The 219,089-nt window shown below is 63.3% G+C and carries 227 protein-coding genes, 3 tRNA genes and 1 pseudogene (2 of these 231 only partly in view); 166 read left to right on the plus strand and 65 right to left on the minus strand.

Features of this window, described 5'->3' with window-relative positions:
• A protein-coding gene (gene groL / locus BLQ85_RS14040; RefSeq protein WP_074577876.1) for a chaperonin GroEL crosses the window boundary here: on the minus strand, positions 1-120 show its 5' portion. Its footprint begins 1,533 nt before the window's first position; 120 of the gene's 1,653 nt are visible here — the first part of the coding sequence; its start codon is at positions 118-120; the stop codon falls past the left edge of the window.
• A 49-nt stretch (positions 121-169) separates the two neighbouring features.
• Complete coding sequence (locus tag BLQ85_RS14045) at positions 170-460, minus strand: co-chaperone GroES (RefSeq protein ID WP_007872916.1); 291 nt, start codon at positions 458-460, stop codon at positions 170-172.
• A gap of 381 nt (positions 461-841) precedes the next feature.
• Here BLQ85_RS14045 and BLQ85_RS14050 point away from each other — a divergent pair, with 381 nt between their 5' ends.
• Together BLQ85_RS14050 and BLQ85_RS14055 are read left to right on the plus strand one after the other, a co-directional pair.
• Positions 842-1,045, plus strand: coding sequence for a hypothetical protein (locus tag BLQ85_RS14050; RefSeq protein WP_074577877.1), 204 nt, complete (start codon positions 842-844; stop codon positions 1,043-1,045).
• 19 nt (positions 1,046-1,064) lie between these two features.
• On the plus strand, positions 1,065-1,271 hold the full coding sequence (locus BLQ85_RS14055; protein WP_074577878.1) for a hypothetical protein: 207 nt from the start codon (positions 1,065-1,067) through the stop codon (positions 1,269-1,271).
• Here the strand turns inward: BLQ85_RS14055 and BLQ85_RS14060 are convergent.
• Both BLQ85_RS14060 and metK read right to left on the minus strand, forming a co-directional pair.
• Positions 1,256-2,650, minus strand: a complete 1,395-nt coding sequence (locus BLQ85_RS14060) for a CHASE3 domain-containing protein (RefSeq protein WP_074577879.1) — start codon at positions 2,648-2,650, stop codon at positions 1,256-1,258. The two genes, BLQ85_RS14055 and BLQ85_RS14060, sit on opposite strands and share 16 nt — an antisense overlap.
• A 169-nt stretch (positions 2,651-2,819) precedes the next feature.
• Complete coding sequence (gene metK, locus BLQ85_RS14065; RefSeq protein WP_074577880.1) at positions 2,820-4,004, minus strand: methionine adenosyltransferase; 1,185 nt, start codon at positions 4,002-4,004, stop codon at positions 2,820-2,822.
• A 176-nt stretch (positions 4,005-4,180) separates the two neighbouring features.
• Between metK and BLQ85_RS14070 the strand changes: the two genes are divergently transcribed.
• A complete protein-coding gene (locus BLQ85_RS14070; RefSeq protein WP_074577881.1) occupies positions 4,181-5,044 on the plus strand; it encodes a lysophospholipid acyltransferase family protein in 864 nt (287 codons plus the stop codon).
• Positions 5,041-5,937: a lysophospholipid acyltransferase family protein gene (locus BLQ85_RS14075; protein WP_175456121.1), complete on the plus strand. Its 897-nt coding sequence runs from the start codon at positions 5,041-5,043 to the stop codon at positions 5,935-5,937. Before BLQ85_RS14070 ends, BLQ85_RS14075 begins: the two co-directional genes overlap by 4 nt.
• Before the next feature lie 19 nt (positions 5,938-5,956).
• Here BLQ85_RS14075 and BLQ85_RS14080 read toward each other — a convergent pair whose 3' ends face one another.
• On the minus strand, positions 5,957-6,868 hold the full coding sequence (locus tag BLQ85_RS14080) for an alpha/beta fold hydrolase (protein WP_074577883.1): 912 nt from the start codon (positions 6,866-6,868) through the stop codon (positions 5,957-5,959).
• Between the two features lie 42 nt (positions 6,869-6,910).
• The gene (gene yihA, locus BLQ85_RS14085) at positions 6,911-7,645 is read right to left on the minus strand and encodes a ribosome biogenesis GTP-binding protein YihA/YsxC (protein WP_074578210.1); all 735 of its coding nucleotides are present in this window, start codon (positions 7,643-7,645) and stop codon (positions 6,911-6,913) included.
• Between the two features lie 211 nt (positions 7,646-7,856).
• Between yihA and BLQ85_RS14090 the strand changes: the two genes are divergently transcribed.
• From BLQ85_RS14090 to BLQ85_RS14110, 5 genes are all read left to right on the plus strand, one after another.
• A complete protein-coding gene (locus BLQ85_RS14090; RefSeq protein WP_074577884.1) occupies positions 7,857-8,531 on the plus strand; it encodes a c-type cytochrome in 675 nt (224 codons plus the stop codon).
• Between the two features lie 171 nt (positions 8,532-8,702).
• The gene (locus BLQ85_RS14095) at positions 8,703-10,901 is read left to right on the plus strand and encodes a cytochrome c biogenesis protein ResB (protein WP_074577885.1); all 2,199 of its coding nucleotides are present in this window, start codon (positions 8,703-8,705) and stop codon (positions 10,899-10,901) included.
• Positions 10,898-12,274, plus strand: a complete 1,377-nt coding sequence (gene ccsB / locus BLQ85_RS14100) for a c-type cytochrome biogenesis protein CcsB (RefSeq protein WP_175456122.1) — start codon at positions 10,898-10,900, stop codon at positions 12,272-12,274. The genes BLQ85_RS14095 and ccsB overlap by 4 nt, the downstream gene beginning before the upstream one ends.
• A 97-nt stretch (positions 12,275-12,371) precedes the next feature.
• Positions 12,372-13,370, plus strand: coding sequence for a protein-methionine-sulfoxide reductase catalytic subunit MsrP (gene msrP, locus BLQ85_RS14105; protein WP_074577886.1), 999 nt, complete (start codon positions 12,372-12,374; stop codon positions 13,368-13,370).
• Positions 13,370-14,029 carry a protein-methionine-sulfoxide reductase heme-binding subunit MsrQ gene (locus BLQ85_RS14110; RefSeq protein ID WP_074577887.1) on the plus strand — a complete coding sequence of 220 codons (660 nt, stop codon included), beginning with the start codon at positions 13,370-13,372 and terminating at the stop codon, positions 14,027-14,029. Before msrP ends, BLQ85_RS14110 begins: the two co-directional genes overlap by 1 nt.
• 34 nt (positions 14,030-14,063) lie before the next feature.
• Here the strand turns inward: BLQ85_RS14110 and lysA are convergent, their stop codons facing one another.
• Positions 14,064-15,353, minus strand: a complete 1,290-nt coding sequence (gene lysA / locus BLQ85_RS14115; RefSeq protein ID WP_074577888.1) for a diaminopimelate decarboxylase — start codon at positions 15,351-15,353, stop codon at positions 14,064-14,066.
• A 163-nt stretch (positions 15,354-15,516) separates the two neighbouring features.
• On the minus strand, positions 15,517-15,684 hold the full coding sequence (locus tag BLQ85_RS14120; protein ID WP_254806443.1) for an LPS translocon maturation chaperone LptM: 168 nt from the start codon (positions 15,682-15,684) through the stop codon (positions 15,517-15,519).
• A gap of 72 nt (positions 15,685-15,756) precedes the next feature.
• Between BLQ85_RS14120 and cyaY the strand changes: the two genes are divergently transcribed.
• Entirely contained in the window at positions 15,757-16,092 is a 336-nt protein-coding gene (gene cyaY, locus BLQ85_RS14125) for an iron donor protein CyaY (protein WP_074577890.1), read from the plus strand.
• A 75-nt stretch (positions 16,093-16,167) separates the two neighbouring features.
• Here the strand turns inward: cyaY and BLQ85_RS14130 are convergent, their stop codons facing one another.
• Complete coding sequence (locus BLQ85_RS14130) at positions 16,168-18,597, minus strand: penicillin-binding protein 1A (protein WP_074577891.1); 2,430 nt, start codon at positions 18,595-18,597, stop codon at positions 16,168-16,170.
• Positions 18,598-18,865: 268 nt separating this feature from the next.
• Here BLQ85_RS14130 and BLQ85_RS14135 point away from each other — a divergent pair, with 268 nt between their 5' ends.
• From BLQ85_RS14135 to tatC, 40 genes are all read left to right on the plus strand, one after another.
• Complete coding sequence (locus tag BLQ85_RS14135; RefSeq protein WP_074577892.1) at positions 18,866-19,945, plus strand: pilus assembly protein PilM; 1,080 nt, start codon at positions 18,866-18,868, stop codon at positions 19,943-19,945.
• Positions 19,942-20,586: a PilN domain-containing protein gene (locus tag BLQ85_RS14140; RefSeq protein WP_074577893.1), complete on the plus strand. Its 645-nt coding sequence runs from the start codon at positions 19,942-19,944 to the stop codon at positions 20,584-20,586. The genes BLQ85_RS14135 and BLQ85_RS14140 overlap by 4 nt, the downstream gene beginning before the upstream one ends.
• Before the next feature lie 16 nt (positions 20,587-20,602).
• Complete coding sequence (locus BLQ85_RS14145) at positions 20,603-21,271, plus strand: type IV pilus inner membrane component PilO (RefSeq protein WP_074577894.1); 669 nt, start codon at positions 20,603-20,605, stop codon at positions 21,269-21,271.
• Complete coding sequence (locus tag BLQ85_RS14150; protein ID WP_074577895.1) at positions 21,268-21,819, plus strand: pilus assembly protein PilP; 552 nt, start codon at positions 21,268-21,270, stop codon at positions 21,817-21,819. The genes BLQ85_RS14145 and BLQ85_RS14150 overlap by 4 nt, the downstream gene beginning before the upstream one ends.
• The gene (gene pilQ / locus BLQ85_RS14155; protein WP_074577896.1) at positions 21,816-23,939 is read left to right on the plus strand and encodes a type IV pilus secretin PilQ; all 2,124 of its coding nucleotides are present in this window, start codon (positions 21,816-21,818) and stop codon (positions 23,937-23,939) included. The genes BLQ85_RS14150 and pilQ overlap by 4 nt, the downstream gene beginning before the upstream one ends.
• Positions 23,940-24,107: 168 nt before the next feature.
• A complete protein-coding gene (locus BLQ85_RS14160; protein ID WP_036838420.1) occupies positions 24,108-24,632 on the plus strand; it encodes a shikimate kinase in 525 nt (174 codons plus the stop codon).
• 67 nt (positions 24,633-24,699) lie between these two features.
• Complete coding sequence (gene aroB, locus BLQ85_RS14165; protein WP_074577897.1) at positions 24,700-25,815, plus strand: 3-dehydroquinate synthase; 1,116 nt, start codon at positions 24,700-24,702, stop codon at positions 25,813-25,815.
• 19 nt (positions 25,816-25,834) lie between these two features.
• The gene (locus BLQ85_RS14170; RefSeq protein ID WP_074577898.1) at positions 25,835-27,034 is read left to right on the plus strand and encodes a deoxyguanosinetriphosphate triphosphohydrolase; all 1,200 of its coding nucleotides are present in this window, start codon (positions 25,835-25,837) and stop codon (positions 27,032-27,034) included.
• A gap of 24 nt (positions 27,035-27,058) precedes the next feature.
• Positions 27,059-28,282, plus strand: a complete 1,224-nt coding sequence (locus tag BLQ85_RS14175; protein ID WP_083336864.1) for an MFS transporter — start codon at positions 27,059-27,061, stop codon at positions 28,280-28,282.
• A gap of 218 nt (positions 28,283-28,500) precedes the next feature.
• Positions 28,501-29,649, plus strand: coding sequence for an ABC transporter substrate-binding protein (locus tag BLQ85_RS14180; RefSeq protein ID WP_074577899.1), 1,149 nt, complete (start codon positions 28,501-28,503; stop codon positions 29,647-29,649).
• A gap of 99 nt (positions 29,650-29,748) precedes the next feature.
• On the plus strand, positions 29,749-30,459 hold the full coding sequence (locus tag BLQ85_RS14185) for a transposase (RefSeq protein WP_074577900.1): 711 nt from the start codon (positions 29,749-29,751) through the stop codon (positions 30,457-30,459).
• A 235-nt stretch (positions 30,460-30,694) separates the two neighbouring features.
• Positions 30,695-35,437, plus strand: coding sequence for a glutamate synthase-related protein (locus BLQ85_RS14190; RefSeq protein ID WP_074577901.1), 4,743 nt, complete (start codon positions 30,695-30,697; stop codon positions 35,435-35,437).
• A 100-nt stretch (positions 35,438-35,537) separates the two neighbouring features.
• Positions 35,538-37,004 (plus strand): glutamate synthase subunit beta, encoded by a 1,467-nt coding sequence (locus BLQ85_RS14195; protein ID WP_074577902.1) that lies wholly within the window; start codon positions 35,538-35,540, stop codon positions 37,002-37,004.
• A gap of 317 nt (positions 37,005-37,321) precedes the next feature.
• Positions 37,322-38,167, plus strand: a complete 846-nt coding sequence (locus BLQ85_RS14200; RefSeq protein ID WP_074577903.1) for an ABC transporter ATP-binding protein — start codon at positions 37,322-37,324, stop codon at positions 38,165-38,167.
• Positions 38,164-38,958, plus strand: coding sequence for a lipid asymmetry maintenance ABC transporter permease subunit MlaE (gene mlaE, locus BLQ85_RS14205; RefSeq protein ID WP_074577904.1), 795 nt, complete (start codon positions 38,164-38,166; stop codon positions 38,956-38,958). The genes BLQ85_RS14200 and mlaE overlap by 4 nt, the downstream gene beginning before the upstream one ends.
• A gap of 132 nt (positions 38,959-39,090) precedes the next feature.
• Complete coding sequence (mlaD, locus tag BLQ85_RS14210) at positions 39,091-39,597, plus strand: outer membrane lipid asymmetry maintenance protein MlaD (RefSeq protein ID WP_074577905.1); 507 nt, start codon at positions 39,091-39,093, stop codon at positions 39,595-39,597.
• Between the two features lie 14 nt (positions 39,598-39,611).
• Positions 39,612-40,355, plus strand: a complete 744-nt coding sequence (locus BLQ85_RS14215) for an MlaA family lipoprotein (protein ID WP_254806445.1) — start codon at positions 39,612-39,614, stop codon at positions 40,353-40,355.
• 203 nt (positions 40,356-40,558) lie between these two features.
• Complete coding sequence (locus tag BLQ85_RS14220; RefSeq protein ID WP_074577907.1) at positions 40,559-41,203, plus strand: MlaC/ttg2D family ABC transporter substrate-binding protein; 645 nt, start codon at positions 40,559-40,561, stop codon at positions 41,201-41,203.
• Between the two features lie 12 nt (positions 41,204-41,215).
• Positions 41,216-41,488, plus strand: a complete 273-nt coding sequence (locus BLQ85_RS14225) for an STAS domain-containing protein (protein ID WP_074577908.1) — start codon at positions 41,216-41,218, stop codon at positions 41,486-41,488.
• A gap of 69 nt (positions 41,489-41,557) precedes the next feature.
• Positions 41,558-42,523, plus strand: a complete 966-nt coding sequence (locus tag BLQ85_RS14230; protein ID WP_074577909.1) for an ABC transporter ATP-binding protein — start codon at positions 41,558-41,560, stop codon at positions 42,521-42,523.
• Entirely contained in the window at positions 42,520-43,275 is a 756-nt protein-coding gene (locus tag BLQ85_RS14235; RefSeq protein WP_074577910.1) for an ABC transporter permease, read from the plus strand. The genes BLQ85_RS14230 and BLQ85_RS14235 overlap by 4 nt, the downstream gene beginning before the upstream one ends.
• A 2-nt stretch (positions 43,276-43,277) precedes the next feature.
• Entirely contained in the window at positions 43,278-43,532 is a 255-nt protein-coding gene (locus BLQ85_RS14240; protein ID WP_007868148.1) for a BolA family protein, read from the plus strand.
• Positions 43,533-43,539: 7 nt separating this feature from the next.
• Positions 43,540-44,808 carry a UDP-N-acetylglucosamine 1-carboxyvinyltransferase gene (gene murA / locus BLQ85_RS14245; protein ID WP_074577911.1) on the plus strand — a complete coding sequence of 423 codons (1,269 nt, stop codon included), beginning with the start codon at positions 43,540-43,542 and terminating at the stop codon, positions 44,806-44,808.
• Complete coding sequence (gene hisG / locus BLQ85_RS14250; protein WP_074577912.1) at positions 44,805-45,455, plus strand: ATP phosphoribosyltransferase; 651 nt, start codon at positions 44,805-44,807, stop codon at positions 45,453-45,455. The genes murA and hisG overlap by 4 nt, the downstream gene beginning before the upstream one ends.
• Before the next feature lie 3 nt (positions 45,456-45,458).
• Positions 45,459-46,775, plus strand: coding sequence for a histidinol dehydrogenase (hisD, locus tag BLQ85_RS14255; RefSeq protein ID WP_074577913.1), 1,317 nt, complete (start codon positions 45,459-45,461; stop codon positions 46,773-46,775).
• Positions 46,776-46,829: 54 nt separating this feature from the next.
• Positions 46,830-47,063 (plus strand): CopG family transcriptional regulator, encoded by a 234-nt coding sequence (locus tag BLQ85_RS14260; RefSeq protein WP_074577914.1) that lies wholly within the window; start codon positions 46,830-46,832, stop codon positions 47,061-47,063.
• Entirely contained in the window at positions 47,060-47,518 is a 459-nt protein-coding gene (locus BLQ85_RS14265; protein WP_074577915.1) for a PIN domain-containing protein, read from the plus strand. The genes BLQ85_RS14260 and BLQ85_RS14265 overlap by 4 nt, the downstream gene beginning before the upstream one ends.
• Positions 47,515-48,609 carry a histidinol-phosphate transaminase gene (hisC, locus tag BLQ85_RS14270; protein ID WP_074577916.1) on the plus strand — a complete coding sequence of 365 codons (1,095 nt, stop codon included), beginning with the start codon at positions 47,515-47,517 and terminating at the stop codon, positions 48,607-48,609. The genes BLQ85_RS14265 and hisC overlap by 4 nt, the downstream gene beginning before the upstream one ends.
• Entirely contained in the window at positions 48,606-49,223 is a 618-nt protein-coding gene (gene hisB / locus BLQ85_RS14275; protein ID WP_074577917.1) for an imidazoleglycerol-phosphate dehydratase HisB, read from the plus strand. Before hisC ends, hisB begins: the two co-directional genes overlap by 4 nt.
• A 112-nt stretch (positions 49,224-49,335) precedes the next feature.
• Complete coding sequence (gene hisH / locus BLQ85_RS14280; protein WP_371327287.1) at positions 49,336-50,025, plus strand: imidazole glycerol phosphate synthase subunit HisH; 690 nt, start codon at positions 49,336-49,338, stop codon at positions 50,023-50,025.
• 99 nt (positions 50,026-50,124) lie between these two features.
• Positions 50,125-50,865 carry a 1-(5-phosphoribosyl)-5-[(5-phosphoribosylamino)methylideneamino]imidazole-4-carboxamide isomerase gene (gene hisA, locus BLQ85_RS14285; RefSeq protein WP_007868120.1) on the plus strand — a complete coding sequence of 247 codons (741 nt, stop codon included), beginning with the start codon at positions 50,125-50,127 and terminating at the stop codon, positions 50,863-50,865.
• A complete protein-coding gene (locus BLQ85_RS14290; protein WP_074577918.1) occupies positions 50,858-51,049 on the plus strand; it encodes a hypothetical protein in 192 nt (63 codons plus the stop codon). Before hisA ends, BLQ85_RS14290 begins: the two co-directional genes overlap by 8 nt.
• Positions 51,050-51,051: 2 nt before the next feature.
• Positions 51,052-51,831, plus strand: a complete 780-nt coding sequence (hisF, locus tag BLQ85_RS14295) for an imidazole glycerol phosphate synthase subunit HisF (RefSeq protein ID WP_074577919.1) — start codon at positions 51,052-51,054, stop codon at positions 51,829-51,831.
• 154 nt (positions 51,832-51,985) lie between these two features.
• The gene (gene hisI / locus BLQ85_RS14300; protein WP_074577920.1) at positions 51,986-52,402 is read left to right on the plus strand and encodes a phosphoribosyl-AMP cyclohydrolase; all 417 of its coding nucleotides are present in this window, start codon (positions 51,986-51,988) and stop codon (positions 52,400-52,402) included.
• A complete protein-coding gene (locus BLQ85_RS14305; protein WP_074577921.1) occupies positions 52,389-52,784 on the plus strand; it encodes a phosphoribosyl-ATP diphosphatase in 396 nt (131 codons plus the stop codon). The genes hisI and BLQ85_RS14305 overlap by 14 nt, the downstream gene beginning before the upstream one ends.
• Positions 52,785-52,840: 56 nt before the next feature.
• Positions 52,841-53,191, plus strand: a complete 351-nt coding sequence (locus tag BLQ85_RS14310) for a DUF4870 family protein (protein WP_074577922.1) — start codon at positions 52,841-52,843, stop codon at positions 53,189-53,191.
• A gap of 20 nt (positions 53,192-53,211) precedes the next feature.
• On the plus strand, positions 53,212-53,571 hold the full coding sequence (locus BLQ85_RS14315; RefSeq protein ID WP_074577923.1) for a histidine triad nucleotide-binding protein: 360 nt from the start codon (positions 53,212-53,214) through the stop codon (positions 53,569-53,571).
• Positions 53,572-53,741: 170 nt separating this feature from the next.
• Entirely contained in the window at positions 53,742-53,981 is a 240-nt protein-coding gene (tatA, locus tag BLQ85_RS14320) for a Sec-independent protein translocase subunit TatA (RefSeq protein WP_074577924.1), read from the plus strand.
• 15 nt (positions 53,982-53,996) lie between these two features.
• Complete coding sequence (tatB, locus tag BLQ85_RS14325; protein WP_074577925.1) at positions 53,997-54,464, plus strand: Sec-independent protein translocase protein TatB; 468 nt, start codon at positions 53,997-53,999, stop codon at positions 54,462-54,464.
• Positions 54,465-54,531: 67 nt separating this feature from the next.
• Complete coding sequence (gene tatC, locus BLQ85_RS14330) at positions 54,532-55,332, plus strand: twin-arginine translocase subunit TatC (protein WP_074577926.1); 801 nt, start codon at positions 54,532-54,534, stop codon at positions 55,330-55,332.
• Positions 55,333-55,342: 10 nt separating this feature from the next.
• On the opposite strand, the gene BLQ85_RS14335 is transcribed toward tatC, so the two are convergent.
• Positions 55,343-56,500: a S1C family serine protease gene (locus tag BLQ85_RS14335; protein WP_074577927.1), complete on the minus strand. Its 1,158-nt coding sequence runs from the start codon at positions 56,498-56,500 to the stop codon at positions 55,343-55,345.
• 135 nt (positions 56,501-56,635) lie between these two features.
• Here BLQ85_RS14335 and BLQ85_RS14340 point away from each other — a divergent pair, with 135 nt between their 5' ends.
• Positions 56,636-57,397 (plus strand): Nif3-like dinuclear metal center hexameric protein, encoded by a 762-nt coding sequence (locus tag BLQ85_RS14340; RefSeq protein WP_074577928.1) that lies wholly within the window; start codon positions 56,636-56,638, stop codon positions 57,395-57,397.
• 30 nt (positions 57,398-57,427) lie between these two features.
• On the opposite strand, the gene BLQ85_RS14345 is transcribed toward BLQ85_RS14340, so the two are convergent.
• Positions 57,428-58,777 carry a GGDEF domain-containing protein gene (locus BLQ85_RS14345; protein WP_139200990.1) on the minus strand — a complete coding sequence of 450 codons (1,350 nt, stop codon included), beginning with the start codon at positions 58,775-58,777 and terminating at the stop codon, positions 57,428-57,430.
• 240 nt (positions 58,778-59,017) lie between these two features.
• On the opposite strand from BLQ85_RS14345, the gene pdxA reads away from it, so the two are divergent.
• Entirely contained in the window at positions 59,018-60,031 is a 1,014-nt protein-coding gene (gene pdxA / locus BLQ85_RS14350; RefSeq protein ID WP_074578214.1) for a 4-hydroxythreonine-4-phosphate dehydrogenase PdxA, read from the plus strand.
• A 15-nt stretch (positions 60,032-60,046) separates the two neighbouring features.
• Here the strand turns inward: pdxA and mscL are convergent, their stop codons facing one another.
• On the minus strand, positions 60,047-60,469 hold the full coding sequence (gene mscL, locus BLQ85_RS14355; protein ID WP_007868086.1) for a large conductance mechanosensitive channel protein MscL: 423 nt from the start codon (positions 60,467-60,469) through the stop codon (positions 60,047-60,049).
• Positions 60,470-60,721: 252 nt separating this feature from the next.
• Between mscL and petA the strand changes: the two genes are divergently transcribed.
• From petA to BLQ85_RS14385, 6 genes are all read left to right on the plus strand, one after another.
• Complete coding sequence (gene petA / locus BLQ85_RS14360; RefSeq protein WP_074577930.1) at positions 60,722-61,357, plus strand: ubiquinol-cytochrome c reductase iron-sulfur subunit; 636 nt, start codon at positions 60,722-60,724, stop codon at positions 61,355-61,357.
• A gap of 110 nt (positions 61,358-61,467) precedes the next feature.
• A complete protein-coding gene (locus BLQ85_RS14365) occupies positions 61,468-62,877 on the plus strand; it encodes a cytochrome b (protein ID WP_074577931.1) in 1,410 nt (469 codons plus the stop codon).
• Between the two features lie 18 nt (positions 62,878-62,895).
• Complete coding sequence (locus BLQ85_RS14370; protein ID WP_074577932.1) at positions 62,896-63,651, plus strand: cytochrome c1; 756 nt, start codon at positions 62,896-62,898, stop codon at positions 63,649-63,651.
• An 89-nt stretch (positions 63,652-63,740) separates the two neighbouring features.
• The gene (locus BLQ85_RS14375; protein ID WP_007868077.1) at positions 63,741-64,352 is read left to right on the plus strand and encodes a glutathione S-transferase N-terminal domain-containing protein; all 612 of its coding nucleotides are present in this window, start codon (positions 63,741-63,743) and stop codon (positions 64,350-64,352) included.
• A gap of 42 nt (positions 64,353-64,394) precedes the next feature.
• A complete protein-coding gene (locus BLQ85_RS14380) occupies positions 64,395-64,952 on the plus strand; it encodes a ClpXP protease specificity-enhancing factor (RefSeq protein WP_074577933.1) in 558 nt (185 codons plus the stop codon).
• Between the two features lie 11 nt (positions 64,953-64,963).
• Positions 64,964-65,039 (plus strand) — tRNA-Thr (locus tag BLQ85_RS14385).
• 124 nt (positions 65,040-65,163) lie between these two features.
• On the opposite strand, the gene BLQ85_RS14390 is transcribed toward BLQ85_RS14385, so the two are convergent.
• Complete coding sequence (locus BLQ85_RS14390; protein ID WP_007868072.1) at positions 65,164-65,481, minus strand: hypothetical protein; 318 nt, start codon at positions 65,479-65,481, stop codon at positions 65,164-65,166.
• A 50-nt stretch (positions 65,482-65,531) separates the two neighbouring features.
• Here BLQ85_RS14390 and BLQ85_RS14395 point away from each other — a divergent pair, with 50 nt between their 5' ends.
• The 5 genes from BLQ85_RS14395 to BLQ85_RS14415 all read left to right on the plus strand — a co-directional run bounded on the left by BLQ85_RS14395 (position 65,532) and on the right by BLQ85_RS14415 (position 72,236).
• Positions 65,532-66,524: a M23 family metallopeptidase gene (locus BLQ85_RS14395; protein WP_074577934.1), complete on the plus strand. Its 993-nt coding sequence runs from the start codon at positions 65,532-65,534 to the stop codon at positions 66,522-66,524.
• A gap of 211 nt (positions 66,525-66,735) precedes the next feature.
• Entirely contained in the window at positions 66,736-69,501 is a 2,766-nt protein-coding gene (gene secA / locus BLQ85_RS14400; protein ID WP_074577935.1) for a preprotein translocase subunit SecA, read from the plus strand.
• 54 nt (positions 69,502-69,555) lie between these two features.
• Positions 69,556-70,797 (plus strand): bifunctional glutamate N-acetyltransferase/amino-acid acetyltransferase ArgJ, encoded by a 1,242-nt coding sequence (gene argJ, locus BLQ85_RS14405; RefSeq protein ID WP_074577936.1) that lies wholly within the window; start codon positions 69,556-69,558, stop codon positions 70,795-70,797.
• Positions 70,798-70,803: 6 nt separating this feature from the next.
• Positions 70,804-71,778, plus strand: coding sequence for an ATP-binding protein (locus tag BLQ85_RS14410; protein ID WP_074577937.1), 975 nt, complete (start codon positions 70,804-70,806; stop codon positions 71,776-71,778).
• On the plus strand, positions 71,775-72,236 hold the full coding sequence (locus BLQ85_RS14415; protein WP_007868060.1) for an NUDIX domain-containing protein: 462 nt from the start codon (positions 71,775-71,777) through the stop codon (positions 72,234-72,236). Before BLQ85_RS14410 ends, BLQ85_RS14415 begins: the two co-directional genes overlap by 4 nt.
• A gap of 24 nt (positions 72,237-72,260) precedes the next feature.
• Here BLQ85_RS14415 and BLQ85_RS14420 read toward each other — a convergent pair whose 3' ends face one another.
• Together BLQ85_RS14420 and BLQ85_RS14425 are read right to left on the minus strand one after the other, a co-directional pair.
• Positions 72,261-72,935: a lytic transglycosylase domain-containing protein gene (locus BLQ85_RS14420; RefSeq protein WP_254806446.1), complete on the minus strand. Its 675-nt coding sequence runs from the start codon at positions 72,933-72,935 to the stop codon at positions 72,261-72,263.
• Between the two features lie 7 nt (positions 72,936-72,942).
• Complete coding sequence (locus tag BLQ85_RS14425; protein ID WP_074577939.1) at positions 72,943-74,685, minus strand: proline--tRNA ligase; 1,743 nt, start codon at positions 74,683-74,685, stop codon at positions 72,943-72,945.
• 123 nt (positions 74,686-74,808) lie between these two features.
• On the opposite strand from BLQ85_RS14425, the gene BLQ85_RS14430 reads away from it, so the two are divergent.
• Complete coding sequence (locus BLQ85_RS14430; RefSeq protein WP_074577940.1) at positions 74,809-75,510, plus strand: RNA pyrophosphohydrolase; 702 nt, start codon at positions 74,809-74,811, stop codon at positions 75,508-75,510.
• Complete coding sequence (locus tag BLQ85_RS14435) at positions 75,507-76,028, plus strand: CNP1-like family protein (protein ID WP_074577941.1); 522 nt, start codon at positions 75,507-75,509, stop codon at positions 76,026-76,028. The genes BLQ85_RS14430 and BLQ85_RS14435 overlap by 4 nt, the downstream gene beginning before the upstream one ends.
• Positions 76,029-76,059: 31 nt before the next feature.
• Here BLQ85_RS14435 and proB read toward each other — a convergent pair whose 3' ends face one another.
• The 4 genes from proB to rplU all read right to left on the minus strand — a co-directional run bounded on the left by proB (position 76,060) and on the right by rplU (position 79,109).
• Positions 76,060-77,196, minus strand: coding sequence for a glutamate 5-kinase (proB, locus tag BLQ85_RS14440; RefSeq protein WP_074577942.1), 1,137 nt, complete (start codon positions 77,194-77,196; stop codon positions 76,060-76,062).
• Positions 77,197-77,309: 113 nt separating this feature from the next.
• The gene (gene cgtA / locus BLQ85_RS14445; protein WP_007868035.1) at positions 77,310-78,395 is read right to left on the minus strand and encodes an Obg family GTPase CgtA; all 1,086 of its coding nucleotides are present in this window, start codon (positions 78,393-78,395) and stop codon (positions 77,310-77,312) included.
• A 117-nt stretch (positions 78,396-78,512) separates the two neighbouring features.
• Positions 78,513-78,770: a 50S ribosomal protein L27 gene (rpmA, locus tag BLQ85_RS14450; RefSeq protein WP_007868030.1), complete on the minus strand. Its 258-nt coding sequence runs from the start codon at positions 78,768-78,770 to the stop codon at positions 78,513-78,515.
• Between the two features lie 27 nt (positions 78,771-78,797).
• Positions 78,798-79,109 carry a 50S ribosomal protein L21 gene (rplU, locus tag BLQ85_RS14455; RefSeq protein WP_007868028.1) on the minus strand — a complete coding sequence of 104 codons (312 nt, stop codon included), beginning with the start codon at positions 79,107-79,109 and terminating at the stop codon, positions 78,798-78,800.
• A gap of 185 nt (positions 79,110-79,294) precedes the next feature.
• Between rplU and BLQ85_RS14460 the strand changes: the two genes are divergently transcribed.
• From BLQ85_RS14460 to BLQ85_RS14500, 9 genes are all read left to right on the plus strand, one after another.
• Positions 79,295-80,278 carry a polyprenyl synthetase family protein gene (locus tag BLQ85_RS14460; RefSeq protein ID WP_074577943.1) on the plus strand — a complete coding sequence of 328 codons (984 nt, stop codon included), beginning with the start codon at positions 79,295-79,297 and terminating at the stop codon, positions 80,276-80,278.
• 15 nt (positions 80,279-80,293) lie between these two features.
• A tRNA-Pro gene (locus BLQ85_RS14465) sits at positions 80,294-80,370 on the plus strand.
• A gap of 133 nt (positions 80,371-80,503) precedes the next feature.
• A complete protein-coding gene (gene pilB / locus BLQ85_RS14470) occupies positions 80,504-82,237 on the plus strand; it encodes a type IV-A pilus assembly ATPase PilB (RefSeq protein WP_074577944.1) in 1,734 nt (577 codons plus the stop codon).
• Positions 82,238-82,321: 84 nt separating this feature from the next.
• Positions 82,322-83,539 carry a type II secretion system F family protein gene (locus tag BLQ85_RS14475; RefSeq protein WP_074577945.1) on the plus strand — a complete coding sequence of 406 codons (1,218 nt, stop codon included), beginning with the start codon at positions 82,322-82,324 and terminating at the stop codon, positions 83,537-83,539.
• The gene (locus tag BLQ85_RS14480) at positions 83,539-84,390 is read left to right on the plus strand and encodes a prepilin peptidase (RefSeq protein ID WP_074577946.1); all 852 of its coding nucleotides are present in this window, start codon (positions 83,539-83,541) and stop codon (positions 84,388-84,390) included. The genes BLQ85_RS14475 and BLQ85_RS14480 overlap by 1 nt, the downstream gene beginning before the upstream one ends.
• 4 nt (positions 84,391-84,394) lie before the next feature.
• Positions 84,395-85,006: a dephospho-CoA kinase gene (coaE, locus tag BLQ85_RS14485; protein WP_074577947.1), complete on the plus strand. Its 612-nt coding sequence runs from the start codon at positions 84,395-84,397 to the stop codon at positions 85,004-85,006.
• A gap of 45 nt (positions 85,007-85,051) precedes the next feature.
• Entirely contained in the window at positions 85,052-85,807 is a 756-nt protein-coding gene (gene zapD / locus BLQ85_RS14490; protein WP_074577948.1) for a cell division protein ZapD, read from the plus strand.
• A 62-nt stretch (positions 85,808-85,869) separates the two neighbouring features.
• Positions 85,870-86,085, plus strand: a complete 216-nt coding sequence (locus tag BLQ85_RS14495; protein ID WP_007868011.1) for a DNA gyrase inhibitor YacG — start codon at positions 85,870-85,872, stop codon at positions 86,083-86,085.
• 73 nt (positions 86,086-86,158) lie between these two features.
• A complete protein-coding gene (locus BLQ85_RS14500) occupies positions 86,159-86,431 on the plus strand; it encodes a hypothetical protein (protein WP_074578215.1) in 273 nt (90 codons plus the stop codon).
• Positions 86,432-86,482: 51 nt separating this feature from the next.
• On the opposite strand, the gene grxD is transcribed toward BLQ85_RS14500, so the two are convergent.
• The 4 genes from grxD to hemA form a co-directional block, all read right to left on the minus strand.
• Entirely contained in the window at positions 86,483-86,812 is a 330-nt protein-coding gene (grxD, locus tag BLQ85_RS14505; protein ID WP_007868007.1) for a Grx4 family monothiol glutaredoxin, read from the minus strand.
• Positions 86,813-86,959: 147 nt separating this feature from the next.
• Entirely contained in the window at positions 86,960-87,814 is an 855-nt protein-coding gene (prmC, locus tag BLQ85_RS14510) for a peptide chain release factor N(5)-glutamine methyltransferase (protein ID WP_074577949.1), read from the minus strand.
• Positions 87,815-87,826: 12 nt separating this feature from the next.
• Complete coding sequence (prfA, locus tag BLQ85_RS14515) at positions 87,827-88,948, minus strand: peptide chain release factor 1 (RefSeq protein ID WP_074577950.1); 1,122 nt, start codon at positions 88,946-88,948, stop codon at positions 87,827-87,829.
• A gap of 113 nt (positions 88,949-89,061) precedes the next feature.
• Positions 89,062-90,351 (minus strand): glutamyl-tRNA reductase, encoded by a 1,290-nt coding sequence (hemA, locus tag BLQ85_RS14520; RefSeq protein ID WP_074577951.1) that lies wholly within the window; start codon positions 90,349-90,351, stop codon positions 89,062-89,064.
• 116 nt (positions 90,352-90,467) lie between these two features.
• Between hemA and BLQ85_RS14525 the strand changes: the two genes are divergently transcribed.
• On the plus strand, positions 90,468-90,758 hold the full coding sequence (locus BLQ85_RS14525; RefSeq protein ID WP_074577952.1) for a hypothetical protein: 291 nt from the start codon (positions 90,468-90,470) through the stop codon (positions 90,756-90,758).
• Positions 90,759-90,762: 4 nt separating this feature from the next.
• Here BLQ85_RS14525 and ugpQ read toward each other — a convergent pair whose 3' ends face one another.
• From ugpQ to ugpB, 5 genes are all read right to left on the minus strand, one after another.
• On the minus strand, positions 90,763-91,515 hold the full coding sequence (gene ugpQ, locus BLQ85_RS14530; protein WP_074577953.1) for a glycerophosphodiester phosphodiesterase: 753 nt from the start codon (positions 91,513-91,515) through the stop codon (positions 90,763-90,765).
• 40 nt (positions 91,516-91,555) lie between these two features.
• Positions 91,556-92,575 carry a sn-glycerol-3-phosphate import ATP-binding protein UgpC gene (locus BLQ85_RS14535; protein ID WP_074577954.1) on the minus strand — a complete coding sequence of 340 codons (1,020 nt, stop codon included), beginning with the start codon at positions 92,573-92,575 and terminating at the stop codon, positions 91,556-91,558.
• 32 nt (positions 92,576-92,607) lie between these two features.
• A complete protein-coding gene (gene ugpE / locus BLQ85_RS14540) occupies positions 92,608-93,459 on the minus strand; it encodes a sn-glycerol-3-phosphate ABC transporter permease UgpE (protein ID WP_074577955.1) in 852 nt (283 codons plus the stop codon).
• 1 nt (position 93,460) lies between these two features.
• Complete coding sequence (ugpA, locus tag BLQ85_RS14545) at positions 93,461-94,342, minus strand: sn-glycerol-3-phosphate ABC transporter permease UgpA (protein ID WP_074577956.1); 882 nt, start codon at positions 94,340-94,342, stop codon at positions 93,461-93,463.
• Positions 94,343-94,475: 133 nt separating this feature from the next.
• Positions 94,476-95,789 (minus strand): sn-glycerol-3-phosphate ABC transporter substrate-binding protein UgpB, encoded by a 1,314-nt coding sequence (ugpB, locus tag BLQ85_RS14550; RefSeq protein ID WP_074577957.1) that lies wholly within the window; start codon positions 95,787-95,789, stop codon positions 94,476-94,478.
• 220 nt (positions 95,790-96,009) lie between these two features.
• Here ugpB and BLQ85_RS14555 point away from each other — a divergent pair, with 220 nt between their 5' ends.
• The 17 genes from BLQ85_RS14555 (at position 96,010) to BLQ85_RS14635 (ending at position 113,789) form a co-directional block, all read left to right on the plus strand.
• Positions 96,010-99,909, plus strand: a complete 3,900-nt coding sequence (locus tag BLQ85_RS14555) for a DUF3683 domain-containing protein (protein WP_074577958.1) — start codon at positions 96,010-96,012, stop codon at positions 99,907-99,909.
• Between the two features lie 80 nt (positions 99,910-99,989).
• Positions 99,990-100,403, plus strand: a complete 414-nt coding sequence (locus tag BLQ85_RS14560) for a gamma-butyrobetaine hydroxylase family protein (RefSeq protein WP_074577959.1) — start codon at positions 99,990-99,992, stop codon at positions 100,401-100,403.
• 166 nt (positions 100,404-100,569) lie between these two features.
• Entirely contained in the window at positions 100,570-101,301 is a 732-nt protein-coding gene (gene ubiE, locus BLQ85_RS14565; protein WP_074577960.1) for a bifunctional demethylmenaquinone methyltransferase/2-methoxy-6-polyprenyl-1,4-benzoquinol methylase UbiE, read from the plus strand.
• A gap of 20 nt (positions 101,302-101,321) precedes the next feature.
• Positions 101,322-102,326: a Tim44 domain-containing protein gene (locus tag BLQ85_RS14570; RefSeq protein WP_074577961.1), complete on the plus strand. Its 1,005-nt coding sequence runs from the start codon at positions 101,322-101,324 to the stop codon at positions 102,324-102,326.
• A 117-nt stretch (positions 102,327-102,443) separates the two neighbouring features.
• Positions 102,444-103,049: a hypothetical protein gene (locus tag BLQ85_RS14575; RefSeq protein ID WP_074577962.1), complete on the plus strand. Its 606-nt coding sequence runs from the start codon at positions 102,444-102,446 to the stop codon at positions 103,047-103,049.
• Positions 103,046-104,599, plus strand: coding sequence for a ubiquinone biosynthesis regulatory protein kinase UbiB (gene ubiB / locus BLQ85_RS14580; protein WP_074577963.1), 1,554 nt, complete (start codon positions 103,046-103,048; stop codon positions 104,597-104,599). The genes BLQ85_RS14575 and ubiB overlap by 4 nt, the downstream gene beginning before the upstream one ends.
• Positions 104,600-104,713: 114 nt before the next feature.
• On the plus strand, positions 104,714-105,088 hold the full coding sequence (locus tag BLQ85_RS14585; RefSeq protein WP_074577964.1) for an FmdB family zinc ribbon protein: 375 nt from the start codon (positions 104,714-104,716) through the stop codon (positions 105,086-105,088).
• Positions 105,088-105,729 carry a DUF502 domain-containing protein gene (locus tag BLQ85_RS14590; protein ID WP_007867968.1) on the plus strand — a complete coding sequence of 214 codons (642 nt, stop codon included), beginning with the start codon at positions 105,088-105,090 and terminating at the stop codon, positions 105,727-105,729. Before BLQ85_RS14585 ends, BLQ85_RS14590 begins: the two co-directional genes overlap by 1 nt.
• A gap of 44 nt (positions 105,730-105,773) precedes the next feature.
• Complete coding sequence (gene aspS / locus BLQ85_RS14595) at positions 105,774-107,579, plus strand: aspartate--tRNA ligase (protein ID WP_074577965.1); 1,806 nt, start codon at positions 105,774-105,776, stop codon at positions 107,577-107,579.
• A gap of 36 nt (positions 107,580-107,615) precedes the next feature.
• On the plus strand, positions 107,616-108,062 hold the full coding sequence (nudB, locus tag BLQ85_RS14600; RefSeq protein WP_074577966.1) for a dihydroneopterin triphosphate diphosphatase: 447 nt from the start codon (positions 107,616-107,618) through the stop codon (positions 108,060-108,062).
• A gap of 136 nt (positions 108,063-108,198) precedes the next feature.
• Positions 108,199-109,419: a cardiolipin synthase ClsB gene (gene clsB, locus BLQ85_RS14605; protein WP_074577967.1), complete on the plus strand. Its 1,221-nt coding sequence runs from the start codon at positions 108,199-108,201 to the stop codon at positions 109,417-109,419.
• A gap of 134 nt (positions 109,420-109,553) precedes the next feature.
• Positions 109,554-110,276: a GTP cyclohydrolase I gene (folE, locus tag BLQ85_RS14610; RefSeq protein ID WP_036838408.1), complete on the plus strand. Its 723-nt coding sequence runs from the start codon at positions 109,554-109,556 to the stop codon at positions 110,274-110,276.
• 2 nt (positions 110,277-110,278) lie between these two features.
• Entirely contained in the window at positions 110,279-110,701 is a 423-nt protein-coding gene (locus BLQ85_RS14615) for a BLUF domain-containing protein (protein WP_007867959.1), read from the plus strand.
• Between the two features lie 166 nt (positions 110,702-110,867).
• Positions 110,868-111,749 carry a DMT family transporter gene (locus BLQ85_RS14620; RefSeq protein ID WP_074577968.1) on the plus strand — a complete coding sequence of 294 codons (882 nt, stop codon included), beginning with the start codon at positions 110,868-110,870 and terminating at the stop codon, positions 111,747-111,749.
• Between the two features lie 15 nt (positions 111,750-111,764).
• The gene (locus BLQ85_RS14625) at positions 111,765-112,589 is read left to right on the plus strand and encodes a DUF429 domain-containing protein (RefSeq protein ID WP_074577969.1); all 825 of its coding nucleotides are present in this window, start codon (positions 111,765-111,767) and stop codon (positions 112,587-112,589) included.
• A 43-nt stretch (positions 112,590-112,632) separates the two neighbouring features.
• On the plus strand, positions 112,633-113,127 hold the full coding sequence (locus BLQ85_RS14630; RefSeq protein ID WP_074578216.1) for a thermonuclease family protein: 495 nt from the start codon (positions 112,633-112,635) through the stop codon (positions 113,125-113,127).
• Positions 113,128-113,282: 155 nt separating this feature from the next.
• Positions 113,283-113,789: a BON domain-containing protein gene (locus tag BLQ85_RS14635; protein WP_074577970.1), complete on the plus strand. Its 507-nt coding sequence runs from the start codon at positions 113,283-113,285 to the stop codon at positions 113,787-113,789.
• 102 nt (positions 113,790-113,891) lie between these two features.
• Here the strand turns inward: BLQ85_RS14635 and BLQ85_RS14640 are convergent, their stop codons facing one another.
• From BLQ85_RS14640 to BLQ85_RS14670, 7 genes are all read right to left on the minus strand, one after another.
• Entirely contained in the window at positions 113,892-114,206 is a 315-nt protein-coding gene (locus tag BLQ85_RS14640; protein ID WP_074577971.1) for a BON domain-containing protein, read from the minus strand.
• A 94-nt stretch (positions 114,207-114,300) separates the two neighbouring features.
• Entirely contained in the window at positions 114,301-114,861 is a 561-nt protein-coding gene (locus BLQ85_RS14645) for a ferritin-like domain-containing protein (protein ID WP_074577972.1), read from the minus strand.
• Positions 114,858-115,313, minus strand: coding sequence for a hypothetical protein (locus BLQ85_RS14650; RefSeq protein WP_074577973.1), 456 nt, complete (start codon positions 115,311-115,313; stop codon positions 114,858-114,860). The genes BLQ85_RS14645 and BLQ85_RS14650 overlap by 4 nt, the downstream gene beginning before the upstream one ends.
• Positions 115,314-115,335: 22 nt before the next feature.
• The gene (locus tag BLQ85_RS14655; RefSeq protein ID WP_074577974.1) at positions 115,336-115,701 is read right to left on the minus strand and encodes a phage holin family protein; all 366 of its coding nucleotides are present in this window, start codon (positions 115,699-115,701) and stop codon (positions 115,336-115,338) included.
• A gap of 43 nt (positions 115,702-115,744) precedes the next feature.
• On the minus strand, positions 115,745-116,131 hold the full coding sequence (locus BLQ85_RS14660) for a hypothetical protein (protein WP_074577975.1): 387 nt from the start codon (positions 116,129-116,131) through the stop codon (positions 115,745-115,747).
• A gap of 111 nt (positions 116,132-116,242) precedes the next feature.
• Entirely contained in the window at positions 116,243-116,407 is a 165-nt protein-coding gene (locus BLQ85_RS14665) for a DUF1328 domain-containing protein (protein ID WP_007867921.1), read from the minus strand.
• A 184-nt stretch (positions 116,408-116,591) separates the two neighbouring features.
• A complete protein-coding gene (locus BLQ85_RS14670) occupies positions 116,592-117,932 on the minus strand; it encodes a sensor histidine kinase (RefSeq protein ID WP_371327288.1) in 1,341 nt (446 codons plus the stop codon).
• 129 nt (positions 117,933-118,061) lie between these two features.
• On the opposite strand from BLQ85_RS14670, the gene BLQ85_RS14675 reads away from it, so the two are divergent.
• Positions 118,062-118,694, plus strand: a complete 633-nt coding sequence (locus BLQ85_RS14675) for a response regulator (protein ID WP_007867910.1) — start codon at positions 118,062-118,064, stop codon at positions 118,692-118,694.
• 2 nt (positions 118,695-118,696) lie between these two features.
• Here BLQ85_RS14675 and BLQ85_RS14680 read toward each other — a convergent pair whose 3' ends face one another.
• The gene (locus tag BLQ85_RS14680; RefSeq protein WP_074577977.1) at positions 118,697-119,077 is read right to left on the minus strand and encodes a response regulator; all 381 of its coding nucleotides are present in this window, start codon (positions 119,075-119,077) and stop codon (positions 118,697-118,699) included.
• Positions 119,078-119,488: 411 nt separating this feature from the next.
• On the opposite strand from BLQ85_RS14680, the gene BLQ85_RS14685 reads away from it, so the two are divergent.
• Positions 119,489-121,504, plus strand: a complete 2,016-nt coding sequence (locus BLQ85_RS14685; protein ID WP_083336866.1) for an AsmA family protein — start codon at positions 119,489-119,491, stop codon at positions 121,502-121,504.
• Positions 121,505-121,508: 4 nt separating this feature from the next.
• Here the strand turns inward: BLQ85_RS14685 and BLQ85_RS14690 are convergent, their stop codons facing one another.
• The 3 genes from BLQ85_RS14690 to gpmA form a co-directional block, all read right to left on the minus strand.
• Positions 121,509-122,264, minus strand: coding sequence for a HesA/MoeB/ThiF family protein (locus BLQ85_RS14690; protein ID WP_074577979.1), 756 nt, complete (start codon positions 122,262-122,264; stop codon positions 121,509-121,511).
• A 116-nt stretch (positions 122,265-122,380) separates the two neighbouring features.
• The gene (locus BLQ85_RS14695) at positions 122,381-123,820 is read right to left on the minus strand and encodes a S41 family peptidase (RefSeq protein WP_007867890.1); all 1,440 of its coding nucleotides are present in this window, start codon (positions 123,818-123,820) and stop codon (positions 122,381-122,383) included.
• A 185-nt stretch (positions 123,821-124,005) separates the two neighbouring features.
• Positions 124,006-124,749: a 2,3-diphosphoglycerate-dependent phosphoglycerate mutase gene (gene gpmA, locus BLQ85_RS14700; protein WP_074577980.1), complete on the minus strand. Its 744-nt coding sequence runs from the start codon at positions 124,747-124,749 to the stop codon at positions 124,006-124,008.
• 124 nt (positions 124,750-124,873) lie between these two features.
• Between gpmA and BLQ85_RS14705 the strand changes: the two genes are divergently transcribed.
• The 4 genes from BLQ85_RS14705 to BLQ85_RS14720 all read left to right on the plus strand — a co-directional run bounded on the left by BLQ85_RS14705 (position 124,874) and on the right by BLQ85_RS14720 (position 127,371).
• Complete coding sequence (locus BLQ85_RS14705) at positions 124,874-125,284, plus strand: rhodanese-like domain-containing protein (protein ID WP_074577981.1); 411 nt, start codon at positions 124,874-124,876, stop codon at positions 125,282-125,284.
• A 107-nt stretch (positions 125,285-125,391) separates the two neighbouring features.
• Positions 125,392-125,649 carry a glutaredoxin 3 gene (gene grxC / locus BLQ85_RS14710; RefSeq protein WP_074577982.1) on the plus strand — a complete coding sequence of 86 codons (258 nt, stop codon included), beginning with the start codon at positions 125,392-125,394 and terminating at the stop codon, positions 125,647-125,649.
• Positions 125,650-125,840: 191 nt separating this feature from the next.
• Entirely contained in the window at positions 125,841-126,308 is a 468-nt protein-coding gene (secB, locus tag BLQ85_RS14715) for a protein-export chaperone SecB (protein ID WP_074577983.1), read from the plus strand.
• Between the two features lie 52 nt (positions 126,309-126,360).
• Positions 126,361-127,371, plus strand: coding sequence for an NAD(P)H-dependent glycerol-3-phosphate dehydrogenase (locus BLQ85_RS14720; protein ID WP_074577984.1), 1,011 nt, complete (start codon positions 126,361-126,363; stop codon positions 127,369-127,371).
• A gap of 25 nt (positions 127,372-127,396) precedes the next feature.
• Here the strand turns inward: BLQ85_RS14720 and BLQ85_RS14725 are convergent, their stop codons facing one another.
• The 4 genes from BLQ85_RS14725 to panC form a co-directional block, all read right to left on the minus strand.
• Positions 127,397-127,726: a cupin domain-containing protein gene (locus BLQ85_RS14725; protein WP_074577985.1), complete on the minus strand. Its 330-nt coding sequence runs from the start codon at positions 127,724-127,726 to the stop codon at positions 127,397-127,399.
• Positions 127,727-127,806: 80 nt separating this feature from the next.
• A complete protein-coding gene (locus BLQ85_RS14730) occupies positions 127,807-128,277 on the minus strand; it encodes a GNAT family N-acetyltransferase (protein ID WP_074577986.1) in 471 nt (156 codons plus the stop codon).
• Positions 128,274-128,732, minus strand: coding sequence for a GNAT family N-acetyltransferase (locus BLQ85_RS14735; protein ID WP_074577987.1), 459 nt, complete (start codon positions 128,730-128,732; stop codon positions 128,274-128,276). The genes BLQ85_RS14730 and BLQ85_RS14735 overlap by 4 nt, the downstream gene beginning before the upstream one ends.
• 7 nt (positions 128,733-128,739) lie before the next feature.
• The gene (gene panC / locus BLQ85_RS14740) at positions 128,740-129,588 is read right to left on the minus strand and encodes a pantoate--beta-alanine ligase (RefSeq protein WP_074577988.1); all 849 of its coding nucleotides are present in this window, start codon (positions 129,586-129,588) and stop codon (positions 128,740-128,742) included.
• A gap of 262 nt (positions 129,589-129,850) precedes the next feature.
• On the opposite strand from panC, the gene BLQ85_RS14745 reads away from it, so the two are divergent.
• Positions 129,851-131,482, plus strand: a complete 1,632-nt coding sequence (locus tag BLQ85_RS14745; protein ID WP_175456124.1) for an inverse autotransporter beta domain-containing protein — start codon at positions 129,851-129,853, stop codon at positions 131,480-131,482.
• A 47-nt stretch (positions 131,483-131,529) separates the two neighbouring features.
• Here the strand turns inward: BLQ85_RS14745 and panB are convergent, their stop codons facing one another.
• The 6 genes from panB to panD form a co-directional block, all read right to left on the minus strand.
• Positions 131,530-132,423 (minus strand): 3-methyl-2-oxobutanoate hydroxymethyltransferase, encoded by an 894-nt coding sequence (gene panB, locus BLQ85_RS14750; RefSeq protein WP_074577989.1) that lies wholly within the window; start codon positions 132,421-132,423, stop codon positions 131,530-131,532.
• 87 nt (positions 132,424-132,510) lie between these two features.
• Positions 132,511-133,530 (minus strand): biotin synthase BioB, encoded by a 1,020-nt coding sequence (gene bioB / locus BLQ85_RS14755; RefSeq protein WP_254806447.1) that lies wholly within the window; start codon positions 133,528-133,530, stop codon positions 132,511-132,513.
• A gap of 56 nt (positions 133,531-133,586) precedes the next feature.
• Positions 133,587-134,783, minus strand: coding sequence for an 8-amino-7-oxononanoate synthase (gene bioF, locus BLQ85_RS14760; protein WP_074577991.1), 1,197 nt, complete (start codon positions 134,781-134,783; stop codon positions 133,587-133,589).
• 2 nt (positions 134,784-134,785) lie between these two features.
• Positions 134,786-135,475, minus strand: a complete 690-nt coding sequence (gene bioD, locus BLQ85_RS14765) for a dethiobiotin synthase (protein WP_074577992.1) — start codon at positions 135,473-135,475, stop codon at positions 134,786-134,788.
• The gene (locus BLQ85_RS14770) at positions 135,468-136,802 is read right to left on the minus strand and encodes an adenosylmethionine--8-amino-7-oxononanoate transaminase (RefSeq protein WP_074577993.1); all 1,335 of its coding nucleotides are present in this window, start codon (positions 136,800-136,802) and stop codon (positions 135,468-135,470) included. The genes bioD and BLQ85_RS14770 overlap by 8 nt, the downstream gene beginning before the upstream one ends.
• A gap of 41 nt (positions 136,803-136,843) precedes the next feature.
• Positions 136,844-137,224, minus strand: coding sequence for an aspartate 1-decarboxylase (gene panD, locus BLQ85_RS14775; protein WP_007867856.1), 381 nt, complete (start codon positions 137,222-137,224; stop codon positions 136,844-136,846).
• Between the two features lie 163 nt (positions 137,225-137,387).
• Between panD and nadC the strand changes: the two genes are divergently transcribed.
• The 4 genes from nadC to BLQ85_RS14795 all read left to right on the plus strand — a co-directional run bounded on the left by nadC (position 137,388) and on the right by BLQ85_RS14795 (position 142,844).
• Positions 137,388-138,257, plus strand: coding sequence for a carboxylating nicotinate-nucleotide diphosphorylase (gene nadC / locus BLQ85_RS14780; RefSeq protein ID WP_074577994.1), 870 nt, complete (start codon positions 137,388-137,390; stop codon positions 138,255-138,257).
• A 2-nt stretch (positions 138,258-138,259) separates the two neighbouring features.
• Positions 138,260-139,375, plus strand: coding sequence for a quinolinate synthase NadA (gene nadA / locus BLQ85_RS14785; RefSeq protein WP_074577995.1), 1,116 nt, complete (start codon positions 138,260-138,262; stop codon positions 139,373-139,375).
• 14 nt (positions 139,376-139,389) lie between these two features.
• On the plus strand, positions 139,390-141,150 hold the full coding sequence (gene pabB / locus BLQ85_RS14790) for an aminodeoxychorismate synthase component I (RefSeq protein WP_074577996.1): 1,761 nt from the start codon (positions 139,390-139,392) through the stop codon (positions 141,148-141,150).
• Between the two features lie 89 nt (positions 141,151-141,239).
• Positions 141,240-142,844 carry a tetratricopeptide repeat protein gene (locus BLQ85_RS14795; RefSeq protein WP_074577997.1) on the plus strand — a complete coding sequence of 535 codons (1,605 nt, stop codon included), beginning with the start codon at positions 141,240-141,242 and terminating at the stop codon, positions 142,842-142,844.
• A gap of 7 nt (positions 142,845-142,851) precedes the next feature.
• Here BLQ85_RS14795 and BLQ85_RS24820 read toward each other — a convergent pair.
• The 5 genes and pseudogenes from BLQ85_RS24820 to BLQ85_RS14815 form a co-directional block, all read right to left on the minus strand.
• A pseudogene (locus BLQ85_RS24820) lies at positions 142,852-143,066 on the minus strand (L-aspartate oxidase); the annotation flags it as partial.
• Between the two features lie 83 nt (positions 143,067-143,149).
• Positions 143,150-143,509: a 5-carboxymethyl-2-hydroxymuconate Delta-isomerase gene (locus tag BLQ85_RS14800; RefSeq protein WP_074577998.1), complete on the minus strand. Its 360-nt coding sequence runs from the start codon at positions 143,507-143,509 to the stop codon at positions 143,150-143,152.
• Between the two features lie 46 nt (positions 143,510-143,555).
• Positions 143,556-145,169, minus strand: a complete 1,614-nt coding sequence (gene nadB / locus BLQ85_RS14805; RefSeq protein WP_074577999.1) for an L-aspartate oxidase — start codon at positions 145,167-145,169, stop codon at positions 143,556-143,558.
• Positions 145,170-145,182: 13 nt separating this feature from the next.
• Positions 145,183-146,061: a segregation and condensation protein A gene (locus BLQ85_RS14810; RefSeq protein ID WP_007867820.1), complete on the minus strand. Its 879-nt coding sequence runs from the start codon at positions 146,059-146,061 to the stop codon at positions 145,183-145,185.
• Between the two features lie 39 nt (positions 146,062-146,100).
• Positions 146,101-146,328: a DUF3460 family protein gene (locus BLQ85_RS14815; protein ID WP_007867807.1), complete on the minus strand. Its 228-nt coding sequence runs from the start codon at positions 146,326-146,328 to the stop codon at positions 146,101-146,103.
• A 112-nt stretch (positions 146,329-146,440) separates the two neighbouring features.
• On the opposite strand from BLQ85_RS14815, the gene bamE reads away from it, so the two are divergent.
• Positions 146,441-146,962 carry an outer membrane protein assembly factor BamE domain-containing protein gene (gene bamE / locus BLQ85_RS14820; RefSeq protein WP_074578000.1) on the plus strand — a complete coding sequence of 174 codons (522 nt, stop codon included), beginning with the start codon at positions 146,441-146,443 and terminating at the stop codon, positions 146,960-146,962.
• Positions 146,963-146,969: 7 nt separating this feature from the next.
• On the opposite strand, the gene BLQ85_RS14825 is transcribed toward bamE, so the two are convergent.
• Positions 146,970-148,643, minus strand: coding sequence for a SulP family inorganic anion transporter (locus tag BLQ85_RS14825; protein WP_074578218.1), 1,674 nt, complete (start codon positions 148,641-148,643; stop codon positions 146,970-146,972).
• Between the two features lie 210 nt (positions 148,644-148,853).
• On the opposite strand from BLQ85_RS14825, the gene BLQ85_RS14830 reads away from it, so the two are divergent.
• On the plus strand, positions 148,854-150,662 hold the full coding sequence (locus tag BLQ85_RS14830; protein WP_254806448.1) for a sensor domain-containing diguanylate cyclase: 1,809 nt from the start codon (positions 148,854-148,856) through the stop codon (positions 150,660-150,662).
• 21 nt (positions 150,663-150,683) lie between these two features.
• Here BLQ85_RS14830 and metG read toward each other — a convergent pair whose 3' ends face one another.
• Positions 150,684-152,762 (minus strand): methionine--tRNA ligase, encoded by a 2,079-nt coding sequence (gene metG / locus BLQ85_RS14835; RefSeq protein WP_074578001.1) that lies wholly within the window; start codon positions 152,760-152,762, stop codon positions 150,684-150,686.
• Between the two features lie 177 nt (positions 152,763-152,939).
• On the opposite strand from metG, the gene apbC reads away from it, so the two are divergent.
• From apbC to BLQ85_RS14930, 19 genes are all read left to right on the plus strand, one after another.
• Positions 152,940-154,031: an iron-sulfur cluster carrier protein ApbC gene (gene apbC, locus BLQ85_RS14840; RefSeq protein ID WP_074578002.1), complete on the plus strand. Its 1,092-nt coding sequence runs from the start codon at positions 152,940-152,942 to the stop codon at positions 154,029-154,031.
• 22 nt (positions 154,032-154,053) lie between these two features.
• Positions 154,054-154,995 (plus strand): LysR family transcriptional regulator, encoded by a 942-nt coding sequence (locus BLQ85_RS14845; protein ID WP_074578003.1) that lies wholly within the window; start codon positions 154,054-154,056, stop codon positions 154,993-154,995.
• Between the two features lie 267 nt (positions 154,996-155,262).
• Positions 155,263-156,897: an OFA family MFS transporter gene (locus BLQ85_RS14850; protein ID WP_074578004.1), complete on the plus strand. Its 1,635-nt coding sequence runs from the start codon at positions 155,263-155,265 to the stop codon at positions 156,895-156,897.
• Between the two features lie 88 nt (positions 156,898-156,985).
• Entirely contained in the window at positions 156,986-158,800 is a 1,815-nt protein-coding gene (locus BLQ85_RS14855; protein ID WP_074578005.1) for an NADH-ubiquinone oxidoreductase-F iron-sulfur binding region domain-containing protein, read from the plus strand.
• The gene (gene fdhF / locus BLQ85_RS14860; RefSeq protein WP_074578006.1) at positions 158,797-161,670 is read left to right on the plus strand and encodes a formate dehydrogenase subunit alpha; all 2,874 of its coding nucleotides are present in this window, start codon (positions 158,797-158,799) and stop codon (positions 161,668-161,670) included. The genes BLQ85_RS14855 and fdhF overlap by 4 nt, the downstream gene beginning before the upstream one ends.
• A gap of 42 nt (positions 161,671-161,712) precedes the next feature.
• On the plus strand, positions 161,713-162,300 hold the full coding sequence (locus BLQ85_RS14865) for a DUF3305 domain-containing protein (protein WP_371327289.1): 588 nt from the start codon (positions 161,713-161,715) through the stop codon (positions 162,298-162,300).
• A complete protein-coding gene (locus BLQ85_RS14870) occupies positions 162,293-162,982 on the plus strand; it encodes a DUF3306 domain-containing protein (RefSeq protein WP_074578221.1) in 690 nt (229 codons plus the stop codon). Before BLQ85_RS14865 ends, BLQ85_RS14870 begins: the two co-directional genes overlap by 8 nt.
• On the plus strand, positions 162,909-165,038 hold the full coding sequence (locus tag BLQ85_RS14875) for a 4Fe-4S binding protein (RefSeq protein ID WP_175456125.1): 2,130 nt from the start codon (positions 162,909-162,911) through the stop codon (positions 165,036-165,038). Before BLQ85_RS14870 ends, BLQ85_RS14875 begins: the two co-directional genes overlap by 74 nt.
• A gap of 35 nt (positions 165,039-165,073) precedes the next feature.
• Complete coding sequence (locus tag BLQ85_RS14880) at positions 165,074-165,691, plus strand: TorD/DmsD family molecular chaperone (RefSeq protein WP_074578008.1); 618 nt, start codon at positions 165,074-165,076, stop codon at positions 165,689-165,691.
• A 191-nt stretch (positions 165,692-165,882) separates the two neighbouring features.
• Entirely contained in the window at positions 165,883-166,089 is a 207-nt protein-coding gene (locus BLQ85_RS14885) for a formate dehydrogenase (protein WP_074578009.1), read from the plus strand.
• Between the two features lie 51 nt (positions 166,090-166,140).
• Positions 166,141-169,107 carry a formate dehydrogenase subunit alpha gene (locus BLQ85_RS14890; protein WP_074578010.1) on the plus strand — a complete coding sequence of 989 codons (2,967 nt, stop codon included), beginning with the start codon at positions 166,141-166,143 and terminating at the stop codon, positions 169,105-169,107.
• Positions 169,108-169,116: 9 nt separating this feature from the next.
• Complete coding sequence (gene fdh3B / locus BLQ85_RS14895; RefSeq protein WP_007873612.1) at positions 169,117-169,737, plus strand: formate dehydrogenase FDH3 subunit beta; 621 nt, start codon at positions 169,117-169,119, stop codon at positions 169,735-169,737.
• Complete coding sequence (locus BLQ85_RS14900; protein ID WP_083336868.1) at positions 169,734-169,976, plus strand: hypothetical protein; 243 nt, start codon at positions 169,734-169,736, stop codon at positions 169,974-169,976. Before fdh3B ends, BLQ85_RS14900 begins: the two co-directional genes overlap by 4 nt.
• Before the next feature lie 14 nt (positions 169,977-169,990).
• Entirely contained in the window at positions 169,991-171,187 is a 1,197-nt protein-coding gene (locus BLQ85_RS14905; RefSeq protein ID WP_074578012.1) for a formate dehydrogenase subunit gamma, read from the plus strand.
• Positions 171,188-171,207: 20 nt separating this feature from the next.
• On the plus strand, positions 171,208-171,594 hold the full coding sequence (locus tag BLQ85_RS14910) for a hypothetical protein (RefSeq protein ID WP_074578013.1): 387 nt from the start codon (positions 171,208-171,210) through the stop codon (positions 171,592-171,594).
• Between the two features lie 334 nt (positions 171,595-171,928).
• Positions 171,929-172,816 (plus strand): formate dehydrogenase accessory sulfurtransferase FdhD, encoded by an 888-nt coding sequence (locus BLQ85_RS14915; RefSeq protein WP_074578014.1) that lies wholly within the window; start codon positions 171,929-171,931, stop codon positions 172,814-172,816.
• Entirely contained in the window at positions 172,813-174,327 is a 1,515-nt protein-coding gene (locus tag BLQ85_RS14920) for a C13 family peptidase (protein ID WP_083336869.1), read from the plus strand. The genes BLQ85_RS14915 and BLQ85_RS14920 overlap by 4 nt, the downstream gene beginning before the upstream one ends.
• Positions 174,328-174,398: 71 nt before the next feature.
• Positions 174,399-176,960, plus strand: a complete 2,562-nt coding sequence (locus tag BLQ85_RS14925) for an ABC transporter permease (RefSeq protein ID WP_074578015.1) — start codon at positions 174,399-174,401, stop codon at positions 176,958-176,960.
• A 356-nt stretch (positions 176,961-177,316) separates the two neighbouring features.
• On the plus strand, positions 177,317-177,748 hold the full coding sequence (locus tag BLQ85_RS14930; RefSeq protein WP_074578016.1) for a group II truncated hemoglobin: 432 nt from the start codon (positions 177,317-177,319) through the stop codon (positions 177,746-177,748).
• A gap of 19 nt (positions 177,749-177,767) precedes the next feature.
• Here BLQ85_RS14930 and BLQ85_RS14935 read toward each other — a convergent pair whose 3' ends face one another.
• Together BLQ85_RS14935 and radC are read right to left on the minus strand one after the other, a co-directional pair.
• Positions 177,768-178,424, minus strand: a complete 657-nt coding sequence (locus BLQ85_RS14935) for a Smr/MutS family protein (RefSeq protein WP_074578017.1) — start codon at positions 178,422-178,424, stop codon at positions 177,768-177,770.
• A 9-nt stretch (positions 178,425-178,433) separates the two neighbouring features.
• Positions 178,434-179,108 carry a RadC family protein gene (gene radC, locus BLQ85_RS14940; RefSeq protein ID WP_074578018.1) on the minus strand — a complete coding sequence of 225 codons (675 nt, stop codon included), beginning with the start codon at positions 179,106-179,108 and terminating at the stop codon, positions 178,434-178,436.
• Between the two features lie 166 nt (positions 179,109-179,274).
• On the opposite strand from radC, the gene BLQ85_RS14945 reads away from it, so the two are divergent.
• From BLQ85_RS14945 to BLQ85_RS14970, 6 genes are all read left to right on the plus strand, one after another.
• A complete protein-coding gene (locus tag BLQ85_RS14945; RefSeq protein ID WP_074578019.1) occupies positions 179,275-179,763 on the plus strand; it encodes an FKBP-type peptidyl-prolyl cis-trans isomerase in 489 nt (162 codons plus the stop codon).
• Complete coding sequence (gene ispH, locus BLQ85_RS14950; RefSeq protein ID WP_074578020.1) at positions 179,760-180,758, plus strand: 4-hydroxy-3-methylbut-2-enyl diphosphate reductase; 999 nt, start codon at positions 179,760-179,762, stop codon at positions 180,756-180,758. Before BLQ85_RS14945 ends, ispH begins: the two co-directional genes overlap by 4 nt.
• A 12-nt stretch (positions 180,759-180,770) precedes the next feature.
• A complete protein-coding gene (locus BLQ85_RS14955; protein ID WP_074578021.1) occupies positions 180,771-181,712 on the plus strand; it encodes a threonine/serine dehydratase in 942 nt (313 codons plus the stop codon).
• Positions 181,713-181,747: 35 nt separating this feature from the next.
• Positions 181,748-183,088 (plus strand): serine--tRNA ligase, encoded by a 1,341-nt coding sequence (serS, locus tag BLQ85_RS14960; protein ID WP_074578022.1) that lies wholly within the window; start codon positions 181,748-181,750, stop codon positions 183,086-183,088.
• Positions 183,089-183,124: 36 nt separating this feature from the next.
• A tRNA-Ser gene (locus BLQ85_RS14965) sits at positions 183,125-183,212 on the plus strand.
• A gap of 175 nt (positions 183,213-183,387) precedes the next feature.
• Positions 183,388-184,605 carry a tyrosine-type recombinase/integrase gene (locus BLQ85_RS14970; protein ID WP_074578023.1) on the plus strand — a complete coding sequence of 406 codons (1,218 nt, stop codon included), beginning with the start codon at positions 183,388-183,390 and terminating at the stop codon, positions 184,603-184,605.
• A 139-nt stretch (positions 184,606-184,744) separates the two neighbouring features.
• Here the strand turns inward: BLQ85_RS14970 and BLQ85_RS14975 are convergent, their stop codons facing one another.
• Genes BLQ85_RS14975 through BLQ85_RS14985 form a run of 3 tightly spaced genes read right to left on the minus strand, consistent with a single transcriptional unit; the run spans position 184,745 to position 188,087 of the window.
• Positions 184,745-185,641 (minus strand): ParB/RepB/Spo0J family partition protein, encoded by an 897-nt coding sequence (locus BLQ85_RS14975; RefSeq protein ID WP_074578024.1) that lies wholly within the window; start codon positions 185,639-185,641, stop codon positions 184,745-184,747.
• On the minus strand, positions 185,638-186,534 hold the full coding sequence (locus tag BLQ85_RS14980) for a plasmid partitioning protein RepB C-terminal domain-containing protein (protein WP_254806449.1): 897 nt from the start codon (positions 186,532-186,534) through the stop codon (positions 185,638-185,640). The genes BLQ85_RS14975 and BLQ85_RS14980 overlap by 4 nt, the downstream gene beginning before the upstream one ends.
• Positions 186,531-188,087 (minus strand): recombinase family protein, encoded by a 1,557-nt coding sequence (locus tag BLQ85_RS14985; protein WP_256375446.1) that lies wholly within the window; start codon positions 188,085-188,087, stop codon positions 186,531-186,533. The genes BLQ85_RS14980 and BLQ85_RS14985 overlap by 4 nt, the downstream gene beginning before the upstream one ends.
• A gap of 376 nt (positions 188,088-188,463) precedes the next feature.
• Between BLQ85_RS14985 and BLQ85_RS24295 the strand changes: the two genes are divergently transcribed.
• The gene (locus BLQ85_RS24295; protein ID WP_139200991.1) at positions 188,464-188,649 is read left to right on the plus strand and encodes a hypothetical protein; all 186 of its coding nucleotides are present in this window, start codon (positions 188,464-188,466) and stop codon (positions 188,647-188,649) included.
• A gap of 230 nt (positions 188,650-188,879) precedes the next feature.
• Here the strand turns inward: BLQ85_RS24295 and BLQ85_RS14990 are convergent, their stop codons facing one another.
• Positions 188,880-189,320, minus strand: a complete 441-nt coding sequence (locus BLQ85_RS14990) for a hypothetical protein (RefSeq protein ID WP_139200992.1) — start codon at positions 189,318-189,320, stop codon at positions 188,880-188,882.
• A 92-nt stretch (positions 189,321-189,412) separates the two neighbouring features.
• On the opposite strand from BLQ85_RS14990, the gene BLQ85_RS14995 reads away from it, so the two are divergent.
• The 6 genes from BLQ85_RS14995 to BLQ85_RS24300 all read left to right on the plus strand — a co-directional run bounded on the left by BLQ85_RS14995 (position 189,413) and on the right by BLQ85_RS24300 (position 193,676).
• Complete coding sequence (locus tag BLQ85_RS14995) at positions 189,413-189,613, plus strand: hypothetical protein (RefSeq protein ID WP_074578223.1); 201 nt, start codon at positions 189,413-189,415, stop codon at positions 189,611-189,613.
• Between the two features lie 95 nt (positions 189,614-189,708).
• The gene (locus BLQ85_RS15000) at positions 189,709-189,999 is read left to right on the plus strand and encodes a YHYH domain-containing protein (protein ID WP_074578028.1); all 291 of its coding nucleotides are present in this window, start codon (positions 189,709-189,711) and stop codon (positions 189,997-189,999) included.
• Positions 190,000-190,069: 70 nt separating this feature from the next.
• Entirely contained in the window at positions 190,070-190,402 is a 333-nt protein-coding gene (locus BLQ85_RS24965) for a Rap1a/Tai family immunity protein (protein ID WP_371327297.1), read from the plus strand.
• A gap of 358 nt (positions 190,403-190,760) precedes the next feature.
• On the plus strand, positions 190,761-190,973 hold the full coding sequence (locus tag BLQ85_RS15010; RefSeq protein ID WP_074578029.1) for a hypothetical protein: 213 nt from the start codon (positions 190,761-190,763) through the stop codon (positions 190,971-190,973).
• Between the two features lies 1 nt (position 190,974).
• Positions 190,975-191,268: a hypothetical protein gene (locus tag BLQ85_RS15015; RefSeq protein ID WP_074578030.1), complete on the plus strand. Its 294-nt coding sequence runs from the start codon at positions 190,975-190,977 to the stop codon at positions 191,266-191,268.
• 1,568 nt (positions 191,269-192,836) lie between these two features.
• Complete coding sequence (locus BLQ85_RS24300) at positions 192,837-193,676, plus strand: hypothetical protein (RefSeq protein ID WP_139200993.1); 840 nt, start codon at positions 192,837-192,839, stop codon at positions 193,674-193,676.
• A gap of 68 nt (positions 193,677-193,744) precedes the next feature.
• On the opposite strand, the gene BLQ85_RS15020 is transcribed toward BLQ85_RS24300, so the two are convergent.
• Positions 193,745-194,053 (minus strand): hypothetical protein, encoded by a 309-nt coding sequence (locus BLQ85_RS15020; protein WP_074578031.1) that lies wholly within the window; start codon positions 194,051-194,053, stop codon positions 193,745-193,747.
• A 71-nt stretch (positions 194,054-194,124) separates the two neighbouring features.
• Between BLQ85_RS15020 and BLQ85_RS15025 the strand changes: the two genes are divergently transcribed.
• The 10 genes from BLQ85_RS15025 (at position 194,125) to BLQ85_RS15065 (ending at position 201,156) form a co-directional block, all read left to right on the plus strand.
• Entirely contained in the window at positions 194,125-194,787 is a 663-nt protein-coding gene (locus BLQ85_RS15025) for a hypothetical protein (protein ID WP_074578032.1), read from the plus strand.
• Positions 194,788-194,838: 51 nt separating this feature from the next.
• Positions 194,839-195,021, plus strand: a complete 183-nt coding sequence (locus tag BLQ85_RS24305; RefSeq protein WP_139200994.1) for a hypothetical protein — start codon at positions 194,839-194,841, stop codon at positions 195,019-195,021.
• A gap of 613 nt (positions 195,022-195,634) precedes the next feature.
• Entirely contained in the window at positions 195,635-196,336 is a 702-nt protein-coding gene (locus tag BLQ85_RS15030) for a hypothetical protein (RefSeq protein WP_139200995.1), read from the plus strand.
• A 12-nt stretch (positions 196,337-196,348) separates the two neighbouring features.
• Positions 196,349-197,782 carry a hypothetical protein gene (locus tag BLQ85_RS15035; RefSeq protein WP_139200996.1) on the plus strand — a complete coding sequence of 478 codons (1,434 nt, stop codon included), beginning with the start codon at positions 196,349-196,351 and terminating at the stop codon, positions 197,780-197,782.
• Positions 197,783-197,910: 128 nt separating this feature from the next.
• Complete coding sequence (locus BLQ85_RS15040; RefSeq protein WP_074578035.1) at positions 197,911-198,183, plus strand: hypothetical protein; 273 nt, start codon at positions 197,911-197,913, stop codon at positions 198,181-198,183.
• 214 nt (positions 198,184-198,397) lie between these two features.
• Positions 198,398-198,634 (plus strand): helix-turn-helix transcriptional regulator, encoded by a 237-nt coding sequence (locus BLQ85_RS15045; RefSeq protein ID WP_074578036.1) that lies wholly within the window; start codon positions 198,398-198,400, stop codon positions 198,632-198,634.
• 61 nt (positions 198,635-198,695) lie between these two features.
• Positions 198,696-199,016, plus strand: coding sequence for a hypothetical protein (locus tag BLQ85_RS15050; protein WP_074578037.1), 321 nt, complete (start codon positions 198,696-198,698; stop codon positions 199,014-199,016).
• Positions 199,009-199,989 (plus strand): DUF1376 domain-containing protein, encoded by a 981-nt coding sequence (locus BLQ85_RS15055; protein WP_074578038.1) that lies wholly within the window; start codon positions 199,009-199,011, stop codon positions 199,987-199,989. Before BLQ85_RS15050 ends, BLQ85_RS15055 begins: the two co-directional genes overlap by 8 nt.
• A complete protein-coding gene (locus BLQ85_RS15060; protein WP_083336870.1) occupies positions 199,967-200,845 on the plus strand; it encodes an ATP-binding protein in 879 nt (292 codons plus the stop codon). The genes BLQ85_RS15055 and BLQ85_RS15060 overlap by 23 nt, the downstream gene beginning before the upstream one ends.
• Positions 200,845-201,156: a hypothetical protein gene (locus tag BLQ85_RS15065; RefSeq protein WP_074578039.1), complete on the plus strand. Its 312-nt coding sequence runs from the start codon at positions 200,845-200,847 to the stop codon at positions 201,154-201,156. Before BLQ85_RS15060 ends, BLQ85_RS15065 begins: the two co-directional genes overlap by 1 nt.
• A gap of 47 nt (positions 201,157-201,203) precedes the next feature.
• Here BLQ85_RS15065 and BLQ85_RS15070 read toward each other — a convergent pair whose 3' ends face one another.
• The gene (locus BLQ85_RS15070; RefSeq protein WP_074578040.1) at positions 201,204-201,416 is read right to left on the minus strand and encodes a hypothetical protein; all 213 of its coding nucleotides are present in this window, start codon (positions 201,414-201,416) and stop codon (positions 201,204-201,206) included.
• 61 nt (positions 201,417-201,477) lie between these two features.
• Here BLQ85_RS15070 and BLQ85_RS15075 point away from each other — a divergent pair, with 61 nt between their 5' ends.
• The gene (locus tag BLQ85_RS15075) at positions 201,478-202,203 is read left to right on the plus strand and encodes a J domain-containing protein (protein WP_074578041.1); all 726 of its coding nucleotides are present in this window, start codon (positions 201,478-201,480) and stop codon (positions 202,201-202,203) included.
• A gap of 160 nt (positions 202,204-202,363) precedes the next feature.
• Here the strand turns inward: BLQ85_RS15075 and BLQ85_RS24310 are convergent, their stop codons facing one another.
• Positions 202,364-202,660 carry a hypothetical protein gene (locus BLQ85_RS24310; RefSeq protein ID WP_139200997.1) on the minus strand — a complete coding sequence of 99 codons (297 nt, stop codon included), beginning with the start codon at positions 202,658-202,660 and terminating at the stop codon, positions 202,364-202,366.
• A gap of 116 nt (positions 202,661-202,776) precedes the next feature.
• Between BLQ85_RS24310 and BLQ85_RS15080 the strand changes: the two genes are divergently transcribed.
• From BLQ85_RS15080 to BLQ85_RS15170, 18 genes are all read left to right on the plus strand, one after another.
• Positions 202,777-203,043, plus strand: a complete 267-nt coding sequence (locus BLQ85_RS15080; RefSeq protein WP_074578042.1) for a hypothetical protein — start codon at positions 202,777-202,779, stop codon at positions 203,041-203,043.
• A 37-nt stretch (positions 203,044-203,080) separates the two neighbouring features.
• Positions 203,081-203,383: a hypothetical protein gene (locus tag BLQ85_RS15085; RefSeq protein WP_074578043.1), complete on the plus strand. Its 303-nt coding sequence runs from the start codon at positions 203,081-203,083 to the stop codon at positions 203,381-203,383.
• Complete coding sequence (locus BLQ85_RS15090) at positions 203,364-204,677, plus strand: phage terminase large subunit (protein ID WP_074578044.1); 1,314 nt, start codon at positions 203,364-203,366, stop codon at positions 204,675-204,677. The genes BLQ85_RS15085 and BLQ85_RS15090 overlap by 20 nt, the downstream gene beginning before the upstream one ends.
• 31 nt (positions 204,678-204,708) lie before the next feature.
• Positions 204,709-206,886, plus strand: coding sequence for a portal protein (locus BLQ85_RS15095; protein ID WP_139200998.1), 2,178 nt, complete (start codon positions 204,709-204,711; stop codon positions 206,884-206,886).
• Positions 206,883-207,182 carry a hypothetical protein gene (locus BLQ85_RS15100; protein ID WP_074578046.1) on the plus strand — a complete coding sequence of 100 codons (300 nt, stop codon included), beginning with the start codon at positions 206,883-206,885 and terminating at the stop codon, positions 207,180-207,182. The genes BLQ85_RS15095 and BLQ85_RS15100 overlap by 4 nt, the downstream gene beginning before the upstream one ends.
• A gap of 85 nt (positions 207,183-207,267) precedes the next feature.
• Positions 207,268-208,242, plus strand: coding sequence for a hypothetical protein (locus BLQ85_RS24315; protein ID WP_139200999.1), 975 nt, complete (start codon positions 207,268-207,270; stop codon positions 208,240-208,242).
• 33 nt (positions 208,243-208,275) lie between these two features.
• The gene (locus BLQ85_RS15115) at positions 208,276-209,247 is read left to right on the plus strand and encodes an SU10 major capsid protein (protein ID WP_139201000.1); all 972 of its coding nucleotides are present in this window, start codon (positions 208,276-208,278) and stop codon (positions 209,245-209,247) included.
• A gap of 86 nt (positions 209,248-209,333) precedes the next feature.
• Positions 209,334-209,642, plus strand: a complete 309-nt coding sequence (locus BLQ85_RS15120) for a hypothetical protein (protein WP_074578049.1) — start codon at positions 209,334-209,336, stop codon at positions 209,640-209,642.
• Complete coding sequence (locus tag BLQ85_RS15125; RefSeq protein ID WP_074578050.1) at positions 209,642-210,262, plus strand: phage adaptor protein; 621 nt, start codon at positions 209,642-209,644, stop codon at positions 210,260-210,262. The genes BLQ85_RS15120 and BLQ85_RS15125 overlap by 1 nt, the downstream gene beginning before the upstream one ends.
• Positions 210,259-211,710 carry a hypothetical protein gene (locus BLQ85_RS15130; protein ID WP_074578051.1) on the plus strand — a complete coding sequence of 484 codons (1,452 nt, stop codon included), beginning with the start codon at positions 210,259-210,261 and terminating at the stop codon, positions 211,708-211,710. Before BLQ85_RS15125 ends, BLQ85_RS15130 begins: the two co-directional genes overlap by 4 nt.
• Positions 211,707-212,021, plus strand: coding sequence for a hypothetical protein (locus tag BLQ85_RS15135; RefSeq protein ID WP_074578052.1), 315 nt, complete (start codon positions 211,707-211,709; stop codon positions 212,019-212,021). The genes BLQ85_RS15130 and BLQ85_RS15135 overlap by 4 nt, the downstream gene beginning before the upstream one ends.
• Before the next feature lies 1 nt (position 212,022).
• The gene (locus BLQ85_RS15140) at positions 212,023-212,649 is read left to right on the plus strand and encodes a hypothetical protein (RefSeq protein WP_074578053.1); all 627 of its coding nucleotides are present in this window, start codon (positions 212,023-212,025) and stop codon (positions 212,647-212,649) included.
• Complete coding sequence (locus tag BLQ85_RS15145) at positions 212,649-213,167, plus strand: hypothetical protein (protein WP_074578054.1); 519 nt, start codon at positions 212,649-212,651, stop codon at positions 213,165-213,167. The genes BLQ85_RS15140 and BLQ85_RS15145 overlap by 1 nt, the downstream gene beginning before the upstream one ends.
• Positions 213,164-213,730: a hypothetical protein gene (locus tag BLQ85_RS15150; protein ID WP_074578055.1), complete on the plus strand. Its 567-nt coding sequence runs from the start codon at positions 213,164-213,166 to the stop codon at positions 213,728-213,730. The genes BLQ85_RS15145 and BLQ85_RS15150 overlap by 4 nt, the downstream gene beginning before the upstream one ends.
• Positions 213,730-215,268 carry a hypothetical protein gene (locus tag BLQ85_RS15155; protein ID WP_139201001.1) on the plus strand — a complete coding sequence of 513 codons (1,539 nt, stop codon included), beginning with the start codon at positions 213,730-213,732 and terminating at the stop codon, positions 215,266-215,268. Before BLQ85_RS15150 ends, BLQ85_RS15155 begins: the two co-directional genes overlap by 1 nt.
• Positions 215,265-217,352, plus strand: coding sequence for a hypothetical protein (locus tag BLQ85_RS15160; protein WP_074578057.1), 2,088 nt, complete (start codon positions 215,265-215,267; stop codon positions 217,350-217,352). The genes BLQ85_RS15155 and BLQ85_RS15160 overlap by 4 nt, the downstream gene beginning before the upstream one ends.
• A gap of 143 nt (positions 217,353-217,495) precedes the next feature.
• Entirely contained in the window at positions 217,496-218,839 is a 1,344-nt protein-coding gene (locus BLQ85_RS15165; protein ID WP_139201002.1) for a hypothetical protein, read from the plus strand.
• Positions 218,839-219,089 carry the 5' portion of a hypothetical protein gene (locus BLQ85_RS15170; RefSeq protein ID WP_074578059.1) on the plus strand. The gene runs 139 nt beyond the window's last position, so the window shows 251 of its 390 coding nt (coding positions 1-251); its start codon is at positions 218,839-218,841; its stop codon lies beyond the right edge, outside the window. The genes BLQ85_RS15165 and BLQ85_RS15170 overlap by 1 nt, the downstream gene beginning before the upstream one ends.

Consider the following 219,089-nt stretch of genomic DNA (forward strand, 5'->3'; position numbering starts at 1 on the left):
CAGAACCACGTTACGGCCTTTGGGGCCCAGGGTTACCTTGACGGCGTTGGCCAGGATGTTCACACCCTCGACCATGCGTGCGCGGGCTTCGCCGCCGAAAATGACGTCTTTTGCTGCCATGTTTAATTCTCCAGAATTCAGTTAATAAGGGGTTTGAGGCGGCGAAGAATTACTTCTCGACCACGGCAAACAGGTCTTCTTCTTTCATGACGAGCAGTTCGTCGCCGTCGACCTTGACGGTCTGGCCGCTGTATTTGCCGAACAGGACGCGGTCGCCCACTTTCACGCCAACGGGGCTCAGTTCGCCCTTGTCGTTCTTCTTGCCTGGACCAACGGCCAGCACTTCGCCTTGATCAGGCTTTTCAGCGGCGCTGTCGGGAATGACGATGCCGGAAGCGGTTTTGGTTTCGTTTTCCACGCGTTTGACGATCACGCGGTCGTGCAAAGGACGAAGTTTCATGAGAGCTCCTTGTTTGAGAACACTGGGTTTTGGGAATCAAAAAGCACCCGCGTAAAGTGGGTGCTTGTTAACTTTGGTGGATTGACGAGGCCTTGTTAGCACTCAATACCATCGAGTGCTAATCATAGGGGCAATTCGGGGTGTTTTCAAGGTTGCGTGCTGGAAAATCCTGTTTTCAAGTGTGGAGCGGGAAGCCGTGGCGTGCACTGGGCCCCGTTGCCACCCGCGCGGGCGGCGCCAAGGGAACTGAGCCTGGGTGCCGGCCATGCGCGTCGATCCGAGCTTGTCCTACACGCAATTCCTCTCCCGCTGACGAGCTGCCGCCCATGCTGGCCCCTACAGTCAAATCCTCTTCATTCAGGGGCCGGACCCGGCATCACCATGTTTCTAGACAGTTTTCCACGCGAAGAAGCCCAGGACAGCCGTGCCATGCGCCCGGCGCGGGAGTCTGCGGCCGAGCCGGCCCGCTCGCGCCATCCCTGGCCTTTTCCGGTATCCGGCAAGGAGTTCGGCCTGCCGGCGGCAAAGCCCCAGGCGGTGGGCGGGTCCGGCTATGCCGCAAGCGGCAGCAGTTTTGTCACCTGATGGATTCCGGCAGACGGTGATGAAAGCAAAAACCAGCGCCGAGCCGGAAAGCCCTCGGGCCGGCGGCACAAAAACTCCAGCGAGGCGGCCCAAAAAGACCCCCTCAGACGACTTCGGCCGGGAAGGCACCAACAAAACCATCCCCGAACCCAAGGCCGATGGCCAGCCCTCCGAGGAACTGGGCCATACCCTGCATATCGGGAAGACGCCTTACACGCGCGGCTGAGGCGGGCCTTCGTTCGCGCCGCCCGCCACATGCGCCGCCGCGCTCCGCCGCACCACCTGCGGCAGCGTGGCCGAGATGGTTGTGCCCTGGGTGGTGTTGATTTCCAGGTGGCCGCCCGAGGCCTCCACCCGGTGGCGCATGCCCTGCAGGCCGTGGCTGGATGCCTGCACGGCCTGCGGATCGAAGCCCCGGCCGTCGTCGTGCACGGTCACGATGATGTAGTCCTTGTAGCTCAACAGGTTGATTTCCACGTTCTGCGCCTGCGCATAGCGGGCAATATTGGTCAGGGCCTCCTGGGCCAGCCGGTAGACCGTCAGCTGCAAGGTTTCGTCCAGTTCCGCCGGCTCGAGGTTGGTGACGATGCTCAAGCCCGAACGCTGGGCGAACTCGCGCGTCAGGATCTCCAGGGCCGGTAGCAGCCCGAGGTTGGACAGCGAGGAAGGGCGAAGGTCTTCGATGATGCGCCGCTTCAGGGCGATGCCGCTGTTGAGCGTTTCAATCAGATGTTCGATGCGGGCCGGCAAGTCGCCGTTTTCGCCGGACAGCTTGGCCTTGATGCGCGTGATGTCGAGCTTTGCGGCCGTGAGCAGCGCGCCGAGTTCGTCGTGGAGTTCGCGCGCCAGGTGCTCTCTTTCCTGTTCCCGGACCTGCTGCAGGTGGGTGGCCAGCTCGGCCAGCCGGCTGGTGCGCTCCTTGACCTGGACGTTCAGCAGGTCGCGCTCGGCCTGCAATGCCAGTTGCTGGCGCTGTCCGGCCTGGTCCAGGGCGGCGGTCTGGCGCAAATACAGCCAGAAGGCCACAAAGGCGACGGTCGCCACCAGGGTAATGCCTATGCGCGTGAGCAACAGCGAACGCCGGACTTCCGCATAGCCCCTCGCGGTGTCCTGGTTGGTTTCTTCGATGAGCCGGCCGGCGCTGTTGCGTATGGCGTCCATTTGCTCCTTGCCCACTTCCGTGGTCAGGACAAAACGCCAGGCCTCGTCCTTGCCTTCGTTTTTCATGCGGATGGACAGGTCCATTTCCGCCAGCTTGCGCTGCACCGTCCGCCCCAGCAGCGACAGCGTGCCGGCCTGGTCCTGGCGCGCGGCGAGCAGTTCGCGCAACTGGTCCTGCGTCTGGCCTATGTCCGCAATGGCGGCCTTGTAGGGCTCCAGGTACATGGTGTCGCCGGTCAACAGGTAGCCGCGCTGCCCGGTCTCCGCGTCGAGCACGTCGCGCAGCAGCCGCTGGACATGGCTGCGTGTGAGGTGGGCCTGCGCCACTTCGTCCATCGCGTCCATGGATTTGTCATACGACAGCTCGCTGATGCCGATCAGGGTGAGCACGGCGATCAAGGCGCAGGCGACGTTGACGGCCATTTTGTGGGGGGTGCTTCGCATGGGAGCTTTCGTGATGGCGTTCTCGAAATGGTGCCGCCGGCCGGGCGCAACCTGCCCGAAATTCTAGAAACCGGCCCTTCGGCCAGGCATGAAAAAGCCACCCGAAGGTGGCTCTATGTTGCTGGCGTTTGGTCAGCTGCAGCGTAGGACGCCGCCTTGCCCGGCGGCCTTACAGGCCGGCTGCAGCGCGAAGCGCAGCAGCTTTATCAGTACGTTCCCACGTGAATTCCGGTTCGTCGCGGCCGAAGTGGCCGTAGGCTGCCGTCTTTTCGTAGATGGGGCGCAGCAGGTCCAGCATCTGGATGATGCCCTTGGGGCGCAGGTCGAAGTGCTCGTTGACCAGGGCCGAGAGTTTTTCGTCGGAGATCACGCCCGTGCCTTCGGTATAGACCGTGACGTTCATGGGCTTGGCCACGCCGATGGCGTACGCCACCTGAATCTGGCACTGGCGGGCCAGGCCGGCTGCCACGATGTTCTTGGCGACGTAGCGGGCGGCGTAGGCGGCCGAGCGGTCCACCTTGCTGGGGTCCTTGCCGCTGAAGGCGCCGCCGCCGTGCGGGCAGGCGCCGCCGTAGGTGTCGACGATGATCTTGCGGCCGGTCAGGCCGCAGTCGCCCTGCGGGCCGCCGATGACGAAGCGGCCGGTCGGGTTGATCAGGAAACGGGTGTCCTTGGTCAGCATGCCCTTGGGCAGCACCGGCTTGATGATTTCCTCGATGATGGCTTCGTTGAAAGAGGCCTTCATCTTGTGCGGGGTCTCGCTCTGGTCGGGGCTGTGCTGGGTCGACAGCACCACGGTGTCGATGCTGTGCGGCTTGCCGTCCACGTAGCGCATGGTCACCTGGCTTTTTGCGTCGGGGCGCAGGAAAGGCAGACGGCCGTCCTTGCGCAGCTGGGCCTGGCGCTCGACCAGGCGGTGCGCGTAATAAATCGGCGCGGGCATCAGTTCGGGCGTTTCATCGCAGGCGTAACCGAACATCAGGCCCTGGTCGCCGGCGCCTATGTTCAGGTGGTCGTCGGAGGCGTGGTCCACGCCCTGGGCGATGTCGTTGGACTGCTTGTCGTAGCAGACCATGACGGCGCAACCCTTGTAGTCGATGCCGTATTCGGTGTTGTCGTAGCCGATGCGCTTGATGGTGTCGCGCGCGACCTGGATGTAGTCAACGTGGGCGTTGGTGGTGATTTCGCCGGCCAGCACGACCAGGCCGGTGTTGGTCAGGGTCTCGGCGGCGACGCGGCTGCGCGGGTCCTGTTTGAAGATCGCATCGAGAATCGCGTCGGAAATCTGGTCGGCGACCTTGTCGGGATGGCCTTCGGAGACGGATTCGGATGTAAAGAGAAAATCGTTCGCCATTGCGTACACTCCATGAAGTTTGTCGGCGCGTTGCCGGCTGGGGTGCTTCGGCGAACGCTTTAGCAGTTTGGTTTAATGTCGCCCTGCAAGTTGTTCAATAACTCGGCGACAGCCCTCATTATAAGACAGCCCTTTTTCGGCTGGATTGGCCCATCAATACCCCTTTTTTCTGACCAATGCCCTGGTTGTTCCGATTTTTCGCCCTCTGGCCGTTGGCCGCCCTGCATGCGCTGGGCGCGGCGCTGGGTTGGCTGGTCTGGGCGCTGAGCCCGCGCTACCGCGCGCAGTTCCGGGCCCATGTGGCGCAGGCCGGCCTGCCCTTTGAGCTGGCCCGCCCGGCGATTGCCGAGGCCGGGCGCTTTATCGCCGAACTGCCCAAACTGTGGATGCGGCCCGCCACGGAATCCTGCCTGGGCAATGTGCGCGTGGAGGGCCAGGCCCATGCCGAAAGCGCTTTCGCGCAAGGCCGCGGCGTGATTTTTTTCGGCCCGCATTGCGGCAGTTTTGAGCTGGGCCCGCAGGCGCTGGCTGAACTCTACGGCCCCATCACCGCCATTTACCGGCCCGCGCGCAAGGCTTGGCTGGCGCGGCTGGAGCGCCTGGCCCGCGACCGCGCCAACCTCACCGTGGTTCCCGCATCCCTGAGCGGTATCCGCCTGATGCACAAAACCCTCAAGGCCAACCAGGCTGTGGCGCTGCTGACCGACCAGGTGCCGCCCGAGGGGCTGGGCGTCTGGGCGCCGTTCTTCGGCAAACCGGCTTACACCATGACCCTGGCGGCGCGGCTGGCGCTGCAAAGCGGGGCGGTGCTGCTGCCGGTAAGCTGCGAGCGCCTGCCGCATGGCAGCGGCTACTTCCTCAAGATATGGCCGGCGGTCCAAGGGGTCCAACCCGACGACGCCGGCAAGCCGCGTGCCGAACTGCTGCAGGCCGTAACGCAGATCAACCGCGCGATTGAAGCCATTGTGCTGAGCCAGCCCGGCCAGTACCTGTGGGGCTACGCACGCTACAAGACACCACGCAAGGAAGCACCGCTTTGAAGACTGTCCGCCAGATGGCCAGCCGGCTCGTAACCCGCGGCGGCATTCTTTTTATGCAGCTGCTGGCCCTGGTGCCGCTTTCCTGGACGCGCGGCCTGGGCGTGCTGCTCGGCTGGGCGCTGTATGCCGTGGTGGGTGCTCGCCGGCGTGTGGTGGACACCAACCTGGCCCTGTGTTTCCCGGCGCTTTCCACCGAAGAGCGGCGCCGCCTGAATGTGCAGACCTTTGTGTACTTCGCCCAGGCCTGGCTCGACCGCGCCTGGCTGTGGCATGCGCCCAAGGCCTGGGTGCAGCGCCGCGTGCACCTGACGGGCGCTATCGATGAACTCGCAGGCAACGCGCCCACAGTGATTTTCCTGCCGCATTTTGTGGGCCTGGACGCGGCCTGGACCGCGGTGGCGCTGCAGATGCCCAGGCCTTCCACCACGATTTACACCGACCAGTCCAACAAGCTGGTGGACCGCTGGATACTGCGCGGGCGCCGGCGCTTCGGCAACCTGCGCCTGTTCGGCCGCGCGGCCGGCGTCAAACCCATCGTCGCGGCGCTGCGCGAAGGCCAGCCGCTGTATTTGCTGCCGGACATGGATTTCGGTGCCGGCGATTCGGTGTTTGTGCCTTTTTTCGGCGTGCCTACCGCCACCGTGCCCTCGCTCTCGCGCTTTGCCAGGCTGGGCCGCGCCAAGGTATTGCCGCTGCTGCCGCGCATCACCGCCACCGGCTACGAGGTGCAGGTGCTGCCGGCCTGGGACGATTTCCCCAGTGAAGACCCGGTGGCCGACACCGCGCTCATGAACGCGCGGCTGCGCGACTACATCGAAACCATGCCGGCGCAGTATTACTGGGTGCACAAGCGCTTCAAGACCCGGCCCGAGGGTGACCCTTCGATGTATTGAGCTGGCAGGCCCGCGGCCGCTAGCGCAAAAAATCCCGCAGGTAGGCCGCCACCAAGGCCGGTTGCTCGTGGATGATCCAATGGGTCGCCCCCGCGATGCGCTGCAACGCCATCTGCGGCACATAGTCCTGCAACCCGTCCAGCAGGGCCGCCGGCAGGGCGATGTCGTCCATGGCCCAGAGCACCAGGGTGGGAAGATGGATTTCCAGCATCTCGCGTGGAATCGTCACGGCGGCCGCGGCCGGGTCGTTGTGCGGCGGGCCTGGCCGGGGAGGGCGCAGCGGCGAGGCGCGGTAATAGTTGCAGGGGCCGGTCAGTCCCTGGCGCCAGATGCCGCGGTATTGCTCGCGCAGCGCATCGGTGAGCCAGGCGTGCGGGCCGTCGGCCGCGCCCATGTGGGTGAAAAACTCCCACAGGCGGCGAAAGTCGTCCTCGGCCAGCAGCACCTCGGCGTCGGGGCGGATCAGGAAATTCATATAGGCACTGGCGGCCTGCTGCGCCGGTGACTGCTGCAGCTCGCGCAAAAAAGTGCCGGGATGCGGCGAGTTGATGATGGCCAGTTTTTTCATCAGGGCCGGATGGCCGGCCGCGAGGTTCCAGGCTACCGCGCCGCCCCAGTCATGGGCAACCAGGCATTCGAGTTGTCCGCCCTCCAGTGCGATCAGCGCCGCGATGTCCTGCACCAGGTGCTTGGGCCGGTAAGCGGCGGCCTCGGCCGGCGCGCTGGATTGTTCAAAGCCGCGCAGATTGGGTGCGATGCAGCGAAAGCCGCCGTTTTCAGGCCGGGCAAAGTGTTCCAGCAGGCCGTCCCAGACAAAAGCGGCTTCGGGAAAGCCGTGCAAAAACATCAGCACGGGCCGGCCTCGGGCGCCGCTGGCGCGGCAGGACAGGGTGATGCCATGGGGCAGGGCCTGCAAACGGGTTTCAATCATGGCACTACGCTTTCTATCCGGGGCCGAAAGCGCCGGCCGGCCTCAATCGTTGATTTCAGGCAAGTCGTCGGGCGCAGCCTTGGCGGGCTTGCCCGGCTTTTCAGTGTCAGCCGGGTGCGCCCAGTCCCATAAATGCTGGGCGACTTCCTCGACGCCCTGGCGCTTCAGCGAAGAAAAGAGTTTGACGTCTCCGCCGCCGGCCTGCAGTCGCACAATGGACAGCGCCTTGGCCGCCTCGGTCTTGTTGAGCTTGTCCGATTTGGTCAGCAGCACCAGGAATTTCAGGCCTTCCTCGACGCGCGGCCGGATTACGTCCAGCAGGATTTCGTCGAGCTCGGTCAGGCCCAGGCGCGGGTCGCACAGCAGCACCACGGCCTTGAGGTTGTCGCGCGTCTGCAAATAGTTGCCCATCACCTGCTGCCAGCGGTATTTGGCTTCCTTGGGCACGGCCGCATAGCCGTAACCCGGCAGGTCGGCCAGCACCGCGTCCATCACACCCTGCTTGCCCAGGCTGAACAGGTTGATGCTTTGTGTGCGCCCGGGTGTCTTGGAGGCAAAAGCCAGCCTGTGCTGCTGCGTCAAGGTGTTGATACAGGTGGATTTGCCCGCGTTGGAGCGGCCCACGAAGGCGATTTCGGGCACGTCGACGCGCGGCAGGTGCTTGAGTTCGGGTGCGGTGGTGAGGAACTTGGCCGTGTGCAGCCAGCCCATGGCGATCTTGGGGTCGGGGGCGCCGGATGCGGCGGGAGCTGGTTTGGGCGGCGGTGCGGAGGTCATGGTCGGGCGGTCCCTGAAGGTCGTTTGCATGCCGGCGGCATGCGTTGAAAGGGGCCAAAGCCCCTGTGGGCGGGGCTTGGGAGGCCGTCAACCGGCAGGGAGCTCCCGGCGGCTTGCCGCGGCAAGACCCCGAATAATCGGGGGTGCCCTGAAGCCATTGTAAAATCAGAAAGTTATACGTTTTGTGCGCCAACCAATTAAAACCCCCGATATGAAGCTGTTCGTTACTTCCCTCCTGGCCGCTTTGCTGGCCGTGCCCGCCGTATCGTCCTTCGCCGCCGGCGAAGCAGCCGCACCCGCGCACGATGCCGCCCCGGCCGCCGCAGCGGCTCCGGCCAAGGTTGCCAAACCCGACCTGGTCAAGGGCGAGGCCAGCTTCACCGCCGTGTGCGCGAGCTGCCACGGCGCCGATGGCAATTCCGGCACGCCGGCCAACCCCAAGCTGGCGCAGCAGCACCCCGAATACCTGGTCAAGCAGCTGCAGGAGTTCAAATCCGGCAAGCGCAAAAACCCCATCATGCAGGGCTTCGCCTCGGCGCTGTCCGACGATGACATGAAAAACATCGCCTACTGGGCCACCTCGAAAAAAGCCAAGACCGGCTTTGCCAAGGACAAGGAACTGGTCGCCCTCGGTGAGCGCATCTACCGCGGCGGCGTGCAGGACCGCCAGATCGCCGCCTGCGCTGGCTGCCACAGCCCGACCGGCGCCGGCATTCCCTCGCAGTACCCGCGCCTGGGCGGCCAGCATGCCGACTACACCGTGACGCAGCTGACGGCCTTCCGTGACGGCGGCCGCAAGAACAGCATCCCCATGACCCAGGTCGCCGCCAAGCTCAACGACCGCGAAATCCGCGCCCTGGCCGACTACATTGCCGGCTTGCGCTAAGCCGCTGCCCGCCTAGGCGGGCTTTTTTGCCGAAAATACACGCAGGCCGACTGCAGTATTGAACCCAAGCCGCTAAAACCAATCACACCAAGGCGGGTCTTTCTGATGAAGGCCCGCCTTTTTCTTTTTCCCTTGCCGGCTGCCGCCAGCCGATCCGGTTCCACTTAAAGCATGACAGTTTCCACCCAGGGTTTGAAAGTCAATTGGGGCTCCCGCAGTTTGCGGGCGTCGGTGGAACTGCTGTCGTCCATGCGGTTTTCCATTTCGCTGCTGACGGTGATCTGCATTGCGTCCATCATCGGCACGGTGCTCAAGCAGGCGGAGCCGTTGGGCAACTATGTAAATCAGTTCGGCCCGTTCTGGGCACAGGCCTTCAGCCTGCTGAGCCTGAACACGGTCTACAGCGCCTGGTGGTTTTTGCTGATCCTGGCCTTTCTGGTGATTTCCACCTCGCTGTGCATCGCGCGCAACACGCCCAAAATCCTGGCGGACCTGAGCCAGCTCAAGGAGAACGTCCGCGAGCAAAGCCTCAAGGCCTTCGGCCACCGCGCCGAGGCCGCGCTGGCTGAAGCGCCCGAAGCCGCCGCGCGCCGCATCGGCCAGACGCTGGTGCAAAGCGGCTGGAAGGTCAAGCTGCAGCAGCGCCGGACGCCCGAAGGTGGCGGCTGGATGGTGGCCGCCAAGAAAGGCGCGGCCAACAAGCTCGGCTACATCGCGGCGCACAGCGCCATCGTGCTGGTGTGCGTGGGCGGCTTGCTGGACGGCGACATGATCGTGCGCGCGCAGATGTGGCTCAACGGAAAATCCATCTACACCGGTGGCGGCCTGATCGCCGACGTGCCGGCGAAATACCGCCTGAGCGACAGCAACCCGACCTTTCGCGCCAACCTGCTGGTGGCCGAGGGCACGCAGTCCGGCACCGCCATCCTGAACCAGCCCGGCGGCGTGCTGCTGCAGGAGCTGCCGTTTTCCATCGAGCTGAAAAAATTCATCGTCGAGTACTACTCGACCGGCATGCCCAAGCTGTTCGCCAGCGACATCATCATCCACGACAAGGAAACCGGCGAGAAGATTCCGGCGCGCGTGGAGGTCAACCACCCGGCGCGCCACCGGGGCATCGAGATCTACCAGTCGAGCTTTGACGACGGCGGCTCCAGTGTCACGCTCAAGGCCATTCCCATGGCGGCGGCCACCAAGCCGTTTGAAATCCAGGGCACGATAGGCGGCACCAGCAGCCTGAGCAACGGCCAGGGCGAGGGCGCCGAAAAACTGACGCTCGAGTACACCGCGCTGCGCGTCATCAACGTTGAAAACTTCGCCTCGGGCGGCAACATGGGTGGCTCGGGCGCCGACGTGCGCAAGGTTGACCTGCACCAGGCCATCGATTCGCGCCTGGGCGCGGCCAACAAGACGGTCACGCAAAAAGAGCTGCGCAATGTCGGGCCCAGCGTGAGCTACAAGCTGCGCGACGCCGCCGGCCAGGCCCGCGAGTTCCACAACTACATGCTGCCGGTCAAGACCGACCCCGGCGAAAACAGCCCGGCGGTCTACCTGCTGGGCGTGCGCGAGACGCCCTCGGCTCCCTTCCAGTACCTACGCATTCCGGTTGATGCCGAAGGCGGCATGGACACCTTTTTGCGCCTGCGCGCCGCGCTCGCCAACCCGGCCCAGCGCGAGCTGGCCGTCAGGCGTTATGCCAGCCAGGCCATAGGCCGCGAACGGCCTGAACTGGCGCAGCAGCTCGCGGCCTCGGCCTCGCGCGCGCTGGCGCTGTTTGCCGGTAGCGGCCCCGATGCCGTCAACGGCAACGGAAAGACCACGGCGGGCCTGCAGGCGATTTCCGATTTCATGGAAGCCAACGTGCCCGAGGCCGAGCGCAACCGCGCCGGCGAGGTGCTGGTGCGCATCCTCAACGGCGCGCTGTTCGAGCTGGCCCAGATGACGCGCGAGCAGGCCGGGCTCAAGCCCATGGCGCAGGACGAAAAAACCCTGGGCTTTATGTCGCAGATGGTGCTGAGCCTGTCGGACGCCCATTTTTACCCCGCGCCCATGGCTTTTGAGCTCAAGGATTTCACCCAGGTCCAGGCCAGCGTGTTCCAGGTGGCGCGCGCCCCGGGCAAAACCATTGTGTACCTGGGCTGCGCCTTGCTCATCCTGGGCGTGTTCGCCATGCTCTATGTGCGCGAGCGCCGCGTCTGGGTCTGGCTGGCGCCGGGCGACCGGGGCGAGGGTGGCAATGCCGCGGGTTCAATGCCAGAATCATCCTCAAGCAGCCAAGCCACCATGGCCTTGTCCACCAACCGCAAGACCCTGGATGGCGACAAGGAGTTCGAGATGTTGAAAACGAAACTGTTGCAGGCGCCTTTATGAATACCTCCACCATCAATACCACGGCGGTGAACACCACCACGCTGAAGGCCGGCGGCGACAGCACGCTCAGTCTTAACGAAGGCTATTTCGCCCGGCGCAACGTGCTGGACTGGGTATTCGCCGCGCTGGTCGCCGGCGGCTTTCTCTACGCCTTCGCGCGCTACGGCGCGTTCATGGACGTCTACGAAAAAGGCATCCTGCTGGCGGCTATTCCGGCGGCCGTCGCGATGGGCTGGTTCTGGCGGCCGCTGCGGGTGCTCATGGTGGTGGTGAGCGCCTTCGCGCTGCTGGGCATTGCGTCCTACCAGGGCGATCTCGCGCGCGCCGACCAGGTGTTCTGGCTCAAGTACTTCCTCTCCAGCCAGTCGGCCATCCTGTGGATGAGTGTGCTGTTTTTCATGAGCACGATTTTTTACTGGCTGGGCATGTTCGCCAAAGGCCAGAGCGGCACGCTGGAGTCGCTGGGTTCCAAAATCGCCTGGGTGGCCGTCGGCATGGCGCTGATCGGCACGCTGGTGCGCTGGTATGAGAGCTACCTGATCGGTGCCGATGTCGGCCACATTCCCGTGAGCAACCTGTATGAAGTCTTCGTGCTGTTTTGCTGGATGACGGCGGCCTTCTACCTCTACTTTGAATCGCAGTACAACACGCGCGCGCTGGGTGCGTTCGTGATGCTGGTGGTCAGCGCCGCGGTCGGCTTCCTGCTCTGGTACACCGTGGTGCGCGAAGCCCATGAAATCCAGCCGCTGGTGCCCGCCCTCAAAAGCTGGTGGATGAAGCTGCATGTGCCGGCCAACTTTATCGGCTACGGCATGTTCTCGCTGGCCGCCATGGTCTCGCTGTCTTACCTGATCAAGCAGCAGGCCGATGAAAAGCAGTGGTACCGGCTCACGCCACTGTGGCTGCTGGGTGTCGTGCTGTGTTTTGTGCCCATCGTGTTTCGCAGCAAGTCGCCGGCCGAAGTGGGCGGCAGCTACTACTGGGTCGGCTACCTCGCGGTGTCGGGGCTGATCGCCGCCGGCATCCTGCTGGGCCGCAAGCGCATCGCGGCGCGACTGCCCAGCTTTGAGATTCTGGATGACGTGATGTACAAGGCGATTGCCGTCGGCTTTGCCTTCTTCACCATCGCCACGGTGCTGGGTGCCTTGTGGGCCGCCGAGGCCTGGGGCGGCTACTGGAGCTGGGACCCCAAGGAAACCTGGGCGCTGATCGTCTGGCTCAACTACGCGGCCTGGCTGCACATGCGGCTCATGAAGGGCTTGCGCGGCACGGTTGCCGCCTGGTGGGCCCTGGTGGGGCTGGCGGTCACCTCGTTTGCCTTCCTGGGCGTCAATATGTTCCTCTCGGGCCTGCACAGCTACGGAACCTTGTAGCCGGCGAGGAGTCCTTGTAGAAGCCGCTGGCCGAATCCGTGTAAGAACCTGACGCGTATTTAGACTAAGCCATAACGGATTTATCAAGGACGCCCCCATGCTCATCAAAACCCACGCCAGCGGCTTCGACCACCCTGTTCCCAGCGAGATCACGCCGCAGGGCATTTACCACGGCCGCCGCGACCTGATCAAGCTCATGGCCACGGGCGCCGCGGGTGCGGCCATGGCCAGCTGGGCGGGGCGTCAGGCGATGGCGCAGACGGTGCAAAAACCCGGCAAGCTCGCGGCGCTGCCCGGCGGCAAATCGGCGGTGGCCGGCGCGGTGACCCTGGAAAAAATCACCGACTACAAAGACGCCTCCAGCTACAACAATTACTACGAGTTCGGCACCGACAAGGCCGATCCGGCCAGGAATGCCCACACGCTGGTGACCAAACCCTGGTCGGTGGCCGTCGAGGGCCTGGTCAAGCAGCCCAAGACCTTCACGCTGGAAGACCTCGTCAAGCTGGCCCCGCAGGAAGAGCGCATTTACCGCCTGCGCTGCGTGGAGGGCTGGTCCATGGTGATTCCCTGGGTCGGCTATTCATTGTCTGAACTGATCAAGAAGGTCGAGCCCCTGGGCAGCGCCAAATACGTCGAGTTCATCACCCTGGCCGACCCCAAGACCATGCCTTTTGTGGGCTCGCGCGTGCTCGACTGGCCTTATGTGGAAGCCCTGCGCATGGATGAAGCCATGCACCCGCTGGCGCTGCTGGCCTTTGGCATGTACGGTGAAGTGCTGCCCAACCAGAACGGCGCGCCGGTGCGCATGGTGCTTCCCTGGAAGTACGGCTTCAAGAGCGGCAAAAGCATCGTCAAGATTCGCTTCACCGACAAGGAGCCGCGCACGGCCTGGAACAAGGCCGCGGCGCAGGAGTACGGTTTCTATTCGAACGTGAACCCCGACGTGGATCACCCGCGCTGGAGCCAGGCCACCGAACGCCGCATCGGTGAAGACGGCCTGTTCGCCAAGAAGCGCAAAACCCTGATGTTCAACGGCTATGAGGCCCAGGTGGGCCAGCTCTACGCCGGCATGGACCTCAAGAAGAACTTCTGATGGCCACCCTGTTGGCGGCGCGGCAAAAATGGTTGCTGCATCCTGCCGCAAAACCCATCCTCTTCGTCGCCTGCCTGTTGCCCTTTGCCTGGCTGTTCTACGGCGCCTTCAGCAACCAACTGGGTGCCAATCCGGCCGAGGCGCTGATACGCGCCACCGGCGACTGGACGCTGCGGTTTATCTGCATCGTCCTGGCGGTCACGCCGCTTCGGGTCATCAGCGGCACGCCGGCGCTGGCGCGTTTCAGGCGTATGCTGGGGTTGTTCGCGTACTTCTATGTCGTCGTTCACCTGCTGAGCTACAGCTGGTTCGACATGGGCTTTGACTTTGCCGACATTGCCAAGGACATCGCCAAGCGGCCTTTTATCCTGGTGGGTTTTTCGGCCTTTGTGCTGCTGACCCCGCTGGCGGCCACGTCGTTTAATGCCGCGATCAAAGCCATGGGCGCCAAGCGCTGGCAGTGGCTGCACAAGCTGGTTTACCTGATCGCCGGCCTGGGGCTGCTGCATTTCTTCTGGATGCGCGCAGGCAAGAACAATTTCGCCGAGGTGTTTGTCTACGCCGCGATCATCGCCGTGCTCCTGGGCTGGCGCGTGCAGCAGTTCCTCAGGAAAAAGAAGCCGCAGCCCGCCTACGGCGTGCGCGGCAAGCTGTCCTAGCGACAGCCGCCGTAGCTGGCACCGCCGCCGGCCTTCAGCCGGCCACCAGCTGTTCCTGCCGCATCTGGTCTTGCGCGGTTTCGCGGCGGCGGATCAGGTGCGCTTTGTCGCCATCGACCAGCAGTTCGGCGGCACGGCCGCGGGTGTTGTAGTTGCTGGCCATGCTCATGCAGTAGGCGCCGGCCGACATCACGGCCAACGGGTCGCCCGCCGCCACGGCGAGCGCGCGGTCCCGGCCTATCCAGTCGCCGCTTTCGCAGACCGGCCCGACCACGTCGTAAGTCATTTCGGATGCGCCCTGGGTGGCGGCCGTCGATAGCGGGACGATGGCGTGGAAAGCCTGGTACATGGCGGGGCGCGGCAGGTCGTTCATGGCCGCATCGATGATGCAGAAATTCTTGTGCTCACCGGGCTTGACGTAAAGCACTTGCGTCAGGCACACGCCGGCATTGCCGACCAGCGAACGGCCGGGTTCAATCATGAGCTTCTTGCCGCCGTAGCCGCGCGCGTCGAGCCGGGCCAGCAGCTGCTGCCACAGGGCATCGGCCTCGGGCGGGGTGTCGTTGTTGTAGTTGATGCCCAGGCCGCCGCCGAAATCGATGTGTTCCAGCGGGATGCCGGCGGCTTCGATGGAGGCCACCAGGTCCAGCACCCGGTCCATGGCGTCGAGGTAGGGCGTGGCCTCGGTGATCTGCGAGCCGATGTGGCAGTCGATGCCGACGACGCGCAGGCCCTTGAGCGAAGCCGCATGCCGATAGATGCGCAGCGCCTCTTCATGCGCCACGCCAAACTTGTTGTCCTTCAGGCCCGTGGAAATATAGGGGTGGGTCTTGGGGTCCACATTGGGGTTGACGCGTATGCTGACGGGCGCGCGCAGGCCCTGAGCCAGCGCGACTTCAGACAGCACGTCCAGCTCGGCTTCGCTCTCGACGTTGAAGCAGCCTATGCCGGCGCCCAGCGCCTGGCGCATCTCGGCGCGGGTTTTGCCCACGCCCGAAAAAATGATCTTGCCGGCCTCGCCGCCGGCCGCCAGCACGCGGTCCAGCTCGCCACCCGAGACGATGTCGAAGCCGCAGCCGGCGCGGGCGAACACCTGCAGCACGCCCAGCGAGGAGTTGGCCTTCATGGCGTAGCAAATTTGCGCATCGCGGCCGGCAAAGCCGCGCTGGTAGGCGGCCAGTGCCGACAGCATGGCGGCCTTGGAGTAGACGAAGAGCGGTGTGCCGTGCGCGGCGGCGAGCTCGCGCAGGCTGAGGTTTTCAACGAACAGCTCGCCCTCGCGGTAGGCGAAATGCGGATGGCCGGGGAGGGATGGACGGGTCATGGGAGTGAGTGGGCTGTGAGGGTTCGGGGTATCTTAAGGAGGGCGCGGCCTGCGCGCTATGACCGATTCAAGGTGAATTTCAGCCGTCGCCTTGGATTTGAAGGTTCAGGCCGGTGTCTGCCTGAAGCCTGGTGGCGCGGGCAGGCAAATACAGTCAGCTGGCTTAGCGGGCGGCGGAAGCCGGCAAGGCCGGTGCGGTCGGCGCCTCGGGAAGCGTGGTGGCGGGCTGGGCGGGACGGGCTGCGGCCGGAACCTTGGGAGGCACCGGGAGGTACAGCGGGCCTTTTTGGCCGCAACCGGCCAGCAGGGCGGCGCCGGCCACAATGGCCACAAGGCCATGCCGTAAGGCGGGATTGCGGCGACGGCCTAAAATTTGAGCTGAAGAAACCATGACGGGATTGTAATGACGGACCTTGAATACCAGGATCTGGCCGAACGCGCGCTCCAGGCGGTGGAAGCGGGCTGCGACCGGATCAACGATGAAACCAGTGCGGACATCGACAACCAGCGCACCGGCGGCATGGTCACGCTGACCTTTTCCAACCGCAGTCAAATCGTGATCAACCTGCAAAAGCCCTTGCAGGAAATCTGGATGGCGGCCAAGGCCGGCGGGTTTCACTATAAATACAGGGAAGGGCGCTGGGCCGACACCAAGGATTTCAGCGAGTTCTTCGCCAATCTGTCGCGTTATGCCAGTGAGCAGGCTGGCCAGCCGCTGGTGTTCAAGGCACAGGACTGAGGTTCCGGAAATTTCATCGGAAATAAAAAAACGGCCCCGTGAGGGCCGTTTTTTCATGCGTGCCGCGCTGCGCGCTCAGTTCTTGAACAAATCCAGGATGCGCTTTTTCTCGTCCGAAGGCGGCAGGACCTGGATCGCGCCGCCCGCCGGCGCGCTGGCCGCCTGGCCGGGGTTGGCCGCCGCCGGGTCCTGCTGGACGCCCACGGTGCTGACACCCGAGCCCCGGGCGTATTCGCTGTAATACCACTCGTTGCCCACATTAACGACACCTTCGGGCGGCGGGTATTCGGCGACCGGCACTCCCTTGAGGGCGTATTCCATGTAATTGATCCAGATCGGCAGGCTCAGGCCGCCGCCGGTTTCCCGGTCGCCCAGCTTTTTGGGTGTGTCGTAACCCATCCAGACCGCTGCCGCCAGTGTGGGCTGGAAACCCACGAACCAGGTGTCTATGGAGTCATTGGTCGTGCCGGTCTTGCCGTAGAGGTCGGGCCGCTTGAGCGTGGCCTGCGCCCTGGCCGCTGTGCCCGAGCGCGCGACTTCCTGCAGCAGGCTGTCCATGATGAAGGCGTTGCGCGCGTCTATGCCGCGGGCCGACTCGTCCAGCGCGGGAGGCTTGGTCTCCAGCAGCACCTTGCCGCGCTGGTCGGTGATTTTGGTGACCAGGTAGGGGTTGACGCGGTAGCCGCCGTTGGCGAACACGGAGTAGGCGGTCACCATCTGCATGGGCGTGACCGAACCGGCGCCCAGCGCCATGGTCAGATAGGCCGGGTGTTTTTCCGCCTCAAAGCCGAAATGCGTGATCCAGTCCTGGGCGTAGGGCGCGCCTATGGCCTGCAGGATGCGGATGGAAATCATGTTCTTGGATTTCTTCAGGCCGGTCCGCAGACTCATGGGGCCGTCGAAGGTGCCGTCATAGTTTTTCGGCTCCCAGGGTTGGCCGCCGGTCACGCCGGCATCAAAGAACAGGGGGGCATCGTTGACCACGGTGGCCGGGGTGAAGCCTTTTTCCAGCGCGGCCGAGTAGATAAAGGGCTTGAAGCTGGAGCCGGGCTGGCGCCAGGCCTGGGTGACGTGGTTGAACTTGTTTTTCTCGAAATCAAAGCCGCCCACCAGCGCGCGTATGGAGCCGTCGCGCGGGTCCAGCGCCACGAATGCGCCCTCAACCTCGGGCAGCTGGGTGATCTCCCAGGTGTTTTTCGGCGTTTTTGCCACGCGGATCAGGGCGCCGCGGCGTATCTTGATGTTCGGGCCGGCTTTCTCGGCCAGGCCGGACTGCGCGGGTTTGAGCCCGTCGCCGGTGATTTCGACGGTTTCGCTGTTCTGGCGCATGGCCAGGATGCGCTTGGGATTGGCCTCCAGCACCACGGCCGACATTACATCGCCGTTGTCGGGGTTGTCGGTCAGCGCGTCGTCAATCGCATCCTCGGTTTCCTGGGGGTTGACGGGCAGGTCTATGAATTTCTCGGGGCCGCGGTAGATCTGGCGGCGCTCGTAATCCATGATGCCCTTGCGCAGCGCCTTGTAGGCCACGGCCTGATCGGTGGCGCGCAGCGTGGTGTAGACGTTCAGGCCGCGGGTGTAGGTTTCGTCGCCGTACTGGTTGTAGATCAGCTGGCGCACCGTCTCGGCCACGTACTCGGCATGCACCCGGCCGGCGTCGGGCCCGGTCCTGACTTTCAGGGGCTCTTCCTTGGCGGCTTTGGCCTGCTCGGCCGTGATGAAGCCGTTTTCCTCCATGCGCTCGATGATGTAGAGCTGGCGCGCCCGGGCGCGCTTGGGGTTGATGATAGGGTTGTAGGCCGACGGCGCCTTGGGCAGGCCGGCCAGCATGGCCGCCTCGGAAATGGAGATGTTCTTGAGCGGCTTGCCGAAATAGGCCTCCGAGGCCGCGGCAAAACCGTAGGCCCGGTTGCCCAGAAAGATCTGGTTCATATAGATCTCAAGGATCTGGTCCTTGGTCAGCATGTGCTCCAGCTTGAAGGTCAGCAGGATTTCATAGATCTTGCGGGTATAGCTTTTTTCCGCCGAGAGGTAGACGTTACGGGCCACCTGCATGGTGATGGTGGACGCGCCCTGGCTCTTGGCGCGGCCCACGTTGGCGAAGCCGGCGCGGATCACGCCCAGGTAGTCGACGCCGCCATGGGAGAAAAAGCGCGCGTCCTCAATGGCCAGGACGGCGTCCTTCATGACCTGGGGGATGTCCTGGATGGGGGTCAGGCTGCGCCGCTCCTCGCCGAACTCGCCGATCACCACGCCGTCAGCGGAAAAAACGCGCAGCGGCAGCTTGGGCCGGTAGTCCACCAGGTCCGAGATGTCGGGCAGGTTGGGGTAGGCGACCGACAGGGCCACGGCCACGAACAGCAGGACGCTGACGACGCCCGCCAGCAACAGGCCCGTGCTCCATAAAAGGAGCTTGACCAGCCAGCGCGGCAGCCAGGACTTGCCGGAGGAGCTTGACTTGGCCGGGCTGGAGTTTGAATCAGGAGGGGTGGGCGTGGAGGGCATGTAGGCAATCGTAAAGTCGCGTCACTATTATAAAAATCCTGGAAACCGGGGGATATCGGGGTGCTTGCGGAGCGTCACACTTTTACGTTTGCAGACATCGTTTTGGCCCCGCCGACCCGCTTGCACTCAGTTACAAGCGTCGGCTTTTGACAACGTTCTGGATATGCAGAACAGGAAAAATCCTTACTGCACAAAGAGCTTACTGCTACTATTCAAGTGATTTCTTAAGTATGCAGGGCTACATATTAGCCGTCATTTGGGGACTGCCTTGATCTCTCTGGGATCGTTATTCAACCGCCAACAACCCGCTTTGCTGGGTTTGGATATCAGTTCGTCCAGCGTCAAGCTGGTGGAGTTGAGCCGTGACAAGGCCGGTAACCTGGTGCTGGATCGCTGCGCGATCGAGCCCCTGGAGCGCGGCTGGATCACGGACGGCAACGTCGAGAAATTCGACGAAGTCGCCGACGCCGTGCGCCGCTTGGTCAAAAAGAGCGGAACCCGCACCAAAAACGTCGCCATGGCGCTGCCCGCCTCCGCGGTCATCACCAAAAAAATCATCCTCCCCGGAGGCATGACGGACGCGGAACTCGAAACCCAGGTCGAGTCCGAAGCCAACCAATATATTCCCTTCTCCCTGGATGAGGTCAGCCTGGACTTCTGCGTGGTGGGGCCCAGTGCCACCTCCGCCGGCGACGTCGAGGTGCTGATCGCCGCTTCGCGCAAGGAAAAGGTCCAGGACCGGGAAGGGCTGGCGGAAGCCGCCGGCCTCAAGCCCATCGTGGTCGACGTGGAGTCCTACGCCTCGCGCCTGGCAACCGCCCGCCTGATCGAAAACCTGCCTAACAAGGGGGTGGACACCATGGTCGCCCTGTTTGAGGTTGGCGCCTTGACCACCAGCATGCAGGTCATCAAGAACGACGAAGTCCTGTACGAGCGCGACCAGGCCTTCGGCGGTGCCCAGCTGACGCAACTGATCGTGCGCCAGTATGGGTTTTCGCCTGAAGAGGCCGAAAGCAAGAAGCGCAGCGGCGATTTGCCCGAAGACTACGGCTCGGGCGTCCTCAAGCCTTTTGTGGAAAGCATGGCCCAGGAAATCGGCCGTGCCCTGCAGTTCTTCTTTACCAGCACCCCGCACAACAAGGTGGATTACGTCATGCTGGCCGGCGGTTCGTCCGCCCTGCCCGGGTTGACCGATTCCGTCACCCAGCAGACTTCGTTCGCCTGCCTCCTGGCCAACCCCTTTGAGGGCATGGAACTCGGCGAGAGCGTGCGTGAGAAGAAAATGCGCCGCGAGGCATCGTCTTACCTGACCTCCTGCGGTCTGGCTTTGCGGAGGTTCCTGCAGTGATTCTGGTCAATCTGCTCCCGCACCGCGAAGCCGCGCGCAAGCGCAGGCGCGAAACCTTTTTTGCAACCCTTGGCGTCGCTGCCCTGGTCGGCGGCCTGATTTGCGGTGCCGTGTACTCCTGGTACCTGGCCCAGATCGAAAGCCAGCGCAGCAAGAACAACTTCCTGAAAACCGAGATCACGCGTCTGGAAAACCAGATCAAGGAGATTTCCACCCTGCAGGCGGAAATCGCCGCCCTGAGGGCGCGCCAGAACGCGGTGGAAGACCTGCAAGGCAACCGCAACATGCCGGTCTACCTGCTCAGCGAGCTGGTCAAGCAGCTTCCTGACGGCGTGTATATCACCAACATGAAGCAGGACAACCAGACGGTGTTCATCAGCGGCGTGGCCCAGTCCAACGAGCGGGTTTCCGAACTGCTGCGCAACCTGGCCAACAACAGCCCCTGGCTGACCCGGCCGGAGTTGGTCGAAATCACCGCCAGCACGGTGTCGCTGACTCCGCGCGACCAGCGGCGGGTGTCCAATTTCTCCATGCGTGTCGGGCTCAAGCGCGCCAACGCGCCCAAGGCACCTGGTTCCGCGCCGGCCGCCTCGGCGCCTGGCGCAGCGCCGGCGGCCGCGGCGATCCCGGCCAAGGCCTGAAGCAGGTTGAACGATCATGGCAAAAACTCCAAAAATCTCCGTCGATTTATCGGCGATCCAAAACAGCCTGAAGGCGCAGTTCTCCGGGCTTGACCCCAATGACCCGCCCTCGTGGCCGGCGCTACCGCGCTATCTTCTGTGTGTCGGCGTCACGGTCCTCGTGGTGGTCGCACTGTGGTTTGTCTGGCTGAGCTCCTCCGACGAGGAACTGACGGCCGAGCGGGCCAAGGAAGTCCAGCTCAGGGAAGACTACAAGAAGAAGCTGGTGCAGGCGGTGAACCTTGACGCGCTGAAAAAGCAGCGCGAACAGGTGCAGCAGTATGTGACCCAGCTGGAGAAACAACTGCCCAGCAAGGCTGAAATGGACGCCTTGCTGTCCGACATCAACCAGGCCGGCCTGGGCCGCAGCCTGCAGTTCGAACTGTTCCGGCCGGGGCAGGTGAGCGTCAAGGAGTATTACGCCGAATTGCCCATCGCGGTGCGCGTCACGGGCCGCTATCACGATATCGGCGCTTTTGCCGCGGACATCGCCAATCTCTCCCGTATCGTGACTTTGAACAACCTGAACCTGGTGCCCACCAAGGACGGCAACCTCGTCATGGACACCACGGCCAAGACATTCCGCTACCTCGATCCCGAGGAAGTGGCCCTGCAGCGCAAGAGCGCCCCGGGAGCCAAAAAATGAGACTTAACAGCTATGTGCTGACAGGCAGTTTGATGTTGACGCTGCTGGCTCTGGCCGGTTGCGGTTCATCCGAACAGGAAGAGTTGCAGCAATGGATGACGGAGCAGCGCAACGCCACTCGGCCCAAGGTCGATCCGCTGCCCGAGCCCACCAAGTTCTCGCCGCAGGCCTACAACCAGGAAGGCTCCACCGAGCCTTTCAGCAACCAGAAATTGACACAGGCGCTCAAGCGCGACTCCAACCAGGCGACGTCCAATGCGGGCCTGATCGCACCGGAGTTGAGCCGGCGCAAGGAACCCCTGGAAGCCTACCCCCTGGACGCGACCTTTATGGTCGGAAGCCTGATCAAGGTGGGCCAGCCGGTGGCGTTGGTCAAGGTCGACAACCTGATTTACCAGGTCCGGGTCGGCAACTACCTTGGGCAGAATTACGGCCGTATCACGCAGGTGGGTGAAACAAGCCTTTCCCTGCGTGAGATCGTGCAGGACGCTGCGGGCGAATGGATTGAGCGGACGGCGACTTTACAGCTATTAGAGGGATCAAAATGAACAAGCAAACATGGGCATTGGAAGCAGAAGGTACGGGAGGCGGCCTGAAGCGTTTGCTTGAACGTGTGTTGCGCGGCGCTTCGTTCGGCATTGCCTTGTCGCTGATGGTGGCAACGCTGCCGCAGGCCGCACAGGCCCAGAACTCGATTCAGTCGGTGACCGGTTCGGTTCAAGGCAGTTCCGAGATCATCCGCATCGACCTGGCAGAGCCCCTGACCGCCATTCCCACAGGCTTCACTATCCAGTCGCCCGCCCGCATTGCACTGGACTTTCCAGGCGTCAGCAATGGCATGGGCCGGTCCGCGGTGGACATGAACCTGGGAAACCTGCGTTCGGCGAACGTGGTGCAGGCCGGCGAGCGGACCCGCGTGGTGCTTAACCTCAAGGCGCCGTCGACCTACAAGGCTGATATCCAGGGCAAATCGCTGGTGATCACGCTGGATTCCAGCGCCACCGGCGCAGCGGCGGCCGCGGCACCGGCACAGGTATTTGCGGAAAGCCGCAACCGTGACATCCTTCCGCTCAAGGATGTGGACTTCCGCCGTGGAACCGACAGCGCCGGCCGCATCGTCGTGGGCCTGTCCAACAATGAAGTGGGCGTTGACATACGCCAGCAGGGCCAGACCCTGGTGGTTGAGTTCCTGAAGACAACCTTGCCCGAAGGCTTGCGCCGCCGCCTGGACGTGGGCGATTTCGGCACGCCGGTGCAAACCGTTACGACCTTCCAGACCGGCGACAAGGTCCGCATGGTGGTGGAACCCAAAGGCGCCTGGGAGCACAGCGCTTACCAGAGCGACAACCAGTTTGTGCTGGAAGTCCGCCCCCAGAAGGTCGACCCGACCAAATTGACGCAGGGCCCCGGCTACACCGGCGAGAAGCTTTCCCTGAACTTCCAGAACATTGAAATCCGCTCCCTGCTGCAGGTGATCGCCGACTTCACGAACTTCAACATCGTCACTTCCGATTCCGTGACGGGCAGCGTCACGCTGAGGCTGAAGGACGTGCCCTGGGACCAGGCGCTGGACATCATTCTCCAGTCCAAGGGCCTGGGCATGCGCAAAAACGGCAACGTGCTGGTGATTGCGCCCAAGGACGAACTGGCGGCCAAAGACAAACTCGACCTGGAATCGCGCAACGCCATCCAGAGCCTGGAGCCTGTCCGCACCCAGTCCTTCCAGATCAATTACGCCAAGGCCGCGGATCTCGCGACACAAATCACCGCCGGCGGTAGCGGTCCGGCCAGCGCCCGTATCCTGTCCCAGCGCGGCAGTGTCATTGCCGAACCCCGGACCAACCTGCTGTTCGTGACCGACATTCCTTCCAGGCTGGAGGCCGTCCAGAACCTGATCACCAAGCTGGACGTGGCGGTTCGCCAGGTGCTGATCGAGGCGCGCATCGTCGAGGCTTCGGACAGTTTCGGGAAGTCGCTGGGTGTGCGGCTGGGCGGCCAGCCCTTCAACCAGACCACCAACTCGGCGTTCGGCGGCACCTACAGCGCGGCGACGGCCGGCACCAATGCCGGTGAATTCCTGAGCCTGCCGGCCGTGGGCCAGAACGGTTTCTCGGCGGCGACCTTTGCCGTCTCCCTGTTCAATTCCGCAAAAACGCGATTCCTGAACCTCGAGATTTCCGCTTCGGAAGCCGACGGCAAATCCAAGATTGTGTCCAGCCCGCGGGTTGTCACGGCCGACCAGGTCAAGGCGCTGATTGAACAGGGTACGGAACTGCCGTACCAGCAGGCGACTTCCAGCGGCGCCACTTCCATCAGCTTCCGCAAAGCCAACCTGAAGCTTGAGGTCACGCCGCAGATCACGCCCGAGGGCAACATCATCCTGAACGTAGACGTCAACAAGGACAGCGTGGGCCGCGAAACGGCCAACGGCTTTGCGATCGACACCAAGCATATCCAGACGCAGGTGCTGGTGGAGAACGGCGGCACTGTGGTGATCGGCGGCATTTTTGAGCAGAATGACCGTGATGCCGAGACCAAGGTTCCGTTGCTGGGTGACCTGCCCGGCGTGGGCAATCTCTTCAAGCAGAAGACGCGCTCGGCCACGAAGTCCGAACTGCTGGTGTTCATCACCCCCAAGATGCTGACCAACGGCTCGGCGCTGCGCTGAGCCCCGCGGAGCCGGCCGCCGCGAGGCGGCGCCGGTTTGGTGGGAAAATGCAGGTAACGGCGGGCCCTTTGGGGCCTGTCGCGTTTGTGAAACCGGCCCATTTTCCACCCTGACTCTATTCACGCATCCCGGGGCGAACGCCTCCAGACTCCATTGAATGCAAACCCGTTGAGAATCGCCTGCGTGGGCCTGCCGGGTTCGGGGAAGTCCACTGTCGGCCGGCATCTGGCCCGCAAGATGGGGCTGCGCTTTATTGATTCGGACCAGGTGATCGAGCAGCGCATCGGCTGCTCCATCCGCGAGTTTTTCGAACGCGAGGGCGAGAACGCCTTCCGCGATATCGAGCAGCAGGTCATCGATGAGCTGACCCAGGGCCAATCCTGCGTGCTGTCCAGCGGCGGCGGGACCGTGCTGCGCCCGGCCAATCGCCAGCACCTTCGCGAGCGCGCGCAGGTGGTGTACCTGCACTCCATCCCCGAAGAGGTGTTTCGCCGCCTGCGGCACGACCAGAACCGGCCCCTGCTCCAGGTCGCTGATCCGCTGGCCAGGCTGAGGGATCTCTATGCGGCCCGCGATCCCCTGTACCGGGAAACCGCCCACTTCGTCATCGAGACCGGGCGTCCCTCGGTGTCCACCCTGGTCAACATGATCCACATGCAGCTGGAGCTGGCGGGATTGCTGCCCGTGCCCTGAGCGCTTGCGTTCTCTGCCTTGCAAGCCGTCGCACCCAAGGCGGGCGAGTGCCTCTACACTCCCACTTATGCACGCAAATTCCCCTTCCGCGGCGGCGCGGGTCCAGATCGAGCTGGGCGAACGCAGCTACCCGATTGCCGTCGGCAACGGCCTTCTCGGCAATGCGCTGACTTACCAGGATCTCCCGAAAGCCGCTGCCGCGCTGGTGGTGTCCAACACCACGGTGGCTCCCTTGTATGCGGCGCAATTGAGCCAGGCGCTGCGCCAGCGTTATGGCAAGGTGCTGCTGGTGACCTTGCCCGACGGCGAGGTTCACAAGGACTGGCAGACGCTGCAGCTGATTTTTGACGCCTTGCTCGAGAACGGCTGCGACCGCAAGACGGTGATGTTCGCGCTGGGCGGCGGGGTGGTGGGCGACATGACCGGCTTTGCCGCCGCCAGCTATATGCGCGGCGTGCCTTTTGTGCAGGTGCCCACAACCCTGCTGGCGCAGGTGGACTCCTCGGTGGGCGGCAAGACGGCGATCAACCATCCGCTGGGCAAGAACATGATAGGTGCCTTCTACCAGCCCCTGCTGGTGGTCTGCGACCTTGATGCGCTGCAGACCTTGCCCGCGCGCGAGCTGAGCGCGGGCCTGGCCGAAATCATCAAATACGGCCCGATTGCCGACATGGCCTTCCTGGAATGGATAGAGGCCAATCTCGAAGGCCTGCTGGCCAGGGAGCCCGCGGCCATGGCCCACGCGATCAAGCGCAGCTGTGAGATCAAGGCCTGGGTGGTGGGGCAGGACGAGCGTGAAGCCGGCTTGCGGGCCATCCTGAATTTCGGCCATACCTTCGGCCACGCGATTGAATCCGGCCTCGGCTACGGCGAATGGCTGCACGGCGAAGGCGTGGGTTGCGGCATGGTGATGGCCGCGCACCTGTCCGCGCGCCTGGGCCTGGTCGACATGCCTTTTGTCGAGCGGCTGACGCGGCTCATCCAGCGTGCCGGTTTGCCGGTCAAGGCGCCGGTGCTGTCGGCCGTGGACAATGCGGGCCGCTACCTGGAGCTGATGCGTATCGACAAAAAATCCGAGGCCGGCGAGATCCGTTTTATCGTGATCGACGGCCCGGGCAAAGCGGCGCTTCGCAGCGCGCCCGACGCGCTGGTGCGCGAAGTGATCGACCTGTGCTGTGCTTAAAGCCTGGAGAGCGTGAACCATGACCCTGGCGCCCTATGCCTGTGATCCCGCGCTGTCGCGCGGCCGACGCTACACCGAGCCGGTGGCGCCCACGCGTTCCGACTTCCAGCGCGACCGCGATCGCATCGTGCATTCAACAGCCTTTCGCCGCCTGGTCTACAAGACCCAGGTGTTCCTCAACCACGAGGGCGACCTGTTCCGTACCCGCTTGACCCATTCGCTGGAAGTCGCGCAGCTGGGGCGCTCCATCGCCCGCACGCTGCAACTCAACGAGGACCTCGTGGAGGCCATCGCGCTGGCGCACGACCTGGGCCACACGCCTTTCGGCCACGCCGGCCAGGACGCCCTGAATGCCTGCCTCAAGGCCGGCCACCCCGAGAGCGCGGGCTTTGAGCACAACCTGCAAAGCCTGCGCGTCGTGGATACGCTGGAAGAGCGCTACCCGGCCTACAACGGCCTGAACCTCAGCTTCGAGACGCGCGAAGGCATCCTCAAGCATTGCTCAAAACGCAACGCGCGGCGCATCGAGTCGCGCGAGCCGGGCGGGGTGGCGCGCCGTTTTGTGGACCAGCCCGCCGAAGGGCCGCGCTGGCAGCAACCCAGCCTGGAGGCGCAGCTCGCCAACCTGGCCGACGAGATCGCCTACAACGCGCACGACATTGACGACGGTGTGCGCTCTGGCCTGCTGACGCTGGAGCAGCTCGAGGACGTGGAGCTCTTCAGCCAGTACTGCCGCGAGACGCGGCTGGCCCATCCCGGCCTGCAGGGCCGCCGGCTGCTGTTTGAAACCATACGCCGCATGCTCAGCGCCCAGGTCTACAACGTGATGGACGCGACATGGGCGGCCATCCACAAGGCGGCGCCCGCGAGCGCCGACGAGGTGCGCCAGCAAGCGGCGCTGGTCTGCTTCACACCGGAGATGGCGCGACAGTCCGCGTCGCTCAAGCGCTTCCTGCTGAAAAACCTCTACCGCCACCCCAAGGTGGTGGAAACCACGCAGGCGGCCAAGCAGGTGGTCGGTGAGCTGTTCGAGGCCTATATGGCCGACCCGGCGCAGATGCCGCAAGCCCACAGCGAGCGCTTTGACGGCGTCGACGCGCCGCATGCCGCGGGCGCCAAGCCCGAGCGGGTCGTGGCCGACTACATCGCCGGCATGACCGACCGCTTTGCCGCCAAAGAGCATGAGCGCCTCAAGGGACGCGCCGCTTTCGCGGCCTGAACCTGTCCCTTTGCTTCGTGCCGTGTGACTGAAGCCAAGCCGGATATCGCCGCCAGCGCGCGCGCCGCCTGGTGCGTGATCGCGGCCGGTGTGGTGGCCGCGCTGCACGTCGGCAAACTGCCGCCGGCCTTGCCCGTGCTGGGCCAGGTGCTCGGCGTTTCTCTGTTGCAGGCCGGTTTCCTGCTCTCGCTTGTCCAGCTGGCCGGCATGACGCTGGGATTGCTGACCGGGCTGGCCGTCCAGCGTGTGGGGCTCAAGCGCAGCATGCTGGCGGGCCTGTGGGTGCTGGCATCGGCCAGCGCCCTGGGCGCCATGGCGCCGGGCGTTCATGCCTTGCTGGCGACACGCGTCCTGGAGGGCCTGGGGTTTTTGTGGGTGGTGCTGCCGGCACCGGCCCTGGTGCGGCGGCTGGTGCCGCCGGAAAAATTGAGCGGCATGCTCGGCATGTGGGGCGCCTACATGCCTTTGGGTGCATCGCTGGCCCTGCTGGCCGGGCCCCTCGTCATTGCCTGGGCCGGCCCGCAATGGGGCTGGCGCATGCTGTGGTGGCTGCTGGCCGCGCTGGCCGCGGCGCTGGCCCTGCTGCTTGCGTGGCGCGTGCCGGCGGGGCTGCCTGAGGCGGCTACGTCCGCGGGCCGGCCGCGCAACCGTCAGCTCATTGCGACGACCTTGCGCTCGCGCGCCGTCTGGCTCATGGCCCTGGCCTTCGCGACCTATTCCGGGCAATGGCTCGCCGTGGTGGGTTTTCTGCCGTCCATCTATGCGCAGGCCGGCGTGGCCGGCGGCTGGGCTGGGCCGCTGACGGCGCTGGCCGCGGCCGTCAACATCATCGGCAATGTCGCCGCGGGGCGGCTGCTGGGCCGCGGCTTGCCGCCGCTGGCCTTGCTGGGCGCGGGTTTCCTGGCGATGGCGGGCGGCGCCTTGCTGGCATTTTCGGGCGTGCCGCCCGCGCTGCAATACGGGGCGATCCTGGGTTTCTCCATGCTGGGCGGCCTGGTTCCTGCCACTCTGTTCAGCCTGGCCATCCGGCTGGCGCCCAGTGCCGATACGGTGTCCTCCACGGTAGGCTGGATGCAGCAGTGGTCGGCGCTGGGCCAGTTCGCGGGTCCTCCACTGGTGGCCTGGGTGGCCGCCGAGGCAGGGGGCTGGCAATGGACGGGCTGGGTCACGGCGGCTAGCTCCGTCCTGGGCCTGGTTCTGGCGCTACGGCTGCACCGTTTGCTGGTTTTGCACGCGCCGCGGCCCTAACCTAGGCACCTTAAACAGCCGAAGCCGCCATCAACCAGCCACATGACGGCGCATAGGCTTATGACGTGTCGGCATTTTTCCTGCTGTCTTTTCGGCCCCGCACGGATTACGCTAAGGGCTTGCGCACACTTTGTGACATTTTTTTGGAACAGTAAGCGCATGCTGCAGTTGCGGGCATCAAACCTGCTTTGGCTATTCGTATCTCAAAAGGTGTTGTCATGGGTTTCAATCGGCGTCAGTTAATTCTCGGTGGTGTATCCGCAGGCGCCATGGTGGCAAGCCCCACACTGTGGGCGCAAGGCAGGGCCGGGCGAAAAATCGTCGTCGGGCAATCCGTTCCGCTGACCGGCGCCGCCGACCAGATCGGCCTGGCTTATCTCAACGGTGCCAAGATTTACTTTGACGCGATCAACGCGAAAAACGGCGCGGGCGGCTACAAGATTGAAGTCAAGGCCCTTGATGACGGCTACGTTCCGGCCAAGGCCGCCGGCAACGCCAAGCAGTTGATCGACGACGACGTGGATGCGCTTTTCGGCTTTACTGGTACTGCCAGCTGTGATGCCGCCTTCGCTGCGGCAAAAGCTTCCAACACCCTGTTCTTCGCGCCGTTTGCCGCGTCCGACGCGCTGCATGATCCCTCCCACGGCAACGTGTTCCATGTGCGTCCCGCGCTGGCCGACGAAGCCTACAAAATCGCGCGCCACTGCGCGACGCTGAACCAGGACCGCATCGCGGTGTTTGCCGAAGACGATGCCATGGGGCGCGGCGGCCTGGCGGCCGTCAACCAGGCGTTGGTCGACCTGAAGCGGCCGGCCATCGTCGGCAGCGCTCTGTCGCCAGTGAACAGCGACAAGGTTGACGCGGCTGTGGCCTCCCTGATGAAGGTGCAGCCCCAGGCCGTTATCCAGGTCAGCCTGTTCAATTCATCGGCTGCCTTCATCCGCAAGATGCGCCAGGCCGGCTATGGCGGTCAGTTCCTGAACTTTTCCGTGGTCGGCATAGACCCGCTCTTCAGCGCCCTGGGCAAAGAAATCGGCGGCGTCGTGATTTCACAGGTCGTGCCCTCGCCGCGCAGCACCGGCATGCCGATCATCAAGGAATACCTCGATGTGCTGAACCAGACCGACCAGACGCCCAGCTATGAAAGCGTGGAAGGTTATATCGCCGCCAAGACCTTTGCCGAAGGCGTGCGCCGCAGCGCGGCCGGCAGCGGAAAGCCCGACCGTGCCGGCCTGCAAAAAGCGTTTGAAACCATGACGGACTACGACGTGGGCGGCTTTCGCGTCAACCTGCGCGCCAAGAAATACGAATCGGTGCGTGCGATTGACCTCGTGACCATTACGCCTGACGGCAAAGTTGTCCGCTGAGCGTTAGCGGCTCCCATGCCTCTTGAAAGAGGCGAGGGGGTGTCGGGAAATTAGGGTCGGATTCCAATATCATGGTGCCAACTCCAGGTATTGCATTCCATGGCCCGCCTTCCCCGTCTGACGCTTCCCGGTTTCCCCCATCACATCATCCAGCGCGGCAATAACCGGCAAGCCGTTTTTTCCTCCGCTGCCGATCACCAGATGCTGTTGCGGCTGCTCGACGAAAGCGCGCGCAAATTCGGCGTGGCCCTGCATGCCTATGTGCTGATGGACAACCACTTCCACCTGCTGGCCACGCCCAGCACGGCGGACGGCCTGCCGCAGATGATGCAGGCCGCGGGACGGCGCTATGTTCGCTACTTCAACGACAGCCAGGGGCGTTCCGGCACCCTCTGGGAGGGGCGTTACCGCGCCACGGTGATCGAGGCCGAATGCTATTTGCTGGCCTGCATGGCCTATATCGACCTGAATCCGGTTCGCGCGGGGCTGGTGGCCGAAGCCAGGGACTATCCCTGGTCCAGCCACGGCCACTATGCGGGTTTGCGGGTCGACAGCCTGCTGACGCCGCACCCCCTGGTCTGGGCGTTGGGCAACACGCCCTTTGCCCGCGAGGCGGCCTACGCCTCATTGGTGCGCGCAGGCATCACACTGGAGCAGCAGGAGCTGCTGACCCGCTCGGCCCTGAGCGGCTGGGCGCTGGGTGGGGATGAATTCCTGGCCGAGCTGCAAAAGCGCACCGAGCGCCGCGTGACTAAAAACCAGGCGGGGCGGCCGGCCATGGCGCCCAAAGATGACTTGCCACCGGCCTGAACCATGCCGTTCCGTGGCTTTTCGCATTCGAATTTAATATGTCCCCAATTAAATGTTGATTAAATTTATCGATTTTTAATTGGAATCTGACCCCATTTAAACTTCTTGGCATTGTTGTTGCACTGCACTATGCTCCCCATTCCCTGCGAAAAATTATGAAACTGCGGATGGGTGCGTTGCGCTCCTTCTCACAGGGCGCGTTCGGCGCCCCATCCCACCCCGACGAGGAATTGCCATGACCACGGCTGCTGAAATCAAGCATTTTGAAGAAAACGGTTTGTACTCCGGAGCCAATGAGCACGATGCCTGCGGCGTCGGTTTTGTGGCGCATATCAAGGGGCACAAAAGCCACGCCATCGTCCAGCAAGGCCTCAAGATCCTCGAAAACCTGGACCACCGGGGCGCAGTGGGCGCTGACAAGCTCATGGGCGACGGCGCCGGCATCCTGATCCAGCTGCCCGACGCGCTGTACCGTGAAGAAATGGCCGCGCAGGGCGTGCAGCTGCCGCCGCCCGGCGAATACGGCGTCGGTATGGTGTTTTTGCCCAAGGAGCATGCCTCCCGCCTGGCTTGCGAACAGGCGCTGGAACGCGCCGTCAAAGCCGAGGGCCAGGTGCTGCTGGGCTGGCGCGACGTGCCGGTCAACCGCGACATGCCCATGTCGCCCACCGTGCGCAAAAAAGAACCCATCCTGCGGCAGATCTTTATCGGCCGCGGCAACGATGTGATCGTGCAGGACGCGCTGGAGCGCAAGCTCTACGTGATCCGCAAGACCGCCAGCGCCGCCATCCAGAACCTGCGCCTGACGCACAGCAAGGAATATTACGTGCCCAGCATGTCCAGCCGCACGGTGGTCTACAAAGGCCTGCTGCTGGCCGACCAGGTGGGCACTTACTACCGCGACCTGACCGACACGCGCTGCGTCTCGGCACTGGGCCTGGTGCACCAGCGTTTTTCCACCAACACCTTCCCCGAGTGGCCGCTGGCCCACCCCTATCGCTATGTCGCGCACAACGGCGAGATCAATACCGTCAAGGGCAACTACAACTGGATGAAGGCGCGCGAAGGCGTGATGTCATCGCCGGTGCTGGGCGCCGACCTGCAAAAGCTCTACCCGATCAGCTTTGCCAGCCAGTCCGACACCGCCACCTTCGACAACTGCCTGGAACTGCTGACCATGGCCGGCTACCCCATCAGCCAGGCCGTGATGATGATGATTCCCGAGCCCTGGGAACAGCACACCACCATGGACGAGCGCCGCAAGGCCTTTTACGAATACCATGCCGCCATGCTGGAGCCCTGGGACGGCCCGGCCTCCATCGTCTTCACCGACGGCCGCCAGATAGGCGCCACGCTGGACCGCAACGGCCTGCGCCCCTCGCGCTACTGCGTGACCGACGACGACCTGGTCATCATGGCCTCGGAATCGGGTGTGCTGCCCATCCCCGAGCACAAGATCGTGCGCAAGTGGCGTCTACAGCCCGGCAAGATGTTCCTGATTGACCTGGAACAGGGCCGCATGGTCGATGACGAGGAAATCAAGGCCACGCTGGCGCACAGCAAGCCCTACAAGCAGTGGATCGAAAACCTGCGCATCAAGCTCGACGACGTGGCCGGCAAGGCAAGCAAGCCCGCCGCGGCCGCCGCGCCTGTCTCCGACATTCCCCTGCTGGACCGCCAGCAGGCCTTCGGCTACACCCAGGAAGACATCAAGTTCCTGATGTCTCCCATGGCCGCCAACGGCGAGGAGGCCACCGGCTCCATGGGCAACGACAGCCCGCTGGCCGTGCTGTCCAACAAGGACAAGCCGCTCTACAACTACTTCAAGCAGCTGTTCGCGCAGGTGACCAACCCGCCCATCGACCCGATACGCGAAGCCATCGTGATGTCGCTGGTGTCCTTCATCGGCCCCAAGCCCAACCTGCTGGACATCAACCAGGTCAACCCGCCGATGCGGCTGGAAGTCAGCCAGCCGGTGCTCAACGTGGCCGACATGCAGAAGCTGCGCGACATCGAGGCGCACACCCAGGGCAAGTTCAAGAGCTACACCCTGGACATCACCTACCCGCTGGCCTGGGGCCACGAGGGCGTGGAAGCCAAGCTGGCTTCGCTGTGCGCCGAGGCGGTTGACGCGATCAAGGACGGCAAGAACATCCTGATCGTCAGCGACCGCGGCATCAGCGCCACGCAGATTGCCATCCCGGCCCTGCTGGCCCTGTCGGCCATCCACCAGCACCTGGTCAAGGAAGGCCTGCGCACCACGGCCGGCCTGGTGGTGGAAACCGGCTCCGCGCGCGAGGTGCACCACTTCGCCGTGCTGGCCGGTTACGGCGCCGAGGCCGTTCATCCCTACCTCGCCATGGAAACCCTGGCCGAGCTGTCCAAGGGCCTGCCGGGCGAGCTCAGCACCGAGAAGGCCGTGTACAACTACACCAAGGCCATCGGCAAGGGCCTGTCCAAGATCATGTCCAAGATGGGCGTGTCCACCTACATGAGCTACTGCGGCGCCCAGCTGTTCGAGGCCATAGGCCTGAACCGCGACACCGTGGCCAAGTTCTTCACCGGCACGGCCAGCCAGGTCGAGGGCATGGGTGTGTTCGAGATCGCCGAGGAAGCGCTGCGCATGCACCGCGCCGCCTTCGGCAACGACCCGGTGCTGGCCAACATGCTGGACGCCGGCGGCGAATACGCCTGGCGCGTGCGCGGCGAAGACCATATGTGGACGCCGGACGCGATCGCCAAGCTGCAGCATTCCACGCGCTCCAACAACTGGAACACCTACAAGGAATACGCCCAGCTGATCAACGACCAGAACCGCCGCCACATGACCTTGCGCGGCCTGTTCGAGTTCAAGATCGACCCGTCCAAAGCCATCCCGATCGACGACGTCGAGCCAGCCAAGGAAATCGTCAAGCGCTTCGCCACCGGCGCCATGTCGCTGGGCTCCATCAGCACCGAGGCCCACGCTACGCTGGCCGTGGCCATGAACCGCATAGGCGGCAAGAGCAACACGGGCGAGGGCGGCGAGGACCCGAACCGCTACCGGCAAGAGCTCAAGGGCATCCCGATCAAGAAGGGTGAGACGCTCAAAAGCGTGATCGGCCCGAAACAGGTTGAAGTCGACCTGCCGCTGCAGGACGGCGACTCGCTGCGCTCGCGCATCAAGCAGGTGGCTTCGGGCCGCTTCGGCGTCACGGCCGAATACCTGGTGTCGGCCGACCAGATCCAGATCAAGATGGCCCAGGGCGCCAAGCCCGGCGAGGGCGGCCAGTTGCCCGGCGGCAAGGTCAGCGAATACATCGGCCAGCTGCGCTACTCGGTGCCGGGCGTCGGCCTGATCTCGCCGCCGCCGCACCACGACATCTATTCGATCGAAGACCTGGCCCAGCTGATCCACGACCTGAAGAACGTGAACCCGCGCGCCAGCATCAGCGTCAAGCTGGTCAGCGAAGTCGGCGTCGGTACCATCGCGGCCGGCGTGGCCAAGGCCAAGTCCGACCACGTGGTCATCGCCGGCCATGACGGCGGCACGGGCGCTTCGCCCTGGTCGTCCATCAAGCATGCCGGCTCGCCCTGGGAAATCGGCCTCGCCGAGACCCAGCAGACCCTGGTGCTCAACCGCCTGCGCGGCCGCATCCGCGTGCAAGCCGACGGCCAGATGAAAACCGGCCGCGACGTCATCATCGGCGCGCTGCTGGGCGCCGACGAGTTCGGCTTCGCCACCGCGCCGCTGGTGGTCGAAGGCTGCATCATGATGCGCAAGTGCCACCTCAACACCTGCCCCGTTGGCGTGGCCACGCAGGACCCGGTGCTGCGCCAGAAGTTCAGCGGCAAGCCCGAGCACGTCGTCAACTATTTCTTCTTCGTCGCCGAAGAGGCCCGACAGCTGATGGCGCAGCTTGGCGTGCGCAAGTTCGACGACCTCATCGGCCGCGCCGACCTGCTGGACACGCAAAAAGGCATTGAACACTGGAAGGCCCGCGGCCTGGACTTCGGCCGCCTGTTCTACCAGCCCAATGTGCCCGCCGACGTACCGCGCCTGCACGTGATGGAGCAAGACCACGCGCTGGAAAAAGCGCTGGACGTGCGCCTCATCGAAAAATCCAAGGCCGCGATTGAAAAGGGCGAAAAAGTCCAGTTCATCGAAGTCGCGCGCAACGTCAACCGCACCGTCGGCGCCATGCTGTCGGGCGAGCTGACGCGCCACCACCCGCAGGGCCTGCCTGACGACACCTTGCGCATACAGCTGGAAGGCACGGGCGGCCAGTCCTTCGGCGCCTTCCTGGCCAAGGGTATCACCATGTACCTGATAGGCGACGCCAACGACTACACCGGCAAGGGCCTGTCGGGCGGGCGCATCGTGGTGCGCCCCAGCATAGACTTCCGCGGCGACGCGGTGAAAAACACCATCGTCGGCAACACTGTGCTCTACGGCGCGACCACCGGCGAGGCCTTCTTCAGCGGCGTGGCCGGCGAACGTTTTGCCGTGCGCCTGTCGGGCGCCACGGCGGTCGTTGAAGGCACGGGCGACCACGGCTGCGAATACATGACGGGAGGCACCGTCGCGGTGCTGGGCAAGACCGGCCGCAACTTCGCCGCCGGCATGAGCGGCGGCGTGGCCTATGTCTACGACGAAGACGGTTTGTTCGCCACGCGCTGCAACACCTCCATGGTCTCCATGGACCGCATCGTCACCACGGCCGAACAGCACACCCACGACAAGGCCGACTGGCATGCCGGCGAAAGCGATGAGGAACTGCTCAAGCGCCTGCTGCAGGACCACAACCGCTGGACCGGCAGCAAGCGCGCGCGCGAACTGCTGGACAACTGGAGCGAGTCGCGCCTGAAGTTCGTCAAGGTCTTCCCGAACGAGTACAAGCGGGCCCTGATCGAGCGCAAGGAGCGCCGGCTGGAGGCGGCGACGGAGACCACCCGGGCCCAGGTCGCCACCAACCAGGAAGCGGTGGCCGCCAAGTAGGCCGCCCCACCCACGCTTGCATTGAACCGGAACTGCCCGCGCCCGTGATGACGGGCCGGCAGCCGGAAAAGCTTAAAAAAGAATCGCACAGGACCTCATCATGGGAAAAATCACCGGCTTCATGGAATACGAGCGCATCGAGGAGGGCTACAAGCCCGTGCCGGAGCGCCTGAAGAACTACCGCGAATTTGTCATCGGGCTGGACGACGCGCAGGCCAACAAGCAGGCGGCGCGCTGCATGGACTGCGGCACGCCGTTTTGCAACAACGGCTGCCCGGTCAACAACATCATTCCCGACTTCAACGACATGGTGTTTCGCGCCGACTGGAAAAACGCCATCGACACGCTGCACAGCACCAACAACTTCCCCGAGTTCACCGGCCGCATCTGCCCTGCGCCCTGTGAAGCCGCCTGCACGCTGAACGTGAATGACGACGCCGTCGGCATCAAGTCCATCGAGCACGCCATCATCGACCGCGCCTGGTCCGAAGGCTGGGTCAAGCCCGTGATGCCCAAACACAAGACCGGCAAGAAGGTCGCCGTCGTCGGCTCCGGCCCCGCAGGCATGGCAGCGGCCCAGCAGCTGGCGCGCGCCGGCCACGAGGTCACCCTGTTCGAGAAGAACGACCGCATCGGCGGCCTGCTGCGCTACGGCATTCCCGACTTCAAGATGGAGAAAGTCCATATCGACCGTCGCGTCGAGCAGATGAAGGCCGAGGGCGTGAATTTCCGCACCGGTGTGATGGTCGGTGCCTTGCCGAAGGACTCCAAAGTCACCAACTGGGCCAAGGAAAGCGTCAGCCCCGAGCAGCTGCAAAAAGATTTTGACGCCGTGATCCTGACCGGCGGCGCCGAGCAGTCGCGCGACCTGCCCGTGCCCGGCCGCGACCTGGACGGCGTGCATTTCGCGATGGAGTTTTTGCCCCAGCAGAACAAGGTCAATGCCGGCGACAAGGTCAAGGGCCAGCTGCGCGCCGACGGCAAACACGTCATCGTGATCGGCGGCGGCGACACCGGCTCCGACTGCGTGGGCACCAGCAACCGCCACGGCGCTGTCAGCGTCACGCAGTTTGAACTGATGCCCCAGCCGCCCGAAGAAGAAAACCGCCCCCTGACCTGGCCTTACTGGCCCATCAAGCTGCGCACCTCTTCCTCGCACGAGGAGGGCTGCGAGCGCGAGTTCGCCATCTCCACCAAGGAACTGATCGGCGAAAAAGGCAAGGTCACGGGCCTGAAGACCGTCCGCGTCGAGTGGAAAGACGGCAAGATGGCCGAGGTGCCCGGCTCCGAGCAGACCCTCAAGGCCGACCTGGTGCTGCTGGCCATGGGCTTTGTTTCGCCGGTGGCTTCCGTGCTGGAAGCTTTCGGTGTCGAAAAAGACAACCGCGGCAACGCCAAGGCGAGCACGGATTTCACCGGCGGTTATGCCACCAATGTGCCCAAGGTGTTTGCCGCCGGCGACATCCGCCGCGGCCAGAGCCTGGTCGTATGGGCGATTCGCGAAGGCCGCCAGGCCGCGCGCGCCGTTGACGAGTTTTTGATGGGTTACAGCGACTTGCCTCGCTAACGCCGCGCCCGGCCTTCACAAATCGCCCCAAGGGGCGGCTAATGAAACCCCAAGCTCGCGCTTGGGGTGCGCGAAGACCGCCAGGCCGCGCGGTCGACGAGTTTTTGATGGGTTACAGCGACCTGCCTCGCTGGACCAGACGACTGAGGAAACCCCAGGCTGTGCCTGGGTGCGATGGCCTGCGCTGCAAGCGGCGTGACGGAAACCCCACGGTATTACTGCCTGGTATTACTTCCCGGGATAGAAGCGGCCAAACCCCGTATCATTAGGGCATTCCCCTAGTTCGCCGGCACGCTCGTCGGCCCCTCTTTTTCTCCATGGCCGACACCCTCGCTTCATCACTGGTTGAATTCAAGGATGTGACCTTCTCCTACCCGGGTTCCGCGGGCGACCGCGTCATTCTGGACCGGGTCACCCTGTCCGTGCCGCGCGGCAAGGTCACCGCGCTGATGGGTGCCTCGGGCGGCGGCAAGACGACTGTGCTGCGCCTGATAGGCGGCCAGCAAAAAGCCACCCGCGGCGCCGTCCTGTTTGACGGCAAGGACGTCGGCCAACTGGTGCAGCAAGAGCTGTACACCGCACGCCGGCGCATGGGCATGCTGTTCCAGTTCGGCGCGCTGTTCACCGATTTGAGCGTGTTCGACAACGTGGCCTTCCCGCTGCGCGAGCACACCGCGCTGAATGAACGCCTGATCCGCGACATCGTGCTGATGAAGCTCAACGCTGTGGGCCTGCGCGGCGCGCGCGACTTGATGCCCAGCGAAATCTCCGGCGGCATGGCCAGGCGCGTGGCGCTGGCGCGCGCGATCGTGCTGGATCCCGAACTCATCATGTACGACGAGCCCTTCTCCGGGCTGGACCCCATCTCGCTGGGCACCGCCGCGCAGCTCATACGCCAGCTCAACGACACCCTGGGCATCACCAGCATCGTGGTCTCGCACGACCTCGAGGAAACCTTCCGCATCGCCGACAAGGTCATCATCCTGGCCAACGGCAGCATCGCGGCCCAGGGCACGCCCGATGAAGTCAGGCGCTCAACCGACCCGCTGGTACACCAGTTCGTCAATGCCGAGAGCGAGGGCCCGGTGAAATTCCATTACCCCGGGCCGGGCGTGGAGGCCGACTTCGGCAACGCCGACGCCGCCAAAAAGGAGCGCGCATGAGCCGCTACAGTCCAGTCGCCCTGGTGTCCGACCTTGGTTTTGCGGTACGCAGGCAGCTGGCTGACGTCGGCTATGCCGCGCGGCTGATGTCGCGCCTGGTCGCCCTGAGCGGGCCGGCCCTGGCCCGTTTCGGCCTGGTGCGCGACCAGATCTTCTTTTTGGGCAACTATTCGCTGGCCATCATCGCGGTGTCCGGCCTCTTTGTGGGCTTTGTGCTGGGCCTGCAGGGCTACTACACGCTGCAGCGCTACGGTTCGGCCGAGGCGCTGGGCCTGCTGGTGGCGCTCAGCCTGGTGCGCGAGCTCGGGCCGGTGGTGACGGCGCTGCTGTTCGCCGGCCGCGCCGGCACGGCCCTGACCGCTGAAATCGGCCTGATGAAAGCCGGCGAGCAGCTCTCGGCCATGGAAATGATGGCGGTGGACCCGATACGCCGCATCCTGGCGCCGCGTTTCTGGGGCGGCATCATCGCCATGCCGCTGCTGGCCGCGGTGTTCAGCGCCGTGGGCATCCTGGGCGGCTGGCTGGTCGGCGTGGTCATGATAGGCATAGACGCCGGCTCCTTCTGGAGCCAGATGCAGTCCGGCGTGGACGTCTGGCGCGACGTGGGTAACGGCATCATCAAGAGTTTTGTGTTCGGCGTGACTGTCACCTTTGTCGCCCTGCACCAGGGGTTTGAAGCCCAGCCCACGCCCGAGGGCGTCTCGCGCGCCACCACGCGCACCGTGGTGGTGGCCTCGCTGGCCGTGCTGGGGCTGGACTTCCTGCTGACCGCGTCCATGTTCAGCCTGTAGCCGGTAGCCGTATAACCGCCTTCAAACATTTTTAATTTGTCCATGAGAAAATCCGCCATTCCAGTGTCTGCCTTGAAGGGATGGCGCAAGGCCCAAGCTAAGGCCGCCTTGCCGGGCCACTGAAAGAAAACAATGCAACGCTCCAAAAATGATCTCTGGGTTGGCCTGTTTGTCCTGATCGGGGGCCTGGCCATCCTGTTCCTGGCGCTGAAGTCCGCCAACCTTCTCTCACTGAACTTCGACACTTCTTACAAGATCACGGCGAAATTTGACAATATTGGCGGTCTGAAGCCGCGCGCCGCTGTCAAAAGCGCGGGTGTGGTCGTGGGGCGGGTTGAAAACATCACTTTCGACGACAAGTCCTACCAGGCCAGCGTGAGCCTGGCCATGGAAAGCCGTTATGTGTTTCCCAAGGACAGCTCGCTGAAGATCTTGACCAGCGGCCTGCTCGGTGAGCAGTACATCGGCGTGGAAGCCGGCGGGGACGAGAAAAATTTCGCCGCGGGGGATGTGACCAAAAACACGCAGTCCGCCGTGGTGCTTGAAAACCTGATCAGCCAGTTTTTATACAGTAAAGCGGCGGACAGCAGTTCCGGATCAGGGTCTGCGCCGCCACCAGCGACGACACAAAAAAAATGATGAATAACAACACAATGAAAAAATCAACAGGGTGGGCCGGCGCCGTTCTCGCAGTGGCGCTGCTTCAGGGATGCGCAACCGGCCCGGGCGCCAATCCGTCCGATCCGCTGGAGCCGTTTAACCGGGCCATGTTCGGCTTCAACGAGGGCCTGGACCGCACCGTCCTCAAACCCGTGGCCACCGCCTACCGCGACGTCACGCCCCAGCCCGTGCGCACTGGCGTCACCAGCTTCTTCGGCAACATTTCCGACGTCTGGTCCATGGTCAACAACCTGCTGCAGGGCAAGGGCGAAGCCGCCGCCGACAGCTTGTTCCGCGTTACCACCAACACCCTCTGGGGCCTGGGCGGCATTTTTGACGTGGCCAGTGAAATGAAAATCCCGAAACACTCGGAAGACTTCGGCCAGACCCTGGGTGTCTGGGGCGTGGGCTCGGGTCCTTACCTGGTGCTGCCTGTGCTGGGCCCTTCCTCGGTGCGCGACACCGCCGGCCTGGTGGTGGATTACCAGCTGGACGCGGTCAGCCAGGCCAAGAACGTCCGTGTCCGCAACACCTTGACGACGCTGCGCGCGGTCAATGTGCGCGCCAACCTGCTGGGCGCCGGCGATGTGCTGGACCAGGCGGCGCTGGACAAATACAGCTTTACCCGCGATATCTACCAGCAGCGCCGCAACAGCCTGATCGGCAACGCGCCCGTGGAAAAGGAAGAACGCTTTGACCTGCCCGAAGGCGCGCAGCCTGCGCCGGCAGCCAAGTAAGCAGTTGAAACAGGCTTTTACAGGGGGCATACCCGGTCTTGTGAGAGCCCGGTAGTGCCAATATTTACAAGACTGCCGAATAACTTCATCCCCAGTCCGGAAACCATCCCGCAAAATACCCTCGAAACACCGGTTTTCAGCGCGCCATGCATCAGCCCGATGCCCTCGGCACTGAGTCCCATGTTTCGATACGAAGGAGCATCATGAAACGCAGAACCCTTGGCCACTTGTTGACCGCCACCCTCAGCCTCGCCTTGCTGGGCGCCGCGCCTTTTGTGCGCGCCGCCGACGAGGCCCCCGACGCCCTGATCAAACGCGTGTCGGCCGAAGTGCTGGACAACATCAAGACCGACAAGGCGGTAAAAGCCGGCGACCTGACCAAAGTGCTGTCCCTGGTCGACAGCAAGATCATGCCCAACGTGAACTTCACGCGCATGACGGCCGCCGCAGTGGGCCGCAACTGGCGCCAGGCCACGCCCGAGCAGCAAAAGAAGCTGCAGGAAGAATTCAAGATTTTGTTGATCCGCACCTATTCCGGCGCGTTGGCGCAGGTCAGCGACCAGACCGTCAGCGTCAAGCCGCTGCGCGCGGAAGCCGCCGACACCGAAGTGGTGGTGCGCACTGAAGTCCTGGGCCGGGGCGACCCCGTCCAGCTCGACTACCGCATGGAAAAAACCCCCACGGGCTGGAAGATCTATGACCTCAACGTGCTGGGCGTGTGGCTGGTGGAAACCTACCGCACCCAGTTTGCCCAGGAAATCAGCACCAAGGGTGTGGACGGCCTGATCGCCTCGCTGGTGCAGCGCAACCAGTCCAACAGCGGCTCGGTTGCCAAGAAGTCTTCCTGAGCGGATCCATCGGTGCTCACGCTTCCCCCCGTCCTCACGCATGCCGAGGCCGCAGGTTTTGCGCTCGGCCTGAAGCAGGCCGTGTTGTCCCAGCCCGCCGGGGTGGTGGCGGACGCCGGCGCGCTCAAGGAGTTTGACTCCTCCGCTCTGGCCGTGCTGCTGGAGTGCCGGCGCGAAGCGCTGGCCGCCGGCAAGGAGTTTGCCGTGGCGGGCTTGCCGCCCCGCCTGCGCCAGCTGGCGGGCCTGTACGGCGTGGCGGAACTGATTCCGGCCGCCGCGGCCTGAGCCGCCGCCACGGGGCATTCCGCGGCCCGGCCCGGCCAAAACGGCATCCGCCCTTAAAATGGCGGGCTCATGCCAGCGATCTCATTTCAGTCCGTCTCCAAAACCTACTCCTCCGCGCGAAATCAAACGGGTCCGGTCGTCAAGGCGCTTGACGACGTCAGTTTCGATATCCGGCAGGGCGAATTTTTTGGCCTGCTGGGCCCCAACGGCGCTGGAAAAACCTCCCTCATCAGCATTCTGGCCGGCCTCTCGCGCGCCAGCAGCGGCACCGTCAAGGTCCACGGCAGCGACGTGCTGGCCGACTACGCCAGCGCCCGCCGAAAACTCGGCGTGGTGCCGCAGGAACTGGTGTTCGACCCCTTTTTCTCGGTGCGCGAGGCGCTGCGCATCCAGTCCGGCTATTTCGGCATCAAGCGCAACGACGACTGGATAGACGAACTGCTGGTCAGCCTGGGCCTGGCCGATAAGGCCAACGCCAACATGCGCCAGCTCTCCGGGGGCATGAAGCGCCGCGTTCTGGTGGCGCAGGCCCTGGTGCACAAGCCGCAGGTCATCGTGCTGGACGAGCCCACCGCAGGCGTCGACGTGGAGCTGCGCCAGACCCTCTGGCAGTTCATCGCCAAGCTCAACAAGCAGGGCAGCACCGTGCTGCTGACCACGCATTACCTCGAAGAAGCCGAAGCCCTGTGCAGCCGCATCGCCATGCTCAAGCAAGGGCGGGTGGTGGCGCTGGCGCAGACTTCCGAGCTGCTCAAGGCGGCCTCTTCCAACGTGCTGCGCTTCAAGATCGACAGCGAACTGCCCACGCACCTGGCCGTGCAGGCCCGCATCACCGGCCGCATCGTGCAGTTCCCGGCGCACAACGCCCACGAGATCGAGCAGTACCTGGCGGCGATCCGCGAGGCGGGCCTGGTGGCCGAGGACGTTGAAATCCGCAAGGCCGACCTCGAAGACGTCTTCCTCGACGTCATGAACAAAAAGCCTGCCGGCGATACCCCGGCTGTGGCGGTAGATCTCGCGAAAGTAGCAACATGACAGGCTGGCAAACCCTTTTGTACAAGGAAACCCTGCGTTTCTGGAAGGTAGGCTTCCAGACCGTGGGCGCGCCGGTGTTGACCGCCGTGCTCTACATGCTGATCTTCGGCCACGTGCTGCAGGACCAGGTCAAGGTGTACGACCAGGTCAGCTACACCGCCTTCCTGGTGCCCGGCCTGGTGATGATGAGCGTGCTGCAGAACGCTTTTGCCAACAGCTCCTCTTCGCTGATCCAGAGCAAGATCATGGGCAGCCTGGTGTTTGTGCTGCTGACTCCGCTGTCGCACTGGCACTGGTTTTTCGCCTACGTGGGCTCCTCGGTCGCGCGCGGCCTGCTGGTCGGTGTGGGCGTGTTCGCCGTCACCGTGTTTTTCGGCCAGCCGGCTTTTGTGGCGCCGCTGTGGATCGTGCTGTTCGCGGTGCTGGGCGCCGCCATGCTGGGCGCCCTGGGTGTGATCGCCGGGCTGTGGTCCGAGAAGTTCGACCAGATGGCGGCCTTCCAGAACTTCGTCATCATGCCCATGACTTTCCTGAGCGGCGTGTTTTACTCCATCCACTCGCTGCCGCCCTTCTGGCAGAAGGTCAGCCACCTGAATCCCTTCTTTTACATGATCGACGGTTTTCGTTACGGCTTTTTCGGCGTCAGCGACGTCTCCCCTTGGCTGAGCCTGGGCATTGTCGCGACGGCCTTGCTGGCCGTCAGTGCCGTGGCCGTCAACCTGCTGCGCACCGGCTACAAAATAAGACACTAGACATGACCAGCGAAGAACTGCAATCCATCATCGCCGCGGGCCTGCCCTGCGAGCACATCGAGCTGTCGGGCGACGGCCGGCACTGGTATGCCACCGTGGTGTCCAGCGCCTTTGAGGGCCAGCGCCTGATCCAGCGCCACCAGAAGGTCTACGCCACGCTGGGCGGCCGCATGCAGACCGACGAGGTGCATGCGCTGTCGATGAAAACCTACACGCCCACCGAATGGGCCAATACCAACAACGGCAACGCGAACTGAAAAGAACATGGACAAATTACTCATCAAGGGCGGCAAGCCGCTGGCCGGCACGGTCGAAATTTCCGGTGCCAAGAATGCCGCGCTGCCCGAGCTTTGTGCCGCGCTGCTGACGGCCGACGAGGTGACGCTGCGCAACGTGCCGCGCCTGCAGGACGTGGCCACCATGCTCAAGCTGATCCGCAACATGGGCGTGGAAGCCGAGCGCGGCGACGACGGCACGGTGCGCATCAATGCCGGGCCGCTGAGCTCGCCCGAGGCGCCCTACGAGCTGGTCAAGACCATGCGCGCCTCGGTGCTGGCCCTGGGCCCGCTGCTGGCGCGCTTCGGCGAAGCCACAGTGTCGCTGCCGGGCGGCTGCGCCATCGGTTCGCGCCCGGTGGACCAGCATATCAAGGGCCTGCAGGCCATGGGCGCCGAGATCGTGGTCGAGCACGGCTACATGATTGCCAAGCTGCCGGCCGGTCAGAAGCGGCTCAGGGGCGCCAGTATCACCACCGACATGGTGACCGTCACCGGCACCGAAAACTTCCTGATGGCCGCCAGCCTGGCCGAAGGCGAGACCATCCTGGAAAACGCCGCGCAGGAGCCCGAGATCGGCGACCTGGCCGAAATGCTCATCAAGATGGGCGCGAAGATTGAAGGCCACGGCACGCGCCGCATTCGCATCCAGGGCGTGGACCGCCTGCACGGCTGCACCCACCAGGTGGTGGCCGACCGCATAGAGACCGGCACCTTTTTGTGCGCGGTCGCCGCCGCCGGCGGCGACGTGGTGCTTAATCACGGCCGGGCCGACCACCTCGACGCCGTGATCGACAAGCTGCGCGAAGCCGGCGCCACCGTGACGGCGGGCGAGGGCTTTATCCGCATCCAGGCCAGCGGCCGCATGAAGGCGCAATCCTTTCGCACCACCGAGTACCCCGGCTTCCCCACCGACATGCAGGCCCAGTTCATGGCGCTCAATGCCATCGCGCAGGGCGGCAGCACGGTGACCGAGACGATTTTTGAGAACCGCTTCATGCACGTCAACGAGATGGTGCGCCTGGGCGCCAAGATCCAGATCGAGGGCAAGGTCGCGGTGATGGAGGGCGTTGAAAAGCTTTCCGGCGCCACCGTCATGGCCACCGATTTGCGCGCCTCCGCCAGCCTGGTGATCGCCGGCCTGGTGGCCGAAGGCGAAACCCTGGTGGACCGCATCTACCACCTGGACCGCGGCTACGACCAGATGGAAGCCAAGCTCCGCGGAATCGGCGCCGATATTGAACGGGTGAAAGCATGATCACGCTCGCACTTTCCAAAGGCCGCATCTTCGACGACATCCTGCCGCTGCTCAAAAGCGCCGGCATCGAGGTGCTGGACGACCCCGAAAAATCCCGCAAGCTGATCCTGGACACCAACCAGCCCGGCGTGCGCGTGGTGCTGGTGCGCGCCACCGATGTGCCCACCTATGTGCAGTACGGCGGCGCCGACCTCGGCGTGGTCGGCAAGGACACCTTGCTCGAATCCGGCAGCCAGGGCCTGTACCAGCCGCTCGATTTGCAGATCGCCAAATGCCGCATCAGCGTGGCCGTGCGCGAAGGCTTTGACTACGCCGCGGCCGTGCGCCAGGGCTCGCGCCTGAAGGTCGCCACCAAGTACGTGGCGATCGCGCGCGATTTCTTCGCCACCAAGGGTGTGCACGTCGACCTGATCAAGCTCTACGGCAGCATGGAACTGGCGCCGCTGACAGGCCTGGCCGACGCCATCGTCGACCTGGTGTCCACCGGCAGCACGCTCAGGGCCAACCACCTGGTCGAGGTAGAGCGCATCATGGACATCAGCTCGCACCTGGTGGTGAACCAGACCGCGCTCAAGCTCAAGCAGGCGCCGATACGCCAATTGATAGATGCCCTTTCGGCCGCCACGGCCTCCTCGCGAAAATCCTGAGCCATGAAACTGACCGCCGCGCCCGCCCGCCTATCCACGGTTTCCGCCACGTTTGAGGCCGAATTCAAGGCGCGCCTGCATTGGTCCGCCGACACCGACGCGGCCATCGAGCAGCGCGTGGCCGACATCCTGGCCGATGTGCAGCAGCGTGGCGATGCGGCGGTGCTCGAATACACCGCGCGCTTTGACGGGCTCGACGTTGCCGGCATGGGCGAGCTGGAGCTCACGCAGGCCGAGCTGAAGGCCGCGTTTGACACCATTCCGGCTGCCCAGCGCAGCGCGCTCGAAGCCGCCGCGCGCCGCGTGCGCAGCTACCACGAGGCCCAGAAGAAGGCCAGCGGCGAAAGCTGGAGCTACCGCGACGAGGACGGCACCCTGCTGGGCCAGAAGGTCACGCCGCTGGACCGCGTCGGCATCTATGTGCCCGGCGGCAAGGCGGCCTACCCGTCGTCGGTGCTGATGAACGCCATCCCCGCCCACGTGGCCGGTGTCGGCGAAATCATCATGGTCGTACCCACGCCCAAAGGCGAAAAAAACGCCCTGGTGCTGGCCGCCGCCTATGTGGCCGGCGTCACCCGCGCCTTCACCATCGGCGGCGCGCAGGCCGTGGCCGCGCTGGCCTACGGCACGCAGACCGTGCCCAAGGTCGACAAGATCACCGGCCCCGGCAATGCCTACGTCGCCAGCGCCAAGAAGCGCGTTTTCGGCACGGTGGGCATAGACATGATCGCCGGCCCCTCGGAAATTCTGGTGCTGGCCGACGGCAGCACGCCGGCCGACTGGGTCGCCATGGACTTGTTCAGCCAGGCCGAGCACGACGAACTCGCGCAAAGCATCTTGCTGTGCCCCGACGCGGCCTACATCGATGAAGTGCAGGCCGCGATTGACCGCCTGCTGCCCGAAATGCCGCGCGCCGAGATCATCGCCAAATCCCTCACCGGCCGCGGCGCGCTGATCCACACGCGCAGCATGGAAGAGGCCTGCGAGATCAGCAACCGCATCGCGCCCGAACACCTGGAAGTCTCCAGCCGCGACCCGCACAAGTGGGAGCCGCTGCTCAAGCACGCCGGCGCCATCTTCCTGGGTGCCTACACCAGTGAATCGCTGGGTGACTACTGCGCCGGCCCCAACCACGTGCTGCCCACCAGCGGCACGGCGCGCTTCAGCTCGCCGCTGGGCGTCTACGATTTCCAGAAACGCTCCAGCCTGATCGAGGTCAGCGAGGCCGGCGCCCAGGTGCTGGGCAAGATCGCCGCCGAACTGGCCTATGGCGAGGGCCTGCAGGCGCATGCCAGGGCGGCCGAGATGCGGCTGAAATAAGGCCTCAAATCACACGAATTTCGTGTTACACGAAATTCGTGTAAACTTCGGTCCATGAAAAATGTGACCATCACCGTGGACGATGCGGCCCTGGAATGGGCGCGCATTGAGGCGGCGCGGCGCAATACCAGCGTTTCGCGCCTGGTGGGCGAGATGCTGGCCGAGAAGATGCAGCGCACCGACGCTTACCAGCGCGCCATGCATGACTGGCAAAACAAGGACAGGCTCTGGGTCTCCAACGGGCAGCCCTATCCCACGCGCCTTGAACTGGACGAGCGCGGCGCATGAGCGAGGCATCTACCGGCGTTTTTGTGGACGCCAGCATCCTGCTGCACAGCGAAGACGGCGCCGACCGGGCCAAACAGCAGGCCGCCCTGGCCTGGCTGAGCGTGCTGTGGCGGCGCGGGCTGGGCCGCACCAGCACCCAGGTGCTCAATGAGTTCTACCTGCTGGCCACGCGCAAGATCCAGCCGCCCATGCCGGCCGGCGATGCGCGCGCCGAGGTGCGCCGCTATGAACTCTGGCAGCCCTGGCAAACCGACCACGCGACCGTCGAATCCGCCTGGGCGGTGGAAAGCCGCTACGGCCTGCACTACCGCGACAGCCTGGTCGTCGCGGCGGCCCAGCACCTGGGCTGCCGTTACCTGCTCAGCGAAGGCCTGGCGCATGAGCAGCACTACGGCGGTGTCCAGGTGATCAACCCTTTTAAAACCGGCATTGAACTGCTGGAGAACCTTCCATGACCCTGCCTGCTCCCTCTCTGGATCCCAAACTCAAAAAACTGATACGCCAGGACGTGCAGTCCATGCACGCCTACGCCATCCAGGACTCGGCCGGCATGGTGAAGCTCGACGCCATGGAGAACCCGCACCGCCTGCCCACGGCGCTGCAGGCCAAGCTGGGCCAGCGCCTGGGCGCGCTGGCGCTGAACCGCTATCCCGACGGCCGGGTCAATGAGCTGCGCCGCGCGCTGGCCGACTACGCGCGCATGCCCGAAGGCTTCGACATCATGCTGGGCAACGGCTCGGACGAGCTGATTTCGCTGCTGGCCATGGCCTGCGACGTGGAGGGCGGCTCCATCCTGGCGCCGCTGCCGGGTTTTGTGATGTACGCCATGAGCGCGCAGCTGCAGGGCCTCAAATTCATCGGCGTGCCGCTGACGGCCGACTTTGAACTCGACGAAGCCGCCATGCTGGCCGCGATCAAGGAGCACCGGCCTTCCATCATCTACCTGGCCTACCCGAACAACCCCACGGCCAACCTGTGGGACGACGCGGTGATCGAAAAAATCATCGAGGCGGCGCCCGGGCTGGTGGTGATGGATGAGGCCTACCAGCCGTTTTCAAGCAAAAGCTATATAGACCGCATCGCCAGGCACGGGCATGTGCTGCTGATGCGCACCCTGAGCAAGTTCGGCCTGGCCGGCGTGCGCCTCGGCTACATGATGGGCCCCAGGGCCTTGATTGCCGAGGTCGACAAGGTGCGCCCGCCCTACAACATCAGCGTGCTCAACTACGAGTGCGCGCTGTTCGCGCTGGAGCACCAGGCTGAATTCGCCGCCCAGGCCGGCGAACTGGTGGCCCAGCGCGCCGTGCTGATGGACGCGCTGGCCGGCATGGCGGCCAAGGGCGTCAAAGCCTGGAAAAGCGATGCCAACATGATCCTGGTGCGGGTGCCCGATGCGGCCAAAACCTTTGAGGGCATGAAATCCCACAAGGTGCTGATCAAAAACGTTTCTAAAATGCATCCATTGCTGGCCAATTGTTTGCGCCTGACGGTCGGCACCGCGGACGAGAACGCGCAAATGCTGGCGGCGCTTGAAAAATCCCTATGACTACCCCCACACCTGCTTCCACCGCGGCCAGAACGGCCGAGGTCTCGCGCAACACCGCCGAGACCCAGATCACCGTCAAGCTCAACCTCGACGGCACCGGCAAGGCCAGCCTGTCGACGGGCATAGGCTTTTTTGACCACATGCTGGACCAGATCGCCCGCCATGGCCTGATAGACCTGGACATCCAGGCCAAGGGCGACCTGCACATCGACGGCCACCACACGGTGGAAGACGTGGGCATCACGCTGGGCCAGGCCGTGGCCAAGGCCGTGGGCGACAAAAAAGGCCTGCGCCGCTACGGCCATGCCTATGTGCCGCTGGACGAAGCGCTGTCGCGCGTGGTGGTCGATTTTTCAGGCCGCCCGGGGCTGGAGATGCATGTGCCTTTCAAGAGCGGCATGATTGGCACTTTCGACAGCCAGCTGGCCTACGAATTCTTTCAGGGCTTTGTAAATCACGCCTTCGTGACCTTGCACATCGACAACCTCAAGGGTGAAAACGCCCACCACCAGGCCGAGACCGTGTTCAAGGCCTTTGCCCGCGCGTTGCGCATGGCGCTGGAGATAGATCCGCGCGCGGCGGGTGTGATCCCCTCGACCAAGGGTTCGCTCTAAGCCATCCTCCAAAAAGCCGCTGCGCCGCATTCCATGCCTCTTTTTGGCGTGGCCCCCTACAAATGGGCGCCGGCAGCCCCTAAATTCAAAGCCAACCCTTCTTGAACCCCTGATGGCAAAACCCAAAACAGTGGCCGTGGTCGACTACGGCATGGGCAACCTGCATTCCGTGTCGCAGGCCGTGCGCCATGTGGCGGCAGGCAGCGGCTTCGAGGTGATGGTCACCTCCAAAGCCGAAGACGTGATGAACGCCGAGCGCATCGTGCTGCCCGGCCAGGGCGCGATTGCCGACTGCATGCGCGAACTGGCTGATTCCGGCATGCTGGAATCGGTGCTCCACGCGGCGGCCCACAAGCCGCTGTTCGGTGTTTGCGTGGGCATGCAGATGCTGCTCACCCATAGTGTCGAAGGCATGCCCGGCGACGGCGGCGCGGGAACCAAAGGCCTGAACCTGATTCCCGGCCAGGTCGTCAAGTTCGAACTCGCCGGCCGGCTGCAGCCCGACGGCAGCCGCTACAAGGTGCCACAGATGGGCTGGAACCAGGTCTACCAAAATGGTGCGGGCACGGCGAAAGCCCACCCGGTCTGGGCCGGCGTGCCCGACGGCGCGTACTTTTATTTTGTGCACAGCTTTTATGCCCACCCGTCGGACGCACGCCACATCGCTGGCGAAGCCGACTACGGCGCGCGCTTTGCGGCGGCGATTGCACGCGATAATATTTTTGCCACCCAGTTCCACCCCGAGAAAAGCGCCGAGCACGGACTGGCCCTGTACCGCAACTTCCTGCACTGGAATCCCTAGCCGCCGGCAGCGCCTTGGGTCAGACCCGGTACCGGGACACCGGACTTTTTGTTACCCTGAGCACCCGTTTTCTTTTTTTACCGTCTTTTTTACCGCCACATGCTACTTATCCCCGCGATTGACCTGAAAGACGGTCACTGCGTTCGCCTCAAACAGGGCGACATGGATCAATCCACCATCTTCAGCGAAGACCCGGCCGCCATGGCGCGCAACTGGGTTGACAAGGGCGCGCGCCGCCTGCACCTGGTGGACTTGAACGGCGCTTTTGCGGGTAAGCCCCGCAACGAGCAGGCCATCAAGCAGATCCTGGCCGAAGTCGGCAGTGAAATCGACGTGCAGCTGGGTGGCGGCATCCGCGACCTGGACACGATAGAGCGCTACCTGGACGCCGGCCTGCGCTACGTCATCATCGGCACGGCCGCGGTGAAGAACCCCGGCTTCCTGCAGGATGCCTGCACGGCCTTCGGTGGCCACATCATCGTCGGCCTGGACGCCAAGGACGGCAAGGTCGCCACCGACGGCTGGAGCAAGATGACGGGCCACGAGGTCATAGACCTGGGCAAGAAATTCCAGGACTACGGCGTTGAATCCATCATCTACACCGACATAGGCCGCGACGGCATGCTGACCGGCATCAACATCGACGCCACTGTCAAGCTGGCCCAGGCGCTGACAATTCCCGTGATCGCCTCCGGCGGTCTCTCGAACATGGCCGACATCGAAAAACTCTGCGAAGTCGAGGAAGAGGGCGTGGAAGGCGTGATCTGCGGCCGCTCGATTTACAGCGGCGATCTTGATTTTGAGAAGGCCCAGGCCAGGGCAGATGAGTTGAATGGATAAAAAAGGTCAGAAGAAAGACCTGGGACCCTCTTGGCCATATCTTTTAGGCTTATTTTGGCTGATTGCCTGGTTTGGTGTTCTGATCCACTACTGCAATCTGCCTCCCGGTGAATACCTTGGCTTCTTCGCCTGGTTTATTCTTTCAGTGCCGGTGATTGCGTTTATAGCTTTCTTCTTTTCCTAACCATGCTCGCCAAACGAATCATTCCCTGTCTTGACGTCACCGGCGGCCGCGTGGTCAAGGGCGTCAACTTCACCCAACTGCGTGACGCAGGCGACCCCGTGGAAATCGCGGCGCGCTATAACGAGCAGGGCGCCGACGAACTCACCTTCCTCGACATCACCGCCACCAGCGATGGGCGCGACCTGATCCTGCCCATCATCGAAGCGGTGGCCTCGCAGGTCTTTATTCCGCTGACCGTGGGCGGCGGCGTGCGCACCGTTGAAGACGTGCGCCGGCTGCTCAATGCCGGGGCCGACAAGACCAGCTTCAACTCTGCCGCCATCGCCAATCCGCAGGTGATTGACGATGCCTCGGCCAAATATGGCGCGCAGTGCATCGTGGTGGCGATAGACGCCAAGCGCCGCAGCGAGGAAGACGCCAAAACCCGGGGCCCGGGCTGGGACGTCTACAGCCATGGCGGGCGCAAAAACACCGGCATGGACGCCGTGGCCTGGGCCGCCGAGATGGCGCGGCGCGGCGCCGGCGAGATTTTGCTGACCAGCATGGACCGCGACGGCACCAAGTCGGGCTTTGACCTGGCCCTGACCCGCGCGGTGAGCGACGCCGTCAGCGTGCCGGTGATCGCCTCGGGCGGTGTCGGCAACCTGGAACACCTGGCCGACGGCATTCAGACCGGCGGCGCCGACGCGGTGCTGGCCGCCAGCATCTTCCATTACGGCGAATACACGGTGCAGCAGGCCAAGCAGCATATGGCCGAACGGGGCATCCCGGTAAGGTTGTAACCCCCGTCGAATAGGCGCAACCCCCGTCGGACGCTCACTGCGTGTAGCGCCTTCCCCCTGCTGGGGCGATATCTGCGGTCCGGCAAAGCCGGTCCCGCGATATCCTTGGCCCGAACGCCTTCTTAGCCTCTCTAAATCCGGGACAATACACACAATGAACTGGTTAGATGAAGTCAGCTGGGACGACAAGGGCCTGATCCCTGTCATTGCGCAGGAAGCCTCCAGCGGCGATGTGCTCATGTTTGCCTGGATGAACCGCGAGGCGCTGCAAAAAACCGCCGAACTGGGCCAGGCGGTCTACTACAGCCGCTCGCGCGGCCGCCTCTGGCACAAGGGCGAGGAATCCGGAAACCAGCAAACAGTGCACGAAATTCGACTGGACTGCGACAACGACGTGATCCTGCTCAAGGTGACGCAGCTGGGCCACACGCCCGGCATCGCCTGCCATACGGGTCGCCACAGCTGCTTTTTCAGTGTGTATAAAGACGGCCAGTGGGTGGTGACCGAGCCGGTCCTGAAAGACCCGACAAGCATGTACAAACAGACTCCCGGCAAACATGACCACGAATGACTCCCTCCAGCGCCTGGCGCAGATCGTCGAAAGCCGCAAGGCGGCCAACGGCGGCGACCCGGACAAAAGTTATGTGGCGCGCCTGCTGCACAAGGGCCCGGACGCCTTCCTGAAAAAAATCGGCGAGGAAGCCACCGAAACCGTGATGGCCGCCAAGGACATCGATTGCGCGCTGGCCCAGGGCGGTGCAACGGCCGAGCTCAAGGGCAAGCTGGTTGGCGAGGTCGCCGACCTGTGGTTCCACAGCCTGATCGCACTGGCGCATTACGGCCTGAGCCCGGCCGACGTGATTGCCGAGCTGGAGCGCCGCGAAGGCACCAGCGGCATCGAGGAAAAAGCGCTGCGCAAGGCCCAGCACCGCGACGCGGCCGAAAAACCGTGAGCGTGCCGGCCATCGATTTCATTTTTGATTTGACTGTGACAGGAAGCTGACTCCCCATGGAAACCGATCTGGCCGAATTCGAGGGTAAAAACCCCAACGACCGTCTTGTGATGCACGTGCTGTACGGCCTGCACACGCTGGCCTGGTTCAGCGGCGGCGTGTTCGCGGTGATCGCGGTGATCGTCAACTACATACGCCGCGCCGACGAGTCCGACGCGCTCTACATCGACCACCACAACTACATGATCCGCACCTTCTGGTGGACACTGGGCTGGCTGGTGCTGCTGTCGCCGCTGTGGCTGCTGTTCGTGTTCCCGGGCTTCGTCGCCTACGGCCTCGTGTGGCTCTGGTATCTGTACCGTTGCGTGCGGGGCTGGATGCGCTTTAACAGCCACCGCCCGACTTAAGCCCTTGAACCGACCAAGCCATGACCCACTCAGACAACTGCATTTTCTGCAAGATCGCCGCGGGCGCCATTCCGAGCCGCAAGGTGTACGAGGACGACGAGTTGTTCGCCTTCCACGACATCAATCCCTGGGCACCGGTGCATTTTTTGATCATCCCCAAGGCGCACATCCCCTCGATGGCGCAGGTAGGCCCCGAACACACCGCGCTGATGGGCCGCATGATGGTGCTGGCGCCCAAGCTGGCGATGGAGCAGGGCTGCAACCCCTACCCGGCGGGCGGCTACCGCATCGTGACCAACACCGGCGCGGAAGGTGGGCAGGAAGTGCACCATTTACATTTCCACGTCATAGGCGGGCCGCGGCCCTGGTTAAAAGGCTAGCAAGGCGCTTGGGAACCCCGGGCCGGGCTGGCACACTAACCCGGTAGGCGAATGTGTGTAATCGGCGCCCCGGCGGGTACTGGCCTTTAGAATCAAGGCAATTGCGTGCAAGCCGTCCCAAAACCGGCAATAGTGCATTTACAGCTGTATTTACAGATTAGGAGCAAATCATGGGTTCATTTTCCATTTGGCACTGGCTGATCGTGCTGTTGATCGTGGTCATGGTGTTCGGCACCAAAAAGCTCAAAAACATGGGCAGCGACCTCGGCAGCGCGGTCAAAGGCTTCAAGGACGGCATGAAGGACGGCGGACAGCCTCCTGCCGACACGCCTGTGCCGCCAGCCAGCGTCACGAATGCGCAGGCTTCGGACAAGACCACCATCGACGTCGAAGCCCGCCAGAAGTCGTAATCCAGGCCAGATTCAGTGATTGACCTTGGCATTTCCAAAATGGCGCTGATAGGCGCCGTGGCGCTGATCGTCATCGGCCCGGAAAAGCTGCCGCGCGTGGCGCGCACCGTGGGCACGCTGCTGGGCAAGGCGCAGCGCTATGTGGCCGACGTCAAAAATGAGGTCAATCGCTCCATGGAGCTGGACGAACTCAAGAAGATGAAGGAAAGCGTCGAGGGCGCGGCCCGCGACGTCGAGAATTCCATCCAGACCAGCGCCAGCGATTTCGAGAAATCCTGGTCCGAGGCCACAGGCGAGTCGTCCTCTGGCGCCTTGCCGGGCATGGAAATCTTCCCCGAATACAAGCACCCGAAAAAGAAGTGGCGCCTCAAGCAGGGCGCGACGCCCCAGTGGTACAAGGCCCGTACCGGCGTGCGCACCCGCGCGCAGTCGGGGGCCGCCCGTGTGGCACGTTTCCGTCCGCAGCCGGGCCGCCTGTCTTGAGCCTTGCTGCCGATCTCCTGTTTCTTGCGCATCTTCCGGCGCCACCCATCCAGCGCAAACTTCCTTCATGAGCGATCCCAACACCGACAAGCCCGACGAACTCGCGGGCACTGAGCAGCCCTTTGTGCAGCACCTCATGGAGCTGCGCGACCGGATGATCAAGGCGGTGATCGCCATTGGGATCGCGGCGGCCGTTCTGGCTTTTTATCCGGGCGCCAGCGCCCTGTATGACCTGATGGCCGCGCCGCTGGTGGCAACCCTGCCCCAGGGCTCCAAACTGATCGCCATCAGCGTGATCACCCCCTTTGTGGTGCCGATCAAGATATTGTTCATGGCGGCCTTCATGATCGCGCTGCCGGTGGTGCTTTACCAGGTCTGGGCTTTTGTCGCGCCGGGCCTGTATTCGCACGAGAAAAAACTCGTAATGCCGCTGGTGGTCTCCAGCACCATTCTGTTTTTTGTCGGCGTGGCTTTCTGCTATTTCGTGGTGTTCGGCCAGGTGTTTCATTTCATCCAGAGCTTTGCGCCCAAGTCCATCATCGCCACGCCGGATATCGAGGAATACCTGAGTTTCGTGCTCGGCATGTTCCTGGCCTTCGGGCTGGCCTTTGAGGTGCCGATCGCGGTGATCCTGCTGGTGCGCATGGGCGTGCTCAGCGTGGCCCAGCTGCGCGAATACCGCGGCTACTTCTGGGTGGCCGCGGCTGTCGGCACCGCATTGGTGACGCCGCCCGATGCGGGTTCCATGATCATGCTGCTGGGTGTTGTCGGCGGCCTCTATGAGGTGGGCATCGTCGCCGCACAGCTGTTCGTCAAGCACACCAAAAAGCCCGAAGACGACAGCGAGGCCGAAGCGGCCAAGCCCTGAGCCCCGGCTCCTAGCGCTGCTGCGCCTTGGGCCGCTGGCGCTTGCCGGGCGTGACGGCGATCTCGGTCTGCTTGTCCTTGCGCAGCACCGTCAGCGGCGCGGGGGTGCCGGGCTTGAGGGCCGCCACGGCGGTCAGCAGCTGGCTCACATTGCGCACGCCCTTGCCGTCCACCGCGGTGATCACGTCGCCGGGTTGTATGCCGGCCTGCGCGGCCGGGCCGTTTTGCAGCACGCCGGTGATGATGACGCCGCCGTCTTTGGCCGCGGCGGGCTTGAGGCCGAAGGTTTCGGCCAGTTCAGGGTTCAAGTCCTGCGGCTCCACCCCTATCCAGCCACGCGTGACCTGGCCGTCCTTCACGATGCCTTCAAGCACCTGCTTGGCCGTGGACACCGGAATCGCAAAGCCTATGCCCATGGAGCCGCCCGAGCGCGAGTAAATCGCGGTGTTGATGCCCATCAGGTGGCCGTTCACGTCGACCAGGGCGCCGCCCGAGTTGCCGGGGTTGATGGCCGCGTCGGTCTGGATGAAGTTTTCGAAGGTGTTGATGCCCAGCTGGTTGCGCCCCAGCGCGCTCACGATGCCGCCGGTGACGGTCTGGCCCACGCCGAAGGGGTTGCCGATGGCCATCACCGGGTCGCCCACCTGCAGTGCGTCGGAATTGCCCAGCACGATGACGGGCAGCTTGTCCAGGTCGATCTTGAGAATGGCCAGGTCGGTATCGGGGTCCGTGCCTATGACCTGGGCCTTGGCCTTGCGCGTGTCGTTGAGGATGACCTCGATGTCGTCGGCGCCCTCGACCACATGGTTGTTGGTCAGGATGTAGCCGCTGGCGCTGATGATGACGCCGCTGCCCAGCCCGCCCTGCGGTTCGTTGGGGCTCTGGTCGCCGAAGAAAAACTTGAACCACGGGTCTTCGGCGTGCGGGTTCCTGGCGGCGGCCTTGCTGGTATTGATGCTGACGACGGCCGCGGAGGCCAGTTTGGCGGCCGAGGCAAAACCGCCGGCGGCGCCCGGGCTGCGCGGCGCGCTGCCCGCCGGCGCCTCGATCACGGAGACGCCGGGCGTGTTGCCGCGGTCCAGCCATTGGGGCTTGAGCGTGGCCACGACGAAGTAAGCCGCCAGCAGGACGGTGACGGCTTGGGAAAACAGGAGCCAGGTACGCTTCATGAATGAGGGAGGTCAGCAAAAAATGTCAAAAGCCGCGCGGGAGCTTGCGCCGCAAGCCCCTATTGTCCCTCAGCTCCTGCGGGTGCCCAAGGCAAGGGCTTTTACCCCGGGGCGCCCGCCTGACACAATCCCCCCATGAGCACCACACGACAGGACTTGCTGCAGGCCTTTGACGCGCTTTTGCAGCCCGCGCGCTTCAAGGATTACGGCCCCAACGGCCTGCAGGTCGAGGGCCGGCCCGAGGTTCGCAAAATCGTTTCCGGCGTCACCGCCAGCCTGGCCTTGATAGAGGCGGCGGTTGCCGCCCGGGCCGACGCGATTTTTGTGCACCACGGCCTGTTCTGGCGCGGCCAGGACGGCCGCGTCACGGGCTGGATGAAGCAGCGCCTGGCGCTGCTGCTGGCGCAGGACATCAACCTCTTTGCCTACCACCTGCCGCTGGACGCGCATCCCGAGCTGGGCAACAACGCGCAGCTGGGCTTGCAACTGGGTCTGGTTGCCGGCGCGCGCTTTGGTGAGCAGGATCTGGGCTTTGTCGGTAGCCGCGGCGACGGCGGCGGTTTCGCCGACGTAGCCGCGCTGGCGGCCCATGTGCAGCAGGTGCTGAAGCGGCCCGTGGTTCAGGCCGGGCCGTCGCAAAAACCTATCCGCAACATCGCCTGGTGCACGGGTGGTGCGCAGGGCTACTTCGAGGCGGCGATTGCCGCGGGCGCCGATGCCTTCATCACGGGTGAGATTTCCGAGCCGCAAGCCCATTACGCGCGCGAGATGGGCGTGGCCTTTATCGCCTGCGGCCACCATGCCTCCGAGCGCTACGGCGCGCCGGCGGTGGCGGGGCAGGTCGCGGCCCAACTCGGCCTGGCCCACGAATTCATCGACATCGACAACCCGGCCTGAGGCGAGCCGGGCCCGGCGGGCCGCACCGGTTCAGGCCGGCTTGTGGCGCGGCCGGCCCGAGCGGGGCGTTTTGCCGGCGCTTTTCGGGGTTTTTGGGCTTTTGGGCCGCGAGGGTGCCGCTGGCACGGCGTCGCGCAGCGCGCGCCAGCTGGAGCCCAGGTCCGCGTGCTCGACCGGCACGGCGGTGTGGCTTTCCGGGTCCAGCATTGCCGCGCGGGAGCGCATCGCGCGCGCGGCTTGCGCCACCGACTGCGCCTCATGCAGCAGTTGGTCCACGTCCTTGCTCGCGGCCGACAGGTGGACAATGCCGACGGCGATGTCGGGCGTGACCCGTATGCGCCGCCCGTCCAGCGAACGCAAGTCCAGGGGCCGGCGCAGGCTGGAGGCCACGCGCAAGCCCAGTGTGCGTATCCAGCGGGGTGAATGCATGGTTTCCAGCAGCACCATAAAACAGCGGTCGTAGTAGCGGCCGGCCGGGTTGACGGCGCCGGTGTGGCGCTGCATGCGGCGCGCCAGCTGGATGTAGAGGTCGTTGAGGCCGGCCTGGCCGATCAGCGGCAACAGGCGTTCGGGTTCGAACAGCAGCACGGCCATCAGCGCGCCGTCGCGCCGGGTGCGCTGGCGGCGCTGCTGCGCCCCTATGATTTTCCGCACCATGGCCACGCCGTCGTAGAGCTGGGTGATCGGGTCGCGGCGCGAGACCTCGCCCTGCCGCATCTGCCGGATATGGTGGTTGCGCAGCCACAGCATCGCGGCGGTGATGACCACACTGAGCAGCGCCGCCAGCGCCACGCCGGCCTGCAGCAGCAGCGGCGGCCGGCTGGTGTTCAGCGCCAGCCCGTAGAGGCCGATCTGCGCCGGCAGGGTCAGCAGGCAGCCCAGGGCCAGGCCCCAGGCCATTCTGTCGCCCAGTTGCGTGGCGCGTACCGAAAGCCACAACACAACCGACAGGTTGGCGATCGCCAGCGCGCCGGAAACCGGCAGGCGCCATTCAGGGGCAAGCAGCAGGCACAGCGGCACGCCCGCCAGGCAGACCAGGGTCATCGCCAGCAGGCTGACTTTCATCAGGTGGTCGCGCTGGTGGGCCGACAGCCATTTGCTGGCGCCGTAGCTGCCCATGGCCGCGCACAGCGGTCCGGCCAGGAATTGCGCCGTGGCCAGTTCGTCATGCGCGCCCGGCCAGACGGCGGCGGGCAAGCCGCTCAGCAGCAGCACCACCGCCCAGCACAGGGCCAGGTAGGCCAGTGTTTGCGAGGCGGCGCGCGTGCGGCTGTAAAAGGCGTCGGCCAGGGCCAGCAGGATCACCAGGCCCAGCGCGCCGGCGGCCGCGCTCCACAGCATCATGTCCGCGTCGGGCATCAGGGGGTGCAGGCTATTCATGGCCGGCTCAGCGCTGCGCAAGGACCTGCCGGCCGCCACGCTGTGGTTTGCGCCAAAATACCCCAAGAATGCATCTGCCCGAACCCCTCGTATTTTTTGGCCTGTCGCGGTCTCGTGCCGAGCGCGGGCCTACCCATTTTTTTGCGATTATGGTCCCACCATCCGTGAAATGCACTTCGACGCTTGAATTTGCCCTGTGTCGGCGAGAGGGGTGTTGTGGCTAGGCCGCTGCTCATCACCATGGGCGATGCGGCTGGCATAGGCCCGGAAATCGTCGCCAGGGCTTTTCGCGAAGCGCCCGCCGAGCTGGCCGGATGCGCTGTGGTGGGGGATGTGGCGACGCTGCGCCGCGCTGCGGCGCTGGTGGCTTCCCCGCTGGCGCTGCCGGTGGCGCAACTGAGCAGCCTGGCCGAACTGCCCGGCGTGCCGCCGCGGTGCATTCCGGTGCTGCAGCAATGCGCGCTGCCGGGCCTTGTGCCTTATGGACAGGTCAGCGGCGTGGCCGGCCAGGCCGCGGCCGATTGCATCGTCTGGGCGGCCCGCCGCGTGCTGGCCGGCGAGGCCGCCGCGCTGGTGACCGCCCCCATCCACAAGGAGGCCCTGGCCGCTGCCGGCGGCTGGGCGGCCCAATTTCCGGGCCACACGGAAATGCTGCAGGCCGAAGCGGCCGCTTTTTTGGGCAAGCCTGTGGGCGAAGTGCCGGTACGCATGATGCTGGCCAATGAGGAGCTGCGCACCGTGCTGGTAAGCATTCACATGTCGCTCAGGCAGGCCATCGAGGCCGTGACTTTTGACAACGTGCTGCAAACCCTGCGCATCACGCACGCCGCCGTCGGTGCCGGCTTGGGACGCGCGCCGCGCATTGCGGTGGCGGGGCTCAACCCCCATGCCGGCGAAGGCGGGCTGTTCGGCAGCGAAGAGCAGGCCATCATCGCCCCGGCCATCGCCGCGGCACGTGCGCAAGGCCTGGATGTGAGCGGCCCCTTCGCGCCCGACACGGTGTTCATGCGGGCACGCCAGGCCGCCGGCAAGTCCGGCGAGTTTGATGTGGTGGTCGCGATGTACCACGACCAGGGGCTGATCCCGGTCAAGTACCTGGGCGTGGAGCAGGGCGTCAACGTCACGCTGGGACTGCCGCTGGTGCGCACCAGCCCCGACCACGGGACGGCCTTCGATATCGCGGGCAGCGGGCGCGCCGACGCTTCCAGCCTGCTGGCTGCCGTGCGCATGGCGCGCCGGCTTGCGGTTTTCTGACGCGGCCCGGCTTGCTTATTTTTTGAGGCTGTCGCGGATCTCGCGCAGCAGCGCGATGTCTTCAGGCGGCGCGGCAGGGGCGGGCGCCGGCTGGTCGCGCTTGAGCCGGTTGATCTGCTTGACCATCAGGAAAATGATGAAGGCCAGGATGATGAAGTTGACCGCGACGGTGATGAAGTTGCCGTAGGCGAAGACCGGCACGCCCGCCTTCTTCAGCGCGTCCAGCGTGGTGGCCGTGCCAGGCGGCACCGTCCCCAGCACCACAAAGAGGTTGGAAAAATCCAGCTTGCCGAAGAGGGCGCCGACCAGGGGAAGGATCAGGTCGCTGACGACCGAGTCCACGATCTTGCCGAAAGCCGCGCCAATGATCACGCCGACCGCCAGGTCGATCACATTGCCCTTGACGGCGAATTCCTTGAATTCCTGCATCATTCCCATGAAGTTTCTCCTCTTGTTTTGGACAAAACATTATCAAGGCTGGGCCTGCCGGTGCCGCCTGCATGCGGGCCTGGCTTGAAACAAAGTATGTGGAATCCGGCTTGTGCTCAAAAAACAGGCAGGCCCCTGGCTTTTGGGGTAGCCCGGACCACCGGGATGCGGCCTCTCGCCTTGAAAAACGACGTTGCGCTCCGCTACAATCGCGGGTTGACCCCACTATGCCTATTTCAAGCCAGTTCTTGAAGGACTCTCATGACCCAAGCAAGCGAAGCAAGCGTGAATGGCGCGCCCCACGGCGCTCCCGTAGATAAAGATAAAAGAAACTGGCTGGTGACCACCTGCGCGGTGGGCGGCGCAGGCGCCATCGCCACGGCTGTTCCCTTTGTCAGCACCTTCCAACCCTCCGAAAAAGCCAAAGCCGCCGGCGCCGCCGTCGAAGTCGATATTTCCGACGTCAAGCCCGGTGAGAAGATCACGGTGGAATGGCGCGGCAAGCCGGTCTGGATCATCAAGCGCACGCCCGCGCAGCTCGCGGAGCTCCCCAAGGTCGATGCCCTGCTGGCCGACCCCAAGTCCGAGCGCAAGCCCGACGAACTGACCCCTGCTTACGCCCGCAACGAAAACCGCTCCATCAAGCCCGAGACGCTGGTGGTGGTCGGCATCTGCTCGCACCTGGGCTGCTCGCCTTCCGACAAGTTCCAGCCCGGCGCGCAGCCTTCGCTGCCCGACGACTGGGCCGGCGGCTTCCTGTGCCCCTGCCACGGCTCGACCTTCGACATGGCCGGCCGCGTCTACAAAAACAAGCCCGCGCCCGACAACCTCGAAGTTCCCCCGCACATGTACCTGTCAGACACCCGGTTGCTGATTGGTGAAGACAAGAAGGCCTGAAGGCGCTTCAACCCCCCAGCTCCTTCACAAGACCCTGCAGCCAGCGCCCGATACCTGCCGACGCATGTACCAGGCGCTTGCCAAAGAACCCCACCGAACCAGGATCAGTTATGGCTGAATTCAAAGAAATTTCCCCCGATGCCCCGCTCGCCGCCAAGGCGATGAACTGGGTCGACAACCGGTTTCCCGCCAGCAAGCTCTACAAAGAGCACATGAGCGAGTACTACGCACCGAAGAACTTCAACTTCTGGTACATCTTCGGCTCGCTGGCCATGCTGGTGCTGGTCATCCAGATCGTGACCGGCATTTTCCTGACGATGAACTACAAGCCCGATGCCGCCCTGGCTTTCGGCTCCGTTGAATACATCATGCGCGACGTGCCCTGGGGCTGGCTGATCCGCTACATGCACTCGACGGGCGCTTCGGCCTTCTTCGTGGTGGTCTACCTGCACATGTTCCGCGGCCTGCTCTACGGCAGCTACCGCAAGCCGCGCGAGCTGGTCTGGATTTTCGGCTGCGCGATTTTCCTGTGCCTGATGGCCGAGGCTTTCATGGGCTACCTGCTGCCATGGGGCCAGATGAGCTACTGGGGCGCCCAGGTGATCGTCAACTTGTTCGCCGCGATTCCTTTCATCGGCCCCGACCTGGCGCTGCTGATCCGCGGCGACTACGTGGTGGGCGACGCCACGCTGAACCGTTTCTTCGCCTTCCACGTGATCGCCGTGCCGCTGGTGCTGCTGGGCCTGGTGGCCGCGCATATCATCGCGCTGCATGAAGTCGGCTCCAACAATCCCGACGGCGTCGAGATCAAGGGCCCGAACGCGCCCAAGGACGCCCAGGGCCACCCGCTGGACGGCATTCCTTTCCACCCGTACTACACGGTGCACGACATTTTCGGCGTGAGCGTCTTCCTGATGATCTTCTCGGCGATCATCTTTTTCGCTCCCGAGTTCGGGGGCTACTTCCTCGAATACAACAACTTCATCCCGGCCGATCCGCTGAAGACGCCGGCGCACATCGCCCCGGTCTGGTACTTCACGCCTTACTACTCGATGCTGCGTGCCATCACCAGCGAGATGATCTATGCGCTGATCGTCTGCGTGGTCGGTGCCGCTGGCTTCAGCGTCTGGAAGTTCCGCATGCCGGTGCTGCTGAAGGCTGCCGTCGTCGGTGCCGCCGTCGTGGGCTCGGCCTTGCTGCTGTCCATCGACGCGAAATTCTGGGGTGTGGTCGTGATGGGCGGCGCCGTGGTGATCCTGTTCTTCCTGCCCTGGCTGGACCTCAGCCCGGTCAAGTCGATCCGCTACCGCCCTGACTGGCACAAGTACCTCTACGGCATTTTTGTCATCAACTTCCTGGTGCTGGGCTACCTCGGCGTTCAGCCGCCGTCGCCCATTGGTGAGCGCGTCTCCCAGGTCGGCACGCTGTTTTACTTTGGCTTTTTCATCCTGATGCCGTGGTGGAGCCGCGTGGGTACCCCCAAAACACCGCCTGACCGTCCTGTTTTCCACGGTCACTGAGAGTTGGAGATAAAAACGATGAAAAAAATTATTTTTGCCCTGATCACCGCCTTTGGCCTCGCGGCCGGCGCACAGGCCTCCGAAGGCGGCATTGCCTGGGACAAGGCTCCCGACCGGACCAACGACCTGGGCTCCCTGCAAAACGGCGCCAAGCTGTTCGTCAACTATTGCCTGAACTGCCATTCCGCTTCCTTCATGCGTTTCAACCGCCTGAAAGACATCGGCCTGACCGAAAAGGAAATCAAGGACAACCTGCTGTTCACCACTGAAAAAGTGGGTGACACCATGAAAGCTGCGATCGACCCCAAGCAGGCCAAGGAATGGTTCGGCGGCAACCCCCCCGACCTCACCGTGATCGCACGCTCGCGTTCCGGCCACGGTGGCACCGGCGCCGACTACCTCTACACCTACCTGCGCACCTACTACCGCGACGAAACCAAGGCCACGGGCTGGAACAACCTGGTTTTCCCCAGCGTTGCCATGCCGCACGTGCTCTGGGAACTGCAGGGTACGCGCACGCCGGTGTACGAAGAAAAGGAAGAACACGGCCACAAGGTCGCGGTCTTCAAGGGCTGGCAGCAGCTCACCCCCGGCACCATGACGCCGCTGCAATACGACCAGGCCATAGGTGACCTCGTGGGCTACCTGCAGTGGATGGGCGAGCCGGCCCAGAACACCCGCATCCGTGTCGGCGTCTGGGTGCTGATTTTCCTTCTCGGCTTGACCTTTGTCGCCTGGCGCCTGAATGCGGCGTTCTGGAAAGACGTCAAGTAATTTTTTTCGCCGGGGCCTTGTTCCCGGCACCTTCTGGAGTGGATGCTTTTTAGATGTATCCACTCCTTTGCATTTAGGAGTTCCGCACCATGATGGTCCTTTATTCAGGCACGACCTGCCCCTTCTCGCACCGCTGCCGCTTTGTGCTGTTTGAAAAAGGCATGGACTTCGAAATCCGCGATGTCGACCTGTACAACAAGCCCGAAGACATCAATGTGATGAATCCCTACGGCCAGGTGCCCATCCTGGTCGAGCGCGACCTGATCCTGTACGAGTCGAACATCATCAACGAGTACATCGACGAGCGCTTCCCGCACCCGCAACTGATGCCCGGCGACCCGGTCGACCGCGCGCGCGTTCGCCTGTTTTTGCTGAACTTCGAAAAAGAGCTGTTCGTCCATGTCAGCACGCTGGAATCTCGCGCGTCCAAGGGCAATGAAAAGGCGCTGGAAAAGGCCCGCTCGCACATCCGCGACCGCCTGACGCAGCTCGCGCCCATCTTCCTGAAGAACAAGTTCATGCTGGGCGACAATTTCTCCATGCTGGACGTGGCGATCGCCCCCTTGCTGTGGCGCCTGGATTACTACGACATCGACCTGTCGAAGAATGCCGCGCCGCTGCTCAAGTACGCGGAGCGCATTTTCTCGCGCCCGGCCTATATTGAAGCACTGACGCCGTCCGAAAAAGTGATGCGGAAATAATCCACGGATCCGATTTCCCGGACAAGCAGTTTGGCTGAATTCATGAATGCCCTGGACGCCACGTCGACGCGACCTTATTTGATAAGGGCGCTCTATGAATGGTGCACCGACAACGGCTTCACGCCCTATGTGGCCGTGTCGGTGGATGAGACCGTGCAGGTGCCGCGCGAGTACGTGAAAAACAATGAAATCGTGCTCAACATCAGTTTTGACGCGACCTCGTCGCTCAAGCTGGGCAATGATTTCATCGAGTTCAAGGCCCGCTTTGCCGGCAGTGCCCGGGAAATCATGGTGCCCATCAGCCATGTGATCGCCATCTATGCCCGTGAAAACGGGCAGGGCATGGCTTTTCCCATGGCCTCGCCTGCCGCCGCCGGCCCGGTTTCCGGTGCCGGAAGCGGTGGTAGCGACGCCGGCCCGGCGGCGCCCGCCATGTCGCCGGCTCCCGCTCCAGCGCAGCACAGCCCGGCGGATGGCCCCGAAGGCAAGATCATGCAGCTGGTGCCGGACAGCGCGCCCGATGCGCAAGATGGCGGCCCCGACAGCCCTGAACCCCCCAAGCCGCCGCGTGTGCGGCCTTCGCTGAAACGGGTCAAGTAAAATCCCCTTGTGCCGCTTTAGCTCAGTTGGTAGAGCAACCGCCTTGTAAGCGGTAGGTCGTCAGTTCGATTCCGACAAGCGGCACCATTTTTCCACCATCCTTGCCTTCCCCATGCAACATGGGTACCATACGCTACCAATTTTGTAGCGAACCACCTGGCAGGGCTTTGGCTTTCATGCCTTCCTGCCGTTATTTGAAGAAGCCGGTTTACTACTTTTTGCTTATTAGGATCTTGAGTCGGATTGAGGTAACCTTCCAACCTTTGCCTATAAGGCGAGCTTGGATCAAGGGGAGCAGCTGGCGGATCTTGGCGGCGGCGGCGTTGCCGCTGACCAGCAGGCACCAGGTTTCGCCGTCTATGGGCCCAGCCTGAACGGCGGGGCGCAGGGCTTCGGGCAGCAGCGATTCAATGGCCTTGAGCCTGTCGCTGGATTCCCGAACGAGTTCGGTCAGCCGCGCCAGGGAGGGCGAATTCCCGGCGGCCTGATAAGCGGAGAGCGCCTGCGGAAGGCGCCGGTCGGAAGTCATGATGAACGGTGCGCGGCCTGATGAGCGCAAGCTTTTAAAGAGGTAGACAAGTGCATTTGATTATCACGGATGCGTGGCTGGCGAAAAGCCGGGCCATTTACTTAAGCGGGACAAAACTGGTTCTTGCGGGTTTTGTCGCCGCGCTGGCGCTCATGCTTGTGGCCGCGGGCCTCTACCACTGGGTGTTTCTCAAGGGGGCCCGAGAAGGCTGGCCGGTCGTCGGTTCGCTGGTCAAGCTCATGGTCAAGGACGAATTCGACCAGCGCGACCGTTTCATGCGTGAAAACCTCGACGTGATGGCCAAGCGGGTCGGCGAAATGCAGGCCAAGATGATGCAGCTCGAGGCGCTCGGCGAGCGGGTGTCGGGCCTGGCAGGCGTCAATCCCAACGATATCAAGGTCACGCCCGGCCGCGGCGGCGCGCTGGTGGCCGGCCCCTCGCTCACCATGCAGGAGCTGCAGGCCACGCTGGCTGACCTGGACAAACTCACCGACCAGCGGGTTGACCTCATGACGGTGATGGAGTCGCGCCTGTTTGACCAGAAGATCAAAAAAATGATGGTTCCCACCCAGGAGCCGGTCGCCGGAGGCAACCTCGGTTCGCCTTTCGGTTGGCGCATAGACCCGATGAACGGCCGCTCCGCGCTGCACACCGGGCTGGATTTCCCGTCCGAACCAGGCACGGCCATCCTGGCCGCCGCGGGCGGCGTGGTCGTCACGCAGGAATACCACCCGGCCTACGGCAATATGGTGGAAGTCGACCACGGCAATGAGCTCGTCACGCGTTATGCCCACGCCTCGCGTGTGCTGGTCAAAAAGGGCGATCTGGTCAAACGCGGCCAGAAGATCGCCGAAGTCGGCACCACCGGCCGGTCCACGGGCCCACACCTGCATTTCGAGGTGCTGGTGCAGGGCGTTTTCCAGGATCCGCAGAAATTCCTGACCGCAGGGCAAAAACTGCCCGGGCCCATGGTGGCGTCGGCTGGCGCGCGATCCCCCGTCCCCGCGCCTGTGCAGCCGGCACAGCTGCCGCGCCCCCACTAGGCGGCGCGCCTGCCATGCGTGCGGGCATGGCTTTTCATTCCTGACGACGGTTTTCTCCCGGACGGCCGTGCAGCTCCCTTGGCAGCGCTAAAATCAGAAGTTTGGGCCCAGTTGAACTCACTGATGGCGCCCACACCTAGGTTCCGTACTCAATAAGGGATTTCGGCCGCATTGCCAGCTCATGGGGAGCGGTCAAGGCGGCCTCGCATTTATGGCTTCCAACATCCTGACTAAAATTTTCGGCAGCCGCAACGACAGGCTGCTCAAAACCTACCGCAAAACCGTAGAACGCATCAATGCGCTGGAAACCCAGTACGAAAAGCTTGACGACGACCAGCTTCGCGCCAAAACCCAGGAGTTCAAGGACCGGGTAGCCGCCGGCGAAGAGCTCGATGCGATTCTTCCCGAGGCTTTCGCGGTGGTGCGGGAGGGCAGCAAGCGCGTCATGAAGATGCGCCACTTCGACGTGCAGATGCTGGGCGGCATGTCGCTGCACAACGGCAAGATTTCCGAAATGCGCACGGGTGAGGGCAAGACCCTGACCGCCACGCTGCCGGTCTACCTCAATGCCCTGACCGGCAAGGGCGTGCACGTGGTGACGGTCAATGACTACCTGGCCAGCCGCGACGCGCGCTGGATGGGCAAGCTCTACAACTTCCTGGGCCTGACGGTGGGTATCAACCTGCCGAATATGTCGCGCGAGGAAAAGCAGGCCGCTTACGGCTCCGACATCACCTACGGCACCAACAACGAATACGGTTTCGACTATCTGCGCGACAACATGGTCTACGAAGTGGCGGACCGCGTGCAGCGCGGCCTGAACTACGCCATCGTCGACGAGGTGGACTCCATCCTGATCGACGAGGCGCGCACGCCGCTCATCATCAGCGGCCAGGCCGAAGACCACACCGAGATGTACCTGGCGATGAACAAGGTCGTCCCGATGCTGACGCGCCAGGAGGGCGAAGCCGACCCGCGCACCGGAGAGGGCGTGACCAAGCCCGGCGACTTCACGATCGACGAGAAGAGCCACCAGGTGTTCCTGACCGAGCAGGGCCACGAGAACGCCGAGCGCCTGCTGTTCAACCTGGGCCTGATCCCCGAAGGCGCCACGCTGTACGACCCGGCCAACATTTCGCTGATGCACCACCTGTATGCGGCGCTGCGCGCCAACCTGCTGTACCACCGCGACCAGCATTACGTGGTGCAGGACGGCGAAGTCGTGATCGTTGACGAGTTCACCGGCCGCCTGATGTCGGGCCGCCGCTGGAGCGACGGGCTGCACCAGGCCGTCGAAGCCAAGGAAGGCGTGCAGATCCAGGCCGAGAACCAGACCCTGGCGTCCATCACCTTCCAGAACTATTTCCGCCTCTACACCAAGCTGGCCGGCATGACCGGGACCGCGGACACCGAGGCTTACGAATTCCAGGAGATTTACGGCCTTGAAACCACGGTGATCCCGCCCAACCGCGTGAGCCGCCGCGACGACCAGCTCGACCGCGTCTACAAAACGACGCGCGAAAAATACGAAGCCGCCATCAAAGACATCCGCGAGTGCTACGAGCGCGGCCAGCCCGTGCTGGTCGGCACGACCTCGATCGAGAACTCCGAGGTCATCGACCAGCTGCTGGTCAAGGAAAACCTGCCGCACCAGGTGCTCAATGCCAAGCAGCATGCCCGCGAGGCCGACATCATCGCGCAGGCGGGGCGCCCGAAAATGATCACCATCGCCACCAACATGGCCGGCCGCGGCACCGACATCGTGCTGGGCGGTAATGTGGAAAAACTGATCGAAGCGGTTGAAGCGGACGAAGCCATGGATGCCGCCGCCAAGGAGGCGGAAATTTCCCGCCTGCGCGCAGTCTGGAAGCAGGAGCACGAACAGGTCACCGGATTGGGCGGCCTGCGCATCATCGCGACCGAGCGCCACGAATCGCGCCGTATCGACAACCAGCTGCGCGGCCGTTCCGGCCGCCAGGGCGACCCCGGTTCGTCGCGTTTTTACCTGAGCCTGGACGACCCGCTGATGCGCATCTTCGCGGGCGACCGCGTCAAGGCCATCATGGAGCGCCTGAAGATGCCCGACGGCGAAGCCATCGAGGCGGGCATCGTCACCCGCAGCATCGAGTCGGCCCAGCGCAAGGTCGAGGCGCGCAACTTCGACATCCGCAAGCAGCTGCTCGAATACGACGACGTCGCCAACGACCAGCGCAAGGTGATCTACCAGCAGCGCAACGACATCATGGACGCCGCCAGCCTGCAGGCGCAGATCGCCTCGCTGCGCGAAGGCTGCTTCACCGACCTGGCACGGCAGTATGTGCCGGCAGAAAGCGTCGAGGAACAATGGGACGTGGCGGGCCTTGAGAACGTGTTGCGCGAGGAGTGGCAGATCGAGCTGCCGCTGCGCCAGGAACTGGAAGCTGCCGCCGCCATCACCGATGAGGAAGTGGTCGAAAAAGTCATAGCGGCCGCCAATGCCGCTTTTGCCGACAAGGTCGAGAAAATCGGCGAAGAAAACTTCACGCAGTTCGAGCGCGTGGTCCTGCTGCAAAGCATAGACAGCCACTGGCGCGAGCACCTGAGCGCCCTCGACTACCTGCGCCAGGGCATACACCTGCGCGGCTATGCGCAAAAGCAACCCAAGCAGGAATACAAGCGCGAAGCCTTTGAACTGTTCGGCCAGCTGCTCGACAGCGTGAAGAACGAGGTCACCAAGGTCCTGATGACGGTCAAGATCCAGTCGGGCGAGCAGCTCGAACAGGCGGCCGAGGAAATGGAGAGCCGCGCTGAAAACATCGCCAATGTCACCTACACCGCGCCCACCGAAACCGGCGGGGTGGAAACCACGGTGGACGAGGAATCGCAGCGCCGCGCGCCGGCCGTGCCGGCCGGCGATGTGCCCCGCGTGGGCCGCAACGACCCTTGCCCTTGCGGCTCGGGTAAAAAATACAAGAACTGCCACGGCCAGCTGAACTGAGCGCCGGCACCGGCTGAACGTCTTCCAACACCCACTGGTTTCCCGGAGTCAACCATGCCCGTCAATCTGGTCGCCACACCCGCTGCGGACCTTTACCCCGTGCCCGGCGTACGCTGGGGCATCACCGAAGCGGGCATACGCAAAGCCAACCGCAAGGACCTTTCCGTGCTGCTGCTCGATGAGGGCGCGTCGGTAGGAGCGGTCTTCACGCAGAACCGCTTTTGCGCGGCGCCCGTGCAGATCTGCCGCGAGCACCTTGCAAAAAACAGCGGCCGGACGGCGGGTATACGCGCCATGGTCATCAACACCGGCAACGCCAATGCCGGCACCGGCGACGACGGCCTGAGCCGCGCGCACGCCAGCTGCATCGCGCTGGCTCGGCTGCTGAATATCGCGCCTGAGCAGGTTTTACCGTTTTCGACCGGGGTCATCATGGAGCCCCTGCCCAACGACCGCATCGCGGCGGGCCTGCCGGCCGCGCTGGCCGACGCGAAGGAAAACAACTGGGGCAACGCGGCCGAAGCCATCATGACCACCGACACCGTGGCCAAGGCATTTTCCAAACGCATCAAGATCGCGGGCGCCGAAGTCACCATCACCGGCATCAGCAAGGGCGCCGGCATGATACGGCCGAATATGGCCACCATGCTGGGTTTCCTGGCAACGGATGCCTGCGTGGCGCAGCCGCTCATGGCCCAGCTGGCCCGGGAACTGGCCGAGGGATCGTTCAACCGCGTGACGGTGGACGGCGACACCTCGACCAACGACTCCTTTGTGGTGGTCGCCACCAATAAGGCCGCCCATGCACCTGTCGCTTCGCTGGACAGCGCTGAAGGCCAGGCCTTGCGCGCCGCCATGCTGGACATCGCCCGGCGGCTGGCGCAGGCCATCGTGCGCGACGGCGAAGGCGCCACCAAGTTCATGACCATACAGGTCGAAGGCGGTAAGACCGGCGAGGAATGCCGCAAGGTGGCTTACGCGATTGCCCATTCGCCACTGGTCAAAACCGCTTTCTTTGCCAGCGACCCCAACCTCGGCCGCATCCTGGCGGCCGTCGGTTACGCCGGCATCGAGGACCTGGACCAGACCAAGATCGACCTGTACCTCGATGAGGTGCTGGTGGCCAAAAACGGCGGCCGCCATCCCGGCTACGTCGAGGCCGACGGCCAGCGCGTGATGAAACAGAGCGAGATCACGGTGCGCGTGGTGCTGGGCCGCGGCACGGCTGCCGACACCGTCTGGACCTGCGACTTTTCCTACGATTACGTCAAGATCAACGCCGACTACAGAAGTTGAGCCCGCATGAACGAGCAGTTTGAGCGCCTGATCGCCCGCGTCGAATCCCTGATGGCGCGGATCGAATCCGTGCTGCCGCAACCGCTGGCCGCGCCGGACTGGACTGCCTCGATCGCCTACCGCTACCGCAAGCGCAGCTCCGGCCACGGCTCGCTGGAGCCGGTGCGGCACATCGGCAATATGCGCCTGGGTGACCTCAAGGAAATCGAGGACCAGAAGGAAAAGATCAAGCGCAACACCGAGCAGTTTGTGCTCGGCAAGCCCGCCAACAACGTGCTGTTGACGGGCGCGCGCGGCACCGGCAAGTCTTCGCTGATCAAAGCCTGCCTCAATGAGTATTCCGCGCGTGGCCTGCGCCTGATTGAAGTCGACAAGGCCGACCTGACCGACCTGCCGGACATCGTCGACGTGGTGTCCGGCCTGCCTGAAAAATTCATCGTCTTTTGCGACGACCTGAGTTTTGAGGAAGGCGAGCCGGGCTACAAGGCGCTCAAGTCCATCCTGGATGGGTCGGTCGCGGCGGCCACGCCCAATGTGCTGATCTATGCCACCAGCAACCGGCGCCACCTGTTGCCCGAGTACATGACGGAGAACCTCACCTATACCCGTGGGGACGATGGTGAGGTGCATCCCGGAGAGGTGGTCGAAGAGAAGATTTCGCTGTCCGAACGTTTCGGCCTCTGGGTCAGCTTTTACCCCTTCAGCCAAGACGAGTACCTGACCATCGTCTCCCAGTGGCTGTCGTCCTTTGGCGTGGGCCCGGACGCGATTGCCGCGGCAAAACCAGCGTCGCTGGTCTGGGCGCTGGAACGGGGCTCGCGCAGCGGCCGCGTGGCCTACCAGTTTGCCCGCGACTATGCCGGCCGCGACACGGCCAGCCGGCCCGTGGCGGCGGCGCCCATTGCGGCTTACGAGCGGCCGGGCGCTGCCGCCGCTGCGTCGCCTGAGCAGGCCGACCAGGCCCCAGACCACTCGACATGAGCGTGCTGGTTGCTGACGGTGAACGGCCGCGTGAGGGCGGCGCGGACCGCAAGGTGGTCGATGTCGCGGTGGGTGTTTTGATCCGCCCCGATGGCGATTTCCTGCTGACCTCCCGCCCGCCGGGCAAGGTCTACGAAGGCTACTGGGAGTTTCCGGGCGGCAAGTTGGAGCAGGGCGAAAGCGTCGAGGCCGCGCTGCGCCGCGAACTGCAGGAAGAAATCGGCGTGACCATAGGCGCGGTCCATCCCTGGAAGGTCGAGATGGTCGACTACCCGCATGCGCTGGTGCGCCTGAATTTCTGCAAGGTGTTCGAGTGGACCGGCGAGCTGCAAATGCATGAGGGCCAGTCTTTCGCCTGGCAGTCGCTGCCGGTCAGCGTGCAGCCTGTCTTGCCAGGCACAGTGCCGGTGCTGGCGTGGTTTGCCCAAGAGCGGGGTTTCGCCGGCGCGACCTGCTGATTTTCGCCGCTTCGCCGGAATACCTCAGCCGGCAAATACCCAATTTTTACTCGCCCCCAGCACAGCGTCGGGGTAGGGTGATTTGCCGCGTGAACCGTTGTAGCGCCCCAGGCCCATAAAAAGGTCGCCGCGCTCCCTGTCCAGGTAGTGGCGCAGGATCACGCAGCCAAAGCGCAGGTTGGTCTGCATGTGAAAGAGCTTGCCCGGGTCGCCGTCCCCGATCACGCGTGTCCAGAAGGGCATGACCTGCATGTAGCCGCGCGCCCCCACGTTGCTGACCGCGAATTTGCGGAAGTTGCTCTCGACCTGGATCAGGCCCAGCACCAGCGTGGTGTCCAGGCCGGCGCGTTTGCTTTCGTACCAGACGGTCTGCAAAAACTCCTTGCGGACCTGAAATTCGGGTTTTTTCTTCTTGAGCCGGTCGCTCATGGCGCCCAGCCAGCGCAGGTAGGCCAGGCGGCTTTCCGTGTCCTTGAATTCGGGCACGGGAGGCGCCTGGTTGGCGATGGCCGAACTCAGCGCGGTGCGCACCGAGTCGACCAGCGGCTCTTCAATTTGTGCGCCGGCATGCGCCCGCCCGGCCAGCAGAAAGGGACTGCAGGCCAGGGGCAAAGCCAGGCAGCTTCGCCGGGAGAGCCCTTGCGCCTTTGCCGGGGCACCGCCGGATGCGGACATGGTCAATGAGCGCACGGAAACCATGAAAAACTCAAAGCGCCAGCTTTCCCTTGAGGAAGTCGAAGGCGGTTGCCGCGTCGATCTTGCTGGAAGCCGCGTCGCGGCGGTGCTGGTACTCGAGCTGGCCGTCCTTGAGGCCGCGGTCGCCTATGGTGATGCGGTGTGGCACGCCTATCAGTTCCCAGTCGGCGAACATGGCACCGGGCCGCTCGCCCCGGTCGTCCAGGATCACGTCCACGCCGGCCGCGAGCAACTCGCCATAAAGCTTGTTCGCGGCGGCTTCGACCTCGGGAAAGCGGTCGGGGCTGATGGGGCACAGCACCACGGTGAAGGGCGCGATGGCGTCGGGCCAGATGATGCCGCGCTCGTCGTGGTTCTGCTCGATGGCTGCGGCCGGCAGGCGCGTGATGCCTATACCGTAGCAGCCCATCTCCATGAACTGCGGCTTGCCGTTCTCGCCCAGGAAGGTGGCGTTCATGGCCCGGCTGTATTTGGTGCCGAGGTAGAACACGTGGCCGATCTCGATGCCGCGCTCTATCGCCAGCGCGCCTTTGCCGTCCGGCGACGGGTCGCCAGCCACCACGTTTCGCAGGTCCACCACCAGCTCGGGTTCGGGCAGGTCACGGCCCCAGTTGACGCCGGTCATGTGGAAATCGACTTCATTGGCGCCGCACACCCAGTCGGCGAGTGCCGCGGCTTCGCGGTCCACCACCAGCTTGACGGGTTTTTTCAGGTTCAGCGGGCCGAGGTAACCCGGCTTGCAGCCGAAATGGTCTTCGATCTCGGGCAGGGTCGCGAAGCGGAAATCCGCCAGGCCCGGCACCTTGCCGACCTTGACTTCGTTCATGTCGTGGTCGCCGCGCAGCAGCAGCAGCCAGACCTGCGATTTGACGGGCTTGCCCGCCTCGTCGAGCTCGTCGGTGGCCAGCACCAGCGACTTGATGGTGGTATTCAGCGGGATGCCCAGCAACTCGGCCACGTCGGCGCAGGTGGCCTTGCCCGGGGTCGGTGTTTTGGCCATGGCCTGCGATGCCGGCTTGCGAGCGCCCTGGGGCGGCAGCGCCTCGGCTTTTTCCATGTTGGCGGCGTAGTCGCTGCCGGGGCAGTAGACGATGGCGTCCTCGCCGGTCGCGGCGATCACCTGGAATTCCTCGCTGAGGTCGCCGCCTATGGCGCCGCTGTCGGCAGCCACCGCGCGGTAGCTCAGGCCGAAGCGGTCAAAAATCCTGCGGTAGGCGGCCGCCATGGCCTGGTAGCTGGCTTTGGCGCCGGCCTGGTCGCGGTCGAAGCTGTAGGCGTCCTTCATGATGAACTCGCGCCCACGCATCAGGCCAAAGCGCGGCCGGCGTTCGTCGCGGAACTTGGTCTGGATCTGGTACAGGTTCTTCGGCAGCTGCTTGTAGCTCTTGATGTCCTGGCGCATCACGTCGGTGACGACTTCTTCGCTGGTCGGCTGGACCACGAAGTCGCGGCCGTGGCGGTCCTTGATGCGCAGCAATTCGGGGCCCATTTTTTCAAAACGGCCGGTTTCCTGCCAGAGCTCGGCCGGCTGGATCACCGGCATGGTCATTTCCACGGCGCCGGCCCGGTTCATTTCCTCGCGCACGATGGCTTCGACCTTGCGGATCACGCGCAGGCCCATGGGCATGTAGTTGTAAACGCCGGCGCCCAGTTTCTTGATCATGCCGGCCCGCATCATGAGCTGGTGGCTGACGACCTCCGCGTCGGCAGGGGCTTCCTTGAGGGTGGAAATGAAGAACTGGGAGGCTTTCATGGGCGGTTTTCGGGGAATCCGGGGTTGGAAATGGGGGAAAAGGTGCTGCAGCCCGCCGTGCGCTTGGCGCTGGGGCCTTCGCTGTGCATAATGGACTCAGTTTAAAAAATTTGAGGTTTGATTATGCTTGACCGGGACGGCTTTAGGCCCAACGTCGGCATCATCTTGCTCAACCAGAGAAGTCAGGTATTTTGGGGCAAACGTATCCGTACCCACTCGTGGCAGTTTCCGCAGGGTGGCATTGATCGGGGCGAAAATCCCGAGCAGGCCATGTACCGCGAGTTGCATGAAGAAGTGGGGCTGTTGCCGCAGCATGTGAATGTGCTGGCCCGAACCCGAGACTGGTTGCGCTATGAGGTGCCTGACCGGTTCATCCGCCGCGATGCGCGCGGACATTACAAAGGCCAGAAGCAAATCTGGTTTCTCCTTCAACTGGTCGGCCACGACTGGGACTTGAATCTGCGCGCCACCGACCATCCTGAATTCGATGCCTGGCGCTGGAATGACTACTGGGTACCACTGGACGTGGTGGTCGAATTCAAGCGCGGTGTCTATGAAATGGCGCTGACCGAACTCGCCAGGTTTGTTCCGCGCGTGGACAACCGGGCCGAGCCGCGCCCCGACCATCGCAACCGCTATCTGCGTGGCGGCTTGCATCAGCGCGACCATTCGAACCCGCCGGGCGAAGCCGGATTCCATGCCTCGGGCGAGTCTTTTCACGCCCAGATCCGGCCGGGCGCCTCTTTTGAATTGCCGCCGGGCGCCACCTTTGAACCCGATCCGCAAACCAGTCTGGGTACGGATCCCACCAACACAAAACCATGAAATTCAAATGGGTCTTTTTGGCCACCTCCTTCCTGATGGCGCTTAACGCCTCGGGTCCGGCACAAGCCCAGGTATACGCGCTCGAGGACCCCGCCGACTGGAAGGAAATCGAGACGCCGCCGCCACCGGCGTTTGATATCAAGAAACTGATCACCCTTGAGGTCTCACCCAACTCCCAGCTGGTCTACGGCGTGGATCCGGCGACCATCAGCATCTCCCCGAAAGACGGGATCGTGCGCTACGTGATGGTGGCTTCCAATGCCAGCGGCGCCCGCAATGTGATGTACGAAGGCATACGCTGCTCGACCGGCGAATTCAAGACCTATGCCCGCTATTCCCCGGACGGGAAGTGGACCGATGTGAGCAAGCCGGAATGGCGCTCGCTGTTTGAAAACATGCCGTCCAAACATGCCTTGCGCTTTGCCCGGGCCGGGGCCTGCGACAGCGCGGCGCCCGCGACCTCGGTCGATACGCTGGTCAGGCGCTTGAAGAACCAGAACTTCAGGATGGTCGAATAAGCCGGCCGGCCCGCTGTACGACCGAGAGGGCTTAGCGGGTCAACACGAGGTTGGTGCGGTGGACCATTTCGGGTTCACCCGTATACCCTAGCAGCCGCTCGAATTCCGTAGAGGCCTTGCGGCAGATCAGCCGGGCTTCGGCGCTGGAGTAGTTGGCCAGCCCGCGCGCGATCTCCGTGCCTTCGGGGCTGCGTATGGCGATGACGTCGCCGCGCGAAAACTCGCCCTGGACTGCCGTCATGCCGATGGGCAGGAGGCTTTTGCCCTCGCCCTGTACCTTGACCACCGCGCCCGCGTCCACGGTGACTGAACCGCGCATCTGCAGGTGATCGGCCATCCATTGTTTGCGTGCCTGCAGCTTCTGGGTCTGCGCCACCAGCAAGGTGCCTATGGGCTCGCCCTGTACCAGCCGGATCAGCGCCTGCGGTTCACGGCCCCAGGCAATCACGGTGGAGGCGCCCGATCCCGCTGCGCGCTTGGCGGCCAGTATCTTGGTGATCATGCCACCCTTGCCGATGCTGGAGCCCGCACCTCCCGCCATGGCCTCCAGCGCCGGGTCACCGGCTTTGGCTTCGTGCACGAACTGCGCTGCCGGGTCCTTGCGCGGATCGGCGGTGTACAAGCCCTTCTGGTCGGTGAGGATGACCAGCGCGTCGGCTTCCACGAGGTTGGCCACCAGCGCGCCCAGCGTGTCGTTGTCGCCGAACTTGATTTCGTCGTTGACCACTGTGTCGTTTTCGTTGATGACGGGCACGACGCCCAGCTGCAGCAGGGCCAAAAGGGTGGAGCGGGCGTTGATGTAGCGCTCGCGGTCGGCCAGGTCGGCATGCGTAAGCAGAACCTGCGCGCTGCCTATGCCGTTTTCGCGCAGTTTGGTCTCATAGACCTGAACCAGGCCCATCTGGCCCACCGCGGCGGCGGCCTGCAGTTCATGGATGGCCTTGGGGCGGCTACCCCAGTTCAGGCGTTTCATGCCCTCGGCAATGGCGCCGCTGCTGACCATGATCACTTCGCGCCCGTCCTTCACGAGGGCTGCCAGTTGTTCGCACCATTGGCCGATGGCGGTCGCATCCAGCCCGCGACCCTCATTGGTGACCAGGCTGGAACCCACCTTGACCACAATGCGTCTGGCGTTGCGCAGGACGGTGGAGCCGGGTTTGTCTTGCATGTTCGGTACTTCTCGGGCTGCGGTCCCGTCAACACGGGCGTGGGCAGCGATTGTTGTTGGGTGGCAAGTGCAGCCCTGCACCTGCCTGCGGCTGGGGTGCCGGAAACGAGGGGTCAGGACGATTCCGGCGGTTCGGGGGGGAGCGGGGCAAAGCGCGGGTCGACTTCTTCCACGGGTTGTTCGCTTTTCTGAACCTGCTTGACGTGCTGGTAGATCGTCTTGATCAGGTGCTCGCAGCCCTCGCGCGTCAGCGCCGAAATCTCGAACACCGGGCCTTTGAATTTGAAGCGCTTGACGAAATCCTTGACGATGGCGGCGCGCTTGTCGCTGTCCACCATGTCCAGTTTGTTGAGAACCAGCCAGCGCGGCTTTTCATACAGCGCTTCATCGTATTTCTTGAGTTCGCCCACAATGGCTTTGGCCTGCGCCACCGGGTCCACGCCCTCGTCGAAGGGCGCCAGGTCCACGATGTGCAGTAGCAGGCGGGTGCGCTGCAGGTGCCGCAGGAAGAGATGGCCCAGGCCCGCGCCTTCGGAGGCTCCCTCGATCAGGCCGGGCAGGTCGGCCACCACAAAACTTTGCTCGGGGCCCACCCGCACCACGCCCAGGTTGGGATGCAGTGTGGTGAAGGGGTAGTCGGCGATGCGGGGGCGGGCATTGGAAACCGCCGAGATAAAGGTGGACTTGCCGGCGTTGGGCATGCCCAGCAGGCCGACGTCGGCCAGAACCTTGAGTTCCAGCTTTAGGCTTTTGCGCTCACCGGGCCAGCCGGGCGTCTTGCTGCGCGGCGCGCGGTTGGTCGAGCTCTTGAAACGCAGGTTGCCGAAACCGCCGTCGCCGCCTTTGGCGATCAGGACCTGCTCGCCTGGAACCAGCAGTTCAAAGAGAACCTCGCCGGTCTCGGCATCGGTCAGGATGGTGCCCACCGGCATCTTGAGGATGATGTCGTCGCCCTTGGCGCCGAACATGTCCGAGCCCATGCCGTGCTGGCCGTTGCGGGCCTCGTGGCGGCGTGAAAACCGGAAGTCCACCAGGGTGTTCAGATTGATGTCGGCCACCGCATACACGTGGCCGCCACGTCCGCCGTCGCCGCCGTTGGGGCCGCCGAACTCTTTGTATTTTTCGTGGCTGAACGAGACGCAGCCACTCCCGCCATCGCCTGCGGCAATGTCAATAAAGGCTTCGTCAACAAATTTCATGATGGGAGTGCCGCGGTTAAAACAGGGGCTGTGAGGGCCGGATCAAGTTTACAAACAAAAAAGCCCCGACAGGTCGGGGCTTCGTTTCAGTCGAAGTGACTTATCGAAGTGATCAGCTTACGCCGGGGTCACGTCCACGGTGTGCTTGTTCAGCGCGCCCTTGACGGAAAACGAGACCGAGCCGTCAACCAGTGCAAACAGGGTGTGGTCCTTGCCGATGCCGACATTGACGCCTGGATGGAACTTGGTGCCGCGCTGGCGCACGATGATGCTGCCTGCGTTGATGACTTCACCGCCAAATTTCTTGACGCCCAGCATTTTGGGCTGTGAATCACGCCCGTTTCGCGTAGAGCCGCCGCCTTTTTTCTGTGCCATTTTTCGTTACTCCTGGTACGTCCCTGCTCAGCCGGCGATGGCGCCGATTTGCAGTTCCGTGTAGTTTTGCCGGTGGCCCTGGCGCTTTTGGTAGTGCTTGCGACGGCGCATTTTGAAAATGCGAACCTTGTCGTGCCTACCTTGCGAAAGGACAGTGACTGTAACAGTGGCGCCGGACACCAAGGGCGTACCAACCGTGATCGAGCTGCCGGTGCCGACAGCCAATACCTGGTCAATAACGATCTCTTGGCCTACGTCCGCAGCAATCTGTTCTACTTTAATTTTTTCTCCGGTAGCAACCTTGTATTGTTTGCCACCGGTTTTTATGACCGCGTACATGTAAGACCTCGTAAATTGAGTTCTGCAGACGGATTTCCGCAGAGCCGGCTATTCTAGCATGGCGGGCCAAAATTGGCCAGAGGGGCGATTTTGCGGGTTTTTGGGCTGGTTTGCCGGGCCGGCCGGGCCAGGGTGTGCAGGGCGGCTTCCTATAATCGGCCCAAACTTAACGTCTGGATCGCCTTTTGTCTGCCAATTCTTCAAGCACCGCCGCCGCCCTCGCCCTGATTGCCGACGACATGCGCGGGATGGACATGGTGATCGAGCGCCGCCTGAAGTCCGAGGTGCCGCTGGTCAGCCAGGTTTCCAGCTACATCGTGGCGGCCGGCGGAAAACGGCTTCGCCCCGCCCTTTTGCTGCTGATGTGCGGCGCGCTGGGCTACCGGGGCGATCAGCGTTACAACCTCGCGGCTGTCGTGGAGTTCATCCACACGGCGACCCTGCTTCATGACGACGTCGTGGACGAGTCCACCCTGCGCCGCGGCCGCGCGACCGCCAACGAGGCCTTTGGCAACCCGGCGAGCGTGCTGGTTGGCGATTTCCTGTACTCCCGGGCTTTCCAGATGATGGTGGAAGCCGGGGACATGCGCGTCATGCAAACCCTGGCCGAAGCTACCAATGTGATTGCGGAAGGAGAGGTGCTGCAGCTCATGAATATGCATGACGCGGCGCTGTCCGAGGAAGGCTACCTCAGGGTGATCCGCTCCAAAACAGCCAAGCTGTTCGAGGCCAGTGCCCGCCTGGCGGCTTTGCTGGCGCAGTCGCCGCCCACTATCGAGCAAAGCTGCGCCGACTATGGCCAGGCCTTGGGCACGGCATTCCAGGTGATCGACGACGTGCTCGACTACGATGGCGACGTTTCGGAAATGGGGAAAAACCTGGGGGACGACCTGCGGGAAGGCAAGGCAACCCTGCCTTTGATCATCGCGATGCAGCGTGGCAGCGAGGCGGAGCGGGCCACTATCCGGCAGGCCATTGAAACTGGCGGGACCGACCAGATGGGACAGATCATCGCGATCGTGCAGCAGACCGGCGCGCTGCGGGCAACCCGTGATGCCGCAGCCCTGGAGGCCCAGCGTGCGCTGAATGCCTTGCAGATGTTGCCGCAAAACATTTACAGTAATGCCTTGACGCAGCTGGCCTCCCAATTGCTGGAGAGGCGTTCCTGATTGCTTGTGTGACGGCGGGGTGTAGCTTAGCCTGGTAGAGCGCTACGTTCGGGACGTAGAGGCCGGAGGTTCGAATCCTCTCACCCCGACCAGGCCTGTGTTCTTTCTTCTTAAGTGTGCGTTTCTTCGCATAGTTCCAACGCTGTCTGCGGCGGGCAGGGTGTTTTCGATTTACACCCGGGAATCTATAAGCGATGATACATATTTGAGCTAAACCCGAGAACCATGGCCGCTGTCGACACCGCAATCAACCAATCGCCTTCCATGGCCTTGCCCGGCTTGGGACGGGCTCTGGTGGTGGCGGGGAAACTGGGTCAAAAGGCCGCCGAAGACATTTTTCGCAAGGCGCAAAGCGGGCGCACCAGCTTCATCGCCGAGCTGACGGGGTCCGGCGCGGTTTCCGCGTTCGACCTGGCCCATACCATGTCCACGGCTTTTGCCGCGCCTTTGCTGGATCTGGAGGCCATTGATGCCCAGCGTTTGCCCAAGGGCCTGCTCGACCCCAAGATCTGCACGACCTACCGTATTGTTGTCCTGAGCAAGCGCAACAACCGCCTGATTGTCGCGACGGCGGACCCGTCCGACCAGGAGGCCGCGGAAAAAATCAAGTTCTCCACCCAGATGGGGGTGGACTGGGTGATCGCCGAATACGACAAGCTTTCCAAGCTGGTGGAGGTTTCCAACACCTCCGCGACCGAGGCCATGGAAAGCATCATCGGCGACGACTTCGAGTTTGACGAGTCCACCGCCGACGCGACGGCCGAGGACAGCGAAGCCAGCGTCTCCGAGGTCGAAGATGCCCCGGTTGTCAAATTCCTGCAGAAAATGCTGCTCGATGCCTTCAGCATGCGGGCCTCCGACCTGCACTTCGAGCCCTTCGAGCACACCTACCGCGTGCGTTTTCGTGTTGACGGCGAATTGCGCGAAATCGCCTCGCCGCCTGTGGCCATCAAGGAAAAGCTGGCCGCGCGCATCAAGGTCATTTCCAAGCTCGATATTTCCGAAAAGCGCGTGCCGCAAGACGGCAAGATGAAGCTCAAGATAGGCCCGGACCGGGTGATCGATTTCCGGGTCAGCACCCTGCCCACCATGTATGGCGAAAAAATCGTCATTCGTATTCTTGACCCGAGCAGCGCCAAGCTGGGCATCGATGCGCTGGGCTATGAGCCGGCGGAGAAAGAGCGCCTGCTGCACGCCATCCAGAGGCCGTACGGCATGGTTCTCGTGACCGGCCCCACGGGTTCGGGCAAGACCGTTTCGCTCTACACCTGCCTGAACATCCTCAACAAGCCCGGCGTCAACATCGCGACGGCCGAAGATCCCGCCGAAATCACCTTGCCGGGCGTCAACCAGGTGAGCATGAACGACAAGGCGGGCATGACCTTTTCGGTCGCGCTCAAGGCCTTCTTGCGGCAGGATCCCGACATCATCATGGTTGGTGAGATCCGGGACCTGGAAACCGCCGATATCGCGATCAAGGCCGCCCAGACCGGCCATATGGTCATGTCGACGCTGCACACCAACGATGCGCCGACCACACTGACGCGTATGCGCAACATGGGCATCGCACCCTTTAACATCGCTTCCAGCGTGATCCTGATCACCGCCCAGCGGCTGGCACGGCGCCTGTGCCCCAACTGCAAAGCCCCTGCGGACATCCCGCGCGAGACCCTGCTGGACGCGGGTTTCACCGAAGACGATGTGGACGGTTCCTGGACGCCTTACCGGCCGGTTGGTTGCTCCATGTGTACGAATGGTTACAAAGGCCGGGTCGGTGTTTATCAGGTTATGCCCATTTCCGAAGAGATTCAGCGTATCGTCCTTCGCGACGGCAGCGCCCTGGAAATCGCGGCCCAAGCGGAGGCGGAGGGAGTCAAAAGCTTGCGCCAGTCGGGGTTGTCCAAAGTCAAGCTCGGCATGACTTCGCTGGAAGAAATTCTGGGCTGTACCAATGTTTAAGCAGCTGCGTTCAAGAGCCGCCACCCGGCGGTGTGACCGTGGCGACAGGGCGGTCTGAGACTGTCGATACAACGAGAAAGCATCATGGCAACTGCAGTATCCAAGGGCGTCAAGGAATTTGTTTTCGAGTGGGAGGGCAAGGACCGCGGCGGCAAGCAGGTCCGCGGAGAAATCCGGGCCGCCGGCGAAAATCAGGTCAAGTCCTCGCTGCGCCGCCAGGGCGTCTTGCCCACCAAAATCAAGAAGCGCAAGATGCGCTCCGGCAAGGCCATCGCCCCCAAGGACATTGCCATTTTTACCCGCCAGCTGGCCACCATGATGAAGGCCGGCGTACCGCTGCTGCAGTCGTTTGACATCGTGGGCCGCGGCAACCCCAATGCCAGCGTCACCAAGCTGCTCAATGATGTGCGCACCGACGTGGAAACCGGCACCTCCCTGAGCGCCGCATTTCGCAAATACCCGCTGTATTTCAATGCGCTTTATTGCAACCTGGTAGAGGCTGGCGAGGCCGCCGGTATCCTGGAGTCCCTGCTGGATCGCCTTGCGACCTACATGGAAAAAACCGAGGCCATCAAGTCCAAGATCAAGTCGGCCCTGATGTACCCCATCTCCGTGGTGGTCGTGGCCTTTGTGGTGGTGGCCGTCATCATGATTTTTGTGATTCCGGCGTTCAAAACCGTGTTTTCCTCATTCGGCGCGGATTTGCCGGCGCCCACGCTGATCGTCATTGCGATCAGCGAGTTTTTTGTGGCTTATTGGTGGCTGATTTTCGGCGGCATAGGCGGTGGGCTTTATTTCTTCTTCCAGGCCTGGAAGCGCAACGAGAAAATGCAGAAGTTCATGGACAGGGTTTTGCTCAAGATTCCCGTGTTCGGCGCCTTGATCGAAAAATCCTGTATTGCCCGCTGGACGCGCACGCTTTCGACCATGTTCGCTGCGGGCGTGCCGCTGGTGGAGGCGCTGGATTCCGTCGGCGGTGCTTCCGGCAATTCGCTGTTTGCCGATGCCACCGAGAAAATCCAGCAGGAAGTCTCAACGGGCACCAGCCTGACGGCGGCCATGACGAATGCCAATTTGTTCCCGTCCATGGTGCTGCAGATGTGCTCGATCGGCGAGGAATCCGGCTCCATCGACCACATGCTGGGCAAGGCCGCCGACTTTTATGAGGCTGAAGTCGATGAAATGGTGGCGGGCCTTTCCAGCCTGATGGAGCCCATCATCATCGTGTTCCTGGGCACCCTGATCGGCGGCATTGTGGTCTCCATGTACCTGCCTATTTTCAAGCTGGGCCAAGTCGTTTGATGGGGATCGGTCTCGGGCCGGCGTTCGATGCTTTGCTGGCCGGTTTTCTGGGCCTTCTGATCGGCAGTTTTCTCAATGTTGTCATCTACCGCCTGCCCAAAATCATGGAGCGGCAGTGGGCGCGGGAATGCGCCGAACTGAGCGAAACGCCCCCGGAGCCCACCGAAAAATTCAATTTGCTGGTGCCGCGTTCGCGCTGCTCCAGCTGCGGCCATGTCATACGCTGGTATGAAAACATCCCGGTCGCCAGCTACCTGTTCCTGCGGGGCAAATGCTCGGTGTGCGGCACGCCCTACGGCTTGCGCTATCCCGTCGTGGAAGCGGTGACGGGCGCGCTGTTCTTTTTTTGCGTGTCGCGCTGGGGCTGGTCGCTGACCGCCCTGGCTTGGTGCGGCTTTTCCGCCGCCTTGCTGACCTTGGCCGTCATCGATTGGGACACCACACTGCTGCCGGACGACATCACCTTGCCTTTGCTATGGGCCGGCCTGATCGTCGCCGCCCTGCAGTGGAATCCCCCGGTCAGTTTGCCGACGGCCTTGTGGGGAGCCGTGGCCGGGTATCTCAGCCTGTGGCTGGTGTACTGGGCCTTCAAGCTGGCGACCGGCAAGGAGGGTATGGGCTACGGCGATTTCAAGCTTTTCGCCGCGCTCGGCGCCTGGTTTGGCTGGCCGGCGCTGGTGCCCATGATCCTGATGGCCTCCGTGATAGGCGCCGTCGTCGGCATCGCGATGAAGTTTTCCAGCGGATTGCGTGAGGGCGGTTATGTGCCCTTCGGCCCGTTCCTGGCCGGGGCGGGCTTCACGGCCATGGTCTTCGGGCCCCAATCCATCTTGCGGTTTATCGGCCTGTGATGCCATGCGCCGTGCAGCTTTGCGCATCGGACTGACCGGCGGCATAGGCAGCGGAAAAAGCACGGTTGCCCGCGCCCTGGTGGCCTGCGGCGCGGCACTGGTGGATGCCGATGCCATCTCCCGCGCGGTCACGGCGGCTGACGGTGCCGCTGTCAAGGAGATCGCCGCGCAATTCGGCGCCCAGATGGTCACGGCCGAAGGCGCCATGGACCGGGACCGGATGCGCCAGCTGGCCTTTGACGATCCGTCCGTCAGGCGGCGGCTGGAAGCCATCGTCCACCCTCTGGTCAGCCAGGAAACCTTGCGGCAATACGAGCAGGCCGCCGCTGCCGGCCGCGCCTGCGTGGTGTTCGACGTCCCTTTGCTGGTGGAATCCGGCCGCTGGCGGCAGCAGCTGGACCGGGTGCTGGTAGTGGACTGCAGCGAAGCCACCCAGGTCAGCCGGGTGATGGCCCGCAACGGCTGGCCCCGGGAGGCGGTGGAAAAAGTCATTGCCGGCCAGGCCAGCCGCGCGCAGCGCCTGTCGGCCGCCGACATATGCCTGCACAATGATGGTTTGCCGCTGGAGGCCCTGGACGCCGAGGTGCGGCGGCTTGCCGGGCGCTTCGGGCTATGATGCGCAAACAAACCTCCTCATTGATGCCGACGAAAACCTAGCGCTGTGATCCTTTACGAGTACCCTTTTCACGAACGCATACGCACGTATTTGCGACTTGAACACCTGTTCCGCCGCCTTGGTGAACTGGTGGAACGGGACAGCCCGACGGACCACCACTACGCCATCACGACCATCTTTGAAATCATGGACGTGGGCGCCCGAGCCGACCTCAAAACCGATGTGCTCAAGGACCTTGAGAAGCAGAAACACGTGCTCAATGGCTATCGCGGCAACCCGGCCATTTCCGAGGCCGTTCTTGACGAGGTGACCGGGCAGCTCGAAAGCTGCTTTTCCGCCCTGAACAGCCTGCCCGGCAAGGCCGGCCAATCCCTGACCGAAAACGACTGGCTCATGAGCATACGCAGCCGCGTCGGCATTCCGGGTGGCACCTGCGAATTTGACCTGCCGGCCTATTACGCCTGGCAGCACCTGCAGGCCGAGGTGCGCAAGCAAGACCTGCAGCGCTGGATCACCCCGCTGGTGCCCCTGGCCGAGTCCATACGCGTGCTGCTGACCTTGCTGCGCGACTCCGGGGCGCCGCAAAAAGTGGTGGCGCCGGGTGGCCAATACCAGCAGACGCTGCCGCAAGGGCGCACTTTCCAGCTCCTGCGCCTGCGCATAGACCCCGCCCTGGGGCTGATCCCCGAGATCAGCGGCAACCGCCTGATTGTGTCGGTGCGCCTCATGCGCCACGGCGATGACGACCGGCTGCATGCCAGCACCGAAGATTCGGCGTTTGAACTGACGCTCTGCTCCTGACCCGCGGACTCGTCGACCCCAGGCCGCCCTGCCCCGATGGCTCCCCAGACTTGTCCTGAAACATGCCTGCGATGAAAAAAGAATCCCCACCCGTCAAACTGGTCGTGTGCCCAGGCTGCGGCGGTGAAAGCGTTTATGCGCCCAGCAACCCGTTTCGCCCGTTTTGCAGCGAGCGCTGCAAAAACATAGACCTGGGCGCCTGGGCCAGCGAAGGTTTTCGCCTGCCCGCGGATACACCGCCCGACGACGAAGTTTTTGGCGATCCCAAGCTGCAATAAAATTTGCCGAGGCACGCGGTGTCACCCGCGTTTCGTGAGAGAGCAAAAAAGCAAAAAAGAGAGGGAGCGAAAAATGAGCAAGAAGTCTTTGATGGCGCCGTTCCTGGCCGCGATCATGGTGGCCGCCCTGGCGGCAAGCCATGCGCAGGCGCAAACCCAGCCGGCGCAGGAGGGCGACAAGCCCGCCAAGTCCAAATCCAAAAAAAACGCCGCCAAATCCGCGGCGGGCGGCAAGGTCAAGTTCATCAATGGGTCCGGCGAAACGCCCGCCCAGCGCACCGCGCGCCTCAAGCGCGAATGCAAGGGCGGCGTGGACGCGGGGGCCTGCTCGGGCTACACGCGCTGACCGGTATTCGACCCGGTAGGGGAGGCGGCCCGCTGGGGGCTGCCTAAGCCTTCAGGCTGCCGGCGTGCCCAGCACCTGCTGGAGTTCGCCGCTCTGGTACATCTCCATCATGATGTCCGAGCCGCCAATGAATTCCCCCTTCACATACAGCTGGGGAATGGTGGGCCAGTTGCTGAATTCCTTGATGCCCTGGCGAATTTCTTCGTCCTCCAGCACGTTTACCGTGGCGGGCTTGTTCACGCCGCAGGCCTTGAGGACCTGGATGGCGCGGCCGGAGAAACCGCACATGGGGAACTGGGCCGTGCCCTTCATGAAGAGGACCACGTCGCTCGATTTGACGATTTCGGCGATGCGTTGCTGGGTGGGGTCTGTGCTGCTCATGGTGAAAATCCTTTGGGAATCCTTGGGGAGGCCCTGAAGCCCGTGCCCGGCCCCGAATCGGGGACAGGTAATGTCAATTAGATGGAATCTGGCAAGCAGAATTCAACAGCCCGATTATCCCGCCGTTTGGCATCCCGCGTGGCCGGCTCACCCGCCAGGCCACAATCCGCCCGAGCAGCGCGCGATGCCGGCCAGGTCCAGCCGGTTTTGGACTTGCACAAAGCCCTCACGGGCCAGCAGTGCACACACCGCCTCGGCCTGGTCGTAGCCATGCTCCAGCAACAGCCAGCCGCCGGGCAGCAGGCTGTCGGGGGCCTGCCGGGCGATTGCCCGTATGTCGTCCAGCCCGTCCTCGCCGGCAGCCAGGGCGGCCAGGGGCTCATAAGCCAAGGCTTCCAGATGAGGGTCGGCACTGGCGATATACGGCGGATTGCTGACGATCAGGTGAAAGTGTCCGCCAACTTTCTCCAGCCAGTGGCTTTCGATGAAATCCAGCTTCAGCCCCAGCCGGGCGGCGTTGCCGCGGGCCACCTCCAGCGCATCGGCGCTCGCATCCACGGCCGTGACCTTGCCCTGGCGGCCGTCGGCCTGCAGGCTGTGCGCGATGGCCAGCGCGATCGCACCGCTGCCCGTGCCCAGGTCCAGCACAGAGGGGGCCGCCGGCACGCCGGGTGCCCGCAGGCACTCGAGCGCCCACTCGACCAGGGTTTCGGTGTCGGGCCGCGGCACCAGCACACGGGCATCCACCCGCAGCGCCAGGCCAAAAAATTCCTTTTCGCCGACGATGTAGGCCAGGGGCTCTCCGGCGACCCGACGCAGGCACACGGCGCGGAAATTTTCAGCTGCCTGCTGCGGCAGCACATCGGTGTCGTGCGCCAGCAGCCAGGCTCGCGCGTCGCCGGGCTTGCCCAGGGCGTGCAGCAGCAGCAACTGGGCGTCCAGCCGGTCCAGTCCCAGGGTCTGGGCGGCGGCCAGGACCTGGGCGCAGTTGGGCGCGTTCATGGTGGGGAGACCTCAGAGCCCGCTGTTGGCGGTTTCGAGTTCGGCCAGCTGCTCGGCACCGCGCGCCACCTGCAGCGCGGTGATCACGTCGCCCAGGTCGCCTTCCATGATGGCCAGCAGCTTGTACAGCGTCAGGTTGATGCGGTGGTCGGTCAGGCGCCCTTGCGGGAAGTTGTAGGTGCGTATACGGTCGCTGCGGTCGCCCGTGCCGACCAGGCCCTTGCGCAGGGCCGCGTCCTTGGCGGCGCGCTCCGCGCGGTCTTTTTCATGGATGCGGGCAGTCAGCACCTTGAGCGCCTGGGCCTTGTTGCTGTGCTGGCTGCGGCCTTCCTGGCATTCGGCGACGATTCCGGTCGGGATGTGCGTGATGCGCACGGCCGAGTCGGTCTTGTTGATGTGCTGGCCGCCGGCGCCGCTGGCGCGGTAGGTGTCTATGCGCAGGTCGGCCGGGTTGATCTGTATGGCCACGGCCTCGTCGGGTTCGGGCATCACGGCCACGGTGCAGGCGCTGGTGTGGATGCGGCCCTGGGTTTCGGTGGCGGGCACGCGTTGCACGCGGTGGCCGCCCGATTCAAAGCGCAGCTTGCCGTAGACGCCCACGCCCATGGCGTCGGCGGCGCCCTCGATGCGCAGCACCACCTCCTTGTAGCCGCCCAGCTCGCTGGGCGACTCGCTGATGATCTCGACCTGCCAGCGGTTGCGCTCGGCAAAGCGGGTGTACATGCGGAACAGGTCGCCCGCAAACAGCGCCGACTCGTCGCCGCCCGTGCCCGCGCGGATTTCCACAAAGGCCGGCCGCACGTCGTCCGGGTCCTTGGGAATCAGCATCAGCTGCAGGGCTTCGTCGATCTGCGCGATGTCGGCCTTGGCCGCGGCGATCTCTTCTTCGGCCATGGCGGCCATCTCGGGATCGTCCTTGGCTTCGGCCAGCATGCTTTCAGCGCCGGCCAGGTCGGCCTCGCGGCCGGTCAGCCGCATGTACTGCTCGGCTACCACGCTGGCCTCGGCATGTTCGCGGGTCAGGGCGCGAAATCGGTCCAGGTCGCTGACCACGTCGCTGGCGGACAGCAGCGCGTCCAGCTCGTGCAGCCGCAAAAGCTGGCGGTCCAGGGTTTGGCGAAGAAAGGGTTTCATGGATGTGGGGGCGGGAAAGCCGAAAGAGCCGAAAGATCCGAAGAGGAGGCCGCAAGGCCGTCAATAAAGCCGCCGGCTGGCGCCGGCGCGAGACATCAGCGCAGGGGCGTGCGCTAACGCTCTTTGTCGTCGGACTGGATTTTGGGCAGCTGGCCGCGCAAAAACAGCCTGGAGACGGCCTGCGCCGTGGCTTCACGGCTGCTGGCATCGCCCGCATGCAGCTCGGCCAGTGTGCCGTGCAGCATTTTCTGGGTCAGACCGCGGGTCAAGGCTTCCAGCACCGTGTCGATAGGCTCGCCCTTGGCCAGCAGCTTTTTGGCGCGCACGATTTCGGTGGCGCGCCATTCGTCGGTTTGCGCATTGAGCTGCTGGATCAGCGGCACGCTGCGTCGCTGGCTCAGCCAGTGCATGAAGTTCTGAACGCCGGCGTCGATGATGACCTCGGCCTGCGCCACGGCGGCCTTGCGGCTGTCCTTGCCGGTCTGCACCACGTGCGCCAGGTCGTCCACCGTGTAGAGGTAGATGTCAGGCAGGGCCTTGACTTCGGGCTCGATGTCGCGCGGCACGGCCAGGTCGACCATGAACATGGGGCGGTGCTTGCGCAGCTTGACGGCGCGCTCCACCGCGCCCAGGCCGATGATGGGCAGTGTGCTGGCTGTGCAGCTGATCACCGCGTCGAATTCGTGCAGGCGGCTGGGCAAATCGGCCAGGCGCATCACTTCGGCGCCAAAGCGGCCGGCCAGTTTTTCGCCGCGCTCCAGCGTGCGGTTGGCAATTGCCATGGCCTTGGGGTTTTTGGCGGCGAAGTGGGTGGCCGCCAGGTCGATCATTTCGCCCGCGCCGACAAACAGCACCTTGATGTCGCTCAGGTTCTCAAACAGCTGGCCGGCCAGGCGCACGCTGGCCGCCGCCATGCTGATGCTGTGCGCGCCGATTTCGGTGCTGCTGCGCACTTCCTTGGCCACGGCGAAAGAACGCTGGAACAGCTGGTGCAGCGTGGTGCCCATGGCGCCGGCGTCTTCGGCGGCGCGCACCGCGTCTTTCATCTGGCCCAGGATTTGCGGCTCGCCCAGCACCATGGAGTCCAGGCCGCTGGCCACGCGAAAGGCGTGGCGGGCGACCTGGTCGCCCTGTAGCGTGTAGGCATGGGAGCGCAGCAGGGCGGGCGAGACGCCGCCGTTGTGCGCCAGCCACTCCAGCGTGTGGTCCAGGTCGGTCTTGTCGCCGGCGCAGTAGATTTCGGTGCGGTTGCAGGTCGAGAGCAGCGTCGCCTCGGGCTGGCGCGCCAGCGAGGCGCGCAGGCCGCGCAAAGTGGGCTCGATCTGGTCCAGGGCGTAGGCGAATCGCCCGCGCAAATCGAGCGGTGCGGTGTTATGGTTTAGCCCAAGGGCCCAGACTGACATTCCCGGATTATAAAATTGAAGCGGCCGGGCCGGCGGGAAGCCCTGACAATCGCCCTGATAGCCCTTTTGAGGGCCTGTTTTGGCGCCTTCCCGGCATCTCCAACCATCGCAAGCGCATGACCTTTTACCTGCTGGCCAATCACCTGCTCAATTTTGTCCTGCCGGCCGCCGCCGTCGCGCTGCTGCTGGTGCTGTCCAGCCGTGTCTTTGGCGGGCTGTTCAGGTCAAGCCGGCCTGTCGCCGCCACCTGGTGGGCGCAGACGGTGATTGTTTTCGCCGCGAATGTGGCGGTGCTGGTCGCCGGCCTGGTGTTTTTCGGCCGCGACGGGAAGATGATGACCTACGCGGCAATGGTGGCCAGCGCTGCCGTCTGCCAATGGATATTGCTGGGCGCCTGGCGGGCTTGAAAGCCTAGTCGGGCTTGAAGACGTCCACCGCGTCCGTGATGATGCCGTCGGTGCCCAACGCCAGCAGCCGCTGCACATTCGCCTCGTCGTTTACCGTATAGCTCAGCAGCCTGAAGCCGGCTTTTTTGGCCTGCGCCACGGTGTCGGCATTCCAGAGCTTGTGGTTGCAGACAATGGCCACGCAGCCCAGCCGGGCCGCTGTTTCCAGCCAGTCGGCGGGCAGTTTGTCGAGCAGCAGGCCGCGCGGCAGCTGGGGCTGGGCGGCGCGGGCCGCTTCCAGTGACAGCGGCTGGAAAGACGTCAACAGCGGCGGGACCGCCGCTGCCTGCCACAGCCGGGCCGCTTCGTTGGCCACGACGGTGCCGGTACGGGCCTCCGCGCCCGGCGTGGGCTTGATCTCGATATTCAGGAAATAGGCTTTGTCCAGGCAAAAGCGGGCGATGCGCTCAAAGCTGGCCAGACCTTCGGCGGCAAAGGCCGGCGAATGCCAGCTGCCCGCGTCCAGCTTTGCCAGCGCTTCCCAGTTCAACTCGCCGGCCACGCCTTTGCCGTTGCTGGTGCGCTCCAGCGTCGCGTCATGCAGCAAAAACGGGACGCCGTCGGCGCTGAGCTTCACATCGCACTCGAACATGCGGTAGCCGTGGCGGGCACCCAACATGAAGGAAGCCAGGGTGTTTTCAGGCGCCAGCTTGCCGGCACCGCGGTGCGCCACCCAGCGCGGATAAGGCCAGCTGGCGGCGGTCACGGGATTCGTCATGGTCTTCTCGGGAACTGCTAAAACTGCGGAAATTGAAAGATTACAGGCGTTTTCCGGTGTCCGCGTCAAACCAGTGCAGGCGGTCGGCGCGCGGCGTGACGTGGATGGTCGCGCCGATTTCGGGCGCCGTCGACAGGCTTTCATCGGTGCGCACGATGAGGGCTTCGCTGCCCATGCGGCAATACACCAGCCGCTCGGCCCCCAGCATTTCAATCGTGTCGACCTGCACCGCCCAGCCGGTGGCGCCTACCGTCAAGTGCTCGGGCCGTATGCCCAGGATGGCGCCCGGCTTGCCGCCGAAATCGGCATTCGGCGCCTGCTTGAGCAGGTTCATGGGCGGCGAGCCCATGAAACTCGCCACAAAGGTGGTGGCGGGGCGGTTGTAGACCTCTTCGGGCGTTCCGAACTGCTCCATGCGGCCCGCGTTCATCACCATCATGCGCTGCGCCAGCGTCATGGCCTCGACCTGGTCGTGGGTGACGAAGAGCGAGGTGATGCCGAGTTCGCGGTGCAGCTTCTGGATTTCCAGGCGCGTCTGCACGCGCAGCTTGGCGTCCAGGTTGGACAGCGGCTCGTCGAACAGAAACACCTGCGGCTGGCGCACGATGGCGCGGCCCATGGCCACGCGCTGGCGCTGGCCGCCCGAAAGCGCGCGGGGCTTGCGGTCCAGCAGGTGGCCCAGCTCCAGGATCTTGGCGGCCTTGTCGACGCGCGCCTTGATCTCGTCCTTGGGCACCTTGGCGATCTTCAGGCCGTAGGCCATGTTGTCGAAGACGCTCATGTGCGGGTAAAGCGCATAGTTCTGGAACACCATGGCGATGTCCCGCTCGGAAGGTTCCAGCTCGTTGACGACCTTGCCGCCTATGGAGATTTGCCCGTCGCTGACTTCCTCCAGGCCGGCCACCATGCGCAGCAGGGTGGATTTGCCGCAGCCCGAGGGCCCGACGATCACGATGAATTCGTGGTCGGCGATGTCGGCGTTCACGCCGTGCAGCACCTGCAGCGCGTCCTTGCCGGAGCCGTAGCGCTTGATGACGTTGTTGAATGAAAGGGATGCCATATCTGTGTTCCGTCTTGTCTTGTTGGTTTCTTTTATTTCTCGGTGTCGACCAGGCCCTTGACGAACCATTTCTGCATCAGCACCACCACCAGGGCGGGCGGCAGCATCGCCAGGATGGCGGTCGCCATGACCACGTTCCATTCGTTCTGGCCGTCGCCACCGGCGATCATGCGCTTGATGCCCACGACCACCGGGTACATGTCTTCACTGGTCGTGGCCAGCAGCGGCCAGAGGTACTGGTTCCAGCCGTAGATGAACTGGATGACAAAAAGCGCCGCGATCGAGGTCTTGGACAGCGGCAGCAGCACGTCGAAGAAAAAGCGCATGGGGCTGGCGCCGTCCATGCGCGAGGCCTCGGTCAGCTCTTCGGGCACCGTCAGGAAGAACTGGCGGAACAGGAAGGTCGCCGTCGCCGAGGCGATCAGCGGCACGGTCAGGCCCGCGTAGGTGTTGAGCATGTTCAGGTCCGACAGCACCTTGTAGGTGGGCAGGATACGGACCTCCACCGGCAGCATCAGGGTGATGAAGATGGCCCAGAAGCAGGTCTTCTTGAAGGGAAAGCGAAAATACACGATGGCAAAGGCCGACAGCAGCGAGATGGCGATCTTGCCGATGGCGATCACCATCGCGGTGACGAAGCTGACCCACATCATGTGCGCTACCGGCGCGTTGGAGCCGGCCGCGGACTCGCGCCCGAACAGCGCCGCCTTGTAGCTGTCGAGCATGTTCATGCCTGGCAGCATCGGCATGGGCCGTTGCACGATTTCCTGTGCGGTGTGGGTAGACGCCACGAAGGCCAGATAGATGGGGAAGGCAACGATGATGACCCCAAGGATTACCACCAGGTGGGCCAGAATGCCCCGGCTTGTTCGTTTTTCAACCATGTCAGTACTGCACCTTCTTTTCAACGTAGCGGAACTGCACGATGGTGAGCGCGATGACAATCACCATCAGCACGACCGATTGCGCGGCCGACCCGCCCAGGTCCAGCGCCTTGAAGCCGTCGTGATAGACCTTGTAAACGAGGATTTCGGTGTCCTTGCCGGGGCCGCCCTCGGTGGCGGCGTGGACGATGGCGAAGGTATCGAAGAAGGCGTAGACCACGTTCATGACCAGCAGGAAGAAGGTAGTGGGCGACAGCAACGGGAACTGCACCGTCCAGAACCTGCGCCAGGGGCGGGCGCCGTCGATGGCCGCGGCTTCGATCAGTGATTTGGGAATCGACTGCAGGCCGGCCAGGAAGAACAGGAAGTTGTAGGAAATCTGCTTCCACACCGCGGCCATCACGATCAGCGTCATCGCCTGCCGCGAGTTGAGCAGGTGGTTCCAATCGATGCCGATCTTGCCCAGGGCGTAGGCGACGACGCCCAGCGAGGGCGAGAACATGAATACCCACAGTACGGCCGCCACGGCGGGCGCCACGGCATAGGGCAGGATCAGCATGGTTTTGTAGAACATGCCGCCGCGCACGATGCGGTCGGCGAAGACGGCCAGCACCAGCGACAGGGTGATGCCTATGCCGGCCACCATCACCGAGAAAAACGCGGTTGTCTTGAACGACTCCACGTAGCCTGGGTCGTCGAGCAGTTGGCTGAAATTGGCCATACCGACGAACTCGACGGAGGTGCCGAAAGCATCCTGCTGCTGCATCGACTGCAGGATGGCCTGAGCGGCGGGCCAGAAGAAAAACACCAGGATGACCGCCATTTGCGGCAGCAGCAGCAGCCAGGGCAACCAGCTAGATCGAAAGAAAACGCGTTTTTCCATAGGGCCTTCTAGTGGGCAGAAACTTGGGGGCACTTAAACATGAAACCCGCCTGGCCATCCCTTTGTCTTGGGGAGGGGGATCAGGCGGGCAGAGTGTAGCCCGGCGGGCGGGCTTGCGCTGTCTCTTGTGCGATCAGTTCTTGTTGGCCTTCTGGAAGCGTTCAAGCTGCTCGTTGCCACGCTTGACGATGGAATCCAGGGCTTCTTTGGCCGTCTTTTTACCGTTCCAGACCTGTTCGAGTTCTTCGTCCTCGATTGCGCGTATCTGGACATAGTTGCCCAGACGGATGCCGCGGCTCTTGTCAGTGACTTTGCGAATCATCTGTGTGACCGCGACGTCTGTGCCCGGATTTTGTTTGTAGAAGCCGGACTTTTCGGTCAGGTCGTACGAAGCCATCGTCACGGGCAGGTAACCGGTGCGCTTATGGCTGGCCGACTGCACTTCAGGGGTCGAAATGAAACTGAAGAACTTGGCGACACCCTTGTATTCGGCAGGCTTTTTGCCCGACATGACCCAGAGGCTGGCGCCACCGATCACGGTGTTCTGCGGCGCGCCGGGAACGTCCTGGTAGTAAGGCAGCGGGGCCAGGCCGTAGGCGAACTTGGCGTTCTTGGCCACGTTGCCGTAAAAGCCCGACGAGGTGTTGATCATGGCGCACTCACCCGACACAAAACTCGCCTCCGGCACATTGCCGCGGCCCTTATAGACGAAGAGGCCCTGCTTGGCCATATTGGCCAGGTTTTCGATGTGACGCACATGCAGCGGCGAATCCACCTTCAGGCGCGCATCCATGCCTTGCAGGCCGTTGGCTTTGGTGGCGAATTCGACGTTGTGCCAGGCCGAGAAGCTCTCCACCTGCGTCCAGTTTTGCCAGGCGGTCGTGAAGGGGCACTTATGGCCGGATGCCTTCAGTTTGGCGGCGGCGTTGACGACTTCCGGCCAGGTGACGGGCGCTTTGTCGGTCGGCAGGCCGGCAGCCTTGAACGCGTCTTTGTTGAAATAGAAGATGGTGGTGGAGCTGTTGAAGGGGAAACTCAACATCTGGCCGTTCGGCGCGGTGTAATAGCCGGCGACAGCGGGGATGTAGGCTTTCGGGTCAAATTTTTCTCCCGCGTCCTGCATGATCTTGCCGACCGGGACGATGGCTCCCTTGCTGGCCTGCATCGTGGCGGTGCCGACTTCGAACACCTGCAGGACGTGGGGCGCATTGCCGGCACGGAAGGCCGCGATGGCGGCGGTCATGGATTCGTCGTAGCTGCCCTTGAAGGTGGGTACCACCTTGTATTCCTTCTGGCTTTCGTTGAATTGCTTGGCCAGGTCATTGACCCATTCGCCGTTGACGGCCGTCATGGAGTGCCACCACTGGATCTCGGTCTGCGCCTGACCGGCCAAAGGCACACAAAGGCCTAGGGCCGCAAAAGCGAAGGCGGAAAGACGGTTTTTCATTAAAACTCCTGGGATTTGGGCGCGAACAGGCGCGCCAAGTTAAACGGGACAGTCTAGAAACTGTTTATGACACGTGGATTTAAGCGATTTGGGAGACGCCCGACAAGCGGGATTTCCATAAGACGACTTAGGACCGGTGCGGGCAGAGCCCCAAATGGTGCGCTGCGGTAATATAGAGCAACAGCGCTGGACACTGGTCTGAAGCCGCTGGCTTTTCACGATGAACGCCCCTACCACACTCCAAGAACTCCATGTCTTTGCCGGCGACGCAAAGGCCGGCGAAGCCCGCATCCGCGAAATTCCCTATAACTACACCTCGTTTTCCGACCGCGAGGTGGTGATACGTCTGCTCGGCGAACGCGCCTGGGACCTGCTGAACCGGCTTCGCGACGAGCGCCGCACCGGCCGCTCCGCGCGCATGCTGTATGAGGTGCTGGGGGACATCTGGGTGGTGCAGCGCAACCCCTATTTGCAGGACGACCTGCTGGACAACCCCAAGCGGCGCAAGCTGCTGGTCGACGCTTTGCAGCACCGGCTGACCGAGGTGGAAAAGCGCCGCACGCCGGATGCCGACCCGCAGCGCGACGCCATCGTGGGCGAATTGCTGGACGCCGCCCGCGCAGCGGTCACCCGCTTTTACACCTCCTTCAGCGAGATCTATGACCTGCGCCGGCTGGCTGAGCGCAAGCTGCGCAAGCTGACCCGCAACGACAACATCAAGTTCGACGGCCTCTCGCGGGTCTCGCACGTCACCGACGCGACCGACTGGCGCGTCGAATACCCCTTTGTGGTGCTCACGCCCGACACCGAAGTGGAAATGGCCGGCCTGGTCAAGGCCTGCATCGAACTGGGCCTGACCATCGTCCCGCGCGGCGGTGGCACCGGCTACACGGGCGGGGCGATTCCGCTGACCTGGAAGTCGGCCGTCATCAACACCGAAAAGCTCGAGGCCATGACCGAGGTCGAAATGGTCTCGCTGCCCGGCGTCGACAAGCCGGTCGCGACCATCTGGACGGAAGCCGGCGTGGTCACCCAGCGCGTGGCCGATGCGGCCGAGCGCGGCGGCTTTGTGTTCGCGGTCGACCCGACCTCGGCTGAAGCCTCCTGCATAGGCGGCAACATCGCGATGAACGCGGGCGGCAAAAAGGCCGTGCTCTGGGGCACCGCCCTGGACAACCTGGCCTCCTGGCGCATGGTCACGCCCGAGGCGACCTGGCTGGAGGTCACGCGCGTGAGCCACAACCTGGGCAAGATCCACGACGCCGACATGGCCAGCTTCGAGCTGCAGTATTTCGAGGCCGACGGCAAGACGCCGCTGCGCCGCGAGCGGCTGGACATTCCCGGCAAGTCCTTTCGCAAGGAAGGCCTGGGCAAGGACGTCACCGACAAGTTCCTCAGCGGCCTGCCGGGCATCCAGAAAGAAGGCTGCGACGGCCTGATCACCAGCGCGCGCTGGATCGTGCACCGCATGCCGGCGCACACGCGCACAGTCTGCATGGAGTTCTTCGGCAACGCCAAGGACGCGGTGCCCAGCATCGTCGAGATCAAGGACTTCATGTTCGCCGAGCAAAAGCGCGGCGGTGCCATCCTGGCCGGCCTGGAGCACCTGGACGACCGCTACCTGCGCGCCGTCGGCTACGCCACCAAGTCCAAGCGCGGCGGCCTGCCCAAGATGGTGCTGATCGGCGACATCGCCGGCGACGACGCCGACGTGGTGGCCCGCGCCACCAGCGAGATCGTACGCATCGCCAACTCGCGCAGCGGCGAGGGTTTTATCGCCATCAGCGCCGAAGCGCGCAAGAAGTTCTGGCTGGACCGCAAACGCACGGCGGCGATCTCCAAACACACCAACGCCTTCAAGATCAATGAAGACGTGGTGATTCCGCTGCCGCGCATGGCCGAGTACACCGACGGCATCGAGCAGATCAATATCGAGCTGAGCCTGCGCAACAAGATCAAGTTGTGCGACGAGCTCGAGGCCTTTTTCCTCCAGGGCAGCCTGCCCCTGGGCAAATCGGACGACGCCAACGACATTCCGTCGGCCGAACTGCTCGAAGATCGCGTCGCCCAGGCGCTGGCGCTGGTGGCCGAGGTGCGCGCGCTCTGGTCCGGCTGGCTGGAGGGCGTGGCCACTCTGTTCCCGCAGCTGCAGGACCATTCGCTGCGCGCCAGCTGGAAAACCCAGATTCGCGCTCCGCTGCAGGCGATTTTTTCGGGCGGCGCGTTCCTGCCCATCCTGGAAGAATGCACGGCCATCCACAAGCGCGTGCTCAAGGGCCGCGTCTGGGCGGCGCTGCACATGCACGCCGGCGACGGCAATGTGCACACCAACCTGCCGGTCAACAGCGACGACTACGAGATGCTGCAGACCGCGCACGAAGCCGTGGCGCGCATCATGGTGCTGGCCCGCTCGCTGGACGGCGTGATTTCCGGCGAGCACGGCATAGGCATCACCAAGCTCGAGTTCCTGACCGACGAGGAACTGCGGCCTTTCACCGAATACAAGCAGAAGGTCGACCCGCAAGGGCGCTTCAACAAGGGCAAGCTGCTGCGCAACCAGGGGCACCTTGGCAGGGAAGGGCAGGGGCTTCAGGCCGATTTGACCAACGCCTACACGCCCAGCTTCGGCCTGATGGGGCACGAGTCGCTGATCATGCAGCAGTCCGACATAGGCGCCATCGCCGACAGCGTGAAGGACTGCCTGCGCTGCGGCAAATGCAAGCCGGTGTGTGCCACCCACGTGCCGCGCGCCAACCTGCTGTACAGCCCGCGCAACAAGATCCTGGCGACCTCGCTGCTGGTGGAGGCCTTCCTGTACGAAGAGCAGACCCGGCGCGGCGTGAGCATCAAGCACTGGGAGGAGTTCGAGGACGTGGCCGACCACTGCACGGTCTGCCACAAGTGCCTGACCCCCTGCCCGGTGGACATCGACTTCGGCGAAGTGTCGATGAACATGCGCAACCTGCTGCGCAAGATGGGGCAGAAATCCTTCCGGCCCGGCAACGCCGCCGCCATGTTCTTCCTGAACGCGACCAACCCGCAGACCATCAAGTTCATGCGTGGCGCCATGGTGGACGTGGGTTTCAAGGCCCAGCGCCTGGCCAACGACCTGCTGCGCCGGCTGGCGCGCAAGCAGACGGCGCTGCCGCCGGCCACGGTCGGCAAGGCCCCCGTGAAAGAGCAGGTGATCCACTTCATCAACAAGAAGATGCCGGGCGGCCTGCCCAAAAAGACGGCGCGCGCGCTGCTGGACATCGAGGACAAGGACTACGTGCCCATCATCCGCAACCCGAAAAGCACCACCTCCGAAACTGAGGCCGTGTTCTATTTCCCGGGTTGCGGCTCCGAGCGGCTGTTCAGCCAGGTGGGCCTGGCGACGCAGGCCATGCTCTGGCACGCAGGCGTGCAGACCGTGCTGCCGCCGGGTTATCTGTGCTGCGGCTACCCGCAGCGCGGCAGTGGCCAGTTCGACAAGGCCGAAAAAATCATCACCGACAACCGGGTGCTGTTCCACCGCGTGGCCAACACGCTGAACTACCTGGACATCAAGACCGTGGTGGTCAGCTGCGGCACCTGCTACGACCAGCTGCAGGGCTATGAGTTCGAGAAAATCTTCCCGGGCTGCCGCATCATCGACATCCACGAGTACTTGCTCGAAAAAGGCATCACCCTGCGTACCGGCCAACCCGGTGCGGGCTATCTTTACCACGACCCCTGCCACAGCCCCATGAAGTTGCAGGAGCCGATGAAAACCGTCAAGGCCCTGATGGGCGACAACGTGCTCAAGAACGAGCGCTGCTGCGGCGAGTCGGGCACCTTGGGCGTCACCCGCCCCGACATCTCCACGCAAATCCGCTTTCGCAAGGAAGAGGAACTGCGCAAGGGCGAAGCCGCCCTGCGAGCGTCGGGCGCGGTCGCTGAAACCGCCAATGTGAAGATACTCACCAGTTGCCCGAGCTGCCTGCAAGGGCTCTCGCGCTACGGCGACGACCTGCAGAACGGCTTGCTCGAGGCGGACTACATCGTCGTCGAAATGGCCAACCAGATCCTGGGCAAGGAATGGCTGCCGGCCTATGTGGAGGCGGCCAACCACGGCGGCATCGAACGCGTGCTGGTTTAGGGCCAGGGTGTCAACAGAGATATTGCCAAAACCATGACGGCCGGTCTGTCCGGCCTTTTCCTTTCAGAAAGCAAATCCCCATGGCAGGCCTTCAACCCGGCTCCCCGACGCCCACGGCGCTGACGGTTCACAGCCAGTCGCGCGTGCTTGAAATCGCGTTTTCCGATGGCGCCGAGTTCCGGATTCCCTTCGAACTCATGCGCATCTACTCCCCGTCCGCCGAGGTGCAGGGCCACGGTCCGGGCCAGGAAATCCTGCAGACGGGCAAGCGCGAGGTGACGGTGGTCGAGCTCGAGCCCATAGGCAACTACGCGGTCAAGCCGGTGTTTTCGGACGGCCATGAGAGCGGGATTTTTTCCTGGGACTACCTCTACCACCTGGGCGCCGAGCAAAACCGCCTCTGGGACGACTACCAGCAGCGCCTGCGCACCGCCGGTGTGGACCGCGATGCGCCCATGCCCCAGGCCGGCGGGCACGGCTGCGCCAGCCATTGATGGCGCGAGCCGCGCGAAGCCCTTCGCCGCGCCGCGCCGGGTGGTCAAAGCCCGCATCGCGGCACTGTTGTTTTTCCAGCATAAAAGCCTGCAATAAGCCCGCAATGTCCCGCGTCAGCCCAGGGTTGTCCCGGCCATTGCCCGCTTTGCCCTCTAGCATTGACCTATGAGCAGTACCCATTTCGGTTTTGAATCCGTTGACGAGCAGGACAAGGCGCGCCGCGTGCGTGGCGTCTTCGATTCCGTGGCGCCCAAGTACGACGTGATGAACGACCTGATGTCCATGGGCCTGCATCGTGCCTGGAAGGCCTACACCGTGCTGGTGGCCAACGTCAAGGAGGGCGACCAGGTGCTGGACATCGCTGGCGGCACGGGCGACCTGGCGCTGGCCTTTGCCCCCAAGGTGGGCAGCACCGGGCGTGTGGTGCACACCGACATCAACGAGGCCATGCTGCGCGAGGGCCGCAACCGGCTGCTGGACGCCGGCGTGAACCTGCCGACTCTGGTCTGCGACGCCGAGCACCTGCCTTTTCCGGATGCGAGTTTCGACGTGGTGACCGTGGCCTTCGGCCTGCGCAACATGACACACAAGGAAGACGCGCTGCGCGAGATGAACCGCGTGCTCAAGTCCGGCGGCAAGCTGCTGGTGCTCGAATTCTCCAAGGTGGCCAGGCCGCTGGAAAAAATCTACGACTGGTATTCCTTCAAGGTCCTGCCCCGGCTGGGCAAGCTGGTGGCCAATGACGACTCGAGCTACCAGTACCTCGCCGAGTCCATTCGCATGCACCCGGGCCAGGAAGAACTCAAAGCCCTGATGCGTAAAGGTGGTTTCGGCCATGTGGACTATCACAACATGACGGGCGGCGTAGTGGCATTGCATGTTGGAATCAAGTGTTGAAGTGTGATTAAGGAGACGATATGAAGATCTGGTCCGCAATTCTTTCCACCGTGCTGGTCACGGCCATGGCCCTGGCAGGCACGTCGGCCGAGGCCAAGCGCCTGGGCGGCGGCAAGTCGTTCGGCAAGCAGTCGTCCAATGTCACGCAACGCGAGGCGGCGCCCGCCGGCGCCGGCTCCGCCACGAATTCCGCCGCCAAGCCGGCAACGCCCGCCGCGGCGCCCGCGCAGGCGCCCAAGCGCCCCTGGGGCGCGATGCTGGGCGGCCTGGCCGCCGGCCTGGGCCTGGCCTGGCTGGCTTCCTCGCTGGGCCTGGGCGGGGCCTTCGGCCAAATCATGCTGTTCGCCCTGCTGGCGCTGGTGGTCATGCTGGTGATCGGCTTTGTCATGCGCAGGCTCAAGGGTGGGGCGGCCAGCGCGCCCGGCTCGGCCTCCGGCCAGGCGCCTTTCGCCTTCCAGGGCGCGGGCAATGCCACCACCCCCAAGAACTACAGCCCCGAAAACGTCGGCAATGATGCCTCCGCACGCCCCTGGGAGCGCAGCAGCATGGCTTTCGACGCCAACAAATACGACGCGGCCGCGCCCGCCGCGGGCGGCTCCATGATCGGCTCGGCCCTGCTGGGATCACAGTCCTGGGGTGTGCCGGCCGGTTTTGACGCCGAAGGCTTCCTCAAGGCCAGCAAAGCCAACTTCGTGACGCTGCAGGATGCCTGGGACCGCTCTGACATCCAGAGCCTGCGCGCCATGATGACCGACGACATGCTCGAGCAGATCAAGACCCAGCTGGCCGACCGCGAATCGCACACCGGCGGCCAGGTCAACAAGACCGAGGTCGTGATGCTGGACGCCCAGCTGCTGGGCATCGAGGAACTCAGCGAGGTCTACATGGCCAGCGTGGAGTTCTCCGGCATGATCCGCGAAGACGCCTCCGCCGGCGCCAGCCCCTTCCGCGAAGTCTGGAACATGACCAAACCCCGCAACGGCGGCAGCGGCTGGCTGGTCGCCGGGGTGCAAGCGCTCCAGTAATCGGTTGGAAGGCGCGGCTCCCCATTCAAGCAGGGGCCGCAGGCGCAGCGGCCCCCTCGGGGGAAGGGAGCGGCACGAAGTGCGCGACCGTGGGGGCCATGTCAGAATCGGGGACGTATGAATACATCGTCCCCTTTTTCATTTCTGGAATCCATCGCCACCCGCTTTCAGCCTCCCTCCTGGGTGGTCGACGAGGGGCAGCAGCGGCTGGTGCTGTTCCTGAACCATGTGCTGATGCAGGAAAAACAGGCCCAGGACCGGCTGCTCCGGCAAAAGGGGCGCGTGGTGCACCTGCGCTGGGGCCTGTTCTCGATCGACCTGGTGGTCACGCCTGCTGGCCTGGTGGACCGGGCCGCGCCTGGTGCCAGGCCGGATCTCACACTGGCCGTCGCCACCGAGTCCCCCCTCACTGTCGTGCAATCGGTCCTGGCCGGCAAGCCGCCGCCGGTCAAGATCGAAGGCGACGTGCAACTGGCCGCCGAACTGGGCTGGCTGGCCGAAAACCTGCGCTGGGATGCTGAGGAAGACCTGTCGCGCCTGATCGGCGACGCGCCCGCCCACGCGGTGGCCGACGCCGGTCGCCGGCTGTTTGAAGGACTCAAGCAGTTCCTCGCCAGTACACCGCTGGCTCCGGCTCCCGCTTCATCCGGGGTTGCCACGCAGGCGGCGCCCGCAAGTCCCGCGGCGGGTGAGGGCGCCCCGACCGCGAAGGCTTCTGCATGACCCGGCTTTTCCGGGGCATCTTCATCGTCTGGACCGTGCTGCGGTTCGGGCTGGACGAACTGGTGCTCTCCAGTTTCCAGCGCCCGGGCGTGCGCCTGCTGACGCGTATCGTTTCCGTCGGCCGCAACCTGAAGGCGCCACGCGGCGAGCGCCTGCGTGAAGCCCTCGAAAGCCTGGGCCCCATCTTCGTCAAGTTCGGCCAGGTGATGTCCACCCGCCGCGACCTGCTGCCGCCCGACATCGCCGACGAACTGGCCCGCCTGCAGGACAGGGTGCCGCCGTTTGACTCCGCCGTGGCGGTGGCCATCATCGAAAAGGCCTTCGGTCGGCCGCTGGACCGTATTTTTGCAAGCTTCGAGCACACGCCGGTCGCCAGCGCCTCCATCGCCCAGGTGCACTTCGCCACCCTGCCGAACGGGCGCGAGGTGGCAGTCAAGGTGCTCAGGCCCAACATGCTGCCCGCCATCGAGAAAGACCTGGCGCTGATGCACATGATGGCCGGCTGGGTGGAGGGCGCCTCGGCCGACGGCAAGCGCCTCAAGCCTCGCGAGGTGGTCGCCGAATTCGACAAATACCTGCACGATGAGCTGGACCTGCTGCGCGAGGCGGCGAATGCGGCCCAGTTGCGCCGCAACATGCAGGACCTGGACCTGGTCATGATCCCCGAGATGGTCTGGGACTTCTGCATGCCCGACGTGATGGTGATGGAGCGTATGAAGGGCGTCCCCATCAGCCAGGTGCAGCGCCTGCTGGATGCCGGCGTGGACATGAAAAAACTGGCGCGCGACGGCGTCACGATTTTCTTCACCCAGGTGTTCCGTGACGGCTTTTTCCATGCCGACATGCACCCGGGCAATATCCAGGTGAGCTTGGCGCCGGAAACTTTCGGCCGTTACATCTCGCTGGACTTCGGCATCGTGGGCACGCTGACCGAGGTCGACAAGGAATACCTGGCGCAGAACTTCAGCGCCTTCTTCCAGCGCGACTACAAGCGGGTGGCCGAGCTGCACCTCGAATCGGGCTGGGTGCCCCCCGAAACCCGGGTCGACGAGCTGGAGGCCGCCATACGCGCCTGCTGCGAACCCTATTTCGACCGGCCGCTGCGGGAAATCTCGCTGGGGCTGGTGCTGATGCGGCTGTTCCAGACATCGCGGCGCTTTCACGTCGAAATCCAGCCCCAGTTGGTGCTGTTGCAAAAAACCCTGCTCAACATCGAAGGCCTGGGGCGGGAGCTGGACCCCGACCTGGACCTCTGGAGCACCGCCAAGCCCTTTCTTGAGAAATGGATGCTGGAGCAGGTGGGCCCCGAAAAACTGCTGGCGCAGCTCAAGGCCGAGGCCCCGGCCTATGCCAAGCTGCTGCCGGGCCTGCCGCGCCTCTTGTCCCAGTACCTGAAATCTCCCCCCGGCATCAGCCGGCGCGAGCTTGAAGAATTGCTGCAGGAACAAAAACACACCAACAAGCTGTTGCAAGGCCTGATTTATGGCGGTCTGGGCTTTGTTTTGGGACTGATCGTGGTGCAGGTCATCCTGCGCGTGCGGCTCTTCTAAAGCCGCCGGGAAGGGCCTCAACGGCCTATAATTGAAGGCTTTGCACCCGGGTTACCTTTCCCGGGCAAATTCCCCGGGTATTCCTGGGAATACCCCCTCAAAGCCTTAAGCACTATGCCAATCTACGCCTACAAATGCGAGTCCTGCGGGCATGCCAAGGACGTTCTGCAAAAAATCTCCGATGCGCCACTCACCGTGTGCCCGAACTGCGGCGCGCCCGCGTTCAAAAAGCAGGTCACGGCCGCGGGTTTCCAGCTCAAGGGCTCGGGCTGGTATGTGACGGATTTTCGCGGCGGCAACAGCACGGGCGTGGCCGCCCCCAAGACTGAGGGCGGCGAAGCCGGCACGGCCAACGGCAAGGGCGCGGACAGCAAGCCGGCCGATTCCACGGCCGCCGCGCCGGCAAGCACAGCGGCCGCTCCGGCTCCCGCAGCAGCCACACCCGCCAAGGCTTCGGCCGGCGACGCTTCTTCCAAGTCTTCCTCGTGATGGCTTCCATTCGCCGATGGCTTCTGGCCGGACTGCTGGTGCTGGTGCCCCTGGCGATCACGCTGTGGGTGCTCGACTGGATCGTCGGCACGCTGGACCAGACGCTCTTGATCCTGCCGGGCGCCTGGCACCCCGACAAGCTGCTGGGCTTTCACATCCCCGGCTTCGGCGTGCTGCTCATGCTGCTGATCGTGCTGCTGATGGGCGCCTTCGCCAGCAATTTTTTCGGCAAGAAGCTGGTGCGCTGGGGCAATTCCTTCCTGAGCCGCATCCCCATCGTCCGCTCCATCTATTCGAGCGTGAAGCAGGTCTCCGACACGGTGTTCTCGGAAAACGGCAACGCCTTTCGCAAGGCCCTGCTGGTGCAGTGGCCGCGTGAGGGCGTCTGGACCATCGGTTTTCTCACCGGCACGCCCGGCGGCGACGTGGTCAACCACCTGCAGGGCGACTACCTGAGCGTTTACGTCCCGACCACGCCCAACCCCACCGGCGGCTACTTTGTGATGCTGAAAAAAAGCGACTGCATCGAGCTCAAGATGAGCGTCGATGAAGCCCTGACCTACGTGATTTCCATGGGTGTCGTGGTGCCTGCAAAGCCCGCACCGCTGCCCGCGACCCTGCCCCTGACCCCTCCCCTTTAAACGGCGACAACTGCCCCAAAAGCGCTGAAAGTTCGAGTATTTTTATGGCCATCGTTTCCCAAATGCGTTCCAACTATTGCGGTCTGGTGACCGAGAGCCTCATGGGCCAGACCGTGAGCCTGTGCGGCTGGGTCAACCGCCGGCGCGACCACGGCGGCGTCATCTTCATCGATCTGCGCGACCGCGAAGGTTATGTGCAGGTGGTTTGCGATCCGGACCGCGCCGACATGTTCAAGACCGCAGAAGGCGTGCGCAACGAGTTCTGTGTCCAGGTCAAGGGCGTGGTGCGGGCCCGTCCCGAGGGCACGACCAATGACAACCTGAAAAGCGGCAAGATCGAGGTGCTGTGCCACGAACTGATCGTGCTGAACCCCAGCGTCACGCCGCCTTTCCAGCTCGACGACGACAACCTGTCGGAGACGACGCGCCTCACGCACCGCGTGCTGGACCTGCGCCGCCCCTACATGCAGAACAACCTGATGCTGCGCTACCGCGTGGCCATGGAAACCCGCAAGTTCCTCGACGCCAACGGCTTCATCGACATTGAAACGCCGATGCTGACCAAGAGCACGCCCGAAGGCGCGCGCGACTACCTGGTGCCCAGCCGCGTCAACGAAGGCATGTTCTTCGCGCTGCCGCAAAGCCCGCAGCTGTTCAAGCAGCTGCTCATGGTGTCCGGCTTCGACCGCTACTACCAGATCACCAAGTGCTTCCGCGACGAAGACCTGCGCGCCGACCGCCAGCCCGAGTTCACGCAGATCGATATTGAAACCTCCTTCATGGGCGAGCAGGACATCCGCGACCTGTTCCAGGGCATGATCAGCAGCATCTTCAAGACCGTGCTGAACACCGACCTGGGCGAGTTCCCCGTCATGGCCTATGCCGACGCCATGCACCGCTTCGGCTCCGACAAGCCCGACCTGCGCGTGAACCTCGAGTTCACCGAGCTGACCGACGTCATGGCCGACGTGGACTTCAAGGTCTTCAGCGCGCCGGCCACGACGGCGGGCGGCCGCGTGGTGGCCCTGCGTGTGCCCGGCGGCTCCGAGATGAGCCGCGGCGAGATCGACGGCTACACCGAGTTCGTCAAGATCTATGGCGCCAAGGGCCTGGCCTGGATCAAGGTCAACGACGCCGGCAAGGGCCGCGAGGGCCTGCAAAGCCCCATCGTCAAGAACATCCACGATGCCGCCATTGCCGAGATCCTCAAGCGCACAGGCGCGCAGAACGGCGACATCATTTTCTTCGGCGCCGACAAGGCCAAGATCGTCAACGACAGCATTGGCGCGCTGCGCCTGAAGATCGGCCACAGCGAATTCGGCAAAAAGACCGGCCTGTTCATCAAGGGCTGGAAGCCGCTGTGGGTGGTGGACTTCCCGATGTTCGAGTTCGACGAGGACGGCCAGCGCTGGAGCGCCGTGCACCACCCCTTCACCGCGCCCAAGGACGGCCACGAAGACTGGATGGACACCGACCCGGGCCGCTGTATCGCCAAGGCCTACGACATGGTGCTCAACGGCTGGGAACTGGGCGGCGGTTCGGTCCGTATCCACCGCGCCGAAGTGCAGAGCAAGGTGTTCAGCGCGCTGAAGATCGGTCCTGAAGAAGCCCAGCAGAAGTTCGGCTTCCTGCTCGACGCGCTGCAGTACGGCGCGCCGCCGCACGGCGGCCTGGCCTTCGGCCTGGACCGCATCGTCACCATGATGACCGGCGCCGAGTCGATCCGCGACGTGATCGCTTTCCCGAAAACCCAGCGCGCGCAGGATTTGCTCACGCATGCGCCCAGCCCGGTCGACGAAAAGCAGTTGCGCGAGCTGCACATCCGCCTGCGCAACCCCCAGCCCGTTTAAAACGGCGCCGCACCGCCAGCCCGGAGAGGGGATGCCTTGAAGCCGTTCAAGATCCCCGAGTCGGTGCTGGTCGTCATCCACACGCCGCAGCGCGAGGTGCTGCTGATAGAGCGCGCCGACAATCCCGGCTTCTGGCAAAGCGTGACGGGGTCCAAGGACGGGGCGGATGAGCCCTTGCTGGAGACCGCCATGCGCGAGGTGCTTGAGGAGACGGGCATCGCGGCCGCACCAGCGCAATTCCGCGACTGGGGCCTTGCCAACGTCTACGAGATCTACCCGGTCTGGCGCCATCGTTATGCGCCCGGCGTCACCCGCAACACCGAGCACGTCTTCAGCCTGTGCCTGCCCCAGGCCCGCGACGTGAAGCTCAACCCCCGGGAGCACACCGCCTGGCAATGGCTGCCGCACCACGCGGCGGCCGACCTGTGCTTTTCGCCCTCGAATGCCGAGGCGGTGCTGCTGCTGCCGCAATTCATGGCCTGAGCCGTGAGGGCCGCGCGCAGGCGCAACACTTTGTGAGTTGGCGTTTCACAGGATTGGCAAACACCGGCCGCTCGGTTTAAATGGGACGGACCCCACGCCCATCTCTCCATTCGCACAGGGACGAACGCCACCGCCCATGCTGTATCCCCTCCACAAGACCGGCGCGCTGCAACTGCTCCAAGGTGGGCGGGACTTTTTCCCCGCCTTGGTCCAGGCGCTGGACGCGGCGCATAGCTGGGTTCAGCTGGAAACCTATATTTTCGATTTTCACGGCGCCGGGGCGCAGGTGGCCGAGGCGCTGGTGCGCGCCGCCGGCCGCGGCGTGACGGTACAGGTGCTGGTGGACGGCATAGGCACCAGCCCGCTGCCGGCCGAATGGCGCGAAAAATTCGCGCAGGCCAAAGTCGACTGGTGCGTGTACTCCCCCCTGGGCACAGGCCTGAGCGGCCTGGGCCTGCTGGTGCCGGAGCGCTGGCGCCGCCTGCACCGCAAGCTGTGTGTCGTCGACCAGCAGACGGTGTTTTGCGGCGGCATCAATGTGCTCGACGATTTTTACGACCCCAACCATGGCGAGCTCCAGGCGCCGCGCGTTGACTTCGCCGTGGCCGCCACCGGGCCGCTGGCGGTGGAAGCCGCCGATGCCATGGCCCTGCTGTGGTGGCGCGTGCAGGCGGGCTACAGCGCGCGGCAGCGGCACATGAACGCGGCGTGGGAGAAGTTCAAGGCAGCGGGTTACGGCGGGCGCACCGGCGCCACGCCGCCCGCCGCGGGCAACGGCGCCGGCCCCAGGGCGGCGCTGGTGCTGCGCGACAACCTGCGCAACCGCAGCAGCATAGAGCGCGCTTACCGCAAGGCCATAGGCAAGGCGCACCACGAGATCATCATCGCCAATGCCTACTTCCTGCCGGGGCGCAAGCTGCGGCGCGCCCTGATAGGCGCGGCGCGGCGCGGCGTGCGCGTCACCTTGCTGCTGCAGGGCCGCTACGAGTACTTCATGCAATACCACGCGGCCCGGCCCGTCTACGGCGTCCTGCTGGCGGCGGGTGTGGAGATCCATGAGTACGAGGCCGGCTTTTTGCACGCCAAGGTGGCCGTGGTGGATGGGCACTGGGCCACCGTGGGCTCGTCCAATCTGGATCCCTTGAGCCTGCTGCTGGCCCGCGAAGCCAATGTGGTGGTCGAGGACAAGGCCTTTGCCGAAGGCCTGGCCGGCATTTTGCGCGATGCCATGGTCAAGCAGGGGCGGCGCATGGACCCGGCCGACCACAGCCACCGCCCCCTGGGCCAGCGCCTGCGGGGCTGGGGGGCTTATGCCCTGGTGCGGCTGGCGCTGCTGGTAGCGGGCCAGCGCTATTGAGGCCCCGAAGCCCTGGCTTAACTGGATTGCTATTAAATTAATAGCTTCTCGCGCCCGTGCAGAAAGGGTAAAAGGCCAAAGACCCTGTCAAATTCCGGACAAGACGGCGCCGGGGCGGGCTGGTAATATCTGGCATGCTTATGAAATCCGACACGCCCCCCCAGGACGCGACCGGCGAGGGTACGCCCGTTTCCGTCAAGATCCGCGAACGGCTGGCCCTGGCGCGCAAGCGTTTTCACGCCAATGACAATATCGCCCAGTTCATCCAGCCCGGCGAACTCGAAAAACTGCTGGATGAAGTTGAGGGCAAGATGCAGGGCGTGCTCGACAGCCTGGTGATAGACACCGCCGGCGACCACAACACCAACAACACCGCGCGCCGCGTGGCCAAGATGTACCTCAACGAGGTGTTCAAGGGCCGCTACGTGGCCTCGCCCACCATCACCGAGTTCCCCAACGCCGAGCACCTCAACGAGCTGATGATCGTCGGGCCCATCACGGTGCGCAGCGCCTGCTCCCACCACTTTTGCCCGGTCATCGGCAAGATCTGGATAGGCGTGCTGCCCAATGAGCACACCAATGTGATCGGCCTGTCCAAATACGCGCGCCTGGCCGAATGGGTCATGGGCCGCCCACAAATCCAGGAAGAGGCCGTGGTGCAACTGGCCGACCTCATCATGGAAAAAACCCAGCCCGACGGCCTGGCCATCGTGATGGAGGCCAGCCACTACTGCATGGCCTGGCGCGGCGTGAAAGACATGGACAGCAAGATGATCAACTCGGTGATGCGCGGCGTGTTCCTGAAAGACTCGACCCTGCGCCGCGAATTCCTCGCACTGATTCCTCAGAAGGGCTAAAGATGTTGGTACGTTTACTTTACGCAAGCCGCGCGGTCGACACCAGCCCCGAAGCCATCGAGGGCATCCTGTCGCAGTCGCGCCAGCACAACCCGGCCACCGGCATCACCGGCATCCTCTGCTACGGCGGCGGCATCTTCCTGCAGGCCATCGAAGGCGGGCGCATGGCGGTTAGCGATCTGTTCGGCCATATTCAGCAGGACGCCCGCCACAAGGACGTGGTGCTGCTGCACTTCGAGGAAATCTCCGAGCGGCGCTTCGGCGGCTGGACCATGGGCCAGGTCAACCTCTCCAAGCTCAACCATTCCATCCTGCTGAAGTATTCCGAGAAGGCCGAGCTCGACCCCTATTCCGTCTCCGGCAAGGTGTCCTACGCGCTGCTCGAAGACCTGATGGCCACCGCCTCCATCTGCGGGCGCGTTTGAACAGACGGCCCCCACGCTCCGCCGCTGCGAGCCTGCGGCAGTCGCTGCCCCTGGCTTCGAGGAGGAGGGGCGCTGCGCCTGCGGCCCGGCAAAGCCGGTTCCGCGGCCCCGGCTGGTAAGGAGAGGCTTCATGCTGCACTGCAGCCTTGTTGTGTTGGCTTGACCGGTGCCCCTTTCCGCCCTTGCCTTGATTGTTCTTGCCGGCCTGATTCACGCCAGTTGGAACATTGCCGCCAAAAAGGCGGGAGGCGATGCCCGCTTTGCCTTTTTCACCAGCGTGATGATGATGCTGATCTGGGCGCCGGTTGGCCTGTGGGCCAGCTGGGGGGTGTTGCCCCGCTGGGGCTGGGTCGAGTGGAGCCTTGTTGCGGTCAGCGGTGTGCTGCATGTGCTGTATTACGTGGTTCTGCTGCGCGGCTACCGAAAAGCCGATCTAACCGTGGTTTACCCGCTGGCGCGCGGCTCCGGGCCGCTGTTGTCCTCGCTGGTGGCCATCACCTTGTTGGGTGAGCAGATTTCCGCCGTAGGCGTGGCCGGCATTGCCGGTGTGGTGGGCGGCGTGTTCCTGATTGCGGGTGGGCCTGGCCTGCTGCGTGCGGCGCATGACCCGGCGCAGCGCCGCCGCGTGCACAAAGGCATGGTTTACGGCCTGCTCACAGGCGCCTTCATCGCCAGCTACACCGTGGTGGATGGGTACGGCGTGAGGTTCTTGCTGATGTCGCCCATCCTGATTGACTATCTGGGCAATTTTGTGCGAGTGGCTGTGCTCGCGCCTGCTGTGCTGCGTGACCGGCCAGCCGCAGTAACGCTGTGGCGCCGGCAGTGGAAGTACGCGCTGATGGTCGGCGCCATCAGCCCGGTCTCTTATGTGCTGGTGCTGTATGCCATGCAAGTGGCGCCGCTGTCGCATGTGGCGCCGGCGCGTGAAGTTTCCATGCTGTTTGCCGCGCTGATCGGCGGGCATTTGCTCGGCGAAGGCGACCGCCTGCAGCGGCTGCTGGGCGCTGCCCTGATTGCCGCGGGCGTGATGGCACTTGCGCTGGGCTGACAGCAAAATACCGCCATGCCACTTGAAACGCCGTTACTGATTGGATGTGATTTTTCCAGCGCTCCAACGCGCAGGAAGCCCATTGTCCTGGCCTGCGGGACCTGCACAAACGGGCGCGTCCAGCTGGCGAAACTGGAGCGCTTCGAATCGCTGGATGCTTTTGAGGCCTGGCTGCAGCAGACTGCCAGCTGGCTGGGCGTTTTCGATTTTCCGTTCGGCCTGCCGCGCGAACTGGTGGAGCATCTTGGCTGGTCCCTTGCCTGGCCCGCGCTGATGGCGCATTACGCCGCGTTGAGCCGCGCCGACATCCGGCAGGCCTTTGCCGCGTTTTGCGATGCGCGCCCCGCCGGCGCAAAGTTTGCCCATCGCGCCACCGACGAGCCGGCCGGCTCCAGCCCCTCGATGAAATGGGTCAATCCGCCGGTGGCCTATATGCTGCATGCGGGCGTGCCGCGGCTGCTGGCGGCCGGCGTGCACCTGCCCGGCCTGCACGACGGCGATATTCGCCGCGTCGCGCTCGAGGGCTATCCCGGGCTGCTCGCGCGCGAAGTGCTCGGCGGCCGCTCTTACAAAAGCGACGACAAGGCCAAACAGACGCCGGAGCGGCTGATCGCGCGCAAGGACCTGATCACCGCGCTGGAAAACGGGCAAACCCGGCTGGGGCTGCGCCTCAAAGTCAGCCACGCCCAGCGCGACGCGCTGGCTGACGACGCCAGCGGCGACAGCCTGGACGCCGTGCTGTGCCTGATGCAGGCGGCTTGGGCGCAGCGGCAGGGCGCGCCGCGCTACGGTTTGCCGCTGGAGATGGACCCGCTGGAAGGCTGGATTGTCACGGCCTGACCACTCTCTTTACGCGATGGTTTTCTTTTCCAGAGCTCTCGTGGTGGCCGCGCTGCTAGGCGCGTGGCTTCCCGTGCAGGCATCTTCCCAAGCCAAGCCCGCGCCAAGCGCCTGGTCCGGTGTGGTGACTTATGTGGTCGACGGCGACACCGTGAGGGTGCGGCCGCCAGGCGGCGGCAAGCCGGTCAGCGTTCGCATCAGCGGCATAGATGCGCCGGAAATCTGCCAGGCCGGCGGCACCGCCTCCCGCGACGCGCTGATGCGCAAGCTGCTGGGCCAGCGCGTGGCCGTGTATGGGCGGCAGCATGACGACTACGGCCGCCTGCTGGCGAAGATCAGCTTCAAAGGCGAAGACACAGGCCGCTGGATGGTGGCGCAGGGCCTGGCCTGGTCTTACCGCAACCGGGGCAACGCCGGTCCCTACGCCGCGCAGCAGCGGCAGGCCAGGGCCGCAGGACTGGGAATTTTCTCGCCGTCGCACGCCGCGCCGCCGGTGTATCCCGCCCAGTTCCGCAAAAGGCACGGCAGCTGCCGCTAACACGGGCGCTGCCCCTTGTCCTACGGCTGTTTCAGCCGGTACCGATGTGCGGCGGCGGGCCATCTGGCTAGAGTGAATGTGCGCGAACGCCGCTTCGCCGCTTTCTGGCGCCCGGCTGCTCAGGCCGGGCCCCTCACATCCAATAAGGAGCCACCATGATTTCCATCCTTTTGAATCCCTCGCATGCGGGCCATGCCCTGCGCCCGCTGGCCATCCTGGTCGCGGCATCCCTGGCGCTGGCCCTGTCAGCCTGCAACAAGCAGGACGAGGGCAAAACCGCAGGCCAGCAACTCGACTCGGCCATTGCGAAAACCGAAGACGCTGCCGCCAGGGCCAAAGCCAAGGCCGAAAGCGAAATGGCCAGTGCCGGCGCCGCGGTGAAAAACGCGACCCAGAGCGCCGAGTCTTCCGGCAAGGACATGGCCGCCAAGGCCGGTGAAAAAATCGACGACCTCACCATCACCACCACCGTCACCGCGGGCTTCGCGAAGGACCCCGATCTGAGCGTGCTCAAGATCAATGTGGACACCCGTGATGGCGCCGTGATCCTCAAGGGCTCCGCGCCCACATCGGCCGCCCGTGACAAGGCGGTCGACCTGGCCAAGGCGGTCAAGGGTGTCAAATCGGTGGACAACAAACTCGAAGTCAAGGCTGCCGGTTAGAGGCCGTAGAGGCCGCGAGGCCTGGACGTGAAAAAGGCAGGCCATGGGAAATCCCATGCCTGCCTTTTGCAGCCACCTTGCGGTGGCACAGGGCCCAACCGTTTACGGGCGAACGACGATGTCGTTGCGAACGGCCTTGACGTTCTTCACGTTGCGGGCGATGTTTTCAGCCTGGGCCTTTTCCGCGGCGGATTTGGCGAAGCCGGACAGCTGGACGGTGCCGTTAAGCGTTTCCACCTTGATGGAAGACGCTGCCACGGTTTTGTCCTCAACGAATTTCGCCTTCACGGACGTCGTGATGGCGGCGTCGTCGACATAGGCGCCGGCAGTTTCCTGGCCACGCCCGACAGCGCAGCCGCTGCCAATGATGGTGATGCCTGCCAGAGCGGCGAATGCAATTGCGCGAGCGTATTTCATATTGTTTCCTCTTGTGTTGATGTCATGGTTTTGGTGCAAGGTTGAAAAAGCCTGCCTGTGAACGGCACCACGCCCACAGGCCTGCGGTCATCGTTTATTTTTCAAGCCAGTCCTTGAGCTCGTCGGCATGTTCTTCCTCGTCGGCAAGAACGTCCTCGAGCATGCGCCGCGTCGTCGGGTCCTTGTCGCCGATCAGCGCGATCATCTGGCGGTAGGTCTCCACCGCGATGCGCTCGGCCACCAGGTTGACGCGCACCATGGTCTTGAGGTCGTTGGATTCGTCGTAGTCGGCATGGCTGCGCTGCTGCAGCGTGCCGGGCGAAAAATCGGGCTCACCGCCCAGTTGCACGATGCGCCGGGCGATGCGGTCCGCATGCCCGGATTCCTCGTTCGCGTGCACCAGGAATTCATCCGCGATGGCGGGTGAGGACAGGCCGCTGGCCATGAAATAGTGGCGCTTGTAGCGCAGCACGCAGACCAGCTCGGTGGCCAGCGCGTCGTTGAGCAGCTTGACGATGGCATCGCGGTGCGGCCCGTAGGCCGGCGTGATGGCGCCGTCGGCCAGGCTCTTGCGGGCCGCGTCCAGGCCGGTTTCGTCAAGCACCAGTTCGCCGGAAGTTGCGGCAGGGCGTTTGGAAATGACGGGGGTGTTCATGGTGTCCTTTGTGTCTGTTCGTTGTCCTGCGCCGGGTGGGAAAGCATGGACAGCAAGGCGCCGGAGATCTCCGACGACCTGAGCGTGGCCAGCAGCACGCTGCCCAGGGACACCAGCCGCCAGGGCTTGAAGGCCACGGCCGCGGCGCCCGCCACGGCGGCGATGCCCAGGAGCTGCAGCGGTTTTTCCCTGGCGTATTGGCCGAGCACGGGTCGCGCCAGGTTGAGCGCGGCGCTCACGGGGTGGTGCTGCCACCAGGCGCCCAGCGCGTGTTTGATGAAGCCCCAGCTTCCGCCCCCGGCATGCGGCGGGCCTTCTTCACCGTGCCGCGCGGACTGTTCCTGCTCATCGTGGGACAGCTTGTCGCGGTTCATATGCCTGACGATGGCCTTGCGGCTGCTGGCCAGCCTTTCTTGCGGCGTGGGCTGGGTGAGTTGGGAGAGGGCGGTCATGGTGCGGTCTGGGTGGCGCTGTTCAGGCGGCCATGCGCAAGGCATGGGCATCACTGTCAATCTGCGCCTTCAGTTCGGGAAAGCGTTTCGTGGCCAAAGGCTTGCGCGCCCGCAGCATGGCAATGGCCAGGATGGCCAGCGCAATGCCCGGTACCACCACCAGCGCCCAGTGAAACTGGTTATGCAGCATCCCCAGCATCACGGCCGTGCCCGCCAGGCCCAGGAAGACGGCGGCCGCCACGATGGCCACGGCCCAGGCCACGGCACGCGCCAGCAATTCGGAGCCGGCCTCGGAAGCTTCTTCCTGGAACAGCGCCGCATAGGCCGACAGGTGGTCCACGACCAGGTCGGGCCGCTGCACGATGGTGGAGAAAAGGGGATGGAGCATGGCGGGGTGGTTTTGTTGGCCTGTGTCGCGGTGGCTCAGTAGCTCAGTAGCGGTTCTGCTGGCGGTGGTGGCGTGCCGAGGAAATCAGCAGCGCGACGCCCGCGCCCACCGCCGCGGCGATCAGCACCGAGCGCAAGGGCTGGTCGGCGACATAGCGCGAGGTTGCGCCCGCGGCGTTGGACAGCGAGCGCTGTGCGCGGTCCTTGGCTTCGGCGGCGATGTCCAGGCTCTGGCGTGCCAGGTGCTGGGCCTTGGAGGCCAGCATGTCGACCACGGGGTCGACGCTGCCTCGCAGGTCGCGCACCTTGCTTTCGGCTTTGTCGAGCGCTTCGTTGGCATAGCTGCGGGTGCTGCCCACGGCTTTCTCGGCGGTCTGTAGCAGCTCATCGGAGGCTTGGCGTGCGGTATTGGCGGCGGTCTGGGAATTCATGGCGGTCCTTGGTGGTTTGAGGGGAAGCATTAAAAATAAGAAGGGAAAACAAAAGCCGGGTCACCGGGTGACACGGCTCATGCGGGAGGCCTTCGGCGGAATGCGGGGCCGTCAGTTCTTGCGCAAAAGGCTGATGACAAAACTGACGACGGCCATCACGGCAAAAATGAAGAACAGGATCTTGGCGATCTCGACGGCGCCGGCCGCGATGCCGCCGAAACCGAACACGGCGGCGATCAGCGCGATCACGAGAAAAACGACGGAATAGTGCAACATCTGAGGCTCCTTGCTCCGGGGTGGATGGCCCTTGCTTCGATTGAAGCGGCCTTGAGCCAAGCTTAGAGAGCGTCCCGGGATGGCCTCATCGGCTGCGGACGTGTGCCTGTGTCAGTTCGAATGGCCACGCCCTGTAGGAGGGGGCCGACATTTTGTTACGCCGCTCGCGAGGCGCACGCGCATCTCAGCGCGTCTTCGGCAGCACCGCGGAAATGCGCGTGCCTTCGCCTTCGGCGCTGGTGACGGTGAGGCGGCCGCCCGCGGCTTCCACGCGATGCCGCATGCCGGCCAGCCCGTGGCTGCCCGCGCCCACGCTGCCGACCTTGAAACCCTTGCCGTCGTCCTTGACCTCGACGGTGATGTAGCTGTCGAAGTTATGCAGGCTGATCTCGGCCTGCTTGGCTTCCGCGTATTTGCCGATGTTGGTCAGCGACTCCTGCACCAGGCGGTAGACGGTCAGCTGCGCGGAGCCGCCGAGTTCGACGGGCTCCAGGTCGGTGGTGATGGCCAGGCCCGAGCGCTCCTCGAACTCGCGCCCCAGGATTTCCAGCGAGGCCACCAGGCCCAGGTGCGACAGCGAGGACGGGCGCAGGTCTTCCACGATGCGCCGCTTGAGCGCGATGCCGCTGTTGAGCGTGTTGGTCAGATGCGTGAGCCTCTCCACCGCCTCCGGCATGTTGCCCGCCAGGCGCGACTTCAAACGCGCCACGTCGAGCTTGGCTGCGGTCAGCAGCGCGCCCAGCTCGTCGTGCAGTTCGCGCGCAAGATGGCCGCGTTCGTCCTCGCGCACATTCTGCAGGTGGGTGGCCAACTCGGCCAGGTTGGCGGTGCGCTCACGCACCTGCACCTCGAGGAAGTCGCGCTCGCGCTGCAGGGATTCCTGCTCGCGCCGGCCGGAAGCCAGTAAGGCCTTGGTCTGCAGCAGGTACATGTAGAAGGCCAGCAAGCCCGCCAGCGCCACGGTAGCCACCCCGATGCGCGACAGCTGCAGCGAGCGCCGGATCTGGTCCTGCCCTTGCTCCATTTTGCTGACGCTGCTGGCAGCCAGCCTGGCGGACTGCTCGCGGATGGCCTCCATGTGTTCCTTGCCGACGTCCGTGGTCAGCACGAATTTCCAGGCGTCTTCATTGCCCTCCTTGCGCATGCGAACGCTCAGGTCCATTTCGGCCAGCTTGCGGGAAACGTGCCGGGACATCTGGCCGAACTCCGCGAGCTGTTCCCGGTAGGGCGTGAACAGCTGGCGCAGCGTGTCCAGGTTGTGGTCGATGTCGGCCAGCGCGGCGTTGTAGGGCTCCAGGTAGCGCGCGTCGCCCGTCAGCAGGTAGCCCCGCTGGCCGGTTTCCGCGTCCAGCATGTGCTGCAGCAGCTTGTTGATGGCGCCGCGGGTCTGCTGCGCCTCTTCAATGCTGGCCGCCGCTTCGGTAGACTTGCGGAAACTCGCCTCATTGATGAAGATGAGGAAGGCGGCGGCCAGCACCGCCAAAGGCAGGCTGATGGCCATTCTGGGTATCGCAAATGCTTTCACGGCAAACTCCGTTTGGTACTTCGGTGAAGAATTCGTCAATAATGGGTGCTGAAAATTAAAGCAGGCGCCAGTTCAAGGCTTCTCTTTTCACGGCGTTGCCGGCTTGCAGCTTTATAGGAAGACAGCGACATGATCAAAATCGGAATTGTGGACGACCACGCCATTGTGCGTTCGGGGCTCAAGCAGTTTTTCTCGGACCAGGTCGACTTGCGCGTCGTCGGCGAGGCCGGCAGCGGCCGCGAGGCCATTGACCTGGTTCGCAATGTCGAACTCGACATCCTCGTCATGGATTTGTCCATGCCGGGCCAAAGCGGCATTGACGCGCTGGCCATGATCCGCGCGAAGGCGCCCGATGTCGGCATTCTCATCCTCAGCGGCTACCCCGAGGAGCACTATGCGGTCAACCTGATCCGCCAGGGCGCCAGCGGCTACCTCAACAAGGAGTGCGATCCTTCCGAGATTGTCGACGCGATCCGCGTGATCTCGCTGGGCAAGCGCTACATCACCCCGGCGGTGGCGGAGCTGCTGGCGCAGCAGCTGAACCGGCCCAACGACGTTGCCTCGCACGAGCAGCTGTCCGAGCGGGAGTTCCAGGTGTTCCTGAAACTGGCCAAGGGCGAGACGGCGGGCGACATCGCCAAGGCGCTGTCGCTGAGCGTGAAAACGGTGAGCACCTACCGCACTCGCGTGATGGAGAAGATGAGCCTTTCCTCGAACAGCGACCTGACTTACTACGCGCTCAAGAACAAGCTGATTGATTGAGTTCAATCGGCGGCGGCGCTCTGCTGGATGCAATAGTCCACCAGGGCGTCGATCTCGTTGGATTTGTCGAAGACCGCGTCGACGCCGAGTTGCGTGCAGCGCTGGCGGATGTCGGCGGTGGCATAGTTGCTCAGGACCACGACTTTCTGCCGCGATGGGCGGTCCCTGCAGGCGGCCAGCACGCCCAGGCCGCTTCCCTGTTTGAGAAACAGGTCAACAATCGCCAGGTCCCAGTCCTCGCTGTTTTCCGCCAGCCAGGCCTTGCCTTCGTTTTCGGTTTCTGCGGTTCCCACGGCATCAATGCGTGCCAACTCCTCCAGCGTTCCGATCAGATTTTCGCGAATGGTCGGATTGTCTTCTACGATGTACGTTTTCAGTCTCACTGCTCAGGTCCAGGTAGGAGGCCGCGTGGCTTTCGAAGTATTACGAAAGTCCCAAAAATGCGAATGTCTCTTGTTTCCTAATGTATCTTTAACCCAGGCCCATTCTGCCAGCGGCCAAGGCCAGCACTTGTAGGAGGCCGCCTACGGCTGCATTGCATGTGCGCCGCAGCCACACTACGCGGGCTGTAGGCACATGCCCACAGTGTGTCATGGTGACTGCCGACTGCCCCCTGCGTCGATCCGGCCGATAGTGGAATGCAGGGCTAAACGGAGCCCCGCGCCCTTGCAGGCGCAGGCATGACACCACAACGCAGGGAGACAAACGCATGCTAGCCAGTGCTCCCAGCGCCTTCCCGGCCACCGCGCGGCAAAGCTGGTGCCTTGCGCTTTCTTGATGCAGGCCTGATTTCCATGCCACCCATGAACACCCCACAGTCCGCACCGGTCCTCTGGCGAAGATGGCTTGCCGCAATAAGCGCCGTGCTGCTGGCCCTGGTGCTGGTACTGGTGTTTTTCCCCTGGGACATACTGCGCGGCCCCATCAACCGCCATGTCTCCGACCAGTTGGGCCGGCGCTTTGAAATCACCCGGCATCTGTCGGTGCACTTGGGGCGCACCGTCACGGTCAGGGCCGACGGTGTGGAGTTTGCCAACCCCGAGTGGGCCAGCAAGCCTTACCTGGTCAAGGCGGAGGCGGCCGAATTCGACATCAAGCTGCTGCCGCTGCTGCTGGGCAAGGTCGTGTTGCCGCGCATCGCGCTGACGGCACCGGAAATAGGGCTGCAGATGGAGCCCGACGGACGCCGGACCTGGGCGCTGGCGCGCGACACCTCCGACGAGGGGGCCATTCCGCGCATTGATGCCTTGCTGATTGACGGCGGCAGCGTGGACTACCAGGCGGCGGCGCAAGGCGCCAACATCCATGTGGATTTTTCGCTCGCCCAGGAGGCCGCGGACCAGTTGCCCCTCACCTACAAGGCGAGCGGCAAATGGCAAAACGAAGCCTTCAGCGCCAACGGGCGCACCGGCGGCGTGCTGCAGCTGAGCAAGGACCTTGAAGCGCCTTTCCCCATCGAAGTGAATGCGGTGGCCGGCAAGACCAGCCTGAAGGCCAAGGGCAGCATCGCCAACCTCGCGGACCTTGCCGGGGTGGATGCCAGCTTTGACCTGCAGGGCCGCAACCTCGAGGAACTCTACAAGCTGCTGGGCGTGGTGCTGCCGTCCACGCCGCCTTACAAACTGCGCGGCAAACTCGCCAGGCACGGCAAGGTCTGGGCCGCCAGCCAGATCCAGGGCCGCCTGGGCAGCTCGGACCTCAGCGGCGCGCTGAGTTTTGACCAGTCCGCGCCGGTGCCCTTGCTGACCGGCAAGGTGCAGTCAAAACTGCTGGACTTCGCCGACCTGGCGCCGGTGATCGGATTGCCTGCGCCGGCCGGGCCCACCCCGGTGAAGGCGGCGGCCGCCGAGGCAGGGAATGAGCCCGCGCCCGCCAAACGAAGCGCGGCGAACTCCCCATCGCGCAAGGTCCTGCCTGTTGCAACGCTGGATGTCACCCGGCTCAAGGCCATGAATGCCGACGTGGTGTATTCGGCGGCTGACATCCGGCATGTGCAGGTGCTGCCGCTGGACAAGGGCAGCGTCCACGTCAAGCTGACGGGCGGCGTCCTGCAGCTCGAGCCGATATCGATGGGCATTGCGGGCGGCACGGTGGCTGGCGCCATACGCATAGATTCGAATGAGGCGCCGGCGCTTTTTGCGGCACGGCTGGACCTGCGCGGCGTGCAGCTCAACCAGCTCTTCCCGGCGGTGGAAACCACCAAAAGCAGCCTGGGGAAAATCAGCGGCCAGCTCGACCTCAAGGGGCGCGGCAATTCGCTGGCGCAAATGCTGGGCACGTCTTCGGGCGACGTGGCCGTCCTGATGGGCAAGGGCCAGATCAGCAACATCCTGCTCGAATTCATGGGCCTGGACGGCGGCGAGATCATCAAGTTCCTGGTGCGCGGCGACCGCAATGTGCAGCTGCGCTGCGCGGCCGCCGCCTTTGAGGTCAAGCAGGGGTTGATGAGCAGCAAGACCATTGTGCTGGACACTTCCGACACGGTGATCAACGGACGCGGCAACATCAGCCTGGCCGATGAAACCCTGGACCTGGTCCTGGAGCCGGCGCCCAAGGACCGCAGCATCCTGAGCTTGCGCTCGCCCCTAAAAATCAGCGGCACTTTCGCGGCCCCGTCGGCCGGTCCCGACAAGGGGGCGCTGGCCGGGCGGGCGGGCATCGCGATCGCGCTGGGTGTGGTCAATCCTTTGCTGGCCCTGGCCGCCACCATAGAAACCGGGCCGGGCCAGGACGAAAACTGCGCCGCGATCCTGAAACAGGCCGCCGCATCGAGTGCCGGCTCGCGCATTCCGGCGGCCGCCGTCAAATAAAAGATCAGCGGTGAACGTCGCCGCAGACCGCGCAAGCGGTATTGCGCGCCAGTTTCATCTCGCTCCACTCCATGCGCCTGCCGTCCAGCATCAACAGGCGCCCGGTAAGCGCCTCGCCCACGCCGCACACCAGTTTCAGGGCTTCGGCCGCCTGCGTGCTGCCGATGATGCCGACCAGCGGCGCGAACACGCCCATGGTGGCGCACAGGGCTTCTTCCATCAATTCCGATTCGGGGAACACGCAGGCATAGCACGGCGACTGTGCATTGCCCGCGTCAAACACCGCGACCTGGCCGTCGAAGCGGATGGCCGCGCCCGAGACCAGCGGCTTGCGGTGCTTCACGCAGGCGCGGTTGATCGCGTGGCGGGTCGCGAAGTTGTCGGTGCAGTCGAGCACCAGGTCGGCCTTGGCCACCAGTTCGTCGAGCAGCGCGCCCTCGGCCCGCTGCGTGACGGGTGTGACCGTGACGTCGGGGTTGATCGCCGCGATGGCCTGCCGGGCGGATTCGGCCTTGAATTGGCCGATGCGGCCCAGGGTGTGGGCGACCTGCCGCTGCAGGTTGGTGGCCTCGACGCGGTCGTGGTCGGCGATGGTGATGTGACCGACGCCAGCGCTGCCCAGGTAAAGCGCGACCGGCGAGCCCAGGCCGCCGGCCCCGACGATCAGCACATGCGCCTTCAGGAGCTTGTCCTGGCCTTCAATGCCGATGTCGTCGAGCAGGATGTGCCGGGAATAGCGAAGCAGCTGGTCGTCGTTCATGAAAGGAAAGGAGTCCGCCGCGGGGGAGGGCGGCCTCGGTGGAACAGGAGTGCGAAAAGCCGGCCAGGGGAAACCGGGAAAGGCCGGTTATCCCGGCGCTCTCCCATCACACGGCCTTAGTTTTCTTTTTTCTCGTTCTTGGGTTCCACCACGGCGGTCTTGCTGACCAGCACGGGACGGCCCTTGAGCTGGTTGATCGCCTGCGCCAGCTGGAAGTCCTTGTCGCTGCCCAGTTCGGGCGGGCGGCGTTGTTCCGGCGTCTTCTTGGCTTCTTCCTCCAGGCGTTTGAGCGCGATCTCACGGGCTTTTTCGCGGTTGGCGTCCTTGACCTCGGCGCCCTGGCCGCTGTTGAGGTGTTTCTCCAGGTCGGCTTCGCGGGTGCGCAGGGCGGCAAACGGGCTGCCTTCGGCGGTTTCGTCGACCATCACGTCGGGCACGATGCCGCGCGCCTGGATGGATTTGCCGCTGGGGGTGTAGTAGCGCGCCGTGGTGAGCTTCAAGCCCGTGTCGGGGCCCAGCGGCCGCACGGTTTGCACCGAGCCCTTGCCGAAGGTCTGCGTGCCCATGATGGTGGCGCGCTTGTAGTCCTGCAGAGCGCCGGCGACGATTTCGCTGGCCGAGGCCGAGCCTTCATTGACCAGCACCACCAGCGGCACGTTCTTCAGGGCCGCGGGCAGGCGCTTGAGCGGGTCGGCGCCGTTGCGGCGCTGGTAGAACTCGGGCGAGGCCTTGTAAGTGAACTTGCTTTCGGCGAGCTGGCCGTTGGTCGACACCACGGTGACGTTGTCAGGCAGGAAAACGGCCGACACGGCGACGGCGGCGTCCAGCAGGCCGCCCGGGTCGTTGCGCAAATCGAGCACCAGGCCCTTGAGGTTGGGCTCCTGCTTGTAGATCTGCTCGAGCTTGGTCACGAAGTCCTCGACCGTGCGCTCCTGGAACTGGCTCAGCCGTACCCAGGCGTAACCGGGCTCCACCACCTTGCTGCGAACCGACTGGGTGCGGATTTCCTCGCGCGTGATGGTGACCGGGAAGGTGCGGTTTTCGTCCTTGCGGAAGATCGTCAGCAAGACCTTGGTCTTGGGCTCGCCGCGCATTTTCTTGACGGCCTCATTGAGCGTCAGGCCCTTGACGGCGGTGTCGTCGATGCGGGTGATCAGGTCGTTGGGCTTGAGGCCGGCGCGGTCGGCGGGCGAACCTTCGATGGGCGAAACCACCTTGACCAGGCCGTCTTCCTGGCTGATTTCGATGCCGACGCCGACAAAGCGGCCCGTCGTGCCTTCGCGGAATTCCTTGTAGGACTTCTTGTCGAAATAGACCGAGTGCGGGTCCAGGCTGGCCACCATGCCGGAAATGGCGTCGGTGATGAGCTTTTTCTCGTCCACCGGCTCGACGTAATCGGTCTTGACCATGCCGAAAACCGCGGCCAGCTGCTGCAGCTCCTCGAGTGGCAGGGGAGCGATGCCCGCGCGGGCCACTGCCTGCAGCTGGACCGTGGTGAGAGCCCCCGCCACGGCGCCGATTGAAATCCAGCCTGCTATCTTGAGCTTTTGACCCATAAAAAATACCTTCGTAAGCCGTTGGGAAACCCTTGTTCCCCCCGTGGGAAGCAATATACACCTTGGAGAAAGGCCGGGGCCCCCAGTTCCACCCTAGTCATGGCGCGGTGCGAAAAAAGAAGCGAAACAGGCGGCTATTTACAGGACTTTTACAAAATCCGGGCGGCCAAGCCCTTGCGGGGGGCTCAGGCTTTTCCCTGGGCGCCCACCGCGGCGGCGGCCTTGGCCGCGGCCTCGCTGTCGCCCAGGTAGTAGTGGCGCAGGGGTTTAAGGTTGGCGTCCAGTTCATAGACCAGCGGAATGCCGTTGGGGATGTTGAGCCCCACGATGTCGCTGTCGGAGATGTTGTCCAGGTATTTCACCAGCGCGCGTATGGAATTGCCGTGCGCCGCGACCACGATGCGCTTGCCGGCCTTGATGGCGGGCGCCATGGATTCATTCCAGAAGGGCAGTACGCGCTCCACCGTGTCCTTGAGGCATTCGGTCAGCGGCACCTGGCCGGGCTGCAGCTTGGCGTAGCGCGGGTCATCGCGTTCGCCGCGCGGGTCGTTCGCCTCCAGCGGCGGCGGTGGGGTGTCGTAGCTGCGGCGCCAGACCAGCACCTGCTCGTCACCAAATTTTTTCGCGGTTTCGGCCTTATTCAGGCCCTGCAGTGCGCCATAGTGCCGCTCGTTGAGGCGCCAGCTGTGCACCACGGGCAGCCAGGTGCGGTCCATTTCGTCCAGCGTGTGCCACAGCGTGCGGGTCGCCCGCTTGAGCACGCTGGTGTAGGCCAGGTCGAACTCGTAGCCCTCGCTTTTGAGCAGCTTGCCGGCGTTTTTGGCCTGTTCAATGCCGGTAGCCGTGAGGTCCACGTCTGTCCAGCCGGTGAAGCGGTTTTCAAGGTTCCAGGTCGATTCGCCGTGGCGTATGAGCACAAGTTTGTACATGGTCGGAAGGGTGGGGAGTGGAAAAAAGGGGGAAATAAAGGGAATTGGGGGGCTGCCCGGCGGGGCGCTTTCTCCCTCCATTCTAAAATCACGGGTTAGCTGAAAAATACACAAAGGGTTTACCGTGAAATTTCTGATCGATAACTGGATGCTGATTTCGATAGCACTCGCCTCGGGCGGCATGCTGGTTTGGCCCATGATTTCCGGCGCGATGAACGCCGGCGCACTGACCGCCAGCGGCGCGGTGCAGCTGATCAACCGCGAAAAAGCGGTGGTCGTGGATGTCAGCGAAGCGGATGAATTCGCCGCCGGTCACGTCACGGGCGCCAAAAACGTGCCTTTCAGCGAACTGGAAGAGAAATTGCCCCTGGCGGTCAAAAACAAAGCCCTGCCCCTGATCCTGGTCTGCGCCACCGGTGCGCGCGCCGGCCGCGCGGTCGCCGTGGCCAAAAAGCTCGGTTACGAGCAAGCCCAATCGCTGGGCGGCGGGCTTAAAGCCTGGAAAGAGGCTAACCTTCCCCTGGAAAAGGCCTGAATAGGGCTGGGTCGGGCAAAGCAGGCATGAAACCTGCCTCACCCGGCAAGTCCTGATTCATCCACTTTTCCCGCGCCGCGCCCCTGCCGGCGCGATCCGGAGACACCATGCAAACCGTCAAGATCTATACCACCGGCACCTGCCCTTACTGCATCCAGGCCAAACAGCTGCTCAAGCAGCGCGGCGTCACCGAACTCGATGAAATCCGCGTGGACATGGTGCCCGGCGAACGCCAGAAGATGATGGACATCACCGGCCGGCGCACGGTGCCGCAGATCTTTATCGGCGAGACCCATGTGGGCGGCTGTGACGACCTGATGGCTCTGGACGGCCGTGGCGGCCTGATGCCGTTGTTAAACAGCTAACCCCCGTCCAGGCTCACTGCGTGTAGCCTGTTCCCCCTTCCAGGGGGCGGCGCCTGCGGTCTGGCAAAGCCAGTCCCGCGGCCCCTGCTGGTTGTGCCTGATGGAGGCCACACCGGCTCCCTATAATCATTTGTTGGTCGCCGGCTTGCCGCGCATCTGAACCTCAACTTTCCCGTACCCGAAAGAACACCATGGCTGAAGCCAATCTTGACCCCGTATTCCAGATCCAGCGCGTTTACCTCAAGGACGTGTCGCTGGAGCAGCCCAATTCGCCCGAAATCCTGCTGAACCAGGAACAGCCCAGCGTGGACATCCAGCTGGGCGTGGGTGCCACCCCCATCGCCGAAGGCCTGTTCGAAGTCGCCGTGACGGCCACCGTGCAGACCAAGATCGCCGACAAGACGGTGTTCCTGGTGGAGGCCAAACAGGCCGGCATCTTTGAAATCCGCAATGTGCCGCCCGAGCAGCTGGGCGCCATCCTGGGCATCGCCTGCCCGCAGATCGTCTATCCCTACCTGCGCGGCAACGTGGCCGACGTGATCCAGCGCGGCGGTTTCCCACCCGTGCACATGGCCGAAATCAACTTCCAGGCCATGTACGAGCAGCAGCAGGCGGAAGCCGCAGCTGCTACGCCGGCTCCGTCCCAGATCATCGTCTGATGGCCGCCGGGGTACAGCCCCGGCCGCCTCATGATGTCCGCGTGACACCCTCATGAAAATACTGGTCATAGGCGCGGGTGCCTGGGGCACGGCGCTGGCCGTGAGCAGCGCCTCGCGCCACCAGGTCACCTTATGGGCGCGCGATGCCGCCCAGCTTGCAGGCCTGCGGTCCGGGCGCGTCAATGCCCGTTACCTGCCCGGCATCGCCTTGCCTGCCGCCCTGGCGCTGCAGGGCGGCGACGCGCCGCTGGCCCAGGCGCTGGCCGGGCAAGACCTCATCATCCTCGCGACGCCGGTGTCGGCCGCCCGCGGCATGCTGCAAATCCTGCGGGATGCCGGCGCGCCCCTGGCCTGGCTCAGCAAGGGCTTTGAAGCCCCGGTGGACGCTGCTGTCTCACCTTTCGGCTTGATGGTCCACGAAATACGCGCCCAGGCCGCTCCCGGCTTGAGGGCCGGTGTGCTCAGCGGCCCGAGCTTTGCGCTCGAAGTTGCGCGCGGCCAGCCGACGGCGCTGGTTGCGGCCAGCGAACATGCCGAGGTGCGCGATGCCCTGGTCGCCGCTTTCCACGGCGCCACCCTGCGCGTGTACGCCAACGACGACGTCGTGGGGGTGGAAGTGGGCGGCGCCGTCAAGAATGTGCTGGCCATCGCCACCGGCCTGTGCGACGGCCTGCAACTGGGGCTGAACGCCCGCGCCGCCCTCATCACGCGCGGCCTGGCCGAAATGACGCGCCTGGGCGTGGCCCTGGGGGCGCGAGCCGAAACCTTCACCGGCCTCTCGGGCCTGGGCGACCTGGTGCTCACGGCCACCGGCGACCTGAGCCGCAACCGCAAGGTCGGCCTGCTGCTGGCCCAGGGCCAGACCCTGGCGCAGGCGGTGGCCTCGCTGGGCCATGTCGCCGAAGGCGTGTACTGCGCCCGCACCGTGGTGCAGCGCGCCGCCGGCCTGGGCGTGGAGATGCCCATCGCCCAGAGCGTGGTCGCCTTGCTGGATGGCAAGCTCAAACCCGCCGAGGCGGTGGCGATGCTGATGGGCCGCGGGCCTACCGCTGAGTTGGCCTGAATCCTCGCGTCGCGCCGGGGCGCGGCTACTTTCGCAAATGCAGCGTCACCAGCAGGGACGAATCCCGCACCGCCGTGAGCCCGTGCGGCACGCCGCCGGCCAGCCAGAGCAACTGGCCGGCTTTCATGGGCTGGGTCTGGCCGTTCGCGGTGAAAGCCACTTCGCCTTCCAGGCATTGCACGGTGATCTCACCCTTGACCTGGTGCGAGGGCACGGTCTTGCCGGCCGGCACGATAAGGCGCATGACCTCCAGCTCCTCGCTTTTGAAGAGCGCGACGGTGCGGCCCTCGGAGAGCTTGCCCGCCAGCGGCTGGACGTCAACGAGCTGCCCGGATGCGGCGTGGGGAATGGCCATGGCGGAACTCCTGCAAACGTGGGGGACTGTGGAACTTTATACCCCAAGGCGGACCTTGCCCGTCCGCGCGTTTGACCTGATCAGGCCGGCGCAATCGCCCCGGGAACCGCCTTGTTGTAGTACAGAAAGACCTCGTCGCGCACCCAGCCCAAGGATTCATACAGGGCCTGCGCCTTGTGGTTGGTCCTGGCGGTGCTGAGGTCCAGCCGCGCGAAGCCGTTCTGCTGCGCGTGCGCATGGGCCGCCTGCATCAGCGCGCGGCCGGCGCCGGTCTGGCGCGCTTCGGGCGCCACATAGAGGTCGTAAAGCGTGCAGATTGGCTGGGCGATCACCGAGCAGAAGCTGGGGTAGAGCTGGCAGAAGCCCACGAGGGTGCCTGCAGCTTGTGCGACCAGGATCACCGACTCCTGCCTGCTCATGCGCTCGCCTATGAACTGCAGCGCCAGTCCAGCATCGGCGGGTTGTTCGTAAAACTGCCGGTAGGCGTCAAACAGCGCGGCCACTGCCGGCAGGTCTGGCAAAGCGGCCAGGCGTATAGAGAGCCCGCTCACGCCAGCGGCTTTTCCATGAAGACGCTCAAGGGGTCGGGCGCATAGGCGCCAAACGGTTCCCGCGCCGCATAACCGAGCTTTGCATAAAGGCCCAGCGCTTCGGGCTGGTGGATGCCGGTTTCCAGCCGTGCCAGGCCCACGCCGCCGGCCCGGAGGTGGGCCTCCAGGGTTTGCATGATGGCTTTGGACAGCCCCTTGCCGCGGTGCGCATCCAGCACAAAGACGCGCTTGATTTCGCCGTAAGTTCCGTCGTCGTCCAGCGTCTTGACCGCGCCGCAGCCCACCAGCGCGCCGTCGAGGTGGGCGCCCACAAACAGCACATGGGGCTGGCGCAGCGCCTGTGCGCTTTCCAGGTGGTTGCTTTCGGCCGGGTAGAGCGCCGCCATATAGGCGTCGGATTGTGAGAGCAATGATTGCGCTTCGGGCGACAGCGGGTCGACGGGTTTGATGTGCATCGCCGGCCTAGATTTCCAGGTTGTCGATCAGCCGTGTGCTGCCCAGCTTGGCAGCACCCAGCACCACCAGCGGCTCGCCGGCCAGCGCGCCCTGCGGTGCCAGCAGGTCGGCGCGGCGGCGCACGGTGAGGTAGTCGGGTTTCCAGCCGCGGCGCGCCAGCGCCTGCATGGCCTGGGCTTCCAGCGCGGGCAGGTCGGGCGTGCTGCTGGCGCGGACAGCTTCGCCCAGCGCGCGTATGGCCTTGGACAGTTCCACGGCCTCGGCGCGTTCGGCCGTGCTCAGGTAGCCGTTGCGCGAGGACAGCGCCAGGCCGTCCTCGGCGCGCTGGGTCTCGCCGGCCAGGATTTCGATGGGCAGCGCGAACTGCTGCACCATGCGGCGCACCACCATGACCTGCTGGTAGTCCTTTTTGCCGAAAGCCGCCACGCCCGTGGGCATGCCGGCGAACACGCAGGAAAACAGCTTGAGCACCACGGTGCTGACGCCGATGAAAAAGCCGGGCCGGAAGTGGCCTTCCAGGATGTCGCTCAAGTCCGTGGCCGGGTGCACCTTGTAGGTTTGTGGCTCGGGGTACAGGTGTTTTTCGAGCGGCGCGAACAGCACGTTGCAGCCGGCGGCCTTCAGGCGCTCGGCGTCGGCGTCCAGGGTGCGCGGGTAGCTGTCGAAATCCTCATGCGGCGCGAACTGCAGGCGGTTCACGAAGATGCTGGAGACGCTCACGTCGCCCAACGGCTTGGCCTGCTTGACGAGCGCGATGTGGCCGTCGTGCAGGTTGCCCATGGTGGGCACAAAGGCCGGGCGCTTGTAGGGGCCGAGGGCCTCGCGCAGTTCGGGGATGGTGTGGACGATTTTCATGAGTAGGCGAAGAAAGTGTCGGGATCTGAAGGGCCGGAACCCAGGGCGGATATTACCGTCTCCCGTGGACCGCGCCAGGGGTTTTCCCTGTTCTTGCCGGGTGCCGCGACTGTTGTAGCCGCAGCAAATAGTACGCAAATCGCTTGTGTCGCCTTGAGTTGTGGTGGTGAAATGAACTACCAAGCCGGAGTCTGGGATTTTGGAGCGGCCTATCTAAATAAGATAAGGAGCAAGCATGAAAGCAAACATGCATTGGTTAGGGATGACTTTTTTTGCAGTGCTGGTCGGCGCCGCCCCCGCTGCGCACGCGCAGGCGGCATCGGGTATGAAATGGAGCCCGTATATCGACTTTGAGGCCAAGCCCGGCAGCAAGCGCGACATCGGTGAGGCCAATGTTTTTGTCCCCCTGGCGCAGACCGACCGCACACTGTTTTTTGGCGACCTGCGCGGGCGCTTCGACGGCAGCAGCAGCCGCGAAGGCAATCTCGGACTGGGCGTGCGCCACATGCTGGCCAACGGCTGGAACATAGGTGGCTACGGCTACTTTGACCGCCGCCGTACCGAGACCGGCAATTTCTTCAACCAGACCACGCTGGGCGCGGAGGCCCTGGGCCCTAATTGGGATTTGCGCACCAACTTCTACCTTCCGAACGGCAGCCGGACCCGCGACCTGGGCACAACGGGCGGCGGCGCGCCTACCGCCGCGATTTCCGGCAATACCGTGCAAATCACCACGCCGGGCTTGACCACACGCGAGGAACGCGCCCTCAAGGGTTATGACGCGGAAGTGGGCTGGCGCGCGCCGCTGTTCGATGCCCAGGACAAGCGCCAGCTGCGGTTTTTCGTAGGGGGCTACCACTTCAGCGACGCCGGCATCAGCGTGTCCGGCCCCCGCGTACGCGCGGAGTTTGTGATGGCTGAAGTGCCGGGGCTGTGGAAGGGTGCCCGGCTGGCCTTGGGCGCGGAGCTCCAGCATGACTATGCGCGCGGCCGCCAGGCCTTTGTGTCGCTGCGCCTGCGCATCCCCTTCGGCGGCGGCAGCGGCGAACGCGCCGGCTCGCTGAGCGCCCAGGAACGGCGCATGACCGAACCAGTGATGCGCGACGTGGACATCGTCACGCAAAGCCGGGTGTCCGGTTCGACAGCCCCCCTGGTGGAGACTGCGAGCCTTACGAGCGCCGGGCAAAGCTTCAGCCTGATTTCAAGCGACAACACCACGGGCGCCGCCCTGCCGGGCGCGGTGGCCGCGGCCGGCGCCAACAGCCTGGTCGTGCTCTCGGGCACCTTCAACACCAGTGCCATCACGACGCTGCAAGCCGGGCAGACGCTGATGGGGGCGGGGTCCCTGACCGTGCGCGCACCCAGCGGCGCGACCGCGACCCTTGTCACGCCGAGCGCCACCATCGTCGGAGCGGTGGCCGGCAACAACCCGGCTGTCCTCATGGGCAACAACAGCACGCTGACGGGAATGACGATCAGCAACCTGTCCACGGGGGGCGGCACGCCCAACCCCTTTGCCGTGCGCGCCACCGGCGTGACCGGGGCCACCGTCTCCAACAACATACTGACCGGGCGGGAAAACCTGGTGGGCGGAACCGCGCAGGGCCTGCTGATCAGCAGCGCGAGCAACATCACGGTGAGCGGCAACTCCATGACCGGGATAGGAACCGGCATTGCGGTGGGCCTCAATGTCGTGAACTCCACCGGCATCGTGGTCACGGGCAACACCATGAGCGCCACCGGAAGCAGCGCCGGGAACAGCCGGGCCATCGTGATCAACAACGGCAGCTTCGCGGCGGGTTCGACGGGCAATACCATCCTGACCGGCATCTGCAGCGTTGCCGCCGCCGGAACCGGCTCGATCGGATTGACCAGCGGCGCCACCTGCCCCTGACGCATCGCGATGCATGGATCCCGGCCCGGGCCGGGATCGCTGCTTCGCTACCAGGCGTGCTGGGCGTTGACCGGAAAGCTGCCGTCCTTGACGGCGCGCACATAGGCCTCCATGGCACCGCGCACGCTGGCGGTCTTGTTGTCAGCACCTTCCATGAAGTTGCGCACGAACTTCGGCATCTTGCCCAGGTTCATGCCCAGCATGTCGTGCAGCACCAGCACCTGGCCGGCCGTGCCGCTGCCCGCGCCTATGCCTATGGTGGCGCAATGCGCAAGTTCTTTCGTCAAGTCGGCCGACAGGGCCGCGGGCACCATTTCCAGCACCATCATGGCGGCACCGGCGTCCTGCAGCTCGTGGGCATGGCGTTTGAGCGTGGCGGCGGCTTCCTCGCCCTTGCCCTGCACGCGGTAGCCGCCCAGCGCATGCACGGTCTGCGGCGTGAGGCCCAGGTGGGCGCAGACGGGGATGCCGCGCTCGACCAGGAAGCGCACGGTCTCGGCCGTCCAGCCGCCGCCTTCGAGCTTGACCATATGGGCGCCGGCCTGCATCAGCACCACGGCGCTGCGCAGGGCCTGCTCTTTGGATTCGTGGTAACTGCCGAAGGGCAGGTCGCCTATCAGCCAGGCCGTAGCCTGCGAACGGCGCAGGCCGTTGGCCACACATTCGGTGTGGTGGCGCATGGTCTCCAGCGTCACGCCGACGGTGCTGGTCAGGCCCTGGCAGACCATGCCCAGCGAGTCGCCCACCAGGATGCATTCCACGCCCGCCGCGTCGGCCACGGCCGCGAAGGTCGCGTCGTAGGCGGTCAGCATGGTGATTTTTTCGCCATGGGTGTGCATTTCGCGCAGGCGCGGCAGGCTCAAGGGCTTGCGCGCCGACGGCGTGGACGACGGCGGCAGCGTGCCGTAAGGCGTGGCGGAGGTATTGGCAGGAGATGTCATGGGCGCATCCGGAATTTAGCGAGAGTCTAACCAGCTTCACCGTGCTTTTTGGGCCACGGATTAGAGAACCCAGACAAGGTATGCGGCTTAGCGCGCTTCAGGCGCCGAGCGGCTCATGCCCAGGCGTTCCAGCAGCTGGACGTCGGCCTCGGTGTCGGGGTTGCCGGTGGTCAGCAGCTTGTCGCCGTAGAAGATCGAATTGGCGCCGGCCAGGAAGCACAGGGCCTGCACGCCGTCGCCCATTTGCTGGCGGCCGGCCGACAGGCGCACACGCGCGGTCGGCATGGTGATGCGCGCCACGGCAATCGTGCGCACGAACTCAAACGGGTCCAGGTCGGCCTGGTTCGCCAGCGGCGTGCCTTCAATCTTTACCAGGTTGTTGATGGGCACCGACTCGGGGTAGGGCGTGAGGTTGGCCAGCTCGGCCACCAGGCCGGCGCGCTGGCGCCGCGTCTCCCCCATGCCGACGATGCCGCCGCAGCAGACCTTGACGCCGGCGCTGCGCACGCGTGCCAGCGTGTCCAGGCGGTCCTGGTAGTCGCGGGTGGTGATGATGTCGCCGTAAAAATCGGGCGCGCTGTCGAGGTTGTGGTTGTAGTAGTCCAGGCCCGCGCTTTGCAGGGTCTGCGCATGGCCGTCTTCCAGCATGCCCAGGGTGGCGCAGGTTTCCAGGCCCAGGGCTTTGACGGTGCGCACCAGCTCGGCGACTTTTTCGATGTCGCGGTCCTTGGGCGAGCGCCAGGCCGCGCCCATGCAAAAACGCGTGGCGCCTGCCGCCTGGGCCCGCTGCGCAGCGGCCAGCACCTCGGCCGGCTCCATGAGCTTGCTGGCTTCCACGCCGGTGTCGTAGCGCGCGGCTTGCGGGCAGTAGCCGCAGTCTTCGGCGCAGCCGCCGGTCTTGACCGACAGCAGGGTGGCGAACTCGACGCGTGTGGGATCGAAGTTTTCACGGTGCACGGTTTGCGCCCGGTGCATCAATTCAGGGAAGGGCAGGTTGAACAGCGCCTCGATGGCGTCCACGCTCCAGCGCTGGTCGCCGGCGGGGGCTGGCTCAGCCTTGGGCCGGGGGCGGTGCAAGGTAACGGTTTGTTCTGCAACGTGGGACATGGTTCTTCCTTCCAGGGGATGGGTTTTGGAGTCTAGCTGAAGAGATTTCTGAATGATCAAACGGCCTGCCTGGCCAGCGCGCCCAGGGCCTCAACCAGCTGGTCGACGTCGGCTTCGCTGTGCGCCGCCGACAGCGCGATGCGCAGGCGCGCCGTCCCTTCGGGCACGGTGGGCGGTCGTATCGCCGGCACCCAGATGCCGCGCGCGCGCAGGCCTTCCATCACGGCCAGCGCCTGGTCGTTGGCGCCAATCAGCAGCGGCTGGATGGCGGTCTGCGAATACGACAGCTGCCAGCCGCTGCCTTCAAGGCCTGCTGCAAGGCCGCCGCGCAGGCGCGAGATAAGGCGCTGCAGGTGCGCACGCCGCCACTCGTCCTGCTCAATGACCATCAGGCTGGCGCGTAACGCACCGGCCAGAAGCGCGGGCGCGGCGGTGGCAAAAATATAGCTGCGGGTTTTTTGCAGCAGCCATTCGACCAGCGCCTCGTCGCCCGCCACAAAGGCACCGGCCACACCGGCGGCCTTGCCCAGCGTGGCCATGTAGAGCACGCGGCGCGAGGCTTGCGCGCCAGACAGCCCGGCCGCGGCCAGGCTGCCGCGGCCCTGTGGGCCCAGCACACCAAAGCCGTGGGCGTCGTCCAGCAGCAGCAGGGCATCGTGGCGTTCGCACAGCGCCAGCAGCGCGGGGATGTCGGCGCTGTCGCCGTCCATGCTGAAAACGGCGTCGCTGATCACCAGCTTGCGCGGTGCCTCGCTTTGTGCGAGTTCGCGGCCCAATGCATCCAGGTCGGCATGGGCATACCGATGAATCTTTGCGCGCGACAGCCGCGCGCCGTCGATCAGGCAGGCGTGGTTGAGCGCATCTGAAAAAATCGCGTCGCCGGCGCCCACCAGCGCCGGCACGATGCCGATGTTGGTGGCATAGCCCGCATAAAAATACAGCGCGCGCGGCAGGCCCACAAAGGCGGCGAGTTCGCGCTCCAGCGCCGCGTTGGCCTCGCTGTGGCCGCTGACCAGCGGCGAGGCACCGGCCCCCACGCCATAAGTTTGCGCGCCTTCGCAGGCGGCCTGCACCAAAGCCGGGTGCGTGGCCAGGCCCAGGTAGTCGTTGCTGCAAAAGGCCAGCATGCTCCGGCCGTCCACCGTCAGGCGCGCGCCGCTTTCGGGCCGCACCGCGCGGCGCTGGCGGCGCAGGTGGGCATCATCCAGTTCGGCCAGGCGCGCCGGAAATTCATCAAGCCAGGAAGCGGTCATTGTCATTGCCATGCGGGGGGAAGCTCAAAGTGGATGGCGCGCGGGTCGGGCGCGGCCTGGTGTTGGATGGTGGCCAGCAGCGGCGCCTGCAGTTTTTGCCGCAGGAAGGCGATGTTGTCCTCTTGCGCCAGCATGGCGGCATCAACGTGGTTGGCCACCCAGCCGGCCAGCGTGAGGCCGCGCGCGCGTATCGCCTCGGCACTGAGCAGCGCATGGTTGAGGCAGCCCAGGCGCAGGCCCACCACCAGCACCACCGGCAGGCCCAGGGCCTGGGCCAGGTCGGCGCCGGTTTCGCTGTCCGACAGCGGCACCAGGAAACCACCCGCGCCTTCCACCACCACGGCATCGGCCAGCTGCGCGAGGCGGCGCTGGCAGGCCACCAAATGGGCGATGTCAATCCGTGTACCGGCGCGGGCCGCGGCGATATGCGGCGACACCGGGTCGGGCAGCAGCACCGGGTTGTCGAGTTCGGGCGGCACGCGGTAATTGGAGGCGGCGCGCAGCGCGAGCACGTCTTCATTGACATCTTCGCCGTCGACCTGGACCGTGCCCGCCGCCACCGGCTTCATGCCGACGACGCGCACATGGTGGCGGGCCAGCGCATGCAGCAGTCCCGCGCTCGCCAGGGTCTTGCCCACGCCGGTGTCGGTGCCGGTCACAAACAGCGAGAGTTTGCGTGTCGCCTCAGCCATGGGCCCCGCCTTCCTCGGCCAGCGTGGCCTCCAGCGCCGCCAGCGCGCCACGCGCCAGGTGCTGGGCGGCTTCCGCATCCATGACGTAGGGCGGCATGGCGTAAACCGTCTGGCCTATGGGGCGCAGCAACACGCCGTTGGCCATGGCGTGTTGGGTGTAGCGGCGCGCGAAATGGGGGACATTGCCGGGCTCCACGTCCCAGGCCCAGATCATGCCCAACCGGCGCGCGTGCCGAACGGCGCGGTGCTGCGTGAGGGGCGCGAAGGCCGTATCCAGCAGCCGGGCTGTTTCGGCGTTGCGCGCAAGGGCATCGGTCAACTCAAACAGCTCCAGGGTGGCCAGCGCCGCGCGGCAGGCCAGCGGGTTGCCAGTGTAGGAATGTGAATGTAAAAAGCCGCGCGCCACCTCGTCGTCGTAAAAGGCTTCATAGACCGCGTCGGTGGTCAGCACGGCCGACAGCGGCAGTGTGCCGCCGGTCAGCCCTTTGGACAGGCAAATGAAGTCCGGCCGTATGCCGGCCTGCTGGTGGGCAAACATCGTGCCGGTGCGGCCGAAGCCGGTGGCGATCTCGTCGGCGATCAGATGCACCTCGTAGCGGTCGCACAGCGCGCGCGCTTCCCGCAGGTAGGCGGCGTCGTGCATGGCCATGCCGGCGGCGCACTGCACCAGGGGCTCGACGATGAGCGCGGCGGTTTCCGCGTGGTGCTGCTCCAGCCAGGCCTGCAGGCCCGCGGCGGCGCGGCGCGCCGTGTCCGCCGGGCTTTCGCCGGCCTGGGCGCCGCGCGCGTCGGGGCTGGGCACGGTGGCAGCCAGCCGCACCAGCGGCGCATAGGCTTCGCGAAAGAGTGCGATGTCGGTCACGGCTAGCGCGCCCACGGTTTCACCGTGGTAGCCGCCGGCCAGGCCTATGAAGCGGCTTTTTTCGGGCCGGCCGCTGTTGCGCCAGTAATGCGCGCTCATCTTGAGCGCAATCTCGGTGGCGCTGGCGCCATCGCTGCCGTAAAAAGCATGGCCCAGGCCGGTCAGCGCGCCCAGGCGTTCCGAGAGTTCCACCACCGGCGCGTGCGTGAAGCCGGCCAGCATCACGTGGTCCAGCGTGTCGAGCTGATCCCGCAGCGCCGCCTTGATATGCGGATGGCCGTGGCCGAACAGGTTGACCCACCAGGAACTGACGCCGTCCAGGTAGCGCCTGCCTTCAAAGTCGTAAAGCCACACGCCTTCGGCGCGCGCGATGGGCACGGGCGGCTGGGCCTCATGCAGCTTCATCTGCGTGCACGGGTGCCACACATGGCGCAGGCTGCGCCGGATCATCGCTGCGTTGTCCATGGGGCCTTGTGTGAAGGAGGCGGGGAAAGACCCGAAGCGGCTCAGGGCTGCTGCACCGGGATGGTGGAGCGCTCTTCCTTGATGCGGTTGTCAGGGTTCACAAACACCAGCTTGGGGCTGAAGCCCGCAACGTGCTCTTCATGCACCTGCGCGAAGGCGGCGATGATGACCAGGTCGCCCACGGCGGCGCGGCGCGCGGCCGAGCCGTTGACCGAGATGATGCGGCTGCCGCGTTCGGCGCGTATCGCATAGGTGATGAAGCGTTCGCCGTTGTTGATGTTCCAGATGTGCACCTGCTCGTTCTCGGCCAGGTTGGCGGCGTCCAGCAGGTCTTCGTCGATGGCGCAGGAGCCCTCGTAGTTGAGTTCGCAATGCGTCACCGCGGCGCGGTGGATTTTCGATTTGAGCAGGGTTCTGAACATGGTGGTGGGCGTGGATCAAAATAGGGGCAAGGGGAGCGCCATTGTGAGTGGGCGCTTCGCGGCGTTCAGGCACCTGGCCGGCCGCTGTAACATTCGCGACAGTTTTACGCTCTATTTAATAGTTTAGTGCACGGTATGGTGCCCATCCTTTCTTAGATTGCTCATGAAAAAGTCATTTAATTTCTCCAGTCAGGCACTGGCCGACTTGGCCCAGGCCGACGCCGCGCGCGCGCTCGCCGAGGACATAGGCGCCGGCGACCTGACGGCCGGCCTGATCGATGCGGCCCGCCAGGCGCGGGCCCAGGTGCTGGCGCGCGAAAGCGCCGTCGTCTGCGGCAGTGCCTGGGTGGAGGCCACGGTGCGGCAGCTCGACCCGCAGGCCCAGCTGCTCTGGCATGTGAAGGACGGCGAGCGCTGCGAAGCCGGCCAGGTGGTGTTCGAGGTGCGCGGACTGGCTCGCGCCCTGCTGTCGGCAGAACGCACGGCGCTCAATTTTCTGCAGCTGCTCAGCGCCGTGGCGACCAAGACGGCGGTTTATGTCGACATCGTGAAGGGCACGCGCGCGCAGATCGTCGACACGCGCAAGACCCTGCCCGGCCTGCGGCTCGCGCAAAAATATGCCGTCGTCACCGGCGGTGGCACCAACCACCGGGTCGGTTTGTACGACGCGGTGCTGATCAAGGAAAACCACATCGCGGCGGCCGGCGGCATCGCGCAGGTGCTGGCGCGCGCAGCCGAAGTTGCCGCGCAGGCCGATTTTGTACAGATTGAAGTCGAGAACCTGGGTGAGCTGGCCCAGGCCCTGGATGCCGGCGCGCGCATGATCTTGCTGGACAACATGAGCCTGCCTGACTTGAAAGAGGCCGTGCGCATCAACGCCGGGCGCGCCGTGCTGGAGATTTCCGGCGGCGTCACCCTGGACGGCCTGCGCACCCTGGCCGAAACCGGCGTGGACCGCATCTCCATAGGCACCCTGACCAAGGACGTGCGGGCAATTGATTTTTCGATGCGCTTTGATGCGCAGGCGGTGTGAACATGCAAACAGCCGTGCCGATTCGCGTCGACTACGAGCAGCCCGAGGCGGCCGGCGCCTGCAGCACGCACCAGGCCTGGGCTCGCGTGCCGGCCGAGCCCACGCAGGCCGAACGCACGGCGCTCAAAACCCGCATCCGCGAACTGCTCAAGGCGCGCAACGCCGTCATGGTCTCGCACTATTACGTGCATCCCGATTTGCAGGACCTGGCCGAAGAAACCGGCGGCCTGGTGTCGGACTCGCTGGAGATGGCGCGTTTCGGCCGCGACCATGCGGCGCAGACCCTGGTGGTTTCCGGCGTGCGATTCATGGGCGAGACGGCGAAAATCCTGTCGCCCGAAAAGCGCGTGCTCATGCCCGACCTGGACGCAACCTGTTCGCTGGACCTGGGCTGCCCGGCCGCTGAATTCAGCGCCTTCTGTGATGCCCACCCGGACCGCACGGTCGTGGTCTACGCCAACACCAGCGCGGCCGTGAAGGCGCGCGCCGACTGGCTGGTGACCTCCAGCTGCGCGCTCGACATCGTGCGCGCGCTCAAAGAGCGCGGCCAGAAGATCCTCTGGGCGCCCGACCGCCACCTGGGCGGCTACATCCAGCGCGAGACCGGCGCCGACATGGTGTTCTGGAATGGCGCCTGCATCGTGCACGACGAGTTCAAGGCCTTTGAGCTGCAGGCCCTGAAAGCCGAACACCCCGGTGCCAAAGTGTTGGTGCACCCCGAGTCGCCCGCCGACGTGGTCGTGCTGGCCGATGCCGTGGGCTCCACCTCGGGCATCCTCAAGGCGGCGCGCGAGATGGATGCCAAAGAATTTATCGTCGCCACCGACAACGGCATGATGCACAAGCTGCGCACGCTGAACCCCGGCAAAGTCTTTATCGAGGCGCCTACCGCCGGCAACAGCGCCACCTGCAAGAGTTGCGCCCACTGCCCCTGGATGGCCATGAACGGCCTGGCCGGACTGGCGCAGGTGCTGGAAACCGGAACGAACGAAATCAAGGTCGATGCGGCGCTGGGCCAACGCGCGCGTTTGCCGATAGACCGCATGCTGGCCTTCACCGAAGCCTTGAAGGCGGGGCGGCCTGTCACGGGCCTGGTGCCTAACATAGGCGCGGCCTGACGGGCGCCCAGCACGTGGCGGACACGGTTTCAGCGCTCATCGATTTCACCGACCCCTACCAGCCCGAGGGGCCGCGTTTGCGCCAGGCCTTTGGCGTACCCCGCGAAGTGCTGGTGGCGCGGCGGCCCGAAGAGGTGCGCGCGGTGCTGGATGCCGCGCAGGCCTCGGCAGGGCAAGGCGCCTGGTGCGTGGGTTACCTGCGTTATGAAGCCGCTCCCGCTTTTGATGCCGCGCTGGCAGTGCACCCGGCTGATGGGCCCCTGGCCTGGTTTGCCGTGCATGATGCGCCGCTGCCCTGGCCTGATCCGGTACAAGAAGCGTCGCCGCAGCTTCAGTGGCAGGAAGCGATGACGCGCCCCGCGTTTGAGGCCGCCCTGGCCGAATTGCAGCGCGCGATTGCCGATGGCGAGTACTACCAGGTCAATTTCACGGCGCAGATGCGGGCTGCGCTGGGCGGCGATTCGCACAGCGTCCTGGCGCTGTTCCAGGCCCTGCGGCGCGCCCAGCCGGGCGGCTATGCGGCTTTTCTGGACACGGGCGAAGAGCAACTGCTGTCGGTCTCGCCCGAGCTGTTTTTCGACTGGCGCGAAGAAAAGCTGCTGACGCGGCCCATGAAAGGCACGGCGCCGCGCGGCGTGAATCCAGAAGACGATGCCGCGCAAGCCGAGGCCCTGCGCAATTCGGCCAAGGAGCGCGCCGAAAACGTGATGATCGTGGACCTGCTGCGCAACGACCTGTCACGCATCGCCCAACCCTTTAGCGTGCGCGTGCCGCGCCTGTTCCACACCGAGGCCCTGCCTGCGGTCTGGCAGATGACCTCGGACGTCGAGGCGCGCACGCGGGCCGGCTGCAGCCTGGCCGATGTGTTTGCCGCGCTGTTTCCCTGCGGCTCCATCACCGGCGCGCCCAAGGTGCGGGCCATGCGGGCGATTCGCGCGCTGGAGCCGGAGCCGCGCGGTGTGTATTGCGGGGCCATGGGTGTGCTGCGGCCCGGCGGCGCGGCGACTTTTAATGTGCCGATACGCACCGTGACCTTGCGCGGCAACGCGGCGCGCTGCGGCATCGGCAGCGGCATCACCTCGGGCGCGACGGCCGATGGCGAGTGGCGTGAGTGGGGCCTCAAGCAGGCCTTTGTGCAACGCGCCAGCGCGCCCTTCGAGTTGCTGGAAACGCTGGGTCTGGCAGACGGCCAATTACGCGACGCCGATGCCCACCTGGCGCGCATGGCCCAAGCCGCGCAGCATTTTGGTTACCCGTGGGATGCACGGCATGTGCAGGGCGCATTGCAGTCAGTAGCCGATGCACACACCCAGGGCCCGTGGCGGGTCCGTTTGTTGCTGGACGTACTGGGTCGTGCGTGCGCCGAGGCCTATGCCTTGCCGGCTTCACTTGCGCGTGTGCGCTTGCAACTGGCAAATCGTCCGTTGGATGAAGCACACGGCGAATTCGTCCGCTGCAAGACCACCCGGCGCGCCCATTACGACGCCTTCACACCCGAACAGCCCGATGTGTTCGACACGCTGCTCTGGAACGCCGACGGCGAACTGACGGAATGCACGCGCGGCAATGTGGCTTTTCTGCTGGACGGCCGCTGGGTCACGCCGCCGCTGCGCTGCGGCTTGCTGGCCGGTGTGGGGCGCGCCCGTGCGTTGCAGGACGGTCACATTCAGGAAGAAGCCGTGGTGCGTGTGGAGGACCTGCCGCGCGTGGAGGCGCTGGCTTTTGTTAACAGCCTGCGGGGCTGGATACCGGCGGATCTGGAGCAGCTTGCCTAGGTAAAGGTAAAGCCCCCAGGGTTTGGCAATCGCCAGGACGAGGAGACAATGTGCCACGATGGCGTGAACATTGGATTGAGAGGTAAGCCGTGCTGGAAGAACTGAAAATCTTGTTGAGCGGGGAACCCCCCGCAGGGCCTCAGGAAGTAGCCGCCAAAAGGCAAGGCGACCAACACCTGAACCTGGGCCAATTTGACGAGGCCGTTGCGTGCTACCAGCAGGCGGTGTCGCTCAACCCGCGTTTTGCCGCTGCCTATGTCGGCCTGGGATTTTCTTTGGTTGAACAGCAGAAGTTCGCGGAAGCTGCCGTGGCACTCGAACGTGCCCTGGCGATAGACACTTCGCTTGCCGACGCGCATTATCTGCTGGGCAAGGCGGCAAAGGCTCTTGACGACCACCCTGAATCAGTCCGGCATTTCACACAAGCGCTGGCACTCAAGCCGGACTTTGAATTTGCGTATCGCGATCTCTTCGATCTTTTGCTTGGAGCCGGCAAGACCGAGGACGCCAAAGCCGTCGTCAGGAGAGCCATTCTTGCCCTGCCCAACTCAGCGGAATTCCGCTTTCTGCTGGGTAACCTGCTGTTCAACCAGCAGGATTTTGCAGGCGCCATTTCCTGCCATGGCAAGGCGGTGGCGCTGGAGCCCACTGCGGTGGTCTCTCACAAGATGATGGGCGACGCCTATGGGTATCTTGGCCAACACACAAAGGCCGCCGAGTGTTATGAAAAGGCGATTGCCATAGCCCCCGCCAACGCCGACATCCATGCAGCCCTTGGCAATGTCATGAGTGCGTCGGGACAAGGCGAGAAAGCCATGGCGTTTTATCGGCGCGCGATTGAGCTCGCGCCTGGACATGTGACCGCGCATCGACTCCTTGGAAACGCTTTTCTGAAGCGCGGGGATAAAGAAGGTGCGATCGCCTGCTACCGGCGGGTTGTCGAACTACAGCCCGACAGCCCGGTGACGCATATGGTGGCCGCCCTCTCGGGTGAGCAGCGGGACAGCACGCCCAGCGGCTACGTTGCACAGCTGTTTGATGAGTATGCGCAAACTTTTGACTCGCATCTGGTTCAAACACTGCATTACGACGCGCCGGAAAAACTGATGGATCTTGTCCGCGAGGTCTCCACGCCGGCGGCGAGGCAATGGTCTGTGCTGGATCTGGGTTGCGGCACAGGCTTGTCGGGCCTGGCTATTTCCCCTTATGCCAAAGAGCTGGTGGGGGTTGACCTCTCCGCCAACATGCTGGTGAAGGCTGGGGCGCGGCGCATCTATACCCGGCTTGAGCGCATGGACCTGCTAGCGATGATGAAAGAGGAGGCGGCCTCCAGCTATGACGTGGTGATCTCCACCGATGTGTTTATCTATGTCGGAAGGCTGGACGGATTGTTTGGCGAAGCGCAAAGACTGTTGCGCGCCGGCGGATTGTTTGCGTTTTCCGTGGAGTCCCTGGATGCCGTCAACGAGGAAGTCAAAGAAGGGCCGGACATGCTGGATGCTCGCGATTTTCGCCTGAACACCACGGGCCGCTACACGCATTCCCGGGCCTATTTGACCCGTATCGCTTTGCACAACGGTTTCGAGATGCTGCGCACAAAAGAAGTGATGGTTCGTGTGGAAGGCACCAAGACGGCACCGGGCTATCTGATGTTGTGGCGCCGGTGCGATGGCGGGGTGCCGCAGCCGGCTTAAGCTGTCTGGGTACCAGCACGGTAGGCACGGCAGCAGCCATCTCCGGATAGTCGCGGCTGAAGTGCAGGCCGCGGCTTTCGTGCCGGCCATGGGCCGAGCGCACGATCAGGTAGGCCATCTGCGTCAGGATCGCGCAGCTCCAGCAGGGCCACGCTTGACGCGGAAGTTGGCATAAAACTCCTGGATCTCGGTGTCAAGCCAGGCAATGCGGTGCGCCACGCGCGCCGGTTGTTGGGGGGGGCACAATGCGCACGTCATGAATGCTGCCTAAAGCCAGCTTCAGGTCAGGATGGCCTAAAGCTTTCTCAAAGCCGTTCCTTGACGTAGGACGCACGGTCCATGTCCACCATTTCCACGCTCAGCTGCACCATCAGGCCCGCCGGCCGCGGCGTCAGGCGGCGCAGCACGCCGGCGATGCGCTCGCCCAGGTCCTTCTTGGCTTCAGGCGTGCGGCCCGAGAGCAGGCGCAACTGGGCATGGACAAAAGCGCGTGAGGCCGGCGCGGTGCCGATTTCAACATCGTCCAGTGCGACCAGCCGGGTTTTCAGGTCGGATTCATTCTGTATTTCAGGGCTGGCGGCAACGGCCTGGTTCAGCGCCTGGAGCACTTCGGCCTTGGGGAAGCCGGTGAGGTTGCTCGAATATTCAACAGTTAAATGAGGCATGGGGGACTCCGGATAGAAGAGTGGCAGGAAAAGAGTGGAGCAAGCATCAGCTTGCGGGCGGCACCAGCACAGTCGGAACAGCCTGTTCCGCGATGCCGGGGTAATCGCGGCTGAAGTGCAGGCCGCGGCTTTCATGCCGGCCGTGGGCCGAGCGCACGATCAGGTCGGCCACCTGCACCAGGTTGCGCAGCTCCAGCAGGTCGCGCGTGACGCGGAAGTTGGCGTAAAACTCCTGGATCTCGGCATCGAGCAGGGCAATGCGGTGCGCAGCGCGCTCCAGCCGCTTGGTGGTGCGCACAATGCCCACGTAGTTCCACATAAAGCGGCGCAGCTCGTCCCAGTTGTGCGAGATCACCACGGTTTCGTCGGCGTCGGTAACCTGGCTTTCGTCCCAGGCCGGCAGGTCCGGTGTTTCGGCGGCGGCCTCGGCCGCTATGGCATTTGCGGCGGCGCGCGCCAGCACCACACATTCGACCAGCGAATTGCTGGCCAGGCGGTTGGCCCCGTGCAAGCCGGTGCAGGCGGTCTCGCCGACGGCATACAGGCCGGCCACGTCGCTGCGGCCCTGCAGGTCGGTCATCACGCCGCCGCAGGTGTAGTGCGCGGCCGGCACCACCGGAATCGGCTGGCGCGTGATGTCTATGCCGAGTTCCAGGCAGCGCTGGAGGATGTTGGGGAAATGCTCCCGCAAAAACGCCGGGCTCTGGTGCGAAATGTCCAGGTAGACGCAATCCAGCCCGTGCTTTTTCATTTCAAAGTCGATGGCACGCGCCACCACGTCGCGCGGCGCGAGTTCGGCGCGTTCGTCATGCGCCGGCATAAAGCGCCCGCCGCCGGCCGAGGGCGGCAGCAGCAGCTTGCCGCCTTCGCCGCGCACCGCCTCGGTGATCAAAAATGATTTGGCTTCGGGGTGGTACAGGCAGGTCGGGTGGAACTGGATGAACTCCATATTGCCGACGCGGCAGCCCGCGCGCCAGGCGGCGGCAATGCCGTCGCCGGTGGCGGTGTCGGGGTTGGTGGAGTAAAGGTAGACCTTGCCCGCGCCGCCAGTCGCCAGGATGGTCTGGCCGGCGCTGAAGGTCAGCACCTGGCCGCTCAGGGTGTCCAGCACATAGGCGCCGTGGCAGCGCTTGCCGGGCCGTTTGAGTCGCCGGTCGGTGATGAGGTCGACCAGCATGTGGTGCTCGAACAGCGTGATGCCCGGCGTGGCGCGAACCTTTTCGATCAGCGTGCGCTGCACGGCCGCGCCGGTGGCATCGGCCGCGTGCACGATGCGGCGCTGGCTGTGGCCGCCTTCGCGGGTCAGATGCAGCTCGCCCGGGTGTTCGCCGTCTTCCGAAAACGCCACGCCCAATTGGCGCAGCCAGGCGATGGCCTCGGGCGCACCTTGCACCACGGCCTGCGTGGCCGGCAGGTCGCACAGGCCCGCGCCCGCGACCAGGGTGTCCGCCACGTGCTGCGCCAGCGTGTCGCCCTCGGCCAGCACGGCGGCCATGCCGCCCTGCGCCCAGGCGCTGGAGCCGTCGTTGAGTTCGCGTTTGGTGACCACGGCCACGCGCCGGCCTGGGGCGAGCAATAGCGCCGATGCCAGGCCCGCCAGGCCGCTGCCTATGATGAGGACGTCAAAGGCGTGCGGCGGCGGGGCCGGCAAACGTGTCATGAAAAGGGAGGGGCTAGGCGGGGGTGTAAGCCAGGCGCACGTAAATCGGCGCGAAGGCCTCGGCCTGCGTGACTTCCAGCAGGCCTTCCTTGGAGAGCTCCAGCAGCGCGATAAAGGTCACGACCAGCACCGGCATGCCGCGCGCGGCGTCGAACAGCTCCTCGAACTCCAGGAACTTGCGGCCCTGCAGCTTGCGCAGCACGATGCTCATGTGCTCGCGCACCGAGAGTTCTTCGCGGCTGATGACGTGGTGCTGCACCAGGCGGGCGCGCTTGACGATGTCGCGCCAGGCTTCCTGCAGGTCGACCACGTTGACGTCCGGGAAGCGCGGCTGCAGCGACTGCTCGACATAGACCTGGGCGCGCAGGAAGTCGCGGCCGAATTGCGGCACTTCGTTGAGCTTGTGGGCGGCCAGCTTGATCTGCTCGTACTCGAGCAGGCGGCGCACCAGCTCGGCGCGCGGGTCTTCGGGCTCCTGGCCCTCGGCCACCTTTTTGGGCGGCAACAGCATGCGCGACTTGATCTCGATCAGCATGGCCGCCATCAGCAGGTATTCGGCCGCCAGTTCCAGGTTGGTGGCGCGGATTTCGTCGACATAGGTGAGGTACTGGCGCGTGACCGCCGCCATCGGGATGTCGAGGATGTTGAAGTTCTGCTTGCGGATCAGATAGAGCAGCAAGTCCAGCGGGCCTTCAAAGGCCTCGAGGAAGACCTGCAGCGCATCGGGCGGGATGTACAGGTCGTGCGGCATCGCGAACAGCGGCTCGCCGTAAAGGCGCGCCAGCGCGACCTGGTCTATCACTTCGGGCATGTCCGTTCCCACCACGGGCTGCGCCTGGCCGGCGGCCGGCGGCAGTTCCTGGGGTTCTGGCGGGAAATGGGGTTGGGACATGAAAACAGCGGATGCGAGCGTAAAGGGCCGTGGGCCCTTTTATTTGCCGTTGGGGTGGCTGCTGGTGCCGTAGACGTAGGGCTGCTGGGGCACGCGGGCTTCGCTGTACTCGGCCTGCTCGCTGCGGTTCAGGTTCTTGTCCCACAACAGGGCGCGCCCGGCGCGCTGCTCCGCTTCCAGCGTGGGCTTTTTGGCCTTGAGCTGGTCTATGAACTGCGTCGTGTCGGAGGTGTAGTCGGAGCGGCGGAAGATGTTGAGGAGGGCCATGGGGTCTAAACTGCCTGAAACGTATAGTGGGCTGATTTTACCGGGGTCTGCCATGCCTTCCTTGTTTTCGCCCTTTTCGGCCGCTTTTCCCTCTAGAAGGATGTTTGCCTGTATGGGACTGCTCTCATTTGTTCTGGGCCTGGCGGGCTGCGACCCGCAGCGCATCGCCGAGCTTGAAGAGGGTGTGGCCACCGAAGCCGATGTGCGCGCCCGCTTCGGCGAGCCCGAAAAAATCTGGGACGCGGCCGACATGGCCGACACGCCCCTGCCCGGCGCGGCCGCGGCGCCGGGCGCCCGCACCTTTGAATACAACCGCCAGCCGCAGGGCCAAGCCAACTACATGATCACCATAGGCGCGGACGGCAAGATGAGCGCGCTCAGGCAGGTGCTGACGCCACAGAATTTCGAAAAAGTGCTGCCCGGCATGCGCATGGAACAGGTGCGCAAGATGCTCGGCAAGCCCATGAAGGTCACGCCTTATGCGCTCAGGCAGGAAACCCATTACGACTGGCGCTACCTGAACCCGCCTTCGACGGCGCGCATCTTTACGGTGGTGTTTGACGCCGACCTCAAGGTCAAGGGGACGGCCTCGGTGGATGAAGAGAGCATGAATCCCAGCGGCGGGACACGCTAAGGGCCGGTTAGGCCGTCTCGATCTTTGCCAGAAAGCCCGAGCGCTCCATCACGGCCAGCGGCTGGGCATTGAGCCCTGCGATGACCAGCCGGCCGCCGCGCAGCACGATGGCCTTGTGCAGTTGCTCCAGCACGTCCAGCCCCGAGGTGTCCAGCGACTGCAGCGACTGCACGTCCAGGCGCACCACCAGGCCTTTGGGTGCGCCTTCCACCACGCTCAGGATAGGATCGAGCTTGGCCACCGCGCCGAAGAACAGCGAACCGTAGAGCTGGAAGCTCGCCGAGTCCGCGTCGCGCGAGACCTCGACCACCTGGAACAGGCTGCTCATGCGCCGCACGAAGAGCACGCAGGCCAGGATCAGCCCGACCTGTAGCGCCACCGTGAGGTCGAACACCACCGTCAGGAAGAAGGTGCCCAGCATGATGAGGCGGTAGTGGCTGCTGGCCTGGGGCAGGCGGGCGAACTCGCGCCATTCGCCCATGTTCCAGGCCACGTAAAGCAGGATGCCCGAGAGCACGGCCAGCGGCACGTGCACAGCCAGCGGCGCGGCCGCCAGCACGATGATGACCAGCGTGAGCGCATGCACGAGGCCTGAAACCGGTGAGCTGGCGCCGGACCGCACATTGGTCACGGTGCGGGCAATGGTGCCGGTGGCCGGCATGCCGCCGAAAAAGGGCACGACGAAGTTGGCCACGCCCTGGGCCATCAGTTCCTGGTTGGGGTCGTGGCGCGGCAGGCCCGAGACCTGGTCGGCCACACGCGCGCACAGCAGCGACTCCACCGCGCCCAGCATCGCGATGGTGATGGTGGGCGCCACCAGCAGGCGCACCGTCTCCCATGAAAAGTCGGGGAGGGCAAACGCGGGCAGGGCGCGCGGAATGCCGTGAAAGCGCGTGCCTATGGTTTCCACCGGCAGGGCCAGGAAATAGGCAAAGGCCGTCAGCGTGACCAGCGCCACGATGGGGCCGGGCATGCGCGAGGCCATGCGCGTGGCGCGCTTGAGCTGCACGCCCTCGACAGCCTGCATGAGCCGGATCAGGCGCATGGTGAAAAAACCGCCCGCGGCGCGCGCTTGCGTGTCGAACAGCCGGGGCCAGATGAACAGGCCCAGCAGGCAGACCAGGCCCAGGCCCAGCGCATAGGGGTTGAAGCTGTCCAGGTGGTTGCCCAGGACCTTGATCTGCGAGAAAAAATCGGCCGGCATCTTGGGCACGACCAGGCCCAGTAAGTCCTTGGCCTGCGACAGTGCGATCAGCACCGCGATGCCGTTGGTAAAGCCCACCACGATGCTGACCGGCACATAGCGCACCAGCGTGCCCAGCTTGAGCAGGCCCAGCAGGAACAGCAGCACGCCGGCGCAAGCGGTGGCGATCAGCAGGTTGGCCAGGCCGTAGCGTTCCAGGATGCCGTAGACAATCACAATGAAAGCGCCGGCGGGGCCGCCGATTTGCACCGCCGAGCCGCCCAGCGCCGAGATCAGCGCGCCGGCGATGATGGCGGTCCAGATGCCGGCCTCGGGCTTGAGGCCGGAGGCGATGGCAAAGGCCATGGCCAGCGGCAAGGCCACGATGCCGACGGTGATGCCCGCTCCGGCGTCTTTTAAAAACCGTTCCCGCGAGTAGCCGGCGAGTGCTGAAAACAGGCGGGGGCGAAACGGCGCAAGGTAGGCGGGCAGGTGCATGGTTTTTTGATTGTGGCGCCAGGCATGTACCGCCGAGAAGTCCTTGGCGTGACATTTTTCCATTGCCGGCAATGTAAAGGCTGGTTACAGTAATACTGAATTAGTAGGTCAAAATACTTACTTTTACAGCCTTTCGCGGACTGGATAAGCTTTGGGGCTTCACGGCGCCTGGTTCCGGACTGTCCCAGCGTGCTTTTCCTGGAGAAGTGATTGCCCGGTTTTTTCGGTTTTTCGTGGATGCCCGGATGGCGCCTGCCGCGGCGGGCAGCCGCTTTGGCGGCGCTGCTGCTGGCACACGCCATGGCTGTGGCGCAAGAATCCCCTGCTCCTGCTGCCCCGGCGGTGGCGCTGGCCCCCGCCGAGATTCCCGCCGCAAGCCCTGCGGCCGTGGTGCCTGCCCCCTTCAAGGCCGGGCGCGGCGTGCCGGGCGAGGGCCAGGTGCTGGTCGACAGCGCGGGTACCCTCACTTTCGAGCAGGTACGCAGCAAGTTTGATGCCGGCGAGGGGCGTGCCGTCCAGCCCAGCGAGATCATGCCCACCGGGGGCGGCGCGGCGCTGTGGTACCGCCTGGCCCTGCCGGCGGTCGCCGCGCCCACGCCGCTGATGCTCACTATTCCCCACCCCAATATGGACAGCGTGGACCTGTACCGCCCGGCGCCGGGCGGCGTGTGGCAACTGGAGCGCTCCGGCGACGCAATGCCTGTCGCGCAGTGGCCGGTGCGGCATCTGACCCCGGCCTTCGAGCTCCTGCTGCAGCCCGGCGAAACCCAGCCCAGCTACCTGCGGGTGGCGCACAACTACCCCATCAGCGTGCCCTGGGAACTGTCCGACCCGGACAGCTTCCACGAACAGTCCAAGGAGTCGCATTTGCTGCTCGGCGTGTACATCGGGCTGGTCCTGCTGATCGCCATGATGAGTACGCTGCACGCCGCGTCCTGGCGCGACAGCATCCATCTTTTTTTCGCCGGCTACGTGCTGGTGGTGGCCGCGGGCCAGCTGGCGCTGACCGGGCTGGCCGGCGAGTTTCTCTGGCCGGGCAATGCCTGGTGGAACGACAGCGCGCCGGTCGCCCTGACGCTGGCCACCGCCGCGCTGCTGCACCTGTTTTTGCGCCAGATGGTGGTCGACCGCGACGCGCCCTGGTTGTCGCGCGGCCTGCTGCTGATGACGGTGCTGGGCGCGGGCATCCTCACGGCTTTCCTGGTGATGGGCAACAAGTCCTCCTTCAACCTGGCCACGCCCTATTACCTGGGCAGCATGGCCGTTTACCTCAGCGTGGCCGGCTGGTATGTCTGGCGCCGGCCCATGGTCGGCCTGTGGGTGCTGGCCGCCATGATTTGCCTGACGGTGGGTTCGATTTTCCCCATCCTGCGCACGCAGGCCATGCTGCCGCTGGGCGTCGCCACGCAGTACGGCGCGCAGATAGGCGCGGCCTTCGAGATCCTGCTGCTGCTGGTAGCCCTGTACCTGCGCAGCCGCGAAAAGCGCGACAACCAGGCCCGTGTCGGCGCCCTCACGCGGGTCGATCCCTTGACCGGGCTGGGCAACCACCGCGTGCTGCTGCAGCGGCTGGATGCCCTGCTGGTGCGCCAGCGGCGCGACCCCGGCGCGGGCGCGGTGATGCGGGTGCGGCTGGGCAACGCCATCGACATCCGCCAGGACTACGGCATGGAAGCGGCGCAAAGCGCGGTGGTACAGGCCGGGGCCTGCGTGGCCGGCGTGGCGAGTGACGGCGACACTGTCGCGCGCCACCGCGACGGCGACTTTTTGCTGATCCTGCAAGGCCACCTCACGCGCGACGAGCTCACGCAGATCGCGCAGCGATTGATTGCCCGGGGCCTGGCCGACAGCCCCAGCCTGCCGCCCGGCACCATGATGCAGTTCAGGATTGCCGTGGCCGAGGCGCCTTTCAATGCGCCCGATGCCGAGCAGCTGTTGCACGCCATGGGCAATGTGCTCAGGGAGCTGTCGGGCCGCTCCGGCACCGGCTTGCGTTTTATCAACGCGGCGGCCGGCTGAGGCACTAGACCGGCGCGTGGCTCAGTGGATGCGCATGCCCGGCGTAGCGCCCGGCAGGGGTTCCAGCACATAAATGCCGGGCTGGGCTTTTTCGTCGGCGTGGCTGGCGGCCAGCACCATGCCTTCGCTGATGCCGAACTTCATTTTTCGCGGCGCCAGGTTGGCTACCAGTACCGTCAGCTTGCCGACCAGGTCCTCGGGTTTGTAGGCCGAGGCGATGCCGCTGAACACGTTGCGCATGCGGCCTTCGCCGGCGTCCAGCGTCAGGCGCAGCAGCTTGGTCGAGCCTTCGACCGCCTCGCAGCTGACGATCTTGGCAATGCGCAAGTCGACCTTGGCGAAGTCGTCGATGGTGATGGCAGGGGCGATCGCCTCACCGCCCGGCAGGTCCGCGGGTGCGGCCGGCGCGGCTTCGGCCTGGGCCGGCGGCTCGAACAGCGCCTCGAGCTGCTTGACATCCACGCGCTGCATCAGGTGCTTGTAGTCGCCTATCACATGGCCCTTGCCCAGCATGGCACCAGCGGCCGAAAAGTTCAGCGCTTCCACTTTCAGGAAGCCTTCGACCTGCGCGGCCAGGGCGGGCAGCACGGGCTTCAGATAAATCGTCAGCAGGCGGAAGGCCTCTATGCATACCGTGCAGACGTCCTGCAGGCGCGCGTCCTTGCCGGCCTGCTTGGCGAGTTCCCAGGGCTTGTTCTGGTCCACATAGGCGTTGACACGGTCCGTCAGCAGCATGGTTTCGCGCAGGGCCTTGGCGAACTCGCGGCTTTCATAAAGCGGCGCGATCACGTCCCTGGCCGCGCGCAGCGCTTCCAGCAGCGCTGCACCGTCGGCCGACACCTCGCCGAGCTGGCCGGCAAAACGTTTGCTGATAAAGCCCGCGGCGCGGCTGGCGATATTGATGTACTTGCCCACCAGGTCGCTGTTGACGCGCGCCATGAAGTCGTCGGCGTTGAAATCGATGTCCTCGTTGCGCGCATTGAGCTTGGCGGCCAGGTAATAGCGCAGCCATTCGGGGTTCATGCCCAGGCTCAGGTACTTGAGCGGGTCCAGGCCTGTGCCGCGGCTCTTGCTCATCTTCTCGCCGTTGTTCACCGTCAGGAAACCGTGCACAAACACGTTGTCGGGCGTCTTGCGGCCGCTGAAGTGCAGCATGGCCGGCCAGAACAGGGTGTGGAAGGTGACGATGTCCTTGCCGATGAAGTGGTACTGCTCCAGGCCGGGCGTGGCCATGTAGGCGTCGTAGTTATCGCCGCGTTTTTCAAGCAGGTTTTTGAGCGAGGCCAGGTAGCCGACGGGCGCGTCCAGCCAGACATAAAAATACTTGCCCGGCGCATCGGGGATTTCAATGCCGAAGTAGGGCGCGTCCCGGCTGATGTCCCAGTCGCCCAGGCCTTCGCTCTTGGTGCCGTCGGCATTCTCGCGCACCGAGAACCATTCCTTGACCTTGTTGGCCACCTCGGGCTGCAGCTTGCCGTCCTGCGTCCATTTTTCGAGGAACTCCACGCAGCGCGGGTCGGACAGGGTGAAGAAAAAATGCTCGGAGCTTTTAAGCACCGGCTTGGCACCCGACAGGGCCGAATAGGGGTTGATCAGGTCGGTGGGTGCATACACCGCGCCGCAGACCTCGCAGTTGTCGCCGTACTGGTCTTTCGAGTGGCAGTTCGGGCATTCACCCTTGATGAAGCGGTCGGGCAGGAACATGCTCTTCTCGGCGTCGAAGAACTGTTCAATCGTCTTGGTCGCGATCAGCCCGGCCTTTTTGAGGTCCAGGTAGATCTGCTGCGCGAGTTCGTGGTTTTCCGGGCCGTCGGTGGAGTGCCAGTTGTCAAAGCTGATGTGAAAGCCGTCCAGGTAGGGCTTGCGGCCCGCGGCGATGTCGGCCACGAACTGCTGCGGTGTCTTGCCGGCTTTTTCGGCGGCGATCATGATGGGCGCGCCGTGGGCGTCGTCCGCGCCCACAAAGTTCACCGCATGGCCCTGCATGCGCTGGAAACGCACCCAGATGTCGGCCTGGATGTATTCCATGATGTGGCCGATATGGAAATTGCCGTTGGCATAGGGCAGGGCGGTGGTGACAAACAGGCGGCGCTGGGACATAGGGATCTTTTTTGGCTTAATGAGGGCTAACCCGCAATTTTAAGTCGCTTGGCCCCCATGCCGCCCCGCCAAGTCCCCATGACCCCAGTGGGCGCCGCCACGGCGTTAGACTTCAGCCCAACCCCCGCCGCCGCCAGAGCGCCGCCCCACTTGACAGATTCAACGGAGTATTTCCCCATGTCCCTGGACCAACAGGCCGTCCTGAACGCCGTGCAAGCCGTGCTGGATCCCAACACCGGCAAAGACTTTGTCAGCACCAAGGCCCTGAAAAACCTGCAGATCAGCGGCAGCGACGTGTCTTTCGACATCGAACTCGGCTACCCGGCCAAAAGCCAGGTCGCCGGCCTGCGCAAAAGCCTGATCGCCGCCGTCAAGGCCGTGCCCGGCGCCGGCAACGTCTCGGTCAATGTCGCGGTCAAGATCGCCAGCCACGCCGTGCAGCGCGGCGTGCAGCTGCTGCCCAACGTCAAGAACATCATCGCCGTCGCCTCCGGCAAGGGCGGCGTCGGCAAAAGCACCACGGCCGTCAACCTGGCCCTGGCCCTGGCGGCCGAGGGCGCCAGCGTGGGCCTGCTCGACGCCGACATCTACGGCCCCAGCCAGCCCATGATGATGGGCATCGAAGGCCGGCCCGAGAGCGTGGACGGCAAGAATATGGAGCCCATGGAGAACTACGGCATCCAGGTCATGTCCATAGGCTTTCTGGTGGCCCAGGACGAAGCCATGATCTGGCGCGGCCCCATGGCCACCCAGGCGCTGGAGCAGCTGCTGCGCCAGACCAACTGGAAAGACCTGGACTACCTGATCGTCGACATGCCGCCCGGCACCGGCGACATCCAGCTCACGCTGTCGCAGCGCGTGCCCATGACGGGCGCCGTCATCGTCACCACGCCGCAGGACATCGCGCTGCTGGACGCCAAAAAGGGCATCAAGATGTTCGAAAAAGTCGGCGTGCCCATCCTGGGCATCGTCGAAAACATGGCGGTGCACATCTGCAGCAACTGCGGCCATGCCGAGCACATTTTCGGCGAGGGCGGCGGCAAGAAGATGGCGGCCGACTACAAGATGGACTACCTGGGCGCGCTGCCGCTGGACATGCAGATACGCCTGCAAGCCGACAACGGCCGGCCCACCGTGGTGGCCGACCCAGACGGCGAGGTCGCCGGCATCTACAAGGCCGTGGCGCGCAAGATGGCCGTCACCGTGGCGGCCAAGTCCAAGGACTTTTCCGCCAAGTTCCCGACCATCACCATCAGCAAGAACACCTGAAACAGCCCAGGCGCGGCGCCCCATGAACCTGCTGGCATCCCTGCGTTACCTGGCCGCGCTCGACGAGCACAAACATTTCGGCCGCGCGGCCCAGGCCTGCCACATCACGCAGCCGGCGCTGTCCAATGCGCTGCGCGCGCTGGAGCGGGAATTCGGCACCGTCATCGTGCGGCGCGGGCGCAACTTCGAAGGCTTCACGCCCGAAGGCGAGCGTGTGCTGCTCAGCGCCCAGCGCATGCTGCATGAGCGCGAGCTGCTGCAGCAGGAGCTCGACAGCGGCATAGGCAAACCGCAGGGCAGCCTCGCCATAGGGGCCGTGCCCACCGCCATGCCGGTGGCCGCGCGCTTTTGCGCGCTGCTGCAGGCGCGCTACCCGGGCATCTCGCCCACGGTGCGCTCCATGAGCTCCAACGAACTGGAGGCCGGCCTGGAGAGCCTGGCGCTGGACATGGGCCTGGGCTACACCGACCGGCTGCGCGCCAACGGACCCAGCCTGCGCCAGATCAAGCAGTACACCGAGCACTATTTTTTCGTGCGCCGCGCCGCCAAGGCCAGCAAGGACGTCATGCAAATCGGCCCCAAGATCAGCTGGGCCGAGGCCGCCAAACATCCGCTGTGCCTGCTCACGCGCGACATGCACAACCGCACCATCGTCGACAAGGCCTTCCAGGAAGCCGGCCAGGCCTGCGAGCCGGTCATCCAGACCAACTCCATCCTCACGCTGGCGCTGTCGGTGGCCGAGGGCAATGTCTGCACCGTGATGCCCGGCGCGCTGGTGGGCGCGGTGCGCGGCTATCGCGAGCTCGAAGCCCTGCCCCTGGTCAGCCCCGAGGTGCGCACCACCATAGGCTTTATGGCCCAGGGCGGCGACCCCTCTCGCACCCTGGAAGCGGCGCTGGCCCTTGCGCAAGACGCGGGCTGGCTGCGCCACGCAGCAGCCCATAGCGGTCTCCTGAGCGTCTAGCGCGCTTCCCCAATCCTCCCCCGGCCGCAGCAGGGGGCTCCCTAAACCAGTCAGGGCCGCGGAACCGGCTTTGCCGGGCCGCAGGCGCAGCGGCCCCCTCGGGGGGCAGGGAGCTACACGAAGTGAGCGACCGTGGGGGCTCTATTTAATTTTTGAATCGATGCATGTCTCGATTCAATTTGACCGTGTTGCCGTGCGGCCGCGACACTTCGCGCACTCGTTCAGGGTGGGAAATACCAATAAGCCATAACACGGAGATAAGAAGACATGTCTGGATTCCTCGATAAAGAGCGCATCATTGCCGGCCCCGGCTTCAACCGCTGGCTGGTGCCTCCCGCCGCCCTGGCGATCCACCTGTGCATAGGCATGGCCTATGGTTTTTCAGTGTTCTGGCTGCCGCTGTCCAAGGCGCTGGGCATCAAGGAATCCATCAAATGCGGCCCTGAAGTCGGCTTTATCGCCGAGCTGTTCACCACCAGCTGCGACTGGAAAATCTCCACCCTGGGCTGGATGTACACCCTGTTCTTCGTGCTGCTGGGCATTTCCGCGGCCACCTGGGGCGGCTGGCTGGAACGCGCCGGCCCGCGCAAGGCCGGCGTGGTGTCGGCCGTCTGCTGGTGCGGCGGCATGCTGATCTCGGCCCTGGGCATTTACCTGCACCAGTTCTGGCTGATGATCCTGGGCTCCGGCGTCATAGGCGGCATAGGCCTGGGGCTGGGCTATATCTCGCCGGTCTCCACGCTGATCAAGTGGTTCCCCGACCGCCGCGGCATGGCCACCGGCATGGCCATCATGGGCTTTGGCGGCGGCGCGATGATAGGTTCGCCGCTCGCGGCCGACCTCATGAAATATTTCGCCACGCCGACCAGCGTGGGCGTGATGCAGACCTTTGTTGTCATGGCCGTCGTGTACTTCGTCTTCATGATGGCCGGCGCCTTTGGCTACCGCGTGCCTGAAACCGGCTGGAAGCCCGAGGGCTGGACGCCGCCGCCCGCCGCCACCAACACCATGATCACGCAGCGCCATGTGCATGTGAAAAAAGTCTGGGGCATTCCGCAGTTCTGGCTGATCTGGATGGTGCTGTGCATGAATGTGAGCGCCGGCATCGGCGTGATCGGCATGGCCTCGCCCATGCTGCAGGAAGTGTTCGGCGGCTCGCTGATAGGCGTGAGCCAGAAGTTCGGCGAACTCGACAAGGCGCAGCTGGCCGCCATCGCCACCGTCGCTGCCGGTTTTACCGCGCTGCTGAGCCTCTTTAACATCGGCGGCCGCTTCTTCTGGGCCAGCCTGTCCGACAAGCTGGGCCGCAAGATGACCTATGTGGTGTTCTTCGTGCTGGGCGGCGTGCTGTATTTCAGCGTGCCGGGCAGCGCGGCGGCCGGCAGCATCTTGCTGTTCGTCGGCGCCTTCTGCGTGATCCTGAGCATGTACGGCGGCGGCTTTGCCACCGTGCCGGCCTACCTGGCCGACATCTTCGGCACCCAGATGGTGGGCGCCATCCACGGCCGCCTGCTGACGGCCTGGGCCACGGCCGGCATCCTGGGCCCGGTGGTGGTGAATTACATGCGCGAATACCAGCTGGGGCTGGGCATTCCGCGCGAGCAGGTGTACAACCAGACCATGTACATCCTGGTGGGCATGCTGGTGCTGGGCCTGGTCTGCAACCTGCTGGTGCGCCCGCTGAACCCCAAGTGGTTCATGACCGACAGCGAGCTCGCCGAAGAAAAACGCCTGGCCCATGAAAAAGCCGTGGCGTCCGAACTGCACCGCGCCAATGGCGGCAACGGTAACGGCGGCACGGTGAGCCCCGTGGTGGTGGTACTGGCCTGGCTCGCGGTGGGCATTCCGCTGGCCTGGGGTATTTACCGCACCTTGCAAAGCGTTGCCAAGTTTTTTGCCTGAGCTTCCCTTGTTTGATTGATTCACAGATTATTTCGTTTCAAGCCAAGCCGTCCCCGCACCTAAGGCGGGGACGCCGGCCCAGCCAACAATGAACCATCCTGGTCGCAGTCCCGAAGTCAAGGCCGTTGCCGTCGCAACGGTCGACGAAATGCGCGAGCGCATACGCCGCAAAAGCAAACTCAAGGGGCGCCAGGCCGACGATGCATCGCTGGACGAGGTGCGCGCGCTGATAGGCGCGCGGCCCGAGGCAGGCCACAGGCGCGACCTGCTGATCGAGCACCTGCACGCGCTCAACGACGCTTACCGCTGCCTGCACGACAGGCACCTGGTGGCGCTGGCCAAGGAGATGAACATCCCCATGGCCGAGGTCTACGAGGTCGCGACTTTTTATCATCACTTTGAAGTGATTCGCGGCGACGGCCAGGCCCCCGGCCTCACGGTGCGGGTCTGCGACGGCCTGGCCTGCGAACTGGCCGGCGCGCAAGATTTGCTGGCGCGCCTGCCGGCGCTGCTTGGAAGCCAGGACGTGCGTGTGGTCGCCGCGCCCTGCATAGGCCGCTGCGAGCAGGCGCCCGCCGTCGCGGTGCACCAGCAGGCCCTGCCTTTTGCGACGCCGCAGGCCGTGGTCTCCGCGGTCGGCAAGGTGCAAAGCCCTGCCGGCGCAGCGCAAGCGGTCGTGCCTTTTAACGCTGCCGATTTCGCCGAACACAGCGTGACCGGCATCGATACGGCCGCCATGCCGGCGTACACCGGCTATGCGCTGTACCGCGAACACGGCGGTTATGCGCTGGCCGCCGCGGTGGTCAACGGTGAGGAAGACGCCGAACGCATCATCAAGGCCATGGAAGATTCCGGCCTGCGCGGCCTGGGCGGCGCGGGTTTCCCGGCCGGCCGCAAATGGCGCATCGTGCGCGATCAGCCGGCGCCGCGCCTGATGGCGGTCAATATCGACGAGGGCGAGCCCGGCACCTTCAAGGACCGTACTTACCTTGAGCGCGACCCGCACCGCTTCCTCGAAGGCCTGCTGGTCGCGGCCCAGGTGGTGGGCGTGGAGGCCTGCTACATCTATTTGCGCGACGAATACCACGACTGCCGCGCCATCCTGCAGGCCGAGCTGGCCAAGCTGCGCGCCGACCCGCCCTGCGAGCTGCCGCTGATCGAGCTGCGGCGCGGTGCGGGCGCCTACATCTGCGGTGAAGAGTCGGCCATGATTGAAAGCATAGAAGGCAAACGCGGCGAGCCGCGCATGCGCCCGCCCTACATCGCGCAGGTGGGCCTGTTCGGCCGGCCCACGCTGGAGCACAACTTCGAGACCCTCTACTGGGTGCGCGACATCGTCGAAAAAGGCCCACAGTGGTTCAGCGGTTTCGGCCGCAACGGCCGCAAGGGCCTGCGCAGCTTCAGCGTGAGCGGGCGCGTCAAACAGCCCGGCGTCAAGCTGGCGCCGGCCGGCATCACGGTGCGCGAGCTGATAGACGAATACTGCGGCGGCATGGCCGAGGGCCACGACTTTTACGCCTACCTGCCCGGCGGCGCCTCGGGCGGCATCCTGCCGGCGTCCCTGGGCGACATCCCGCTGGACTTCGACACCCTGCAGCCTTATGGCTGTTTCATAGGCTCGGCCGCCGTCATGGTGCTGGGCCACCAGGACCGCGCGCGCGACGCCGCCCTCAACATGATGAAGTTCTTCGAACACGAAAGCTGCGGCCAGTGCACGCCCTGCCGCGTCGGCACGGCCAAGGCCGCGCAGCTCATGCAGGCCGAGCGCTGGGACGGCGACACGCTGGAAGACCTCAACATCGTGATGACCGACGCCTCCATCTGCGGCCTGGGCCAGGCCGCGCCCAACCCGGTGCGCAGCATCCAGAAATATTTCCCGCATGAGATCGGAGCCGCGGCATGAACGCCCCCGCCAAACTCGCTGAAGTGCTGCCGCAAACCGTGGAGTTCAAGCTCGACGGCAAGAGCATCCATGCCTACGAAGGCGAAACCATCTTCAAGGCCGCCGCGCGCCACGGCGTGGACATCCCCCACCTTTGCTATAAGGACGGCCTGCGGCCCGACGGCAACTGCCGCGCCTGCGTGGTCGAGGTCAAGGGCGAGCGCACGCTGGCCCCCAGCTGCTGCCGCAGCGCCACGGCCGGCATGGAGGTGCAGGCGCACAGCGAACGTGCGCTCAAGAGCCAGAAAATGGTGCTGGAGATGCTGCTGTCGGACATGCCCGACGCCGGCTACAAATGGAATGAAAAAGACGAGTCGCTGCAGCACGGCGAACTCAGCGAATGGGCGGACCGCATGGAAGTGCAGGTGCGCCCCGCGCTCAAGGCCCTGCGCCGCGAGCAGCCCGCGGCCGACGTCTCGCACCCTGCCATGGCGGTCAACCTGGATGCCTGCATCCAGTGCAACCGCTGCGTGCGCGCCTGCCGCGAGGAGCAGGTCAACGACGTGATCGGCTACGCCATGCGCGGCTCGCACAGCGAAATCGTGTTCGACCTGAACGACCCCATGGGCGACAGCACCTGCGTGGCCTGCGGCGAATGTGTGCAGGCCTGCCCCACGGGCGCGCTCATGCCCAAATCGCAGGTCGGCTCGCAGGTGGTCGACAAAAAAGTCGACTCGGTCTGCCCCTTCTGCGGCGTCGGCTGCCTGCTGACCTACAACGTCAAGGACAACAAGATCGTCAGCGTGGACGGGCGCGACGGCCCGGCCAACCATTCGCGCCTGTGCGTCAAGGGCCGCTTCGGTTTTGACTATGCCCACAGCCCGCAGCGCCTGACGGTGCCGCTGATACGCAAGGCCGGCGTGGGCAAGGACCCCGAGGCGCTGCAAAACCTCAACCGCGACAGCGCCGACTGGTCCGAGGTGTTCCGTGAGGCGACATGGGAGGAAGCGCTGGCGCTGTCCGCCGGCAGCCTCAAGGGCCTGCGCGACACGCACGGCAAAAAAGCGCTGGCCGGTTTCGGTTCGGCCAAGGGCAGCAACGAAGAGGCCTATCTGTTCCAGAAGCTGGTGCGCACCGGCTTCGGCTCCAACAATGTGGACCACTGCACGCGGCTGTGCCATGCCTCCAGCGTCGCGGCCCTGCTCGAAGGCGTGGGCTCGGGCGCGGTCAGCAACCAGGTCAACGACGTGGAGCACTCGGACCTGATCTTTGTGATCGGCTCCAACCCCACGGCCAACCACCCGGTGGCCGCCACCTGGATGAAGAACGCCGCCAAGAACGGCGCAAAAATCGTGCTGGCGGACCCGCGCGTCACCGACATCGGCAAACACGCCTGGCGCACCCTGCAGTTCAAGGCTGACACCGACGTGGCCATGCTCAATGCGCTGATCCACACCGTGATCGACGAAGGCCTGGCCGACCAGGACTTCATCAGCAAGCGCGCCAGCAACTACGAAGCGCTCAAGGAAAACGTCAAGGGCTACAGCCCCGAGGCCATGGAGCCCATCTGCGGCATCCCGGCGCAAACCCTACGCGAGGTGGCGCGCGAATTCGCCAAGGCCAAGGGCGCGATGATTCTGTGGGGCATGGGCATCAGCCAGCACGTGCACGGCACCGACAACGCGCGCTGCCTGATCGCGCTGGTCACGGTGACCGGCCAGATCGGCAAGCCCGGCTCCGGCCTGCACCCGCTGCGCGGCCAGAACAATGTGCAGGGCGCCAGCGACGCGGGCCTGATTCCCATGATGTTTCCCAACTACCAGCGAGTGGACAACGCCGGCGCGCATGCCTGGTTCGAGAAATTCTGGGACACGCCGCTGGACGAAAAGCCCGGCTACACGGTGGTCGAGATCATGCACAAGGCGCTCGCGCCCGACAGCGACCCGCACAAGGTGCGCGGCATGTACATCATGGGCGAGAACCCGGCCATGAGCGACCCCGACCTCAACCACGCGCGCCATGCGCTGGCCAGCCTGGAGCATTTGGTGGTGCAAGACATCTTCATGACCGAAACCGCCTGGCTGGCCGACGTGGTGCTGCCGGCCACCGCCTGGCCCGAAAAAACCGGCACGGTCAGCAACACCGATCGCATGGTGCAGCTGGGCAAGCAGGCCATCACGCCGCCCGGCGAAGCCAAACCCGACCTCTGGATCATCCAGCAGATCGCGCAGCGCATGGGCCTTAACTGGAACTATGCCGGCGAGCACTCGGGCGTGGCGGCCGTCTATGAGGAAATGCGCCAGGCCATGCACGCGGCGATCTCGGGCATCAGTTGGGAGCGCCTGCAGCGCGAGTCCAGCGTGACCTATCCCTGCCTGAGCGAAGACGACCCTGGCGCGCCCACCGTCTTCATAGACCGCTTTGCCACCAACGACGGGCGCGTGCACCTGGTGCCCGCCGACATCATCCCGGCCAACGAGCGGCCCGATGCGGACTTCCCCTTTGTGTTGATCACCGGACGGCAGCTCGAGCACTGGCACACCGGCAGCATGACGCGGCGCGCCACGGTGCTCGATGCGATCGAACCCATGGCCACCGCCTCGCTGTGCGGCGACGACCTCGCGGAACTGGGGCTGCAGGCCGGCGACGTGATCACCGTGCAGTCGCGCCGCGGCCAGGTCGCCATCCACGTACGGCGCGACGACGGCACGCCGCACGGCGCGGTCTTCATCCCCTTCGCCTATTACGAGGCGGCGGCCAACCTGATGACCAATGCCGCGCTGGATCCCTTCGGCAAGATCCCGGAGTTCAAGTACTGCGCCGTCGCGATACGCCGCGGCGGCCAGGTGTCGGCCACCCAGGGCTATGGCGAGGGGGCAGGCGCGCGCTAGGGTCTTTCCTGCGCGGGCTGGAGCCCGCCGTACACTGCGGGCATGTCCGACTTCCAGCTGCGCTCTCCCGAAACAGACGCCGGCGTGCAGCGGCCCTGCACAGCGGTGGCCGTTGTCATGCGCCGCGAACGCATCAACAACCGCTGGCAGCCCTGGCGCTGGGTGCTGGCTGACGTGGTGCCGCATGAAGACGGTTTTGGCACCGTGCCGCGGCTGCTGCTCAACGACGAGCGCGAGGAGCGCTGGCTGCACCCGGGCTTTGCGGTCGAACTGTTCACCGACGACGCCGAAGGTTATTACCTCAACGCCAGCACCGGCCAGCCCTGCTTCTGGGTGTTGTGGCGCATGGAGGAAGAAGCCTTGCTGGCCGATGAGCCGATTGCCCTTCCCCAGACCGTGACCCTGAGCTACCACGACGCCGGCCGCTGGCTGGACGCGCAGGAAACCGTGGAACAGGTGCCCGCGCCGCCCGAGGTCGTGGCCTGGCTGCGCGAGTTCGTCGACAAGCACCATGTGGCTGAACCCAAGCGCCGGCAGCGTCCGCAAAGCTTCAAGTCCCTGACCGACCGCTTCGGCAACCCCGCGAGTGTGAGCACGGTCAAAAAAACCGGTGGAGGCGGCCATGGCTGAGGAACCTGCCGGCTTCCTGGGCCGTTGGGCGCGCCGCAAGGAAGAGGCGCGCCAGGGCAAGGTTCTGGATGAGCCGGCGGTGGCTCCCGTCCCCGCCCCCGCCGCTCCCCTTGCGCCAGTGGCACCCACACAGGCGGAGCCGATAGCGCAAGCGCCTTTGCCTGATGCCGACCCCCCTAAAGCGCCGACGCTGGACGACGCCAGGCTGCTGACCCGCGATTCCGACTTCAAGCCTTTTATGGCCGGCAATGTGAGCCCCGAGGTGCGCAACGCGGCCATGAAAAAACTCTTTGCCGACCCGCATTTCAATGTGATGGACGGACTGGACACCTACATCGACGATTACTCCAAGTTCGAGCCGATTCCCGAATCCATGCTGCGGCAGATGGCCAGTGCGAAGTTCCTCAAGCTGTTTGATGATGAGGATGAAGACAAGAAGGCCGCCGCGCAGGATGCCGCCGCCCCGCCACGGGAAAGCGTGAATAACCCCACGGATGAAACCGTGGCACAGTCCTCCTATGAAAACCCGGACATAGCTCCTCCCGAGCCGGCCGGGCCCGCACAGACCAGCCAAGCCGAGCCCCCCGCGGCCGGTAGCCAACCAGACCATGCCCACACTGATTTGCGACTGCAACCAGACCATGCCGCTCCAGCCCCAGGCGCTGGGCGAGGCCCTCAATGAGAGCCTGACGCTGCATTCAGCGTTGTGCCGGCGCGAAGCCGGGGCTTTCCAGAAGGCCGTGCAATCGGGCGACGACGTGGTGGTGGCCTGCACCCAGGAAAAACGCCTGTTCGCCGAGGTCGGCGCGCAAACCGAGGGCGCAACTTCGATCGTCAAGTTCGTCAATATCCGTGAGACCGGCGGCTGGAGCAAGGATGCTTCCAGCGCCGGCCCCAAGATCGCGGCGCTGCTGGCCGCGGCCCAATTGCCTGATGCCGAGCCCGTGGCCACCGTGACGTACAAGAGCGCCGGCCGTTTGCTGATCGTCGGCCCTGTCGACCAGGCCGAGCAGGTGGCGGCGCTACTGGCCGATACGCTGGAAGTCACCATCTTCGCGCAGGGTGTTTCCGCTGGCGCGCAGGCCGGCCTTCCCGCGCAGGAGCGCCAATACCCGGTGATCAGCGGCGAGCGGCTTGCGCTCAAGGGCTGGCTGGGCGCATTTGAAGCGAGCTGGGACAAGACCAACCCCATAGACCTGGACCTCTGCACACGCTGCAATGCCTGCGTCGCCGTGTGTCCGGAAGGCGCCATAGACCTGAGCTACCAGGTCGACAGCGCCAAATGCACATCACACCGCGACTGCACGGCGGTTTGCAAGGTGGCCGGCGCGATCGACTTCAACCGCGCGCCGCAAAGCCTGACCGAATCCTTCGACCTGGTGCTGGACCTGGGCGCCAAACCGCTGTTCACGCTGCATGCGCCGCCGCAAGGCTATTTCGCGCAGGATGCCTTAGCCGGCCTGGCCTCGCCCGGCCTGCCGGCCACCGTGCTCAAGCTGCGCGACATGGTGGGGGAGTTTGAAAAGCCCAAGTTTTTTGCCTACAAACAAAAACTCTGCGCCCACAGCCGCAACGACACTGTGGGCTGCAATGCCTGTGTGGACATCTGCTCGGCCGGCGCCGTCAGCAGCGAGAAAAAACGCCAGCAGATCGTCGTCAACCCCAATCTCTGCGTGGGCTGCGGCGCCTGCACCACGGTGTGTCCGACGGGGGCGCTCACTTACGCCTATCCGCGCGCGAGCGAGCAGGGCGTGCGCTTCAAGACCTTGCTGTCGGCCTATGCAAAAGCCGGCGGCACGCAGCCGGTCCTGCTGTTCCACAGCCAGGGCCGCGGCCAGCAGGCCGTCGAGGCTCTGGGCCGCGCCGCGCGCCTGCAAAAAACCGTGCGCGGCGTGCCGGCCAATGTAATCCCGCAGGCGCTGTGGCACACGGCCAGCCTGGGCCTGGACCTCTGGCTCAGCGCTGTCGCCTTCGGCGCTTCGCAAGTTGCCGTGCTGGTGACCGACGAAGAAGCGCCGGCTTATCTCGAAGGCCTCACGCAGCAGATGCGCGTGGCGCAAGCGCTTTTGAACGGCCTGGGCTATGCGGGCGTTCACTTCCATTTGCTGCGCGCGCAAGCCGGTGATGTCGCCGGCCTGGATGCCGGCCTGCAGGCCCTGGCCCGCAACCGGCCCGCCGTGCCTGCCGCACCGGCGCGCTTTGCCGTCGCGCAGGAAAAGCGCAGCACGCTGGACATGGCGCTGGACCACCTGATACAGCAGGCGCCCGCTGTGCTGCCCGAAGCGATTGCGCTGCCCGCCCAAGGCTCGCCCTTTGGCAGCCTGGTGGTCAATGCCGACAGCTGCACCTTGTGCCTGAGCTGCGTGAGCGCCTGCCCGGCCAGCGCGCTGCAGGACAACCCGGATCGCCCCCAGCTCAAGTTCATCGAGAAAAACTGCGTGCAGTGCGGCCTGTGCGCCACCACCTGCCCCGAGGACGCGATCACGCTGCAGCCGCGCCTGCTGCTGACGCCGCAGCGCAAGGAGGCGAGGGTGCTCAACGAAAGCCCGCCCTACCATTGCATACGCTGTGCCAAGCCCTTCGGCACGCTCAAGGCCATAGAGTCCATGCTGGGCAAGCTGGCGGGCCATGCGATGTTCCAGGGCGCGGCGGCCGACCGCCTCAAGATGTGCGGCGACTGCCGCGTGATCGACCTGTATTCCGCCGAGAACGAAGTCAAGATCACCGACATCCGTTAGCACCTCCCGCAAGAACAAGACATAAGACGCCACGCATGACGCCAGCCTCCCTCACCGCCACCACCCTGGACGAAGAAACCGCGCGCGCCGAGGTCTACGGCCTGCTGGCCGCGCTGTATTACGCCGCGCCGTCGGCGGAGCTCTATGACAACCTGCGCGTCGCCGTGACGGCCGCGCCCGCCGAAGGCGCGCTGCTCGAAAGCTCCTGGGGCGAACTGGTGGCCGCGGCGCGCGCGCAAAGCCGGGAGGCCACCGCCCAGGAGCACGATGCGCTGTTCGGTGGCGTGGGCAAGCCCGAGCTATACCTCTTTGGTTCCCATTACCTCAGCGGTTTCCTCAATGAAAAGCCGCTGGCCGCCCTGCGCACCGAACTCGCGGCGCTGGGCCTGGCGCGCGACGAGGCCATGCCCGAGACCGAAGACCATGTGGCCTACCTTTGCGAGGTCATGCGCTACCTGATCGCTGGCGACGACGTGGCCGTGGCCAACCTCACGCGGCAGCGCGAGTTTTTCGCGCGCCACCTGCAGCCCTGGCTGCCGCTGATGTGCGAGGCCATCACGCAACACCCCAAGGCGCGCTTTTACGCGGCGCTGGCGGCCTTCACGCAGACCTTCATGAGCGTCGAGGCGCAGGGCTTTGACATGCTGGCCTGAGGGGGCGCCGCTCGCAGGGGCGAATGTTTTCTCAATATGAGACAGTCCGTGGCGGCGCGATCATAAGATAGCCTATCGTTTTCCCTAGCCCCCCGGATTGAGTCGGACAAGCCATTGTGGCGCGGGGCCCTCTGACGTACAGTACTATGCAAACGGTTGCATACCGAGCAAGCCTTCCCCTGGAGAACACCATGCAGGACAGCCAGCCAAAACCCTCGCGACGGGGATTCTTTTTCGGTGCCGCCGCCACGGGCGCGGCCGCAGCGGCCGTTGTGGCCTTGCCCGGCGCACCCGCCCTCCAGGCCGAACTCCCGGCGCCCAAGCCGGCTCCTGAAAAAGGCGGCGGCTACAGCCTCTCGGAGCACGTCCAGCGCTACTACAAGACCACCCGCGTCTAGCCGTTCGACCGCCAGCGTCCAGCCCGGTTTCACTTTCCCACGGAGAGCTTCATGCTGCTCACGAAAAAAACTTCCGAAGTCCATCCCGCGCACCGCGCCTCCACGCGTTTTGTGCACAGTCTGTCGCGGGGCCTGTCCAACGCCCTGCCCACCATGGACCGCCGCGCCTTTTTGCGCCGCTCCGGCCTGGGTGTCGGCGTGGGCCTGGCCGCGACGCAGCTGAGCCTGGTTAAAAAAGCCGAGGCCGCCACGCCCGGCGCCGGCGCTGCTGGCGGCCAGATAGAAGTCAAGCGCACGGTGTGCGGCCATTGCTCGGTCGGCTGCGCCGTCGATGCCGTGGTCGAAAACGGCGTCTGGGTGCGCCAGGAGCCGGTGTTCGACTCGCCCATCAACCTGGGCGCGCACTGCGCCAAGGGCGCCGCGCTGCGCGAGCACGGCCACGGCGAGTACCGCCTGCGCTACCCCATGAAGCTGGTGAACGGCAAGTACGAGCGCATCAGCTGGGACACGGCGCTCAATGAAATCAGCGCCAGGCTGCTGGAGCTGCGCAAGGAAAGCGGCCCCGACTCGGTCTACTGGGTGGGCTCGTCGAAGCACAACAACGAGCAAGCCTATCTGATGCGCAAGTTTGTGAGCTTCTGGGGCAGCAACAACTGCGACCACCAGGCCCGCATCTGCCACTCGACCACGGTGGCCGGCGTCGCCAACACCTGGGGTTACGGCGCCATGACCAATTCCTACAACGACATGCAGAACAGCAAATGCGCGTTGTACATAGGCTCGAATGCGGCCGAGGCCCATCCGGTCAGCATGCTGCACATGCTGCACGCCAAGGAAACCGGCTGCAAGCTGATCGTGGTGGACCCGCGCTTCACGCGCACGGCAGCCAAGGCCGACGACTACGTGCGCATACGCTCGGGCTCGGACATTCCCTTCCTCTTCGGCGTGCTGTACCACATCTTCAAGAACGGCTGGGAAGACAAGAAGTACATCAACGACCGTGTCTACGGCATGGACAAGGTCAAGGCCGACGTGATGGCCAAGTGGACGCCCGACAAGGTGCTGGAAGCCTGTGGCGTGGACGAGGCCACCACGCTCAAGGTGGCCACCATGATGAGCCAGAACCGCCCCAGCACCATCGTCTGGTGCATGGGCCAGACCCAGCACACCATAGGCAATGCCATCGTGCGCGCCTCCTGCATCCTGCAACTGGCCCTGGGCAACGTCGGCAAGTCCGGCGGCGGCACGAATATTTTCCGCGGCCATGACAATGTGCAGGGCGCGACCGACGTCGGCCCCAACCCCGATTCGCTGCCCGGCTACTACGGCCTGGCCGAAGGCTCGTGGAAGCATTTCGCCAAGATCTGGGGCGTGGACTTCGACTGGATCAAGGGCCGCTACGCCTCGGCCGCCATGATGGGCAAGCCCGGCATCACGGTGTCGCGCTGGATAGACGGCGTGCTCGAGAAAAACGAGCTGATAGACCAGGAGTCCAACCTGCGCGGCGTGTTCTTCTGGGGCCATGCGCCCAACTCGCAGACGCGCGGCCTCGAGATGAAACGGGCCATGGACAAGCTGGACCTGCTGGTGGTGGTGGACCCGTATCCCTCGGCCACCGCGGCCATGGCCGCCATGCCCGGCAAGGCCGAGGACCAGAACCCCAAGCGCGCGGTCTACCTGCTGCCGGCCGCCACGCAGTTCGAGACCAGCGGCTCGGTGACCGCCTCCAACCGCTCGCTGCAATGGCGCGAGAAGGTGATAGAGCCGCTGTGGGAAAGCCGCAGCGACCACATGATCATGCACCAGCTGGCCGACAAGCTCGGCTTCGCCAAGGAGCTGTCCAAGAACTACAAGATGCAAAAGGTCAAGGGCATGGACGAGCCCGTGCCCGAGGACATCCTGCGCGAGATCAACAAGACCTGCTGGACCATAGGCTATACCGGCCAGAGCCCGGAGCGCCTGAAGGCGCACATGCGCAATATGCACCTGTTCGACGTCAAGACCCTCAAGTCCAAAGGCGGCAAGGACAAGGAAACCGGCTACGACACCACGGGCGATTATTTCGGCCTGCCCTGGCCGTGCTACGGCAACCCGGAGCTCAAGCACCCGGGTTCGCCCAATCTTTATGACACCTCCAAACACGTCATGGACGGCGGCGGCAACTTCCGCGCCAACTTCGGCGTTGAAAAAGACGGCGTCAACCTGCTGGCCGAAGACGGCTCGTGCTCGCTGGGCGCCGAGATCGCCACGGGCTACCCCGAGTTTGACCACCTGCTGCTCAAGAAACTGGGCTGGTGGGACGACCTGACCGACGCCGAAAAAACCGCGGCCGAAGGCAAGAACTGGAAGACCGACTCTTCCGGCGGCATCATCCGCGTCACCATGAAGCTGCACGGCTGCCATGTGTTCGGCAATGCCAAGGCGCGCGCCGTGGTCTGGAACTTCCCCGACGCGATCCCGCAGCATCGCGAGCCGCTGTATGGCAACCGCGCCGACCTGCAGGCCAAGTACCCCACGCATGACGACAAGAAAGCCTTCTGGCGCATGCCCACGCTGTACAAGACCATCCAGCAGAAAAACATCGCCGACAAGGTGCACGAGAAATTCCCGCTGGTCATGACCTCGGGCCGGCTCGTCGAGTACGAAGGCGGCGGCGAGGAAACCCGTTCCAACCCCTGGCTGGCCGAGCTGCAGCAGGAAATGTTCATCGAGATCAACCCCAAGGTGGCCGCCGAAAAAGGCATACGCAACGGCGAACGCGCCTGGGTCAGCACCCCCACAGGCGCACGCCTGAACGTGCAGGCCATGGTGACCGAGCGCGTGGGCCCCGACACGGTGTTCATGCCCTTCCACTTCTCGGGCCGTTGGCAGGGCGCCGACATGCTGGCTTATTACCCCAACGGCGCGGCGCCGGTGGTGCGCGGCGAAGCCATCAACACGGCGACGACTTACGGGTATGACAGCGTCACGATGATGCAAGAAACAAAAACGACGGTGTGTAACGTCGAGCGAGCATAAGGAACCGCCATGGCACGCATGAAATTTGTCTGTGACGCTGAGCGCTGCATCGAATGCAACGGCTGCGTCACCGCCTGCAAGAATGAGAACGAGGTCCCCTGGGGCGTGAACCGCCGCCGCGTGGTGACGCTTAACGACGGTGTTCCCGGCGAAAAATCGATCTCGGTGGCCTGCATGCATTGCAGCGACGCACCCTGCATGGCTGTCTGCCCCGTCAACTGCTTTTACCGCACCGACGAGGGCGTGGTGCTGCACGACAAGGACATCTGCATAGGCTGCGGCTACTGCTCCTATGCCTGCCCCTTCGGCGCGCCGCAGTTCCCGGCGGCGGGCACTTTCGGCGTGCGCGGCAAGATGGACAAGTGCACCTTCTGCGCCGGCGGCCCTGAAGTCAACGGCAGCCAGGCCGAGTTTGAGAAATACGGCCGCAATCGCCTGGCCGAAGGCAAGCTGCCGGCCTGCGCCGAAATGTGTTCCACCAAAGCCTTGCTGGCCGGTGACGGCGACGTGGTCGCCGACATCTTCCGCAACCGCGTGGTGCAGCGCGGCAAGGGGGCAGAAGTCTGGGGCTGGGGCACGGCCTATGGGTCCAAACAAGCGGGCCAGCCGCCCGCGGGAGCCAAATCATGAAGCGCCTCGCGATACTGGTTTGCGTCACGGCGGCCTTCACCGCCTTGAGCGCTTGCGGCGAAAAACCGCAAACCCTGGGTAGCGGCGCGCGAAGCGACACCGCGGCCTTCCAGGGCACCGACAACGCCTTCGCGGCACCGGGCTGGACCAAGGGCGACAAGGCCAGCTGGGAGCAGGGCCTCAAGGCCCGTGCCCAGAACAGCCAGAACGAATACACCAAGACGGGCACGTCGAAATAGCGAGCGGAGGCCTTATGTTTCTTGCGCGACCCGTTCTTCTATTGCTGGCAGCCGGCCTGGCCGGGCTGGCAGCCGCGCAGGCCCCTGCGCCGGCAGCCGCGCCGCAGGCCCAGGGCGTTGTCGCTCCTGCCGCCGCGCCGGCGGCCACCAGCGGCATCCAGAGCCAGAACATCTTTGAGGTCAAGCCCGACGCCAGTGCCGATCCCAATTACGCCAAACAAAACAATGGTGAACGCGCCAAGGTCCAGCCCGGCAACAACGCGCCGATGTGGCGCCAGGTGGGCGAGGGCGTCACCGGCTACAGCAGCCTGCCCAAAAGCGAAGCGCCCGAGGCCGGCAACCTGATCCAGCCCTTTGTGCAATACCCCGGCTCGCGCCTGACCAACGCCGGCGAGGCCTGGCGCCAGGTGCGCAACAACTGGATCATTCCCTACGGCGGCTCCCTGTTCCTGATCGTGCTGCTGGCGATCGCGATTTTTTACTTCAGCAAGGGTTCCATCAAGACGCACGGCGCCGACACCGGCCGCAAGATAGAGCGCTTCACGCCCTTTGAGCGCGCCGCGCACTGGTCCAACGCGATCGCGTTTTCCATCCTGGCGATCTCCGGCCTGGTGATGGCCTTCGGCAAGTTCTTCCTGCAACCCGTCATTGGCGGTGCGCTCTTCGGCTGGCTGGCCTGGGTGCTCAAGACCCTGCACAACTTCGCCGGCCCGCTGTTCGCGGTGTCGCTGGTGATCGTGTTCTTCACCTTCCTGCGCGACAACTGGCCGCAAAAGGGCGACCTGCGCTGGCTGGCCAAGGGCGGCGGCCTGGTCACCGGCGGTGAGGAGCCGCCTTCGAACCGCTTCAACGCGGGTGAAAAACTCATCTTCTGGGGCGGTGTGTTCCTGCTCGGCATCGTGGTCGTGTCCTCGGGTTTTGTGCTCGACAAGCTGCTGCCCGGCCTGGTTTACGAGCGCGCCACCATGCAGGTCGCGCACATGGTGCATGCCGTGGCCACCGTGCTCATGATGTGCCTGTTCCTCGGCCACATCTACCTGGGCACTATCGGCATGCAGGGCGCCTACAAGGCCATGCGAACCGGTTATGTCGACGAGACCTGGGCCAGGGAGCACCACGAATACTGGTACGACGAGGTCAAGGCCGGCAATATTCCCGCCCAGCGCAGCAAGCCCCCGGTTGAGCCGCCGGGCCAGATCGCGCAAGCCTAAACAGTAGTGAGGACGCCACAATGAAAAAAATCCTGACCCTGGGCCTGCTGGCCGCCGCGTCGGCCACGGTGCTGGCCAAGCTGCCGCCGCTGAGTGACGAAGCCAAGGCCAAGGCCGCCGAAGCCGCCGCCAAGACGGCCTGGACCGGCAAGCTCGAGGCCTACCAGCTGTGCAAAGCGCAGGACAAGGTGGCTGCCGCTTATTACAAATCGGCCAAGGCCGCCGGCAAGGACACCAAGCCGCCCGCCGCCGCGCCGGCCTGCGCCGATCCCGGCCCCTTCGCCTACACCCCGCCCGAGGCCAAGCCGCTGGAAGCCGCCGGCGCGCATTCGCCGGCCGGCAATGCCACCAGCCCGCCCAGCACCAAACAGCCGGATGCGGTCGGCAACCCCGCCAAGAAGTCCTGATTCCTTCCCGCTCTTCAAAAAGCCGACTCTGAAGAACCTGTTCACGGCCTAAACGGGGCCGCGCAAGCACCTTCTCGGGATGGGATGCAAGGCGCGGTGCGCCAGCCCATAGCACTGCTATGGGCCAGCGCCGCAACGCCGCAGACCGCCCGAGAAGGCGCTTGCCCTCCGGGTTGGGGTGAAATCGGGCGAGTGAACCACCCGAGCCCTTGCATGGGCATTAGCCCATGCGGCGTGCCCGGGCGGCCCACTCATCCCGATTGCACCCCAACGCGGCCCCGTTTAGACCGTGAACAGGTTCTAAGGGCCGGCTTTTTTGTTGTAGTCTTGCCGCATGCCTTCGCCATCACCTTTGCCCCGCCTGACAAACGCCAGGGCGCCCCTGACCTGCGAGGTCCAGACCGTCAATGAATACGGCGAAACGCAGCCGGTCTCCATCCCGGCCGAGCGCGCGCTCACGGTGTATGTCGACAAGCGTGAACTCGTGACCTTGATGACGCTGGGCGCGCATCCCGAATTGCTGGTGCTGGGCTATTTGCGCAACCAGCGCCTGGTCAAGGATGTGGCCGACATTGACTCCATCACCGTGGACTGGGAGGTGGGTGCCGCCGCCGTCAAGACCCGTCACGGCATCGAGGACATTGAAGAAAAAACCGCGCGCCGGGTGGTCACCACCGGCTGCGGCCAAGGCAGTGTGTTCGGCGGCCTGATGGACGAGGTGGACGGTATTGTGCTGCCCGCCGATGCGCGCATCAGCCAGGGCCAGCTCTATGCGCTGGTCAACACCATACGGCTCAAGGAAACGACTTACAAATCCGCCGGCTCGGTCCATGCCTGCGCGCTGTTCGCGATGACGGGCGGCGACCCCGAGATGCTGTTGTTTGTGGAGGATGTGGGCCGCCATAACGCCATAGACACCATTGCCGGCTGGATCTGGATGCAGGCCAGCCCTGTCGTGAGCAAATCGGACAAGGTTTTTTATACGACGGGCCGCCTCACCAGCGAAATGGTTATCAAGTCCGCGCAGATGGGCGTGCCCATTGTGGTCTCGCGCAGCGGCATCACGCAGATGGGGCACCAGGTGGCGCAGACGGTCGGCCTGTGCGCCATCGGCCGCGCCACCAACAAACGTTTTGTCTGCTATGCCAATCCGCAGCGGCTCACGCTGCAGCCTGAACTCGCTGGCGCCAGGCCGGCCTCTTTTTCCACCGCGCCGACATGACCGCTACAGATACCGACGTCCAGCCCACGCTTCCTGGAATTCCCGAAGCCTTGCCGATGCGCGGCAAGCCGGGCACCGGCCTCTCGCTGCTGCGCTGGGTGGGCGAGGGCCTGCGTGCGGGAGTGTTTTTGAAACCTCGCGTGGCGGGGAGCGCGCCCACGCCGCCGCAAGTGCTGCTCCTGACGGTGCTGGTCCTTGGTTTTGAACTGGCCTTGTCCCGCCTGGAAGTGGCCGGCCCCGCGCGCCTGGACTTGCAGGCGTGGCTGTCGGGCTGGTGGACCGCCGGCCTTTTCCTGGGCCTGGCCTGGTGGGCGCTTCCCACGCGGGGCACCGCGCCGGATGCCGGCCCGGATGAACCCTCTGGCGAAGGCCTGAAGGGCATCGCCGCCTGCTTTGTCCTGTGGCTGCTCTCGTCGCTTCCGGCCACGGTGCTGTACCAGGGGGTGATTGCCGCCTTCGCCCAGGGTTGGGTCAAGAGTTCGGTGTTTTCGTCGCCCTGGGTTTACTGGGGCTTTTACGGCCTGTTCATCACCTGGGGCGTAGGCACGGCCATCGTGCTGGTCTGGCGCTTTGCCGGGCCAGGCTGGCGCACGGCGGTGTTCGCGCTGGTGCTGGTAGTTTCCAGCGGCCTTATGGCCTGGCAATTCGAGGCCCGCACCTGGCAACAAGACTACGCCGCGCGCGGCGATGCCGATGACCGGCCCCGGCTGCAGCTGAGCCAGCAGACCTTTGAGGAGCAGCAGGCGCTGTGGGAAAAAACCATGGCCGCGATTGCGCACGAGCGCCCGGGCGTGACCGACGTCTACGCCGTGGTGTTCGCCCCCTATGCCGCGGAAGATGTCTTCCTGCGCGAAAGCACCATGGTCAGCCGGGTGCTGGCCGAGCGCTTTGACGCCGACGGCCGCGTGGTGCACCTGGTCAACCACGCCAGCACCGCGCAAACCCACCTCTGGGCCACAGCGCTCAACATGGAGCGCGCCATCGACGCGATCGCCCAGCGCATGGACCGCAACAACGACCTGCTGGTGGTCTACATGACCTCGCACGGCGCCAGCGACTTCAAGCTGGCCGCCGCCCACTGGCCGCTGCAGGTGCCGCCCGTGAGCCCCGATGAACTGCGCGAGGCGCTGGACAGGTCGGGCATACGCCATCGCGTGATCGCGATCTCGGCCTGTTATTCGGGCGGCTGGGCCGATGCGCTGGCCGGCGACACTACCCTGGTCATGACGGCGGCCGATGCCACCCACACGTCTTATGGCTGCGGCCGCCGCTCCGAGCTGACCTTTTTCGGTCGGGCCCTGTTTGACGAGCAGCTGCGCAAGACGCACTCCTTCGAGCAGGCTTTTGCGCGGGCCGTGCCGCTGATCAAGCAGCGCGAAATCGACGCCGGCAAGGAAGACGGCTTTTCCAACCCGCAGATCCGGGTGGGCGCCGGCATCGTGCCGGTGCTGCGCGCGCTGGAAAAACGCCTGGACGCGCTGCCGCCTGCCGCCAGCGCTGCCCGGCCTTAGCGCTGCTCGCATAACCCGGCTCCAAACCCGGCCATCGCGCGGAGCCCCGGACTTTGCGTTATGGTCTGCGCATGAACACCCTTTTCCTCAAGCTCGGCTGGAAAACCATGCTGCGCGACCTGCGCGCGGGCGAGCTGCGCCTGCTGATCGTGGCCGTTACCCTGGCCGTTGCGGCGCTCACCGCCGTCGGTTTTTTTGCCGACCGCCTCAAGGGCGGCCTGCAACGCGATGCGCGGCAGCTGCTGGGCGGCGACGCCGTGATCCGCAGCGACGGCCAGACACCGGCGGCCTTTATCGCCAAAGCGCAGGAACTGGGCCTGCAGGGCATTTCCACCGTCACTTTTCCCACCATGGGCCGCGCCGGCGATGCCGACGGCGGCGCCAGCAAGCTGGTAGCCTTCAAGGCCGTGCCCCAGGGCTATCCCTTGCGCGGCAGCATGAAGGTGGCCGCCAGTCTGGACGAGCCCGGCGCCGACACGCGCGAGGTGCCGGCCCCCGGCACGGCCTGGGCCGATGCCTCGCTGCTCGACGCGCTGGGCCTCAAGCTGGGACAGACCCTGCTGCTGGGCGACGCTGGCTTCAAGCTCACGCGCATCATCGTGCAGGAGCCGGACCGCGGCGCGGGCTTCATCAGCTTTTCGCCGCGCGTGATGGTCAACCAGGCCGATGTCGCGGCCACCAACCTGATACAGCCCGCCAGCCGTACCAATTACCGTTTTGCCGTCGCCGGTGATGACAAGGCGGTGAAAGCGTATGTGAAATGGGCCGATGCGGAAATCAAAAAGCCTTTTGAGCAATCGGGCGTGCGCGGCGTGCGCCTGGAGTCGCTTGAATCGGGCAGCCCCGAGATGCGCCAGACCCTGGACCGCGCCGAAAAATTCCTGAACCTGGTGGCGCTGCTGGCGGCCTTGCTGAGCGCGGTGGCGGTGGCGATTGTGGCGCGCGGCTTCGCGGCCAAGCACCTGGACGACTGCGCCATGTTGCGCGTGCTGGGCCAGCCGCAACGCACCATCGCGCTGGCCTACACCTTTGAGTTCGTGCTGGCGGGCTTGTTCGCCAGCGCCCTGGGCGTGGCCCTGGGTTTTGCCGTGCATTACGGTTTTGTGCTGCTGCTGGCCGGCCTGGTCGAGACCGCGTTGCCGGCCGCCACCTTATGGCCGGTGCTGTTCGGCATGGGCATGGGCCTCACGCTGCTGCTGGCCTTCGGCCTGCCGCCCGTGCTGCAGCTGGCCCAGGTGCCGCCGCTGCGCGTGATACGCCGCGACGTCGGCAACCTGAAGCCCGCCTCGCTCGCGGTGCTGGGCGTGGGCATGGCCGGTTTCGCGGCCTTGCTGGTGGCCGCCAGCAGTGACCTGAAACTGGGCCTGATCGCCGTGGGCGGCGTTGCCGGCGCGGTGGCGGTGTTTGCCGTCGCCAGTTTCGCCGCCGTCAAGCTGCTGCGCGCCAGCGTGCATGAGGCGACAGCGCCGCGCTGGCTGGTGCTGGCCACGCGCCAGCTCTCAGCGCGGCCGGTGTACGCCGTGGTGCAGACCAGCGCGCTGGCCGTGGGCCTGCTGGCGCTGATGCTGCTGGTGCTGCTGCGCACCGACCTCATCAGCAGCTGGCGCAAGGCCACGCCGCCCGACGCGCCCAACCGTTTTGTCATCAACGTGCAGCCCGAGCAGGGCGAGGCCTTCCAGCAGGCCCTGCGTGACGGCGGCGTGAAAAAATTCGACTGGTACCCCATGATCCGCGGCCGCCTGATCGCGGTCAACGGCAAGCCCGTTACGCCCGACGACTTTGAGGACGACCGCGCCAAGCGCCTGGTGGACCGCGAGTTCAACCTCTCCAACAGCGCGGACATGCCCTCGCACAACCAGCTCAGCGGCGGGCGCTGGACGGCCGGCGAACAAGGCGCCGTCAGCGTCGAGGACGGCCTGGCCAAGACCCTGGGCCTCAAGCTCGGCGACAGCCTGCGCTTTGACATAGGCGGGCAGGCTAGCGAAGCCAAGATCACCAGCCTGCGCAAGGTTGACTGGGGTTCCATGCGCGTCAACTTTTTTGTGATGTACCCGGTGGCCAAACTGCCGGCCGACGTGCCCGTCTCTTTTATCAGCGCCTTCCGCGCGCCCGAACCCGTGGCCGCCGTGGCCGGCCAGCCGCGCCCGCAAAGCTTTGACAACACCCTGGTCAAGGCTTTTCCCAACATCACCAACGTTGACATGAGCAGCACGCTGGCCCAGGTGCAGCGCGTGCTCGACCAGGTGATACGCGCGGTGGAGTTTTTGTTCGGCTTCACGCTCGCGGCCGGCTTGGTCGTGCTGTTCGCCGCCATCACCGCCACCCGCGAGGAACGCGCCAAGGAATTCGCCATCATGCGGGCGGTGGGAGCTCGCGCCTCGCTGCTGCGCCAGGTGCAGCGCGCCGAGCTGGCCGGTGTCGGCCTGCTGGCCGGCTTTTTGGCCTCCGTCGTCGCGCTGGCCGTGGGATGGGGCTTGGCGCGGTTTGTGTTTGATTTCAGCTGGAGTGGGTCTTGGACTGTGCCTTTGCTGGGGAGTCTGGCGGGGGCTGTGCTTGCTCTTGCTGCGGGGTGGTGGGGGTTGAGGTCGGTTTTGAATACGCCTGTGGTGGAGACCTTGCGGAAGGCTCAGTAGGAGGCGTAAGGTCTTGCTCCGACGGCGCGCACTCTTCTGAGTTCTGCTGGCCGGGATCGCCCGGCATGCGACTCACTTTTTTTGCTTCGCCAAAAAAAGTAAGCAAAAAAAGGCGACCCTGGTTGCTGCGTCCCTTCGCTTCGCTACGGGCAGCCTGCGGTGCTCGGTCCAGCCGGGGTCAAAAACAACTCGCTTCGCTCAAACAAGTTTTTGCCCTGATCCGTCTGGCCCTGCGCTCCTCGGCGCATCCACAAGGGGGTGGGGATAGGAATACCGAACAGCCAAACAGCCGAAGATAGATGCGGCCAATTAGCCCTAGGCCTGAATCAGGCCGGCGCTGCTTCGATAATCAACCCATGCAGATAGAAGAACGCCCTCCCGGAAACCCTCCCTTTGAAACCCCCTTCGCCTGGATAGGCGGCGAGGAGCGCGTCAAGGCGCTGGTTGAGCGGTTTTATGACTTGATGGACCTGGAGCCGGGCTACACAGCCCTGCGCGCCGCGCACGGCAGCACGCTGGACAATGCCCGGCAGCGGCTGTTCTGGTTTCTGTGTGGCTGGCTGGGTGGGCCGCAGTATTACACCGACCGTTTTGGCCATCCGCGCCTGCGCATGCGCCACATGCCGCAGCAGACCGGCGGCGGCTCCATCGGGATTGCCGAGCGGGACCAGTGGCTGGCCTGCATGGACCAGGCCATGCGCGAGACCGGGGTGGACGAGGGCTTGCGTGTGCGGCTCAATGCGTCTTTTTTCCAGACGGCCGACTGGATGCGCAACCGGGGCGAATAAACCGAAGGCGCTTGCGGCCTCAGCTCTGCGCCAGGAGCACCACCAGCGCCCCGGCGCCGCCTTCGGCCGGCCTGGCCTGCACAAAGGCCAGCACTTCCTGCTTCTGGATCAGCCAGCTCTGCACCTTGCCCTTGAGCACCGGTGTCTTGCCCGGTGAACCCAAACCTTTGCCGTGCACCACGCGCACGCAGCGCCAGCCCATCTTGTGGGCGTCCTTGATGAAGTGAGCCAATGCTTCGCGCGCGTCCTCGCGGCGCAGGCCGTGCAGGTCGAGCTGGCCCTGTATGCTCCAGCCGCCGCGGCGCAGCTTGCGCACCACGTCGGGCCCCATGCCGGGCCGCCGGAAGCTCAGCGCCTCGTCGGTGTCCAGCAGGGTTTCCACATCGAACTCGTCGGAGATCGCCTCGCGCATCACCGCGAGTTCGTCGCGCTGCTGCTGCACCGGGATGGGCGCGGCCTGTTGCACCGGCAGCGCGGCCTTGTGGCCGGGCAGGTGTTTGGCGGGCAGGGCCTTGACGGTGCCGACGGCGCGCGCGAACAGCTCTTTTTCGGCCTTGGCTTTGGCGGCGGCGGCGACCTTTGCGGCGGCGGCTTCTTTCTCAAGCCGGGCCCGGGTTTCGATTTCCCGCTTGACGGCCTTGAGGTCCTGCAGGCTTTTGAGGGCGGGGGATTTCATGGACTTACCTTACAGCATTCCCAGCTCGGCCATGGACACCGCCTGGGTGCTGGTCACCACGAAGTGGTCAAGCACGCGCACATCCACCAGCGCGAGCGCCGCCTTGAGGTTGTGCGTGAGCGCCTCGTCGGCGCGTGAGGGCTGGGCCCAGCCGCTGGGGTGGTTGTGGGCCAGCACCACGCTGGCGGCGTTCAGGGCCAGGGCGCGTATGACAACCTCGCGCGGGTAGACCGAGGTCTGGGTCAGCGTGCCGCGAAACAGCTCCTCGAGCACGATCAGGCGGTTCTGGCTGTCCAGGAACAGCATGGCGAAGACCTCGTGCGGCCGGCTGCCCAGCTGCAGCTGCAGGTAGTCGCGCACGGCCTGGGGTGTGTCGAACAGGGTTTTCTGGCTGAGGTTCTCGGCCAGCGCGCGGCGGGCCAGCTCCAGCACGGCGACCAGTTGCGAGCGCTTGGCGCCGCCCAGTCCCTTGATGCGCTGCAGGTCCGCGGCCGTGGCGTGCAGCAGCCCGGCCACGCCGCCGAAGGTGTCCAGCAGTTCCTGGCCCATCTGCAGCACGTTCTTGCCGGGGATGCCGGTGCGCAGCAGCAAGGCCAGCAGTTCGGTGTTGCTGAGTGCGCCGGGGCCGCGGGCCAGCAGTTTTTCGCGGGGGCGGCTGTCTTGGGGCAGGTCTTTCAGGATCATGGATCGATCTCTTGTTATGGGGCTGGCAGGAGAAGCGGCCAGGGAGGCCACCGCGCAAAAAAGGCCAAAAAACCGGGTTTAGCCCGGCCGGGCCGTCCTTTCTACAATAGAGGCAGTTTACAAACATTGGCCCGCCGTTCCGGCCGGCCCCGAAAGCCCCAGCCTTATGTCCACCGTGGAACTCTCCGCCGCCCCCCTGATCCAGCAGGGCTCTTTCCTGACCCTGCACTACCGCATGGCCGGGCCTTCGGTGGACGGCAAACCGGGCGCCGACATCATCAACACCTTTGAGGGCAAACCCGCCACGCTGAGCCTGGGCACGGGCGAACTTTCGCCGGCCATAGAGCAGCGCCTGCTGGGCCTGCCCGAAGGCACACGCACCACCTTCGAGCTGCCGGCCGGCGAGGCCTTCGGCGAGCGTAACCCGGAGCTCGTGCAGTGGGTGGCGCGCAAGCTGCTCAATGAACTGGGCGACCCGGATGAGCAGTACAAGGTCGGCGACGTGGTGCAGTTCCCCACGCCCGACGGCCTGGGCCAGTACGCCGGCGCGGTGCAGCAGGTCAAGGAAGGCGGCGACGCCGTGCAGTTCGATTTCAACCACCCGCTGGCCGGCCAGCCCGTGGTGTTTGAAGTGCAAGTGATTGGTGTCCTATGAACAAGACTGTGCTTCCCCAGGAAATCCTGCTGGCCGAGCCGCGCGGCTTTTGCGCCGGCGTGGACCGCGCGATTGAAATCGTCGAGCGCGCGCTGACCAAATTCGGCGCACCGATTTATGTGCGCCACGAGATCGTGCACAACACCTACGTCGTCAACGACCTCAAGCAAAAGGGCGCGATCTTCATTGAAGAGCTGGACGACGTGCCGCCGGGCGCCACGCTGGTGTTCAGCGCCCACGGCGTGAGCCAGGCCATCCAGAAGGAGGCTGAGCGCCGCGGCTTCCAGATCTTCGACGCCACCTGCCCGTTGGTCACCAAGGTGCACGTGGAAGTCGCCAAGCTGCACAAGGAAGGCTACGAGTTCATCATGATCGGCCACAAGGGCCACCCCGAGGTCGAAGGCACCATGGGCCAGCTGGACAGCGGCATCCACCTGGTGGAGGACGCGGCCGACGTCTGGCGCATCACCCCGGCGCAGACCGAACGCCTGGCCGTGGTCACGCAGACCACGCTGAGCGTGGACGACGCGGCCGAAATCAGCGCCGCCGTGAAGCAGCGCTTTCCGCAGGTGCGCGAGCCCAAGCAGCAGGACATCTGCTACGCCACGCAGAACCGGCAAGACGCCGTCAAGGTGCTGAGCCCGCAGGTCGACATCCTCATCGTGGTCGGCAGCCCGACCAGCTCCAACAGCAACCGCCTGCGCGAACTCGCCGCCAAGCTGGGCACCGAAGCCTATATGGTCGACGACGCCAGTGAGCTCAAGGAGTCCTGGTTCGAGGGCAAGGGCCGGGTGGGCCTGACGGCTGGTGCCTCGGCGCCCGAGATCCTTGTCAAGCAGGTGATAGACCGCATCAAGGCGCTGGGCGCGGTGTCGGTGCGCAAGATGGACGGCATCGAGGAAACCATCAAGTTCCCGCTGCCCAAGGGCCTGAAGCTGGACGCGCAAGGCCACATGCTGGAAGTCAACGACAGCCAGCTCCACCAACTCACCTGACCCCCCCTACTCATGACCGATCGCGATCACATCGAGCGCTGCCTGCGCGCGTTCAAGGCCGGCTACAGCCACTTCATCCGCCAGACCCCGCTGTGGCAACTGCCCGGCAAGGCGCTGGGCGTGGACTGCGGCGAGGTCTGGCTCAAGCTGGAGCACCTGCAGACCGGCGGCAGCTTCAAGGCGCGCGGCATGCTCAATCGCCTGTTGTCCAACCCCATCCCGGCCAGCGGCGTGATCGTGGCTTCGGGCGGCAATGCCGGCATCGCCACCGCGGCCGCAGCGCGTGAGCTGGGGGTGCGCTGCGAGGTGTTTGTGCCCGAGGTCTCGCCCCCCGCCAAGCGCGCCAAGCTGGCCGCGCTGGGCGCCGAGGTGGTGGTGACGGGCGCGGCTTATGCCGACGCGCTCAAGGCCTGCCTGGCGCGCCAGCAGGAAAGCGGCGCGCTGCTTACGCATGCCTACGACCAGCCCGAAGTGCTGGCCGGCGCCGGCACCATGGCTGCGGAAATCGAGCAGCAGGGCGGTGTGCCCGACTCAGTGCTGGTTAGCGTGGGCGGCGGCGGCCTGATTGGCGGCGTCGCCGGCTGGTTCGGGCAGCGCAGCCGCGTGGTCGCGCTGGAGCCTGAACTGGCGCCCACGCTCTACAAAGCCCGCGAGGCCGGCGAGCCGGTGGACGTCGCGGTCAGCGGCATCGCCGCCGATTCGCTGGGCGCCAGGCGAATCGGCAGCCTGGCCTGGGAAGTCACCCAGGCCCATGTGCGCGACGCGCTGCTGCTGACGGATGAATCCATACGCGCGGCGCAGCTGTGGCTCTGGAAAGAACTCAAGCTGGCCGTGGAGCCTGCCGCGGCCCTGCCGCTGGCCGCGCTGCAAAGCGGCCGCTACCGCCCGCGCGCCGACGAAAAAGTCTGCCTCATCATCTGCGGCGCCAACCTGGACCCGGCCAGCCTCAATTGAGCCGAGCGGGCCCCCGCACAAAATACAATGGCCCCATGCTAGACATCAACCTGCTCCGCAAAGACCTGCCGTCGGCTATTGCCCGGCTGGAAACCCGCAAGACCCCGCAAACCTTCCTCAATGTGGAGGCCTTCCAGGCCCTGGAGGCCGAACGCAAGGCCCTGCAGATCCGCACCGAAGAGCTGCAGAACCAGCGCAACACCCTGTCCAAGCAGATCGGCCAGCTCAAGTCCAAGGGCGAAGACGCCAGCGCCGTGATGGCGCAGGTGAGCGCTTCGAAAGCTGAACTTGAATCCTCGGCCACCCGGTTGGAGCAGATCCAGGCTGACATGCAGTCCCTGCTGCTGGCCGTGCCCAACCTGCCGCACGAGAGCGTGCCCCAGGGCGCGGGCGAGGCCGGCAATGTGGAGGTGCGCAAATGGAGCCCCATCGAGGGCCCAGGCGGCGAACCGGCCGCATTTGCCTTTGAGGTGAAGGACCACGTCGACGTGGGCCAGCCCCTGGGTCTGGACTTCGAACTCGGCAGCAAGCTCACGGGCGCGCGTTTTACCGTCATGAAGGGCCCGCTGGCGCGCCTGCACCGCGCGCTCGCGCAGTTCATGCTCGACGTGCAGACCCAGGAGCACGGCTATACCGAGTGCTACACGCCCTACATCGTCAACGGCGATTCGCTTCGCGGCACCGGCCAGCTGCCCAAGTTTGAAGAAGACCTGTTCGCCGTCAAGAAGGGCGGGCAGGAAGGCGCGGCCGAAGCCGAAAGCGTCGCGCTGTACCTGATCCCGACCTCGGAGGTCTCGCTGACCAACTTCGTGCGCGATGAAATCGTCGCCGAGGCGGACCTGCCGCTGCAGTTCACCGCGCACACGCCGTGCTTTCGCTCGGAGGCCGGCAGCTACGGCCGCGACACGCGCGGCATGATCCGCCAGCACCAGTTCGACAAGGTCGAGATGGTGCAGGTCACCCATCCCGACAAAAGCTATGAGGCGCTGGAGGCCATGACCGGCCATGCCGAAGCCATCCTGCAAAAGCTGGGCCTGCCTTACCGCGTCATGCTGCTGTGCACCGGCGACATGGGCTTCGGCGCCAGCAAGACCTACGACCTGGAAGTCTGGCTGCCCGCGCAGAACACCTACCGCGAAATCAGCTCGGTCTCCAACTGCGAAGCCTTCCAGGCGCGCCGCCTGCAGGCCCGCTTCAAGAACGCGCAGGGCAAGAACGAATTCGTCCACACACTCAACGGCTCGGGCCTGGCCGTGGGCCGCACCCTGGTGGCCGTGCTTGAGAACTACCAGCTCGCCGACGGCTCCGTCGCCGTGCCGGCGGTGCTGCAGCCCTATATGGGCGGCATCAAGGTGCTGGCACCGGCGGGAAAGTGAGTCCCCAGGCCTGCTAGAATCACGGCTCCACACACTGGAGAGGTGGCAGAGTGGCCGAATGTACCTGACTCGAAATCAGGCGTACCGCAAGGTACCGTGGGTTCGAATCCCACCCTCTCCGCCAAAAATGCATCCAGAACAGTCCAGATTGATCTGAGAAATGCCCTGAAAGCCCCGTAAATCGGGGCTTTTTTGTTTCTTACAGTCCAGATTCGTCTTTTGACATCCAGGCATTTTTGGGGGCATAGTTGGGGGAACGGCGAGGGGAATTCCCCCGTATCCGCCAGAAATTCCCCCAAATGCCCCTTACCGATACCTCCTGCAAGAACGCCAAGTGCCCTGAGGGCAAAGCTCGCGAACGTTTCACCGACAGCGGCGGCCTGTACCTGGAGGTGGTGCCCACGGGCGGCAAGCACTGGCGCTGGAAGTACCGCTTTGGCGGCAAGGAAAAGCGCCTGGCGCTTGGTTCTTACCCCGAGGTGACGCTTGCCCTGGCGCGCCGGGCCCGTGACGACGCCCGACTTCTCCTGAAGGCCGGCAACGACCCGGTCCAGTCCAAAAAGGACGCCAAGCTGGCGGACAGCGTGCGGATCGGCAACACCTTCGAGGCTGTGGCACGGGCCTGGTTTGACCACTGGAAGGGCCCCAAATCGCCCAGGCATGCCGAATACGTGCTGCGCCGGCTGGAAGCTGACGTTTTCCCCGACCTGGGGGCTCGGCCTATCGCCGGCATCACGGCGCCCAACCTGCTTGCGGTGGCTAAGAAGATCGAAAGCCGCGGCGCCCTGGATATCGCCAAGCGCTCGCTGCAGACCTGCGGCCAGATCTTCCGGTATGCCGTCGCCCACGGGATCATCGAGCGCAACCCGGGGGCCGACGTGAAGCCCAGCGATGCCCTGAAACCCCGCACCAAGACGAACTACGCCAGGCTGGATGCCAGGGATTTGCCGCAGCTGCTGCGCAAGATACATGTTTACTCGGGTGGCCCCTACACGCGCCTGGCAATGCAGCTCATGGTGCTCACGTTCGTACGAACGGGGGAACTGATCGCTGCCCGCTGGGACGAATTTGATCTCGAGGCGGCTGAGTGGCGCATCCCGGCCGAGCGCATGAAGATGCGAACGCCTCACATCGTGCCGTTGTCCAAGCAGGCCCTGGTGATCCTGGGCGACCTGCAGGAACTGCGCGGCCTAAGCGGGCTGGTTTTTCCGGGCGAGCGGGACCACGAGAGGCCCATGAGCAACAACACCATACTGGGGGCTCTGTACCGCATGGGCTACAAGGGCCGTATGACGGGCCACGGGTTCCGCGGGATCGCCTCAACCGTGCTGCATGAGCTCGGCTACCGGCATGACGTGATCGAATTGCAACTGGCACACCAGGAGCGCGATGAGGTCAGCGCGGCCTATAACCACGCCACCTACCTCAAGGAGCGCCGGAAGCTGATGCAGGCTTGGGCAGACCATCTGGACAAGCTGAGAGAGGGCGCTAAGGTCGTCTCGCTGCAGGCTGCATGACTTGATACCCCCTAGTCGGCGAGCTTGAAAGGGGGCAAATAGCAAATATTTAAAATAGTTGGTGGATGCCTACTTTTAAGTCGTCATTGAGCGAACCGGCCCCAGTAAGTGGGACCTGATGGGTGGCAAGCAGTATTTTTTATTGAACCGGTAACTGCTTGATGTCTGCGATTAATTGAATCTGCTGCAGATACTCTGCACGGGTCTTCGCCAGCCACCGGACAACAGTCGCATTGTCAAGAAGGCTCTTGATGTAGGTCTTGATAATCACAAGTTGCAAATTGGCTGGGCCATAACCCTCTTCCAAGAGCTTAGTATCAGCTTGGACTGCAGCTAGTTCACGCTCGAGACGCTGCAGTGTCTCCGTCATACCGCTTCGTCGCATCTTAATGGCAGCTTCCTCTACCAATTGGTCAGGCGCAGAGCCCTGCAGCATGGCAAAAACGAGTTTTAGCGAGTAATTATTTAGATTATTCATCGTCTGCGCTACGTCAATTTGTCGAAAGGGCTTCATCTGCCGGAGAGAACTGAATACTCCCATCGGCACTGGCTTGTCGGCCAGCAAAGTAATAGCTTCGTTGCAAACTCCATTCAACAATTTAAAGCGCTGATGAATAGCATCCTCAGAAATACCCAGCGCATCGGAAAGACGTTTTACGGAAACACCTCGCTCCGCTGCCCTGACGATCATCTTGTGCTCTTGAATCGTGGATAACCGGTTAACTCGCTTGTTATAGGTATAGCCTTCGTCATCTGTGGAAATCAGACATAGAACCGTTTTGGCCGCAAGGTCACGCAGTGCTTCTAAACGCATTCGTCCATCCAACACGAGAAATGTTCCGGCCAACTCTTTGTTTTGCGTAACGACGATGGGCTCGACTAGCCCAATGGCGTGTACTGAAGATCGGATCTGTAGATATTTTGCCGTTCCCTTGAGGCCTGGAGGCAATGGGGTTGTCACATGAAGAAGGTCTAGCGGAATCTCTACGCAGTCACGTTCGAAACCCAATCGAACTGGCTTTGGTACTTTGCTCATGGAAAAAATCCTTCACGGTGAGCTAGCTCCGCTAAAGGTTTAGGGATGCTTGTAAGCTTCTCCGCCGTTAGTAGCTCACGAAATTCATCATTAGAAAAGAGTTCCTTGAAGATCTGTTGTGCCAAAAGCAGAGCCTCCTGCGTGTGCTCCGCTTTTTTCTGAATCAGTCGGTGCTTGGCTGTATCTTGTTGATACAGTTCTGCTAGGTCCTCTGGACTCATCGGCGGCTTATTCGATCCGCTTGAGATCGACGTACGGCCTTGCTTTCCATTGCGCATTCGCTGTTCAAGGATTCTTCTCACAGCGAGAACCTTTCGCCCCTTTATCTCGCCACTCTCGTAAGCGTCCAGCAGAAGTTGCTGGGCTTCGCTATCGCTAGAACGGGAAATACTCACGGCCAAATTCAGAGGGATGTGCCCGGCTTCTGTAGCAATTAGCAAGCGTTTTTCCCCGCGCTCCAGCAAGGTCACGACATTTTGAACCCACGATATCTTGTAGCCCAGTTTGGCGCCAATCTCTGAATCGCTGTAACCGCGGTTTCGCAGTGAACGAACCTGTTCGAGTGATTCGTCGGCCCGTGGTGCTCGGCGTGCAACGTTCTCGACGAGGCTCATTACGTGGCCGGTCTCCTCGTCCACATCAACTATCAGCGCGGCAATCTCAGTTTGCCCCAACATCCTGCAGGATTCGAGTCGCCCCTGCCCGCAGATTAGCGCATACGAAGCTTCCCCTGATTCGTGGTTCATGCGGCGCAAGGTGATCGGCCTTTTCAGTCCAATTTCCTCAATACTATCCGTAATGGTTTGGTGAATTTTGGGATTGCGAACGCGGGGATTAACCACCGAAATAGAGTCAATCGGTATCATCTCTATTTTTGTAGACGAATGAGTCAAACAATTTCCTCCAGGGGCAGCCGCCCCGCTAGTTGATAAAAAAGTTCCAGAGAACTGGTGCGATAGGAGTCGAGAACAAAACCGTTGTCTACCAATGTTGGCAATGCATCCGCCAAGAAATCAATAGCCGGCAACACGTAGTAATCGAAAGCACAGCGATTGAACTGATCCATCCTTGCGACCACAGTGATATCAGGGCGAAGGCTGGTATTAAGGCGTAGTCGCCAGCCACACATTCCAGATGGTGTTGATTTATATCGGGCGATTACGAGCGATGCGGTGAATTCACCATTAATGGTCAGAAGATCCGTCGACGGATCGCATTGCGTCCAGCCTCCGGATCGTCGAATTCGTTCAGTAATTTCTTCGAGCAACTCCGGACGCTGTTTCCGAAGGCTTTGGTTGACCTCAAGGTACGTATAGTCTCGCGTTGGCTGATAGCCCACCAACTTGTATGCTCTCAGTAAACTGCCGAATCGACTGCGGTATGTTCCACTGGATGGAACGTCGTCATCCTCGTTTATTACGCTCTCCGAAAGTGCCCCATGCTTTTCAAGCGTCTGCTTGAGCAAGTCGAGCATTTGTGCGTCATCAAGGTGACCGGAGCGTCGCCCAATAATCGCTTGAACTTGGCGAAATTGGTGTATGGGTACGATGGCCTCGAAGGCGCCGTCTTTGCGAATCCATGCTCCCGGGGTATTTCTCTGATGCTTAATCTTCAGCTTAAAGGAAGTCCTGTTAAAGACATTGTTGCCAATGTATTTTTCGTTCGTGAGGACTTGATGAACAGAATCTCGTGTCCACAGCGTGCCTATCTCGAAATGTATGCCATCTCGGTTGAGCACGGATGCGATTACCCGTTCGGGCATCCCGTCTTCGAGGAAATGTCGATAAATTCGGTGTACGGTTGCCACCTCTTCAGGTGGGCCAGGCACCAGAATCACTCGGTCTGTTTGAATACTTTTCTGTTCTCCACGAGATAAAAAACCTTTCACCTCATGGTGCTCGCTAATTAGTTGGCGTCGAAGCCCAAACCCTGGCCGACCTCCTTGACGGTATCCACGCTGCACAAGGTTGCGTTGTCCAGCGAAGACTTTTACAGAAAGTTCGCGGCTGTATTCCGCAGCCATGCTCCGCTTGATGCCAATAAAAACCGTTGAGGGCATCGAGCCGTCATTGTTAAACGGCTCAGCGCAGTAGATCACGCGAATTCCACGGCTTTTGCACATGTACTCATACACGGCTGCTTCGTCCGGATCAGGAAAGCGACCCCATCGACTTATGTCATATACCAGCACGGCAGAGAAATCAGGCTTCGGCTGTTGCACGTCGCGCAACAATTGTTGAAGACCGCTTCTTCCTTTGAGGTTTAGGCCGCTTTTACCTGAGTCTGCATATGTGCGGATGATCCGCATATTGCGATGGGCTGCATATTCGGCGATTGCGGCTCCTTGGTTCTCTGTGGAGTACTTCTGATGTTCCGTGGACATGCGGACGTACTGAACAACCGAGACTTCCTCAGTGTCGAATTTGTTAGCGTCTTCATTTCGTATCGCATCTCCCACTCCTTTGCTCCGTATCGATCAAAAACTGCATGATCAGATAGCTTGATGTAGGAACGGTGACATGCGAAGAGACACCGCACTTCATACGTGTTAATGGAGCCTTTCAGGCTAGTTGATCCAACATGGCGGAGTTCTTTATGGTTAACCTGTGTTGCATCGGCTGTGGCGCCACGCCTACACTACGACGTGTGGGGAACGTGAGGAAAATAATGTGGCCGCCAATATTTGGGAGCGATCGGCGATGCTAAGGAACGCAGGGGCAGAGTGAGTTGGGAAAACTGCAGTGTCGGCTTGATCAATACTTAGCAGCACCATCCGAAGTAAACAGCTACCCAGCTGAAATTTGAAGCACAAAAGGATATCTATGATTCCAAGCGAAGAATGGCGCCGGACCTTCGTCACGGCCATCCAGCAATTTACTGTCGGCGAAGTCGTTAAATTCCGGATGACTGACTGGGCGATCAAGGCCCAGGCAAAGCATGGGCATCGCAACCCGGTTGAAGTGGCTCATGAAGAGTGGACCAGCGGCAAATGGCCTCCTTCGAACTGAAACAGTGCGCGTCTCCTCCTGGGTGCGCTCTGCCGCATTACACACAGCTCTGCATGCCGCAACCTCGGTTGCGATTCTCTTTGCGTTGTATCTTGTTTACCTTGACTACCACTGGCTGCCTATCGTCATTGTTCTTGTGGTGTTTGTCGTAAATGGTTTTCTAATATTTCGGCAATGGAAGCGAAGGACACTCGCTGATAGAGGGTCCGAGCACCGCCGCCCGGACTAACTCATATCTGAGATCCATCGTCTGGATCTTCAGGCGCATCATCATGCGCGGGGTCAAATCCGTTGCTCAGCGCGCGATTGAGCCGCGCAGCGCTACGCTTCATGAGCTTTTCCGTGTCCAGGACGGCCTTGGCGCCTGGTGGTTTGCACAACCATCGTTCTCTGGAATAGTCGAATTTCGCCTTGAAGGAATTGCGGAATTGGTGCGCTGTGGTGCCCTCGACGGTCATGCCAAGGCTGTTCATCGCAATAACGGTGGGATTCAGCAGTGCCGGCAGCAACTCGTTGCGAGTGCCTGGCTCCAGCAGCAGGGCCTGCAGATCTGTACGCGGGCCATCGGGCCAGCGCCTCCGGATGATCAGCTCACCCCGCTTGGGGCCAGCGCGCAGCGCTTCCACCGGGTCGCCACCCTTGCCGCCGAGAACGTAGACATCGAAAATCACTGTATGAATATACAGCAAAAGTATTCATCGAAGAGGGAATTTCGCGCGTAAATACTGTATTTATGTACAGTATCTACGGTAAGATTTCTGCCATGGAAACGCTTTTACCAACCCAATGGATTGCCCAATGTGCAGAGCGTCTGCATCAGCGCTGGACGACTGTTGATCTCGCGATGCTCGAAGAAGTCGCAATGGATCTGTGGAAGAACACCGAGTACCGGACGATGGAGCCCATCGAAGCAGCCGCAAGTTGGCTCACGCCAATTGTTGAGCATCCGTCGGAACCTCAGTAACTCAGGCGCCGGCATCTCGCGATACGCCTCATCCAATTAGAGGAGGCGCCTTCCGTCCCCACCTGTCACCATCTGTGACAAAGGCTGGAGACACCATGAAACCGTTCTGCGCGCTCGCGCTGCTACTGGCATGCGGGATAGCCGCCGCTCACTCCGGCGGCACGGATGCGCAGGGCTGTCACACGAACCGCAAGACAGGTGACTATCACTGCCACGGGGGCAAGAAAACAGCGGGGGCAGCCCCGGCAACTCCAACGGGTCCAGCCGCACCAGCCGCGGCTCCAGTCACCCCGGCGAAGGGTGGCGGGCCTACCTGCTATGTAGGACCGCGCGGTGGGACGTACACCATTACCAAAAGCGGTCGGAAGAACTACGCCGGCTGCTAAGCGACGCGATATGAAGATAGCACTCGCAAGATTTCTGAGCGTTTCTATCGTCGCTTGGTTTTTGCTATTGATGCCAAGGACGGCGCTCGCGCAGAACTTCAACGAAGCGTTCAACGCGATAGAGGCTGGATTGTCCAACGACAATTTTTTCACAGGCGAACGGCTATACCGTATTGGTCGCGGACCGCTTTTTACTGGGTATGTTTCCGGAGTTCTTGACGCTGGGGACCTGGTAGGGGAACCTCAGAAGCGGTACTGTCTCCCGCCGAAGGTCACTAATGGACAGGTGGCGGATGTGGTGTTCAAGTACCTCGAAGGTACGCCAGAGATTAGGCACCTTGGTGCCAGTCATGCAGTCCGAATGTCGATTCGATCGGCCTGGCCTTGTGCCCCCGCAAAATGAAAAGATAGAGCAGTAGTACCGCACCCACTCGGCATGTGGGATACAGGAGAGATGGCTATGAAAACGGTAATTTTGGGTGCCGCGTTGATTCTGACTTCCGTTTGTGCCGACGCGGCTTGCGTGTGTCGTTGTTCAAATGGTCAAAATCAGCCATTTTGCTCAAATAGCTTAGATCTGCCACCGATTTGCGCGCCGGTGATTTGCCCTATTGCTCCACCATCCATTGCTCCAATCCAAGCACCTGTGTTACCCCCTCTTGGCACACAAAGTTGCTCGCAGCAACAAGTGCTCAACCCCTATACCGGCCAATACCAGTGGCAGACAGTTTGCCGCTAATCGATTTCAAGTGGAATGCTGAATGAATATCAAACTTGGCCTTGAACGCATAAGCGTAGTTTGGTGGGGCCTCTGGGCCGTGCTAGCGCTTCTGACTGGGGCGTCACTGATCTTTTCCAGCGCCAGTGCCGGCGACACGATGATTGGTTTCGTGCTCCTGGGCGCGCTCATCCCAATTTACATCGCTCATCGGCTCACATGTTGGATCATCGCCGGATTTTTTGGCTCTAAGTAGCATGGCTTCCGATGCTTCCGCCCTTGGACTTGCGGCCACTTCTGCACTGCTCGGGATTGGTGGCGCTTTAGCCGCGTGGAGTTACCAGCTATATACCTACGCTAAGCATGGAATGTGGTTCGGTTATAGCGTTATCGATCTCGCACGACAGTTTCATGGCGGTGCATGGTTTACCTATCCCTCGGACTGGATAGGAATCTACAAGATACTCGACGCCACAAACGCCGGCCTTGCAATATTCATGATCGGTATCGGATTGGCGACCTTGATCATCTCCGGCGCTGATGCAAAGTAAAGCCGTCTTGGCAATAGCCCTTCTGAGTGCGATGTGCATGGGGAGAAGTACAAGCTGTTAGGTCTGCCGCCGAAGTTCTGGCTTTCAAGCGTCACAACCCATGCCCAGCCACCGGAGAGCGCCGCAGCGCCTGTCCAATCTACTGGGTTGACCCCGACATACCGTATGAAAACTATGTCTCATGGTCACTGTTGAATCACAGCATGATGTTAGGGTACAGCTAGCTTACAGCTCTGCAACCCCTAGGGCTGCTTCACTGAGCATCGAACTGGCCCGAAAAGCAGTCCAGCTGTATTTACTTCTCTGACCTCCGCCCGAGCGGCACTATCTCCACCGTCTTGACGGATGTCAAACCTGCACCCGCGCCCATCACGCGTCATAGTTGCAACGTACCTACCTCCCGGGCTTGGCTTAATTGCTGTGTAAATTCCGCAACTACTTGCACCGCGAACCGCTGATGCGGCGATGATGAAAAAGCTTGCTGGATCTAGGGAGGTCTGCACACTTCTACCTGCCTCCAGTACGTGGTTCTCCTTTTGGCCGCCAAAGGGATAGAAGTCCGTGCAGTCGCCACGTTGAGATCCCAAGAGCACAAGTGGACCTCCGGAACGATTCTCCACGGTCAAAGTCGCACTTTCAGGGCCAGCCACGTTTAGGTAAGGGGGCGCAGTTGCGCAGGCACCGATCAAGACGCACGCGGCTACCGATGCTGCAGTGCGGGAAATGTTTGCGGCAATCCGATTTGTAAAAATATTCATAGTTAATCTTACAGCGGGCCCGTTATGTACCGGCGGCGCCGATAAGGTAGAAAACATGCAGTGGCTGTCCGTGGTTGACCACAGGGCCAAGACACGGCAGGATTTGCGGGTGTATCGATATCTGCGAAAAATTCCCCAAGAAATAGTTTTTAAGGGCTGATGTCAATGGGGCTAATAAAAGAAAAATGGAAAGATATTTCCGATGAATTGATCTCTGAAGCAGGTATTCGAGCCTTACACCGGCCGAATGTGGCGCATCGGATATCTTGGAATAGATACGACGCAGGACTTCGATCATCAGAATTGGTCGGATTGCCGTGCACGGTGTATGTTATTGACGGTAGTTGCAGTTACGCAATAGGTGACTTTATTGTCGAAGCTCAAAAGGGTGAATTGATCCACGTATCGCCCGGTGACTACATTTTTGAAGTTGGAAATCTCGGTGTCTCTCTTTATCGAGACTTCATTCTTCCAAAAATGTGAGGTAGTTCAACTAGTCCAGTTGACGAGAAACTCCAAGGAATAGGCCGTGAAAGAAATCCGCCTCTGCTGGGCCGAGCATGTTGTTCACCATGAAGACTAGGTGAAGAGCGGCGGCCTATGGACTCCTGTTACCGAAGAGGCACGTCGAGATTTCCAGATCGTCGCCGAGACCGGCAATGAGATCTATTGATCTGGCTCGCATTGGGTGGAAGAACGCGAGGCGTAGGCCTGGCGCCCGCAGCCGACGTGACACAAGCGCGGAAACTGGCGCTAAAAGATTCGGCTAGGCCAGGTTAGCAACAATCCGGAATATATCTAGGATCATTTATGCCAATAACTATTGCGGCGTCGGCATCGGCTGCTGCTGCGACAAATGCAGCTCAGTCCGGTGCCACCGATAGCGCGCCTTCGATTGCATCAGGCGTGTGGACCGCTGATTGGGCCACTCTAATTAAGCCTTTCACTGCGGACGCGCTTGCAAATGGATTTACGACATTAGTAGCTGCATTCGTAGGTGCAATGCTTGCCTACTATTTTCAGCGCCGTCACCAGGAGACCCAAGAACTGAGGAATGAATTGGTCGCGGCGCATCGATTGTTGTTTGCGCTGGCGCATCAAATGAATATGCTTGTGTTAATTCAACGCGACTATGTATCTCCCTATCTGCATCATCCCGGGCGCGCATTTGTTATGCAGGCCTCGGGACCGATCAACTCCTTGAGGAATATTCTCGAGTTGCCAGACCTTGCCTTTCTATTGAAAGGAATGGAGGGTCATTTGGTTCTCCAGGAAACATACATGGCGCAGCAGAATTATGGCCAGGCACTGGATCAATGGAATGCCCGGTCAGCACTGTACGCAGAAAAAGTTCGCCCCGCTCTTATTGCTTCTGGTATCTCGGACGGAGTGACCGTAAGTGAAGCTGATATGCGCCGCGCTTTGGGCGAACATCTGTTTCGTTCAATTGTGAGCGAAACAGATAGCTCAGTTGACTATTTAAGGCGAGCGTTTGAGCGGCTTTCTGGTGCCATGAAAAATGCGCGAGTCCATTTTGTTAAACGCTTTGAAAGAAATGACTTTATGGTTTACGACTTCTCAAACACCTACGGTCTTGTTGAATCGCCATCAATTGCCACCTCCGGGCCAGAAAAAGGAGCGGCTAAGTAAAGAACCGCTTGAGCGATTCTGGTATGAGGGGGCGGCGGCGCTAGAAGTCAGCTTACTTGCCGGTGCATCTATGTACCGGTGGATCCGTTATCTTCCAGCAACATGTGCATCTGGTGATTCAGCGTCACCAGCCGGTCGGCCAGTTCAACCGCTTTGTCAGGTACGTCCTCAATCGGATGGGTCCCCGTAGACATCCCGTCATAGGTGAACTCGAGGAAATGCGCGAAGCCTGGCGGGACACAAAGAGCCTCTTGCCGGATCGCCGTTGCGATGCTGTCATAAGTCCTAGGCGGCGTCACCAACACGCCGCCTTGCTCTGCCCTAGCGACATATACGCCTCGTACTTCTCTGTTGATATCGATGGTCAGGATTAGCATTTGCTTAATTGATGAACTTTAGTTCAGTGGGCTTGCGATACATTATGGCCACCTAAACAGATGGGGCCTCAATGAGTGCAGGGTTCGACGCGATAACCAAGTTCTTCAAAGATCGAGCGGAAGACCTCAGGCGCATTGTCCGCGGCTCAAAGGGTGACGTAGAGCTTGGTGATGTTGAAAGCGAGGCCTATCTGGCCGCCGAAGACATAGGCAACAAGCGCGGTTACCCTTTCGACTTCACTGACCAGGTAGACCAACAGACGCTTCTTGGCCGGCTGTACAACCGCTTAGTGAAGTTCGCCGACAAGAACATCCGATTCGCCGTCAAGCTCGATACGGACTGGGATCGCGAGGAAAGTACCTCATTCGGCGCCACTCTGGCCCGACTACTTACTGCCCCGGCTTCCTACGATCCAGTAGTCAGCTTGGAAGCAACTCAAGACGGTGACGAGGTTCAGGCCGCTGTACAGCGCAGCTACTCCGAAGCGGCCGCGTATGTGTTGCTTCTAATGCGGTTCAACTGGGAGCCCAAAGACTTGGCCATCCATCTACGGGTAGCGCTGGCCTCGCTGCGGCTCAGGCTGCGCATAGCCGGCTTCAAGGTCAAGTTTCAGCCGTCACTGTTTGACGGCGTAGACAAGATTCCCCAGGACTTCCCGGCCAACGTACGCCCAGATAGGGTGACTCGCCAGCCGGTCCACCTTGAGGGAGAGCAGGTGGCCTGGACTTTCTGACCCACCGAATGGTACTTGCATGGTGTGATAAAAAGGATTACTATTTATCGCATGCAACGCAAGGAAAATATTTCCCAAAAATTAGCACCTGGTCGGAAACCTTTAAGCGAAGGAGTGAGGACTATCGGCGTGACCCTGAAGATGACGGTGGTACAGCGCGAGAAGCTGGCTCGCCTCGGAGGTGCGCCATGGGTGCGCGAGAAAATCGATAAGGCTAAGGAGCCAGAAGAGTAACCGCTATGCCCTGCAGCGGTTAATGCAGGGCACAAAAGACGACGGCCAAGGTGCTTGGAACCACCCTGACCGTCTGACCAAAACTCACTGGATTGGAGTGAATCATGGCTACCCGTAAGTATGTCACTAATAGCCCGTCTTCCCAAGAAACCCCGGGGACGATGGAGGCCCGTGAACTGATTATTGAGATCCAACCGCGCATGTGCGTGCGCTGGGAGGGAACTGCAGCTCAGCTCCTGGACGAAGACCTTATTCCTAAGAAATTTGACTGGCCTTCCGGGCGGAGAAGCCGCGGCTGGAATGGGGACGATGGGTTCACCTATTGGCTTCAACGCAGCCGCCCGCCCGGCATTAAAGGCCCGATGTCAGTATGGGTGCACGGTGACTGGTGGATGCTGCAGAGGACACCGACTACCGAGATTGGGACGGGATTTGCGGCGGCCAATCTCTACGAAGCACGTTGCGCATACGAACGAGAGCTATGGAGGCAAACTCCCGCGGCTCGCGTTCAATGGACCAGGTATTGCATGGCTCAAGAGCATGAGGAATTTCAAACCTTCCTCAAACGAGCAACTGGTGAGTTAAGTTGCTCCCAGCCATCGAGGAGCAACTAATGGCCGCGTACCTTAAGCGCGAAGCGATAGAGCTCCTCTTTGGTGACGAGCCGGATACCCTCAAGCGAGTGCTGGCTGTCATAGAGTCGGCGGCGCCGGCCGCACAGCAAGCACGTCTCACGGGCCCCCTACAGCTGCAGTTGACGCCGACAATCCAGCGAAATTACGTGCGGCGAGGGGTCTTTGAACGTTTCAGGCCGGAGTGGGCGGAAAAAATACTGCCTAACCTGACCGCCGTTTTCTATGTGTCGGTGAAGGACGCGGAAGAAGTTCTGAGTGACGCCAAGAAACAGAGGTCGAAATATGATGGGCCGCGCGGCGAAGCTGTGGCGTGGGGTGCGCTGATCAAATGCCTCGCAAGGTTGATTGAGGATGAGAAATTCCACGGCTGCATCGAGTTCCCTGGCGAGGAGAAAGTGGAAGCTGCCCGCCGTGCTGCCTCAGCAATATTCAGAGTTGGGGAGCGAGTTACCGTTTGGGATGGCGATGGAGACGAAGCGGGATCAGCCACAATCGTTGGTCCATATGGCGCTTACGTCGTAGATATGGATGACGGTCCGTATGTGAGGAACGACAAGAGGGTCGATTGTTGTCACGGCTATAGGGCGCGCTCTAGCAACGGAGAAACATTCTTCTACTATCCGTGGCAGCTTTCCCCAATAGGCGAAAGCTACGGGCATCTGCGGTTAGTCAAGTATTGAGTGGGGGGCACTATGAACAAAGACGTCAGATTCACAATTTTTGAAAAGCCATTGGAGCCCCGGGAACGGCTTTCGTCGGACGACCCGAAATACTTGGAAGCATTAAAGCAACATGACGAGACGGTCGAGGGAGTTCGAAAGAAGATTGTCGAATCTCCGCGTGAATTGTTTTCTCATCTTCTCGGCGCACTGGTCACTCAACCGGACACGTTTGCAAGCATTGCGCCAAAGTCTGTTCGACGGTATGGGTATGTGGCGAAACATTTTCTTGCCGCGCTGAGCGGTCGGGAAAAGAGCGCCTCACCATACGTCCCATTGGAACAATACTGCCTCGACGACACGTTCAGCTCAAATCGAACAATTTACTTCCGGCTGTTTAATGTTGACCCGGATGACTTTATGGATTCGATTTTTCGAGAGCTGTTGGAAGACTATATAGATCGACTTCAAAACTCTATCGCCCTGGTCTGTCATATGGTGTATCGAGGACTCCCCCTTTACGTAGACGAAGGCTCTGGAAATTTTAGAGAGTTAGAGTCCAACGATGAAACATTAGTCTTCATCAAAGGCATGGGCAAGTACTTCTACCCTCCCGACGACTGTACGGCCGCACCTGAGTGGCTACTGGGTTTGTATCTTAAGCCCGGTGATGTCGATCTTTATCACCTGATTTATTCTCAGCAAGACCCGCCGTCACCCGACGAAGAAAAAATTCTCATGAAAGCGTACCAGACGGGTTTGGGGCGAACCAGCGGAGCCGGCTCTGAAGAGAAGTCTTCTTTGAAGGAGAAGTCCGACGAGCTTTTTTCGATGGATGACTATGCTGATGTGAGAAACGATCTTCTCGGGCAACTGAACTACTTGGTCGATAACGTCTTAAAGATTCCAGCTGAAATATTTAAGGATCACGGAACATCCGCGTTCACCATGCAGCTGAGCCAGGCTGCCAAGGACCTTCCAGAAGCTCAAGATGGTGCAATGTACGAGAAAGCCTCGAAGTCGTTTGAATTGTTGTGTGCGTCGGTTCCGAATGTGCCTAGAGGCGCTCTTGAGGCTCTGAGCATGTCCTACTCTGCGTTGACTTTGGACTATGACAACTCAATGAATACCGACAAGCTTTTGAGCCGGCTATCCATGTTAATGGCCATTGCCACTGGAGTCGGGAAGATATTCGGCATGCTTCCCAATGCTTCTGTAGTTGATGTTCGAAGTGAGTCCGAGCGACGCGCGATGCTTTCTCGCGCGGGGAGACTTGGGGCGGAAAAAAAGAACGAAGGAACAGCGACATTGAAAGCCTGGGCACTGAGCATGGCGAGTGGTTTACGCGGAGCCGACCGAGATATTGCGCGGAAGCTCATACTTGAACTACCTGCTGAGCTGGCTGATAAATCCAAGAACCCAGAGCGCTTGATATACGAGGCATTACTGAAGCAAAGAAGGAAGTAAGGGCGTACGGCTAGCTAGCTAGCCGTAACGGGCGGCCAGCCACACGTAACGGCTGGCTAGCCAGACGTACCACAGCATAGGGATAAGAACTCAACATTGCGCCATCCTCCACTACGGACTTTGGCAGCATGAATCAATCCAGCAAGGTGCAGGGCACCGACCAAAAGCCCCAGCCCTCTCCCGCACTCCAAGCGACCGACGCCGTCCACCGCCGCGACTGGGCAGCCGCAGCTCGACACTTCACCCATGCCACCACGGCGCTGCCTCCAGACCCCCAAGGCTCCACCACCGCCGCAGAGCTGACCCTGCGGCGCCAGGCCCACGTCGCTGGCTCCATGCACCGGCGCATGCAGTACTTCGGCCTGGAGCGGGCGTTCGTCATTCCTGAGGGGGCTCGGTGATGGTGGCTTCTACTCGACTTCGGCAAATTCGCCAAACGGTGCAACCCTTCACCAAGACTTGCCACCGTTGCCTGGCCAGACTGACGGGCATGACATCGACCACTGATGAAAACCCCAAACGAGCCTCCCTCAGGGGGAAATCGGCGAATTCAGGCACATTTGTCCCGGATTTTGGCGAGCGTTCTGTCGGAAACTTCTCGGTGAAGGAATTCGCATGAACCAGCAGAACACGGCGCCCGGCGCCGACCAAAAGCCCCAGTACGCTCGCGCAACCGCCACGGCCCAGCATTTGTGCATCGGTAAGAGCACCTTGTGGCAGTGGTGCGGATCCGGGCCAGGTAGCCGCCCGGGGTTCCCAAAACCCATCAAGGCTGGGCCCAAGGTCTCGCTGTTCAACATCACCGCCATCGAGGCGTACCTGAAAGCCCAGGCCGAGCAGGTGGCGCCATGAGGGATGTCGAATTAAAACGTTTTGATAGATTTCCGGCCTCAGGACGGGGAGCATGAGCGCTATGAAACGCAATTACCTCCTCCTGCTGTCCCTGTCGGCGGCCACCGCGGCCGTAGGCAAAGAATTCATGGCCCGGATCAAGATGAATGTGGACGCCACCGCTGCGCCTTTGTGGATCGATTCCCGCGGCATAGGCGTGTTCCTGTCCACCAAGCTGCCGGCCCGGCAGATCTGGCTGCATGCGTTCCCCGACAGCTTGACGTTCGCCCAGCGAGATGCTCTCAGGGACCTGCTGATCATCCAGGTCGGCCCTGACGTGGCCGGCCCGCCCGAGGCGAAATCTATCGCTTGGCTCAATTCGCATAAGGCAAGTCATGCCTGACGCTCAAATATCACCATTGACACCGGCCGCGGGCGATCTGCGCGATTTCCCGCACACGCCGGTCTACCGCGCGCGCCTGTTCGCATCCGAATTCCATGCGCAGACCACGGACGCCGAATGGCGCGCAGGCGTCACGCTGTGGATGAAGTCCTGGGATCAGGTTCCGGCCGGCAGCCTTCCAACCGACGAAATCGCTCTGTGCCGCCTTGCCGAGCTGGGCCGGGACATCAAGACCTGGCGCAAGGTTAAACCCGGCGCATTGCGCGGCTGGATCCTCTGTGACGACGGCCGGATGTACCACCCCACAGTCGCCGAAGGCGTCAACAAAGCGCTTGAGTCGAAGTTGTCACAGCGCAGCAAAACCGCCAAAGCCCGTATTGCCGCGCTGCAAAAACTCCTCGACGCGGCAACCGAACAGGACAAGAAAGACAGCTTGACGGCGGAAATCGAGAAGGTGAAACAGAGTCTGAAACTGGTTCAGTCACAGACCACCAAAGAAGCGCCGGTGGACCCACCAAAGCCGCCTGTATCTCAGTCTGTCACAGACCCTGTAGCTGAGTCCAAGGAGAAGGAGAAGGAGAAGGAGAAGGAGAAGGAGAAGGAGAAGGAGAAGGGATTTGATATTACAGAAGCTAAAGCTTCTGGCGACAAGTCGCCGCCCGATCTCGAACTTTCCGCGTCAGACCTTTGGAAATCCGCCGTCGAACTGCTGACCGGGCAGGGGATGACCGACGCCAGCGCCCGAACTTTCATCGGCGGGCTGCGCAAGAAATTCACCAACGACGTGGCCGATGCCGTGATCCAGGCCGCGGTAGTCGAGCGCCCAGCCGAGGCTCGAGCATGGCTCACGAAGGCTTGCGAGCTGCGCGCCAGCCAAACCCACAAATCCCAACGCACCGCAAGCCTGCACAGCGGACTCGCCGACAAAGACCCATCGAAAGGAATCCAAGATGACGGATCATTCACTCTCTGACGAATACAAGCCCACCAGCGAATACGAGCGCGGCCGAGCCGACCGGATGCTGGCGATATACCGCGGCAAGCCGACCGAGCTGCTGGGTCGAATGCAATTGAACTGCCACCGACATGGCGGCTTTTTCAGTATCGGGCATCGGCTCACCCTGCCAAACATGCCACCCCGGGACATTTGGCAGGACTGCCAGGACTGCAAGCGCGAGCAGCAAGACCAGGCCCAGCGCGAGCGCGCTGCCCTCGACTTGGTGCACGCCATGCGTGAGCGCGCAAGCCGGGTTCACGGTGCCGGGATCCCACTGCGCTTTCGGGATCGGGCCTTTGAAACCTACAAGGCCACGACGCCGGGGCAGATCCGAGCGCTGACCATGGCCCGCGACTATGTGGAGCAGTTCGCGGAAAACCGTGCTAAGGGATTGGGCCTCGTGATGGCTGGCCACCCGGGCACCGGTAAGAGCCACCTGTCCAGTTCCATCATGCTGAGCTTGGTGGACCGTTATGTCGTGCGGTACGTGACCTGCATGGAAATGATCCAGGAAATCCGGGCGACGTGGCGCCGTGACTCCGACCGCAGCGAAGGCCAGGCCTTGGAGGAGTTCGGCGCCACTATTGACCTACTTGTCGTTGACGAGGTGGGCGTGCAGTACGGCACCGACGGCGAGCAAACCCTGCTGTTCGGAGTGCTGGACCAGCGCTACCGCAACATGCTCCCCACCATCCTGTTGACGAACCAGGACAAAGACGGCTTCAGAGGGTTTGTCGGGGAGCGCGTCATGGACCGCCTGACCGAGACGGCGAAGTGGATTCCCTTCAAAGGTGAAAGCTACCGCGCTACCGCACGTAAGGAGGCTGCGTGATGGTCATGGACCTGTCAAAGGCCACCCCGGATGAGCGCACCAGCTGCTTTGGCGAGGCTTTCCGCGACGTACAGATGGTGGGCCTGAAAACCGACGCGACCGGGACGCTGTTCACTACCGTAATCCTGGACGGGCAAACGGTGCTACTGGTGGGCGACCCGGAGGAGGCATTGGCGAACTACTACAACCCCTTTTACCCGGGGCAGAAGTGTCCCTGTGACGGCGGAGGGATGGTGGTCTGGACTAAATCGCAGCATGAAGAGGCGCTCAAGTGCCTGAATGGTGAAACAGGGAAAGGGGAGAAGCCATGATAAGCCCCCTTTTCCCGGTCTGCCCGCGCGCGCGTTTGCGGCCAATCTCAGGCAAGCTCGATCTGGTTGTCCCGGTTCACCTTGCTCTGGATGACGGCCGCCAGACCAAAGGCCGCTGGTGGTTCAAAACCGATGCCGCGACAGGTTTGATCAGTGCTGCCTTCGGGGTGCAGGAAAAATCGCATACCCGGTTGTTTGTTCTCATCGGCCTGCACAGCCTGATTCAGCAAATTGACGTATTGCGTGGGCGTCACTTTCATTTCTTTCCCCCAGTGAAAACATCAGTATGAGCGAATCCCAAATAACAATGAAAGGAAAGTCATGGCAATAAACACTGAAACCCTGCCCCCGTCGCTCGAGGAGCGTTACGGCGCCGCCGCCGGGTCGAGCAACCTGCGTCTGGACGAAAACCGCCGCGGCGCCGTGAACCTCCTGATAGCGGCCGGCGTGGCCGCGCGCGGGGAGCAAAAAGGGAGTCGGGTCCTGGGCGGCGCCCTGCAGCGCCTGCTGACCGAATGGGAGCAAGTAGCCAAACCTCAGCGGATGCCGGCTATGAGCTTCAAGGCCTGGATCGACGCATTGCCCTTAATCAAGGTGGGCGAGCGCGAGGGAAGGGATGGGGAAATAGTTCCCATCATGGGCCGAGATAAGGAGGGCGCCCGCCGGAAGCGGGACGAACAGCAGAAACAGAGCGAGTTGATGTACGGCAAAGAACTCATGTTGCTGGCCCAAAAGCTGCCATCGCGGTTCCTCGTGCGCGAGATCCTGTTCGCTGTAGCAGTTCAATGGGGATGCGAAGAGCCCGAGGAAGTCGTGGCCGCCGCAATTGCTCACTGGCTCGCCAGCAAGTGCCAGAACTGCCAGGGGACGGGTTCGGTACAGGCCGGCGACAAGATCAGGACCTGCGACAAGTGCCACGGCAGCACCCAGGCCCGCGTGCCCGGCGGAGATGCTGGGCACCGCATGGTGGACTACATGGACCTATGCCGGGTAACCTGGCTGGGCGCCTTCAAACAGTCGTATCGGGAGATCCACAAAACCGCTTGACAGTGATTGGGGGCGGAATAGAATTACCCCCGAGGGGCGCAAGATGTCGCATCTTGAAACCCTCCTATCTGTCGAACTACGGCGCTAATCGCCGGGCCCTCGATGGAAACCTGTCTCTAAAGCCACCCACTACGGTGGCTTTTGGCTTTTTTGGCGTGCCCTAAAACCCGAGATTTGCTTTTAGCGAGTTCGGATACTTGCATCCGTACTGGGCGTGCGTCCTATTGTCGAGATCAATTATCAAAAGCAGGTCTTTTGGGGCGAGCAGCTTGCTTTTGTAATAAAGATGGTCTGCCACGCTTTGGGCCGTTCCGGCAGCGGGGAAAATGCAAACCGAAGAGGTTTCATCCCACGGAATTTCGGCTGCAATCGTACGTAGTGCCTCTTGCAAAGAGTCATAGCGATCTTGATAGGTGCTATCGCTTTCAATACGAAAGCTCAGTAGAAAGTGCGGCATCGCAAACCTCCGTTATTGGGGCATCGTATGCCTGCCGCAAAGAACTAACACCCTCTATTTAGAGGACGACTCGCCCGCCCTAAGCCAGCGGGCTTTTTCATTTGGAGGCTACGAACATGATCGAACCCAAGCACTTCGCCGAGGTTGCCAAGGCCGTCATCGAGAACAACGCCTACCAAGCCATCAAATACATCAGCCCCAGGCTGGTGCTGAAGGCAACGCGTCAAAGCAAGTTCAAAGTCAGCAATACGCGCAATACCTTCATTTTCACAATGGGCCGGCCTGCTGTCCGTGAAGCCGAGTTCATCAAGAGAGCGGTAAAGGCTGGCGAGCCATTCCCGATCAAGAAGCCGCAGCTGCGCTTCAAGACCTACAAGAAGTAAACCAGAGGGCGACCAACCGCAAGGAGTCGCAAAGACTATGACTGAGCCGAAAAATACGGGCCAATTCGGCAAGGGAAACCCCGGAAAGCCCAAAGGAGCGGTCAGCAAGACCACCAAAACAGCCAAGGAGGCCATTGCGCTTGCGGCTGAGGGTTTGGGTGGTACAGAGCGTTTAATCGCCTGGGCGCAGGAAGACCCGCTGAATGAGCGGGCGTTCTGGTCGAGCATTTACCCCAAGCTGTTGCCGCTGCAGGTAGCCAACGCTGACGGCGAGGACTTTAAGACCGTCACCCGCATTGAGCTGGTGGCGATGAGGGCTCGTGACAGCAGTCAAGATTGAGATCCCCGACAAGCTAATTCCTGTTTTCGAGGGACGAGCTGACGTTAGGGGCGCGAAGGGTGGCCGAGGTTCGGCCAAGACTCGCAGTTTTGCAAAGATGATTGCCGCCCGCGGCTACATGTACGGCATGGAGGGCGTCACTGGCCAGCTGGTTTGCGGCCGGCAGTTCATGAACTCGCTTGAGGACTCTTCCCTTGAGGAGTGCAAACGGGCCATCGAGGAAGAGCCCTGGCTTGCGGCCTATTACGAGATCGGTGAGAAATACATCAAGAGCCGGGATGGCCGAATCTGGTTTACGTTCGTTGGGCTGGATCGCAGTGTTGCGAGCATCAAGTCAAAGGGCCGAATACTTATTCTGTGGGTGGACGAAGCGGAGCCGGTAACGGATGCCGCCTGGGGTGTAGTTATCCCAACCCTGCGCGAAGAGGGTTCAGATTGGAATGCCGAGCTGTGGGTAACTTGGAACCCAAAGCGCAAGACCTCGGCAGTTGAAAAGCGGTTCCTGGGCACCAAAGATCCCCTGATCAAGATAGTCGAGCTGAATTGGCGAGACAACCCAAAGTTCCCGGCCAAGCTGGAGCGGGAACGGCAACGAGACTTAGAAGAGCGCCCCGATCAGTATGGGCACATCTGGGAAGGTGAGCATGTCTCGGTTGTGGATGGGGCGTACTTCGCCAAGCAGCTCACTGCGGCGAAGGCGGGCGGTCGAATCTGCCGGGTCGCCGCAGACCCACTGCTGACGCTCCGGGCCTTTATCGACATAGGCGGAACAGGCGCCAGAGCTGACAACTTTGTCATTTGGATAGAGCAGTTTGTAGGCCGCGAGATTCGCGTCCTTGACCACTACGAGGTCCAGGGCCAGCCGATCAGCGCGCACCTGATCTGGCTGCGCAGTAAGGGCTACGTTCCGGGCCTAGTGACGATCTGGCTGCCCCACGACGGCGACACGCAGGAAAAGGTATTTGACACCTCTTACCGCAAGGCGTTTGAGGATGCCGGATATGCGGTCGAGGTAGTCCCGAACCAGGGCAAGGGCGCCGCAAGTCAGCGCGTTGAGGCCGTCAGGCGGGTATTCCCGCTGATGTGGTTCAACGAGTCAACAACAGAAGCCGGCCGGGATGCTCTCGGCTGGTATCACGAGAAGCGAGACCTTGAGCGCGATGTTGGGCTAGGCCCTGACCATGATTGGTCATCGCACTCTGCGGATGCATTCGGACTTGGTGCAATGGTGTACGAGATACCGAACGACACCGCGCTCAAGCCCATCAAATACAAGCGGAAGTACCTCGCATGACACATCGGATAAAGGCCAGGTAATGGCAAAAATGGACGACGAAAAGCTACTCTCTCACCTGAATGGGCTAGAGGAAGACTCGTCTCAATTCGTCTGGGGCAGACTCGGTTCTGAGCGTGAAAAGAGCATGCGGGAGTACTACCGCCAGCCATACGGCAACGAGGAAGAGGGTTTGTCCGCCATCGTCACCAGCGAAGTGCAGGACACGATTGAATGGATCATGCCAGACCTGCTGGACATCTTCACCAGCACTGACAAGGCCGTGGTGTTCGAGCCGACCAGCAAGGAGGATGTGCAGGGCGCGGAGCAGGCGACGGACGCCGTCAACTACGTCTTCCACAAGCAGAACAACGGCTTTTTAGTCCTTTACACCGCGTTCAAGGACGCCCTGATGGTCAAGAACTGCGCGGTGATGTGGCGCAAGGAAACCAAGCGGGTTAGGTCGGTTGTCCCGGCTACAGGCGCCACGCAGGAAATGCTTGCGATGCTGCTGCAAGAGGCCGGCGAGGACGCGGAGATTGAGTCAGCTACCGCGCAGCCTCCACAGCCCGTAATGGGGCCGCAAGGTCCGGTGGTTGGCCTGGATGGCCAGCCGCTGATGACTGAGCAGACCTACAACGCTCGCATCAGCAAGATCGAGAAGAAGACCATCATCAAGGTCGAGGCCTTCCCGCCGGAGGACTTGCTGGTCAAACGTGACTGGACCAGCCCCCTCCTGGCTGATTGCCCCTATGTGTGCCGCAACATGCCGGTAACGCTGTCTGAGCTGCACGAGATGGGCTACGACGACGTGACCGCATCGGACCTGAGCGCCTCGGATGACGCGGGTATCAGTGCTGATGGCTCATTCCGCATGAATCGCGCCGGCACGACCGAAGACGCCCGCACCGATGCAAATACCCTGGCGTCGGACGACGAGAGCCAGACCACCGGCTTCCTGCGCATCGAATTCGTGTTGGTGGACTATGACGGCGACGGCATCGCAGAGCGCCGCTGCATCTACCGCCTGAAGGACAAGATCCTCAAGAACGAGGAAACCAGCCATGTTCCCATTGCTACGGCCTCGCCAATCCTGATCCAGCACCGCTGGGACGGCATGAGCCTGGCCGAAGCGGTTAGCGACCTGCAGGAGCTGAACAGCGAATTGACCCGCCAGATGGTGGACTCCGGCCGGCTGGCGATGAATCCGCGCACCAAGGTGCTGACGGATGCCAACTGGTCGCCCATGGCCAATATTGATGACCTGCTGGACAGTCGCGCGGGCGGTATTGTGCGCCAGAAGGTGGACGGCGCTACTCAGGAGATGGTGACGCCTTGGGTTGGTGCTTCCATGTTCCCGATGCTGGAATACACCGCCACCATGCTGGCTAAGCGCACGGGCGTATCGGGTCAGAGCCAAGGGATTGATGCAAACGCGCTGAACCGTGGCGGGAACTACGAAACGCGCGTGATGAATGCGGCCCAAAAGCGCATCAAGCTCATTGCTCGGGTGTTTGCTGAGATCCTGCTCAAACCGACCTTCCAAGGAATCCTCAAGCTGTTGACCGATGGTGAGATGGAAAAAATCTCCTTCAAGTTGCGCAATGAGTTCGTGGAGTACGACCCCAACGAGTGGCGCGACAGCTACGACATGACCAGCAATGTTGGGCTGGGCACGGGCGACAAAGAGCAGCAGACCATGATTCTGCAGGCTATTGGGCAGTCTCAGGCCATGCTGGCTCAGTCTCCGTTTGGCAAGCTGCTCATCACGCCGAAGAACATCTACAACACCCAGGCCAAGCTGGTTGAAAACGCCGGCTTCAAGAACGTGGGTGACTTTTGGCAGGATCCAGGCGACAAGCTGCCAGAGCCAGTGCCCCCGCCGGTTGACCCTCAGGTCCAGATCGCGCAGATGAAGCTGACGGCCGAGGCCCAGAAGTTCCAGGCGACCAGCCTGCAGGAAGACAAGCGCATGACGTTTGAGGCCCAGGCCAAGGAGCGCGAGCAGGCCAACTCGCTCACGTTGCAGCAGCAGAACGACGAACGCGACGCTCAGCGGGAACTCGCGCGCGACCAACGGGAATTTGAGCTCGAACAGCAAAAACTCAGCCTGGATAAGTACAAGATTGATGAGGACAACCGGCGCGCGCTCATCGTTGCCGAAATCCAGGCCAGTAGCCGCAACAAGGGGCCAGCACAGACGCCGCCAGCATCGGAGCCACAACCATGACCGACCACCAGACGGCCCAGCAAGGCGTTGATGCCCGCCTGGTGCTGGAAAACCCAGCCTACAAGGCTGCAATGGAGTCCCTGAGGGCTCAGGTAGTCCAGCAGTGGAAAGACTGCCCTGTCCGCGACAAGGAAGGCCAGCTTCTGCTGCTCCAGCTCGCCAAATTGACAGACAAGTTTGAGGGCATCTTGAACGGGCTCGTGGAGTCCGGCAAGTTCGCCGATCACAAGATCAATATTGACAAAGAACGGGACGAATCTGGCGCTCGCAAGGGCTTGCGCCGCGTTTTCGGGTAGACGCCCTACCCATCGGCCTCTGTCGCGAGACATGCCTTAGCCACCTCAGGCGGACGTGAGGGGTGGTTCTGACTGAAAGCTACCCATGAGCACTGGACAAGCCGAACAAGCCCCAGCAAGTATTGATGACCTGGCCCAATTCCTTGTGGACACGCCCGAAGCTGATGCTTCTGACCCCACGGAAGAGGAAGAAGGCCAACCCTCCGACGAGCCCCAACAGGACAACTCCGACGAGGCAACTGATCCAGACCCTGCTGAAGATGACGCGCCCGAAGAGGACGAGGAATCCGAAGAAGCCAAAAAGCAGACAAGCCTGAAATTCAAAGTCCCCGTCAAAGGCGACGACGGAGCCGATACCACCATTGAGGTGGACGAAAAAGAATTGGTTGCTGGTTATCAGCGTCACAGCGATTACACGCGAAAGACGCAGGAACTGGCGACAAAGGAACGCGAAGTCACGCAGGCAGTAGCGACAAAGCTCCAAGAGGGCCAAAACTACTACATGCAGCAGGCGCAGATGGCACATGCGGCTGTCCGGCAATTCGCGGGCCTGAAGTCTCCTGAAGAAATGGCGCTCCTCGCCCAAACCGACCCGGCCGCCTGGGTGCAAGAACAGCAGCGTGAACGATTCGTCGCCTCCACCCTGCAACAGATCGAGCAAGGCGTGCAGCGGGAAACCGCGCAGCAAGAGGCCACGCGCAGGCAGAAGGAAGCCGAAGCGTACGAGGCAACGTGGGAAGAACTCAAGAAGGACGGCCTGGACAAGCCCGCCCTGAAGAAGATTTTCGACACGATGCAGGACAAGTACAAGGTGCCGGCCACGAGGTTGGCGAACGTGTACGACCCCATTCTTGTGCGAATCATGCGTGATGCAGCGGCCTATCAGGAGCTGAAAGACAAAAAGGCGTCAGTGGTGAAAAAGGTGCAAGAGGCGCCAAAACTCCCCGCACAACGCCAGAGCGTGCCGAAACAAGAACAGCGGAACAAGTCCCTCAATGCCAAGTTTGCCTCCGGCAAGGCGAAGCTCAAGGATTTGGCCGCTTACCTCGAAAACAACTGACGCATCGCTGAGAAGCGACCGAAAGGATCGAAAGTGACTCTCCCAACCAATACCTATACCCGCTATCTGGTGGGTACGAACGCGCGCGAAGACCTGATCGACAAGATCACCAACGTGTCGCCCGAAGAAACTCCCGTCATCTCCAGCTTTGGCCGTGGCACTGCCGAGAACACCTACCACGAGTGGCAACGTGACACCCTGCGCGCCGCCAACGCGGACAACGCAGCCCTTGACGGCGACGATGCTACCGGTTCGGCCAAAGCTGCCCCCGGCCGCGTGGCGAACTATTGCCAGATCTTCCAGGACACCATCGTCGTGTCCGGTCGGGCGGAAATCGTCAAGAAAGCGGGCATGAAGTCTGCTCTGGCATATCACAAGGCCAAGGCTTACAAAGAGCTGCAGCGCGACATGGAAGCTATGGCGCTGTCCACGAACCCCGCTGTAGCGGGTTCTGCCGCAGTGGCGCCGAAGTCCGGAGGCCTGGGCGTGCTTATCTACACGAACGCCTTGCACGGTGGTGCGGGCGCGACTGCCGCTCACACTTCCGGTGCCCCGACCGTTGCCAACACTGCTGGCACGAACCGCACGTTCACCAAAGCGCTGCTGGATACCGCCGCCCAATCTGCCTTCACGGCGGCCGGCAAGGTTCCCGAAATGGTTGTGGCCTCGCCCAATCACAAGGTGATCTTCTCGACCTTCACCGGCATCGCCCAGAACCGCTGGGAAGTGCAGAAGAAGGACACGCAGGGCGCAGTGGTCGGCGGTGCTGATGTGTACCTGTCGGACTTCGGCAAGATGACTGTCGTTCCGCACTACCTCATGGTTGGTGCCGATCGCGTCTACGGCCTGAACCCTGAATACGGCGATGCCGTGTATCTGCGCGGCTTCCAGTCTGCCAAGCTCGGCAAGTCCGGCGACAGTGAGCGCGAACAGGTCTTGGTGGATTCCACCATCCGCCTGACCAGCGAAACCGCTCACTTCGCCATTAAGAACCTGACCCCCTAATCTGGTGAGTTAGTTGAGAGGCTCGCTTGCGGGCCTTTCCTCTTACTTTCCTATTTCTCTCAACGCTGCGAAGCGCCGGAGCACCAATGGCTGACTACACGATTGACGAGGGTTTTAACCCGCAGACGGGCGTTCACACGCGCGTGCACTTTGAAGACGGTCAGATCATCCATCAAAAGACCTTTGACGCTGAGCCCTACCTGAAAGCAGCTGAAGAAGCTCGCATTCAGTCCGAGGGGAAGCGCTGGGGTGATGGGCAGATCATCGGCACGCTCCCGCCCCTTGTTTACGCCGAGATTCAGGCAATCCCTGACCCTCAAGAGCGTGACCAGAAAATCATGGCCTTCTTCCGCCAGAACCCTGCATTTGTAAGGTTCAGCAAGGCGCTGCGGTAATGGCTCTCGCCAACTACACAGACCTTCAGGCATCAATTGCCTTGTGGATGGTCCGGACGGACCTCGGGGCGGTGATTCCTGACTTCGTGGCGATTGCAGAGGCCCGCATTAATGCGGATGTGCGCTTGCGTGAGGGCATTTCTACCGTTCCGCTGTCAACCGTGGTTGATTCGCCCGAAGTCGCGCTACCGGTGGATTGGCTCGAGTTTGAAAGCCTGAGCGATGACGGCCGCCCGATGGAGTACATCACAGTAAGCGAGCTGCGCAGCCGAAAAAATGAGTCCGCGACCCTGAATTCCCGCGTTCCGGCCCGCTACGGCATCGAGGGCAGGAATCTCCTGCTGACACCTACGCCGGCTGATGTTCGAGTGCTGGAGGCCCGCTATTACGCTGCAGTTCCTCCACTGGCGACTAATCCGACCAACTGGCTCCTGACCAAGTACCCAAATATCTACCTGTACGGCTCGCTGGTGTCGGGGTATCAGTACCTGCTCAATGAAGAAAAGGCCACGTACTGGGGTAATTTGTATGTGCAGGCCGTATCCGTGGCAAAGGGTGCTGATGACCGCGCCCAGACCTCTGGCGGTAGGTTGACCGTTCGGACGCGTTACCTACGATGACGCCGATTCTTGGATTCGCCCCGGACGCTGAAAAGACGATGCCGGGGATTTTGACCGCTTGTTCGCATGTGATTCCCTATGAGGCCGGGTTTCGCGGTGCCCCATCGCCTGTAGCCGTGACGGCTGATGCGCTGGCGGCTGAATGCCGGGGTGCTGTAGTGGCCGTCAAGCTCGATGGAACCCGCCGCATCCTGGCTGGAACGCAAACCAAGTTGTATGAGCTGACAGGCTCCACCTGGGGCGATGTCAGCACGGGCAGCTACACGGGATCGAGCGAGACGCGCTGGTCTTTCTGCCAGTTTGGCGATACGACGATTGCAACGAACCTCGTAGACGCAATGCAGTCATCGAGCGCCACGACCTTTGCACCGATTGCGGGAGCACCAAAGGCAAAGATCGTAGTGAGTGCCTCGAATAACTTTGTGCTGGCTTTCAACACCTCGGATCCGACTTACGGGGTGAATCAGGACGGCTGGTGGAACTGCGCGCAGAACGATCAAACGAACTGGGCGCCCAATGTGTCCACCTTGGCCAATCGGGGCCGCTTGGTGGCTGTTGAGGGGCCAATCCAGGCCGCTTTGACGCTCGGTGACTATGTAGTCGCCTATAAACACCGGGCCATTTTTGTTGGGATCTTTGTCGGAACGCCTGTTGTGTGGCAGTGGAATTTGATTCCGGGTGGTGAGGCCGGTGTCGTAGGTCAAGAGGCTGTTTGTGATATCGGCGGCGCGCATTTCATCGTTGGAAATGACAACTTTTGGCTCTTTGACGGTACTCGTCCTGCTCCGATTGGTGATGGCGTTACCCGCCAATGGTTCCTGAACAACTCTAGCCCGACTTACCGCTATCGAACAAAGGTTAGTTACGACAAGCAAAACGATCTGGTGAGGGTGAATTACCCCTCTCTGACCTCGACCGGGCAGTGTGATGCAACACTCGTGTATCACGTCAAGAAAAAGCAGTGGGGCAACGACGACGTGACCACCGAGGCGTCGTTGAACTTCATCGCTCCAGGCGTCACGATTGACGGGCTGGACGCTTTTTCCTCAACGATTGACGGCCTGCCTGACGTTCCCTTCGATTCGCAATATTGGTTGTCTGGCGGCCAGACTCCGGCCTATTTCAATTCCTCACACCGGCTGGTATCACTGAATGGGACGACTGCAAGCAGCAGCTTTACGACCGGCGATATGGGCGACGACGACGCTGTGACGCTCATTGAGCGCTTCCGGGTTCGGTTTGAGCAGTCCCCAACAACCGCCAGCGCAACGGGATTTGTGAAGTTCAACGAGGGTGATGCCCTGATGGCCGGGGCTACGAACGCGATCAACGACGGCAAGTTTGATCTACGCCAGTCCGGCCGCTTTCACCGTGTGCGCGTGGACATGACCGGTGACCACAAGGAATATGCCTTTGACGCCAAGCCAAGAGCATTGGGCGGGCGATGAGGCTAGAAGACAACCCCCTTCTGCCGCAGTCCATCGGGGACGGAAATGCACTGCTCTTTGCCCTGAAAAAGTACTTTCAACAGATCAGCCAGAAGGTCAATCAACTCGGTGATGGACGGATGGCCGCGCGCGACCTCACAGCAACCGCAGTGCCCACAACCGGGATGTATGCAAAGGGCGACTTCGTAGCCAACAGCAACCCCGTAGAGCTCGGAGCGGCATCTAACAAGTACGTCATCACCGGCTGGATTTGCACGGTCGGCGGGACGCCAGGCACTTTCGTGCAGGCACGAGTTTTAACAGGAAACTGACATGGACCAATCATCCGTAAACCCATACCTCCAGCCTGCGATTGACGCGGCGCAGGGTGATCTAGTCCGAAACTTCAACCTGACCACCCAGCCGGCCTATAACTCGGCCATGGTGCGCTCAGGCTCGTTTGGTAATGCTGGTGTGCAGCAACTCAACGAGAACGCGCAGCTCAACCTGCAAAAGTCCCTGGGCGACATTTCCAGCGGTATGCGGAACAACGATTACCAGTTCAACCAGCAGTTCAACCGCTCCCTGTACAACGACGCCTACGGCCAGAACATGCAGAACCTGCAAACCGGCATCGGCTTGCTGGATCGTCAGCAGGCCTATGACCAAAATCAGACCGGTAACGCTACGACCATCCAGAACACACCCATGAACTACTGGCAGCAGTTCAGTAACTCCGCCAACGGGATTGGGCAGGGCTTTGGCAGCTCCACTGGAACCCAGATGGGCGGCGGCTCTAGCCCCTGGACAACTGCACTAGGTGGTGCGCAGCTTGGTTCTGCGGCTGCAAAGCAGTTCGGCTGGGGTAGCGGAACCACCTGGGGCGGCGGCAACAACTATGCGGGTACTCCCTATAACGCGGACACCACAATCCCTATGCAGCCTGGCGGGGGGTGGTGATGACCGCCGCAATTGCCTGCGTACTGCCGGCGTACAGCTTTTCACTCACAAAGCCTTCGCAGCTTCAGGTTCGGAGCCGCATCGTTGATCTTGAAGCGGCCATGCGCGCTCGGCCAGACCAATTCGATCCGGAATGCAAGGCCTTTCCCGTGAGGCACTTCAAAGCCCCTGGCATGGTGGCCCGTCAGATGCTGATTCCCAAGGGAATGCTGATTGTGGGAAAGATCCACAAGCACGCTCACCTGAACCACATCACTTACGGTCACGTCAAGGTCGAGACGGAACACGGATCGAGAGAAATCAAAGGCCCTGACACATTCACGTCCGAGGTCGGCACCAAGCGTGCTGTGGTGGCCCTGGAGGACACGCTATGGACCACGTTTCACCTGAACCCGAACAACTACGACCCCGAGAACGAGGACGATATGAAGAAATTCGAGGCTGAAATCATCGCCAAAAGCTATGACGAGTTGCCCGCCCCGGCTTCCCATAAGGAAGTAAAAGAGGTGGCGGCATGACGTGGGGCGCTATCGGTGGCGCAGCCATCAGCGTGGTTGGTAGCGGCTTGATGGGCGGCGGTGGGGGAGGCGGGGGGCAAAGCCAGACGGTCTCGAAAGACCCATGGTCTGTAGCTGCTCCTTGGCTGACCGAAAACGTGCGCACTGGTCAACTTCTGCAGAACCACTACCAGAACAACCCGTTTAGCCAGATGCAGCAGATTGGCTACAACAACCAGGCGGGTAATGCAGATTACATGCGCTCACTCACGAGCGCCGTGCTGGGCCAGCTCAACAACTCCACCTATTTCGACCGTGCCAACCCGAACGCACGCCCTCAGGCATTCCAGTTTCCGACCGCGAACGGCCAAGCTGGCGGAGGTGGGGCGTCCTACCTCGGCGCATCGCAAGCGCAGTTCTCTGCTGCAAACAATCCATTCCTGAACGGCTCTGTGCCGGCGCCCGCACCAGTTGCAGCACCCGCACATGCAGAGATGCCTCTTATCCCGATCTATGACGGTCAATACATCCTTGACTACACCCACAACCCAAGCGATCCACGCCTGGTACGAGGAGGCAGCTAATGGGACTTCTGGATGTACTGAACAGCGATGAAGGCCGTCTTGGCTTGGGCCTGCTGGCCGCTGGCGGGTATTCACCTACGCCGATGAGCTTTGGACAGCGTGTGCAGTCCGCGATGCAGGGGCAGGACACGTACAAACAGAACAAGCAAAAGTCCAGTCTGCTGGACATGCAGATGAGGAACTTTGAGAGCGAAATCGATGCTCGCAAATTGGCCGGCATCAAAGATGCGCGCCAGCAAGCGCTGATCGCCTCAGTGTTTGGACCTGGTGGTGGCGGGCTGCTGGCTGAGCCCACCTCGCCTGGGGCGTTTACACCTTCTGTGGATGGAATGGGCCCGACGATGCCGCCGCAAATGCAGCAGCAGGCCCGCCCGGGTGGCTTGGCCGGCATGACACCGGACATGGTCGCCCGCCTGAAGCTCGGAGGCCTGGACCTGACCGACATCTACAAGTTCTCGCAAGAGCCGCAGAAGTTTGAAGCCGGCAGCACCTACAAGGACCGCAACACCGGCGCGGAGCGCTTCATCCCCAAGGTTGGTGAGGGCATCTCTGCGGACGCCAACGGTTTTTACTCCCCGCTTCCTGGCTACGCCGCGGCTCAAGGGCAGATCGAGGGAGCGAAGACGGGTGCAAATGAGGGTGCGAAGGCTGGCTTTGACCTTGTCAAGGTTGTGGGTCCGGATGGGGCTGAGCGCTACGTTCCGCGTTCGACCGTGCTCGGGATTCCGGCGCCAGGACAGTCAGCACCAGCGCCTGCAGCTCCTCGCCCAATGGCAAGGAGCTCAATGGCGCCCATGGCTGGCGAGTCCGACCGCTTTGCAATCTTGAGCCAGGAGCTTGAGCGCGCCAAGGCTAGCGGGAATGCCGCGGATGTGGCGTCGCTTGAGCGCGAAATCGGCCGGTTGCCTGCTTCTGCACGCACCAATATGACCACCTCCGGCCTTGCTACGCCGGGCTTCCAGGCTACGCCAACGACCGCGCAGAAGTTGGCAGGCGATGCGGGCGGAAAGATCAACGAGACGTGGCTGAAGACGAGCTACGAGCCTGTAGTGGCGAGCATCGGTCCTACAGATGACATGCTGGCCAGCGTGCGTGTTGCGCGAAATGCGATCACGCAGATGGGCGGAACGGGCTGGGGGACGGAGACCAAAGCTGCAGCCGCGAGCGTTCTTAACGGCCTTGGATTGTCCGCCGGCAACTCCAAAATGCTCGCCATCAGCTCGCAAGTTTTCCAGAACGCGGCTATGGAGCGCCTGCAATCCGTCCTCAATGCCGCCAAAGGCCCACAAACCGAGGGCGATGCGATACGAGCTATGAAAACCTTCGGCCAGCTTGGAAACACGACCGAGGCCAATGCTTTCATTCTCGATTTGTCCGAGGCCAAAGCCCAGCGCGACAAGATGAAGGCTGCTTTTTATCAGCAGGCCCTGCCGATTGCTCAGAAGAAGGGCGACCTGGCCGAGATTGACCGCGAGTGGTCTCAGCGTGCGCCCTCGATTTTTAGCCTGCCAAGCATGAACAAGTGGGGCGTTAAGTGAGCGATTACGACGCCGCCTTTGCAACTGCTTCTCAGGGGTTGGGTACAGCCGCGCCTGCGCAGAACGAGTACGACGCAATCATGTCTGGCATTCTTCCGAAGGTCGAACAAGCTGCGGCACCTGTTCAACGGCCAAAGAAGGGTAGTGGGTCAGAAATCATTGATGCGGGCAATGCCGTAGGTACAGGTTATTTCAAAGGCCTTTCCAGTCTGGCCGGCCTCCCCGTGGATACCGTCGCGAACGTGCTCGACCTTGGCAAGGCCGCTTTGGGTGCGCCATACACGGCGGTCACCGGGAAGGCTGCACCTGATTGGCTTATGCCTGCGGACCGAAGAAACGTGGTGGGTTCTGGGGCGTACATCCTGGACAAAGCAGGGCAAACCACGGTGGGGAAGAATCTCACGCAGGCAATTAACCCCGAGTTTGAAGGCGGCTATTTGCAAGCCGCTGGTGGTGCCCTCAATGGAGTGGTTCGTCCCCAGACGACTCTGCAAGGCATCAATCAAGCCGTCAACTCGGTGGCCGGTGTGACGGCCGGTAAGGCGGTAGGCGATGCAACGGGCAATCCGGCCCTTGCGATAGCCGCAGGCATGTTGCCTACCGCGATTCAAAGCGGGGCAATCGGCGCAGGCCAATGGGCTGTTCGGGGCGGTGAGGAGGGCCGTCAAGCGATGGCCCAGCGCATACAGGACTTGCGAAACGCCGGCGTCAGCAACCCAACTCTGGGGCTGGCGTCTGGTAATGCGCTCATCGGTGGGGTTGAGAACCTACTGCAGAACACTCCTGGTGCGGTGGGGGTCATGCGTCGAGCCAGGGAATCTGCTGTAGGGGGCATGGAGGAGCGCGCCTTGCAGGCCGCCGCCGCCGCGTCACCAAATCGCGGGGCGTTGGAGGCCGGCCGCGAAATCCAATCCGGGATTAATTCTTTTAGAGACGACTTCAAGGCAAACCAGGGCGCTTTGTATAACAGGATGGACCAGTTCATTCCTCCTCTTACCCCGGTAAATGTGGCCGCCACGAAAAAGACGTTGAGCGTAATGAATCAGGACATTCCCGGCGCCCCGGAGCTGTCAAAACAGTTCAAGAACGCCCGAATCATGGCCATTGAAGCCGCCATGAAGAGCGACACCGCCGGGACTGCCCCAGGCGTACTACTAAAACCTGTTGCTTCCGGTGGGCTGATGAACGCGCCCTCGTTCCGACCAGTTGCAATACCTGGTGGATCTTCTCCAGACATGCTTCCGTTCCAGGCGGTTAAGCAGACACGCACGCTCGTGGGAAACGAGATTTCTGACGGAGGCTTGTTGAGCGACGTACCGCGCAGCAAATGGAATTCTCTTTATGGCTCCCTCGCAGGCGACCTGCAGCAAGCGGCGAATCAGGCTGGTCCGAATGCCGCACAGGCTTTTAATCGCGCCAACGACTACACCAGGGCAGGAGTTGCTAGGCTGGACCGCGTGGCCCCGTTTGCTGACAAGGTCGCACCGGAACAGGCCTATACCGCGATGGTGCAAGCGACCAAAGAGAACGTCTCAACCCTTCAGGCCGTCAAAAAGACGTTGCCAGAAGGCGCAAGAGGTTCTGTGGCTGGCACAGTGATTGAGCGCCTTGGTCGGGCAACCAACGGAGTTCAGAACGAGTCGGGCACTGCATGGAGCCCGGAGACGTTCCTCACTAACTGGAACAAGATGAAACCAGAGGCCCGCCAGGAGTTGTTCTCGGGTTTCAAGAATTCGGCACAAGTGATGGACGACGTAAGCGCAGTGGCGCGAGCCGCAAGCTTGATGCGCGAAAACTCGAGGATGTGGGCTAATCCGTCAGGAACTGGTGCGAATGTCGCGGCCCGAGGCCTTCTCGGCGCTGTCGCTACAGGCGGTGCGGGCGCTGCAGCTGGTTTGCTGAGCCCATTGGTCCCATTGGGTGCCGCGGCTGGTATTGGCGGAGTCAATCTCGCTGCTCGCACTGTCACATCGCCCAAGATCGTTAGCGGTGCGGCCTCGAGGATTTATATCGATCCGCGAATGTTGCACTCTCAGGTGAATTCACTCGTCGGCGGCGGACTCCTAAATTATCAGCCCGAATAAGAAGAGGCCGACCCCACCGACCACTAGGACGATGGCGCCCACAACCATTAAGACAGCGGCACCACCCTGAGAAAAATCGTCGTTTTCCATGTAAGCCCCTAAGCCACCCACCGAGGTGGCTTTTTTCATTCTAGAGGTATCCGATGCCAGTGCCAACCGCAATTACAGACCTGAGCCAGACGGCCGCGTCAAACTTCCCAGCAGGAAGCAACGCCCCGTCCGTCTTGGATGACGTGCAACGCGCCCATGCTTCATTTATTGCGATGCTGCGCGACGGCAAGGGGTTCACTACCCCTGTTGTGCTTGCGTCTGCCGCCACTACGGACATTGGTGCCCAAAACTCCTACGGTGTCGAAATTAGCGGGACTGCCACGATTACAAGCTTGGGCACGACCTATAGCGGGCCACGCTTTTTGCGGTTTATGGGAGCCTTAACTCTTACTCACGGCGCTTCTTTAATTCTCCCCGCCGGGGTAAATATCACCACTGTGGCCGGTGACACCTGCATTGCCATACCCAAGACGACGGGTGGCGTAGCCGATGGGTGGGCAATTTTTGCTTATCAGACAGCCGGGGGCACTACTGCAGTGAACACAGGCCAGCTCGCAGGTTTGCGAAACATGGTAATCAACGGCAACGGCCTAGTGCAGCAGCGCTCGGCCCCGACGCTCACGGCGGCGCTTCAATACGGCGCAGCCGACCGGCACTTGGTCGGTGTGACCGGCGGCACCAGTCTTTCGGGCACGGTCAATGTGTTGCCTAATACAGGATTCTCTTGCGGCATTGGCTACGGCGCGGTTGCGGCATCTTGGACGACGGGCTCATTCATCCTTAAGCATCGGATTGAGGGCGCCAACACCAAGCAATTCAACGGCAAGACCATCACAGTGTCTGGCAAGCTGTATCAGGACACCGGCGGTTCGCGCAATCTGACAGTGTCGCTTGGCAAGCCCACCACCACGCTGGACACGTTCAGCGCCGTCACGAACCTGGGGACCTCCAGCGCCATCGCGGTGCCATCCGGCACCGTGACGGCATTCAGCTACACGCTGGCCATGGGCTCCACCGACGCCAGCCTGGGCCTTGAGGTGCTCATCACTGACAACACCACCAACACGGTCTCGAACAAGAATTACCTGGTCGGCGATTTGCAGGTGGAAATCGGCTCGGTGGCAACCGTGTTTGAACAGCGCCAGATTCAAACAGAAACCGCCTTGGCACAGCGTTATTACGAGACGGGCACCACCTATGCCGCTGGTCATGCGCCGGCCGGCCAATTCCTTGGAAATCGAGTCGGATACAAGGTACAGAAGCGGGTTACCCCAACGCTGGTTTTAACCAGTGTGTTGGCGGCAAGTGTTGACGCCTCTACGACCGTCGCCCCAACCCCGGCGGCGGATGCGAGTGGGTTCGGTGTATTCCGCGGTGGAACTGCTTCTGGCCCGGCCGCTTTTGGCGATACGTGGACGGCTTCGGCTGAGCTCTGATGTACAAGCTCACCGACACTGCGGTGGTTATACGACTCATTGATGGGGCCTACATCCCTGAGGATCCGAGTAACGCTGACCGCATCGCCTATGCGGCTTGGTTGGATGGTGAAAACACACCAGAGCCGGCCGACGTGCCGCCGCCTCCTTCGCCTCTCAGTCAAATTCGAGCCATCGAGCGAACGCCGGAAGTGTCCGATGCAATGCAGCGAGGCAGTCGACTGGTGGCGCTGTCCTATGCCTTAGATGA

The organism is Polaromonas sp. JS666 (assembly GCF_900103405.1).
GTDB lineage: Bacteria > Pseudomonadota > Gammaproteobacteria > Burkholderiales > Burkholderiaceae_C > Polaromonas.

Excerpts from the sequence above, each read along its gene's own strand:
- BLQ85_RS14045 (WP_007872916.1), bottom strand. The coding sequence starts at position 460 with ATGAAACTTCGTCCTTTGCACGACCGCGTGATCGTCAAACGCGTGGAA.
- BLQ85_RS14050 (WP_074577877.1), top strand. The coding sequence starts at position 842 with ATGTTTCTAGACAGTTTTCCACGCGAAGAAGCCCAGGACAGCCGTGCC.
- BLQ85_RS14055 (WP_074577878.1), top strand. The coding sequence starts at position 1,065 with ATGAAAGCAAAAACCAGCGCCGAGCCGGAAAGCCCTCGGGCCGGCGGC.
- BLQ85_RS14060 (WP_074577879.1), bottom strand. The coding sequence starts at position 2,650 with ATGCGAAGCACCCCCCACAAAATGGCCGTCAACGTCGCCTGCGCCTTG.
- metK (WP_074577880.1), bottom strand. The coding sequence starts at position 4,004 with ATGGCGAACGATTTTCTCTTTACATCCGAATCCGTCTCCGAAGGCCAT.
- BLQ85_RS14070 (WP_074577881.1), top strand. The coding sequence starts at position 4,181 with ATGCCCTGGTTGTTCCGATTTTTCGCCCTCTGGCCGTTGGCCGCCCTG.
- BLQ85_RS14080 (WP_074577883.1), bottom strand. The coding sequence starts at position 6,868 with ATGATTGAAACCCGTTTGCAGGCCCTGCCCCATGGCATCACCCTGTCC.
- yihA (WP_074578210.1), bottom strand. The coding sequence starts at position 7,645 with ATGACCTCCGCACCGCCGCCCAAACCAGCTCCCGCCGCATCCGGCGCC.
- BLQ85_RS14090 (WP_074577884.1), top strand. The coding sequence starts at position 7,857 with ATGAAGCTGTTCGTTACTTCCCTCCTGGCCGCTTTGCTGGCCGTGCCC.
- BLQ85_RS14095 (WP_074577885.1), top strand. The coding sequence starts at position 8,703 with ATGACAGTTTCCACCCAGGGTTTGAAAGTCAATTGGGGCTCCCGCAGT.
- ccsB (WP_175456122.1), top strand. The coding sequence starts at position 10,898 with ATGAATACCTCCACCATCAATACCACGGCGGTGAACACCACCACGCTG.
- msrP (WP_074577886.1), top strand. The coding sequence starts at position 12,372 with ATGCTCATCAAAACCCACGCCAGCGGCTTCGACCACCCTGTTCCCAGC.
- BLQ85_RS14110 (WP_074577887.1), top strand. The coding sequence starts at position 13,370 with ATGGCCACCCTGTTGGCGGCGCGGCAAAAATGGTTGCTGCATCCTGCC.
- lysA (WP_074577888.1), bottom strand. The coding sequence starts at position 15,353 with ATGACCCGTCCATCCCTCCCCGGCCATCCGCATTTCGCCTACCGCGAG.
- cyaY (WP_074577890.1), top strand. The coding sequence starts at position 15,757 with ATGACGGACCTTGAATACCAGGATCTGGCCGAACGCGCGCTCCAGGCG.
- BLQ85_RS14130 (WP_074577891.1), bottom strand. The coding sequence starts at position 18,597 with ATGCCCTCCACGCCCACCCCTCCTGATTCAAACTCCAGCCCGGCCAAG.
- BLQ85_RS14145 (WP_074577894.1), top strand. The coding sequence starts at position 20,603 with ATGGCAAAAACTCCAAAAATCTCCGTCGATTTATCGGCGATCCAAAAC.
- BLQ85_RS14150 (WP_074577895.1), top strand. The coding sequence starts at position 21,268 with ATGAGACTTAACAGCTATGTGCTGACAGGCAGTTTGATGTTGACGCTG.
- pilQ (WP_074577896.1), top strand. The coding sequence starts at position 21,816 with ATGAACAAGCAAACATGGGCATTGGAAGCAGAAGGTACGGGAGGCGGC.
- aroB (WP_074577897.1), top strand. The coding sequence starts at position 24,700 with ATGCACGCAAATTCCCCTTCCGCGGCGGCGCGGGTCCAGATCGAGCTG.
- BLQ85_RS14170 (WP_074577898.1), top strand. The coding sequence starts at position 25,835 with ATGACCCTGGCGCCCTATGCCTGTGATCCCGCGCTGTCGCGCGGCCGA.
- BLQ85_RS14180 (WP_074577899.1), top strand. The coding sequence starts at position 28,501 with ATGGGTTTCAATCGGCGTCAGTTAATTCTCGGTGGTGTATCCGCAGGC.
- BLQ85_RS14185 (WP_074577900.1), top strand. The coding sequence starts at position 29,749 with ATGGCCCGCCTTCCCCGTCTGACGCTTCCCGGTTTCCCCCATCACATC.
- BLQ85_RS14190 (WP_074577901.1), top strand. The coding sequence starts at position 30,695 with ATGACCACGGCTGCTGAAATCAAGCATTTTGAAGAAAACGGTTTGTAC.
- BLQ85_RS14195 (WP_074577902.1), top strand. The coding sequence starts at position 35,538 with ATGGGAAAAATCACCGGCTTCATGGAATACGAGCGCATCGAGGAGGGC.
- BLQ85_RS14200 (WP_074577903.1), top strand. The coding sequence starts at position 37,322 with ATGGCCGACACCCTCGCTTCATCACTGGTTGAATTCAAGGATGTGACC.
- mlaE (WP_074577904.1), top strand. The coding sequence starts at position 38,164 with ATGAGCCGCTACAGTCCAGTCGCCCTGGTGTCCGACCTTGGTTTTGCG.
- mlaD (WP_074577905.1), top strand. The coding sequence starts at position 39,091 with ATGCAACGCTCCAAAAATGATCTCTGGGTTGGCCTGTTTGTCCTGATC.
- BLQ85_RS14215 (WP_254806445.1), top strand. The coding sequence starts at position 39,612 with ATGAAAAAATCAACAGGGTGGGCCGGCGCCGTTCTCGCAGTGGCGCTG.
- BLQ85_RS14220 (WP_074577907.1), top strand. The coding sequence starts at position 40,559 with ATGAAACGCAGAACCCTTGGCCACTTGTTGACCGCCACCCTCAGCCTC.
- BLQ85_RS14230 (WP_074577909.1), top strand. The coding sequence starts at position 41,558 with ATGCCAGCGATCTCATTTCAGTCCGTCTCCAAAACCTACTCCTCCGCG.
- BLQ85_RS14235 (WP_074577910.1), top strand. The coding sequence starts at position 42,520 with ATGACAGGCTGGCAAACCCTTTTGTACAAGGAAACCCTGCGTTTCTGG.
- BLQ85_RS14240 (WP_007868148.1), top strand. The coding sequence starts at position 43,278 with ATGACCAGCGAAGAACTGCAATCCATCATCGCCGCGGGCCTGCCCTGC.
- murA (WP_074577911.1), top strand. The coding sequence starts at position 43,540 with ATGGACAAATTACTCATCAAGGGCGGCAAGCCGCTGGCCGGCACGGTC.
- hisG (WP_074577912.1), top strand. The coding sequence starts at position 44,805 with ATGATCACGCTCGCACTTTCCAAAGGCCGCATCTTCGACGACATCCTG.
- hisD (WP_074577913.1), top strand. The coding sequence starts at position 45,459 with ATGAAACTGACCGCCGCGCCCGCCCGCCTATCCACGGTTTCCGCCACG.
- BLQ85_RS14260 (WP_074577914.1), top strand. The coding sequence starts at position 46,830 with ATGAAAAATGTGACCATCACCGTGGACGATGCGGCCCTGGAATGGGCG.
- BLQ85_RS14265 (WP_074577915.1), top strand. The coding sequence starts at position 47,060 with ATGAGCGAGGCATCTACCGGCGTTTTTGTGGACGCCAGCATCCTGCTG.
- hisC (WP_074577916.1), top strand. The coding sequence starts at position 47,515 with ATGACCCTGCCTGCTCCCTCTCTGGATCCCAAACTCAAAAAACTGATA.
- hisB (WP_074577917.1), top strand. The coding sequence starts at position 48,606 with ATGACTACCCCCACACCTGCTTCCACCGCGGCCAGAACGGCCGAGGTC.
- hisH (WP_371327287.1), top strand. The coding sequence starts at position 49,336 with ATGGCAAAACCCAAAACAGTGGCCGTGGTCGACTACGGCATGGGCAAC.
- hisA (WP_007868120.1), top strand. The coding sequence starts at position 50,125 with ATGCTACTTATCCCCGCGATTGACCTGAAAGACGGTCACTGCGTTCGC.
- BLQ85_RS14290 (WP_074577918.1), top strand. The coding sequence starts at position 50,858 with ATGGATAAAAAAGGTCAGAAGAAAGACCTGGGACCCTCTTGGCCATAT.
- hisF (WP_074577919.1), top strand. The coding sequence starts at position 51,052 with ATGCTCGCCAAACGAATCATTCCCTGTCTTGACGTCACCGGCGGCCGC.
- hisI (WP_074577920.1), top strand. The coding sequence starts at position 51,986 with ATGAACTGGTTAGATGAAGTCAGCTGGGACGACAAGGGCCTGATCCCT.
- BLQ85_RS14305 (WP_074577921.1), top strand. The coding sequence starts at position 52,389 with ATGACCACGAATGACTCCCTCCAGCGCCTGGCGCAGATCGTCGAAAGC.
- BLQ85_RS14310 (WP_074577922.1), top strand. The coding sequence starts at position 52,841 with ATGGAAACCGATCTGGCCGAATTCGAGGGTAAAAACCCCAACGACCGT.
- BLQ85_RS14315 (WP_074577923.1), top strand. The coding sequence starts at position 53,212 with ATGACCCACTCAGACAACTGCATTTTCTGCAAGATCGCCGCGGGCGCC.
- tatA (WP_074577924.1), top strand. The coding sequence starts at position 53,742 with ATGGGTTCATTTTCCATTTGGCACTGGCTGATCGTGCTGTTGATCGTG.
- tatC (WP_074577926.1), top strand. The coding sequence starts at position 54,532 with ATGAGCGATCCCAACACCGACAAGCCCGACGAACTCGCGGGCACTGAG.
- BLQ85_RS14335 (WP_074577927.1), bottom strand. The coding sequence starts at position 56,500 with ATGAAGCGTACCTGGCTCCTGTTTTCCCAAGCCGTCACCGTCCTGCTG.
- BLQ85_RS14340 (WP_074577928.1), top strand. The coding sequence starts at position 56,636 with ATGAGCACCACACGACAGGACTTGCTGCAGGCCTTTGACGCGCTTTTG.
- BLQ85_RS14345 (WP_139200990.1), bottom strand. The coding sequence starts at position 58,777 with ATGAATAGCCTGCACCCCCTGATGCCCGACGCGGACATGATGCTGTGG.
- pdxA (WP_074578214.1), top strand. The coding sequence starts at position 59,018 with ATGGGCGATGCGGCTGGCATAGGCCCGGAAATCGTCGCCAGGGCTTTT.
- mscL (WP_007868086.1), bottom strand. The coding sequence starts at position 60,469 with ATGGGAATGATGCAGGAATTCAAGGAATTCGCCGTCAAGGGCAATGTG.
- petA (WP_074577930.1), top strand. The coding sequence starts at position 60,722 with ATGACCCAAGCAAGCGAAGCAAGCGTGAATGGCGCGCCCCACGGCGCT.
- BLQ85_RS14365 (WP_074577931.1), top strand. The coding sequence starts at position 61,468 with ATGGCTGAATTCAAAGAAATTTCCCCCGATGCCCCGCTCGCCGCCAAG.
- BLQ85_RS14370 (WP_074577932.1), top strand. The coding sequence starts at position 62,896 with ATGAAAAAAATTATTTTTGCCCTGATCACCGCCTTTGGCCTCGCGGCC.
- BLQ85_RS14375 (WP_007868077.1), top strand. The coding sequence starts at position 63,741 with ATGATGGTCCTTTATTCAGGCACGACCTGCCCCTTCTCGCACCGCTGC.
- BLQ85_RS14380 (WP_074577933.1), top strand. The coding sequence starts at position 64,395 with ATGAATGCCCTGGACGCCACGTCGACGCGACCTTATTTGATAAGGGCG.
- BLQ85_RS14390 (WP_007868072.1), bottom strand. The coding sequence starts at position 65,481 with ATGACTTCCGACCGGCGCCTTCCGCAGGCGCTCTCCGCTTATCAGGCC.
- secA (WP_074577935.1), top strand. The coding sequence starts at position 66,736 with ATGGCTTCCAACATCCTGACTAAAATTTTCGGCAGCCGCAACGACAGG.
- argJ (WP_074577936.1), top strand. The coding sequence starts at position 69,556 with ATGCCCGTCAATCTGGTCGCCACACCCGCTGCGGACCTTTACCCCGTG.
- BLQ85_RS14410 (WP_074577937.1), top strand. The coding sequence starts at position 70,804 with ATGAACGAGCAGTTTGAGCGCCTGATCGCCCGCGTCGAATCCCTGATG.
- BLQ85_RS14415 (WP_007868060.1), top strand. The coding sequence starts at position 71,775 with ATGAGCGTGCTGGTTGCTGACGGTGAACGGCCGCGTGAGGGCGGCGCG.
- BLQ85_RS14420 (WP_254806446.1), bottom strand. The coding sequence starts at position 72,935 with ATGGTTTCCGTGCGCTCATTGACCATGTCCGCATCCGGCGGTGCCCCG.
- BLQ85_RS14425 (WP_074577939.1), bottom strand. The coding sequence starts at position 74,685 with ATGAAAGCCTCCCAGTTCTTCATTTCCACCCTCAAGGAAGCCCCTGCC.
- BLQ85_RS14430 (WP_074577940.1), top strand. The coding sequence starts at position 74,809 with ATGCTTGACCGGGACGGCTTTAGGCCCAACGTCGGCATCATCTTGCTC.
- BLQ85_RS14435 (WP_074577941.1), top strand. The coding sequence starts at position 75,507 with ATGAAATTCAAATGGGTCTTTTTGGCCACCTCCTTCCTGATGGCGCTT.
- proB (WP_074577942.1), bottom strand. The coding sequence starts at position 77,196 with ATGCAAGACAAACCCGGCTCCACCGTCCTGCGCAACGCCAGACGCATT.
- cgtA (WP_007868035.1), bottom strand. The coding sequence starts at position 78,395 with ATGAAATTTGTTGACGAAGCCTTTATTGACATTGCCGCAGGCGATGGC.
- rpmA (WP_007868030.1), bottom strand. The coding sequence starts at position 78,770 with ATGGCACAGAAAAAAGGCGGCGGCTCTACGCGAAACGGGCGTGATTCA.
- rplU (WP_007868028.1), bottom strand. The coding sequence starts at position 79,109 with ATGTACGCGGTCATAAAAACCGGTGGCAAACAATACAAGGTTGCTACC.
- pilB (WP_074577944.1), top strand. The coding sequence starts at position 80,504 with ATGGCCGCTGTCGACACCGCAATCAACCAATCGCCTTCCATGGCCTTG.
- BLQ85_RS14475 (WP_074577945.1), top strand. The coding sequence starts at position 82,322 with ATGGCAACTGCAGTATCCAAGGGCGTCAAGGAATTTGTTTTCGAGTGG.
- BLQ85_RS14480 (WP_074577946.1), top strand. The coding sequence starts at position 83,539 with ATGGGGATCGGTCTCGGGCCGGCGTTCGATGCTTTGCTGGCCGGTTTT.
- coaE (WP_074577947.1), top strand. The coding sequence starts at position 84,395 with ATGCGCCGTGCAGCTTTGCGCATCGGACTGACCGGCGGCATAGGCAGC.
- BLQ85_RS14495 (WP_007868011.1), top strand. The coding sequence starts at position 85,870 with ATGCCTGCGATGAAAAAAGAATCCCCACCCGTCAAACTGGTCGTGTGC.
- BLQ85_RS14500 (WP_074578215.1), top strand. The coding sequence starts at position 86,159 with ATGAGCAAGAAGTCTTTGATGGCGCCGTTCCTGGCCGCGATCATGGTG.
- grxD (WP_007868007.1), bottom strand. The coding sequence starts at position 86,812 with ATGAGCAGCACAGACCCCACCCAGCAACGCATCGCCGAAATCGTCAAA.
- prmC (WP_074577949.1), bottom strand. The coding sequence starts at position 87,814 with ATGAACGCGCCCAACTGCGCCCAGGTCCTGGCCGCCGCCCAGACCCTG.
- prfA (WP_074577950.1), bottom strand. The coding sequence starts at position 88,948 with ATGAAACCCTTTCTTCGCCAAACCCTGGACCGCCAGCTTTTGCGGCTG.
- hemA (WP_074577951.1), bottom strand. The coding sequence starts at position 90,351 with ATGTCAGTCTGGGCCCTTGGGCTAAACCATAACACCGCACCGCTCGAT.
- BLQ85_RS14525 (WP_074577952.1), top strand. The coding sequence starts at position 90,468 with ATGACCTTTTACCTGCTGGCCAATCACCTGCTCAATTTTGTCCTGCCG.
- ugpQ (WP_074577953.1), bottom strand. The coding sequence starts at position 91,515 with ATGACGAATCCCGTGACCGCCGCCAGCTGGCCTTATCCGCGCTGGGTG.
- BLQ85_RS14535 (WP_074577954.1), bottom strand. The coding sequence starts at position 92,575 with ATGGCATCCCTTTCATTCAACAACGTCATCAAGCGCTACGGCTCCGGC.
- ugpE (WP_074577955.1), bottom strand. The coding sequence starts at position 93,459 with ATGGTTGAAAAACGAACAAGCCGGGGCATTCTGGCCCACCTGGTGGTA.
- ugpA (WP_074577956.1), bottom strand. The coding sequence starts at position 94,342 with ATGGAAAAACGCGTTTTCTTTCGATCTAGCTGGTTGCCCTGGCTGCTG.
- ugpB (WP_074577957.1), bottom strand. The coding sequence starts at position 95,789 with ATGAAAAACCGTCTTTCCGCCTTCGCTTTTGCGGCCCTAGGCCTTTGT.
- BLQ85_RS14555 (WP_074577958.1), top strand. The coding sequence starts at position 96,010 with ATGAACGCCCCTACCACACTCCAAGAACTCCATGTCTTTGCCGGCGAC.
- BLQ85_RS14560 (WP_074577959.1), top strand. The coding sequence starts at position 99,990 with ATGGCAGGCCTTCAACCCGGCTCCCCGACGCCCACGGCGCTGACGGTT.
- ubiE (WP_074577960.1), top strand. The coding sequence starts at position 100,570 with ATGAGCAGTACCCATTTCGGTTTTGAATCCGTTGACGAGCAGGACAAG.
- BLQ85_RS14570 (WP_074577961.1), top strand. The coding sequence starts at position 101,322 with ATGAAGATCTGGTCCGCAATTCTTTCCACCGTGCTGGTCACGGCCATG.
- BLQ85_RS14575 (WP_074577962.1), top strand. The coding sequence starts at position 102,444 with ATGAATACATCGTCCCCTTTTTCATTTCTGGAATCCATCGCCACCCGC.
- ubiB (WP_074577963.1), top strand. The coding sequence starts at position 103,046 with ATGACCCGGCTTTTCCGGGGCATCTTCATCGTCTGGACCGTGCTGCGG.
- BLQ85_RS14585 (WP_074577964.1), top strand. The coding sequence starts at position 104,714 with ATGCCAATCTACGCCTACAAATGCGAGTCCTGCGGGCATGCCAAGGAC.
- BLQ85_RS14590 (WP_007867968.1), top strand. The coding sequence starts at position 105,088 with ATGGCTTCCATTCGCCGATGGCTTCTGGCCGGACTGCTGGTGCTGGTG.
- aspS (WP_074577965.1), top strand. The coding sequence starts at position 105,774 with ATGGCCATCGTTTCCCAAATGCGTTCCAACTATTGCGGTCTGGTGACC.
- clsB (WP_074577967.1), top strand. The coding sequence starts at position 108,199 with ATGCTGTATCCCCTCCACAAGACCGGCGCGCTGCAACTGCTCCAAGGT.
- folE (WP_036838408.1), top strand. The coding sequence starts at position 109,554 with ATGCTTATGAAATCCGACACGCCCCCCCAGGACGCGACCGGCGAGGGT.
- BLQ85_RS14615 (WP_007867959.1), top strand. The coding sequence starts at position 110,279 with ATGTTGGTACGTTTACTTTACGCAAGCCGCGCGGTCGACACCAGCCCC.
- BLQ85_RS14625 (WP_074577969.1), top strand. The coding sequence starts at position 111,765 with ATGCCACTTGAAACGCCGTTACTGATTGGATGTGATTTTTCCAGCGCT.
- BLQ85_RS14635 (WP_074577970.1), top strand. The coding sequence starts at position 113,283 with ATGATTTCCATCCTTTTGAATCCCTCGCATGCGGGCCATGCCCTGCGC.
- BLQ85_RS14640 (WP_074577971.1), bottom strand. The coding sequence starts at position 114,206 with ATGAAATACGCTCGCGCAATTGCATTCGCCGCTCTGGCAGGCATCACC.
- BLQ85_RS14645 (WP_074577972.1), bottom strand. The coding sequence starts at position 114,861 with ATGAACACCCCCGTCATTTCCAAACGCCCTGCCGCAACTTCCGGCGAA.
- BLQ85_RS14650 (WP_074577973.1), bottom strand. The coding sequence starts at position 115,313 with ATGACCGCCCTCTCCCAACTCACCCAGCCCACGCCGCAAGAAAGGCTG.
- BLQ85_RS14655 (WP_074577974.1), bottom strand. The coding sequence starts at position 115,701 with ATGCTCCATCCCCTTTTCTCCACCATCGTGCAGCGGCCCGACCTGGTC.
- BLQ85_RS14660 (WP_074577975.1), bottom strand. The coding sequence starts at position 116,131 with ATGAATTCCCAGACCGCCGCCAATACCGCACGCCAAGCCTCCGATGAG.
- BLQ85_RS14665 (WP_007867921.1), bottom strand. The coding sequence starts at position 116,407 with ATGTTGCACTATTCCGTCGTTTTTCTCGTGATCGCGCTGATCGCCGCC.
- BLQ85_RS14675 (WP_007867910.1), top strand. The coding sequence starts at position 118,062 with ATGATCAAAATCGGAATTGTGGACGACCACGCCATTGTGCGTTCGGGG.
- BLQ85_RS14685 (WP_083336866.1), top strand. The coding sequence starts at position 119,489 with ATGCCACCCATGAACACCCCACAGTCCGCACCGGTCCTCTGGCGAAGA.
- BLQ85_RS14690 (WP_074577979.1), bottom strand. The coding sequence starts at position 122,264 with ATGAACGACGACCAGCTGCTTCGCTATTCCCGGCACATCCTGCTCGAC.
- BLQ85_RS14695 (WP_007867890.1), bottom strand. The coding sequence starts at position 123,820 with ATGGGTCAAAAGCTCAAGATAGCAGGCTGGATTTCAATCGGCGCCGTG.
- gpmA (WP_074577980.1), bottom strand. The coding sequence starts at position 124,749 with ATGTACAAACTTGTGCTCATACGCCACGGCGAATCGACCTGGAACCTT.
- grxC (WP_074577982.1), top strand. The coding sequence starts at position 125,392 with ATGCAAACCGTCAAGATCTATACCACCGGCACCTGCCCTTACTGCATC.
- secB (WP_074577983.1), top strand. The coding sequence starts at position 125,841 with ATGGCTGAAGCCAATCTTGACCCCGTATTCCAGATCCAGCGCGTTTAC.
- BLQ85_RS14720 (WP_074577984.1), top strand. The coding sequence starts at position 126,361 with ATGAAAATACTGGTCATAGGCGCGGGTGCCTGGGGCACGGCGCTGGCC.
- BLQ85_RS14725 (WP_074577985.1), bottom strand. The coding sequence starts at position 127,726 with ATGGCCATTCCCCACGCCGCATCCGGGCAGCTCGTTGACGTCCAGCCG.
- BLQ85_RS14735 (WP_074577987.1), bottom strand. The coding sequence starts at position 128,732 with ATGCACATCAAACCCGTCGACCCGCTGTCGCCCGAAGCGCAATCATTG.
- panC (WP_074577988.1), bottom strand. The coding sequence starts at position 129,588 with ATGAAAATCGTCCACACCATCCCCGAACTGCGCGAGGCCCTCGGCCCC.
- BLQ85_RS14745 (WP_175456124.1), top strand. The coding sequence starts at position 129,851 with ATGACTTTTTTTGCAGTGCTGGTCGGCGCCGCCCCCGCTGCGCACGCG.
- panB (WP_074577989.1), bottom strand. The coding sequence starts at position 132,423 with ATGACATCTCCTGCCAATACCTCCGCCACGCCTTACGGCACGCTGCCG.
- bioB (WP_254806447.1), bottom strand. The coding sequence starts at position 133,530 with ATGTCCCACGTTGCAGAACAAACCGTTACCTTGCACCGCCCCCGGCCC.
- bioF (WP_074577991.1), bottom strand. The coding sequence starts at position 134,783 with ATGACCGCTTCCTGGCTTGATGAATTTCCGGCGCGCCTGGCCGAACTG.
- bioD (WP_074577992.1), bottom strand. The coding sequence starts at position 135,475 with ATGGCTGAGGCGACACGCAAACTCTCGCTGTTTGTGACCGGCACCGAC.
- BLQ85_RS14770 (WP_074577993.1), bottom strand. The coding sequence starts at position 136,802 with ATGGACAACGCAGCGATGATCCGGCGCAGCCTGCGCCATGTGTGGCAC.
- panD (WP_007867856.1), bottom strand. The coding sequence starts at position 137,224 with ATGTTCAGAACCCTGCTCAAATCGAAAATCCACCGCGCCGCGGTGACG.
- nadC (WP_074577994.1), top strand. The coding sequence starts at position 137,388 with ATGAAAAAGTCATTTAATTTCTCCAGTCAGGCACTGGCCGACTTGGCC.
- nadA (WP_074577995.1), top strand. The coding sequence starts at position 138,260 with ATGCAAACAGCCGTGCCGATTCGCGTCGACTACGAGCAGCCCGAGGCG.
- BLQ85_RS14800 (WP_074577998.1), bottom strand. The coding sequence starts at position 143,509 with ATGCCTCATTTAACTGTTGAATATTCGAGCAACCTCACCGGCTTCCCC.
- nadB (WP_074577999.1), bottom strand. The coding sequence starts at position 145,169 with ATGACACGTTTGCCGGCCCCGCCGCCGCACGCCTTTGACGTCCTCATC.
- BLQ85_RS14810 (WP_007867820.1), bottom strand. The coding sequence starts at position 146,061 with ATGTCCCAACCCCATTTCCCGCCAGAACCCCAGGAACTGCCGCCGGCC.
- BLQ85_RS14815 (WP_007867807.1), bottom strand. The coding sequence starts at position 146,328 with ATGGCCCTCCTCAACATCTTCCGCCGCTCCGACTACACCTCCGACACG.
- bamE (WP_074578000.1), top strand. The coding sequence starts at position 146,441 with ATGGGACTGCTCTCATTTGTTCTGGGCCTGGCGGGCTGCGACCCGCAG.
- BLQ85_RS14825 (WP_074578218.1), bottom strand. The coding sequence starts at position 148,643 with ATGCACCTGCCCGCCTACCTTGCGCCGTTTCGCCCCCGCCTGTTTTCA.
- metG (WP_074578001.1), bottom strand. The coding sequence starts at position 152,762 with ATGTCCCAGCGCCGCCTGTTTGTCACCACCGCCCTGCCCTATGCCAAC.
- apbC (WP_074578002.1), top strand. The coding sequence starts at position 152,940 with ATGTCCCTGGACCAACAGGCCGTCCTGAACGCCGTGCAAGCCGTGCTG.
- BLQ85_RS14845 (WP_074578003.1), top strand. The coding sequence starts at position 154,054 with ATGAACCTGCTGGCATCCCTGCGTTACCTGGCCGCGCTCGACGAGCAC.
- BLQ85_RS14850 (WP_074578004.1), top strand. The coding sequence starts at position 155,263 with ATGTCTGGATTCCTCGATAAAGAGCGCATCATTGCCGGCCCCGGCTTC.
- BLQ85_RS14855 (WP_074578005.1), top strand. The coding sequence starts at position 156,986 with ATGAACCATCCTGGTCGCAGTCCCGAAGTCAAGGCCGTTGCCGTCGCA.
- fdhF (WP_074578006.1), top strand. The coding sequence starts at position 158,797 with ATGAACGCCCCCGCCAAACTCGCTGAAGTGCTGCCGCAAACCGTGGAG.
- BLQ85_RS14865 (WP_371327289.1), top strand. The coding sequence starts at position 161,713 with ATGTCCGACTTCCAGCTGCGCTCTCCCGAAACAGACGCCGGCGTGCAG.
- BLQ85_RS14870 (WP_074578221.1), top strand. The coding sequence starts at position 162,293 with ATGGCTGAGGAACCTGCCGGCTTCCTGGGCCGTTGGGCGCGCCGCAAG.
- BLQ85_RS14875 (WP_175456125.1), top strand. The coding sequence starts at position 162,909 with ATGCCCACACTGATTTGCGACTGCAACCAGACCATGCCGCTCCAGCCC.
- BLQ85_RS14880 (WP_074578008.1), top strand. The coding sequence starts at position 165,074 with ATGACGCCAGCCTCCCTCACCGCCACCACCCTGGACGAAGAAACCGCG.
- BLQ85_RS14885 (WP_074578009.1), top strand. The coding sequence starts at position 165,883 with ATGCAGGACAGCCAGCCAAAACCCTCGCGACGGGGATTCTTTTTCGGT.
- BLQ85_RS14890 (WP_074578010.1), top strand. The coding sequence starts at position 166,141 with ATGCTGCTCACGAAAAAAACTTCCGAAGTCCATCCCGCGCACCGCGCC.
- fdh3B (WP_007873612.1), top strand. The coding sequence starts at position 169,117 with ATGGCACGCATGAAATTTGTCTGTGACGCTGAGCGCTGCATCGAATGC.
- BLQ85_RS14900 (WP_083336868.1), top strand. The coding sequence starts at position 169,734 with ATGAAGCGCCTCGCGATACTGGTTTGCGTCACGGCGGCCTTCACCGCC.
- BLQ85_RS14905 (WP_074578012.1), top strand. The coding sequence starts at position 169,991 with ATGTTTCTTGCGCGACCCGTTCTTCTATTGCTGGCAGCCGGCCTGGCC.
- BLQ85_RS14910 (WP_074578013.1), top strand. The coding sequence starts at position 171,208 with ATGAAAAAAATCCTGACCCTGGGCCTGCTGGCCGCCGCGTCGGCCACG.
- BLQ85_RS14915 (WP_074578014.1), top strand. The coding sequence starts at position 171,929 with ATGCCTTCGCCATCACCTTTGCCCCGCCTGACAAACGCCAGGGCGCCC.
- BLQ85_RS14920 (WP_083336869.1), top strand. The coding sequence starts at position 172,813 with ATGACCGCTACAGATACCGACGTCCAGCCCACGCTTCCTGGAATTCCC.
- BLQ85_RS14925 (WP_074578015.1), top strand. The coding sequence starts at position 174,399 with ATGAACACCCTTTTCCTCAAGCTCGGCTGGAAAACCATGCTGCGCGAC.
- BLQ85_RS14930 (WP_074578016.1), top strand. The coding sequence starts at position 177,317 with ATGCAGATAGAAGAACGCCCTCCCGGAAACCCTCCCTTTGAAACCCCC.
- BLQ85_RS14935 (WP_074578017.1), bottom strand. The coding sequence starts at position 178,424 with ATGAAATCCCCCGCCCTCAAAAGCCTGCAGGACCTCAAGGCCGTCAAG.
- radC (WP_074578018.1), bottom strand. The coding sequence starts at position 179,108 with ATGATCCTGAAAGACCTGCCCCAAGACAGCCGCCCCCGCGAAAAACTG.
- BLQ85_RS14945 (WP_074578019.1), top strand. The coding sequence starts at position 179,275 with ATGTCCACCGTGGAACTCTCCGCCGCCCCCCTGATCCAGCAGGGCTCT.
- ispH (WP_074578020.1), top strand. The coding sequence starts at position 179,760 with ATGAACAAGACTGTGCTTCCCCAGGAAATCCTGCTGGCCGAGCCGCGC.
- BLQ85_RS14955 (WP_074578021.1), top strand. The coding sequence starts at position 180,771 with ATGACCGATCGCGATCACATCGAGCGCTGCCTGCGCGCGTTCAAGGCC.
- serS (WP_074578022.1), top strand. The coding sequence starts at position 181,748 with ATGCTAGACATCAACCTGCTCCGCAAAGACCTGCCGTCGGCTATTGCC.
- BLQ85_RS14970 (WP_074578023.1), top strand. The coding sequence starts at position 183,388 with ATGCCCCTTACCGATACCTCCTGCAAGAACGCCAAGTGCCCTGAGGGC.
- BLQ85_RS14975 (WP_074578024.1), bottom strand. The coding sequence starts at position 185,641 with ATGAGCAAAGTACCAAAGCCAGTTCGATTGGGTTTCGAACGTGACTGC.
- BLQ85_RS24295 (WP_139200991.1), top strand. The coding sequence starts at position 188,464 with ATGATTCCAAGCGAAGAATGGCGCCGGACCTTCGTCACGGCCATCCAG.
- BLQ85_RS14995 (WP_074578223.1), top strand. The coding sequence starts at position 189,413 with ATGGAAACGCTTTTACCAACCCAATGGATTGCCCAATGTGCAGAGCGT.
- BLQ85_RS15000 (WP_074578028.1), top strand. The coding sequence starts at position 189,709 with ATGAAACCGTTCTGCGCGCTCGCGCTGCTACTGGCATGCGGGATAGCC.
- BLQ85_RS24965 (WP_371327297.1), top strand. The coding sequence starts at position 190,070 with ATGCCAAGGACGGCGCTCGCGCAGAACTTCAACGAAGCGTTCAACGCG.
- BLQ85_RS15010 (WP_074578029.1), top strand. The coding sequence starts at position 190,761 with ATGAATATCAAACTTGGCCTTGAACGCATAAGCGTAGTTTGGTGGGGC.
- BLQ85_RS15015 (WP_074578030.1), top strand. The coding sequence starts at position 190,975 with ATGGCTTCCGATGCTTCCGCCCTTGGACTTGCGGCCACTTCTGCACTG.
- BLQ85_RS24300 (WP_139200993.1), top strand. The coding sequence starts at position 192,837 with ATGCCAATAACTATTGCGGCGTCGGCATCGGCTGCTGCTGCGACAAAT.
- BLQ85_RS15020 (WP_074578031.1), bottom strand. The coding sequence starts at position 194,053 with ATGCTAATCCTGACCATCGATATCAACAGAGAAGTACGAGGCGTATAT.
- BLQ85_RS15025 (WP_074578032.1), top strand. The coding sequence starts at position 194,125 with ATGAGTGCAGGGTTCGACGCGATAACCAAGTTCTTCAAAGATCGAGCG.
- BLQ85_RS24305 (WP_139200994.1), top strand. The coding sequence starts at position 194,839 with ATGCAACGCAAGGAAAATATTTCCCAAAAATTAGCACCTGGTCGGAAA.
- BLQ85_RS15030 (WP_139200995.1), top strand. The coding sequence starts at position 195,635 with ATGGCCGCGTACCTTAAGCGCGAAGCGATAGAGCTCCTCTTTGGTGAC.
- BLQ85_RS15035 (WP_139200996.1), top strand. The coding sequence starts at position 196,349 with ATGAACAAAGACGTCAGATTCACAATTTTTGAAAAGCCATTGGAGCCC.
- BLQ85_RS15040 (WP_074578035.1), top strand. The coding sequence starts at position 197,911 with ATGAATCAATCCAGCAAGGTGCAGGGCACCGACCAAAAGCCCCAGCCC.
- BLQ85_RS15045 (WP_074578036.1), top strand. The coding sequence starts at position 198,398 with ATGAACCAGCAGAACACGGCGCCCGGCGCCGACCAAAAGCCCCAGTAC.
- BLQ85_RS15050 (WP_074578037.1), top strand. The coding sequence starts at position 198,696 with ATGAAACGCAATTACCTCCTCCTGCTGTCCCTGTCGGCGGCCACCGCG.
- BLQ85_RS15055 (WP_074578038.1), top strand. The coding sequence starts at position 199,009 with ATGCCTGACGCTCAAATATCACCATTGACACCGGCCGCGGGCGATCTG.
- BLQ85_RS15060 (WP_083336870.1), top strand. The coding sequence starts at position 199,967 with ATGACGGATCATTCACTCTCTGACGAATACAAGCCCACCAGCGAATAC.
- BLQ85_RS15065 (WP_074578039.1), top strand. The coding sequence starts at position 200,845 with ATGGTCATGGACCTGTCAAAGGCCACCCCGGATGAGCGCACCAGCTGC.
- BLQ85_RS15070 (WP_074578040.1), bottom strand. The coding sequence starts at position 201,416 with ATGAAAGTGACGCCCACGCAATACGTCAATTTGCTGAATCAGGCTGTG.
- BLQ85_RS15075 (WP_074578041.1), top strand. The coding sequence starts at position 201,478 with ATGGCAATAAACACTGAAACCCTGCCCCCGTCGCTCGAGGAGCGTTAC.
- BLQ85_RS24310 (WP_139200997.1), bottom strand. The coding sequence starts at position 202,660 with ATGCCGCACTTTCTACTGAGCTTTCGTATTGAAAGCGATAGCACCTAT.
- BLQ85_RS15080 (WP_074578042.1), top strand. The coding sequence starts at position 202,777 with ATGATCGAACCCAAGCACTTCGCCGAGGTTGCCAAGGCCGTCATCGAG.
- BLQ85_RS15085 (WP_074578043.1), top strand. The coding sequence starts at position 203,081 with ATGACTGAGCCGAAAAATACGGGCCAATTCGGCAAGGGAAACCCCGGA.
- BLQ85_RS15095 (WP_139200998.1), top strand. The coding sequence starts at position 204,709 with ATGGACGACGAAAAGCTACTCTCTCACCTGAATGGGCTAGAGGAAGAC.
- BLQ85_RS15100 (WP_074578046.1), top strand. The coding sequence starts at position 206,883 with ATGACCGACCACCAGACGGCCCAGCAAGGCGTTGATGCCCGCCTGGTG.
- BLQ85_RS24315 (WP_139200999.1), top strand. The coding sequence starts at position 207,268 with ATGAGCACTGGACAAGCCGAACAAGCCCCAGCAAGTATTGATGACCTG.
- BLQ85_RS15120 (WP_074578049.1), top strand. The coding sequence starts at position 209,334 with ATGGCTGACTACACGATTGACGAGGGTTTTAACCCGCAGACGGGCGTT.
- BLQ85_RS15125 (WP_074578050.1), top strand. The coding sequence starts at position 209,642 with ATGGCTCTCGCCAACTACACAGACCTTCAGGCATCAATTGCCTTGTGG.
- BLQ85_RS15130 (WP_074578051.1), top strand. The coding sequence starts at position 210,259 with ATGACGCCGATTCTTGGATTCGCCCCGGACGCTGAAAAGACGATGCCG.
- BLQ85_RS15135 (WP_074578052.1), top strand. The coding sequence starts at position 211,707 with ATGAGGCTAGAAGACAACCCCCTTCTGCCGCAGTCCATCGGGGACGGA.
- BLQ85_RS15140 (WP_074578053.1), top strand. The coding sequence starts at position 212,023 with ATGGACCAATCATCCGTAAACCCATACCTCCAGCCTGCGATTGACGCG.
- BLQ85_RS15145 (WP_074578054.1), top strand. The coding sequence starts at position 212,649 with ATGACCGCCGCAATTGCCTGCGTACTGCCGGCGTACAGCTTTTCACTC.
- BLQ85_RS15150 (WP_074578055.1), top strand. The coding sequence starts at position 213,164 with ATGACGTGGGGCGCTATCGGTGGCGCAGCCATCAGCGTGGTTGGTAGC.
- BLQ85_RS15155 (WP_139201001.1), top strand. The coding sequence starts at position 213,730 with ATGGGACTTCTGGATGTACTGAACAGCGATGAAGGCCGTCTTGGCTTG.
- BLQ85_RS15165 (WP_139201002.1), top strand. The coding sequence starts at position 217,496 with ATGCCAGTGCCAACCGCAATTACAGACCTGAGCCAGACGGCCGCGTCA.